The sequence below is a fragment of the Mesorhizobium sp. LNHC209A00 genome, assembly GCF_000502915.1.
Lineage (GTDB): Bacteria > Pseudomonadota > Alphaproteobacteria > Rhizobiales > Rhizobiaceae > Mesorhizobium.
On record NZ_AYWT01000003.1, the window covers coordinates 628,302 to 854,120 of the forward strand.

General features: G+C 63.0%; 223 protein-coding genes, 1 tRNA gene and 7 pseudogenes (1 of these 231 cut by a window edge). 137 read left to right on the forward strand and 94 right to left on the reverse strand.

Annotated elements, in window-relative coordinates:
• Together X739_RS155375 and X739_RS155370 are read right to left on the reverse strand one after the other, a co-directional pair.
• Positions 1-39, reverse strand: partial view of a metallophosphoesterase family protein gene (locus tag X739_RS155375; RefSeq protein WP_023794212.1) — the 5' end (the start) only. 732 nt of this gene lie to the left of the window's left edge; the window shows 39 of its 771 coding nt (coding positions 1-39); it begins with the start codon at positions 37-39; its stop codon lies beyond the left edge, outside the window.
• Between the two features lie 97 nt (positions 40-136).
• Complete coding sequence (locus tag X739_RS155370; protein ID WP_023781502.1) at positions 137-493, reverse strand: helix-turn-helix transcriptional regulator; 357 nt, start codon at positions 491-493, stop codon at positions 137-139.
• A 196-nt stretch (positions 494-689) separates the two neighbouring features.
• Between X739_RS155370 and X739_RS155365 the strand changes: the two genes are divergently transcribed.
• Positions 690-1,868, forward strand: a complete 1,179-nt coding sequence (locus tag X739_RS155365) for an MFS transporter (protein WP_023770176.1) — start codon at positions 690-692, stop codon at positions 1,866-1,868.
• A 64-nt stretch (positions 1,869-1,932) separates the two neighbouring features.
• On the opposite strand, the gene X739_RS155360 is transcribed toward X739_RS155365, so the two are convergent.
• Entirely contained in the window at positions 1,933-2,391 is a 459-nt protein-coding gene (locus X739_RS155360; RefSeq protein ID WP_023781504.1) for a MarR family winged helix-turn-helix transcriptional regulator, read from the reverse strand.
• A gap of 278 nt (positions 2,392-2,669) precedes the next feature.
• Between X739_RS155360 and X739_RS155355 the strand changes: the two genes are divergently transcribed.
• Positions 2,670-3,464 (forward strand): SDR family oxidoreductase, encoded by a 795-nt coding sequence (locus tag X739_RS155355; protein WP_023781505.1) that lies wholly within the window; start codon positions 2,670-2,672, stop codon positions 3,462-3,464.
• A gap of 20 nt (positions 3,465-3,484) precedes the next feature.
• Here the strand turns inward: X739_RS155355 and X739_RS155350 are convergent, their stop codons facing one another.
• Positions 3,485-4,084, reverse strand: coding sequence for a LysE family translocator (locus X739_RS155350; protein WP_023781506.1), 600 nt, complete (start codon positions 4,082-4,084; stop codon positions 3,485-3,487).
• A 96-nt stretch (positions 4,085-4,180) separates the two neighbouring features.
• Between X739_RS155350 and X739_RS155345 the strand changes: the two genes are divergently transcribed.
• Positions 4,181-5,050: a LysR substrate-binding domain-containing protein gene (locus X739_RS155345; RefSeq protein ID WP_023770171.1), complete on the forward strand. Its 870-nt coding sequence runs from the start codon at positions 4,181-4,183 to the stop codon at positions 5,048-5,050.
• Positions 5,051-5,059: 9 nt separating this feature from the next.
• Here X739_RS155345 and X739_RS155340 read toward each other — a convergent pair whose 3' ends face one another.
• From X739_RS155340 to X739_RS155330, 3 genes are all read right to left on the reverse strand, one after another.
• Positions 5,060-5,710, reverse strand: coding sequence for a dihydrofolate reductase family protein (locus X739_RS155340; RefSeq protein ID WP_023781508.1), 651 nt, complete (start codon positions 5,708-5,710; stop codon positions 5,060-5,062).
• A gap of 112 nt (positions 5,711-5,822) precedes the next feature.
• Entirely contained in the window at positions 5,823-6,659 is an 837-nt protein-coding gene (locus X739_RS155335) for a protein-L-isoaspartate O-methyltransferase (RefSeq protein WP_023770169.1), read from the reverse strand.
• Between the two features lie 53 nt (positions 6,660-6,712).
• Positions 6,713-8,077: an Nramp family divalent metal transporter gene (locus tag X739_RS155330; RefSeq protein ID WP_023770168.1), complete on the reverse strand. Its 1,365-nt coding sequence runs from the start codon at positions 8,075-8,077 to the stop codon at positions 6,713-6,715.
• A 231-nt stretch (positions 8,078-8,308) separates the two neighbouring features.
• Here X739_RS155330 and mntR point away from each other — a divergent pair, with 231 nt between their 5' ends.
• The 5 genes from mntR to X739_RS155300 all read left to right on the forward strand — a co-directional run bounded on the left by mntR (position 8,309) and on the right by X739_RS155300 (position 12,887).
• Positions 8,309-8,758 (forward strand): manganese-binding transcriptional regulator MntR, encoded by a 450-nt coding sequence (gene mntR, locus X739_RS155325; RefSeq protein WP_023770167.1) that lies wholly within the window; start codon positions 8,309-8,311, stop codon positions 8,756-8,758.
• Between the two features lie 104 nt (positions 8,759-8,862).
• Positions 8,863-9,051, forward strand: a complete 189-nt coding sequence (locus X739_RS155320; protein WP_023794219.1) for a hypothetical protein — start codon at positions 8,863-8,865, stop codon at positions 9,049-9,051.
• A 26-nt stretch (positions 9,052-9,077) separates the two neighbouring features.
• Entirely contained in the window at positions 9,078-9,911 is an 834-nt protein-coding gene (locus X739_RS155315; protein WP_023794222.1) for an alpha/beta hydrolase, read from the forward strand.
• A 633-nt stretch (positions 9,912-10,544) separates the two neighbouring features.
• Positions 10,545-11,465 (forward strand): neutral zinc metallopeptidase, encoded by a 921-nt coding sequence (locus X739_RS155305; protein WP_023770163.1) that lies wholly within the window; start codon positions 10,545-10,547, stop codon positions 11,463-11,465.
• A gap of 156 nt (positions 11,466-11,621) precedes the next feature.
• Positions 11,622-12,887, forward strand: a complete 1,266-nt coding sequence (locus tag X739_RS155300) for a tetracycline resistance MFS efflux pump (RefSeq protein ID WP_023794227.1) — start codon at positions 11,622-11,624, stop codon at positions 12,885-12,887.
• Positions 12,888-12,920: 33 nt separating this feature from the next.
• Here the strand turns inward: X739_RS155300 and carA are convergent, their stop codons facing one another.
• The gene (gene carA, locus X739_RS155295; protein WP_031251996.1) at positions 12,921-14,138 is read right to left on the reverse strand and encodes a glutamine-hydrolyzing carbamoyl-phosphate synthase small subunit; all 1,218 of its coding nucleotides are present in this window, start codon (positions 14,136-14,138) and stop codon (positions 12,921-12,923) included.
• 274 nt (positions 14,139-14,412) lie between these two features.
• Here carA and X739_RS155290 point away from each other — a divergent pair, with 274 nt between their 5' ends.
• Positions 14,413-14,862: a GatB/YqeY domain-containing protein gene (locus tag X739_RS155290; RefSeq protein WP_023794232.1), complete on the forward strand. Its 450-nt coding sequence runs from the start codon at positions 14,413-14,415 to the stop codon at positions 14,860-14,862.
• Between the two features lie 64 nt (positions 14,863-14,926).
• Here X739_RS155290 and X739_RS155285 read toward each other — a convergent pair whose 3' ends face one another.
• Positions 14,927-15,844: a LysR family transcriptional regulator gene (locus X739_RS155285; protein WP_023794234.1), complete on the reverse strand. Its 918-nt coding sequence runs from the start codon at positions 15,842-15,844 to the stop codon at positions 14,927-14,929.
• Between the two features lie 99 nt (positions 15,845-15,943).
• Here X739_RS155285 and X739_RS155280 point away from each other — a divergent pair, with 99 nt between their 5' ends.
• Positions 15,944-16,735, forward strand: coding sequence for an alpha/beta fold hydrolase (locus tag X739_RS155280; RefSeq protein ID WP_023794237.1), 792 nt, complete (start codon positions 15,944-15,946; stop codon positions 16,733-16,735).
• Positions 16,736-16,762: 27 nt separating this feature from the next.
• Here the strand turns inward: X739_RS155280 and X739_RS155275 are convergent, their stop codons facing one another.
• Positions 16,763-17,746, reverse strand: a complete 984-nt coding sequence (locus X739_RS155275) for a hypothetical protein (RefSeq protein ID WP_023794239.1) — start codon at positions 17,744-17,746, stop codon at positions 16,763-16,765.
• 379 nt (positions 17,747-18,125) lie between these two features.
• Here X739_RS155275 and X739_RS155270 point away from each other — a divergent pair, with 379 nt between their 5' ends.
• Both X739_RS155270 and X739_RS155265 read left to right on the forward strand, forming a co-directional pair.
• Positions 18,126-18,836 (forward strand): DNA helicase, encoded by a 711-nt coding sequence (locus X739_RS155270; RefSeq protein ID WP_023781516.1) that lies wholly within the window; start codon positions 18,126-18,128, stop codon positions 18,834-18,836.
• 52 nt (positions 18,837-18,888) lie between these two features.
• Positions 18,889-19,446, forward strand: coding sequence for a GNAT family N-acetyltransferase (locus X739_RS155265; protein ID WP_023781517.1), 558 nt, complete (start codon positions 18,889-18,891; stop codon positions 19,444-19,446).
• 93 nt (positions 19,447-19,539) lie between these two features.
• On the opposite strand, the pseudogene X739_RS1000000167830 reads toward X739_RS155265, so the two are convergent.
• The 4 genes and pseudogenes from X739_RS1000000167830 to X739_RS155250 form a co-directional block, all read right to left on the reverse strand.
• Positions 19,540-19,758: pseudogene (locus X739_RS1000000167830) on the reverse strand (P1 family peptidase); the annotation flags it as partial.
• 1 nt (position 19,759) lies between these two features.
• The gene (locus tag X739_RS155260; RefSeq protein ID WP_023794245.1) at positions 19,760-20,944 is read right to left on the reverse strand and encodes an MFS transporter; all 1,185 of its coding nucleotides are present in this window, start codon (positions 20,942-20,944) and stop codon (positions 19,760-19,762) included.
• Between the two features lie 113 nt (positions 20,945-21,057).
• Complete coding sequence (locus X739_RS155255) at positions 21,058-21,267, reverse strand: DUF2061 domain-containing protein (protein ID WP_023770153.1); 210 nt, start codon at positions 21,265-21,267, stop codon at positions 21,058-21,060.
• 130 nt (positions 21,268-21,397) lie between these two features.
• Entirely contained in the window at positions 21,398-23,062 is a 1,665-nt protein-coding gene (locus tag X739_RS155250; protein ID WP_023781520.1) for a Na/Pi cotransporter family protein, read from the reverse strand.
• Positions 23,063-23,441: 379 nt separating this feature from the next.
• Between X739_RS155250 and X739_RS155245 the strand changes: the two genes are divergently transcribed.
• The 7 genes from X739_RS155245 to X739_RS155215 all read left to right on the forward strand — a co-directional run bounded on the left by X739_RS155245 (position 23,442) and on the right by X739_RS155215 (position 30,454).
• A complete protein-coding gene (locus tag X739_RS155245) occupies positions 23,442-23,810 on the forward strand; it encodes an RcnB family protein (RefSeq protein WP_023781521.1) in 369 nt (122 codons plus the stop codon).
• A gap of 143 nt (positions 23,811-23,953) precedes the next feature.
• A complete protein-coding gene (dnaG, locus tag X739_RS155240) occupies positions 23,954-25,888 on the forward strand; it encodes a DNA primase (RefSeq protein WP_023794249.1) in 1,935 nt (644 codons plus the stop codon).
• A 426-nt stretch (positions 25,889-26,314) separates the two neighbouring features.
• A complete protein-coding gene (gene rpoD, locus X739_RS155235) occupies positions 26,315-28,339 on the forward strand; it encodes an RNA polymerase sigma factor RpoD (protein ID WP_023781522.1) in 2,025 nt (674 codons plus the stop codon).
• Between the two features lie 209 nt (positions 28,340-28,548).
• Complete coding sequence (locus tag X739_RS155230; protein ID WP_023794252.1) at positions 28,549-28,842, forward strand: GYD domain-containing protein; 294 nt, start codon at positions 28,549-28,551, stop codon at positions 28,840-28,842.
• Between the two features lie 110 nt (positions 28,843-28,952).
• The gene (locus tag X739_RS155225; RefSeq protein ID WP_023794255.1) at positions 28,953-29,222 is read left to right on the forward strand and encodes a DUF333 domain-containing protein; all 270 of its coding nucleotides are present in this window, start codon (positions 28,953-28,955) and stop codon (positions 29,220-29,222) included.
• A 19-nt stretch (positions 29,223-29,241) separates the two neighbouring features.
• Complete coding sequence (locus X739_RS155220) at positions 29,242-29,610, forward strand: DCC1-like thiol-disulfide oxidoreductase family protein (RefSeq protein WP_023794257.1); 369 nt, start codon at positions 29,242-29,244, stop codon at positions 29,608-29,610.
• 145 nt (positions 29,611-29,755) lie between these two features.
• Positions 29,756-30,454, forward strand: coding sequence for a PadR family transcriptional regulator (locus tag X739_RS155215; protein ID WP_023794259.1), 699 nt, complete (start codon positions 29,756-29,758; stop codon positions 30,452-30,454).
• A gap of 69 nt (positions 30,455-30,523) precedes the next feature.
• Here the strand turns inward: X739_RS155215 and X739_RS01000000165985 are convergent, their stop codons facing one another.
• The gene (locus X739_RS01000000165985; protein WP_023794261.1) at positions 30,524-30,724 is read right to left on the reverse strand and encodes a YiaA/YiaB family inner membrane protein; all 201 of its coding nucleotides are present in this window, start codon (positions 30,722-30,724) and stop codon (positions 30,524-30,526) included.
• A gap of 171 nt (positions 30,725-30,895) precedes the next feature.
• Entirely contained in the window at positions 30,896-31,525 is a 630-nt protein-coding gene (locus X739_RS01000000165990) for a PspA/IM30 family protein (RefSeq protein ID WP_245273816.1), read from the reverse strand.
• 178 nt (positions 31,526-31,703) lie between these two features.
• Between X739_RS01000000165990 and X739_RS155210 the strand changes: the two genes are divergently transcribed.
• Entirely contained in the window at positions 31,704-32,345 is a 642-nt protein-coding gene (locus X739_RS155210) for a TetR/AcrR family transcriptional regulator (protein WP_023770143.1), read from the forward strand.
• A 44-nt stretch (positions 32,346-32,389) separates the two neighbouring features.
• The gene (locus X739_RS155205) at positions 32,390-32,686 is read left to right on the forward strand and encodes an HlyU family transcriptional regulator (RefSeq protein ID WP_023770142.1); all 297 of its coding nucleotides are present in this window, start codon (positions 32,390-32,392) and stop codon (positions 32,684-32,686) included.
• Between the two features lie 114 nt (positions 32,687-32,800).
• Here the strand turns inward: X739_RS155205 and X739_RS155200 are convergent, their stop codons facing one another.
• Complete coding sequence (locus X739_RS155200) at positions 32,801-33,835, reverse strand: class I SAM-dependent methyltransferase (protein WP_023770141.1); 1,035 nt, start codon at positions 33,833-33,835, stop codon at positions 32,801-32,803.
• Positions 33,836-34,144: 309 nt separating this feature from the next.
• On the opposite strand from X739_RS155200, the gene X739_RS155195 reads away from it, so the two are divergent.
• Complete coding sequence (locus X739_RS155195) at positions 34,145-36,127, forward strand: EAL domain-containing protein (protein WP_051410571.1); 1,983 nt, start codon at positions 34,145-34,147, stop codon at positions 36,125-36,127.
• A 70-nt stretch (positions 36,128-36,197) separates the two neighbouring features.
• On the opposite strand, the gene X739_RS155190 is transcribed toward X739_RS155195, so the two are convergent.
• The 3 genes from X739_RS155190 to X739_RS155180 all read right to left on the reverse strand — a co-directional run bounded on the left by X739_RS155190 (position 36,198) and on the right by X739_RS155180 (position 38,994).
• Positions 36,198-37,400: an MFS transporter gene (locus tag X739_RS155190; protein WP_023770139.1), complete on the reverse strand. Its 1,203-nt coding sequence runs from the start codon at positions 37,398-37,400 to the stop codon at positions 36,198-36,200.
• Between the two features lie 142 nt (positions 37,401-37,542).
• A complete protein-coding gene (locus X739_RS155185; protein ID WP_023770138.1) occupies positions 37,543-38,460 on the reverse strand; it encodes an alpha/beta hydrolase fold domain-containing protein in 918 nt (305 codons plus the stop codon).
• 15 nt (positions 38,461-38,475) lie between these two features.
• Complete coding sequence (locus tag X739_RS155180) at positions 38,476-38,994, reverse strand: cupin domain-containing protein (protein ID WP_023770137.1); 519 nt, start codon at positions 38,992-38,994, stop codon at positions 38,476-38,478.
• A 126-nt stretch (positions 38,995-39,120) separates the two neighbouring features.
• On the opposite strand from X739_RS155180, the gene X739_RS155175 reads away from it, so the two are divergent.
• The gene (locus X739_RS155175; RefSeq protein WP_023770136.1) at positions 39,121-40,044 is read left to right on the forward strand and encodes a LysR family transcriptional regulator; all 924 of its coding nucleotides are present in this window, start codon (positions 39,121-39,123) and stop codon (positions 40,042-40,044) included.
• A 28-nt stretch (positions 40,045-40,072) separates the two neighbouring features.
• On the opposite strand, the gene X739_RS155170 is transcribed toward X739_RS155175, so the two are convergent.
• Positions 40,073-40,531 carry an Lrp/AsnC family transcriptional regulator gene (locus X739_RS155170; protein ID WP_023770135.1) on the reverse strand — a complete coding sequence of 153 codons (459 nt, stop codon included), beginning with the start codon at positions 40,529-40,531 and terminating at the stop codon, positions 40,073-40,075.
• Between the two features lie 169 nt (positions 40,532-40,700).
• On the opposite strand from X739_RS155170, the gene X739_RS155165 reads away from it, so the two are divergent.
• Together X739_RS155165 and X739_RS155160 are read left to right on the forward strand one after the other, a co-directional pair.
• Complete coding sequence (locus X739_RS155165; protein ID WP_023770134.1) at positions 40,701-41,435, forward strand: AzlC family ABC transporter permease; 735 nt, start codon at positions 40,701-40,703, stop codon at positions 41,433-41,435.
• The gene (locus tag X739_RS155160) at positions 41,432-41,731 is read left to right on the forward strand and encodes an AzlD family protein (RefSeq protein ID WP_023794267.1); all 300 of its coding nucleotides are present in this window, start codon (positions 41,432-41,434) and stop codon (positions 41,729-41,731) included. Before X739_RS155165 ends, X739_RS155160 begins: the two co-directional genes overlap by 4 nt.
• A 227-nt stretch (positions 41,732-41,958) precedes the next feature.
• On the opposite strand, the gene X739_RS155155 is transcribed toward X739_RS155160, so the two are convergent.
• Complete coding sequence (locus X739_RS155155) at positions 41,959-42,594, reverse strand: FMN-dependent NADH-azoreductase (protein ID WP_023770132.1); 636 nt, start codon at positions 42,592-42,594, stop codon at positions 41,959-41,961.
• Positions 42,595-42,701: 107 nt separating this feature from the next.
• Here X739_RS155155 and X739_RS155150 point away from each other — a divergent pair, with 107 nt between their 5' ends.
• Positions 42,702-43,664, forward strand: coding sequence for a LysR family transcriptional regulator (locus X739_RS155150; RefSeq protein ID WP_023770131.1), 963 nt, complete (start codon positions 42,702-42,704; stop codon positions 43,662-43,664).
• Between the two features lie 21 nt (positions 43,665-43,685).
• Here the strand turns inward: X739_RS155150 and X739_RS1000000169930 are convergent, their stop codons facing one another.
• Positions 43,686-43,784, reverse strand: coding sequence for a hypothetical protein (locus tag X739_RS1000000169930; protein WP_023770130.1), 99 nt, complete (start codon positions 43,782-43,784; stop codon positions 43,686-43,688).
• Positions 43,785-43,959: 175 nt separating this feature from the next.
• On the opposite strand from X739_RS1000000169930, the gene X739_RS155145 reads away from it, so the two are divergent.
• Both X739_RS155145 and fabF read left to right on the forward strand, forming a co-directional pair.
• Positions 43,960-44,541, forward strand: coding sequence for a TetR/AcrR family transcriptional regulator (locus X739_RS155145; RefSeq protein WP_023794270.1), 582 nt, complete (start codon positions 43,960-43,962; stop codon positions 44,539-44,541).
• A 71-nt stretch (positions 44,542-44,612) separates the two neighbouring features.
• Positions 44,613-45,881 (forward strand): beta-ketoacyl-ACP synthase II, encoded by a 1,269-nt coding sequence (fabF, locus tag X739_RS155140; protein ID WP_023794272.1) that lies wholly within the window; start codon positions 44,613-44,615, stop codon positions 45,879-45,881.
• A 99-nt stretch (positions 45,882-45,980) separates the two neighbouring features.
• On the opposite strand, the gene X739_RS155135 is transcribed toward fabF, so the two are convergent.
• Positions 45,981-46,574: a TetR/AcrR family transcriptional regulator gene (locus X739_RS155135; protein ID WP_023770127.1), complete on the reverse strand. Its 594-nt coding sequence runs from the start codon at positions 46,572-46,574 to the stop codon at positions 45,981-45,983.
• Between the two features lie 66 nt (positions 46,575-46,640).
• Between X739_RS155135 and X739_RS155130 the strand changes: the two genes are divergently transcribed.
• The gene (locus X739_RS155130) at positions 46,641-47,066 is read left to right on the forward strand and encodes a VOC family protein (RefSeq protein ID WP_023770126.1); all 426 of its coding nucleotides are present in this window, start codon (positions 46,641-46,643) and stop codon (positions 47,064-47,066) included.
• 9 nt (positions 47,067-47,075) lie between these two features.
• On the opposite strand, the gene X739_RS155125 is transcribed toward X739_RS155130, so the two are convergent.
• Complete coding sequence (locus X739_RS155125) at positions 47,076-48,026, reverse strand: trypsin-like peptidase domain-containing protein (RefSeq protein WP_023770125.1); 951 nt, start codon at positions 48,024-48,026, stop codon at positions 47,076-47,078.
• 168 nt (positions 48,027-48,194) lie between these two features.
• Between X739_RS155125 and X739_RS155120 the strand changes: the two genes are divergently transcribed.
• From X739_RS155120 to X739_RS155110, 3 genes are all read left to right on the forward strand, one after another.
• Positions 48,195-49,067 (forward strand): S1C family serine protease, encoded by an 873-nt coding sequence (locus X739_RS155120; protein WP_023770124.1) that lies wholly within the window; start codon positions 48,195-48,197, stop codon positions 49,065-49,067.
• Positions 49,068-49,075: 8 nt separating this feature from the next.
• Positions 49,076-49,762 carry a helix-turn-helix transcriptional regulator gene (locus X739_RS155115; protein WP_023794276.1) on the forward strand — a complete coding sequence of 229 codons (687 nt, stop codon included), beginning with the start codon at positions 49,076-49,078 and terminating at the stop codon, positions 49,760-49,762.
• 444 nt (positions 49,763-50,206) lie between these two features.
• Complete coding sequence (locus X739_RS155110) at positions 50,207-51,073, forward strand: NAD(P)-dependent oxidoreductase (RefSeq protein ID WP_023794278.1); 867 nt, start codon at positions 50,207-50,209, stop codon at positions 51,071-51,073.
• Here X739_RS155110 and X739_RS1000000171140 read toward each other — a convergent pair.
• Together X739_RS1000000171140 and X739_RS155105 are read right to left on the reverse strand one after the other, a co-directional pair.
• The gene (locus X739_RS1000000171140) at positions 51,067-51,201 is read right to left on the reverse strand and encodes a hypothetical protein (protein WP_023794280.1); all 135 of its coding nucleotides are present in this window, start codon (positions 51,199-51,201) and stop codon (positions 51,067-51,069) included. The genes X739_RS155110 and X739_RS1000000171140 overlap by 7 nt on opposite strands.
• Before the next feature lie 259 nt (positions 51,202-51,460).
• The gene (locus X739_RS155105; RefSeq protein ID WP_023794283.1) at positions 51,461-53,608 is read right to left on the reverse strand and encodes an OmpA family protein; all 2,148 of its coding nucleotides are present in this window, start codon (positions 53,606-53,608) and stop codon (positions 51,461-51,463) included.
• Between the two features lie 197 nt (positions 53,609-53,805).
• Here X739_RS155105 and X739_RS155100 point away from each other — a divergent pair, with 197 nt between their 5' ends.
• On the forward strand, positions 53,806-54,327 hold the full coding sequence (locus X739_RS155100; protein WP_023794285.1) for a YcgN family cysteine cluster protein: 522 nt from the start codon (positions 53,806-53,808) through the stop codon (positions 54,325-54,327).
• A 297-nt stretch (positions 54,328-54,624) separates the two neighbouring features.
• Positions 54,625-54,981: a hypothetical protein gene (locus tag X739_RS155095; protein ID WP_023770116.1), complete on the forward strand. Its 357-nt coding sequence runs from the start codon at positions 54,625-54,627 to the stop codon at positions 54,979-54,981.
• 160 nt (positions 54,982-55,141) lie between these two features.
• Here X739_RS155095 and X739_RS155090 read toward each other — a convergent pair whose 3' ends face one another.
• Entirely contained in the window at positions 55,142-55,852 is a 711-nt protein-coding gene (locus X739_RS155090) for an SIMPL domain-containing protein (RefSeq protein ID WP_023794287.1), read from the reverse strand.
• A gap of 133 nt (positions 55,853-55,985) precedes the next feature.
• On the opposite strand from X739_RS155090, the gene X739_RS155085 reads away from it, so the two are divergent.
• The 4 genes from X739_RS155085 (at position 55,986) to X739_RS1000000169235 (ending at position 57,854) form a co-directional block, all read left to right on the forward strand.
• A tRNA-Ile gene (locus X739_RS155085) sits at positions 55,986-56,061 on the forward strand.
• A 591-nt stretch (positions 56,062-56,652) separates the two neighbouring features.
• Entirely contained in the window at positions 56,653-56,904 is a 252-nt protein-coding gene (locus tag X739_RS1000000169225; protein WP_156939837.1) for a hypothetical protein, read from the forward strand.
• Between the two features lie 223 nt (positions 56,905-57,127).
• Positions 57,128-57,367 carry a hypothetical protein gene (locus X739_RS1000000169230; RefSeq protein ID WP_156939839.1) on the forward strand — a complete coding sequence of 80 codons (240 nt, stop codon included), beginning with the start codon at positions 57,128-57,130 and terminating at the stop codon, positions 57,365-57,367.
• Positions 57,368-57,512: 145 nt separating this feature from the next.
• Positions 57,513-57,854 (forward strand): VOC family protein, encoded by a 342-nt coding sequence (locus X739_RS1000000169235; RefSeq protein WP_023794293.1) that lies wholly within the window; start codon positions 57,513-57,515, stop codon positions 57,852-57,854.
• Positions 57,855-58,204: 350 nt separating this feature from the next.
• On the opposite strand, the gene X739_RS01000000165995 is transcribed toward X739_RS1000000169235, so the two are convergent.
• Entirely contained in the window at positions 58,205-59,113 is a 909-nt protein-coding gene (locus tag X739_RS01000000165995) for a short-chain dehydrogenase (protein WP_198026132.1), read from the reverse strand.
• A gap of 14 nt (positions 59,114-59,127) precedes the next feature.
• Complete coding sequence (locus X739_RS155080; protein WP_084056221.1) at positions 59,128-59,772, reverse strand: GntR family transcriptional regulator; 645 nt, start codon at positions 59,770-59,772, stop codon at positions 59,128-59,130.
• 341 nt (positions 59,773-60,113) lie between these two features.
• Between X739_RS155080 and X739_RS155075 the strand changes: the two genes are divergently transcribed.
• From X739_RS155075 to X739_RS1000000170380, 9 genes and pseudogenes are all read left to right on the forward strand, one after another.
• Positions 60,114-61,241 carry a BMP family ABC transporter substrate-binding protein gene (locus X739_RS155075; protein ID WP_023781537.1) on the forward strand — a complete coding sequence of 376 codons (1,128 nt, stop codon included), beginning with the start codon at positions 60,114-60,116 and terminating at the stop codon, positions 61,239-61,241.
• Positions 61,242-61,297: 56 nt separating this feature from the next.
• Positions 61,298-62,386 carry an ABC transporter permease gene (locus X739_RS155070; RefSeq protein WP_245273828.1) on the forward strand — a complete coding sequence of 363 codons (1,089 nt, stop codon included), beginning with the start codon at positions 61,298-61,300 and terminating at the stop codon, positions 62,384-62,386.
• Complete coding sequence (locus X739_RS155065) at positions 62,386-63,312, forward strand: ABC transporter permease (RefSeq protein ID WP_023794299.1); 927 nt, start codon at positions 62,386-62,388, stop codon at positions 63,310-63,312. Before X739_RS155070 ends, X739_RS155065 begins: the two co-directional genes overlap by 1 nt.
• A gap of 78 nt (positions 63,313-63,390) precedes the next feature.
• Positions 63,391-64,092 carry an isochorismatase family cysteine hydrolase gene (locus tag X739_RS155060; protein ID WP_023794301.1) on the forward strand — a complete coding sequence of 234 codons (702 nt, stop codon included), beginning with the start codon at positions 63,391-63,393 and terminating at the stop codon, positions 64,090-64,092.
• Between the two features lie 12 nt (positions 64,093-64,104).
• Positions 64,105-65,634, forward strand: a complete 1,530-nt coding sequence (locus X739_RS155055) for an ABC transporter ATP-binding protein (protein ID WP_023794304.1) — start codon at positions 64,105-64,107, stop codon at positions 65,632-65,634.
• Positions 65,634-66,308, forward strand: a complete 675-nt coding sequence (locus tag X739_RS155050) for a cysteine hydrolase (protein ID WP_023794306.1) — start codon at positions 65,634-65,636, stop codon at positions 66,306-66,308. The genes X739_RS155055 and X739_RS155050 overlap by 1 nt, the downstream gene beginning before the upstream one ends.
• On the forward strand, positions 66,295-66,645 hold the full coding sequence (locus X739_RS155045; protein ID WP_023773511.1) for a cupin domain-containing protein: 351 nt from the start codon (positions 66,295-66,297) through the stop codon (positions 66,643-66,645). The genes X739_RS155050 and X739_RS155045 overlap by 14 nt, the downstream gene beginning before the upstream one ends.
• Positions 66,642-68,480, forward strand: a complete 1,839-nt coding sequence (gene atzF / locus X739_RS155040) for an allophanate hydrolase (RefSeq protein ID WP_023773512.1) — start codon at positions 66,642-66,644, stop codon at positions 68,478-68,480. The genes X739_RS155045 and atzF overlap by 4 nt, the downstream gene beginning before the upstream one ends.
• Positions 68,481-68,567: 87 nt before the next feature.
• Positions 68,568-68,684, forward strand: a pseudogene (locus X739_RS1000000170380) (IS110 family transposase); the annotation flags it as partial.
• 222 nt (positions 68,685-68,906) lie between these two features.
• Here X739_RS1000000170380 and X739_RS155035 read toward each other — a convergent pair.
• A complete protein-coding gene (locus X739_RS155035; protein WP_023773513.1) occupies positions 68,907-69,578 on the reverse strand; it encodes a GntR family transcriptional regulator in 672 nt (223 codons plus the stop codon).
• Between the two features lie 137 nt (positions 69,579-69,715).
• On the opposite strand from X739_RS155035, the gene X739_RS155030 reads away from it, so the two are divergent.
• From X739_RS155030 to X739_RS154995, 8 genes are all read left to right on the forward strand, one after another.
• Entirely contained in the window at positions 69,716-70,303 is a 588-nt protein-coding gene (locus tag X739_RS155030; protein ID WP_023773514.1) for an amino acid synthesis family protein, read from the forward strand.
• Positions 70,296-72,095, forward strand: coding sequence for an alpha/beta fold hydrolase (locus tag X739_RS1000000171145; protein ID WP_023773515.1), 1,800 nt, complete (start codon positions 70,296-70,298; stop codon positions 72,093-72,095). Before X739_RS155030 ends, X739_RS1000000171145 begins: the two co-directional genes overlap by 8 nt.
• A complete protein-coding gene (locus X739_RS155020; RefSeq protein WP_023773516.1) occupies positions 72,092-73,135 on the forward strand; it encodes an LLM class flavin-dependent oxidoreductase in 1,044 nt (347 codons plus the stop codon). Before X739_RS1000000171145 ends, X739_RS155020 begins: the two co-directional genes overlap by 4 nt.
• A gap of 4 nt (positions 73,136-73,139) precedes the next feature.
• The gene (locus X739_RS155015; protein ID WP_023773517.1) at positions 73,140-74,609 is read left to right on the forward strand and encodes an aldehyde dehydrogenase; all 1,470 of its coding nucleotides are present in this window, start codon (positions 73,140-73,142) and stop codon (positions 74,607-74,609) included.
• Between the two features lie 66 nt (positions 74,610-74,675).
• Positions 74,676-75,680 carry an ABC transporter substrate-binding protein gene (locus X739_RS155010; RefSeq protein WP_023773518.1) on the forward strand — a complete coding sequence of 335 codons (1,005 nt, stop codon included), beginning with the start codon at positions 74,676-74,678 and terminating at the stop codon, positions 75,678-75,680.
• A gap of 59 nt (positions 75,681-75,739) precedes the next feature.
• Positions 75,740-76,600, forward strand: coding sequence for an ABC transporter permease (locus X739_RS155005; RefSeq protein WP_023773519.1), 861 nt, complete (start codon positions 75,740-75,742; stop codon positions 76,598-76,600).
• Between the two features lie 2 nt (positions 76,601-76,602).
• Complete coding sequence (locus X739_RS155000) at positions 76,603-77,403, forward strand: ABC transporter permease (RefSeq protein ID WP_023773520.1); 801 nt, start codon at positions 76,603-76,605, stop codon at positions 77,401-77,403.
• Positions 77,400-78,476 (forward strand): ABC transporter ATP-binding protein, encoded by a 1,077-nt coding sequence (locus tag X739_RS154995; RefSeq protein WP_023773521.1) that lies wholly within the window; start codon positions 77,400-77,402, stop codon positions 78,474-78,476. The genes X739_RS155000 and X739_RS154995 overlap by 4 nt, the downstream gene beginning before the upstream one ends.
• 78 nt (positions 78,477-78,554) lie before the next feature.
• On the opposite strand, the pseudogene X739_RS1000000167850 reads toward X739_RS154995, so the two are convergent.
• Positions 78,555-78,899: pseudogene (locus X739_RS1000000167850) on the reverse strand (tyrosine-type recombinase/integrase); the annotation flags it as partial.
• A 516-nt stretch (positions 78,900-79,415) separates the two neighbouring features.
• Here X739_RS1000000167850 and X739_RS154990 point away from each other — a divergent pair.
• Positions 79,416-79,622, forward strand: a complete 207-nt coding sequence (locus X739_RS154990) for a hypothetical protein (protein WP_023794313.1) — start codon at positions 79,416-79,418, stop codon at positions 79,620-79,622.
• Between the two features lie 158 nt (positions 79,623-79,780).
• On the opposite strand, the gene X739_RS154985 is transcribed toward X739_RS154990, so the two are convergent.
• Together X739_RS154985 and X739_RS154980 are read right to left on the reverse strand one after the other, a co-directional pair.
• Complete coding sequence (locus X739_RS154985; protein WP_245273817.1) at positions 79,781-81,835, reverse strand: HWE histidine kinase domain-containing protein; 2,055 nt, start codon at positions 81,833-81,835, stop codon at positions 79,781-79,783.
• A 519-nt stretch (positions 81,836-82,354) separates the two neighbouring features.
• Entirely contained in the window at positions 82,355-82,627 is a 273-nt protein-coding gene (locus X739_RS154980; RefSeq protein ID WP_023781553.1) for a hypothetical protein, read from the reverse strand.
• A gap of 391 nt (positions 82,628-83,018) precedes the next feature.
• On the opposite strand from X739_RS154980, the gene X739_RS154975 reads away from it, so the two are divergent.
• Positions 83,019-83,459, forward strand: coding sequence for an ion channel (locus tag X739_RS154975; RefSeq protein WP_023773526.1), 441 nt, complete (start codon positions 83,019-83,021; stop codon positions 83,457-83,459).
• A 159-nt stretch (positions 83,460-83,618) separates the two neighbouring features.
• Here X739_RS154975 and X739_RS154970 read toward each other — a convergent pair whose 3' ends face one another.
• On the reverse strand, positions 83,619-86,261 hold the full coding sequence (locus X739_RS154970; protein WP_031252003.1) for a glycosyltransferase: 2,643 nt from the start codon (positions 86,259-86,261) through the stop codon (positions 83,619-83,621).
• A 1,030-nt stretch (positions 86,262-87,291) separates the two neighbouring features.
• On the opposite strand from X739_RS154970, the gene X739_RS154965 reads away from it, so the two are divergent.
• Positions 87,292-88,143: a hypothetical protein gene (locus X739_RS154965; protein ID WP_156939841.1), complete on the forward strand. Its 852-nt coding sequence runs from the start codon at positions 87,292-87,294 to the stop codon at positions 88,141-88,143.
• Between the two features lie 1,119 nt (positions 88,144-89,262).
• A complete protein-coding gene (locus X739_RS154955; RefSeq protein WP_023794326.1) occupies positions 89,263-90,321 on the forward strand; it encodes a PAS domain-containing protein in 1,059 nt (352 codons plus the stop codon).
• Positions 90,322-90,410: 89 nt separating this feature from the next.
• Here the strand turns inward: X739_RS154955 and X739_RS154950 are convergent, their stop codons facing one another.
• From X739_RS154950 to X739_RS1000000171150, 4 genes and pseudogenes are all read right to left on the reverse strand, one after another.
• Positions 90,411-91,532, reverse strand: coding sequence for a PHB depolymerase family esterase (locus X739_RS154950; RefSeq protein WP_023794329.1), 1,122 nt, complete (start codon positions 91,530-91,532; stop codon positions 90,411-90,413).
• Between the two features lie 1,441 nt (positions 91,533-92,973).
• On the reverse strand, positions 92,974-93,192 hold the full coding sequence (locus X739_RS1000000167860; protein ID WP_084056180.1) for a hypothetical protein: 219 nt from the start codon (positions 93,190-93,192) through the stop codon (positions 92,974-92,976).
• 414 nt (positions 93,193-93,606) lie between these two features.
• Positions 93,607-94,704, reverse strand: a complete 1,098-nt coding sequence (locus X739_RS154945) for an ABC transporter substrate-binding protein (RefSeq protein ID WP_023794333.1) — start codon at positions 94,702-94,704, stop codon at positions 93,607-93,609.
• A gap of 186 nt (positions 94,705-94,890) precedes the next feature.
• Positions 94,891-94,983: pseudogene (locus X739_RS1000000171150) on the reverse strand (CGNR zinc finger domain-containing protein); the annotation flags it as partial.
• A gap of 197 nt (positions 94,984-95,180) precedes the next feature.
• Between X739_RS1000000171150 and X739_RS154940 the strand changes: the two are divergent.
• The 3 genes from X739_RS154940 (at position 95,181) to X739_RS154930 (ending at position 99,941) form a co-directional block, all read left to right on the forward strand.
• Positions 95,181-95,657, forward strand: coding sequence for a YidB family protein (locus X739_RS154940; protein ID WP_023794335.1), 477 nt, complete (start codon positions 95,181-95,183; stop codon positions 95,655-95,657).
• Positions 95,658-96,212: 555 nt separating this feature from the next.
• Positions 96,213-96,722: an EF-hand domain-containing protein gene (locus X739_RS1000000167075; RefSeq protein ID WP_051407660.1), complete on the forward strand. Its 510-nt coding sequence runs from the start codon at positions 96,213-96,215 to the stop codon at positions 96,720-96,722.
• Positions 96,723-97,331: 609 nt separating this feature from the next.
• Positions 97,332-99,941 (forward strand): EAL domain-containing protein, encoded by a 2,610-nt coding sequence (locus tag X739_RS154930; RefSeq protein ID WP_198026137.1) that lies wholly within the window; start codon positions 97,332-97,334, stop codon positions 99,939-99,941.
• Positions 99,942-100,172: 231 nt separating this feature from the next.
• Here X739_RS154930 and X739_RS154925 read toward each other — a convergent pair whose 3' ends face one another.
• The 3 genes from X739_RS154925 to X739_RS154915 form a co-directional block, all read right to left on the reverse strand.
• A complete protein-coding gene (locus X739_RS154925; protein ID WP_023773538.1) occupies positions 100,173-100,880 on the reverse strand; it encodes a phosphatase PAP2 family protein in 708 nt (235 codons plus the stop codon).
• Positions 100,881-101,441: 561 nt separating this feature from the next.
• Positions 101,442-102,257 carry a metallophosphoesterase gene (locus tag X739_RS154920; protein WP_023794344.1) on the reverse strand — a complete coding sequence of 272 codons (816 nt, stop codon included), beginning with the start codon at positions 102,255-102,257 and terminating at the stop codon, positions 101,442-101,444.
• 19 nt (positions 102,258-102,276) lie between these two features.
• The gene (locus tag X739_RS154915) at positions 102,277-103,230 is read right to left on the reverse strand and encodes a diacylglycerol kinase family protein (RefSeq protein ID WP_023794346.1); all 954 of its coding nucleotides are present in this window, start codon (positions 103,228-103,230) and stop codon (positions 102,277-102,279) included.
• Positions 103,231-103,338: 108 nt separating this feature from the next.
• On the opposite strand from X739_RS154915, the gene X739_RS1000000169245 reads away from it, so the two are divergent.
• Positions 103,339-103,791, forward strand: a complete 453-nt coding sequence (locus X739_RS1000000169245; RefSeq protein ID WP_156939843.1) for a hypothetical protein — start codon at positions 103,339-103,341, stop codon at positions 103,789-103,791.
• Between the two features lie 143 nt (positions 103,792-103,934).
• Here X739_RS1000000169245 and X739_RS154910 read toward each other — a convergent pair whose 3' ends face one another.
• The gene (locus X739_RS154910) at positions 103,935-105,005 is read right to left on the reverse strand and encodes a LacI family DNA-binding transcriptional regulator (RefSeq protein ID WP_023794351.1); all 1,071 of its coding nucleotides are present in this window, start codon (positions 105,003-105,005) and stop codon (positions 103,935-103,937) included.
• A gap of 246 nt (positions 105,006-105,251) precedes the next feature.
• On the opposite strand from X739_RS154910, the gene X739_RS154905 reads away from it, so the two are divergent.
• The 3 genes from X739_RS154905 (at position 105,252) to X739_RS154895 (ending at position 108,861) form a co-directional block, all read left to right on the forward strand.
• On the forward strand, positions 105,252-106,040 hold the full coding sequence (locus X739_RS154905; protein ID WP_245273830.1) for an ABC transporter substrate-binding protein: 789 nt from the start codon (positions 105,252-105,254) through the stop codon (positions 106,038-106,040).
• An 87-nt stretch (positions 106,041-106,127) separates the two neighbouring features.
• Positions 106,128-107,669 (forward strand): amino acid ABC transporter permease/ATP-binding protein, encoded by a 1,542-nt coding sequence (locus tag X739_RS1000000171155; RefSeq protein ID WP_023794355.1) that lies wholly within the window; start codon positions 106,128-106,130, stop codon positions 107,667-107,669.
• A gap of 70 nt (positions 107,670-107,739) precedes the next feature.
• Positions 107,740-108,861 carry an FAD-binding oxidoreductase gene (locus X739_RS154895; RefSeq protein WP_023794357.1) on the forward strand — a complete coding sequence of 374 codons (1,122 nt, stop codon included), beginning with the start codon at positions 107,740-107,742 and terminating at the stop codon, positions 108,859-108,861.
• A 920-nt stretch (positions 108,862-109,781) separates the two neighbouring features.
• On the opposite strand, the gene X739_RS154890 is transcribed toward X739_RS154895, so the two are convergent.
• The 4 genes from X739_RS154890 to X739_RS154880 form a co-directional block, all read right to left on the reverse strand.
• Entirely contained in the window at positions 109,782-110,009 is a 228-nt protein-coding gene (locus tag X739_RS154890) for a hypothetical protein (RefSeq protein ID WP_023773548.1), read from the reverse strand.
• A gap of 425 nt (positions 110,010-110,434) precedes the next feature.
• Positions 110,435-110,881 (reverse strand): DUF6074 family protein, encoded by a 447-nt coding sequence (locus X739_RS1000000171345; RefSeq protein WP_348625751.1) that lies wholly within the window; start codon positions 110,879-110,881, stop codon positions 110,435-110,437.
• Positions 110,882-112,240: 1,359 nt separating this feature from the next.
• On the reverse strand, positions 112,241-112,729 hold the full coding sequence (locus X739_RS154885; RefSeq protein WP_023773550.1) for a hypothetical protein: 489 nt from the start codon (positions 112,727-112,729) through the stop codon (positions 112,241-112,243).
• A 495-nt stretch (positions 112,730-113,224) separates the two neighbouring features.
• Positions 113,225-114,703 carry a PLP-dependent aminotransferase family protein gene (locus X739_RS154880; protein ID WP_023794363.1) on the reverse strand — a complete coding sequence of 493 codons (1,479 nt, stop codon included), beginning with the start codon at positions 114,701-114,703 and terminating at the stop codon, positions 113,225-113,227.
• A 235-nt stretch (positions 114,704-114,938) separates the two neighbouring features.
• Between X739_RS154880 and iolE the strand changes: the two genes are divergently transcribed.
• From iolE to X739_RS154840, 8 genes are all read left to right on the forward strand, one after another.
• Positions 114,939-115,847 carry a myo-inosose-2 dehydratase gene (gene iolE / locus X739_RS154875; RefSeq protein WP_023781579.1) on the forward strand — a complete coding sequence of 303 codons (909 nt, stop codon included), beginning with the start codon at positions 114,939-114,941 and terminating at the stop codon, positions 115,845-115,847.
• Between the two features lie 28 nt (positions 115,848-115,875).
• On the forward strand, positions 115,876-116,967 hold the full coding sequence (locus X739_RS154870; RefSeq protein ID WP_023781580.1) for an ABC transporter ATP-binding protein: 1,092 nt from the start codon (positions 115,876-115,878) through the stop codon (positions 116,965-116,967).
• A gap of 1 nt (position 116,968) precedes the next feature.
• Positions 116,969-118,288, forward strand: coding sequence for an extracellular solute-binding protein (locus tag X739_RS154865; protein ID WP_198019223.1), 1,320 nt, complete (start codon positions 116,969-116,971; stop codon positions 118,286-118,288).
• Complete coding sequence (locus X739_RS154860; protein ID WP_023794367.1) at positions 118,288-119,196, forward strand: sugar ABC transporter permease; 909 nt, start codon at positions 118,288-118,290, stop codon at positions 119,194-119,196. Before X739_RS154865 ends, X739_RS154860 begins: the two co-directional genes overlap by 1 nt.
• A complete protein-coding gene (locus tag X739_RS154855; RefSeq protein ID WP_023794369.1) occupies positions 119,193-120,011 on the forward strand; it encodes a carbohydrate ABC transporter permease in 819 nt (272 codons plus the stop codon). Before X739_RS154860 ends, X739_RS154855 begins: the two co-directional genes overlap by 4 nt.
• A 92-nt stretch (positions 120,012-120,103) precedes the next feature.
• Entirely contained in the window at positions 120,104-121,096 is a 993-nt protein-coding gene (iolG, locus tag X739_RS154850) for an inositol 2-dehydrogenase (protein ID WP_023773557.1), read from the forward strand.
• Positions 121,097-121,121: 25 nt separating this feature from the next.
• On the forward strand, positions 121,122-122,060 hold the full coding sequence (locus X739_RS154845) for a sugar phosphate isomerase/epimerase (protein ID WP_023794372.1): 939 nt from the start codon (positions 121,122-121,124) through the stop codon (positions 122,058-122,060).
• 605 nt (positions 122,061-122,665) lie between these two features.
• Positions 122,666-122,947 (forward strand): hypothetical protein, encoded by a 282-nt coding sequence (locus X739_RS154840; protein WP_023773559.1) that lies wholly within the window; start codon positions 122,666-122,668, stop codon positions 122,945-122,947.
• Between the two features lie 221 nt (positions 122,948-123,168).
• Here X739_RS154840 and ligD read toward each other — a convergent pair whose 3' ends face one another.
• Positions 123,169-124,941, reverse strand: coding sequence for a DNA ligase D (gene ligD, locus X739_RS154835; protein WP_023794374.1), 1,773 nt, complete (start codon positions 124,939-124,941; stop codon positions 123,169-123,171).
• Positions 124,942-125,371: 430 nt separating this feature from the next.
• On the opposite strand from ligD, the gene X739_RS154830 reads away from it, so the two are divergent.
• Complete coding sequence (locus X739_RS154830; protein WP_023794376.1) at positions 125,372-127,582, forward strand: EAL domain-containing protein; 2,211 nt, start codon at positions 125,372-125,374, stop codon at positions 127,580-127,582.
• A 71-nt stretch (positions 127,583-127,653) separates the two neighbouring features.
• Here the strand turns inward: X739_RS154830 and X739_RS154825 are convergent, their stop codons facing one another.
• Positions 127,654-128,130, reverse strand: a complete 477-nt coding sequence (locus tag X739_RS154825) for a hypothetical protein (RefSeq protein WP_023794378.1) — start codon at positions 128,128-128,130, stop codon at positions 127,654-127,656.
• 734 nt (positions 128,131-128,864) lie between these two features.
• Between X739_RS154825 and X739_RS154820 the strand changes: the two genes are divergently transcribed.
• The 13 genes from X739_RS154820 to X739_RS1000000169250 all read left to right on the forward strand — a co-directional run bounded on the left by X739_RS154820 (position 128,865) and on the right by X739_RS1000000169250 (position 143,188).
• On the forward strand, positions 128,865-130,442 hold the full coding sequence (locus X739_RS154820) for an HD domain-containing phosphohydrolase (RefSeq protein ID WP_023794381.1): 1,578 nt from the start codon (positions 128,865-128,867) through the stop codon (positions 130,440-130,442).
• A gap of 91 nt (positions 130,443-130,533) precedes the next feature.
• Complete coding sequence (locus X739_RS154815) at positions 130,534-130,806, forward strand: hypothetical protein (protein WP_023781588.1); 273 nt, start codon at positions 130,534-130,536, stop codon at positions 130,804-130,806.
• Between the two features lie 69 nt (positions 130,807-130,875).
• Positions 130,876-132,009, forward strand: a complete 1,134-nt coding sequence (locus X739_RS154810) for a substrate-binding protein (protein ID WP_023794383.1) — start codon at positions 130,876-130,878, stop codon at positions 132,007-132,009.
• A 450-nt stretch (positions 132,010-132,459) separates the two neighbouring features.
• The gene (locus X739_RS154805; RefSeq protein ID WP_031252008.1) at positions 132,460-133,488 is read left to right on the forward strand and encodes a LacI family DNA-binding transcriptional regulator; all 1,029 of its coding nucleotides are present in this window, start codon (positions 132,460-132,462) and stop codon (positions 133,486-133,488) included.
• Between the two features lie 191 nt (positions 133,489-133,679).
• Positions 133,680-134,693 (forward strand): SIS domain-containing protein, encoded by a 1,014-nt coding sequence (locus X739_RS154800; protein ID WP_023794387.1) that lies wholly within the window; start codon positions 133,680-133,682, stop codon positions 134,691-134,693.
• A gap of 37 nt (positions 134,694-134,730) precedes the next feature.
• Entirely contained in the window at positions 134,731-136,053 is a 1,323-nt protein-coding gene (locus tag X739_RS154795; RefSeq protein WP_023794390.1) for an ABC transporter substrate-binding protein, read from the forward strand.
• A 43-nt stretch (positions 136,054-136,096) separates the two neighbouring features.
• Positions 136,097-137,017 carry a sugar ABC transporter permease gene (locus tag X739_RS154790; protein ID WP_245273818.1) on the forward strand — a complete coding sequence of 307 codons (921 nt, stop codon included), beginning with the start codon at positions 136,097-136,099 and terminating at the stop codon, positions 137,015-137,017.
• 5 nt (positions 137,018-137,022) lie between these two features.
• Entirely contained in the window at positions 137,023-137,874 is an 852-nt protein-coding gene (locus tag X739_RS154785) for a carbohydrate ABC transporter permease (protein WP_023794392.1), read from the forward strand.
• Between the two features lie 19 nt (positions 137,875-137,893).
• A complete protein-coding gene (locus X739_RS154780) occupies positions 137,894-138,748 on the forward strand; it encodes a sugar phosphate isomerase/epimerase family protein (protein ID WP_023794394.1) in 855 nt (284 codons plus the stop codon).
• Positions 138,745-139,611, forward strand: a complete 867-nt coding sequence (locus tag X739_RS154775; protein WP_023773573.1) for a PfkB family carbohydrate kinase — start codon at positions 138,745-138,747, stop codon at positions 139,609-139,611. Before X739_RS154780 ends, X739_RS154775 begins: the two co-directional genes overlap by 4 nt.
• Before the next feature lie 16 nt (positions 139,612-139,627).
• Positions 139,628-141,028 carry an FAD-dependent oxidoreductase gene (locus X739_RS154770; protein WP_245273819.1) on the forward strand — a complete coding sequence of 467 codons (1,401 nt, stop codon included), beginning with the start codon at positions 139,628-139,630 and terminating at the stop codon, positions 141,026-141,028.
• Between the two features lie 175 nt (positions 141,029-141,203).
• A complete protein-coding gene (locus X739_RS154765; RefSeq protein ID WP_023794399.1) occupies positions 141,204-142,700 on the forward strand; it encodes an aldehyde dehydrogenase family protein in 1,497 nt (498 codons plus the stop codon).
• Positions 142,701-142,966: 266 nt separating this feature from the next.
• Positions 142,967-143,188: a hypothetical protein gene (locus X739_RS1000000169250; RefSeq protein ID WP_031252010.1), complete on the forward strand. Its 222-nt coding sequence runs from the start codon at positions 142,967-142,969 to the stop codon at positions 143,186-143,188.
• Between the two features lie 143 nt (positions 143,189-143,331).
• Here the strand turns inward: X739_RS1000000169250 and X739_RS154760 are convergent, their stop codons facing one another.
• A complete protein-coding gene (locus tag X739_RS154760) occupies positions 143,332-143,832 on the reverse strand; it encodes a peptide deformylase (protein WP_023794404.1) in 501 nt (166 codons plus the stop codon).
• 10 nt (positions 143,833-143,842) lie between these two features.
• Complete coding sequence (locus tag X739_RS154755; protein WP_023794406.1) at positions 143,843-144,925, reverse strand: CaiB/BaiF CoA-transferase family protein; 1,083 nt, start codon at positions 144,923-144,925, stop codon at positions 143,843-143,845.
• A 126-nt stretch (positions 144,926-145,051) separates the two neighbouring features.
• On the opposite strand from X739_RS154755, the gene X739_RS154750 reads away from it, so the two are divergent.
• Together X739_RS154750 and X739_RS154745 are read left to right on the forward strand one after the other, a co-directional pair.
• Entirely contained in the window at positions 145,052-146,074 is a 1,023-nt protein-coding gene (locus X739_RS154750) for an LLM class flavin-dependent oxidoreductase (RefSeq protein ID WP_023773580.1), read from the forward strand.
• A gap of 49 nt (positions 146,075-146,123) precedes the next feature.
• Positions 146,124-146,771 carry a ThuA domain-containing protein gene (locus tag X739_RS154745; protein ID WP_023781602.1) on the forward strand — a complete coding sequence of 216 codons (648 nt, stop codon included), beginning with the start codon at positions 146,124-146,126 and terminating at the stop codon, positions 146,769-146,771.
• A gap of 1 nt (position 146,772) precedes the next feature.
• Here the strand turns inward: X739_RS154745 and X739_RS154740 are convergent, their stop codons facing one another.
• From X739_RS154740 to X739_RS154730, 3 genes are all read right to left on the reverse strand, one after another.
• The gene (locus X739_RS154740; RefSeq protein ID WP_023794409.1) at positions 146,773-147,192 is read right to left on the reverse strand and encodes a VOC family protein; all 420 of its coding nucleotides are present in this window, start codon (positions 147,190-147,192) and stop codon (positions 146,773-146,775) included.
• A 74-nt stretch (positions 147,193-147,266) separates the two neighbouring features.
• Entirely contained in the window at positions 147,267-149,288 is a 2,022-nt protein-coding gene (locus tag X739_RS154735) for an amidase (protein ID WP_023794411.1), read from the reverse strand.
• A 430-nt stretch (positions 149,289-149,718) separates the two neighbouring features.
• The gene (locus X739_RS154730; RefSeq protein ID WP_245273820.1) at positions 149,719-151,185 is read right to left on the reverse strand and encodes a winged helix-turn-helix domain-containing tetratricopeptide repeat protein; all 1,467 of its coding nucleotides are present in this window, start codon (positions 151,183-151,185) and stop codon (positions 149,719-149,721) included.
• A 156-nt stretch (positions 151,186-151,341) separates the two neighbouring features.
• On the opposite strand from X739_RS154730, the gene X739_RS01000000166000 reads away from it, so the two are divergent.
• Positions 151,342-151,599 carry a hypothetical protein gene (locus X739_RS01000000166000; RefSeq protein WP_023773586.1) on the forward strand — a complete coding sequence of 86 codons (258 nt, stop codon included), beginning with the start codon at positions 151,342-151,344 and terminating at the stop codon, positions 151,597-151,599.
• A 64-nt stretch (positions 151,600-151,663) separates the two neighbouring features.
• On the opposite strand, the gene X739_RS154725 is transcribed toward X739_RS01000000166000, so the two are convergent.
• On the reverse strand, positions 151,664-152,248 hold the full coding sequence (locus X739_RS154725; protein WP_023794417.1) for a hypothetical protein: 585 nt from the start codon (positions 152,246-152,248) through the stop codon (positions 151,664-151,666).
• A 156-nt stretch (positions 152,249-152,404) separates the two neighbouring features.
• On the opposite strand from X739_RS154725, the gene X739_RS1000000167900 reads away from it, so the two are divergent.
• The 3 genes from X739_RS1000000167900 to X739_RS1000000169255 all read left to right on the forward strand — a co-directional run bounded on the left by X739_RS1000000167900 (position 152,405) and on the right by X739_RS1000000169255 (position 155,244).
• Entirely contained in the window at positions 152,405-153,739 is a 1,335-nt protein-coding gene (locus tag X739_RS1000000167900) for a S8 family serine peptidase (RefSeq protein WP_198026133.1), read from the forward strand.
• A gap of 167 nt (positions 153,740-153,906) precedes the next feature.
• Positions 153,907-154,833, forward strand: a complete 927-nt coding sequence (locus X739_RS1000000167085; protein WP_245273832.1) for a DUF1501 domain-containing protein — start codon at positions 153,907-153,909, stop codon at positions 154,831-154,833.
• A gap of 216 nt (positions 154,834-155,049) precedes the next feature.
• A complete protein-coding gene (locus tag X739_RS1000000169255; RefSeq protein WP_156939416.1) occupies positions 155,050-155,244 on the forward strand; it encodes a hypothetical protein in 195 nt (64 codons plus the stop codon).
• Between the two features lie 182 nt (positions 155,245-155,426).
• Here X739_RS1000000169255 and X739_RS154720 read toward each other — a convergent pair whose 3' ends face one another.
• Entirely contained in the window at positions 155,427-157,160 is a 1,734-nt protein-coding gene (locus X739_RS154720; RefSeq protein WP_023794422.1) for a tetratricopeptide repeat protein, read from the reverse strand.
• A gap of 151 nt (positions 157,161-157,311) precedes the next feature.
• Between X739_RS154720 and X739_RS154715 the strand changes: the two genes are divergently transcribed.
• Together X739_RS154715 and X739_RS154710 are read left to right on the forward strand one after the other, a co-directional pair.
• Positions 157,312-158,547, forward strand: a complete 1,236-nt coding sequence (locus X739_RS154715) for a YcaO-like family protein (protein ID WP_023794424.1) — start codon at positions 157,312-157,314, stop codon at positions 158,545-158,547.
• Between the two features lie 354 nt (positions 158,548-158,901).
• Complete coding sequence (locus X739_RS154710; RefSeq protein ID WP_023794426.1) at positions 158,902-159,456, forward strand: GNAT family N-acetyltransferase; 555 nt, start codon at positions 158,902-158,904, stop codon at positions 159,454-159,456.
• A gap of 58 nt (positions 159,457-159,514) precedes the next feature.
• On the opposite strand, the gene X739_RS154705 is transcribed toward X739_RS154710, so the two are convergent.
• A complete protein-coding gene (locus tag X739_RS154705; RefSeq protein ID WP_023794428.1) occupies positions 159,515-160,573 on the reverse strand; it encodes an aminopeptidase in 1,059 nt (352 codons plus the stop codon).
• A gap of 214 nt (positions 160,574-160,787) precedes the next feature.
• Between X739_RS154705 and X739_RS154700 the strand changes: the two genes are divergently transcribed.
• Together X739_RS154700 and X739_RS154695 are read left to right on the forward strand one after the other, a co-directional pair.
• A complete protein-coding gene (locus tag X739_RS154700; RefSeq protein ID WP_023794430.1) occupies positions 160,788-161,546 on the forward strand; it encodes an SDR family oxidoreductase in 759 nt (252 codons plus the stop codon).
• Positions 161,543-162,439, forward strand: a complete 897-nt coding sequence (locus X739_RS154695; RefSeq protein ID WP_023794433.1) for a sigma-70 family RNA polymerase sigma factor — start codon at positions 161,543-161,545, stop codon at positions 162,437-162,439. The genes X739_RS154700 and X739_RS154695 overlap by 4 nt, the downstream gene beginning before the upstream one ends.
• Positions 162,440-162,451: 12 nt before the next feature.
• Here X739_RS154695 and X739_RS154690 read toward each other — a convergent pair whose 3' ends face one another.
• The 3 genes and pseudogenes from X739_RS154690 to X739_RS154685 form a co-directional block, all read right to left on the reverse strand.
• Positions 162,452-163,072, reverse strand: a complete 621-nt coding sequence (locus X739_RS154690) for an FMN-binding negative transcriptional regulator (RefSeq protein ID WP_023773595.1) — start codon at positions 163,070-163,072, stop codon at positions 162,452-162,454.
• Positions 163,073-163,205: 133 nt separating this feature from the next.
• Positions 163,206-164,359 (reverse strand): annotated as a pseudogene (locus X739_RS01000000166005) (amidohydrolase).
• Positions 164,360-164,458: 99 nt separating this feature from the next.
• Positions 164,459-164,914 (reverse strand): hypothetical protein, encoded by a 456-nt coding sequence (locus X739_RS154685; RefSeq protein WP_023794435.1) that lies wholly within the window; start codon positions 164,912-164,914, stop codon positions 164,459-164,461.
• Between the two features lie 204 nt (positions 164,915-165,118).
• On the opposite strand from X739_RS154685, the gene X739_RS154680 reads away from it, so the two are divergent.
• The 6 genes from X739_RS154680 (at position 165,119) to X739_RS154655 (ending at position 170,479) form a co-directional block, all read left to right on the forward strand.
• Positions 165,119-165,979 carry a xanthine dehydrogenase family protein subunit M gene (locus X739_RS154680; RefSeq protein WP_015316740.1) on the forward strand — a complete coding sequence of 287 codons (861 nt, stop codon included), beginning with the start codon at positions 165,119-165,121 and terminating at the stop codon, positions 165,977-165,979.
• Positions 165,979-166,455 carry a (2Fe-2S)-binding protein gene (locus X739_RS154675; RefSeq protein WP_015316741.1) on the forward strand — a complete coding sequence of 159 codons (477 nt, stop codon included), beginning with the start codon at positions 165,979-165,981 and terminating at the stop codon, positions 166,453-166,455. Before X739_RS154680 ends, X739_RS154675 begins: the two co-directional genes overlap by 1 nt.
• A 1-nt stretch (position 166,456) precedes the next feature.
• Entirely contained in the window at positions 166,457-168,721 is a 2,265-nt protein-coding gene (locus X739_RS154670) for a xanthine dehydrogenase family protein molybdopterin-binding subunit (RefSeq protein ID WP_023794438.1), read from the forward strand.
• 70 nt (positions 168,722-168,791) lie between these two features.
• Complete coding sequence (locus tag X739_RS154665; protein WP_023773600.1) at positions 168,792-169,037, forward strand: MoaD/ThiS family protein; 246 nt, start codon at positions 168,792-168,794, stop codon at positions 169,035-169,037.
• 335 nt (positions 169,038-169,372) lie between these two features.
• Positions 169,373-169,963, forward strand: coding sequence for an ankyrin repeat domain-containing protein (locus tag X739_RS154660; RefSeq protein WP_023794440.1), 591 nt, complete (start codon positions 169,373-169,375; stop codon positions 169,961-169,963).
• Between the two features lie 12 nt (positions 169,964-169,975).
• Positions 169,976-170,479 (forward strand): YHS domain-containing (seleno)protein, encoded by a 504-nt coding sequence (locus X739_RS154655; protein ID WP_023784889.1) that lies wholly within the window; start codon positions 169,976-169,978, stop codon positions 170,477-170,479.
• Positions 170,480-170,491: 12 nt separating this feature from the next.
• Here X739_RS154655 and X739_RS0134160 read toward each other — a convergent pair whose 3' ends face one another.
• From X739_RS0134160 to X739_RS154650, 3 genes and pseudogenes are all read right to left on the reverse strand, one after another.
• Positions 170,492-172,141 carry a tetratricopeptide repeat protein gene (locus X739_RS0134160; RefSeq protein WP_245273821.1) on the reverse strand — a complete coding sequence of 550 codons (1,650 nt, stop codon included), beginning with the start codon at positions 172,139-172,141 and terminating at the stop codon, positions 170,492-170,494.
• Positions 172,142-172,325: 184 nt separating this feature from the next.
• A pseudogene (locus X739_RS1000000169260) lies at positions 172,326-173,051 on the reverse strand (adenylate/guanylate cyclase domain-containing protein); the annotation flags it as partial.
• Positions 173,052-173,348: 297 nt separating this feature from the next.
• Positions 173,349-174,308 (reverse strand): ornithine cyclodeaminase family protein, encoded by a 960-nt coding sequence (locus X739_RS154650; protein WP_023794443.1) that lies wholly within the window; start codon positions 174,306-174,308, stop codon positions 173,349-173,351.
• A gap of 210 nt (positions 174,309-174,518) precedes the next feature.
• On the opposite strand from X739_RS154650, the gene X739_RS154645 reads away from it, so the two are divergent.
• From X739_RS154645 to X739_RS1000000169935, 3 genes are all read left to right on the forward strand, one after another.
• Positions 174,519-174,932 (forward strand): DOPA 4,5-dioxygenase family protein, encoded by a 414-nt coding sequence (locus tag X739_RS154645; protein WP_023773605.1) that lies wholly within the window; start codon positions 174,519-174,521, stop codon positions 174,930-174,932.
• 164 nt (positions 174,933-175,096) lie between these two features.
• Positions 175,097-175,510 carry a hypothetical protein gene (locus X739_RS1000000170415; protein WP_023773606.1) on the forward strand — a complete coding sequence of 138 codons (414 nt, stop codon included), beginning with the start codon at positions 175,097-175,099 and terminating at the stop codon, positions 175,508-175,510.
• A 35-nt stretch (positions 175,511-175,545) separates the two neighbouring features.
• The gene (locus X739_RS1000000169935) at positions 175,546-175,689 is read left to right on the forward strand and encodes a hypothetical protein (RefSeq protein ID WP_023773607.1); all 144 of its coding nucleotides are present in this window, start codon (positions 175,546-175,548) and stop codon (positions 175,687-175,689) included.
• Positions 175,690-175,758: 69 nt separating this feature from the next.
• On the opposite strand, the gene X739_RS154640 is transcribed toward X739_RS1000000169935, so the two are convergent.
• Together X739_RS154640 and X739_RS154635 are read right to left on the reverse strand one after the other, a co-directional pair.
• Positions 175,759-178,107, reverse strand: a complete 2,349-nt coding sequence (locus tag X739_RS154640; RefSeq protein WP_023794446.1) for a cation:proton antiporter — start codon at positions 178,105-178,107, stop codon at positions 175,759-175,761.
• Positions 178,108-178,219: 112 nt separating this feature from the next.
• Positions 178,220-178,912, reverse strand: coding sequence for a DUF2270 domain-containing protein (locus X739_RS154635; RefSeq protein WP_023773609.1), 693 nt, complete (start codon positions 178,910-178,912; stop codon positions 178,220-178,222).
• Between the two features lie 301 nt (positions 178,913-179,213).
• Between X739_RS154635 and X739_RS154630 the strand changes: the two genes are divergently transcribed.
• The 8 genes from X739_RS154630 to X739_RS154595 all read left to right on the forward strand — a co-directional run bounded on the left by X739_RS154630 (position 179,214) and on the right by X739_RS154595 (position 183,837).
• Positions 179,214-179,945 carry a gamma-glutamylcyclotransferase gene (locus X739_RS154630; protein ID WP_023794449.1) on the forward strand — a complete coding sequence of 244 codons (732 nt, stop codon included), beginning with the start codon at positions 179,214-179,216 and terminating at the stop codon, positions 179,943-179,945.
• 96 nt (positions 179,946-180,041) lie between these two features.
• The gene (locus X739_RS154625; protein ID WP_023794451.1) at positions 180,042-180,365 is read left to right on the forward strand and encodes a metalloregulator ArsR/SmtB family transcription factor; all 324 of its coding nucleotides are present in this window, start codon (positions 180,042-180,044) and stop codon (positions 180,363-180,365) included.
• Complete coding sequence (locus X739_RS154620) at positions 180,362-180,793, forward strand: SRPBCC domain-containing protein (protein WP_023794453.1); 432 nt, start codon at positions 180,362-180,364, stop codon at positions 180,791-180,793. Before X739_RS154625 ends, X739_RS154620 begins: the two co-directional genes overlap by 4 nt.
• Before the next feature lie 73 nt (positions 180,794-180,866).
• Positions 180,867-181,259, forward strand: a complete 393-nt coding sequence (locus X739_RS154615) for a VOC family protein (protein ID WP_023794455.1) — start codon at positions 180,867-180,869, stop codon at positions 181,257-181,259.
• Between the two features lie 39 nt (positions 181,260-181,298).
• Entirely contained in the window at positions 181,299-181,520 is a 222-nt protein-coding gene (locus X739_RS154610) for a hypothetical protein (protein ID WP_023773614.1), read from the forward strand.
• An 11-nt stretch (positions 181,521-181,531) separates the two neighbouring features.
• Positions 181,532-181,960, forward strand: a complete 429-nt coding sequence (locus X739_RS154605; RefSeq protein ID WP_023773615.1) for a DUF1801 domain-containing protein — start codon at positions 181,532-181,534, stop codon at positions 181,958-181,960.
• Between the two features lie 33 nt (positions 181,961-181,993).
• Positions 181,994-182,386: a DUF1801 domain-containing protein gene (locus X739_RS154600; protein ID WP_023773616.1), complete on the forward strand. Its 393-nt coding sequence runs from the start codon at positions 181,994-181,996 to the stop codon at positions 182,384-182,386.
• Positions 182,387-182,742: 356 nt separating this feature from the next.
• The gene (locus X739_RS154595) at positions 182,743-183,837 is read left to right on the forward strand and encodes an acyltransferase family protein (protein ID WP_023794459.1); all 1,095 of its coding nucleotides are present in this window, start codon (positions 182,743-182,745) and stop codon (positions 183,835-183,837) included.
• A gap of 29 nt (positions 183,838-183,866) precedes the next feature.
• On the opposite strand, the gene X739_RS154590 is transcribed toward X739_RS154595, so the two are convergent.
• The 5 genes from X739_RS154590 to X739_RS154570 all read right to left on the reverse strand — a co-directional run bounded on the left by X739_RS154590 (position 183,867) and on the right by X739_RS154570 (position 190,427).
• On the reverse strand, positions 183,867-185,849 hold the full coding sequence (locus tag X739_RS154590) for a glycoside hydrolase family 127 protein (RefSeq protein ID WP_023794461.1): 1,983 nt from the start codon (positions 185,847-185,849) through the stop codon (positions 183,867-183,869).
• Positions 185,850-185,870: 21 nt separating this feature from the next.
• Positions 185,871-186,728: a carbohydrate ABC transporter permease gene (locus X739_RS154585; RefSeq protein ID WP_023794463.1), complete on the reverse strand. Its 858-nt coding sequence runs from the start codon at positions 186,726-186,728 to the stop codon at positions 185,871-185,873.
• Positions 186,728-187,648 carry a sugar ABC transporter permease gene (locus X739_RS154580; RefSeq protein ID WP_023773622.1) on the reverse strand — a complete coding sequence of 307 codons (921 nt, stop codon included), beginning with the start codon at positions 187,646-187,648 and terminating at the stop codon, positions 186,728-186,730. Before X739_RS154580 ends, X739_RS154585 begins: the two co-directional genes overlap by 1 nt.
• 352 nt (positions 187,649-188,000) lie before the next feature.
• On the reverse strand, positions 188,001-189,308 hold the full coding sequence (locus X739_RS154575; RefSeq protein WP_245273822.1) for a sugar ABC transporter substrate-binding protein: 1,308 nt from the start codon (positions 189,306-189,308) through the stop codon (positions 188,001-188,003).
• 75 nt (positions 189,309-189,383) lie between these two features.
• Positions 189,384-190,427 carry a LacI family DNA-binding transcriptional regulator gene (locus tag X739_RS154570; protein WP_023794468.1) on the reverse strand — a complete coding sequence of 348 codons (1,044 nt, stop codon included), beginning with the start codon at positions 190,425-190,427 and terminating at the stop codon, positions 189,384-189,386.
• 353 nt (positions 190,428-190,780) lie between these two features.
• Here X739_RS154570 and X739_RS154565 point away from each other — a divergent pair, with 353 nt between their 5' ends.
• Positions 190,781-190,987, forward strand: coding sequence for a hypothetical protein (locus tag X739_RS154565; RefSeq protein WP_023784873.1), 207 nt, complete (start codon positions 190,781-190,783; stop codon positions 190,985-190,987).
• Between the two features lie 270 nt (positions 190,988-191,257).
• Here the strand turns inward: X739_RS154565 and X739_RS154560 are convergent, their stop codons facing one another.
• Both X739_RS154560 and X739_RS154555 read right to left on the reverse strand, forming a co-directional pair.
• Positions 191,258-191,524: a DUF1488 domain-containing protein gene (locus tag X739_RS154560; protein ID WP_023773626.1), complete on the reverse strand. Its 267-nt coding sequence runs from the start codon at positions 191,522-191,524 to the stop codon at positions 191,258-191,260.
• The gene (locus X739_RS154555) at positions 191,521-191,775 is read right to left on the reverse strand and encodes a hypothetical protein (protein WP_023773627.1); all 255 of its coding nucleotides are present in this window, start codon (positions 191,773-191,775) and stop codon (positions 191,521-191,523) included. Before X739_RS154555 ends, X739_RS154560 begins: the two co-directional genes overlap by 4 nt.
• Before the next feature lie 245 nt (positions 191,776-192,020).
• Here X739_RS154555 and X739_RS154550 point away from each other — a divergent pair, with 245 nt between their 5' ends.
• From X739_RS154550 to X739_RS154540, 3 genes are all read left to right on the forward strand, one after another.
• Complete coding sequence (locus X739_RS154550; protein ID WP_023775361.1) at positions 192,021-192,335, forward strand: co-chaperone GroES; 315 nt, start codon at positions 192,021-192,023, stop codon at positions 192,333-192,335.
• Positions 192,336-192,397: 62 nt separating this feature from the next.
• Positions 192,398-194,026, forward strand: a complete 1,629-nt coding sequence (gene groL, locus X739_RS154545; RefSeq protein ID WP_023775362.1) for a chaperonin GroEL — start codon at positions 192,398-192,400, stop codon at positions 194,024-194,026.
• A 192-nt stretch (positions 194,027-194,218) separates the two neighbouring features.
• The gene (locus X739_RS154540) at positions 194,219-194,716 is read left to right on the forward strand and encodes a GAF domain-containing protein (RefSeq protein WP_023775363.1); all 498 of its coding nucleotides are present in this window, start codon (positions 194,219-194,221) and stop codon (positions 194,714-194,716) included.
• Here X739_RS154540 and X739_RS154535 read toward each other — a convergent pair whose 3' ends face one another.
• The 4 genes from X739_RS154535 to X739_RS154520 all read right to left on the reverse strand — a co-directional run bounded on the left by X739_RS154535 (position 194,717) and on the right by X739_RS154520 (position 198,818).
• A complete protein-coding gene (locus tag X739_RS154535) occupies positions 194,717-195,781 on the reverse strand; it encodes a YeiH family protein (protein WP_023794472.1) in 1,065 nt (354 codons plus the stop codon).
• Positions 195,782-195,916: 135 nt separating this feature from the next.
• Positions 195,917-196,303, reverse strand: a complete 387-nt coding sequence (locus X739_RS154530) for an ester cyclase (protein ID WP_023775365.1) — start codon at positions 196,301-196,303, stop codon at positions 195,917-195,919.
• A gap of 116 nt (positions 196,304-196,419) precedes the next feature.
• Positions 196,420-197,859 carry a PAS domain S-box protein gene (locus tag X739_RS154525; protein WP_023794475.1) on the reverse strand — a complete coding sequence of 480 codons (1,440 nt, stop codon included), beginning with the start codon at positions 197,857-197,859 and terminating at the stop codon, positions 196,420-196,422.
• 65 nt (positions 197,860-197,924) lie between these two features.
• Positions 197,925-198,818: a LysR family transcriptional regulator gene (locus X739_RS154520; protein WP_023775367.1), complete on the reverse strand. Its 894-nt coding sequence runs from the start codon at positions 198,816-198,818 to the stop codon at positions 197,925-197,927.
• 141 nt (positions 198,819-198,959) lie between these two features.
• On the opposite strand from X739_RS154520, the gene X739_RS154515 reads away from it, so the two are divergent.
• The 6 genes from X739_RS154515 to X739_RS154490 all read left to right on the forward strand — a co-directional run bounded on the left by X739_RS154515 (position 198,960) and on the right by X739_RS154490 (position 203,455).
• The gene (locus X739_RS154515; protein WP_023775368.1) at positions 198,960-199,355 is read left to right on the forward strand and encodes a cupin domain-containing protein; all 396 of its coding nucleotides are present in this window, start codon (positions 198,960-198,962) and stop codon (positions 199,353-199,355) included.
• 44 nt (positions 199,356-199,399) lie between these two features.
• Entirely contained in the window at positions 199,400-199,741 is a 342-nt protein-coding gene (locus X739_RS154510; protein ID WP_023794477.1) for a carboxymuconolactone decarboxylase family protein, read from the forward strand.
• Positions 199,742-199,743: 2 nt separating this feature from the next.
• Complete coding sequence (locus X739_RS154505) at positions 199,744-200,733, forward strand: aldo/keto reductase (RefSeq protein ID WP_023775370.1); 990 nt, start codon at positions 199,744-199,746, stop codon at positions 200,731-200,733.
• A 252-nt stretch (positions 200,734-200,985) separates the two neighbouring features.
• Complete coding sequence (locus tag X739_RS154500) at positions 200,986-201,450, forward strand: GNAT family N-acetyltransferase (RefSeq protein WP_023775371.1); 465 nt, start codon at positions 200,986-200,988, stop codon at positions 201,448-201,450.
• A 16-nt stretch (positions 201,451-201,466) separates the two neighbouring features.
• The gene (locus X739_RS154495; protein WP_023775372.1) at positions 201,467-201,850 is read left to right on the forward strand and encodes an ACT domain-containing protein; all 384 of its coding nucleotides are present in this window, start codon (positions 201,467-201,469) and stop codon (positions 201,848-201,850) included.
• Between the two features lie 171 nt (positions 201,851-202,021).
• Positions 202,022-203,455, forward strand: coding sequence for an aldehyde dehydrogenase family protein (locus X739_RS154490; RefSeq protein ID WP_023775373.1), 1,434 nt, complete (start codon positions 202,022-202,024; stop codon positions 203,453-203,455).
• Positions 203,456-203,518: 63 nt separating this feature from the next.
• Here X739_RS154490 and X739_RS154485 read toward each other — a convergent pair whose 3' ends face one another.
• The gene (locus X739_RS154485; protein ID WP_023775374.1) at positions 203,519-204,403 is read right to left on the reverse strand and encodes an AraC family transcriptional regulator; all 885 of its coding nucleotides are present in this window, start codon (positions 204,401-204,403) and stop codon (positions 203,519-203,521) included.
• 271 nt (positions 204,404-204,674) lie between these two features.
• On the opposite strand from X739_RS154485, the gene X739_RS154480 reads away from it, so the two are divergent.
• Both X739_RS154480 and X739_RS154475 read left to right on the forward strand, forming a co-directional pair.
• The gene (locus X739_RS154480) at positions 204,675-205,085 is read left to right on the forward strand and encodes an MbcA/ParS/Xre antitoxin family protein (protein WP_023775375.1); all 411 of its coding nucleotides are present in this window, start codon (positions 204,675-204,677) and stop codon (positions 205,083-205,085) included.
• Positions 205,079-205,777: an RES family NAD+ phosphorylase gene (locus X739_RS154475; protein ID WP_023794481.1), complete on the forward strand. Its 699-nt coding sequence runs from the start codon at positions 205,079-205,081 to the stop codon at positions 205,775-205,777. The genes X739_RS154480 and X739_RS154475 overlap by 7 nt, the downstream gene beginning before the upstream one ends.
• Before the next feature lie 50 nt (positions 205,778-205,827).
• On the opposite strand, the gene X739_RS154470 is transcribed toward X739_RS154475, so the two are convergent.
• Complete coding sequence (locus tag X739_RS154470; RefSeq protein WP_023784862.1) at positions 205,828-206,700, reverse strand: LysR substrate-binding domain-containing protein; 873 nt, start codon at positions 206,698-206,700, stop codon at positions 205,828-205,830.
• Positions 206,701-206,824: 124 nt separating this feature from the next.
• On the opposite strand from X739_RS154470, the gene X739_RS154465 reads away from it, so the two are divergent.
• Positions 206,825-207,034 (forward strand): hypothetical protein, encoded by a 210-nt coding sequence (locus tag X739_RS154465; RefSeq protein WP_023794484.1) that lies wholly within the window; start codon positions 206,825-206,827, stop codon positions 207,032-207,034.
• A gap of 45 nt (positions 207,035-207,079) precedes the next feature.
• Positions 207,080-207,829 (forward strand): sulfite exporter TauE/SafE family protein, encoded by a 750-nt coding sequence (locus X739_RS154460; protein ID WP_023794486.1) that lies wholly within the window; start codon positions 207,080-207,082, stop codon positions 207,827-207,829.
• A 31-nt stretch (positions 207,830-207,860) separates the two neighbouring features.
• On the opposite strand, the gene X739_RS154455 is transcribed toward X739_RS154460, so the two are convergent.
• On the reverse strand, positions 207,861-208,430 hold the full coding sequence (locus tag X739_RS154455) for a DUF308 domain-containing protein (RefSeq protein WP_023794488.1): 570 nt from the start codon (positions 208,428-208,430) through the stop codon (positions 207,861-207,863).
• Positions 208,431-208,634: 204 nt separating this feature from the next.
• Between X739_RS154455 and X739_RS154450 the strand changes: the two genes are divergently transcribed.
• On the forward strand, positions 208,635-209,546 hold the full coding sequence (locus X739_RS154450) for an AraC family transcriptional regulator (RefSeq protein WP_023794490.1): 912 nt from the start codon (positions 208,635-208,637) through the stop codon (positions 209,544-209,546).
• Between the two features lie 37 nt (positions 209,547-209,583).
• Here X739_RS154450 and X739_RS154445 read toward each other — a convergent pair whose 3' ends face one another.
• Positions 209,584-210,033, reverse strand: coding sequence for a universal stress protein (locus X739_RS154445; protein ID WP_023794492.1), 450 nt, complete (start codon positions 210,031-210,033; stop codon positions 209,584-209,586).
• Between the two features lie 171 nt (positions 210,034-210,204).
• On the opposite strand from X739_RS154445, the gene X739_RS154440 reads away from it, so the two are divergent.
• Entirely contained in the window at positions 210,205-210,786 is a 582-nt protein-coding gene (locus X739_RS154440; protein ID WP_023794495.1) for a histidine phosphatase family protein, read from the forward strand.
• Positions 210,787-210,916: 130 nt separating this feature from the next.
• Here X739_RS154440 and X739_RS154435 read toward each other — a convergent pair whose 3' ends face one another.
• From X739_RS154435 to X739_RS154405, 9 genes and pseudogenes are all read right to left on the reverse strand, one after another.
• Entirely contained in the window at positions 210,917-211,318 is a 402-nt protein-coding gene (locus tag X739_RS154435) for a VOC family protein (protein WP_023794497.1), read from the reverse strand.
• 79 nt (positions 211,319-211,397) lie between these two features.
• Complete coding sequence (locus X739_RS1000000170420; protein ID WP_245273823.1) at positions 211,398-212,024, reverse strand: sigma factor-like helix-turn-helix DNA-binding protein; 627 nt, start codon at positions 212,022-212,024, stop codon at positions 211,398-211,400.
• A 203-nt stretch (positions 212,025-212,227) separates the two neighbouring features.
• Positions 212,228-212,470, reverse strand: a pseudogene (locus X739_RS1000000171350) (sigma factor); the annotation flags it as partial.
• A 42-nt stretch (positions 212,471-212,512) separates the two neighbouring features.
• The gene (locus tag X739_RS154430; RefSeq protein ID WP_023794499.1) at positions 212,513-213,259 is read right to left on the reverse strand and encodes an SDR family NAD(P)-dependent oxidoreductase; all 747 of its coding nucleotides are present in this window, start codon (positions 213,257-213,259) and stop codon (positions 212,513-212,515) included.
• Between the two features lie 148 nt (positions 213,260-213,407).
• Entirely contained in the window at positions 213,408-214,178 is a 771-nt protein-coding gene (locus X739_RS154425; RefSeq protein ID WP_023794501.1) for a pseudouridine synthase, read from the reverse strand.
• Between the two features lie 162 nt (positions 214,179-214,340).
• Positions 214,341-215,165, reverse strand: coding sequence for an alpha/beta hydrolase (locus X739_RS154420; protein ID WP_023794503.1), 825 nt, complete (start codon positions 215,163-215,165; stop codon positions 214,341-214,343).
• Positions 215,155-215,655 carry an SRPBCC domain-containing protein gene (locus tag X739_RS154415; protein WP_023784854.1) on the reverse strand — a complete coding sequence of 167 codons (501 nt, stop codon included), beginning with the start codon at positions 215,653-215,655 and terminating at the stop codon, positions 215,155-215,157. Before X739_RS154415 ends, X739_RS154420 begins: the two co-directional genes overlap by 11 nt.
• Positions 215,652-215,987 carry a metalloregulator ArsR/SmtB family transcription factor gene (locus tag X739_RS154410; RefSeq protein WP_023774591.1) on the reverse strand — a complete coding sequence of 112 codons (336 nt, stop codon included), beginning with the start codon at positions 215,985-215,987 and terminating at the stop codon, positions 215,652-215,654. Before X739_RS154410 ends, X739_RS154415 begins: the two co-directional genes overlap by 4 nt.
• Positions 215,988-216,123: 136 nt before the next feature.
• Complete coding sequence (locus X739_RS154405; RefSeq protein ID WP_023784852.1) at positions 216,124-217,005, reverse strand: aldo/keto reductase family oxidoreductase; 882 nt, start codon at positions 217,003-217,005, stop codon at positions 216,124-216,126.
• Between the two features lie 95 nt (positions 217,006-217,100).
• On the opposite strand from X739_RS154405, the gene X739_RS154400 reads away from it, so the two are divergent.
• Both X739_RS154400 and X739_RS154395 read left to right on the forward strand, forming a co-directional pair.
• Positions 217,101-218,006 (forward strand): LysR family transcriptional regulator, encoded by a 906-nt coding sequence (locus X739_RS154400; RefSeq protein ID WP_023774593.1) that lies wholly within the window; start codon positions 217,101-217,103, stop codon positions 218,004-218,006.
• Between the two features lie 153 nt (positions 218,007-218,159).
• Positions 218,160-220,076, forward strand: a complete 1,917-nt coding sequence (locus X739_RS154395) for a diguanylate cyclase (RefSeq protein WP_023794507.1) — start codon at positions 218,160-218,162, stop codon at positions 220,074-220,076.
• Between the two features lie 92 nt (positions 220,077-220,168).
• On the opposite strand, the gene X739_RS1000000170430 is transcribed toward X739_RS154395, so the two are convergent.
• Positions 220,169-220,639 (reverse strand): hypothetical protein, encoded by a 471-nt coding sequence (locus X739_RS1000000170430; RefSeq protein ID WP_245273824.1) that lies wholly within the window; start codon positions 220,637-220,639, stop codon positions 220,169-220,171.
• A 30-nt stretch (positions 220,640-220,669) separates the two neighbouring features.
• Here X739_RS1000000170430 and X739_RS0134185 point away from each other — a divergent pair, with 30 nt between their 5' ends.
• Positions 220,670-220,909, forward strand: coding sequence for a hypothetical protein (locus X739_RS0134185; protein ID WP_015316799.1), 240 nt, complete (start codon positions 220,670-220,672; stop codon positions 220,907-220,909).
• Between the two features lie 61 nt (positions 220,910-220,970).
• On the opposite strand, the gene X739_RS154385 is transcribed toward X739_RS0134185, so the two are convergent.
• Entirely contained in the window at positions 220,971-221,198 is a 228-nt protein-coding gene (locus X739_RS154385; RefSeq protein WP_023774598.1) for a hypothetical protein, read from the reverse strand.
• A 242-nt stretch (positions 221,199-221,440) separates the two neighbouring features.
• The gene (locus tag X739_RS154380; RefSeq protein ID WP_023774599.1) at positions 221,441-221,638 is read right to left on the reverse strand and encodes a hypothetical protein; all 198 of its coding nucleotides are present in this window, start codon (positions 221,636-221,638) and stop codon (positions 221,441-221,443) included.
• Between the two features lie 507 nt (positions 221,639-222,145).
• Here X739_RS154380 and X739_RS154375 point away from each other — a divergent pair.
• Positions 222,146-222,442 carry a DUF1236 domain-containing protein gene (locus X739_RS154375; RefSeq protein WP_023784848.1) on the forward strand — a complete coding sequence of 99 codons (297 nt, stop codon included), beginning with the start codon at positions 222,146-222,148 and terminating at the stop codon, positions 222,440-222,442.
• A 133-nt stretch (positions 222,443-222,575) separates the two neighbouring features.
• Here X739_RS154375 and X739_RS154370 read toward each other — a convergent pair whose 3' ends face one another.
• The gene (locus X739_RS154370) at positions 222,576-223,424 is read right to left on the reverse strand and encodes a helix-turn-helix transcriptional regulator (protein WP_023774601.1); all 849 of its coding nucleotides are present in this window, start codon (positions 223,422-223,424) and stop codon (positions 222,576-222,578) included.
• Positions 223,425-223,514: 90 nt separating this feature from the next.
• On the opposite strand from X739_RS154370, the gene X739_RS154365 reads away from it, so the two are divergent.
• Positions 223,515-224,399, forward strand: coding sequence for an SDR family oxidoreductase (locus X739_RS154365; protein ID WP_023794515.1), 885 nt, complete (start codon positions 223,515-223,517; stop codon positions 224,397-224,399).
• 18 nt (positions 224,400-224,417) lie between these two features.
• Here the strand turns inward: X739_RS154365 and X739_RS154360 are convergent, their stop codons facing one another.
• Entirely contained in the window at positions 224,418-225,116 is a 699-nt protein-coding gene (locus X739_RS154360; RefSeq protein ID WP_023794517.1) for a RibD family protein, read from the reverse strand.
• A gap of 135 nt (positions 225,117-225,251) precedes the next feature.
• Here X739_RS154360 and X739_RS154355 point away from each other — a divergent pair, with 135 nt between their 5' ends.
• Positions 225,252-225,812: a dienelactone hydrolase family protein gene (locus X739_RS154355; protein ID WP_023794519.1), complete on the forward strand. Its 561-nt coding sequence runs from the start codon at positions 225,252-225,254 to the stop codon at positions 225,810-225,812.
• Positions 225,813-225,819: the final 7 nt, after the last annotated feature.

Consider the following 225,819-nt stretch of genomic DNA (forward strand, 5'->3'; position numbering starts at 1 on the left):
AACATTGCCGTGGATATCGGCCAGGACGGCTAAGCGCATTTTCGAGGGAGCTCCACAGGCTGGCGAGCGACTGGTCGAAAGGGCGATCCTGACAGGGACATGGTTTCCTACCGCTTCGCGAGAGAAAGGAAACGTGTCAGGCCAACGCTTCGATGTCGTGGCCGCCGACGGCCGGCAGAGCGGCGTCGTCCGCGGCCGCGGCGATGACACTGTCGAGCAGGCCGGGGAAGCGGGCGTCGAGATCGGCGCGGCGCAGCGTGATCATGCGGTTGGTGCCGACCACTTCGGCGCGGGTGACACCGGCCTCACGCAGTTTGGCGAGGTGGTAGCTGAGGTTGGTCTTGGAGCCGAGATCGAGGAACCGGCTGCAGTTCAGCGGCACGCCTTCCTTGCTGGCGAGATAGCGCACGATCGCAAGCCGCGTCGGGTCGCCGAGCACGCCGAGCACAATGGGCAGGCTGATCTGGTCCGTATTGGGGTGTGGCAAGGTCATGGCTGGAACCTAAGCACAGTTCGGGCCGATTTCAACGCGTCGATCCTGCCCGGTCCATACACGGTGTTTCTCCACTTCATGGGCCGTCCTGACACAGGGCTGTCAGCATGGTTGTGCTATTTTTACCTGGCTTCATTGACATGATGCCCTTTTATGTCCAATTGTTCAATAACTTTTGAACTAAGGACGCTTTCCCATGGACAAGAGAATCTTCTGGCTTGCGCTCGGATCGTTTGCAATCTCGACCGAAGGCTTCGTCATCTCCAGCCTTCTGCCCGATATCGCCAGGGATGCCGGCATCTCGGTGCCGCTCGCCGGCTCGCTGATCACCGCCTTCGCGCTCGCCTATGCCCTGGGCACGCCGATCCTGGCGACGCTGACCGGCGAATGGGACCGGCGCCGCGTCATCCTGTGGACGCTGGTATTCTTCGTCGTCGGCAATGTCGTCGCCGCCCTGAGCTCATCCTTCGAAGTGCTGCTCGTCGCACGCATCATCATGGCGCTGTCGTCGGGCCTGTTCGCGGCGACCGCGCAAGGCACGGCGGTGGCGCTGGTGGATGATCATCACCGAGCCCGCGCCATCGCCGTCGTCGTCGGCGGCACCACCGTGGCCGTCGCTGTCGGTGCACCGCTTGGCGCGCTGGTCGCTGCCATCGCCGGTTGGCGCGGCACCTTCTACGCCATTGCCGGCCTTGGCGCGCTGTCCGGCGCCATCCTGTGGTACCGCCTGCCTCGCGGCATCATCGGCACCAGGCTGCCGCTGAAGCGCCGGCTGGCGGCCGCCATGCGTCCCGGCGTGATGCCGATCCTGGTGACGACATTGCTGGCGCTGGTCGGTGCCTTCACCGTCTTTGCCTATGTCGCGCCGCTTGCCATCGAGAGCGGCGGGCTGAGCGAGATCGCGCTGCCCGGCATGCTGCTCGCCTTCGGCGTCGGCGCTGTGGTTGGCAACATTGCCGGCGGCCAGGCGGCCGACCGTTTCGGCGCCACCCGCACCGTCGGCTGGTCGCTGGCGTTGAGTGCGGCCATGCTGGTCATGCTGTCGGTCATCCCGACCTTCCTGCCGCAGCACATCGCCGGACCGGCGCTGATGGCGATGATGGTGCCTTGGGGCATCGTCGGCTGGGCGTTCCCGCCGGCGCAGGCCAGCCGCATCATCAAGCTGGCGCCGGACGCCGCACCGATCGTGCTGTCGCTCAACGGCTCGGCGCTCTATCTCGGCGTGGCGGTGGGCGCGGTGGTCGGTGGTGGCGTGCTGCGCTACGGCGCGCCCGCCGATCTCGGCCTGGTCGCGGCGGTGTTCCCGATCATCGGACTGGGCATCGTGCTGGCGGGACGGGTGTTTGCCCGGGCCGTCACCATGCCGGCGGAATAAGGCCGGCTCCGAGGCATGCATCGTCGTTTTTCGCGGCCGCTTCTTCAGCTGGGCGGCCGCTTCTTCAGCTGGAAGGAGTGACCGCGGGCAGTTCCAGCTTCAACGCAGCCACTTCATCGAGTGTGGCCCGCAGTTTCGCGGCCTGCTGCGCGCCGATCATGGCCTCGAATTGCCGCTGGGCGACGCTCCATAGCTTGATCGCCTCGTCGAGCTTGGCCTGTCCTGATGGCGTCAGCCGTACGCGCTTGACGCGGCGATCGTCCTTGTCGGGGAAGGTTTCGACATAGCCGTCGCGGACCAGGGGCTTCAGCGTATGGCCGAGCGCCGAGAGGTCCATGATCAGCGCCTCGGCAATGGCTCCCATCGCCGGGTCGGCGCCGACACTGATCTGGAAAAGCAGGCCGAACTGCGTACCCTTCAGGCCGGAAGGCGCCAGCGCGTCGTCGTAGAACCGGCCAAGCCTGCGCGCGGTGCGCCGCAAGGTGGCATTGTTGCAACGGCTAAATCCATCAGCTTCACTCATGACCGCTCCTTGCTGGAACATCTCCGGCGAAACGCATCGCCTCCAATGCTCTGTCTTGTTGCGCAATTCGGGGCGCTAAACCGCTGAGCACTTGCTGGAATCGCCCCGGCAGGTGCGCCAGCCCGCCGCAAAAATAGTTTTCACCGCCGCCGTTGACAAGATGCTGGCATATACCTACTTCGCGGAAAGTGGCATATGCCACTAATTCGAACAGCAGCCTTGCCGGCCGATATATATATCCACCCCGGCGGAAGACAGCGAACACAAGGAACGCGATAATGAGCAAGAATGACAACAAGGGCACGGCGGTCGTCACCGGCGCCTCATCGGGGATCGGCGCCGTCTATGCGGACCGTCTGGCGGGGCAGGGCTATGACCTGGTGCTGGTGGCGCGCCGTGCAGATCGACTACAGGCGCTGGCCGAGAAGCTGCGCCATGCCCACGGTCGCAACGTCAGCGTGCTCAGCGCCGATCTATCCGACGACGACGATTTGCGCCGTGTCGAGCAGTCGATATCAGCCGACGAAACCGTGACGCTGCTGGTCAACAATGCCGGCCTTGGCGGTCAGGCAGTGGTGGCAACCGCCGACGCCGACGCGGCCGAGCGCATGATCAAGGTCAATGTCGTGGCTCTGACCCGGCTGACGCGTGCCGTGCTGCCTGGGCTCTTGGCGCGCAACCGGGGCGGGATCGTCAACATCGCCTCGGTCCTGGCCTTCGATACCTCGTTCGGCGGCATCTACAGCGGGACCAAGGCCTATGTCGTCAACTTCACCGAAGCCCTGCATCGCGAGGTCGCGGGCACTGGAGTGACGGTGCAGGTGGTGCTGCCGGGCGCGACCCGGACCGATTTCTGGGAGCTTTCCGGCGGTGATATCGACCAGTTGCCGAAGGAGATCGTCATGACCGCCGACGATATGGTGGACGCTGCCCTTGTCGGCCTGGCCAGGGGCGAGGCCGTCACCGTGCCGGCGCTTGCCGACACCGGGAAGCTGGACACATTCCTAGGCGCCCGCCAGGCCTTCTATGGCAGCCTGCATGCCGACAAGCCGGCCCCGCGCTACGCGGCTTAGGCCGACGTGGCGGCCGGCCGTCAGACCGTCCGCCACATCGGGATGATCGACGCGGCGAGCACCAGCGCCAGCACGATGTTGAGCGCGCGCCATTGCCACTCGGCCTTGAGCAGTCGCGCCAGCACCATGCCCGCCACGCACCAGACGGACAGCGAGATAGCGGCGGTGAGGCCGAAGGTCGAGCCGAGCAGCAAAGCGAGTTGTCCCGGTCCGTCGGTCAGCGCGGCGAAGGACGCCGCCGCGCCCAGGCCCATCGCCCAGCCCTTGGGGTTCATCCACTGGATGCCGGCGCCGCCCAGGAAACTGTTGGGTTTGGCCATGGTGACATCGAGATTGGGCGGGCCGGCGCGGCCGATCTTGATTGCCAGCCAGACGAGGTAGAGCGAGCCGGCGATCTTCATGGCAAGCTGCAGCGAGGGCATGGCAAGCAGCAGCCCGGCAAGCCCGGCAGCGGCCGCCCCCGTCACGGTCGCGAGGCCGGCGGCACTGCCGATCATCAAGGGAACCGAGCGGCGAAAGCCGAATTGCGCACCCGAAGCGGTCGATAATGTCGTGGCGATGCCCGGCGTCGCGGTGGCCACGAAGGCAAACAGGATGAGCGGCAGGATAGGCTGGAGCATGGAGCATCCCTTGTCGGAGGCTTCATGTTAGACTGAGAGTTGGATCAGTAAATGCAATGTTTGCGATGATCGTCATTAGCAATTATAATGCCGATCATGATCCGCAATCTCGATACCAGTCTCATGCGCACCTTCGTCACCGTCGCCGACAAGGCCAGCATGACAGCGGCGGCCAACGCGCTGCACCTGACGCAGGGCGCGGTCAGCCAGCAGGTCAAGCGGCTGGAAGAAACGCTCGGCTGCGGGCTGTTCGAGCGCGACCGGCGCGGTCTGCGGCTGACCCATTCCGGCGAGCGGCTGTTCGACAAGGCAAGGCGCCTGCTCAGCCTCAATGACGAGATCTGGACCGAGATGGTGGGGAGCGTTGTCGCCGGACAGGTGCGGCTCGGCGTTCCCTACGACCTTGTCGGCACCTTGCTGGCCCCCGTACTGAAGGCCTATGCCGAGGCCTATCCGCAGGTCGAGATATCGCTGGTCTGCGCCTCCTCGCCGGAACTGGCGGCGGCACTGGCGGCGGGCACCATCGACCTCGCGGTAATCGAGGAGCGGGTCGGTCCAACCTCGGGCGAATGCCTGGCCATCGACCGGCTGGTCTGGGTCGGCGCAAGGGGTGGGGTGGCTCGCGCCAAGCGGCCATTGCCCGTCTCGATCGTTGCCGACACCTGCGCCTTCCGGCCGGTGGTGCTGGCGGCACTCAAGGAGCATGGGTTGGAATGGCGCAGCGTGTTCGAGAACGGCAACATCGACGCGACGACGGCGACGGTTCGTTCCGACCTCGCCGTCACCACATGGCTCGCCTCCACCGTGCCAGCCGATCTCGACATATTGCCGTTCGACACCGGCCTGCCGCCGCTGCCGAATTTTGCCATCAACCTGCACCTGCCGCGGCATGGCGTGAGCACGGCGGCGCAGGAATTCGCCCGGCATATAAGGGACGGGCTGGCGCGGCGTTTACAGGCTGCTTGATGACCGAATTTACTTCCAGTTCTTGCGCCGCTCGAGTTCGGCGTCGGATGGCTCGCCAGTGACAAAGGAGCCGACCTTGATCTCGCCCGCGCGCTCATAGGTCGCGATAATGACGCCGGTGGTCGAAGTCCGCGATTTGACCAGCTTGAAAGCGGCCGGCATCGCTGCATCGCCGAACAGCCGCTTGCCCTTGCCCAGCAACAGCGGGAAGATCATCAGCCGGATCTCGTCGATCAGCCCGTTGGCGAGCAAGGTCTGGATGAGATCGCCAGACCCCTGGATGAGCAGGTCAGGTCCATCTTCCTGCTTGAGGCGGCGCAAGGCCGTGATGATATCGGGCCCAAGCGCGTGCGTGTTCTGCCAGGTGAGGGTGTCAGGCCGATGCGTCGCCACGTACTTGGTTGCGGGGTTGAACGCATCCGCGATCGGATCTTTCTGGTAGGGCCAGTACGCGGCGAAGATGTCGTAGGTTCTGCGGCCGAGCAGCAGGGCGAAGGGTCTGGAGAACAATTCCTCCATTGCCGCGCCTCCCACCTCGTCAAAATAGTGGAACGTCCAGCCGCCGAATTCGAAGCCGCCGACCGGATCCTCTTCCGGCCCTCCCGGCGCCTGCATGACGCCATCGAGGCTGACGAAGGTCGCGGCGATGATCTTTCTCATTGTGCTCTCCCTTTGCTTGCGTCCACGCCATCGCGGCCGGACTTCAACCCAAGGACGGAGCAACCGCGCCCGTCCCGACAAAGGCCGCGAGATTTGGTCCGCCCGCGATAGGTCAGCCGCGGACGCTCACGGCTTTCGACGAGAACCAGACATGCTCGAAGATCGCCGTGGCGGTGCGGTCCGGTTGCCTGTCCTCGACCAGCCAGATCGAGCGGCTGCGCGTGGCCTGCTCGCGTGTCGGGATCTTCGCCGCAAGATCCGCGAGCGAGGCGCCGAAGCATGGGATGAACCAGGCACGCATGAACGGATCGCAGGCAAAGCCCTTTTCGGTGCGGGTCACCAGCATCGCCAGCGGGACGCGCTCGGCGGGACGCCAGGGAAAGATCATGCGGCCGCCGGGGCGCAACGCTTTCAGCCATCCGGCGGGAGGGGCGACGACACCGGCATTGACATAAATGATGTCGGATGGCGACAGCGGCGACGTCACGGCGTCGCCATGGAAAACGGTCGCATTGCCGTAGGTTTCCAGATTCTTGCGCGCTAACCCAGCCAAGTTTTCGTCGATCTCGAAGGCGGTGACGGTGCCGCCTGGCGAAACCAGTTTGGCCAGCAAAGCCGTGTAATAACCGCTGCCCGCGCCGATATGCGTGATGGCCTCACCAGGCTTTGGTGCGACTTTTCCGATCCACATGGCGTGCAGGAACGGCTCGCCATTGTTGATGCCCTTGTCGGCATCGAGCGCTACCAGAACGTTCTGGCAGATGTGGGCCGGATCGGCGCTTGGCGTGGTGACCGTGCCGTTGCCGGTGATGACCGTCCATGGGCCGGGGCCGAGGAACGCCTCGCGCGGTACGCTGGCGAACACTTCTTCCAGGCGCGGGTCCGATGAGGCGGCATTGGCCGCCATCAGCCGCGCGTAGAATGTCCTGATGTCTTCGAGGTCGCTCATGGCATCGGGAAGATAGCGCGATCCGGCGGCTTGTCCCGTGATTAAACGGAACGTCAACCAACCCCGAACATTGTGTCGTAGAGCAGCTTGAAATTGAGCACCAGGATGATGGCCGCGACCACCCAGGCCAGTGCGGCGACGCCGCGCGGAATGGCGAGATTGCCCATCTTCTTCTTGTCGGACACGAACTGCACCAGCGGGACGACCGCGAAAGGCAGTTGCATGGACAACACCACCTGGCTGAAGACCAGCAGCTGGCCGGTGCCCTTCTCGCCATAGAGCGCGGTGACGACCACCACCGGAATGATGGCGAGGCCGCGCGTCAGCAGGCGCCGAGCCCAGTTGGGGATGCGCAGGCGCAGAAAACCTTCCATGATGATCTGGCCGGCGAGCGTTGCCGTCACCGTCGAATTCAGGCCTGACGCCAGCAGTGCCACGGCAAACAGGATCGAGGCGATGCCGAGGCCAAGCAGCGGCGACAGCAGCTTGAAAGCCTGGTCGATCTCGGCGACATCCTGGTGGCCGGTTTCGTGGAAGGCGACCGCCGCGACGATCAGGATGGCGGCATTGACGAACAGCGCCAGCATCAGGGCGATGGTGGAGTCCGTCGTCGCCCATTTGATGGCATCGCGTTTTCCGGCCTCCGTGCGCTCATAGGCGCGGGTCTGCACGATCGAGGAATGCAGGTAGAGATTGTGCGGCATGACCGTTGCGCCGATGATGCCGATGGCGATGTAGAGCATCGCCGGATTGGTGACGATTTCCGAGGACGGCACGAACATCGAATGCAGGATCGTGCCGGCCGGCGGGGCGGCAACGAAGATCTGGATGGCAAAGCAGCTGAAGATGACGATCAAAAGCGCGACGACGAAGGCTTCGAGATAGCGAAAACCCTTGTTCATCAGGAGCAGGACCAGGAAAGCGTCTAGCGCGGTGACCATGGCGCCGCCGATCAGCGGGATGCCGAACAAAAGCTGCAGCGCGATCGCGGTGCCGATCACCTCGGCGAGGTCGCAGGCGATGATGGCGAGTTCGCAGGCGATCCACAGCACGAGGTTGACCGGGCGCGGATAGTAGGCGCGGCAGGCCTGGGCGAGGTCGCGGCCGGTGGCGATGCCAAGACGCGCGGCCAACGCCTGCAGCAGGATCGCCATCAGGTTGGACAGCATGATGATGAACAAAAGCGTGTAGCCGAACTGGGCGCCACCGGCGAGGTCGGTCGCCCAGTTGCCCGGGTCCATATATCCGACCGAGACCATGTAGCCGGGGCCCATGAAGGCGAACAGGCGGCGGAACCAGACGCCTGATGTCGGCACCGCGATGGAGGCGTTGACCTCGCGCAGACTGGGCTGATCGTCTTCATCCCGACTGGCGAAGCGCCATGCGGACCGGGAAGTTGTGACGTCTGCTTCTGACATGAAAAGGCTTTCCGCGACTTCCGGAGGATGCCCTCAAGGTATGCCACGGCTCAACATTATGCAATATGCTATATTTCATTGTTGGTGCTTTTTATCTCGCCGCGTTGTGCGTGCGAAGGGGCGCCTGGGAGAGGCCGGTTGCGCCTCTCTCGGAATGCAAATAAACGGCCTGAAGAATCACAGCCCGTGCTATAAAAGCAGGGACGGTAAACTCCCGAGGAGGAGCGCGCATTGGCGCTTAAGAACAGACCGGTCCCGCGTGAGCCGTTGCTCGATGCAGGTGTCCATTCGGAAGGGTTCCGGCAGACGCGCGAAGCGCGCCGCAGCGCGCTGGTCGAGGATTATGTCGAACTGATCGCCGACCTGATCGAGGACGGCAACGAGGCGCGCCAGGTCGACATCGCCGCGCGTCTTGGCGTCGCCCAGCCGACAGTGGCCAAGATGCTGACGCGGCTCTGCGCCGACGGGCTCGTGTCGCGAAAGCCCTATCGCGGCGTGTTCCTGACCGAAGCCGGCCGCAAGGTCGCCGAGGAAAGCCGCATCCGCCACCAGACAGTCGAGGCCTTCCTGCGTTCGCTCGGCGTCAGCGCCGAGACGGCGCGCATCGATGCCGAGGGGATCGAGCACCATGTCAGCGCCGAGACGCTGGAAGCTTTCCGCAAGGCGATGACGGCGCGTTGAAGCGCTTCATTGCCGCGTTTTCGACCATGTTAGCCGCTGGAACCGCCGGCGCTTATACGCGTTCCCCTCTCATTGCGCGCCTGTTGCGCGCCAGGGAGGAAGCAATGGGCATCGAGCAGGCACCGACCGCAAAAGGCAAGCAGGCAGCCACAGGATTGGAACAGGCGGCCGCCAGGGACGAGCGCAAGACCGAGGCCGAAACGGGAAATCCGCTGAAGAAGGGCGCCGATCGTTTCGAGGAACGCTCGAAAAGCTCCGACGGCAAGAGCGCCGGCGCCAAGCAGAAAGACTAGGCGGCGGCAGTTCTGGATCGATGCGGATGACCATCGAGTGGCGCCCGCCCGAACGCTTCGTCTTTCAGGGACATTCGATCGCTTGGGGCATGATGGGGGAAGGACCGCCCGCCGTCGTTCTCCATGGCACGCCATTCTCCTCGGTCGAGTGGCGCCGCATCGCGCCATGGCTAGCGAAGCAGCGACGCATCCACTATTTCGACATGCTTGGCTATGGCTGGTCGGACAAGCCGGACGGCGATGTGTCGCGCGGCATCCAGAACGAGCTGTTCGCGGCCCTCTATGCCCACTGGAAGCTGGAACGGCCCGACGTGGTCGCGCATGATTTCGGCGGATCAACCGCTCTGCGCGGTCATCTGCTCAACGGTTTGGAGTTCCGCTCGCTGGTGCTGATCGATCCGGTGGCGATCAGCCCGCAAGGTTCGCCGCTGGTCCAGGCAGCCAAGCAGAGCGAGAAGGTTTTTGCTGGGCTGCCCGCGTATGTTCACGAAGCGATCTTGCGGGCCTACATCGATGGCGCGACGGACAATCGGTTACGCGCAGACGAGATGCAGGCCTATCTTCGTCCATGGCTTGGCGACGAGGGCCAGAGGGCGTTCTGGAGGCAAGTCGCGCAGATGGACGATAAGTACACGGAGGAGGTGGAGTGGCGATATGGCGAGATTCGTTGTTCGGTCGCCATCCTGTGGGGCGAAAATGACGACTGGATTCCGGTAAAGGACGGCCGGGAACTGGCGCGGCGCATCCCTGGCGCGACGTTTCAGACAGTCCCCGACGCCAAGCATCTCGTCCAGGAAGATGCGCCGGAGGCGATCGCCGCCACGGTCCTCCAGTTCTGGCGGAGCCTGGAAGCCGGCTAGGCGGTTCGGCGTTTGATAGAACCGCCGGACCGGTCTAATTCCTTCCGGGCCTGCCGCCCTCGGTCTGCTTCACTCGCTGACATCTTGCTTCCAGCTGCGCGGATGGCAAATAGGGCGGGATGCAGGTCCCTTCGCCAGGCTTGGCCTCGGGTAGATCATCGTAGCCTTCGGTGCAGATATAATCCTCGCGGCAGGAATGGGCCTTGTCGCAAGCGCGCGGGCCGGCGGTCTTGGAGAATTCCTTGGTGCAGAATTTGTGTCCTTGCCGGACGCGATGCAATCGTTGAAGCCGGTCTTGGCCAGCCGGTCTTGGCCAGCCGGCCGCGGCTCGCCTCGTTGGGGAGCCTGTCGCAGCTCGCCTTGCGCAGCATGCCGCCGGGAAAGCCGCCTGTCTTCTGTTCGAGGCACGGCAACGCCACCAGCAGCGACAGGAAACCCCTGATCGTCCTCAAGCCTGGAACCCCTCCCAATGCCGGCGATGCTACAGGCCTTGGGCGCACACGCCAGTGCGGTGAAGCGGCCATGCCTGACCACAAAAATGCTGTGACTTGGAGCAACCATTGCGATACTTGTTTGTTGGGTTGAGCCGGCCCTGCCGGAGCAATGGGGAAGTTCGCAGCACGAGGAGTTGCCATGCTCTGGAGAGGCCGTCGTCAGAGTGACAATATCGAGGACGACCGTAGCGATGGCGGCGGCGGGATCGGTGGTGGTGGCGGTCAGTTCCGCATCCCGATCGGTGGCCGCGCCGGTGGCGGCGGCAGCATATTTCTCGTCATCCTGGTGGTGCTGGCCGGATGGTATTTCGGCTTTGACCCCTCAACGATCCTGGGCGGTGGCGACGGCGGCCTGCTGCCGGGCGGCGGTGGCCAGATATCAGACAACAGCGGTGGCCAGGACAGCGGCGCAACACCGGCCAATGACGAGATGAAGCAGTTCGTGGCGACCGTGCTCGCCGAGACGGAAGACACCTGGACCGGCATCTTCAAGTCGCAAGGCCTGACCTACGAGGACCCGAAGCTGGTGCTGTTTTCCGGCCAGGTCCGCTCCGCCTGCGGCTTCGCCTCGGCGGCGGCCGGACCGTTCTATTGTCCGGGCGACCACAAGGTCTATCTCGACATGACCTTCTTCCAGCAACTCGACCAGCAGTTCGGCGCTTCCGGCGAGTTCGCCCGCGCCTATGTCATCGCGCATGAGGTCGGCCACCACGTGCAGAACCTCACCGGCATCATGGGGAAGTTCAACCAGATGCGGCAAGGCATGGGCGAAGCCGATGCCAACCAGCTGTCAGTGCGCATCGAGCTGCAAGCCGACTGCTTCGCTGGCGTGTGGGCGCATTATACCGGGCAGAAGGGCATATTGGAGCAGGGCGACTTCGAAAGCGCGCTGAACGCGGCCAAGCAGATCGGCGACGATACGCTGCAGAAGAAGATGCAGGGCTATGTCGTGCCGGAAAGCTTCAACCACGGCACCTCGCAGCAGCGGCAGACCTGGCTGACGCGCGGTTACAAGAGCGGCAAGCTTTCCGATTGCAACACGATGAGCGGCCCGCTCTAAGCAGTCATTTTCGGACATGGAGCTGGCGGCCAAGACGCCGTCAGGGAGTGTCAGGATCAAAGCATCCTGCCTGTTCTCGCATTGTTCCTTTCCGCAGGCTCGCCTATAAGGTGCGTCCGCCCGCGCCCAAGGGCGGCCAGAGGAGCTTGACCCAGCATGATCGACCCCAAAACCGCCAAGCGGGGCCTTGCGCTGGTTTTCACCACGCTGCTGCTCGATATCATCGGTTTCGGCATGATCATGCCGGTGCTGCCTGCCTTTCTCAGGGAACTGACCGGCGTCGGCATTAGCGAAGCGGCGATCGAAGGCGGCTGGCTGTTCTTCGTCTATGCGGCCATGCAGTTCTTCTTCGCGCCCATCATGGGCGGCCTGAGCGACCGGTTCGGGCGGCGGCCGATCCTGCTCGCCTCGGTGCTGACTTTCTCCATCGACAATTTGATCTGCGCCATCGCCTGGTCCTATCCGATGCTCTTCATCGGTCGCGTCCTAGCCGGCATTTCGGGCGCCAGCTATTCGACGACGTCGGCCTTCATCGCCGATATTTCGAACGACGAGAACCGGGCGAAGAATTTCGGCCTGCTCGGCATCGCCTTCGGCGTCGGCTTCGTCATCGGGCCGGTGCTGGGCGGATTGCTCGGCACGTTCGGACCGCGCGTGCCGTTCTTTTTCGCCGCCGGGCTCGCCTTCGTGAACTTCCTCATCGCAATGTTCGTCCTGCCGGAAACGCTCGATGAAAAGCACCGCCGCCGCTTCGAGTGGAAACGCGCCAACCCGGTCGGCACGCTTCTGCAGATGCGCCAATATCAGGGCATCGGCTGGATTGGGCTGGTCTTCTTCCTGATGACGCTCGGCCACATGATGTATCCGGCGGTGTGGTCGTTCGTCTCCAACTACCGCTACGGCTGGAGCGAGCAGCAGATAGGCTTCTCGCTCGGCGCTTTCGGCCTGTGCGGCGCCATCATCATGGGCACGGTGCTGCCGCGCGTCATCCCAAGGCTCGGCGAGTGGAGGACTGCGGTCATCGGCCTGACGTTCACCGCGGCCAGCGCCTTCGGCTATGCCTTCGCCTCGCAAGGCTGGATGGTCTACGCGGTGATCGTCGCCGGCTGCCTGGAAGCGCTGGCCGATCCGCCGCTGAGAAGCCTCGCCGCAGCCAAGGTTCCCCCTTCGGCACAAGGCGAATTGCAAGGCGCGATGACCTCGATCTTTTCGATCACATCGATCATCACGCCGCTGCTCTATACCGCCATCTTTTCCTGGTTCACCGGCCCCAGCGCGCCCGTCACCTTCGGTGGCGCGCCCTATCTGGTCGGTGCATGCTTCCTGGTGCTGGCGGTCATCGTCTTCGTCACCAAGGTGGCTAGGCCGGCGACGGTCATGACTGTCACGAACGATGTCGTGGAAGATGGAGCCCAGCTATGAGCCGGAGGCAAGTGAGGGGCGGCGCGACGCCTCTCAAGCCCTTTCCACCAGCAATTCCTCGCCGCGCTTTTGCCGGATGAGGTTGACGAAGCGACGGAACAGATAGTGCGAATCCTGCGGGCCGGGGGAGGCCTCGGGGTGATGCTGGACCGAGAACACCGGGCGGCCGGTGAGCGCGATGCCGCAATTCGAGCCGTCGAACAGCGAGACATGGGTTTCCTCGACACCCGCGGGCAGGGAGTCGGCATCGACGGCAAAGCCGTGGTTCATCGAGACGATCTCGACCTTGCCGGTGGTGTGATCCTTAACCGGATGGTTGGCGCCGTGATGGCCCTGATGCATCTTGGCGGTCTTGCCGCCCAGCGCCAGCGCCAGCATCTGGTGGCCGAGGCAGATGCCGAACACCGGAATGTCGGTCTTGAGCAGGTCCTGGATGACAGGCACGGCATAGTCGCCGGTGGCTTCCGGGTCGCCGGGGCCGTTGGAGAGGAAAATGCCGTCGGGCCGCATGGCGAGGATTTCTTCGGCACCAGTCTTGGCCGGAACCACGGTCACCTTGGCGCCGAGACCGGCCAGCAGCCGCAATATGTTGCGCTTGACGCCGTAGTCGATGGCGACGACGTGCAGCGACGGATCGGCCTGTTCGCCAAAGCCTTCGTTCCACACCCAAGGCGTCTCGCGCCAGACAGAAGACTGCCCCGATGTGACCTCCTTGGCGAGATCGAGCCCGATCAGGCCCGACCAAGCGGCGGCACGCCGCTTCAAATCGTCGAGGTCGAAGACGCCGTCGGGCGCGTGCGCGATGACGGCATTGGGCATGCCCTTTTCGCGGATCAGCGCGGTGAGCGCGCGGGTGTCGATGCCCGAGAGCGCGACGATGCCGCGTCTCTTCAGCCACTGGTCGAGATGGCCGGCGGCGCGATAGTTGGACGGGTTGGTGACATCGGCCTTGAACACGGCGCCGACGGCGCCGGCGCGGGCGGCTGGGTTGAGGTCTTCGATGTCCTCGCCATTGGTGCCGATATTGCCGATATGCGGGAAGGTGAAGGTGACGATCTGGCCGGCATAGGAGGGGTCGGTGAGGATTTCCTGGTACCCGGTAAGTGCCGTGTTGAAGCAGACCTCGGCGACCGCCGAGCCGGTGGCGCCGAGGCCGCGACCCTCGATGACGGTGCCGTCAGCCAGCACCAGAAGGGCGGTCGGCTTTTCGGTGGCCCAAGGTGGGGTCAGCGCGGGCGTCATCTCGGCCATGGCGGCACTCCTATCAAGCCGCGCGCTTCCATAGCCCGGCGGGCGTTGGCGCGGCAAACGGCGCGAAGCGGCGAATTCGCGGCCTCCACGCACCCAAGCTTCAGTTCATGCAAGGCCCAGTACATAGGGGAAGGGGACAGGGCGGTCAATGATCATGCGAAATGCGGCCGCGATTTATTTCATCAAGCAATATCAGAGGCTTGATCCACAATATCTGGTTTGCGTTGGCCTGTCCCCGGCGCTATTGTCCGCGCCGACCGAAGGAGAGAGAGCAATGCGCGCGAAAATCGTCGAATCCCTGAAGACCGCGATGAAGGCGCAGGACAAGCACCGGCTGCCGACACTGCGGCTGATCCAGGCCGCCATCCACGACCGCGACATCGCCAATCGCGGTGCCGGCAAGGAACCCGCCAGCGACGAGGAAATCCTGCAGATCCTGGCCAAGATGGTGAAGCAGCGCGAGGAATCGGCCAAGGCGTTCGAGGACGGCAAACGCCCGGAACTGGCGGCGCAGGAACGCGGCGAGATGGAGATCATCCGCGGCTTCCTGCCGACGCAGCTTGACCATGCGGCGGTCACGGCGGCGGCGCGCGAGGCGATAGCGGCGACCGGTGCGGCCAGCCAGAAGGACATGGGCAAGGTGATCGCGGCGCTGAAGCAGAAATATGCCGGCCAGATGGATTTCGGCAAGGCCAGCGGCATCGTCAAGGGGTTGTTGCAGTAGGGCTTTTACCCTCGCGTCGTCGGCTTCCAACACGGCCCACTCGACGCCAAGCGGAGGCTTGCTGTTAGACCGGAGGCTCCAACGCGCGGCGCAATGCCGGTGCTTCCTGCTGGATATGGTCCCACAAGCGATTGGCGATCGGCCCGTGCGGCCGGTCGCGGCGGCGCGCCACCACCAATTCGTCGGTGCGGCCCGGCAGATGACTGCCGGCTATGGATAATAGGCGGCCGTCGCGCAGCTCTTCCGCGATCAGGAAGTGAGGCAGGTGGCCCCAGCCGAGCCCTTGCAGGATGATTTCCTTCTTCATGGCCTGATCGGGGACCAGGCATTGCGGCGCCTCCTCGACCACGAAGTAGTCCTGTCGCGGCGAATGCGTCGCGGTGTCGCGCATCACGCACTGGGTGAATGCCTGCATCTTCTCCAGCGTGACCGGTTGTTCGACGCGCTCCGGCAGAAAGCCCGGCGCAACGACGGGAATGAACGACACCTTGCTGAGATCGATCCATTCAACCCGTACGTCGCCCTTGTCGATCCAGTGCAGGATGAGATCGGCTTTGTCGTCAAAAAGGCGCTCCCACGGGCCGCCGACGGCTTCGAAATGGAGATGCAGCCGCGTGCCGGGGTACTGGGAGAAGAACCGTCCGAGCATGCCTAGCATTTGCGGACGGGGGCAGAGGTCGCCGATCACGACGTGGATATCGCTTTCCTCGCCCATCGACAGCTGGGCGGCGTGGACGTGCAGGGCTTCCATTTCGCGCAGCAGCGATTGCGCCCGTCGATGGAACGACAGGCCCGCTTCGGTCGCCCGCACGCGATAGCCACCGCGATCCAGGAGGACGAGATCAAGCTGTCGTTCGAGCCTGGCGACGGCGGCGAACACCGCCGGATGCGAGCGATGGAGTAGGGCCGCAGCCGGCTGAAAGCCGCCGCTGCGGATCACCGCATCGAAGCACTGGAGGTCGTGCAGGGTGAATTCGGCCATGTCAGCTTTGGTTACAGAGATTGTTCTATCTTTGTAATATCACCAAATCCCGGCCACAGCTACGCTTTGCCTCATTCAACGTTCCAAAAGGATCTTACCATGAATGAGCTGAATTACGTGACCGTCGGCGACGGCACGCGCATCGCCTACCGCCTCGATGGTGACGCCGGGCAACCGGTGCTGGTGCTTTCGAACTCCATCGCCACCACGCTGCACATGTGGGATGGCCAGGTCGGCGAACTGTCCAGGCATTTCCGCGTTCTGCGCTACGACTTTCGCGGCCATGGCGGATCGAGCGTGCCAGTCGGCGCCTATTCGCTGGACCGGCTTGGCCGCGACGTGATCGAACTCATCGATGCGCTCGGCCTTGGCCGGGTGCATTTCCTCGGTCTGTCGCTGGGCGGTTTCGTTGGGCAGTGGCTCGGCATCCACGCGCCCGAACGGGTCGACCGGCTGATCCTGAGCAACACTTCATCTCACCTCTCCCCGGCAAGCTATTTCGACGAGCGGATCGCCGTCGTCCGGCAGGCGCCGGACATGTCGGAAACCGCCGAAGTGTTCCTCAACAACTGGTTCCCGGCCGACATGGTGGCGGCCAACGAACCCGTCATCGAGAAATTCCGCGCCATGTTGCTTGCGATCGACCGGCAAGGCCTCGCCGGCCTGTTCGCGGCGGTTCGCGATGCCGACCTTCGGCGCACCGTCGCGTTGATCCCGAGGCCGACGCTGGTGATCGCCGGCCAGCACGACACCGTGACGGCGGCGAGCCATAGTGAGTTGATCGCGACCGCGGTGCCCGGCGCGAAGCTTGTCGTGCTTCCCGCGGTTCACCTGTCGAACGTGGAATACCCCACCGAGTTCATGCAGGCCGTGCTCGATTTCCTGCACTGAGCCGGAGCAGGGTGCCGTGGGTCCATCTCACGGCTCCTTGCACATCGGCAGCGGCTGCGGCGGCGCCGCCGGATGGTCCTTCTTGTACTGGTCAATGACCGGCTCGAGGGTTGTTCGCGGCCAGAATTTCGGCGTGCCGATTTCCTTCAGGCAGGATGCGTTCCAGTAGGTGCCTGAACGGGAACGGCCGTTTGCCACGGCGGCGATGTCGCGCGATTCCGGATAGATATAGAGCGTGGTCGGGTTGTCCTTCACCATCGAGATGAGCTGCCTTGCATCGGCCGGCGACCAGCTGGTGCACCCATTGCTGCGGCCGCCGGCATAATCCACCAGCTTGCCGAACGGCACGAAGCCGTCATGGTCGGCATAGGAACTGCTCGGGCTCTTGCGCAGGCACATGCCCCGCAGCACCTGCGCCGCGTGGCCGCCGATCACGCGCTGCCTTGCATTGGCGGCTTCGCCTTCGCCGTCGAACTGGATGAAGGTGCGCTGGAAAGCCACGTCCTGTTTGGCGCCGATGCGATAATAGCCCTTGAACGAGGTTTTCGCCTCGCGGGTCATGTAGGGACCGCCGGCGGTCAGTTCCGAATCCATGGCATTGCCGAAATTCCTGGCGCAGCGCCTGCCATTAGAGAAGTCCACCGTGCCTTTCAGGTTGCGGCCGCCGCCGTGGCCAGACGAAATCGCGCGAAACGACTGGCTGGCTTCGCATATGACATAGTAGCGGCGCCCGAGCACGCCATTGCCCAAATCGCCGGGACGGGTGGCGTCCATGGCGAAGTAGCACGGGTTCCGGACGACGCCCTGCGCGACCTTTTTCAGGTAAAGCGCGCGCGCCCGCTCCAGCACCACTTGTGAGATCTGGCCATCGCCATCGCCGACATGGGGGTCCAGCCAGGCCGGAATGGCCGATGGCGCGGCAAAGGACCGGGCCGATGCCATCAAGGCCATGACGGCGACGAGGAGACCGAGGAACGTAACGACACCCAACGGGACAGATCTCAACCGCACCGGACCCATTCTCCTGTCGAAGCCGTTTTGTGATCCCCGCGGAATCACCCGAGGGCGATCATAAAACGCGGCGCGCCATCAGGCGAAACACATCTTGTTTAGCGCACCGGCAAGTAGGCGCGAAAAGACCAGGCCAACGCGCAACCATCCATAAGCGGCCATGCCGGGTCAAGGCTTGCGGCGGGAGCCTCCATATCTACGAACGCCCGATTTTCGAGCCGGCGCGATTGGGCTATGATCTGATTCTGGCGCGGCCCACGCCTCCTCCCTCCGCCGGGAAAGCATCGTTCATGCGGGGCCATCCAATCACCGCACCGACTGTTCGAGCACCAGGCATAAGGAGGGGTTGCAAAGACTGCTCGCACCAGGAGGTTTTGCGATGAGGCTGTCTTGGCCCGTCTATCATCTGAAGCGTCAAGCCAGGCTGTTGTCCCGCGCGGTGAAAATCCCGCTCCACCAGGCGCTCGATCGTATTGCGGCACAAGAAGGTTTTGCGAGCTGGAGCCTGCTTGCGGCGAAGGTCGCGAAAACCGGACCCGCCGCCAGCTTGTTTGCACAACTTGCGCCCGGCGACCTCTTGCTGGTCGGCGCTCGGCCGGGCCAGGGCAAGACACTGATGAGCCTGGAACTGGCGGTCGAAGCCATGAGGCGCGGCCGGCGCAGCGTGTTCTTCACGCTGGAATATACGCAGGCGGACATTCTCGACCGCTTCCGCGCAATCGGGGTCGAGCCACGGCAATTCGAGGGTCGGTTCGAATTCGACAATTCCGATGCCATCTCGGCCGACTACATGGTGGCGCGGCTAGCCCAGGCCGGGGCCGGCACGCTGGTGGTGATCGACTACCTGCAATTGCTCGACCAGAAGCGGGAAAATCCGGATCTGATGATCCAGATACGCAGGCTACGATCATTCGCGCGCGACAGGGGGCTTATCCTGGTCTTCATCGCGCAGGTCGACCGTTCGTACGAATTGTCGAAAAAACCGGTCCCCGATATCGGCGATATCAGGCTGCCCAATCCGCTCGACCTGTCGCTGTTCAGCAAGACCTGCTTCCTGAACAAGGGGGAGATCCATTTCCAGGCGGCTTGAGGACCCTGCTGTCCAAGGCTATGCCTGCCGCGTTTTTCAGGAGGCATCGATCATGGTCGAGATCGTCAAACCGGCGCTTGAACATCTGCCGAGCTACAAGGCGGCGCTCGAACGCGGCTGGTCGCCGGACAATGTGCGGCTCCTGGAAGCGACGCGCGAGCAGCTTGCGGCAATAGAGGAAGACCCGGTGGCGTTCCTGGCCAGCCTCGATGATCCCGAGGCCAAGGGGCCGCCCATCGCCTTGCCCAACGGGACAAAGGTGCCACGTTTGCCGGGTTTCCGCCGCTGGATATGGGACGGCGAGGCGGCGGGCTCGATAGGCTTTCGCTGGCAGAAGGGCACGCCGGAACTGCCTTCGCACGTGCTTGGGCATATCGGCTACGCCGTCGTGCCCTGGAAGCGGCAGCGCGGCTACGCCACCGAAGCGTTGCGGCTGATGCTGGACGAGGCGAGGGCGGTCGGCCTGCCCCATGTCGAGATCACCGCCAAGCCCGGCAATCCGGCTTCGCACAAGGTGATCCTGGCCAATGGCGGCAAACTCGTCGAGCGCTTCTTCGAGGACGCCGCCTATGGCGGGGTGGAGAGCCTGCGGTTCCGGATCGATTTGTAAGAGGCCGTTTGGAAACTCCACGCCGGCGGCCATCTGATGGCGTTTTCCGCGCCTATCGCCTTTCGGGCTGGTCGCGCAGCCAGTCGGCCCGACGGTCTTGCCGAAGCCGGTGATGATATGGCTCGCAGCCGTCACCTTGCTGCGGAAGAGGTTTCCGCCATGCGGCAGGATCGCGGTCACGCCGGTGTTGATGTCGCCGTCGCGCAACGTGCAGTGACCGACGCGCACGCCAGGCACATCGGTGATCGCGTGTTGCGTGCCCGCCGGCAAGGTGCCGCAGGTCAGGCCGAAATCGGCGATTGTCGTTGCCATGTTATCCGGCGGCCGCCGGTACCGGCGGGCTGATGTCGCTGCGCCGTTCCCAGAAATGGGAGATGACAGCCACAATGACAGCGACGACCATCGCAAAGGCGCCAACAAGCGATAGGCTGCGATAGCCGTAGCCGGCATTGAGCATGGCGGCGCCCAGCGACGCGGCCAGCGCGATGCCGATATTGAAGCCGGACGGGATGAGCGAGGCGGCGAGGTTTGAGGCGTCGGCCGTCCAGGCCAGGATGCGGGTCTGGATCGGTGTGCCGATGGCGAAGTTGAGGCCGCCCCAGACGATGATCGCGACGACCATCGGCACGGGATAGGGGCTGACGGCATAGATGATGGCCAGCGTCACCGCCTGCAGGGCAAGCATGGTGATCAGCGACGGCATCAGTTTCCAGTCGGACAGTTTGCCGCCCAGGAAGACGCCAAGCGTGGCGCCGACGCCGTTGAGCAGCAGCACCCAGGGCACCAGGTTTTCATCGAGCCCGGTGACCTCCAGCAGCGTCGGGGTGATGTAGGTGAACAGGCAGAACTGGCCGAGCATCAGCATCAGCATCAGGATCAAGGAAGTCCAGACCTGCTGGCGCGCCAGGACGCGGACTTCGCTGGCAAGGCTCGCCGCCCTGGCATGATATCCGGTGGTGCGCGGCAGCAAGGCCGCGATGGCGAGCGTTGCCGCCACGCCCAGCGCGCACATCACCCAGAAGGTCGCGCGCCAGCCCCAGATGTTGCCGATGGCGGTGCCGGCCGGCACGCCGATGACGTTGGAGACGGTGAGACCCGACAGGATGACGGCGACCGCCATGCCGCGCTGATCCTCGCGCACAAGGCCGACGGCGACCACCATGGCGACGCCGAAATAGGCGCCATGCGCGACAGCCACGGCAATGCGCAGCAACAGCATCGAGGTGAAGTCGGGTGCCAGCGCGCAGGCCGCCTGGCCGAGGGTGAAGATGACGGCCAGGCCAAGCAGCAAGGTCTTGCGCGACAGGCTCTTGGTGGCGAGCGCCAGCAGCGGCCCGCCGATGGCGATGCCGCAGGCATAGCCGGAGACGAGGTAGCCGGCGGAAGGAACAGAAACGCCTAGCCCCTGCGCCACCTGCGGCAGCACGCCGGCGATGACGAATTCGGTGGTGCCGAAAGCGAAGGCGGCGATGAACAGGGCGATGAGCGGCAGCGACATGAAAAGGAACCCCCGAATGCAGGGCTCAAACCATGGATGGCCGTAGCAGGCAATCCAGAAATTTTTGTCGCCGGTTTAGGTTTTCTTGACGGGACCGATCGATCGCAAGCCCATCAGGTCACGGACTTGCGTCCGTAACGGATCTTCAGCCATGCACGCTCATGAAAATAATAGAGCAGCGACTTGGTGAAGACCTCCGTCACCCCGATCGCGGCCGCAAGCTTGATGCTTCCGGTCACCACCAGCGAGATGATCATCGTATCGATAGTGCCGGTCACGCGCCAGGAAAGCGCCTTGGCGAAACTGCGCGAATGGGTATCCATCGATTTCCTCCCGGTGGAAACGGATGCTTAGCCGACGGATGGCTGGATAAGCAAAGGCTAAGTTTGGCGCTCTTTCCCGAATGATGGAAGCGTGTTCCAAATCGGTGCGATTGCGGGAAACTTCCGCCGGTCAGCTCGCCTTCAGCCGTGATCCCGTGAGCAGGCCGCGCTCTTCCAGAACCGGGTACGCCATCGAGGCCAGCAGCGAGTTGATCTGCTTCAGGTCGCGGATGGTGTCGAGGTGGATCGAGCTGGTTTCGACGCTTTTGGCGGTGCCTTCGCGCAGCCGCATAAAATGGCTGGCGCTGGTTTCCTTCTCGCGGTCGCGCAGCCGGTCTTTTTCCAGCACGAGTTGGCGCGCGGTCTCGGGATCGCGCGAGACCAGGACGTTGAAGGCGAGCCGAGCATTGGCCAACACCGAGCCATGGAAGGCGCACAATTCGCTCCAGCCTTCGTCGGTGAATTCCAGCCCGCGGTCGAATTTCTTCTTCACATGCACCAGCATGTTGCGCACGATTATGTCGCCGACCTGCTCGAGCTTGACGCAGGCGCCGATCAGCTCCTGGCAACGCAGCGCCTCGTCTTCGGTCATCGGATTCCTGGTGACCTTGGCGAGGTAGAGCTTTATGGCCGCGTGCCTGCGGTCGACACGGTCGTCCAGGGCCGCCAGCGCCTTGATCTTGTCGGAGTCAGCGCTCTCATAGAGCTCGATGATGCGTTTCAGCATGATCTCGACGGTCTCGCAGACGCGCACCACCTCGCGTGTGGCGTTGGCAAGGGCCTGGCTCGGCACATCGAGCGCGCTTTCGTTGAGCGCGGAAAGCTCGACGACGTCGAGCGCAGCGGCCGGCGCCGCCTTGGTACCGAGCGCCACGATTTTCTCGGAGGCACGATAGACGAAACCGGCCAGCGGCAGGCCGGCGAGCAGGATGATCACGTTGAACAGGATGTGGGCGTTGACGATCTGGCTCGCCGCCGTGGCGCCGAGGAAGCCCACATGCGGCCGGAAGATCATGAACAGGATCAGCATGACCAGCGAGCCCAGCCCGCGCATCAGGAGATTGCCGATCGGCACGACGCGAACTTCGGGGCCAGCCGAGCGGGTCAGCATCGGCGCGATGATGGACGAGCCGAGATTAACGCCCAGGATAAGAACGACGCCCAGTTCCGGGCTGATCAGGCCGCGGCCGGCAAGCGTCGCCATCAAGAGAACCGCCGCGATGCTGGACTGGAACAGCCAGGTGATCAGCGCCGCCAGCAGATAGGCGGTGATGGAATCGCTGGAGAAGTAGTTGATGATGACCGGCATGAGCTGGCTGTTGCGCAGCGGCTCCGAGGCCTGGCCGATCATCTCCAGCGACAGGATCAGGAGACCGATCCCGACCAGGATGCGGCCGGTCTGGCGCCAGTCGCGCCGCTCGGTGGCCATGAACATCACCGTGCCGGTGATCAGGCAGAGCGGCACCAGCAAGGTCAGGTCGAAGGTGAGCAGCTTGACCACCAGGGCCGAGCCGATCTCGGCGCCGCGCACGGCCAATTGGCCGGCGGCGCCCGAAACAATGCCGGAACCAGCGAAGGAGCCGACCAGCAAGGTGACCGCGGTGGAGCTCTGCAGTGCGATGGCGAGGCCGGTGCCGGCCAGCACCGCCATGATCGGATTGCGCATGGTGGCGCGCAGGCGATGACGCAGCACGTCGCCATAGGCTCGCTCGACGCCGGTCTTGACCATGCGGGTGGCAAACAGCATCAGCGCCACGGCGCCGGCCAGATGCAGAAGGACGACCGAGCCGCTCACCGCGGCGCCTGCATGCCGGCATGGCGCGCGCGGCGGGCAGCATGGCGACCGGTGGCTAAGGCGAGGGTACGAATCATGGTCATGGCAGCCTTGGAATATAGCCGGAATATTTTAGCCGGATAATAAAAATTTGTCGATTTCAAGGGGTCGCCGCGAGGCGACAGCCACTGTCGGAAAATGGACGGGCCCGCAAATGGTTGCACGAGCTTGAGCCGTGGATCGGCCGGACCTGCGAGGGCGTTGGCGCCGCTCCTTGCGATGATGTTCAGATCTTCGGACTAAGCAGCTGGATTCATTACGTGATTGTAATGCCGGCGTTCAGTTTCGGTTCATCCCCTGGCCGCTATTCCTCTGGCATCGACAACCAAGGAGACTTCCAATGAAACGCATTGTTCTTTCCGCTCTGGCTTTCTCGATGCTGGCCGCCACCTCGCTCACCGGCCAGGCAGCGCCGATGAACGCTCCGGTCGCGCCGCGGTCGAACTACACCAAGGTCGACTGGCAGAAGCCCGGCGGCCACCGGGATATGAAAATGCGTGTCTTCAAGAAGAAGGTCGTGGTGAAGCGGAACAACTGGCGCAATGGCCAGAAATATTCCGGCTGGAGGCAGCACCGGCCGATCCGCGACTATGGCCGCTATGGCCTGCGCCGTCCCGGCCGCGGCCAGGAGTGGATCCGCGTCGGCAACGACTATGTGCTGGTCGGCATCCTCTCCGGCGTCATCTTCGGCGCGTTGGCCGCGCAGTAAGTTCCGACTGGTGTCGGACTGAAAAGAAAGGCGGTCCGCAATGGCCGCCTTTCTATCTGGCCTGTGGAAACCGGGCATGGTCCGCATTAGGGGTCGTCTGAAATCGCGCGCATGATTATATGGTGGGGAAACGAGTTCCCTCAATGCGCTTTCCGCCCGCCTTTCTCGACGAGATCCGCGACCGCGTGCCGATTTCATCGGTTATCGGCCAGCGCGTCGCGTGGGATCGCAAGAAGACCAATGCCTCGCGTGGCGATTATTGGGCGTGCTGCCCGTTTCATGGCGAAAAGAGCCCGTCTTTCCACTGCGAGGACAAGAAGGGGCGTTACCACTGTTTCGGCTGCTCGGTCTCGGGCGACCATTTCAAGTTCCTCACCGAACTCGAGGGATTGAGCTTTCCCGAGGCGGTCGAGAAGATCGCCGACATGGCCGGCGTGCCGATGCCGGTTAGCGATGCGCAGGAAGAGCGGCGCGAGAAGGAACGCGCCAGCCTGACCGATGTCATGGAAATGGCGACCGTCTTCTTCCAGGAGCGCCTGCAAGGGCCTGAAGGCGCCAAAGCCCGTGCCTATCTGCGCGACCGTGGGCTGACACCGGCGACACAGCAGTCGTTCCGCCTCGGCTTCGCGCCCGACAGCCGCAACGCGCTGAAGGAGCATCTGGCGGCCAAGGGCGTGCCGAAGGCCGATATCGAGGCCTGTGGGCTGGTGCGCCATGGCGACGATATCCCGGTCTCCTATGACTGGTTCCGCGATCGCATCATATTTCCAATCCCGGATTCGCGCGGCAAGATCATCGCCTTCGGGGGCCGCGCGCTGGCGCCCGATGCGCTCGCCAAATACATGAATTCGCCCGACACCGAGCTCTTCCACAAGGGCAATGTGCTCTACAATTTCGCCCGCGCCCGCAAAGCATTGGCGAAAGGCGGTACTGTCATCGCCGTCGAGGGCTACATGGACGTGATTGCGCTGGCGCAGGCCGGCTTCGAGAATGTCGTGGCGCCGCTCGGTACCGCGCTTACCGAAAACCAGCTCGAATTGTTGTGGCGCATGGCGCCGGAGCCGATGCTGTGCTTCGACGGCGACAAGGCCGGGCTGAAGGCGGCATGGCGGGCCGCCGACATGGCGCTTCCGTCAGTACAGGCCGGACGCTCGGCGCGCTTCGCGCTGCTGCCGGAAGGCAAGGATCCCGATGACCTGGTCAAGGCCGAGGGGCCGGACGCCTTCCGCGCCGTGCTGGCCGATGCGCGGCCGCTGGTCGACCTGTTGTGGATGCGCGAGACGGCGGGCGGCGTCTTCGACACGCCGGAGCGGCGGGCGGAATTGGGACAGACGCTGCGGGAACTCAGCAGCCGCATCCGCGACGAAAGCACGCGCTACCACTACCAGCAGGAAATGCGCGAGCGGGTGCTGAGCTTCTTCGGCTCCCAGCGCAATGCGCGCCAAGGCCGCCAGGACTGGAAACCGGGGCAGGGCAAGGCAGCCGCACCCGGTGGCCAATTCGCCAAGCCTGGCGGCGGCCGCATGGCGATCACCGAAAGCCTCGGCCAGTCGGCGCTGGTCAAGCGCGGCAGCGAAGGGATGTCGGTGCGCGAGGCGACGATCATCGTCGCATTGATCAACCATCCGGCGCTGGTCGACGAGAACTTCGCTCATGTCGAGTTCCTCGATCTCGCCAATTCCGATCTGACTCGGCTGCATGCCGCCATCCTCGACGCGATGGCGCATGACATGGCCAACGACCGCCACGCCGTGGTGGCGACGATCGAGCGCGCCGGCTGCGCCGAGATCTGGGAGCGCGCCGTCGGACTGATCAAGCGGGCGCGGCAATGGCCGGCGCTGGAGACGGCGGCGCTCGAGGACGCCCGCGACGCCCTGAACCAGGCGTTGCACTTGCAGCGCAGCGCGCGCACCTTACATAAGGAGCTGAAACAGGCGGAAGCGGCGCTCGAGGCGGATCCTTCGGACGAAAATTTCCGCCATCTGATCGAAATTCAGGCGCAGTTTCAGGATGTACAAGCGACAGAAGCGCTGATCGAAGGATTTGGCGTTTCCTCGGGCAGGGCTGGGCGAGCCTAAGTGCAGCTGAGTGCAGGAATGAAGGCGCGGCCGCGCTTCCCTTGGGGGCGCGGTGCGCTAAGTCGGGTAATTGATTCGCTTTTTTCATGCGAATCATGCCAGAGGCGCTTGACCTTCGGACAGAATGACGGAATCAGGACGATTCGAAACGTTAACCCGCACCCGCGTCGACGGGAAACAAGCGATGCAAGGTAACTTGGTCACTGGACAGGCGGCCCGCCTGCCACAGATATCAGGGTTAATCTGGACTTAATGTATGCCGCCCAAGAGTGAAACCCGGTTTTGGGGAACGGCATGCACCAAACAAAAGAGTGGATGCAGTTTGTGGGCCGGGTAAGGCGCGTTTAGAAAACGGGCGTATCCGATTTGACTGGTCCGACAGCTTACGCGGCCCCGATGGCCGGCCGCTAGGAGAAGAAAAAGACTATGGCGACAAAGGAAAAGGAAGAGGTCGAGACCGAACGCGAAGGCGCCACCGATGGGCCTCTGCTCGACCTTTCCGACGATGCTGTCAAGAAGATGATCAAGGCCGCCAAGAAGCGCGGCTATGTCACCATGGACGAGCTGAATTCGGTGCTGCCTTCCGAGGAAGTGACCTCCGAGCAGATCGAGGACACAATGGCGATGCTGTCCGACATGGGCATCAACGTCGTCGAGGATGACGAACAGGGCGAAGAGGCCGAGGCTGGCGACACCGCCGCCGATGCCGAGGAAGACGCCAACGAGCTGGCCGAGCAGACCGGCACCGCGGTCGCCGCCACCACCACCAAGAAAGAGCCGACCGACCGCACCGACGATCCGGTGCGCATGTATTTGCGCGAGATGGGCTCGGTCGAGCTTCTGTCGCGCGAAGGCGAAATCGCCATTGCCAAGCGCATCGAGGCCGGGCGTGAGACGATGATCGCGGGCCTGTGTGAAAGCCCGCTGACCTTCCAGGCCATCATCATCTGGCGCGACGAGCTCAACGAATCCAAGATCCTGCTGCGCGAGATAATCGACCTCGAAGCCACCTATGCCGGCCCCGAAGCCAAGCAGGCGCCGGTGGTCGAACGCGTCGAGGAAGCACCCAAGGTCGACGAAAAGTCGCGTCGCGGACGCGACGACGAAGACGACATCACCAATGTCGGCGCCGACACGCGCGGCATCGGCGATGACGACGAGGAAGACGAGGACGAGGCGAGCCTGTCGCTGGCGGCGATGGAAGCGGAACTCCGCCCGCAGGTGATGGAGACGCTCGACGTCATCGCCGACACCTACAAGAAGCTCAGGAAGCTGCAGGACCAGCAGGTCGAGAACCGTCTGGCCGCCGCCGGCACGCTGTCGCCCAGCCAGGACCGCCGGCTGAAGGAGCTGAAGGACCAACTGATCAAGGCGGTGAAGTCGCTGTCGCTCAACACCGCGCGCATCGAGGCGCTGGTCGAGCAGCTCTACGACATCAACAAGCGCCTGGTCCAGAACGAGGGCAAGCTGTTGCGCCTGGCCGAAAGCTATGGCGTGCGCCGCGAGGAATTCCTCAAGGAATATCAGGGCTCCGAACTCGACCCCAACTGGACGCGCTCGATCGCCAACCTGACCTCGCGCGGCTGGAAGGAATTCACCAAGAACGAGAAGGACGCGATCAAGGAGCTGCGCGCCGAGATCCAGCACCTGGCCACCGAAACGGCGATCTCGATCCTGGAATTCAGGAAAATCGTCAACCAGGTGCAGAAGGGCGAGCGCGAAGCCGCGATCGCCAAGAAGGAAATGGTCGAGGCCAATCTGCGCCTCGTCATCTCGATCGCCAAGAAATACACCAATCGCGGCCTGCAGTTCCTCGACCTGATCCAGGAAGGCAATATCGGCCTGATGAAGGCGGTCGACAAATTCGAATACCGCCGCGGCTACAAGTTCTCGACCTACGCGACATGGTGGATCCGGCAAGCGATCACGCGTTCGATCGCCGACCAGGCGCGCACCATCCGCATCCCGGTGCACATGATCGAGACGATCAACAAGATCGTGCGCACCTCGCGCCAGATGCTGCACGAGATCGGCCGCGAGCCGACGCCGGAGGAACTGGCCGAAAAGCTCGCCATGCCGCTCGAAAAAGTGCGCAAGGTCTTGAAGATCGCCAAGGAGCCGATCTCGCTCGAAACCCCTGTGGGCGACGAGGAGGATTCGCATCTGGGCGATTTCATCGAGGACAAGATGGCGATTCTGCCGATCGATGCGGCGATCCAGGCCAATCTGCGCGAGACCACCACGCGCGTCCTGGCCTCGCTGACCCCGCGCGAGGAGCGCGTATTGCGCATGCGCTTCGGCATCGGCATGAACACCGACCACACGCTGGAAGAGGTCGGCCAGCAGTTCTCGGTCACCCGCGAGCGTATCCGCCAGATCGAAGCCAAGGCGCTGCGCAAACTCAAGCACCCGAGCCGGAGCCGCAAGCTGCGCAGCTTCCTCGATAGCTGAGACCCGCCATTCCTGTTGAAGATCAAGGGCGCTACTGGCGCCCTTTTTCGTGGCGGTATTCGCCCTTGCGGCCCCCGCCGTTAGGGAGGATAATTTCGCGTCGGATGCATTTCTGGGCGACAACCCCGGAAGCCCGCCCCGGTCGAGGCCATGTCGACAAGTCCATGGCTTGAGCGCCGTGCTCCGTGGGCCCCGGAGAGAGGCCTACCATGACGACCTATATCATGCTGATGAACTGGACCGAGCACGGCGCCAAGAATGTGCGCGACTCGCCCAAGCGCCTCGATGCCGCCAAGAAGCAATTGGGCGAGATGGGAGGATCGTTCAAGTCCTTCTATCTGACCATGGGCGAATTCGACATGGTGGCGGTGGTCGAGGCGCCGGACGATGCGGTGCTGGCGCGTTTCGCCCTGATGCTGGCCGCGGGCGGAAGCCTCAAGTCACGGACACTGAAGGCTTTCCCGGAGTTCGCTTACCGCGAGATCGTCTCGTCGCTTGTATGAAGAAAGGCGGCCGGGTTTCTGGAAATCGACTATCAGGTTGCGGCGGGACGCCTTGGAGCAAGACAGGGCGGTTCGCCGTGATAGATTGCGGCCACTCCTGGGAGATCGCGATGAAGAAAGTCTCGATATTGGCCGCCAGCCTTGCCTTGGTCTCGTTGATGCCGATCGACGCCGGTGCCGCCGCGCGAAAATCGGTCGGCATTGCCAACCCCGCCTCGGCCCATTGCGGCGCGATCGGTGGCCGCTTCGCGGTCAGGAAAGACAGGGCCGGTAACGAATACGGGTTTTGCCGGCTGCCCAACGGTCGCCTTTGCGAGGAGTGGGCACTGTTTCGCGACAACAAATGCGTCGGGCCGAAGGCGGCCATGCACGCCAAGTGACTGATGGCAGAACCACGCCGTGCTGACCGTCTGGTACAACACGCGCTGCCCCGTCTGCGATGCCGGCACCGGTCGGCAGAAGCGGCGGCTGATCGAGGCGGTCAAGGCCGGTCGGATCGAATTCCGCGACATCAACCTGGAGCCGGATGCGCTGTCGTCGCATGGCGTCTCGCTGGAGGCAATCCGCCGCCGGTTGCATGCCACCGATGCGGATGGCCGACTGCTGGTCGGTGCGGACGTGGCGATCGCGGTCTGGCTGATAACGCCTGGCGAGGGATGGCTGGCGCGCCTGTTCGGCAATCGGCTCATGCTGCCGCCGACCCGCGCTGCCTACGATCGCTTCGCCGATCTGCTCTACGGCTGGAATCGGCGCAAGGGCCGCTGGTAGTCCATTCACACACCACCCATTCCTGCCGCGCCTGATGGCTCGACGCAACCGATTGGATAAAGATAGATCGTAAGATATATCTTGACTCATCGCTTCGGTGCGCCTAGTTAAGATATATCGTGAGATAGAACTCAAGGAGCAATCAATGCACAAGCACAATTTTGGGCACAATCATTCCGACCGTCATCATTTCGGCGAGCGCATGTTCATGCACATGGCCGGCAAGTTCGGTGGCAGAGGGGGCGGCGGCTTCGGCCCGTTCGGGGGCAGGGGTGGCAGCGGTCGCGGTGGACCTGGCGACTTCTTTCGCGCCGGGCGCATGCTGGCCGATGGCGACCTCAAGCTGATCACGCTGTCGCTGCTGGCCGAGGCGCCGCGCCACGGCTATGACATCATCAAGGCGCTGGAAGAGCGCACCAGCGGCATCTACAGCCCGAGCCCGGGCGTGGTCTACCCGACGCTGACCTTCCTGGAAGAGGCCGGCTATGCCGTGTCGTCAAGCGAAGGCAACAAGAAGGTGTTCTCGATCACCGAGGCCGGGCAGGCGCATCTGGCCGACAATCGCGAGATGATCGACGGCGTGCTCGATCATCTCGAGCGCTTCGGCCGCAAGATGGCCAAGGCGCGCGACTGGTTCGGCTGGAACGACGACGGCGAGGATCGTCGCGGCGGCCGGGGTGGCCGTGGCGAGCGCTCCGAAACGCGCGACGAATTCCGCGCCATCCGCCACCGGCTACGCGCGGCACTCGGCGAGATCGTCGATGCCCCGGCCGAAAAGCAGGCCGAGGCGATTGCCATTCTGAAAGCCGCCGCCGAAGCGTTGGAAGCGCTGTCGCACCGCTGATCCCGTCGGATGAAACGTACAAAAAAGCCCGGTCTCCCGGGCTTTTTTCGTCAGCAACGCCGCGATGCATCATTCCTTGCCGACATATTCGCTGATCAGCTTCTCGTTGCGGGCCTTCTCGATCTTGGCGGTGGTCTCGGCGGAAATGCGTTCGTCGGTGCGGTACTTGACCAGGTTCACCAAGCTGCCGGTCAAGAGCAGGATGCCCATGGCCCAGTAGCCTTTGGTCGACAGGTCGACCGGTGCCAGCCACAGCGACAGCCCGAGCATGAACTAGGCTGCGCCGACCGAAATAGTGTTGAACATGATGTAGGTCTGATTGGCGTTCATTCAATTTCTCCGTTGCTTCGATGATATTGGATTTGATGGAAGTCAGGTCCGCGAAGGCTGGTTTTCAGTTGATGGTCTTCAGGCGCTCGAGCACGTCCCTGGTGCGCACCTTCACCGCCGGTCCGTGGCCGGCGTCGGCGAGGCGGTCGCGGATCGCATCATGACGAAGCTCGCCGTCGATCTCGTCGAGAATGCCGGCCTCCTCGAAGGGATCGCTGGCTCCCTTATGCGGGCCAGAAGCTCCTCGGCGTCGTTGAGGCTCGACGAATGGCCGATCGACCTGACCAGGCGTGACTGCGCCTTGCGCTCGGCATCGATGGCCCTGGCCGAGATCATGCCCTGGTTGAGGTCGATGATGCGGCGGTGCGCCCGCTCCACTGAAACGCGCATCCGCAAGGTCTTTTCGCCAAGGCTTTGCACCGTGGCGCGGCGGACCTCGCGTTCATTCTCCAGTTCGGCGATGGCCGCGGCACCGGTTTCTGCCAGGCCATTGATGCCTGCGGCCAGTGCGCTGACCGTGCGGATCTCCAGGTCGGCGTGGCGGCGGTCGAGATGGTCGAGGCCAGCCTGTTCGGCACGCTGGCGCACGATCAGGGATGCAAGCGTCTGCTTGGCAGCGGCAAGACCCGCCTCCGCGTCGCGGATGCGCTGCGCCAAAAGGTCGATGGCGAAGCGATCCCTCAGGCCGTCCTCGGCCCGTGCGCTGGCGCCGTCGAGCAGTGTTCTGATCAGGGCAAGCATGGTTCTTCTCCCTTAGACGTTGGGTGAACGATGTTCACTAAGTCAATATAGCACGAAATGAACATTGTTCAAGATCGTTTTTGAACGCTGTTCACGATATCCCGGATATGGTAAACGAGCGGGATCGGGTCGGGAAATGGCGGGTCATTTGCAAGGCGCGCTCATCAGAAGGAAAAGCATGGCACTCGACAAGGAAGAGACGGGCGAGCGGGTGCTGGCTATTGCCGAAGCGCTGCTCAACGAAGGCGGCATGGACAATCTGAAGGCCAGGACCATTGCCGAACAGGCGGGCATCTCGGTCGGCTCGGTCTACAACCTGTTTTCCGATCTGGACGGGGTGCACCGCGCCGTCAACATGCGCCTGCTCGACCGATTGGGGGGCGCGGGCGCCGTGGCGATGGCCGAACTTGCCAGGCGCGGCATCACCGACGTGCGCCAACGGTTGATGGCACTGGCCGGCGCTTATGTTCGTTTCGTCGAGGCGCACCCCGGCAGTTGGCCGGCGCTGCTTGCCTTCAACAGACGGCGTCCGGTGCTGACCGAGCCCGATGTCTACGAGGCGCGGCTCGACCAGTTGTTCGAGATCATCGCCAGCGTGCTTGCCGATGGCGGCTTCGATCTCGACGAGGACACGCGCCGGATCGCCGCGCGAACCCTCTGGTCAAGCGTGCATGGCATCGTCACCAGCGGCTATGCGGCGAGGTCCGACCGCCGCCAGGCCGATGAGATCAGCCAGCAGATCGAACTCCTGGTCTCCGTCTTCATCAGGGGACTGGAACGCGGCGGCACATTCGCGCATGCTGGAGGGATAACGTCGTGAATCGCGCGCGAACCGCGATCGCTGGCGACAAGGAGATTTGGGCTATGTCTTTTCTGAAACGTCTTTTCGGCGGCGGCGGTGGGGGCGAAGCGGCCGAGCCTGGAAATGCCGCGCCCGCCAAGCAGGTCGAGCACAAGGGTTTCACGATCAGCGCCACGCCCTACAAGGCTGATGGCCAGTACCAGACCTGCGGCGTCGTCTCCAAGGAGATCGACGGCGTTGTGAAGGAGCACAGGTTCATCCGCGCCGACCGTTTCGCCGGGCTGGACGACGCCGTCGACATCTCGATCAAGAAAGGCATCCAACTCGTCGACGAACAGGGCGAGCGGATCTTCGGCTAGGACAGGCGGTCCCAGCAGCGAGCCTGGGGCGCGCGTAAGAGGACCGAAACCCTCGAGCACCGCGGTCGAAGCGCTCGAGGTCCTTACGTCAGCCGGTTTGCATCCAGACGGGTATTATCCACGCTTCTGGATGACGCCGTAAAGCACGTTGCGGTTCTCGCCGAAGTAGACCTGCGCATCGACGGCGTTGCGGTCGACGCTGGCGTTGATGATGTTCCACATATCGACCTCCGATCGCAGCAGCAGCACCCAGTCCATGAACGTCTCCCGGTAGCCGGCGTCAGGAGTGCCCTCGGCGTAGTTGGCAAACAGGAAGGTCCCGTTCGGCTTCAGCATCTGCAGGCAGGTCTTGGTGAGTTTCACTGCGACGTTGTGCTGGAGGTAGTCGTAAAGGCCGGAGGCATAGATGAGGTCGAACTTGCCGAGCTTGTGGCCTCTGGTGAGCACGGTGCGCACCGAGCCGTCGATGGCCTCGACCGCGGTGCCCTGGAAGTCGCGCGCGATCAGTCCGACGCTCTGGGGATCCTGGTCGAGCGCGACCCAGCGCTTGAGACCGCCCTCGGCCAAAGCGGCCGAACGGTTCGCCTCGCGCAGATGGCCGGCAGCGATCGCCAGGACTTCGGTTTCGGGTCCGTTCCTGGCCGCGGTCTCATCGACATAGCGGGTCAGCAGATCGCGGCGCTCGCGTGCCGCGACGCATGACGGAACGTTCTGGGTATGGCTGTAAAGCGCCTTGCCGACCTCCGAAGCGCTTGCGACGCTCTCGGCAACATGCGGGTCGCAATAGATGTAGTCGAGCAACTGCGCGTCGCCGGAATACCCCCTGGGCTTGGTGAAGGACCAATGCGTCAGCGGATCCTCCAGAAAGTACTTCTGGATCGGGTGGTTCTGCGCCACCGGTATCAAGGCCTGCCACACGTCGGGATGGACCTTGGCGCGCAGCGCATTGAGAAGCGAGAGCAGTCGGCGGACGATCTCGGCGGGAAATTTCTGCTGCTCGACCTGTTGCTGTGTAGCGTGGAGGATCAGCGCCAGCTCCGCGCGAGCGGTTTCGAACGCTTCGCCATGATGCTCGGGCTTTCCTCGACGGAGACCACCGGCGATCGCCTCGGCAGTGATAAGGCTCTTGCCATCAAACACGGTTTGCACACCAGGACTCCTTGGTTAACAGTCAGTTAACTTATTGCGTAGAATACTCCATTTGCCAACGGCGGGTCCGGTGCCTTTTACCGATATGATTAATTTCCTGCTAACCATGCCAATTCATTGGAGTTTTTAAGGACGGGATTCCGGGTTCGAGTTAACGGAAACTTGTCCTGCGTCATTGCATTTGATCGCGCGGCAAACGTGTCGCGCCCAAGGAGTCGGTCTGCGTTGGGGGCAGAAGCTGGAAAAGAGTTCGGAACGCGAAATGCCCTTCAACCGGGATTTGTCGTGAACGAACGCGCGTCATCCACAGTGGCCGATGCGGTGACTGCGGAACCGCACGATCCGCGCCAGGAGCTGGGGGCGGCCGAACTTCGAACGCTCTACCGCACGGAAGCCCAGGCGAAGCGAAGGAAGGAAGCCAGGCCAGGCCTCTGGATCGCCGTCGCCATCTACGTCTTGTTTTCGGTATCGGATCTGCTGCTGATACCCGATGTGGCCGCCCTTACGATCACGGCCCGCTTCGCTGTCGGACTGACCGCACTGTTGGTGCTGGAAGCACAGCTTCGCAGGGGAGCCGCCACCGACTGGCTTGACGTAACTTGCGCCGCGGCCATCATCTTTGGCTATATCGGCTGGCTTTACCCCGCTTCCATGGGCGCGAACAAGGAAAGCGTCGCCTATTATATGGTCTTCGGCACCATTTTCATGATGAGTGCCAATCTCTTTTTTACATTCCGCTTCAAGGTCTCAATCATAACGTCGACGATAATTTTGTGCATCTTGTATGTGGTGAATTACTTTTTACCCGCTACGCTGATATACAAAATGGTATTCGGCACCTTCTACGTTTCGTGCTTCACATTCACGTCCTATGTGAACTGGAAGCTGAACGAAGAGCGCTACAACGTCTTCCTGAACGCGCTGGAAGCCAAGATCCAGCACAAGGAGGCGACCGAGCGCGGCAAGGCCCTGCTCAGGCTGTCGCGCACGGATCCGCTGACAGGGCTGGAGAACCGGCGCGCGATCGACGAAAAACTGCGCGACTATTGGAATGACTGGCAAAAGCTTGGTCACGGTTTCGCGGCGATCCTCATCGACGTCGACTTCTTCAAGAAGTTCAACGATTGCTATGGCCATCAGGAAGGCGACCGTTGCCTGATCCAGGTCGCCGATGCGCTCAGCGACCTGATCAAGCAACATGATGGCTCCATCGGCCGCTACGGCGGCGAGGAATTCATCGTCCTGGCCCGCATGGACAAGAAGGGCGAGGTCTCGGATCTGGCGGAAGCCATTTGCCGCACGATCGAGAACCTGGCGATCGCGCACGAGTTGCGCCGGGATGGCATCTCGATCGTGACGGCGAGCGTCGGCGCGGCGTTCACCAGGAAGCAGACCGCCGCCAAGTTGGAGAAGATCATCCACGAGGCCGATCGAGCGCTCTATCTTGCAAAGGCCAGCGGCCGAAACTGTGCCCGGCTGTTCGATCCGACCGATCCCCAGAGCAGCGACGAGAGCGAGAACCTGGCGGCCTTGCTGAAGATCGCCATTGGCCAGGACCTGGTTTCGCTCGTCTACCAACCGATACAGAATGTCGCGTCGGGTGGGGTCGAGGCCGTGGAGGCGCTGATGCGCCTCAAGATGCTCGACGGCACCCTGGTTCCGCCGAGCCTGTTCATTCCCGTCGCGGAGCGAACCGGCGCCATCCTCGAGCTCGGGCGCTGGGCAATAAGGACGGTGTGCGCCGAACTCCTGGCGCAGGATCACGTGCGCGTCGTCAGCGTCAACGTCTCGCCGATCCAGCTCAAGACGCCGGGCTTCGCGACGTCGGTCGCGACCATTCTGGGCGAGACCGGCGTAACCGGAAACAGGCTGGCCTTCGAGATCACCGAGGGGCTGGAGATGGAGATGCACTCCGACATCCTGCGCTGCATCAGCGACCTGAAACTGCTCGGGATCAAGATCTGGCTCGATGATTTCGGGACGGGCTTCGCCGGCCTTTCATGGCTTCGTCTCATCGAGTTCGATACGGTCAAGATAGACCGCTCCTTCCTTCACGACTGCGGCACTCCCAAGGGCATGGCAATGCTGCAGGACATCATTGCGCTGGTCAGAAATCGCGGCCACAAGATCCTGGTCGAAGGGGTGGAGACCGAAGAGCAGATGGTCCTCATGCGCCAATTCGGCATAGACCAGGTCCAGGGCTTTCACGTCGGCCGTCCCGCTCCGGCCGCGAATTTCCAGACCAAGCGGGCCGTTCAAAAGCGGCCATTCACGGTTCTCAAGTCTGCCTAAAGGCGCTGGCTTGACCGGCCATTGGCCCGTCAAGCTCGTCTGCCCTCTGGCGATTGCAGCGCGGCGATGCCTATGCCGTCCGCAACGCCCTGCGTGGCAGCGGCGGGAAGGCGATCGCTATCCCCGCGGCACCCAGGCCGATAAGCGCCGACCCGATGAACAGCCAATGGTAGCTGGCATAGGCGTCGAAGATCATGCCGCCGGCAAGCGGCCCCAGCGCCATGCCGAGGCTGGAGAGCATGGTGGCGGCGCCGAATACGGTGCCGAGGATGCGCTGGCCGAAATATTCGCGCGCCAGCACCGCGTAGAGCGGCATGACGCCGCCATAGGTGGCGCCGAAGATGACGGCCAGCATATAGAACTGGTCGAGCTGGCTGATGGAGAGATAGGCGGCAATGACCATCGCCTGGATAGCCAGCCCGGCGATCAGCACCGGCTTGACACCGAGCCGGTCGGCCAGCACGCCGTAGAGCAGCCTGCCGCCCAGGCCGGCCAGACCCTCGACACTGTAGATCGAGACTGCCGCCATCGGGGCGACGCCACACAGCATAGCGTAGCTGACCATGTGGAAGATCGGGCCGGAATGAGCCGCGCAGCAGGCGAAGAAGGTCAGCCCCAGCACGATGAATTGCGGTGAGCGCAGCGCCTGGCCGACTGTGAGGCCTGCGCCTTCGGCGGCTCGAGATTCGGCCGCATCGGAGGCGACAGGCTTTGGCGGCTGGCGCACCAGAAGCACGGCGGGCAGCAGAAGCACCCAGGCCAGGATGCCGATGTCGAACATGGCGCTACGCCATTCGTAGGCGGAGATCAGCCAGCGGGCGAGCGGCGAGATTGTCATCGGTGCCACGCCCATGCCGGCCGAGACCAGCGATACGGCCAGCCCGCGATTGGTGTCGAACCAGCCTGACGTCAGAGCGATCATCGGCGCGAAGAAGGCGCTGGCCGCGAGTCCGACGAGCACGCCATAGGTGATCTGGAAGGTGAGAAGCGAACCGGCGCGGCTTGCCAGCACCAGCGCCAGCCCGAGCAGCACGGCGCCGATCGTGACGACGATGCGGGCGCCGAACCGGTCGGACAGGGCACCCCAGGCGAAGCCGCCAAGGCCCATCACCAGGAAGTTGAGCGTCATGGCGCTCGAAATGCCCGCGCGCGACCAGTTGGTATCGAGCGCCATGGGTTCGAGAAAGATCGCCAGCGAAAACATCGTGCCGATGGCGACGCAGGACATCAGCGCGCCAGCCGCGACGATGGCCCAACGGTAGGAATGGTTCATGTTTCTTCTCCCAGCCGGGAGCAGGATCGATCTTTCGACGCCCCCCGGCAATTCCGGTTGCGTCCGAAGGACGTCCGAGCAGCGCTCAAATCGACATTTTCAGATCGATTTTTTTTAGGGCCTGCGATCCATACAGCCAAATCTAGAGATGCTGGCGGATGAAGGCACCGACCATGTCGATGGCCTGGCGTGCCGCCTGCAACTGCGCAAGGTTAGAGGGGAAGACGTGCGTCATGCCTTCCCAGATATGCAGCGCCGCCTCGCCGCCGGCGCTCGACGCCGCCTCGACCGCGCGGCGTGAATCGTCGAGCAGGATCTCGTCGTCTCCGACATGGACCAGTAGCGGCGGCAGTCCGCCCAGGGGCTGATAGAGCGGTGAGGCGCGGGGATCGGTTGGATCGGTGCCTTTGAGATAGAGATCGGCTGCCTTTTTCAGTTCGTCGCGTTTCACCAGCGGATCGGTTTCCGCTCTCGTCAGCATCGAGCCGCCTGCCAGCGCAAGATCGATCCATGGCGACATCAGCACCGCGCAACGCGGCATGACGCCGGCGCCCTTTCTGGCCCTGGCCGCCACCAGCGCCAGCAACGACAGCGCAAGGCCGCCGCCGGCCGAGTCGCCGGCAATCGCGGTCGCGTCATAGCCCATGTCGCAAAGACCGGTGAATACGCTGAGCGCGTCGTCTATGGCGGCCGGAAAACCGTGCTCCGGCGCCAGCCGGTAGTCGGGAATGAAGGCCGGCGCGCCGGCGCGTTGCACGATCTGGCTGACGAAGTTGCGGTGACCGATGGCGGAGCCGAGCACGTAGGCGCCGCCATGGAGGTAGAGGATCGCGGCGCGCGCGGCACCGGCCATTGGCCGGCACCAGACGCCCGATACCGCGCCGACGGTCCCTGTCTCGAAACTGATGCCGTCGGCGACAGGCGTGTGCTGCATCAGATCTTCGAAGACCGGCCGTGACGCCGGCGCGAACTCCAGCGCCGGCAGCGTCGCCAGCATGTCGCGCATCGCCAGCATGACGGCGCGGTCGCGCTCGTCCTCGGGGTGGATTTCGAAGCTCATGACGGCCTGTCAGGATTATGGCTTCAGAAGCTCGGTGCGGAATTGCGGCGCGAGCGCTGCTGCCTTGCCGAGGAAGGCGCCGAATTCCGCCGGGCTGAGTTTCGGTGCCGGAGCGGTGCGGCTCCCGACCGGTGTACCAACGCTGGCAAAGAACTCTTCCTGTCCCGCCGGCGCGCACATACACAGCATGCGGACGTCCGCGCCCGAGACATTCTTGAACGAATGCGGGGCGTTGGCCGGGATGTTCACCGTCATGCCTGCCTTGGCCACGCTTTTCTGGCCACGAAAGGTGAACTCGATCTCGCCTTCCAGAAGATGAAACGTCTCCTCGAAATCATGCCGGTGGGGACCGGGGCCGCCGCCATCGGGAACCTTCATGTCGATGAGGCAGAAGCGCCCGGCGGTCTGCGTGCCGGACAGCAGGATGGTGTAGGTGTCGCCCACTATGGCCAGATGCTGGAGCGACGGATCGTCGGGATCAACAATCGACATCTGGCGGTTGGGATCGTCGGCGGGGATGGTGAACTCAAGCATGTCTGATCTCCAGGGTCGGCGAGGTTTCCAGCCCTTGTCAGTGGTAGCTGCTGGCAGGCGCCAAAGCACCAAAAAGCTCGTTCGACCGGCTGGACTCACTGTCCCACGGATGGAACAGTCGCCCCCATGATCGATCTCAACGATTTGCGCGTCTTCGAAAGAGTGGCGGCGACCAGCAGCTTTTCGGCGGCTGGCCGCGTACTCGGCCTGCCAAAGTCGACAGTCAGCCGAAACATTGCCCGGCTGGAGCAGCAGCTGGGCGCACGGCTGTTCCAGCGCACCACCCGCGCGGTGATCCTGACCGCGGCCGGAGACGCGTTGCGGACGCGTTGCGTCGAGCTGATGTCGCGGATCGACGAGACGGTGACCTATGTCGAGAGCCTCGCGGGCGAGCCACGCGGTCTGCTGCGGGTCAGCGCCGGCATCGGTTTCGGCATCAATGTCTTGTCCCGGCATCTGCCGGCGTTCCTCGCCCGGTTTCCCCATGTCGACGTCGCGCTCGATCTGACCAGCCGCGACCTCGATCTTGTCGCCGAGCGGGTCGATGTGGCGATCCGTATGGGCCCGCTGCCGGATTCCGCACTGGTGGCGACGCGCCTGGGCAGTGTGCGGCGCTGCCTCGCTGCCGCGCCCGGCTATCTCAGCCGGCATGGCACGCCGCTCACGCCGGCCGATCTGTCCACCCATGAATGCATCGAAATGCCCCGAGGCGACGGCCGCACGCGGACCTGGCATTTCTACCGGGGCGGTGAGATGGCCACGGTTGATGTGCACAACCGGGTCAGCGTCAACGATGCGCTGACCATCCACCAACTGGTTCGCAACGGCGCGGGCCTGGGCGTGCTTTCCACCTATCTCTGTGCGGACGACTTCGCCGAAGGGCGTCTCGTTCCGCTGCTCACCGATTGGGACATCGCTCCGGTCGAGGTCAATCTGCTGTTTCCGAGCAAGCGCGAGCTGTCGCAGACCGTGCGCAGCTTCGTGGATTTCATGCGCGAGGTTTCCGTCCCTAACGAGCATTGGCAAGGCGGCATCGTGGCGACGGGTTGATGCCGCCTCGGCGCGGGATTTTCGAGGATCAGATCGGCAGTTCCGACGTATATTTGATCGTCTGGCTCGGTACGTCGGTCTTGACGTTCTGCACGCCCTTGATGCGGCTCAGATGCTCTGACTGGAAGCGCCGGTAGTCATCGATGCCGGCGGCCACCACACGCACCATGGCGTCGCAGTCGCCGAGCATGAGATAGCACTCCATCACTTGCGGCAGCTTGGCGACCTCGGTGGCGAAATGTTCGATCGTGTCCTCGTCCTGTGCCTTCAGCCAGATGCGGGTGAAAAAGGTGAGGCCCTTGCCGATGCTGGCCGGATTGATCACGGCGACGTAGCGGTCGATGATACCGGCTTCCTCCAGGAGCTTGACGCGCCGCAGGCAAGGCGAGGGCGATAGGCCGACCTCCTTGGCCAGATCATTATTGGCCATGCGGCCGTCTCGCTGCAACGCCCGCAGGATGCGTTTGTCGATGTCGTCGAGCTTCATGGCGTCGAATTCCATTTTCCTGTGGCTTCGTAACAGTGAATGCCAAAATCTGACGAAAGACAACAATCTTCGCAACCCAATTGCGTCGAGGTGTAGGTATGTTTTGCCCCTGACATCACGAGATTTTCAAACGCAAGCAGGCGGCTGTGAGGCCGCCCAATGGCAGGACATGAGCATTTCACAGGCAGTCGAGTCGGTGGGCAACGGTTCGAGATCGGAGTTTCGCCGTGGCGTGGCGTCCTGCGCGCCGGTGCTGCTCGGCACCATCCCCTATGCGCTGGTGCTTGGCGCCCAGGCCGTGCAGAAAGGGCTGAGCACGGTCGAGTTGTCCACGATGACTGGGCTGAACTTCGCCGGCGGCTCGGAATTCGCGGCGATCCAGTTGTGGACGTCGCCGCCGCACATCCTGCTCATCGTCGCCATCACCTTCCTGGTCAACAGCCGCCATCTGCTGATGGGAGCGGCGCTCGCGCCGTTCCTGCGCGATCTGCCGCGGCGCAAAGTGTTTCCGGCGCTGTTCTTCCTATGCGACGAAAGCTGGGCGCTGGGCCTTGCCGACGCCAAACAGCGCGCCGAGGCCGGCATCGCGCCGGCCTTCAGCCCGCGCTATTACATGGGCGCGGCGCTGGCCATGTATCTGACCTGGGTGGCCTTCACCACGCTCGGCGCTTTGCTCGGCCCGATGCTGGGCGATGTAGAGACCTATGGTTTCGACATGGCGTTTCCTGCCGTCTTCCTGGTGCTGATGCGCGGCATGTGGAAGGGCGTCGCGGCGGCGCGGCCCTGGCTTGTAAGCCTTGTCGTCGCCGCGCTCGTATATCTCCTCGTTCCCGGCGCTTGGTATGTCGCGGCAGGTGCCGTGTCGGGGCTGGTCGCGGCCTGGCTGATGGCAGGTGACGCATGATCGACATGGCGACCCTTTTCACGATCGTGCTGATGGCCGGGGTCACCTATCTGACGCGGATCGGCGGCTATGTCGTGCTGCGCAACCGCGTGCTCAGTCCCCGCGCCACGGCGGTGATGGAGGCAGCGCCCGGCTGCGTGCTGATCTCTGTCATCGCGCCGGCCTTCGTGTCGCGCAATCCCGCTGATCTCGCGGCATTGGCCATCACCTTGGTCGCCGCGACACGGCTTTCCATGCTGCCAACCGTGCTGATCGGGGTGGGCGCCGCGGGCCTGCTCAGGCATTTCATTGGGTAGCGTCCAACAAAGCCGATGGGCGTCCGAGTTTACTGGACCATGGACGTCGACCCATGGCGTTGAACAGATGGAGCTGGAGCAGGTCCGGTGCCAGAAAAACATGCTGACCCGGCGCTAACGAATCCGCTCGCCGCCGCTGTCCGAGTTCCAGGCGGACGCTAGGACACTCGATAAAAAAGAAAGGCAGGCGCGGGGCGCCTGCCTTCGATGCGGGATGACGCCGTGCCCTACGCGGCCGCGGCGACGTCGCGCGTCCTGGCCACAACGGCATCTACCTTGGCGGTCGCCTTGGCGAGTGCTTCGGTGACCGCGTCAGGTCCCTTGGCGACGCCCTCGATGCGGATGACGTCGACGTCGGTCATGCCGATAAAACCAAGCACGCTGCGCAGGTAGGGGACGGCGTGATCGAACTGCACGGCCGCACCTTCGGAATAGATGCCGCCGGAAGCCAGCACGATGTAGACCTTCTTGCCGGTCACGAGACCCTTGGGGCCGTTCTCGCCATAGGCAAAGCTCTTGCCGGAGCGGGCGACGTGATCGACCCAGGACTTCAGCGTCGAGGAGATGTTGAAGTTGATGAAGCCGGTGGCCAAGATCACCGTGTCGGCGGCAAACAACTCGTCGAGCACGACATCGGAAACGCCCACCACTTCAGCCTGGCGCGGGGTGCGGGCATCGGCCGGCGTGTAGATGCCGGTCGCATAGTCGGCATCGATGTGCGGCAGCGGGTTGGCGACGAGGTCACGCACGACAAGCGTGTTCGACGGGTCGGCGGCGAGAAGCTTCTGGGCGAACTCGGTGGCGATGCGGGTCGAGTGCGAGGCAGCGCCGCGGGGGCTTGAGGTAACGAGAAGAATGGACATAGCGGGTCTCTCCAGTGGAATGAATTGTCCCGCCATATATGGGGCATCGACCTACCAGATAAACTGGTATATTTTCGATATGATCCATCCATAAAGTAGATACAATGATGCAGCCCAACCCGACCCTCGACCAGCTCCAGATCCTTGTCGCCGTTGCCGACACCGGCAGTTTCTCGGCAGCCGGCCGCAAGCTCAACCGCGCGCAATCGGTCATCAGCTACGGAATCGCCAATCTCGAGGCGCAGCTCGGGCTGAAGCTTTTCGAACGCGAGGGCACGCGCGAGCCGCAGCTGACCGAGATCGGCCGGGCTATGCTGGAAGACGCGCGGCGAATGGTGGGCGTGCTGCAGCGGATGCGCTCGCGCGTCGACGGGCACCACCACGGGCTGGAGGCCGAGGTGGCGCTGGCGGTGGACGTATCATTGCCTTCCCCCGTGCTGGTGCGGGTGCTCAAGGCATTCGAGGCGCGGTTTCCGACCGTGATGCTGCGCCTGCATATCGGCACGCTCGGCCTCATCCCCGATCTTGTCGTCAGCGGGCAGGTCGATCTCGGCATTGGCGGCCTGCTGGGCGATGTCGACGTGCATCTCGTGCGCATCGGCTTCATGTCGCTGGTGCCGGCCGCCTCTCCCAACCATCCGCTTGCCCTGCTGCCGAAGCCGGTGGCGCTCGAGGATGTGCGCGAGCATACGCAGCTTGTCGTGACCGACCAGTCCGAGCGCACCAAGGGACGCGATTACGGCGTCTTCGCCTACCGCACCTGGCGACTGACCGACATGCGAACCAAGCACATATTGATGCGCGAGGGACTCGGCTGGGGCGGGCTGCCGCGCTGGCTGATCGCCGACGACCTGGCCACGGGTCGCCTGGTGGAACTTGATCTCGAGCCCTACAAGGAAGTGAGTTCGCCCCTGTTTGCCATGCACCGCAACGATCGCAGCCCAAAGCCGGCGGCGGCCTGGCTGATCAACCGGTTCAAGCGCGGGCTCGGCTGCTTCAACGAGTTCGAGCCGGGCGAGGTGCCCGAAGAGGAGCCGGAGACCGACGGCGATGCGAACGCCGGCGGCTGAATCCTGGAACTCAGCCGAAAATCATTCGATCAGCGTCACCCCGGAAACCACGATCTGCGCCGTACGAGCGGTCAATTTTCCGCGCTTGTGCAGCGTCGGTTTCTCATAGGTCTTTTTCATGTGTCCAACCCGAATGCGAGCCCGCAAGTGAGTGAGCAGCCATAACGGGACTGGACGGTTCCGGTTGCCTCGCCATTGCATTTCTCTGCCACGGAAGGTGAGTGATTCAAGTTAGATTGCATTCAAACTCTACCCTCGCTATAGATGTCATTCAAATTCTAACTGGAAGAATGACATGCGGGTCAGCCGTGCGCAGGCACAAGCAAATCGCGAAGCGGTGATCAACGCGGCAAGCCGCCTATTTCGAGAGCACGGCTTTCACGGTATCGGGCTGAAGGATCTGATGAAGGGTGCCGGGCTGACCCAAGGTGCCTTCTACAAGCAGTTCGAATCCAAGGAAGACTTGGCAGCCCAGGCATCGAGGCGAGCGATGGAGCACGCGACCCGCAGATGGTCGGCTGTTGCTACCGGGAGCCCTGATCCCCTAGAAGCCGTTATCGAACTCTACCTTTCCCTCGGGCATCGCGAAGAGAAGAGCGACGGTTGTCCGATCGTGGCGCTTGGTTCCGATGCGGCGCGTCAAAGCGAGGAAGTGAGGATCCCCTTCCAGGATGGGATCGCAGCTCACCTTGAAGTCCTCGAGGAATTGGTGCCAGCCGCGGAAGGCCCGAGAAACCAGCGCAAGACCATGGCGATGCTGTCGCTGATGGTGGGGGCGGTGACGATCTCCCGCATCTTCAGAGATGAAGAGATATCGCAGCGTTTTCTCGATGCCGCCGCCAGCGAAGTCAGGCGAATTGCGGCCGCGCAAGGATAGAGGCGGTGGTCGCCATCGAGCGTCCCCGCGGCGCCGTCGGGCGAACCTATCAAACAGAAGCTGGAGTAGACATGCGTCGTATCGTTGTTACAGGCATGGGAGCAGTCAGCCCCCTTGGGGCCAATGCGGCGACTTCCTGGTCCCGGCTCCTGGCTGGCCGCTCGGGCATTCGGAGCCTTCCGGACGAAATGGTGGGAGACCTGCCGGCGAAGATCGGCGGCATCGTTCCTTCCCTCGAACAGGATCCCGAAGGTGGCTTCGATCCAAACACCGTCCTGGCCGCCAAGGAACAGCGCAAGGCCGATCGCTTCATTGTGTTCGCGCTTGCGGCCGCGGAAGAGGCGCTTGCGGAGGCCAGGTGGAATCCGGTTTCGGACGATAACAGGGCCCGCACCGCGACGATCATCGCCTCGGGCGTCGGAGGATTTCCCGCGATAACCGAGGCTGTGCGAACCGTCGATCAGCGCGGTGTCCGGCGTCTCTCACCGTTCACGGTGCCGTCGTTCCTGGTGAACATGGCGGCGGGACAGATTTCGATCCGATATGGGTTCAAGGGTCCGCTCGGCGCTCCGGTGACGGCTTGCGCGGCCGGCATCCAGGCGATCGGCGATGCGGCGCGTCTTATCCGCGCCAATGAGGCCGACATCGCGGTCTGCGGCGGAACGGAAGCCTGCATCAATACGGTCAGCCTCGGCGGCTTTGCCGCGGCACGCTCTCTTTCGACCTCCTTCAATCACCGTCCCGATCAGGCGTCCCGTCCGTTCGACATGCTGCGTGACGGTTTCGTCATGGGCGAAGGCGCCGGAATCCTGGTCATCGAGGCATTGAGCCATGCGCTTGCGCGCGGCGCCAAACCGCTGGCCGAGCTCGTCGGCTACGGCACGACGGCGGACGCTTATCACATCACCTCCGGTCCGGAGGATGGCGACGGTGCGCGCCGGGCGATGGAAATGGCGATCAAACAAGCCGGTATTTCGGCACGGGAGGTCCGCCACCTCAACGCGCACGCGACCTCCACGCCGGTCGGCGATGCGGGGGAAATAGAGGCGATCAAAAGCGTCTTTGGCGTGGATTTCGGCATAGCCGTCAGTGCAACGAAATCGGCGACCGGACACCTGCTCGGCGCCGCCGGGGGGCTTGGGGCGATCTTCACGGTCCTGGCGCTCAGGGACCAGGTCGCACCGCCAACCCTCAATTTGAGCGCCCCCGATCCGGCAAGCGACGGGATCGACCTCGTCGCAAACCACGCCCGGCCGATGGAGATGGACTACGCGATTTCCAATGGCTTCGGCTTTGGCGGCGTGAACGCCAGCGCATTGTTCCGGCGCTGGACGGACTAGCCGCTGCTCGCGGCAATCGCGATGTCCTGGTCAGGCGGTGGCATGCCCGCGAATGTGCAGTCATTGCCCGGGTGCGGGGCGACGATGTCGCCATGTACTTCAGGCGGGCGACAGTCCCTCTATCAGCGCCGTCAGGACGGCACGGTAGTCTTCGCCCGACGCGCCGGCCTCGATGGCCAGCGCCGCGCGGTCGAAGGCGGCGGCAAGCAGGGCGGTCAGCGCTTCGGGCGGCAATCTTTTCATCGACTGCGTCCGCATCGCCGCGACAAGGCCCTCGCGCAGCGAGCGGTTGCCGTGGCGGTTGTCGATGGCATCCATTTCAGCGCGGCCGAGCACGGCGGGGCCGTCGAGCAGCAAGAGCCGCGTGCGGCCGGGCACGCGCATGGCTGTGAGATAGGCATCGGAACCGGCAATCAGCGCATCGCGGGCGCTGAGCGAAGGCGGGGAGGCGCGGTCAATCTCCCGCGCTACCGCCGCGGCTTCCTGTTCGACCACGGCGGCGAAAAGCGCCTGCTTGTCGGCGAAATGGTGGTACAGCGCGCCGCGTGTCACGCCCGCGGCGGCAACGATCTCCGGCGTGCCGGTCTCGGCATAGGATTTCTCCGTGAACAGTTCGCGCGCCGCCGAGATCAGCTCGGCGCGCGTCGTCTCGGTACGATCGCGGTTCGAACGACGCGCGGATCCCTGTTGCATACATGCAGCCTGTATGTTATTCCAATTTACATGCAGACTGTATGTTAATTGACGGGAGAAGGAAAGATGAAGACGACGAGCTACTATCCGGTGCTGATGACCGGCGATGTCGCCGGCACGGCGGCCTTCTATATCAGGCATTTCGGTTTCCAGCCGCTGTTTGAGAGCGACTGGTACGTGCATCTGCGGTCGGTGGACAACAAACGCGTCAATCTCGGCATCGTCCAGGGCGACCACGAGACGATCCCCGAGGAGGGGCGGGGGCGGACCTCCGGGCTGCTGATCAATTTCGAGGTCCGCGATCCCGATGCGGTCCATGACCGGATCCTTGCTGCCGGCCTGCCTATCCTGCGAACGCTGCGCGACGAGCCTTTCGGCCAGCGCCACTTCATCACCAGGGATCCCAACGGCGTGCTTATCGACGTCATCAAGCCGATCCCGCCCAGCGAAGAGTTCCTGGCGCGGTATGCGGAAGGCGCGGCGGGGGCTTGAATGGCAGGCTCAGCCCGCCCGTGCCACCGGGGTCACCGCCATCTGGCTGACGCCGGTGCGGCGCACCACGGTGCACAGCGTCTCGCGGCCGATACGCTCGGCGTCCAGCATGCGCACGAGGTCGTCGACGCCGGTCACCGGGCGCCCGTCTATTGCCGAGATGATGTCGCCTTCCCTGAGACCCGCCCTGGCTGCTGGGCCGTCCTTCTCGACGCTGCGCAGCCGTACCGCCGTACTGGTCGAGACCTGCGACAAGAGTGCCGCGCGCCGCGGCAGGTTTACCGTGTCGGCGGAGACGCCAATGAAGGCGCGGCGCACGCGGCCGAAGCGAATGATCTCCGAAATGACAAAGTTCGCGGTGTTGGACGCGACGGCGAAGGCAATGCCCTGCGCGCCATGGATCATGGCGGTGTTGACGCCGATCACCTCGCCGGCCGACGAGACCAGCGGACCACCGGAATTGCCGGGGTTGAGCGCGGCGTCGGTCTGGATGACGTCGTCGATTAGCCTGCCGGTCGAAGCCCGCATCGAACGGCCGAGCGCCGAGACCACGCCCGAGGTGACCGTCCATTCGAAGCCCAGCGGATTGCCGATGGCAATCGCGATCTGGCCGCGCCGCAGCCGCTTGGAATCGCCAAGCGGCGCCACGTCGGCGAAGCTGCCGTCAGCGCGCACCAGGGCGATGTCGGTGTCGGGGTCGCGGCCGAGCACGCGGCCCTCGCTGGAGGCGCCGTCCGGCATCGAGACGCGTACCGTCCGGGCATCACCGACGACATGGAAATTGGTGACGACCAGCCCGTCAGGCGCGATGACGAAGCCCGAGCCATGGCCGCCCGGCCCCCCGATGCGCTCAATGCGGCAGACGGCCGGTCCGATGCGGTCGACCGCGTCGGCAACCGTCGTCGAATAGGCGTCGAGCAATGTCTCGTCCGGTTGGAATTTTGGCGCGGCGAGGGCCATTGGGGGGCTCCGTGTTTTCAGGCTTGATCGTGACTATATGTGCGGAGCGGCCGGAACCGCCGCGACCTGACCAGATGGCCAGTCGAACCCGCAACTAGCCGTCAGGCGAGTACCTCCTGGCGTACCGCCGAGCGATATCTGGGGCAGGAGAAAACCCAGGAGATCATCATGAGCGACTTCAATCTGAATGCATTTTCCGATGCCATCGCCGATATCGCCGCCAAGGCGACGCCGACAACGGCAAGCTTCGCCACGCATCATCACCGCACGGCGAGCGCCTTCCACTGGGGCGACGGCTATTTCGTCACCGCCGAGGAAGCCGTCGAGGCCGGCGAGGAGATCGAATTGACGCTGGCCTCCGGCGAGACGGCGAAGGCCGAACTGGTCGGCCGCGATCCTTCGACGGGCGTCGCCCTGCTGAAGCCCGCGGATGCGGCCACCGCGCCTGTCCTCGATAGAGCCAGCCCCGTTCGGCCAGGCAATATCGCCATAGCCATCGGCAGCAGCCAGGGCTCGGTGCTGGCCGTGTCGGGCTCGGTCGGTGAAGTCGGCCCGGCCTGGCGCTCGATGCGCGGCGGCACCATCGACCGGCGCATCAACCTGGCTGTCGGCGCCGGCGGCCGCTTCGAGGGTGGCCCGGTGCTGGACGCCAAGGGCGCACTGATCGGCATGCTTCTGTTCGGCCCGCGTGGCCGCGCGCTGGTCATGCCGCATGAGACGATCGAACGCGCGGTGGCGACGCTGCGCGAAAAAGGCCATGTCGCCCGCGGTTACCTCGGCGCCGGCCTGCATCCGGTGCGCGACCGCGACGCGCGTGGCGCAATGGTGATGAGCCTCGACGACAATGGTCCGGCCAAAGCCGCTGGCCTCACGCTCGGCGACATCATCGTGGCATGGAACGGCGAGGCCGTGCATGGTCCGCGAGACCTGATCCGTCGGCTCGGGCCCGACAGCGCCGGTGTTTCGGTGAAGCTGGGTGTCGTGCGCGGCGGCGAACAGCGCGACGTCGTGCTGACCATCGGTGAAAAGCCGCTGAGCTGAGAGGACGGATGGAAAGCGACACGCTGACAAGGCCTGACGTGGCGCGCGGCGAACGCCAGCTCGTGGTGCTGATCGCACTGCGCGATGCCGCGCGCGCCGAGCGCTTGTCGGCTTCGCTTGCCATGACGGACGATCTGCTGCCGGTCGTGGCCGCCGGCGGGGTCGCCGATGTCGCCATCATCGATGATGCCGTCGCCAACAGCGCGGCCTTGGTCGATCGAGCCAGCGTCGGCAGCATCACGACCCCAAAGGTACTGCTTTCGGACCGCGCGGGCCGGCCGCAAGGCCAGGTGTTTGCGGTGCTGCCGTCGGCCGCGGACGCAGCTTTGATCGCCGCTGCCGTCAGGCTGGCCGCCGCCGGCTACCGGGTGTCCGGCGAAGGGCGTTCGGTGCCGGATAGGCATGCCGATTTCGACCGCGGCGATGCGGCCAATGGGGATGAAAGCCATAGCGGGTTGTTCGGTGAGGAAACGGTCGACGATGGCGCCGCCGCCCGGCCGGCGCTGTCGCCGCGCGAGGCGGAAGTGCTGGCGCTGCTGGCCGAAGGGGCGCCCAACAAGGTGATCGCGCGGCGGCTCAACATCTCCGTCCACACGGCGAAGTTCCATGTCGCCGCGATCCTGATCAAGCTCGGTGCCGCCAATCGTACGGACGCCATCGCCATCGCGATGCGGCAGGGGCTGGTTCTGGTCTGACATTGATCAGATCGCGGCTTCAGTGTCGGTCAGCCGAAAGTCTTCGCCCGTGAAGAGCAGCGGCACGGCTTCGAGCCGTGCCGTGGCGTAGGCGATGCAGTCGCCGAAGGTCAGCGCCGCGGGTGCCGCCCCTTGCCGTAACGCGGAAAGGCTTGCCGGGCGACAGCTGCATGGTCGCGCCGGTGAAGTCGATTGTCTCGAACAAGGCGGTTCACAGGAAGCGTTCAAGGCGATCCAGGACTTCATCCTACCGGCTGCCCGCGAGCACCATGGTGGTTTCAAGAAGGGTTGGCGCAAAAACCGGGGCTGCCAATCCAATAGGTTTTGCGCTCCCAACCTGGCCAGCCTCCGCTGCGTCACCATGGCTTCCTGTCGCGGGCTCTTGTATCCCGCTGCAGCGCGGGCAAGGATCGCGACGACGAAAAGATTGCAGGGAGCCGGAAGATGTCGCTGAACGGAAAGACGCTGTTTATCTCCGGCGGGTCTCGTGGCATCGGGCTGGCGATAGCGTTACGCGCCGCGCGCGACGGGGCCAATGTGACGATCGCGGCCAAGACGGCGGAGCCGCATCCGAAGCTGCCGGGAACGATCTACAGCGCCGCTGAAGAGATCGAGCAGGCCGGCGGCAAGGCACTGCCGGTGCTATGCGACATCCGCGAGGAAGCGCAGGTTGCCGAGGCGGTCGGCAGAACCGTCGAGAAATTCGGCGGCATCGATATCTGCGTCAACAATGCCAGCGCCATCCAGCTCACCGGCACGCTGGAAACCGACATGAAGCGCTACGATCTGATGCATCAGATCAACACGCGCGGCACCTTCCTCGTGTCCAAAATGTGCATTCCACACCTGAAGTTGGCGAAAAACCCTCACATCCTGAATCTGGCGCCGCCGCTCGACATGAAGGCCAAATGGTTCAAGAACCATGTCGCCTACACGATGGCCAAATTCGGCATGTCGATGTGCACGCTGGGCATGAGCGCGGAATTCGCCAGGGATGGCATCGCGGTCAATTCGCTGTGGCCGATCTCGACCATCGACACGGCCGCGGTGCGCAACCTTCTGGGCGGAGCCACGGTGGCGGCGATGAGCCGGTCGCCCGACATCATGGCCGATGCCGCGCATGCGATCTTCATGCGGCCGTCGCGCGTGGCATCAGGCAATTTCTATATCGACGAAGAGGTGCTGCGCGCCGAGGGCCTCAGCGATTTCTCGGTCTATGCGCCTGACGCAACCGGACCGCTGGCCGGAGACTTTTTTGTGCCGGATGAGGTGTTTGCCAGGACGGACAGCAAGATCAAGAACATCTACTGAAGGGAATCCTGCTGCCGCCGCTCGCTTTCAAAAAACGACTCGAGCTCCGGTTCACCTGACTGGTCGCGCTCATCGATTGCCCGACGAAGCTGCTCAAGCTTCTGATCGCCGTTTTCTTCCGTAGGCATCAAGTCGCCTCGTCCTTCGTTGAGCACGTATTTCGGCCAGCAGGGCACGGTTTGCACGGTGGATCTGAAAGCAAAAAACCCCGCCGGAGAGGGCCGGCGGGGCTCAATGCGTCCCGCTGGAGTCGGGACGGGGCAGGGAACGCCCAGTCAGGAATCTGGGGTGCGAACCCCGGTGATTCAATCCCATCCCGGTTGACCGGGATGGGACGTTGTTGCCGATCTGATTCCAGGAATCACTACAAGTGGCTGGAAACGCAGGTCAGTTGTTGCTCGCCACCGGCGCCACAAGCGAGGTGATGCGGCGGATGGCGACGCGCCGGTTCTCACGGTTGGGCGCCGAGGTATCGACCTTCAGATACTCCTCGCCATAGCCCTGTGTCGTCAGGTTCTCGGGCGGGATGCCGAAGGCGTTGGTCAGCGCTTCGGCGACGGCTTCGGCGCGACGGTCCGACAGAGCAAGGTTTGCCTCGGGCGTGCCGACGGCGTCGGTGTGCCCCTCGATCAGGAAGGTCTCGGCCGGGTTCTTTTTCAACAGCTTCTCCATGGCGTCGGCGACACCCTGGAGCTTCTGCACCTCGGTGTCGGAGATCGAGGACGAGCCGAATTCGAAGTTCAGCGTGTCGAGATCGATGCGCCGTGCAATGTCACGCACGCGAGCCGAACGCTTGACCTCGTTGATCGAGTAGAGACGCTGCACTTTCTCCACCGGCGGCTGTTCGAGGAAGGTGTAGTAGTCGTCGGGGCTTTCGACATCCTCGGAATCTAGGATGTAGTCCCGGCGCGGGATGGTCAGCCGCATCGGCGGCAGATCATCGCCGGGATCGCGCCAGTCCTCTTCGTCCTGATAGCTGCGCTCGTCGACATAGCTCAGCACATATTCCCGACCGTCGGGTGCGATGCGCGACCGCTGCAGGATGTCGCCGTAGCGGTTGCGTATGGTGACGATCCGGAAGCCATTGTCGCGCTCGACCGTCTCGCGCGTGCGGCCTTGCGGCAGGTCCTCGTAGTAGACATCCTTGGCGCCGCGGGTCAGGCGCGGGCGATCGTTGCTCTGGACGAACGTCTGGTCGTTGAACTGGACGATCACCCGGTCGCCGATCTCCTTGAGGACGTCGACGCCCTTGGGCCTGCGGCGGTCACGGATGTTCTCGTCAGGCGCGCGCTCGAGCCGCTTGCCCTTCTCCTGCGTCACCGGGACGATTTTTTCCGTCTTGATCGCCTCCTGGGCTGCCCTGTCGTCGGTTGGAGGCGGACCCTGATCCACCGGCGCCACTACCGGCTTCCGGCCCTGGTCACCGCCCTGCTGGGCGTTTTGCCCACCATTTTGCTGTCCACCGTTCTGCTCTTCGCCATTCTGGTTGGCGGGCTGGTTGGCGGGCTGGTTGGCTGGGTTCCGGCCGTTCTCGCCACGACCCTTGCGCCTGGCATCCTTCTGGCTATCGAGGATGGGGGCGGCATTCTTGTCGGCGGGTGCTTCGCCCTGAACCGGGTTTTCGCCCTGGACAGGCGCGGCCTTCCCATCGGTAGCGGACCCACCGGTAGCGGGCTGCTCTCCCGTCGCCGGCTGTTGGCCGGTCGCGGGCTGCTCGCCATTCGCCGGCTGTTCGCCAGCCGGTTTCCTGCCGTGCTTCTTCGTCTTGTCCTGAGGTTGCTCGCCCTGGGCGGGAGCCTGCTCGCCGGCGGGAGCGGATTCAACCTTCGGCGTCGCTTCGCCGGCAGGAGCCTGCTTCGGTGTCGGAGCGGTCTCCGGCATGGCGGCCGGCGCCTCTTTCTGCTGGTCCAGCTTGTGTTTCCTGCCAGGCTTGGTCGGCTGGTTGTCGTTGGCAGGGGCTGCCTCGCCGGCGGGGGCCTGCTCTGTCTGCTGCTGCTGGTCGCGCTTCTTCCTGCGTGGCTGCTGCTCGTCGGTTGCGGGTGCCGCCTCGCCGGCGGGGGCCTGCTCGGCCTGCTGCTGCTGGTCGCGCTTCTTCCTGCGTGGCTGCTGCTCGTCGGTGGCGGGTGCCGCCTCTCCGGCGGGGGCCTGCTCGGTCTGCTGCTGCTGGTCGCGCTTCTTCCTGCGGGGCTGCTGCTCGTCGGTTGCGGGTGCCGCCTCTCCGGCGGGGGCCTGCTCGGTCTGCTGCTGCTGGTCGCGCTTCTTCCTGCGGGGCTGCTGCTCCTCGGCCGCAGGCGCGGGCTGCTCGGCGGCGGGCGCCTGTTGGGTCTGCTGTTGCTGCTCGCGCTTCTTCTTGCGAGGCAGTTCTTGGTCGCTCTGGTCAGTGGGCGTGTCCTGCGCCAGGACGATCTGCGGTGTCCCCCCGGGTTGCATGGGGCCGAACGCGGCTGTCCCCTGAAGCGGGGACGCGCCTAACGGCGCGGACGCCATCAACAGGCCAAGTGCTGTGCCTGCCAGAATCCGTGGTTGGCGTTTCATCGAAATTCTCCTTGTGGGGTCCCATCCTTGCCGAAACCGCTTTTAACGAAATTGGTTCCAGCTGCCCATCGTTAGGGGCCGTACAGGGCTATTGGCCGACTTTTTGAAGGCAACTTCATGTCATTCGGCCCGCTAGCAGCCTCATTGCGGCTGTTGCCGCGCTTGACCTTGGCCGCGGCTGGGGCCACATGCCGGGAATGGAAACCCCGTTCTGGAAGACCAAGACGCTGGAAGAGATGAGCCCCACCGAGTGGGAATCGCTCTGCGACGGCTGCGGCAAGTGCTGCCTGTCCAAGCTCGAGGACGAGGACACCGGTGAAATCTACTGGACCAGCGTCGGCTGCCGGCTGTTCGACGCCGAGAGCTGCCGCTGTGCGGACTATGCCAACCGGCTGGCGCGCGTTCCCGATTGCGTCGGCCTGACGCCGCAGAATGTGCGCGCCATCAGCTGGCTGCCCAGCACCTGCGCCTACCGGCTGGTGGCCGAGGGCCGCGACCTCTACTGGTGGCATCGGTTGGTCTCGGGCAATGCCGAGNCCTGCGCCTACCGGCTGGTGGCCGAGGGCCGCGACCTCTACTGGTGGCATCGGTTGGTCTCGGGCAATGCCGAGACCGTGCATGAGGCCGGCATTTCCATGCGCGGCCGGGTCAAGGCGAGCGAGACCGACCTGGCCGAGCCGGAAGACTATTTTGACTATATGCTCGACGACGAGCCCTGACGCGCGACAGTAAACCGTCAGGAGTTTGCCTGTCGGGAACCGTGCGAGGGCAAGACGCTTGGCGCGATAATTGTGAATGCCGGCAAGGGATTGGCCGGCAAGGGATTGGCCGGCAAGGGATTTGGCCGGCGAGGGATTTGGCCGGCGAGAGATTTGCAAATTCGGCCGCTTTGCCCGTGCGGCGCCACATGAACCGCAGATGAACGGGCAGTTCGTAAATAGTTCAGACAGGCCGGTGCATTCTCCCGCCATCGGTTTCACGAGGAGGGCGCAAGCCCGCAACAAGGAGAGACAACCATGTACACCACCATCAAGACGGCGGCGCTTTCGGCTCTGGTCGGCCTCGGCACGCTGGCGGCCATGCCCGCCCATGCCGACAGCCTCTATCTTGGCTTCGGCAACAACCAGGATCCGCGCTTCGGCGTCTATGCCGGCGACGACGGCTATCGCCACCGCCGGGACGAGCGCCGCGACGACTGGCGCCGTGGCTGCTCGCCGGACCGCGCTCTCGACAAGGCCGAGCGCATGGGGCTGCACCGTGCCCGCATCGTCGATGTCAACCGCCGCGTGGTCAAGGTGATGGGCCGTCAGTACGGCGACCGCGTCGTCATCGTGTTCGCCAACGAGCGCGGTTGCCCGGTCATCAATCGCTGAAGTTTTTCGGCCTGAAACCATGAAGATGGAGCCCCTTTCTCGGAAACAAGTGGCCCCAAACCCCGCGGGAGCGATTCCGCGGGGTTTTTGAATGTCCGCTGTGGTCTCTCATTAGCAGGTCCGTGGCCAAGCAATGCTCGGCCACGGCGTCCAGCGCCGCCTACTTCAGTTCGAAGGTAACGGTAACCTGGACATTGTAGGCATTCTCGCCGGCCTGTACCGGCGCCGCGCCGGCCGCGGCGTCGAATGCCTTGGCGTTGATAGGCATCGGCGCCGGCCTGATGTTCTGATCGGTGATCTCGAGCACCCGGCCCAGGCTGACCCCGGCCGCCTCGGCCAGCGTCTTGGCCTTGGCCATGGCGTCGGCGACAGCCTTCTTTCGGGCCTCGGTGACGGTGGCCGCCGGATTGTCGTTGGTGAAGGCGATGCCGCCGCCCTGGTTGACGCCGAGCGACACCGCCTTGTCGAGGATCTCGCCTGTCTTGTCGACGTCGCGCACGCGCACCGACAGCGTGTTGGTCACCTGATAGGCGACGAGTTCGGCCTCCTGGCCGCCGTCCGGCTTGTTGGTGTAATTGTAGCGGGGGTTGATCTGGATGCCCGCGGTCTGCAGGTCGCGATCCTTGATGCCGGCGGCCTTCATCGCGGCGATCACGGCGGCCATGGCATCATTGTTGGCGTCGAGCGCGGCGCGCGCCGTCTTGGCTTCGCGCATGACGCTGAGCGTCAGCACCGCCAGATCTGGGGCCACGGTTGCTTCCCCCTCGCCGGACACAATGATGCGGGGCGGCGTCGGCAGATCGGTGGCTCCAGCCATCGCCGGAAAAGCGATTGCAGCGGCGAGCGCGAGGGGCAACAGATGTCTGGTCATGAAAATCTCCTTGGTCTGCGATCAAGTCGCAGGGTCGCGTAGAGCGCGATTATGGGTTGATTTGGGCGATCTGCGAAAGCCCGCCGGGAAAGCCTTGTGCCGGGATGCGAAAAACATTAATCCAGCCCGCGTGGGGCCTGTAGCTCAATGGTTAGAGCCGGCGGCTCATAACCGCTTGGTTGGGGGTTCGAGTCCCTCCGGGCCCACCATTGGCTTTCGCTTCCGTTGCTTTAATTGGGTTTTTTGTACTTTTTTGTCCCACTCTCTTCCACCCTCCAAAAGTGGGACATTTCGTTCTCGTTTCGATCGAATACCAGAAGCGTCCGGGCAGACTGCGCCACTATCCGGCGGCGTGCCTTGCGGATGTAGTGATCGGGCTGCTGATACGTGGTCCAGCCGTAAATCGCCTTCAGCTGTTCATGCGTGGCACCGTTTTCGGCGGCAACGGTGGCGCCTGCCTTGCGGACCCCGTGGGCGCTGCAGCCCGGGAGCCCCGCTTCGTCGCACCGTTGGCGCAACTTGCTACCAAGGCCGTTTTCCGAGAAAGGCCGACCATACTCGGTGACGAGAATGTCAGGTTGCCGGCCGGGGCGAAGGAAAGCCCATCCTCGAGTTCCGGGAGCAGAGGCAGTTCGACGACAATCGCTTCCTTGCGCACCTTGCTCTTGTCTGTCTTGCCAGGCTTGTTGCGCCTTGGGGTCCTAGGGTTTTCCCTCAGTGGATTATGCGATGGGCTTGCCTCGCATGGGGCACAGGCACTCCTCGCGAGGGCTGGGCAGGGCCTGTCAGTTGCCCTCATCATGACGGGTTTCAACGCTTTGGCGATCAAAGACTACGACAAGCCGACGTCGAACTGGTTGCTCTCTTACCTGAATATGGCAACCAGCTCCTACGGCCTGATCCTGGCGGCCTTGGCCGCCAGGATAGCAACCACCAACGCGAATGCTGTCTACGCGCTTTTTGGCGTGCCGGCTGTCATCTCCCTTTCTTTATGCTGGTGCGCAAGGGCGCCAAGCAAAAGGCCACGCCGTCAGCCCAAGTCCAAATTTTGACAGAAGCCAAGCGTGGCCTTAGGGCGATTCCTCTGTTGGCCATCGTTGCAGGCCATATGGCTGTCCATATTCTCCTCTATTTTGAACTGTCTCACGTCAGTATGCGCCTGCTGGGTTCCCGATCGGCAGCGGGCAAGGGACAGCCATTTATGTGTTTGGGCATGTCATGGGTGCCGTTGGTTTTCGTCCAGCCCGTGCCCGCATCGGGAACCCGGAAAAACACATGGCAATTGCGCTGACAATGTCCTTGTTGAGTGTTGCTGGTTTAACTGCCTCAGGTGGAACGTCGATGTCGCTGCTGTTTTTTGTTCTGGCCGGCATGTCACTGAGCCACGTTCTCCCTCTGGTGTTCGCTTTGGTGCGAGACACGGTTGGAATCCGCGAACAAGGACGCCTAATCGCAGATGCAGTGGCTGCAGGCTTCTGGGGCAGTTTTCGGCGCCTTTTGTGCTGTCTATCCTGAGGTTGTGGGTTGATCCCGTGCTGTCGCAAGCCGGGGCGGCCATTGCGGTCTCTGCGCTCCTTCTATACCCGTTGGCCGTATCCTTGTGACCGATCAGGGCATCGAGACTCGGCTAAGCTAGCATTGCAGAATTGGACCAGTGCTCATGATCACCTTTGTAACATTTTTCGCCCAGGACATCGAACGCACCGCCAAAGTCTATCGTCTGCTCGGTCTCGATTTCCTTTCCGAACAGCACGGGACTGGCCCACTGCACTTGGCCTGCGCCAGCGAGAGTCTGGTTCTGGAAATCTATCCGGGCGAAGATGTCGCCTCTCCGGGAGTCATGGTTGGACTGCACGTTGCCGATCTTGACCATGTTCGTGCGAAGGTATTGGAAGCCGGAGTTCCGCTGTCGCGGGACATTGATCCCGTCGCCGGTATGCGTCGTATGATCGTGAACGACCCTGAAGGCCGCAAGATATTCGTCCGTGAACATAAGGAATGACAGGCTTAGCGCTGCAACTGGCATTCAGACTGCGAGGGTTGTGGTCTGCTTTGGTCGAAAGCTGATATCGAGCGCTTTGTTGTGACCGCGACGGAGGTATACCCTTGGTCTGATCGGATCGCCGCAGAGATTCTTCTGCATCGATGGCGTCGTTCCCAAGCTCCTCCGCGCCGATTCAAGGCCCGCCTGCGAGCGAACCGTCACCAGGAGCCGCGCGCCCGCCGACAATCACTATTTCTTGGTATCGTTCCATGCGTACTCTCCTGGCGACGTCAGGGGCGTCTGGGTTAATTTTGAACTTTTTTGTGTGATAGTTAGGCGCCGAGACCACAGTCCAAGAGGATTCTGAACTATTTAGTACAAAATTTTGTTAGGGTCCTGCGGGCGCAAAGGGGCTGGGTTAGACAAGTCGACGCCGGAGACCTTGACCACGGCCTGCCACGTAGCTTCCTGGCTGGCGCGATCGTAGAGGGCTGGCGCTGCACCTTCATCGGGCCTGAGAACTTCCCTTGAGCCGAGGCGAAGAATTGCCCCGAGACGTCGGTTCCGAACTCCGACGCCTGGAGATATCGACGGGCCGCGGTCTCCGGCGTCTGATTCATGCCGGGAATGAGGTTCACTATTGGAATCATCAGGTACTTCAATAAGGGGCCAGCGTTTCGCGCCACCTTGGTGTCGTTCGACGCGCCGGGCGAGACAGCATACACGGCCATGTCGGAGGGTAGCCTGCGTGCCAGCGCGGCCACCCACCAAGCGATGATGAGCTTCGCGTCGGCATACGCATTGTTGGGCGCGTACTTCAGGTTCGGGCCGTTGCGGATCAGGGCTTCAACAGCGGCGGTTCGGTTACCCTGGTAACTCTTGGCCGCGAAGTCTCGCAGGTCGGTGTACTTGAACATGGGTACGCCGCCGCGGGCAGGCTCCGCACTGGTGATAACAATCCGCGCGTCGGGGCTAAGAAGGTCGGCGCGAAGCAACCCGACAGTCAGTTGATGATGGCCGATCAGCGGGGCCTCAGAAGCCTCAACGCCCGCCGCGGTGACCACGCGCTTCGTGGTTGGGACCAATCCGGCATTGAGTAGCAGGAAATCGACCGCCTGACCTTGTTTGACCAGCTCGGCGAGCGCGGACCGGACGCCGGCCCGGGCACTAAGTCGGCCGCTTCCTCGGCGTCTTTCAGAAGCGCGTCTTGCGCGGCATGCGCGCGACATCAAACTTCCAACGCCGCGTTTCCGCGCCGCGGCAACAGCACGTTTCATGCCATTGAAGACTCTTAGGCTACGTTGCGCCCAAGCGGCTTGCAATCAGCCGCAGCGAACACCGAACTGGCTTCGCTGACGATTGAAACATGATCCCTGGCAGCCTTACCGGCCGCGGCGCCATCACCGCGCAGAATCGCCGTGACAATCTCATCATGCTCTTGCCAGGACTTCGTCAGCCGTCCGGCCAGCCTGAACTGCGCGCGCCGGAACGGCGCCAGCCGGCCGCGCGTGGTTACCGTGAGTTCGTGGATGTGCGTACTGTGGGCGCCGCGGTAGAGCCGCGAATGGAACTCGGTGTTGAAGTGCTCGTAGTCTTCTTCGGCACTCAAGCGCACCAGTCGCGCCGACGCCTGATGCTCTGCCTCAAGCGCGCGCCGTTCGCCGGCGGTCATGCGCTCGGCGGAAAAGCGGGCGCAGATCCCTTCCAGTTCGGCCATGCTTTCGAACATCGACGCCAGGTGGTCCTGCGTGACCACGGCGACGATGGCGCCGCGGTTCGGCCGCCTTTCAACCAACCCCATCGCACTGAGATGGCCTAGCGCCTCGCGCACCGGCGTGCGTGACACCTCGAAGCGGGCGGCGAGCGATGCCTCGTCCAGCTTCTCGCCGGGGCGCAGCACGCCCGTGACTATGCGGTCGCCGATCGCCCTCACCATCTGATCGACGGTCGTTCCCGACCTGATCAAGCTGCGCTTTCCCGACACGCTCTCTCCCACACAGTTCTTTTGCCTTGCCGAACCGCAGGGTCCGTAGGCCCAAGGTCAATTCGACTCACTGATTATTCCTTTATGCCTATATTTTAATCCGCATGTCAAATAGACTACTATTTAGGCAAGAACTGTATGCAATTGCCAAGTCTTTGTGCAGCGCACGAAACTGCATTTCGCTGAATCTATTACATAATCTGGAATTTTCAGGCTGGCATGGAGATTGCATACACTTTCTTAGCGAGGTGTAAATCGGCTCCCTTAGGGGCCTCATGAGAGGGAACATTCAGATGACCGACAGATTCATGCTGACGCGCCGCGACTTGCTCAAGACCACCACCACGGGTGTGGCAGCCCTTGGTCTCTCCAACGCATTGCCGATGAGCCGGGCCTTTGCCGCCGCGGCCACGGTCGGCTTCATCTATGTCGGACCGAAGGACGATTACGGATACAACCAGGCGCATGCCGAAGGGGCGGCGGCGCTGAAGGGCATCGAGGGCATCACAGTCGTTGAGGAAGAGAACGTCCCCGAGACGGTCGACGTCCAGAAGACGATGGAATCGATGATCAATCTCGACGGTGCCTCGCTGATCTTCCCGACCTCGTTCGGCTATTTCGACCCCCACATGCTGGCCATGTGCGCGAAATTCCCCGATGTCCAGTTCCGCCACTGCGGCGGCATGTGGGACAAGGCCAAACACCCGATGAATGCCGGTTCGTATTTCGGCTATATCGGCATGGGCCAATATCTCAACGGCGTTGTCGCCGGCCACACCACCAAGTCGAAGAAGCTCGGCTTCGTCGCCGCCAAGCCGATCCCCCAGGTGCTGCTCAACATCAACTCCTTCCTGCTCGGCGCCCGCTCGGTCGACCCCACCATCACCTGCCAGGTCATCTTCACCGGCGAATGGTCGCTGGCGGTGAAGGAGGCGGAGGCCACCAATGCGCTGGTCGACCAGGGTATCGACGTCGTGACCTGCCATGTCGATAGCCCGAAAGTAGTGGTCGAGACGGCCGCTGGCCGTGGCGCCTTTGTCTGCGGCTACCACGCCAACCAGAGCCCGCTGGCCCCGGAAAAATACCTCACCGGCGCCGAGTGGAACTGGGCCAAGGTCTACAAGACGTTCGTCGACGATCTCGTCGCCGGCAAGCCGCTGCCCAACTTCACACGCGGTGGCCTCGCCGACGGCTTCGTCAAGATGAGCCCGCTCGGCCCCGCGGTCGGCGAGCCGGCGCGCAAGCAGTTCGATGCCACGCTGGCCGAAATGATGAAGGGTGGCTTCGCCGTCATCAAGGGACCGCTGAAGAGCAACAAGGGCACGGTCGTTGCCACCGAAGGCCAGGCCTTCCCAGAGACGGCCATCGAACTCGAAAGCATGGATTATCTGGTCGACGGGGTCGTCGGCTCGACCGCTTGAGCCGGGAGGACGGAGACGGGGCCATGGCAGAGACGGTCAGCAATGCGGACGTGCCGATGTTCGGCGTCAAGGATTATCCGGCGGCGCTCGAATGGGTCGCCCGCCGCGCCGAGGCCTTCGTCATTCCGGTCGCGGCACTCATCGTTGGCATGGCGATCTTCAGCCTGTTCATCCTGGCCGTCGGCAAGTCGCCGGTGCAGCTCTATGAAATGATGTGGCGCGGCGGCTTCGGCTCCTGGTTTTCGATCCAGAACTCGCTGTCGCGCGCCGCCCCCTTGCTGCTCACCGCGCTCTGCGTGGCGCTGCCGGCGCGGCTCGGCCTCGTCGTCATCGGCGGCGAGGGGGCGATCGTGCTCGGTGGCCTAGCTGCCGCGGCAGCCGGCGCGGCGCTCAATGGCGCGCCGTCCTTTATCGTCATTCTCGTCATGGGCGTGGCGGGCATGGCCGCCGGCGGCATCTGGATCGGTACCGTCGGCGCGCTCCGCCATTACCGCGCCGTCAACGAGACCATCTCCAGCCTGCTGATGGCCTATATCGCCATCGCGCTGATGAACCAGCTGGTCGAGGGACCGTTGCGCGACCCGGCCTCACTCAACAAGCCGTCGACGAAGCCACTGGCCGAGGCCTACCGCATCGGCAACATTTCGGGCATGGAGGTGCATTGGGGCCTCGTCATCGGCATCGTCGCCTGCGTGCTGTCCTGGGTGCTGATCGAGAAAACTCGTTGGGGGTTCGCCGCCCGTATAGCCGGCGGCAACGTCAAGGCAGCGCAGGTGCAGGGACTTGCCGTCGGGCCGCTGATCGTCGGCTTCACGGCACTTGCCGGCGGCTTCGCCGGGCTCGCCGGCATGCTTGAAGTCGCGGCCGTACAGGGCAGCGCCAACGCCTCGCTGGCCGCCGGTTACGGCTATACCGGCATTCTCGTGGCCTTCCTCGCCCGCCACAATCCGCTCGCCATCATCCCGGTCGCTTTCCTGCTCGGCGGCATCGATGCCTCCGGCGGCCTGATCCAGCGGCGCATGGACCTGCCCGACGCCACAGTGCTGGTGCTGCAAGGCATGCTGTTCATCGTCATCCTGTTCAGCGAGACCTTGTACGGCCGCTTCAAGGCCTTCAATCCCGATCTCTGGAAGCGAGTGGCCTGATGGACCCGACCGACATCGGCCTCTGGGGCGTGCCGCTCGCCATCCTCGGCGGCGCCATCCGCGTTTCGACGCCCTTCATCTTCGTTTCGCTGGGTGAAGTCATCACCGAGCGCTCGGGTCGGATCAACCTCGGCCTCGAGGGAACGCTGGTATTCGGCGCCATGACCGCCTATGCGTTCGCCGTGATATCAGGATCGCCATGGCTCGGCTTGATTGCCGCGGCCGTTGCCGGTACCTGCTTCGGCCTGTTCCACGGCTGGATCTGCAAATTTCCCAAGGTCAACGACATCGCCATCGGCATCGCCCTGATGCTGTTCGGCTCGGGCCTCGCCTTTTTCTTCGGCAAGCCTTTCATCCAGCCCAAAGCGCCCAATTTGCCGGCGATCCCCTTCGGTGGCTGGTCCGATATTCCGCAGGTGCAGGCCGCACTTGACGTCAATGTTTTGTTTCTGATCGGGGCGGTGTTGGCGGTATTCCTTTGGTGGGCCTTCAAGAACACGCGCGCCGGTTTGATCGTGCGGGTGGTCGGCGACAGCTCCGACGCGGCGCGTGCCATGGGTCTCAACCCGAACACCGTGCGGCTGCTCGCCACCGGCGTCGGCGGCGCGTTCGCAGGCGTCGGCGGCGCTTACCTCTCCCTTTACTATCCCGGCAGCTGGACCGAGGGCATCTCGTCCGGACAAGGCCTGATGGCGGTGGCGCTGGTCATCTTCGCGCGCTGGAACCCGCTCGGCTGCTTTGCCGCCGCATTGCTGTTCGGCGGCGCCGGCGCGCTCGGGCCGGCCCTGCAGTCGGTCGGCGTCACGCAAGGCTACTATCTGTTCTACGCCGCCCCCTACATCCTCACCCTTGTCATCATGATCGCCACCTCCTCGCCCGACCGCTCGCTGGCCGGCGCGCCCGGCGAACTGTCGATCACCAAATGAGGCTGGCACCAAATGAGGCTGGCACCAAATGAGGCTGGCACCAAATGAGACTTGGCAGCAAATGACTGGAGTTTCCGCATGAATGCCAGAGCCGAATTCACCCAGCACTACATCGACGCCGATCCCTATCCGTGGCCGTACAATGGCGACCTTCGCCCAGACAACACGGCGCTGATCATCATCGATATGCAGACGGATTTCTGCGGGCCTGGCGGCTATGTCGACCATATGGGCTACGACCTGTCGCTGGTGCGAGCACCGATCGAGCCGATCAAGTCGGTGCTGTTGGCGATGCGAGCCAAGGGCTACGCCATCATCCACACGCGCGAAGGCCACCGCCCCGATCTCGCCGACCTGCCGGCCAACAAACGCTGGCGCTCGCGCCGCATCAATGCCGGCATCGGCGACCCCGGTCCGTGCGGGCGTATCCTGGTGCGCGGCGAGCCCGGCTGGGACATCATTCCCGACCTTTATCCCATCGAAGGCGAGCCGATCATCGACAAGCCGGGGAAGGGCTCGTTCTGCGCCACCGACCTGGAACTGATCCTCAACCAGCGCGGCATCGAAAACATCGTGCTCACCGGCATCACCACCGATGTCTGCGTGCACACGACGATGCGCGAAGCCAATGACCGTGGCTTCGAATGCGTCATGCTGGAGGATTGCTGCGGCGCCACCGACCACGGCAACCATCTGGCCGCGATCAAGATGATCAAGATGCAGGGCGGCGTGTTCGGCGCGGTGTCGAATTCGAAAGCCTTCGTCGCGCAACTGCCATGATGGAGCTCGGCCATGAGTGAGAGCGACAAGAAAGCGGTCGGCGTCGAGACCGTCGGCATGACCATGCGCTTCGGCGGCTTCACTGCACTCGACACCGTGTCGATCAAGGTGCCGGCGGGGTCGTTCCATGCGCTGCTCGGCGAGAATGGCGCCGGCAAGTCGACTCTGGTCAAATGCATGATGGGTTTTTATCACCCGACGTCAGGCGACATCCTTGTCGACGGGCGTGAGGTCAGCATCGCCAGCCCGCGCGACGCATCGGCGCTCGGCCTCGGCATGGTCTACCAGCATTTCACGCTGGTGCCTTCGCTGACCGGCGCGGAAAACCTGGTCATCTCGCGCGAGAAAGTGCCAGGGATTATCGACTGGCGGCAGGAGCGTGCCGACCTTGCCGATTTCATGCAGCGCATGCCGTTCAAGCTGCCGCTCGACGTGAAAGTGGCCGAGCTTGCCGCCGGCGAGAAGCAGAAGCTGGAAATCATCAAACAGCTCTATCTCGGACGCAGTTTCCTAGTGCTGGACGAGCCGACTTCGGTGCTGACGCCGGGCGAAGCACAGGAAGTGCTTGGCCTGCTGCGCGGCATGGCCAAGGCCGGCGACCTGACCGTGCTGATGATCTCGCACAAATTCCACGAGGTGACAGCGTTCGCCGACGATGTCAGCGTGCTGCGCAAGGGCAAGCTGACTGGCACCGGCCGGGTCGCCGATCTCGACCACAAGGCGATGGCGGCGATGATGATCGGCGATCAGCCGATCACCGCGCTCGACAGCCGCGCGATGACAAAACCGGACGCGGACATCGTGCTCAAGGTGACGTCGCTGAAGGCGCCGGACCGCACCGGACTGAAGTCGATCCGCATCGACGATCTCGGCGTCCGTTCCGGCGAGATCGTCGGCATCGCCGGCATCTCCGGCAATGGTCAGAAGGAGTTCCTCGAAGTGCTCGCCGGTCAGCGGGCACGCGACGGCGGCGCGGTACTGGTCAAGGGCTCGCCCTATGCATCGAGCCGCACCGAGGCGCGAACGCTGAACGTGCGGCTCATTCCGGAGGAGCCGTTGAAGAACGCCTGCGCGCCGAAGATGACGGTGGCCGAGAACATCGCCTTTCGCAGCTTCGACATCGACGGCAACGGCAAGCTGGTGAACTGGATCAACACCAGCGGCATCAAGAGCTTCGCAGCAAATCTGGTCGAGCAATTCAAGGTCAAGACGGCGTCGCTGGCTTCACCGATCTCGTCGCTGTCCGGCGGCAATGTGCAACGCGCGGTGCTGGCCCGCGAACTGACCGGCGAGGTCGACCTGCTCATCGTCTCCAACCCTTGCTTCGGCCTCGACTTTTCCGCCGTGGCCGAAATCCGCGCCCGCATCATGCGCGCGCGCAATTCCGGCGCCGCGGTGTTGCTGCTGTCGGAGGACCTCGACGAACTGCTCGAACTCTCCGACCGCATCTTCGTCATGTCGGACGGCGCGCTGGTCTACGAAACCCCGATCGCGCAAGCCAGTGTCCAGACGATCGGCGAGCATATGGCGGGACATCACTGATGGCGGAAATCGACGCGCTTCCCTTCGCCTTCGCTTTCAAGCCTGGGACCATGGCGCTCGTGGTCATCGACATGCAGCGCGATTTCGCCGAACCTGGCGGCTTCGGTGCCAGCCTCGGCAACGATGTCAGCCGGATCACGGCAATCGTGCCGACGGTGAAGAAACTGATCGAGGGGTTCCGCGCCGCCCGCCTGCCGGTGATCCACACGATGGAGTGCCACAGGTCCGATCTCTCGGACCTGCCACCGGCCAAGCGCAATCGCGGCAATCCGTCGATCCGTATCGGCGACATAGGCCCGATGGGGCGGGTGCTTATCTCCGGCGAGCCGGGTACCGCGATCCTTGATGAACTGGCCCCGCTTCCCGGCGAGATCGTCATCGAGAAGCCCGGCAAGGGCGCTTTCCATGCGACCAGCTTTGGCGAGGATCTCAAGCGGCTCGGCGTGGAACAGTTGGTCTTCGCCGGCGTCACCACCGAGGTCTGCGTGCAGACGACCATGCGTGAAGCCAACGACAGGGGCTATGAATGCCTGCTGGCCGAGGATGCGACCGAGAGCTACTTCGCCGAATTCAAGATGGCGGCGCTTGCGATGATCCGGGCGCAAGGCGCCATTGTCGGCTGGACGGCGACAACCGACCAGGTGCTCGAGGGAATTGCCAATGCCCAATCTTAGTTTTGCCGGCCTCCTCGACGGGGGCTGGCGCCAGCTGGCGTTCGAGCATTTTCGCGACGGCATCACGGTGCACTGGCTGCTGAGAGGGGGGCCGGTCGAGCCCTCCGTCGCAATCCTGAACTACCAGCCCGGCGCCGGGGTGCCGCGCCACCGCCATGTCGGGCTGGAGACTATCGTCGTCATCGAGGGCATACAGAGCGACGAGAATGGCGAGTATGCCGCCGGCAGCGTCATACTGAACCCGGTCGGTACCGAGCATTCTGTCTGGACGGAAAAAGGCTGCGTCGTGCTGATCCAATGGGATCTGCCGGTGATCATTCTGGGGGAAGAAAAATGAGCGACATTCGCTTTGATTTCGGCAATCTCCACGCCGCCTATGCAGCGAGTCTGCCGGCGTCGGCCATGGTCGAGACGGTATTCGAGCGCATTGCCGCAGCCGCTGACCCCGGCATCTTCATCCACCTTGCCGACAAGGCCGAGTTGCTTGCGCAAGCAGAGGCTCTTGGACCCTTTGATCCCGCGGCGAAGCCGCTGTGGGGCATACCTTTCGCGGTCAAGGACAATATCGACGTTGCCGGCATGCCGACCACGGCGGCCTGCGCCGAATATGCCTATACGCCGCAAAAGGACGCCACGGTGGTTGCCCGGCTGAAGGCGGCCGGAGCATTGGTGATTGGCAAGACCAATCTCGACCAGTTCGCAACGGGTCTCGTCGGCGTGCGCTCGCCCTATCCTATTCCGAAGAACGCCATCGACCCGAAACTGGTGCCTGGCGGCTCATCGTCCGGTTCGGCGGTGGCCACGGCGCGCGGCATTGTCTCCTTCGCGCTCGGCACCGACACGGCCGGCTCCGGGCGCATACCGGCCGGCCTCAACAGCATCATCGGCCTGAAGCCGACGGTCGGCGCACTGTCGGCCGCCGGCGTGGTGCCGGCCTGCCGCACACTGGATTGCATCTCGGTCTTCGCGCTGACCGTCGACGACGCCTACGCGGTGTTCAAGGTGGCTGCCGCGAAGGACGAGGCCGATGCCTACTCGCGCACCATTGCCGCGCCGCCGCCCGCCGCCCGTCCGCCTGTGCTGACCGTCGGCGTTCCCGCTGAGAGCGACCTCGAATTCTTTGGCGACGATGCCATGCAAGCCGGTTTCGCCGCTGCACTCTCTATGTTGAAAGAGCTCGGCTGCAAGCTGGTCGAAATCCCCTTCGGCGATTTCTACGCCACCGCCAACCTGCTCTATGAAGGCGCCTGGGTGGCGGAGCGCTACGCGGCGATCCGCGGCTTCATGGACACCGACGAAGCGGCGATGCATCCGGTGACGCGGCAGATCATCGCCGGCGCGCGCCGGCTTTCGGCGTCAGACGCCTTCAACGGCCTCTATGCCTTGCAGGCCTTGAAGGCCAGGCTCGCCCCGGTCATCGCCTCCGTCGATCTGTTCTGCGTGCCGACGGCGCCGACGCACTACAGCGTCGATGCCGTGCTGGCCGATCCAATCGTCACCAACAGCCGGCTCGGCACCTACACCAACTTCGTCAATCTGCTCGACATGTGCGGCATTGCCGTGCCGACCGGCACGCGCGGCGATAGCTTACCGATGAGCGTCACCTTGCTCTCGGCGGCCGGGAAGGACGCGCTGACGGCTGCGCTGGCGCGCGATCTTCATGTCGCAAGTGGTCTCACCCTCGGCGCGACCGGCTGGCAGCAACCGAATGCCCAGCCCAAAGCTGGACCGACTGAAGATGGCACGATCGAACTGGTGGTAGTCGGTGCGCACCTATCGGGGATGCCGCTCAATGGCCAGCTCAAATTGGCCGGTGCATCTTTCTCAAGAGCCACGATGACGTCGCCTGTCTACAGGCTGTATGAACTTGCTGACCAAATCCCGCCTAAGCCGGGGTTGCTGCGGGTCGGTAGCGGCGGCGCGGCCATCGAAGTCGAGGTCTGGCGTCTTTCTGCCGACGCCTTCGGCCGTTTCGTTGCCGCCACCCCGCCGCCGCTCGGCATTGGCACCATCGAGCTCGCCGACGGCACAACGGCAAAGGGTTTTCTGGCAGAGACCGCGGGGCTGTCGGCGGCTAAAGATATCTCTGCATATGGCGGTTGGCGCCGCTTTGTTGGTGCGGCAAGTTCCAAGCCGGCATTTTTAACCTCTGAAATCCTCGCTACAGAGTAGGGGAGCGGCCTGTCCGCTTCTGATGCGGTGGACGGCTCTCCTCCCGCCCTGCGGTATGATCGTTGGGCCAGAAGCTGGAGGAGATCTATGATGGGCAACGTTACGACGATTGGTCTGGATATTGCGAACTCAGTGTTTCAAATCCACGGGGTGGATGCGGCGAGTGAGGTTGTCGTTCGCAGGAAGCTGACGCGTGGGCGCGTGNGGGCCAGAAGCTGGAGGAGATCTATGATGGGCAACGTTACGACGATTGGTCTGGATATTGCGAAGTCAGTGTTTCAAATCCACGGGGTGGATGCGGCGAGTGAGGCCCCAAGGCTGCCTGTCTGAAAAGCGCCTATTTCAGTCGTGGAGTTCCGTTTTTCGGTTGCCTGCAAGCAGACATTTCAGCAAAGCGCTTGGGAGGGTAGCTGGACTCACGCGGTTCTAGACCAGGCTAAGTTTATCTCGAGCGATCTGCCAAGCCGATTCGACATGGCGCCGTGCCGCCGCTTCCGCCTCCTGGGGTTTGCGCGCCCTTATCGCATCCATGATCTCAGTCATTTCGGTGATGGCTGGCTCGCGGCGGTTCTCCGAAAGAATGGTCATCGAACGGAGCTGATTGATGCGGACATTCAGGCCGCTGACGATTTCCCAAGCGACGCGCTTGTCGGCAGCCTCGAATAGCGCTTCGTAGAATTTCGTCGTTGCCCGCATCACTGCTGGCGGTGTCCCCGATGCCCACGCATCGAACAGATCCGCCAGCGCGCGTTCGAGCGTAGCCAGCTGCTCGCTGGTCGCCGACAGGGCGCAGGCGCGCGCCGCGATGCCTTCAAGCAGCGCCCTGAGCTCGTAAATCTCGTCGGTGCGGCCAAGATCCGGCCTCGCCACCGCCGGCCCATGCCCTGGGATCATCTGCACGAGCCCCTCCGCCTCGAGCTGACGCAGAACCTCGCGCACGACGGAACGGCTGACGCCAAGCTGGTCGCATAGCGGCCGCTCGACCAGCCTTTCGCCGGGCTGGAAATGGAAATCCATAATCGCTTCGCGCATGCGCTCCAGCGCCAACGTCCTCAACGTCTTGGCGCTGCGGTCGATGCGGAGCGTGTCGTCTGGCATGTGTTGCCTCCTGCGCCGCCATGAAAACAGATTCCATGCCCGGTTGACAAGGTACTTGGCGCTCCATAGCATGGTATACCATAAGATGGTACAGGGATCGATGGATCCCCCATGGCATCACGGACCCGAGGATTGCAATGCAGCCTGCCATTCGCAAGATCGTGACCTATACCGAGAACACGTTGATCGAAGGCGGCAAGGCCGCGCCCCGGCCACTACGCCTGATCGGCGTCGCCGCGGTGCTGGCCAATCCCTGGGCCGGTCGCGGCTTCACCGACGATCTGTCGCCCGAAATCCGCGCGTGCGCGCCGATGCTGGGAGAGATCCTGACCAGTGAGATCATTGCCATCGCCGGTTCCGGCGAGGCGATCGAGGGCTATGGCAAGGCGGCCGTTTGCGGCACGTCAGGCGAGATCGAGCATGCCTCGGCGCTGATCCATACACTGCATTTCGGCAATCATTACCGGCGCGCCGTCGGCGCCAAGACCTATCTTGCCTTCACCAATCTGCGCGGCGGGCCGAACACGCCGATCATGATCCCGCTGATGGATAAGAATGACGAAGGACGGCGCTCGCACTACCTGACCGTGCATTTCCAGATTGGCGATGCGCCAGCGCCGGACGAGCTGGTGGTGGCGCTTGGTGCTTCGATCGGCGGCCGCCCGCATCATCGCATAGGTGACCGCTACCAGGACCTCAAGGAACTCGGGGACGTGCATGGCTGACGCTTCCGCGTGGGCTCGACAGGGCACGGCGCCCGACGGCACTGGCTTCATCCGTGCCGGCGCGGGCGCACCGGTGCTGTTAATCCACGGCGTCGGCATGAACGCAGCGATCTGGCAGCCGCAGATCGACCGCATGGCCGAGAGCTTCGACGTCATCGCCATCGACATGCTCGGCCATGGCCGGTCCCCGCTGCCGCCGCCGAACCCGGAACTCGCCGACTACGCGGATCAGGCCATTCGCCTGCTCGATCATCTCGGCCTCGATCGGGTGTCCGTCGTCGGCCACTCGATGGGTGCGCTGGTTGCCCAGGAACTCGCGCTCAACGCACCGGAGCGCGTCCGCCGCATCGTCTCGCTGAATGCCGTGTTCCGGCGGCCACCTGAACTGGCCGAAGCCGTTCGTCAGCGCGCGGTGGCGCTCACCGGCCATAGTGACGCGGCCGGCACGGCACTGACCATTGCCCGCTGGTTCGGAGATCCGGTGCCAGCTGAGCTGAAGGCTGCAGCGCAGAAGACGGCATCCGCACTGGGCGCGGTCGACCCGGAAGGCTATGCCCGCACCTACCGCCTGTTCGCTCGTGCCGACGGCGACCACGCTGATCGCCTGCCGACGCTTGCCGTACCGGCCCTGTTCATGACCGGTTCCGAGGACAGGAATTCTTCGCCGGCAATGTCGGCGGCGATGGCGCGCCTGGCGCCGCTTGGCCGCTGCACGGTGCTGCCGGACGAGAAGCACATGATGGCGGTCGCGGCACCCGATCTGACAGCGCGGCATATCGTCGATTTCCTCGGAGAGGACGAAGCGATCGAGCAAAGAAGTGCCGCGGAAATGGGCGCCGCTTTCGACAACGGCGAGTTCCGCCGGGCACTGGGTTCCTTCTTGACCGGCGTCACCATCGTGACCACGATCGGCCCGGAAGGCGAGCCGCGCGGCTTCACCGCGAACTCCTTCACTTCCGTCTCGCTCGATCCGCCGCTGGTGCTGGTCTGCATCGCCCACAAGGCGCTTGGCCATCCCGTCTTCGCCACCGCCAAGAGCTTTGCCATCAACGTGCTCAACGAGGATCAGAAGGCCGCCTCCGGCATCTTCGCCTCGAAGGCGGCGGACAAATTCGCCTCCGTCGGCTGGCAGCCGGGCCGGACCGGCAGCCCGGTGCTCGACGGCTCGGTCGCATCCTTCGACTGCGACATGGAACGGCTGGTCGAGGCAGGCGATCATTCGATCCTCATCGGCCGAGTCCGCGATTTCGAGCACAATTCCGCGCAGCCGCTCGGTTATTGCCGCGGCGCCTATGTCGCCCCCGGCCTCAGCCAGGACGCGCTGGCCGCCACCCAGCCCGGCACCGATGTCGGTGCCATCCTCGAAAATGGTGGCAGGATCCTGTTCCTGGAGACGGCGGATGGTTTCGAACTGCCGCGCGGCCGAGGATTGGGCTCGGCTGGCGATGACAAAAGCCTCCGAGGGCTGCTTGCGGCGAAGGCCATCGAGGCCCAGCTCGGCTTCCTGTTCGCGGTCTGGGACGACGCCGGACCTGTTTCGCGCACGCATGTCTACTATCGCGGCACGTTCGACGTGCCCGCTTCCAGCGATCGCGGCATCCGGCTGATCGAGATCGACGCGATCGAACGGTTGAAGATCGCCGATCCGGCGATCCGCTCGATGCTCTCGCGCTATGTCAGGGAATGCTCGGTGGATGCATTCGGTGTCTATGTCGGCAACAATGTCGAAGGCGAGGTCCGGCCGCTCGCCAGACCCAGCGCTTCCACCGTCAATACAGGTGACCACGGATGAAATTCTCGCTCTTCGCGCACATGGAACGCTCGGACCTGACCAAGCCGCATTCCGAGCTTGTGACCGAGCTCGAGGAGTTGGTCCTGCTGGCCGAACAGGCTGGCTTCGAGACCGCCTGGATCGGCGAGCATCACGGCATGGAATTCACCATCTCGCCGAACCCTTTCATCAACATTGCCTATCTCGCCGCCAAAACCAGCCGCATCCGCCTCGGCACCGGAACCGTGATCGCGCCCTTCTGGCACCCGATCAAGCTTGCCGGCGAAGCGGCGATGGCCGACGTCATCAGCGGCGGACGGCTCGACATCGGCATCGCGCGCGGCGCCTACAGCTATGAATATCAGCGCATCTTTCCCGGCCTTGACGCATGGGGCGCCGGCCAGCGCATGCGCGAGATCATACCGGCGATCCGCCGCCTCTGGGACGGCGACTTCGAACTCTCCGGTGAGTTCTGGCAATTCCCCGCCACCACCTCCTCGCCCAAGCCACTGCAGAAACCCTACCCGCCGATCTGGGTGGCGGCTCGCGACCCGAACTCGCACGATTTCGCAGTCGCCAACGGATGCAAGGTCCAAGTGACGCCGCTGGCTTCCGGCGATGACGAGGTGACGAGCCTGATGCAGCGCTTCAACGCCGCCTGCGCCGCGCATCCCGAGATCGAACGACCAGAAATCATGCTTTTGATGCACACTTTCGTCGCCGTGGACGCGGCCGACGCCGATCGTCTCACCCAGGACCTGTCAACCTTTTACTGCCAGTTCGGCGCCTGGTTCCAGAACAAGAAGCCGGTGCACCAAGGCATGTTGGAGCCGCTGACGGCGGACGAGATCGCGGCCATGCCGCAGTATGCGCCGGACAAGATCAGGCGGAACCTGGTCATCGGCGAAGCCGATGAGGTCATCGCCAGGCTGAAGACCTATGAGGCGCTCGGCTACGACCAGTACTCGATCTGGATCGACAGCGGCCTTTCGCACCAGCGCAAAATGCAATCACTGCAACTGTTCATCGACCGGGTGATGCCGGCCTTCCTCCGATCGTGAGCCCATGACCGACGCTGTTTTCAGGAACTTCATCGATGGCCGCTTCGACGAGCCGTTCGCCACTTTCGACAGCGTTGACCCGTCGACTGGCGCGGCCTGGGCCAGGATGCCGGCGGCGAGCGAAGCGGATGTCGACCGCGCCATCGAAGCGGCGCACCGCGCGCTGCGCTCGGGCCCGTGGCGGACGATGACGGCGACAGCGCGTGGAAAACTGCTGGTCAAGCTCGGTGACCTCGTCGCCGCCAACGCCGGACGCTTGGCCGAACTCGAGACGCGCGACACCGGCAAGATCATCCGCGAGACCCGCGCCCAGATTGCCTATGTCGGCGACTACTATCGCTACTATGCCGGGCTCGCCGACAAGCACGAAGGCACACATGTCCCTGTTGACAAGTCGGATCTCGACGTCACCATCCGCCGCGAGCCGATCGGCGTCGTCGCCGCGGTGGTGCCGTGGAACTCGCAGCTCTTCCTTTCGGCCGTCAAGCTCGGTCCGGCGCTTGCCGCCGGCTGCACCATCGTGCTCAAGGCCTCCGAGGACGGCCCGGCGCCGCTGCTCGCCTTTGCCGAACTTGTCCAGGAGGCCGGCTTCCCCCCAGGCGTCGTCAACATCCTCACCGGCTTTGGCCATGATTGCGGCCGGCGCCTGACCAGCCATCCGCTGGTTTCGCGCGTCGCCTTCACCGGCGGTCCGTCGACGGCGCGCGCCATCGTCAGGAACACAGCAGAGAACCTCGCCTACACCACGCTCGAACTCGGCGGCAAAAGCCCGGTTGTCGTCTTTGCCGACGCCGATCTCGACAGCGCGGCCAATGCGGTTGTCGCCGGCATTTTCGCCGCGACCGGACAGAGCTGCGTCGCTGGCTCGCGGCTGCTGGTTGAACGTTCGGTGAAGGATGAATTCCTCGCCCGCCTCAAGCGCAAGGCCGAAGCCATCCGCATCGGCGATCCGCAGGATCCGACGACCGAAATGGGTCCGCTCGCCACGCTGCGCCAACGCGACTGGATCGAGAAGGTTGTCGCGGAAAGCCTCGCCAGTGACGGCACGCTCATCACTGGTGGAACACGGCCAGCCGGCAACGGCTTCTATTACGCACCGACCATCATCGATGCCGGCGGCAGCGACCTGCCCTGTGTGCGCGAGGAATTGTTCGGGCCGGTGCTCAGCGTGCTTGCCTTCGACACCGAGGCGCAGGCGCTAGCACTCGCCAACGACACGCCCTTCGGCCTGGCTTCCGGCGTGTTCACCAGCAATCTCGGCAAGGCCCACCGCATGGCGCGCGACATTCATGCCGGCGTCGTCTGGGTTAACACCTATCGCGCCGTATCGCCGCTCGTTCCATTCGGCGGCTACGGCCAGTCAGGCCTCGGCCGCGAAGGCGGGCTCGAGGCCATCAGAGATTACACACGCTCGAAATCCGTCTGGATCAACACCTCGGACGAGCCGATCCCCGATCCCTTCGTCATGCGCTGAGAACCGTACGGCGACGGAGCACTGTGAAGAACAAAAAACAGAACAAACCAACCAGAGGAGAATGACATGAAACTGATCCTGACCGGCCTGCTGGCCGGGCTGCTCACGACAACCGTCGCCAAGGCCGATGAAATGGCGTTCACCAGCTGGGGCGGCACCACGCAGGAAGCGCAGACCAAATCCTGGGCGGCACCCTTCGAAGCCAGCTCCGCCATCAAGGTGTTGCAAGATGGGCCGACCGACTACGGCAAGCTCAAGGCCATGGTCGACGCCGGCAATGTCACCTGGGATGTCGTCGACGTGGAGATGGATTTCGCCATCAAGGCTGCCAAGGATGGGCTTTTGGAGCCGATCGACTATGCGGTCGTGCCCAAGGCCGATCTCGACCCGCGCTTCAGCAATGAGCATGCCGTTGGCAGCTTCTATTATTCCTTCGTGCTCGCCTGGAACAAGAGCACAGTCACGGGCGAACCGACCGGCTGGGCGGACATGTTCGACACCAAGAAGTTTCCCGGCAAGCGGACCTTCTACAAATGGTCGGCGCCGGGCGTCATCGAAATCGCTTTGCTGGCCGACGGCGTGCCGGCGGACAAGCTTTATCCGCTTGATCTCGACCGTGCCTTCAAGAAACTCGACACCATCAAATCCGATATTGTCTGGTGGAGCGGCGGCGCTGAATCACAGCAGCTGATTGCTTCCGGCGAGGTTTCGTTCGGTCAGTTGTGGAACGGGCGTGTCTTCGCCCTCCAGCAGGATGGCACCGATGTCGGCGTCGCCTGGAAGCAGAACCTCACCGCCGCCGACGTGCTCGTCGTGCCGAAGGGCGCCAAGAACAAGGACAGCGCGATGAAGTTCCTCGCCGCCGCCACCAGCCCGGCCGGCCAGGCGAAATTCGCCGAGGCCAGCGGGTATGCGCCCATCAACACCAAGGCCAAGGCGGAGATGCCCGCCGACGCGGTCAAGGCCCTGCCCGATGCCCATATCGATGGCCAGATCAACCTCGACATGAACTACTGGGCCGAGCATCGCGACGAGATCGCCACGCGCTGGTATGCCTGGCAGACCAAGTAACACCGTTGCAGACCGACGGGGCGCGGCTTGCGCGCCCCGTTTCGAGACAGGGCCGCTCGATGCAGGGAAGTTCTTTCGGACGTAGCTCGGTTGCCGGCCTGCCAGCTGGCAGCGGCAGCGCCTTGCCGGCCCTGCTTCTGGTTGGCCTGTTCTTCATCGTGCCGGTGGTTGCCCTGCTGCTGCGCAGCGTCACCGATCCCGAACCGGGCTTACAGAACTACGCGGAGCTGTTCGGCAGCGGCACCTATGTGCGAGTGTTCCTCAATACCTTCCTGGTCGCATCGGTCGTCACCGCCGTCACCATCCTGGTGGCTTTCCCCGTTGCCTGGATGCTGGCGATCATGCCGCCGGCCAAGGGCTCGATCGTCTTCGGCATCATCATCCTGTCGATGTGGACGAACCTTCTCACCCGCACCTATGCGTGGATGGTGCTGTTGCAGCGCACCGGCGTCATCAACAGGGCACTGATGGGTTTGGGCATCATCCATGAGCCGCTGCCGCTCATCAACAATCTGGCCGGCGTCACCATCGGCATGGTCTACATCATGCTGCCCTTCATGATCCTGCCACTGGTTGGCACACTGAGGGCGATAGACCCGATGACGCTGCGCGCCGCGGCCCTTTGCGGCGCAAGCCCGTTCGAGGCCTTCCGCCGCATCCTCTTGCCGCTGTCGCTTCCCGGCGTCGCCGCTGGCGGCCTGATGGTCTTCGTCATGTCGCTCGGCTATTTCGTCACGCCGGCCTTGCTCGGCGGCACATCGAACATGATGCTGGCCGAAATGATCGCCCAGACGGTGCAGTCGCTGCTCAACTGGGGTCTCGGAAGTGCGGCCGCCTTCGTCCTGCTTGTCGTCACCATGGCGCTCTACGCGATCCAGCTTCGCCTGGTCGGGGCCAAGCGCGCCGGCGGAGGGATCTGAGTATGCTGCTCGACTATGACCGGCTCGGATGGCTGCGCGTGGCGCTTGTCGGCTTCACCGCGGCAGTCGCGGCTTTCCTGTTGCTGCCGGTGGTCTTCATCGTGCTCCTGTCATTCGGCTCATCGCGCTGGCTGGCCTTCCCGCCACCCGGCTGGACGCTGAAATGGTACCAGCAATTGCTGGCCGACCCGACCTGGATCGATGCCGCGCTGACGAGCGCCCGGATTGCCGCCATGGCCGCCATCCTCGCCGTCATCATCGGCCTGTTCGCCTCCTTCAGCCTGGTCAGGGGTGAGTTTCGCGGACGACAGGTCCTGCGCGGATTGCTGTTAACGCCGATGGTGCTGCCAGTCGTCGTTTTCGCCATCGCCATCTACGCCTTCTTCCTGCGCATCGGCCTTGCCGGCACCACGGTCGGCTTCGTCATCGCCCACACCGTCCTGGCGCTGCCTTTCGCACTCATCCCGATCACCACGGCGCTTGAGGGTTTTGACAAATCCATCGAGGACGCGGCCATCGTCTGCGGCGCCAGCCCGTTGCAGGCGCGGCTGAGGATCACCTTGCCGTCGATTAGGATCGGCATCTTCTCGGCTGCGATCTTCTCTTTCCTGGCCTCATGGGACGAGGTCGTGGTGGCGATCTTCATGGCAAGCCCGACCTTGCAGACCTTGCCGGTGAAGATCTGGGGCAGCCTGCGCGCCGACCTCAGCCCGGTCGTCGCCGCCGCCTCCAGCCTGCTCGTCGGCCTGACTCTCTGCCTGATGATCGTGACCGCACTCCTTCGCAGAAAATTGTCCAGATGACCCGACCCTTCCTGTCGATACGCGCGGTGAGAAAGACGTTCGGCGCCTTCGTCGCCGTCCATGACGTCACCATCGATGTACCCAAGGGGGAGTTCCTGACGTTCCTCGGCCCGTCGGGCTCCGGCAAGTCGACCACGCTCTACGCCATCGCCGGTTTCCAGGATCCGAGCTCGGGCGATGTGCTGCTGGAGGACAGGTCGCTGCTTTCGGTGCCGTCGCACAAGCGCAACATCGGCATGGTCTTCCAGCGCTACACGCTGTTTCCGCATCTGAGCGTCGCCGAGAATGTCTCCTTTCCGCTGCGCGTGCGCCGCCGGCCCGACGGCGAGATCAGGCGCAAGGTCGCCGACATGCTGGCGCTGGTGCGCCTCGAAAACTTCGCCGACCGCCATCCGGGCGCGCTGTCTGGAGGCCAGCAGCAACGCGTGGCGCTTGCCCGCGCGCTCGCCTACGACCCGCCGATCCTGTTGATGGACGAACCGCTGTCGGCGCTCGACAAGAAACTGCGCCAGGAGATCCAGGCCGAGATCCGCCGCATCCATCGCGAGACCGGCGTCACCATCCTCTATGTCACGCACGACCAGGAAGAGGCGCTGCATCTTTCGGATCGCATCGCCCTGTTCAGGGAAGGCCGTATCGAACAGATCGGCACCGGCGAGGATCTTTACCTCCGGCCGGCGAGCGAGTTCGTCGCCGGCTTCATCGGCAACTCGAATTTCCTGCCGGCAGAGCATTTGGAAAGCACGGGAGGTGCGTCAACGATCCGCCTCGCCGACGGCTCGATCGTCACCGGCGTCAAGACGACAACGCTCTTCGGCCATGGCCAGAAGGTCCGGCTGATGGTGCGCCCGGAGGCCTTCCGCCTCACCCCTGGGCCGGCGAGCGTGGCACTTGCCGTAGAGATCGTCGATACCGCCTTCTTCGGCGACCGCCGGCGCGTCGTGGCCCGCATCGCCAGCGGGCATGAAATCGATGTTAGGCCGACCTCCGATGCAGAGGGCGCGATCAGCGCCATCGCGCCGGGTCAACGTATCTTTTTCGATCCCGCTACCGCATTCCTGTTCCCGGCCTGATGGCGCGGATGATTCAAAACATTTCGATGTCCTATTGAGATCCGAAGGAGCGCTTCCAAGCATCGGCTTGCGGGTCACGAGCCGCACGACGCGATCCATACCCTGAACCGCCAGACGAACCCGCGATGCCTCGCGTGAATAGAGTTCCGCGCGATCGATGTCGTCATGGCCCAGCACATCCATGAGCTGTCTGGTCGAGGCCTCTGCCGCGGCGAGATAGACGCCGAGTGACTTCCTCAACCCGTGCACCGTCAGCCCATTTGTAAGCCCTGCAAGCTTGCACCAGTGCGCCATGGTCCCAGTCAGGGATTTGGAGGAGAGGGGCTGGCCACAGGCGGTTACCAGGACGGTTTCGCCGCGCTTGTCCGTAGCCTCAAGGATTTCGGCAAGCATGGGTGTGATCGGTACGAAAAGCCACTTGCCGCCGGCCATCGGCGCAGCATGTAGTTGATGGCCTTGGCGAGATCGCGGTTGCGTGAGAGCTGGGCAAGGTGGGCGATCCGCCAGGGCGTGAAGGTCCTCCCAGCAGTGGAGCGCTACGCTCCTGGCCGGGCGCAAGCACGCGCTTCAGCGCTCAATCCGTCGATCTCGCGCTCCATAGTGCATCCAGGCGCTGCACGGCCTCCAATGCGATCGGGTAGATCGCCCGGGAGGGTATCGCTTTCTCGCCGAGGGCTCGTTGGCCGTTACTACACGATGGCGCACAGAGGCGAAATCGGGCAGGAATGCGCTGATGTCAGTTCCCAGCCGTAACCTTGTCCGACTAACGTCCGCCTCCCTGCTGATAGGGTTTACGGCGCTGATGGCTATCGTGGTCACAAACTTCTGGCTTGGCCAGAGGGCGCAATCCACAAGAGAACTTCGCAAGACACGCGACGAGGTCAATGCTCTCAATACCAGGCGAGCATCGCCTTATCGTCGCCGGTCTTCGGGTATGCCATGGGGCAGTTTGCGGCCGATTGGCTCGACGGCAAAAGCATCCCGCAGGCAATGGATATCCTGCCTATTGCACTGACAAGCGCCAACCTTGAGCAGTACGATGCCGACTTGCTGGATCCAGCTTCGGTTTATGCCGATCCGGCACGCCGTAACGACTACCTGAGATGTACGGAAATACCTGTTACGACAGCCGCAACGAGTATGTGAATTTTCCTTGGTCGTCAGAGCTGAAGTGATCCCTTGGCTTGAGGGTCGGCGTGTCGCAAGGAATTCGCAGCAGAAACGGTGCCTCAAAAGCGCATCCCAGGGTTGTGTGCGTCAAGTTCTGCACCTGCGCCGCAGGGAAAGCTTCGCCGGGAAGATCTCTACATTTCGCGTCCGGGAGTATCGTCGTTGTCCATCGCGGGATTGAGCGGAGACGCAGAATTCACTCGCATGGTGCAGACCAGTCCCGATTTGTAGAACTTCAGAGTGACGCGTCCTGAGGTGCCGGACGAAAACACGCGCTCGAGGAGCTGCGTGCCGAAGCCCTTTCGCTCGACCGGTTCAACAGGCGGACCTCCCCGTTCGCGCCATTCCAGATCGAGCCAGCGATGCTGTTTTTGACCGGCAAGCTTGCACCGAATGGACACCGTGCCGGTTTCGTTCGACAGTGCTCCATATTTTAGCGCGTTCGTCGTAAGCTCATGAAAAGCCATGGCGGCCGAAAGAGCGACGTTCGGTGGTAGCCAGACCGACTCGCCGCTAATCTTGAAGCGGTCGATCGGTGCGTGTGAGCTGACCGATGTGGCAATCAGATCCTTGACGTCGGCGCCACTCCAGTTCTGCTGGATAAGCAGGTCGTTGGCCTTGGCCAGCGAGACGAGACGGCTGGAGAGCGTGCGTCCTGCTTCAGGCAGGCTTGTGGCGTTGCGCAGTGTTTGGGAGGCAATGGACTGAACCACGGCAAGGATATTCTTCACGCGGTGGTTCAGCTCATTGGTCAGCAATTTGAGCTGCTCCTCGCCGCGTTTGCGTTCCGTGATGTCGAGACTGATTTGCACGGCGCCGATAATGCCGCCGCCTGGATTGCGAATTGGGCGTGCGCTGGAAAGTAGGAAGCGCTCGACACCCGACGGCAGCGTGTAGGCGAACTCTTCATGATCCGTCAGCTGCCCGCGCATGGCGCGGCTAAGAGGGCGGTCTTCGCGGCTTACTATGTGCCCGTCCTGGACGGCGACGGTGTCGATGACGAGTTCGGGCCTGCCGAACGATTTGTGCGCGTCCGTCGGCAGGCCCATAAGTTCGGCCGCGAAGCGGTTGCGGATAACCTGAAGAGCCTTCGGATCATAGGTAAACCAGACTGCCGCCGGCGCTGTCTCCAACACCGCCTCCAACTCGTAGCGCCGTTGGGCGATCGCCCGCTCTGCATCCACCATTGCCTGGGCGATGGCAGCGAACTCCCTAACCGAAGTCGACAGGGGTTCGACGCTGCGGCCATGACCCAGCGCTTCGGCCCGTCTCGCCAGTTCAGAGGTGGCCTGCGTAAATCTCTTGCCGACGAAATATCCCAGGGCAACGGAAACAAGAAGCGACAGGAGACCTATCCCGCAAATCGCGGCAAGCGAGCGCCAAAGCGGCGCCTGCACTGCTGAAAGCGGCACGTTCGCGGTGTAGAACCAATCAGATCGCGGAGACCTGTAATAGCCTGCCAGCAACGTCTCTCCTTCGAAGTTCCGGGACGTGAATGAGCCCGAGCGCCCGACTATCTTTTCCACGTATTCGGGCAATCCGCGCTTTCCCGTCCATTCTTCGTGCAACTTGGATCGGGCTACGTAATTTCCGTCGCGATCTCCCACGCCCACAGTCCATCCTTCCGGGACGGCCGGCATCAAAACATCGCGGATCCGGGCAGTCGGTACAGAAAGCGAAAGAAGCAGGTCTTCCCCCTTCGGGGCGGGCACCCGAATGGCAACAGCCACGCGGTATTCGCCTGAGTCCTTGCCGGTGAAGACACCGCTGACGAAAACACCGGAACGGTTGAGTGTCTCGACGTCGACAGCTTTTATCGCGGTGACCGGCGGCAAGGCGGCACCGTAGCCGATTTCGGTGTTCATCAACTGATTGCGGCCAAGATCGCGCAGGACGATCATCCGGTTCGTCCCATGGACAAGATCGAGCGCCTCGCGGTGGAAGGCTTGCAGATCGCCGTTGGCGAGCGCGGCGGATTTGGAAAGGCCGTCGAGGATGGTGTGGAGATTTGCCAGCTCGCCCTCTACGACGAGCGACACTTGCCGAGCCGTTTGCACGGCGTCCTGCTCAAAACGATATCGTTCATGCAGTGCATATTGGCCTAGCAGATAGCCGGCAAAGAGCCACACCGGGACAACCGAGGCGGCAGTCAAAGCAAGCAGGTGCGATCGAACTGATCGACGAGGCAAGTCCGTATCCAGTGCCGGCGCAGGAACACTCAACCATAATCAGCGGACCAGGAACAGCAAGCATTAGTTCAAGTGAATGTAGTGCCGTTGGGCTGGCCGTCCCGGAACCGCGCAACTGGTGCAAGCATCACGTGGTGTGGCACGGCGTAGCGCTGCGTGGTTCCAGCCACAGCCGTCCCGTTCGCGGCCGGTGTGGCGTAAACTCAGTACGCGGTGGCGCACGCCATATCGTGCTATCGCCGCCGGTTACCTGCCGCGGGCTACTCTTGCGTCACGCCTTCCCGGGGTCGGTCAAGGTGTTGCTAATATACACCACTCGACAGCATCTCTAACCGCATCCCGCGCGGAACCGCTTCCATCGGCCACCCCGTTAGCGTCAAAATGACAGCGAACAATGCGAGTGGAGGCGGTGAGATGGACAAGCGGCAAGATACAAAAACCATCGAGCTGTGCTGTCTGCTAGCCGTGCCGGTATCACTGCTCCTCACTGTGGTATTCGCCGGGATGGTCCTTGGCTGACTAACGCGCCCTGGGCGTCACTCGCCGCACAACATCAAGCGCGACCGTCACCACCGGGCCACCCAGGCTGACGGTCACGGCGTCCTTCTCGACCCGTGTGACGCTGCCGATCAGTTCCATGGTCTGGCCTTTGACGACCTTCGTGGTGCTATCCCGAACGGAATGCGGAAATCCGTAGGTCGGTATCGACACGCTGATCCTGTCGTCGGTGACGCGTCGAATTATGGTGGCGTCGATCGCCACCTCATCCCCGATGTTGAGGCCGCTAGCCATGCATTGGACTCTGGTGCGGCCGGCGCGAGCGTCAAGTGGCGAAACCTGGGCTTGAGCTTATCGCGACATGAAGTACGCGGGGGATAACTTCCTCCGCGGTCGGAACTTTCAACAACGTCCCGGAAACGTCGGAGCTGACGTCGTTTCGATCCACGAACTCACACGAGGTATTTTCGGACGCTAAAGCGCTCGGGATCAAACGTGAGGAAGTCGATGAAGAGGTCGACAGCCTGTATCGGACATCCTCTAGTGGATCGTGCACTTCGATCCCGGTCTGCCCGAGCTAAGTCGCTCGCGTAGACTCGTTCCTAAAGCGTTCCAGAAAAACAGACCTTCACACAGGCACTGAATCGCGCGATCAACACGAAGCTTCCTTGAACGGTGCATCGTCATGAACGTCATCGCAGTCAGTCTCGTATCGCTCATTCTGGCGATCGCGTGTGTTCTAGTCCACTATGAGGCCTTCAAAATGGTCGCAAGCTCTGCCCGTTCAGCCGAGGTCGGCGGGTTCCCGAGCCGAGGACGACTGTTGATCGTAATCTTCGGAGCACTTGCCGCGCATACCGTGGAGATTACGTTTTACGGTTTCGTCTTCTGGGGCCTCCATAGCTACGGGCTCTTAGGCGAAATCGTCGGAGAAATTTCCGGCGGCTGGATCGACTTCCTGTATTTCTCCGTCACCAATTACACCACGCTGGGAGTGGGCGACATCAGAGCCGAGGGTCCGCTCCGACTGATTGCTTCGTCGGAGGCGCTCACCGGCCTGGTGCTGTTGAGCTGGACCGCCTCGTTCACCTACCTCTCCATGGAGAATTTTTGGAAGAGGAGGTAGAGCCAGCCAGATCATTGGTCCGTCTTGGACGTGAGGTCCACGGAAGCGAATTCCCAGGCGTTCGCAGAAGGCATGTTGCCAATCCTTCGTACCGTTGGAATGGCCGTTTTAAATGCCTTTTGCCCGGGCGATGCTTGATTGCGAGGCGTGGATAGGGCCTTAGCTGATGGCGCAATTCGCGAGGCGCTCGACAGCTTGCGCCATCTGGGATTCGAAGCGCTCTCTCATTCCGAGAGCCAGGTTAGCGTTCCGCGTGGACTGAAGCGCCTCGCCACGCGCTTGCTCATCGTTGAGCAGCCGATCGATGGCCGCGGCGAATTCAAAAGCATCGGATGTCGGCGTCGGCGCAGGGGGCTGGAAATCCGGAGGAAGCCCACGAAAGGCAAGTGGCGACGCGACAATTGGACGACCGGCGGCGAGAGCTTCCAGCGCCTTGATTGCAATTCCCGCGCCGGCAATGATTGGCATGGCGACAAGACGCGCCGACTTATAATGAGGCGCTAGGTTCTTTACGACGCCAAGGTATTGGACCTGGTCGTGCAGCAGGCGCTCCTGCTGCGCCACCTTTTGTATGCTCCCGACCACTTTGACCGATCGCGTCGGATCCAGTTTGGGCAATACATGATGCACAAACCACGAGAGGCTGCTCACATTTGACTGGTTGTCGCTCGCCACGATGAGCACGTCACACTCAGGAGCGACCTCGTCACACGGATGCAGGTAGATCGAGGGTTGGCAAAGCAATACTCTTGATCCTTCCGAGCCGAGGTGAGCGCGGAAAAAGGCCTCTTCATCAACGTTGATGGCACCGATGACATCGGCGCGGCGTAGATACGACATCTCGTCAGCGACGAGGTCTTCGAATGCGTCTTCGATACCGGTCGAGCGATTGATTTCCCGTCTCAGGATTATCTGTCGAGCCTGCAAATCATGCGTCTCCAGCCACACAGGAGAGCGATGCTTGAGGGGCTTGATGAATGGCAGATGGAAATAGTGATTCACCAGAATGAAGGAGAAGCCTCGATCAAGGCCGATCTCTCTCACAATGGACGGGAGGGGGGAGAGCCTGGACTGCTCCGCCAGATAAACGGCTTGGCTTCGCCGTTCCGTGTCAATATGCAAAAGCCTGCGTTGCAATGACCCGACCACGCCTGATCGCCGAGCGGACACACAAGTGAGCACAGCCGAGCTGGAGTCGCGGTCGGTCAGGGCGGCCCGCCAGGACATGCGTTGCGCCTTGCGATCGCGATCGGAAACGACGATTACCTCTATGACCGGCAGTCCCCTGTCGGCCAGGTACCGCAGATGCTGATCGAACACCGTGGCGCTGCCAGTCGCGAACCAGGACGGTCGCACATACAAGACTGGCTTAGGCAAAACGATCGGCTGTGATGGGGTGCAAAGCCAGGTCGCAGCCTCGGACCAGCGGTTCCAGGTGCCCCCTGAGATCCGCTCGCGCGCCCGGTGGGCCAGAGTATCGGGAGAAGACGAATCGAGCAGCTTGACGGCCTCGTCTGGCCAGGCACACCAGTTCGAAATGAATCGAGACGACGACGGCGCCGGATCGGTTTCCGCCGCGATTCCTTGAGAGGCCAGCACCGGCCGCCCTGCAAGAGCAGCCTCGATGAATACACGGCTGACGCGGCAGCGATACGCCTCGGCATCATATGGAAGCAGAACGACGTCCGACAGGTATACGAGCTGGAGATAGGCAGAGGCCGAGAGTGGTCTCTCGATGACGATCACATCCTTCCGGCTCTTCAGCGCCAGACATTCTGAACGCAAGCTGTTCGGCCAGCGAGCTGCCTGGATGACGAGATCGAAATCGCTCGATGAGCCGTCAACTGCGCAAACTATAGAGCGAAGCTGAGTGCCGCCCTTGTCCGGACGCAACGCCCCTAGGCAAACGGCCAGGCGCCTGCCGGACTTTTTGCGCTGCGACAGTTCTGTGAAGAGTAGAGCCTCTTTGGCAGACAGCTCGTCCGCCTCCACATGCTGTCCCGCCGCGATCATGCCCAGAGATGCCACTTCGTCTTCGTCGAAGACATCTCCAAAATCGCACACCGGCGCGTCCAGCAGCTTGGACATCTCCATAGCGAGCAGCGGGTTGGTTGCGTAAAAGCGTATACCGGCTTTCCAGCCGGAGCCACGGAGGCGGTGTGCCAGGCAATCGAGGTCCAGAGGACGATACCAATTTGCATAAAGGCGCGGATCTTCATGAAAGACGCACGCCATTTTGGGCAGCGGTCGCGCCAACAGCACAGGCAAGGCAAGTAGCTCGGCCAGCATGGCCGGGGTCGCCGTCGGTACCAGCAAGCTCAATTCGCCCGATGTGTTGTCGATCTGGCGGGCTACGCTGCGCACGAAAGGCGAACAGGTGTCGCGCGTGGATGACCGGCCCAGGGCCGCGCTCGTCGTCCGCCATAATGCATAAGGAAGCAGAAGGACGAGAATTGCGGGCACGGCCATGATCGCCAATGCGGCCCTACCAGCCATCAGGACAAACCGGTCCGGGCCATTGACGGGATCGTTAACCAGCCGCTTCAAAGCCTTCAGAACGGGTCGCAACCCTCGCTCAAGCGCGCGCGATAAGCCGGTCCGGCGGTCTTTTCGTTCATAGTAACTCCGCGGGAAGGTCGGCCGGATTTCGGCGCCGTTGATCGTCTTCGGGCCGGAATAGGCGCGATGCGCAAGGACGAGGCTCCCCCACCCCAAACCAGCGCAAGTGGCGACCACCGCGCGTACATACCGAAAAGGATGACCGGCCTCGTCATCCAGGTGTGGCTCGACAATCAGGATCATGCGGTTCGTCACCGGCAAGAGCTGCTTCGAATGAACCTGTCCATGATGAGTCAGTCCCGCTGTTGATGGCCCGGGCGGGCACCTCGTAGTCGGTCGCGCGATCGCATCCGAACTACTTCCTGTGTCCCACGGAAGGTCTCTTCAGTTCAAGGCCACCGCAATCCGACACAAGAAACGACCGTTCCGCGCCAGGCAGCGCTCACAATGGCCATACTCCCGGAGGCGTGCTCAGTGGATGCGGTGTCGGTGTTCAGTTGCTCGTTCCGGTGGCAAAGACGAAATTGAACATCAAAGGTCCTGAGCAGCCAAGCTGCAGCATACGCGACTACGGTACCGGATGGCGCGGCGGGTCTCGCCAGCTGTATCATGCGGCGCCTGCGTGTTCAGTTCCTGCCGTTCGAGCCCGAGTGAAGCGATTGCCGCCGAAGGTGATTGCGTCACATATCAACGCGACGAAATCGCCAGACGATGTGGGATTGGCGATCGTTGATTTTTCCGCCTGGATGGACGGGCGCCAAGTGCGAATGCCAAGCGAGGCAGGCATTTATAGAACGAATCTCCCGTTCGTTCGAATGATGGCAACCGAGGAACCAGCAGTTAGGTTCCTACTGATGCTTTGGCGCGCGCGGTGGTGTTTCGCTGCTTCGCGCTTTTGCTCGGCTGCACCAGATGTTCGACAGGTGGAGATGCAATGCGGTGAGGGCCGCGGTCTTGAGGTTCAGCGATGGGTCATGTGCAGAGCACCAGGGCAAATTTTTGCCTCGCTGCGTTCAGCTCGATTGGACGATGGACTTCGATTTTGCCGCACGAGACGCGCGGAGGAAGGGCCGGGGCGATTTTCGCCCTCTTTCCGTTATGCCTTGTTTTGCTGTTCGCATCTCCGGCTCACTGTCAGCGGGCGCCTGACGCGTCAGCGGCTCTCCCAGCTAGCGACAGCACGTCGGACGCATTTGCAGAGCACGTCGATGTCGGCAAAGAGCCCGACAAGGCACCGACAAGGGCATTCGGATCCCCCGCACCTAGAGAGCTGGTGCCAAGCGAAGCGCAGGCACTCGACGCAGAGGCGCAAATGCCGCCTGGCGAAAATCAGGAGATGTTGCGACGCGAATTGGATGCCGCACGAGCGGAGATAGCCAAGCAAGCACAAGCTCTGAAAGAGCAGCAGCGAAAGGACGAAGCCCTTTCGCTCGATCTGCAGACGGCGCAGCGCGCCATCGAAAGCTTCAGGGCCGAAGCCACTCTCTGGGGCGGTGAGAAGCCCGCCGCCGCAGCAACCCAGCCCTCCAAGGACGTCCCCGAGACTGCTGTGACGCAAGCTCTTAACGACGAACGGCACAAGGTTCAGCTCTTGTCCCAAGAGCTCACAACGGCTCACCGAACCATCGAGGCTCTCAAGACAGCCTCAAATGCGGTCGCCGTCGAGCTGGCCAACGCCAATAAGAACCGTGAGGCGGCCGAAGCAGGTCTACGGCAAGCCGGAGAAGCGCTCAAACTGGAACGCAAACGAGCTGATTCAGCTGCCCGTGACCTCGACCTCGTTCGCAAGGAGCGCGACGCTTCAAACCGGACCTCGGTCGGGTTAAGCGCGGCGCTGGAAGAAGAACGTGAACGGGCGACCGGTCTGGCCCTGAGCCTGAGTGCCGCGCGCGAGGCAATCGACGACGTCGCAACCAGGAACCGGGCTGCGGCTGCAGCGCGTTCGCGAATGATCCATAAGCCGGCAGGTGTGGTTGCAAGTGCACCACCCAGATCAGGTGTTGAACCGAGGCGCAAACCGGGCTCGCGAGAAAAACAGAAACAGGCTGCTGTCTTGGCCCCGATCTCTCTTCCCCTCGCGTTGCTGCCGACCCGACCACCGAAAGGGCTCGACCCGCGCCAGTGAACAGACCGTGGAGCCCGAATCCATGCCGAAGGTCAACCTAGCAATGAAACAGTACGTCGCAGCCGCCCTGATGATCGGGATTGGAGTCGGACCTGCCTGCGCTCTCGACAAAGGGGTAGGTGCCAGCGTCGGCGGAATCGGAGTCGGCGCCGGAGTAAACGCGGGTTCGCAAGGCGCATCGGTCGGGGTGGGAGCGAGCGTCGGCGATGCAGGGCGATCACATGTCGGAGCTTCGGTTGGCACGGGCAAGGGATCAGTCGGCGTTGGCGTTGGTGCCAGCGGCAATGTCGGCAACGCAAGCGGAGGCGTTTCGACCAGTATTGGTACGGGCGATGATCCGGCGGCCGACGACGGGTCGCCTACCGCTAGCGGCAGTCCAGCCGCCACACCCAAAGGAACGGCTGGGCCTACGGCCGCTGCGTCCGCGAGGGGCGGCAATCAATCGATCGCCTTGCCATCGATTCTCAAGCCTTCCATATCTGGTGACGGCGGCTTCACCGACGGCTATCCTTTCAAGCTTCAGAGACCCCTGAGAGCGAAGCCCGGTATACCGGCTGCTGTTGTGCAAGCCTGCCGCTCCGCGATCACATCCGCCGCCACACCGCTTGGCGCTGTCCGCGTCCGGGCGTTGAGCGCAGGGTTGTTGCATCGGCGTGGGGGTACACTCACAGCACCAATCAAGGTGCAAATAGACTATAGGAGGCAAGGGGGCGTCGAGGTTCGGCAGGCCGAGGTCGATTGTCAACTGGACAGGGCGGGCAGGGTCACGGCGATAAAATGAGAACTGGTTGGCCACGTTCGAACGGCGCGCTCCGCGACCGGAGGTGACACCCGCCGGGGGGCTTATGGTTCGTCGCAGGAAACGCCCGAGATCGACGAGACTCACCTTCGATGGTGGTCAAGGTGTCGACCATAACTGACCACGCCGACGATGCTCAGTCTGCCCGGTAGGTTGCACATGTTAGCTGCGTCATAGCCAATTGTGCCTCGCCTCGAGTAAACATTCCCAAGAACCGATCGCGTGGCTTTACTCCAGCAACCAGTCCGGTTCGAAACATCACATTGGAAACCTTGTAGGAAGTCGGGCGTTATCGCTGATCTCTGTCAAGTGAGCAAAGAGTGCCTGACAACTTCAAATCAACGTCAGCCCTGCATGGCGACGCGCCGGCGGCAGCAGCCACCACCGCATGGGCGGATCGCAAGGAGTTGGCATCGGCGGCGTTCGAGCGCACGCGCATGCCCATCGTCATCACGGATGCTCGGCAGCCTGACAATCCCATCGTGCTCGCCAACAAGGCCTTCCTGGATCTGACCGGCTATACATCCGATGAAGTCCTGGGTCGAAATTGCCGCTTCCTACAAGGGGAGGGAACATCGCCCGCGGCCGTTGCGGAAATTCGAGCGGCGATAGAGCGTGAACGCGAGACGAATGTAGAGATACTGAACTTCCGCAAGGACGGATCGCCGTTCTGGAACCAGCTCCATCTGAGCCCCATCAAGGACGATGAAGGCGGGCTCCTCTACTACTTCGCGTCGCAGATCGACGTTACCAAACATCGCATGATCCAGACCCTGGAAGCGGCGGAGCACCGCCTCCTGATGGAGGTCGATCATCGCGCAAAGAACGTTCTGGCGGTTGTCGATGGTATTGTTCGGCTGAGCAAGACAGACAGTGCACCGCTCTATGCCGCGGCCGTTCAACGCCGGGTCCAGGCTTTGGCGGTCGCACACGCCCTGTTGGCCGAGCGCGGCTGGCGCGATGTGCCGCTGGACGAAATCGTCTCCAGGCAGGTCGCCCATTTCGCGTCTGGGAGGACAGCAATGACCGGTCCTGAAGTTCTGATCCCAGCGGTGGTCGTTCAACCACTGGCTCTCGTCGCCCATGAATTGATCGTTAACGCCGCCACCCATGGAGCTCTCGCCCAGGATACGGGGCGGTTGCAGGTCAGCTGGCAGCCGACCGGCGATCATGGCGGCTTTAACCTGCGGTGGGAAGAAAGCGGCAGACGTAAAGCTGGATCTCCGCCAGGGGCGCCCGGCTTCGGAACGACCATGGTCAATGCAATTGTCCAGAAGCAGCTTCAGGGTGAGATCCTGCGGGATTGGACATCGGACGGTTTGAAAATCAACATAAGCATCCCGGGCACGGCTGCCCTTTCGACAGCCAAGGGCGCCTGAGACGCTCATTGTTCTCAGTCCCATTTCGCATAGCGACACGGCAGGCCGGCCCCCATAGACGAACATTTTTCAGCAAGTCTAGCCCCGAACTAATTCATCAAGCCGGCAGCGCGAAGGGCGCTTTCGATAACCTGACCAGGCCCAGCGGTCGGACCGCTGCTCGGTCCGACGGGCGGGTGCGCGACCACCAAAGGGGAGTGTCCGACCGATGTTGCCGGTAAACACGCATCTGGCGATGGGCCCGCAGAGCCCGCATCTTCAAGCCCCCAGAATCTGGAGATAAGCGAGGTGGACGATATGCCGGTGTCGATCACAAAGGATCCGCCCTGACTCAAGCCGTCCGCGGAGTCCACGGGTGTCCCGTGCGCCATGCCCGGGATCAGGTACTGCTCGATGACTTCCTCATTCGCAGCGTTCTTCCAGACGTCGCGGCGGTAGCCCTGATGCACCTGTGTCTCGCATTGCACTCCACTTTGCCCGAACAATGTGAGCCACTGCCCGACGAGCTGATCGGAGTTGACCGGACTGACTGTTGTGTCGGCGCTTCCATGCCAGACGGAGAGTTTCGGCCATGGTCCGCAGTGACCGGAAGCTTGCTGGACGGTCGTCGCCAATCGCCTCCCGGTGGGGCCGCCGTGCCCTCGCATGCGGTCGAAAGCCTGTGGCAGGCTATTGGCGCTGCCATAGGGTAGACCAGCTATTATGGCCCCGCCGGCGAAGACTTCCGGATAAATCGCGAGCATGGCGGCGGCCATTGCCCCGCCGGCGGAAAGTCCGGTGATAAAAATCCTGGTGCGGTCGATGTCGTGAGCGGTGACCACGGCCTCTATCATTTGGCGGATGGAAAGCGCCTCACCGGAGCCCCGTCGGGTGTCGACCGGGACGAACCAGTTGAAACAAAGATTGGCATTGTTGCTCCGCTGCTGTTCTGGAAACAGGACGGCAAAGCCCATGCGATCCGCCGTCCTCGACCAGCCGGCGCCGCGGTCATAGGATGCCGCCGACTGCGTACAGCCATGGAGGACAACGACCAGAGGGGCATGGGGTGCAAGATCCTTGGGCCGGTATGTCCAGCCTCGCAACTTTCCGGGATTTGACCCGAACGCCTGAAGTTCGGAAAAGCGCTCGTTTTGGTCGTGACCATCCAAGACGCCGTCGATCTGCTTTCGCCGAGCAGCCAAGCGTGCAACGGTATCGGCGAGACTTCTCATGTCGGTATCCTTTCGCGTCGATCCAGAGCGGGGCCAACAAGCGGAACGCCGTATTTTCAGGTTGGTTGCTGCAGTGCAGCATAAATTGCCTGCAACAAATCGATCCGCATGGGGTTTGCTTTGGATCGCCTGTGCGGAGAGCCCTCCGATCGAGCAGCAATGCGTGGAAAACGGACTGGCCGCCCCGCGACGCCTCGCCACAATTAGTTCCGCGCCGTCAGTATTGTCCTGCCTCAGCACGTCAGAAGCTGCCTGGTGGAGGGCCTCTGCCTCTGCGAATAAACGCCCAACGCCTTTCTCAAGCCGTGCGGCGTTAGGCCTTCCACAATTCCGGACAACTTGCCTCAACGGGCCAGCCTCGGGTTAGGCGTTGCGCCGAGAAAGGCTCGCCGTCCGACGGTCACCAACACGGTTTCGCCGCGCCGGCAATGATTCCGGCTTCGGCCGAAGCAAGTCGAAAAGGGTTGACACGGAGCATGCCGTCTCGGCGTCGACGACGTCCAGAAAGTGCCACGCGGGAGCGGAACATGAGAGCTTGCTAACGGTTCTACGTTGGTGGCTTTTCTAATTGAGAGAACGATCGTGTCAGCCTTTGAATTCGTCTACTTTTCTGGTCTGACGGGGAGTGATCTCCTGGGCGGTGTCGTCTCGTTGTTGGCGTGCTGTGTTCTCTACAACGTTATCGCGGAGGATCGCCCGCACCGGTGAGCGCGGGACCCAACAGGTGGTCCTAGATCGGCCGCTCTCCACATTCGAGGCGTCGCATGCGGATGATTTCTGTTTCCTATGGTGGGCCCTACACCGCCAGCTATCGTTGGCCCGTCGGCTAGAATGTCCCAGAGAGGAGGGCGACCGATGGCCGATTGGCTGCGGGGCTGGCAGCAGAGTTTCGTCGGCTCGGCGCCCAGAGGAGAGTTGCCTGAAGACGCCGAGCCTAGCCAGCGAGATCGGCAGGGGGCCGCGTCCTCTCGCCGGCTAAGAGGTTATGCACTCTCTTAGGCACTCGTGAAGCATTCGAATGCACTAAGAGGCCGAGACGGTTTCTGCCTGAGATCCGATTTGCTGGGACCATGTCCTTTCGCGAGGAACCAATTGGGTTGTCGACAAGGATCTGACCTTTCAGTGCGCGCACTGCAACGCCACTGTCTCGGAAGGGCTCCTGGGCCAAGGTCGTCACGACGTCCAGCTGCAAACGCTGCAATCAAAGGTGCGGTTCTCTCACTAGAGAGAAGCTTGCGATGCTCCCATATTCGTAAGATCATCCCTCCGATGCTGACACCCGTTCATGCGCACCGTTTGATCGGTTCGGCCGCGTGTGCCCTGAGACGCGAGAAAGATCCCGCCGCCGAAGCCGATGCGGGCACTGGAAGAAGTGTGGAAGTGATCGCCGCCCAGCTTGCAGCTTCAGTTGCCGGTCTGGCGGTGCGGCGGCCGATTCATATCAGCCTGCCGGAGGCGAAGTGGGCGCGGGTGCGTTGCCGCCTTGGTTCTGCTCGGGGGCAACCTTAAGCGGCGTTGCTTGCCGCGACGCGTTTGATAAGGGCGCAAATATAAAAAAGGCGAGAAGGCCTAGAAAAACGAGCGCGATCACGACCACCGCCCAGCTCGCGATCCGAGCTGTACCTCGCCGTTCCTGATTGCGTGAGAGATCGTTGGTCATCTGACATCCTTTCGGGATCCATGATCCCAATCGGCTCCCGAACGTCAATTAGGCGCTGATGTTCCCTCCATTCGGAAACACCAAAGCTGTTTTCAGGGCTCATTGGAAAGAAACACTTTGCCAAAAGAGAGCAGCAGGCTGCGCACCAGGCAAGAGATCGACCAGCGCGTTCACACCTCAGATGAAGTGTGCGCTATCCGCTTACTTGGAAAGCGGGACGGAATTGACGCCGCGCTAGAACTTTATGGACGTGTTGCAATCGGCCTGGTGTCGAGGCAGTAGTCGCCGCTCACGGCTGGACCCCGTCAAGAACTGCGACGCCGTCGGCCACAGCGTGGAGAATGCTCCAAGTCATTGGATCGCCAAAAGCGACGGCACTGCCGCCGCCGCGAACTTCGGCCATCGAACTCCGCCTCATCCTGAATCGAGAACATGCCTGAATTGCGCCGGGTTGCCCGGGGTTCTTTCGGCGATTTGGATCGGCGCATCAGTCCACTGCCAAGCGGTCGTGGCTGGTGTGCGAAAGAACTGGATGTGGCCACGGGTGCCGGCAACTTCTATGTGCGGCCATGACTCTGCGATGCTGTTCCGATCAGTGCCGAAGGACCGTATTGCCTGAGCAAGTACGACGATCGTGTCGTACCCTTCCAAAGCGACGAAGGAGGGCGCCTCGCCCAACTTCTCCCACAGGGCCCTTTCGACACGTGAGCCTAACGGGTTGAGGTGTCCGGGTCGGTAGCGCAGGAAGGGGATCGCAGCGCTATCTTCGCCTAGCAATGTGGCCCATTCAGCGAATTCTGGTTGCCCAGCTGGAGCGCCGATCTTGAGCGTGGACAGGCGGCCGTCATTGCGAACCGACTTGACGATTGAGATTGCTGGCTCTGGCTGGCCTACGAGAAGAAGAAGGACTGTTGCGCGACGGTCGATGAGTTGGTCGCACAACATTGACGGGTCCAGCGAGCTCATGCTGATGTCCGATAAGGTCGCGCCGTTTGCTTTAAGGCGATCTCGCAGAATGTGAACGCCAGATGCCCAGTAGATACTCTGCTGCGATGCAACCGCGATCCGATCGTGGCCAGCTCGCGAGAGAAAGTCGGCATATATTTGCCAGCCGCGGGACTGCGGCGGTGCAAGGCGGGCGACCCATTTCGTTGGTTGTTCCGTTAGCCTGTCGAGTACGGCCGACGAGCAGAGAAACGGCAGGCCGAGCTCGTCGGCCCTGATGGCCGCCGCGCGAGCAACGACACTGTGATACTCCCCCGCTATCGCCACCACGCCCAAGCGAGCCAGGTCATCCACGGCCGCGACGGCCTTCTGCGGATCGGCTGCAGTGTCTCGGACGAGCAGCTCAAGCGCTTTGCCGCCGACCCCACCAGCGCCGTTGATTTCGCTTACAGCAAGCTGAAGGCCCGCGAGCAAATGTCTGCCTGCCTCAACCCAGCCGGGGCGGGTCAAAGGGACGAGTGCCCCGATTTTGGTCGCTTCTTCGGAGCCCGATCCAGTCGATTCCATTCAATATCTCCTGGTTACGCAAAGCTCGCCGCATGCCCAGCTACAGCGGACATGGCGAGACCGATAGAGACAGTCGGACCTACCTCCAACAATCTGTATCATCGCGACTACCGACACAGTCCCCCTAGATGTCCGATGCGGCGGTCTTGCGCGGACTGGCTGTCGGCCGAGCCTTTCCATTGTGCGCTACTTCCGATGCGCCAGGCGGAAGCGGGCCGCCTTGGCGCGGTTGCCGCAACCGTCCATCGAGCACCAGCGCCTTGGTTTGGAGCGGCTGTCGTCGACGAAAAAACTCTAAGCACCAGCCCGAGCGGTCTGTCTTCTGCCCGCCCACTTCTGTCCTCGCGTGCAGGCCTCGTGATCCGGCTGGGATGGGAGCCGTCGCGGTTGCCAAGCCCTTCCAGATATTACTGCCCAATCCCGGAACTTTTGGCAGGCCGAGACCTTCTGCATATCCGAAACCATAGGAGGAACGAGTGGCCAATCTAGGAAAACTTGCGATCGCTATGCTGGGGGTTCTGGCTTATCAAAACCGCGACAAGATCGCGGAGGTAATCCGCGGAGCGGGAGAGCGCGATCCCCGCAACCCCCAGGGTGGGATACTGGACCAGGTGTCGAAGGGCGTTTCCGGCACCGCGCTGGGCGAAATTCTCGACCGCTTTAGAACTGCAGGTGCCGGCTCGAAGGTGGACTCCTGGGTTGGCACTGGGGCGAACCAGCCGATAGAGCCGCACGAGGTGGAAACGGCGATCGACGCGCAGACGCTGGAGGCACTTTCTCGCCAGACCGGCCTCTCGCGCGAGGAGCTGATTGCAAGGATAACCAGGGATCTGCCGGATGCTGTCAACCAGATGACTCCGGATGGCACCCTCCCAGCAGACCAGCCAACAAATGCCGCCCCAGACCAGCGCAACCTGCTCGACGGCGTGCCTTCCCGGCCGACGCAACGCTAGTTCCGGTTGACGCAAGCGGACTGCAAACGGTCAGTGCGAAACCAAGGAGATTGGATCGAGCGAGCAAGGCCAGCCAGGAAGGTATGAACAACCGAAAGACCTTTTGCAGATCGCCAGACTGCGAAGGGACATCTTGTCAGAGCTGCTGGATTCGCGCTGGCGCATCCTGGGAACGCCAATCCGGTTTGGAATGGATGCCCTGGTGGGCCCAGTGCCTGTCCTGGGCATGTGGGCCGGATACGGTGCCATTGCCGCCGACTTGAAATGCATTCATCCAGCCGAACTCTCGGAACTTGCAGCGGGGGTCTGCGCCAGCTCGTTGGGAATGGGTGCTTTCGGCCAATGGATGAAGATCGACCTTTGTTGCGCACCGGGCAAATCCGCGCGGCGATCAGTGACTGGTAAGGCCAGATTGCGACAAAGACAGCCAGGGCTTTGCTGGGATGATTGGAGCTATGCCGCTTTTGCGTCCGATGCCCAGGAACCATGAACCGAGCTGCTGGTTGGGACAGCACGCCGGCTGGTCGGCTTGGCAATCATCAAAGGAGGAACCCAATGACACGTTCTGTCACAACTGCAGTATTGGCTGCCGCGTTCGCTATGCTCGCCTCGTCAGCGTTTGCTCAATCCGCGGATGCTCCCAAGCCTGTCTCACCAGCCCAGGATCGGCCCGCGGGTGAAGCCGGACAGAACCAGCAAGCAATGCGTCAAATGATGCGCGAGATGATGGATGAGATGCTGCAGGAGAGAACAGCAAAGGACCGAGACCCCGAGGCGGATTGGCGACAGAGGGGCCCGAAGCTTCCGGACGAAGAAATGGGCGAGCGTGACCCGGGACATATGAGGCATGGCCGCAGGGCGGGCGCCGATATGATGCAGAGTGCCAAAATGAGAATCATGTTCGCTATCATGGACACCGACGGTGATGGTACGCTGTCGCGGACGGAGGTTCAGGATTTCATCGGGCGGATCTTTAACGCTGTCGACGAGGACGGCGATGAAAGCGTCGACATGCAGGAACTCCAATCGTTTTTCCGACCCGGAGGAGACCAGGACCGACGTTAGAGCCGACGGGTTGTCTGTCCGAATCTAGAGGCCACAGGAGATGGGTGGAGCGCGGTGTTTGGCTCCTCGCCGTCCCATGCTCCGCTGATCCTCGCTTGGATCAACGGGGTAGGACTTGCGCAGGCTCGCACGAGGCTGTGCGCCAGATCCGTCGACACGACGACCATAGAGGCTGCAGATGATCTGGTGGAGCTCACGCCGCGCACCGCCATTGAGGAAGTAGCGGGGCGACCTGAGGAAATCAGACTGTTCAGCTGGCTCAGCGCAATTATGGCGCGACATCGGAAGTGAGAGCGCCGGGGCCGCCGACCCGCTCCCAACCTGCAGGCACGTCAAACAGCCCTTCCGCCCTCAATGCACTCAGAAGGCGCCACGTCTTGCTCGCCCAGGCAGTTGGGGGACGCTCGTCGCGGTGTTCCTTCCAAGAGTGCCGCTCTTCAGACCCCGATGCCGGCTTCATGACCTCCTTGCGAGCGCGCCATCCAATGCTGAAATTGCTCGGCATGATGGAAAAGCAAATTTAAGTACTTTCTACTAGGGTCGGCCGAGGGTTTGTCCCGGGAAAGGTATTTGGGTCAATTGGCCAGCATCGCATCCAGTCTCAGTCAGTTGAGACGCTCGGTTTTGTCTTCAGCGAACCTGCCGGCGGCGATCGCTTTTGCGGTGCTTGTGATCTGCGCCGTTTTGGCGGACCGTGAAAACAGGATCGTTTCGGACCAACTGGCGCGCGCCGACGTCTTGGCCAAGGTGAACATCATTAGGGCCAAGCTGGAAGGCAACATCAACGGCAATCTCCAGCTTACGCGCGGCCTCGTTTCGGCGATCGTGACCGAGCCCTATATGGGGCAACAGAGGTTTGCGGCCCTGGCCAGCAACCTGTTTGAGCAGGAATCTCAGCTGCGCAACATCGCCGGCGCGCCGGACCTCGTTATCTCGCTAATGTATCCAATGCCCGGCAACGAAAAGGCCATCGGCCTCGATTATCGCAAGAACGATGCCCAACGCACCGCCGCCCTCAGGGCGCGCGACCTGCGGGCGCCCGTGCTGGCCGGTCCGGTCGACCTGGCGCAGGGCGGCCAAGGTTTCATCGGCCGCTTTCCGGTCTTCGTGAAGACGGCGGGCGGCGGCGATCGCTTCTGGGGCATCGTCTCGGTCGTCGTTGACGTCGAGCGCCTCTATAAGGCAAGCGGTCTTTTCGACGGCAATCTCGACATCGAGATCGCGCTGACCGGCAAGGACGGCCTTGGCGGGACGGGTGATCGCTTCTTCGGTGGCGCGAGTGTCACGCGTGCCAACCCGGTGACCGAGACGGTGCATCTGCCGTCCGGTTCCTGGCAGATCGCCGCGATCCCCAGAGGTGGCTGGGCCGCATCGGCGAAGAATGCCTGGGCCTTGCGGGCCATCATGGCATTGGCCGGTGCGCTTGTGGTGCTGCCCATTCTGGTTGCGGGGCGACTGTTCGGCGAGAGGCAAAAAAACTTCGCCGAGCTCAGGCGATTGTCCGGTCGCCTGGAACTCGCGCTGGATGCATCGGGGATCGGTGTCTGGGAGCACAATATTGCCACCAACGAGCTGGTGTGGGACGACCGTGTCAACGAAATCTACGGCAGGCCGGCTGATGGGAAGCCGCGCGGCTATGATGACTGGGCGTCAGCGATTCATCCGCAGGACATCGAACGGGCGCAGCGGGATTTCGATGCGGCGGCGGCGGTAAAGGGCCCTTATTCCTCGCAATACCGGATCGTCCATCCGGATGGCGAGATCCGGCATGTGCGCACCCGCGCGACCTATTTCCAGGAGCGCAACAACACGCCCAGGATGATCGGCGCCGAATGGGACGTGACAAGCGATGTCGTGCTCAACGAAAATCTTGTGCGAGAAAGGCAGTTATCGGAACTGCGGAACGCCGAGCTTGAAGTGGCCAAGGGGCGCATCGAACATGTGGCGCTGCACGATTCGCTCACCGGCCTGCCGAACCGCCGCTATCTCGACGAAATGCTGGCGAAGACCGCCTGTCAGGGTGAACGAACCGCACTCCTGCATATGGATCTCGACCGCTTCAAGCAGATCAACGACACGCTCGGGCACGCGGCCGGCGACGCCATGTTGATGCATGCCTCGAAGGTGATCACGGCCAATGCGGGACGAGCCGACTTCGTCGCGCGCATTGGCGGCGACGAGTTCGTGGTCATTTGTGCCGGGCGCGACGACGCCGAACTCGCCGCACTGGCCGACCGCATCATCGATGAGATGCGGCAACCCGTCGATTTCCGTGGCCACCAGTGCCGGTTCGGCGTTAGCATTGGAATTGCGGCGAATACGGGTGAGGGGCTCGACGCACGGCAACTCCTGGTCAACGCTGATCTCGCCCTTTACCGGGCGAAGAGCCGGGGCCGAAACCGCTACGAGTTCTTCAACGACGAGCTGCAAAGTGAAATCGTGCAGACCAAGCGGACCGCCGACGAGATCCTTGGCGGCCTCGAGCGCAACGAATTCATCGTTTTCTACCAGCCGCAGTTTGACGCCGGAACCTTGGAGATTGTCGGCGTGGAGGCCCTGGCACGCTGGCGGCACCCGACGCGCGGAATCCTGGGCCCCGACGTCTTTCTCAGGGTTGCGGAGGAACTGAACGTCGTCGCGCTGATCGACCGAACGGTCCTCAAAAGGACGTTGATCGACTTTGAGCGCTGGCAGCTTCAGCACCTCGATATTCCACACGTTTCCGTCAACGTCTCGGCACGCCGGCTTGAGGACAAGGACCTCATCGATGGCCTGCGCAAGCTCAACATCCGCGAAGGCACGGTCTCGTTCGAACTTGTCGAGTCCATCTTCCTCGATGAGAATGACGACCTCGTCGCCTGGAACATCGAGCACATCAAGGACCTCGGTATCGACATTGAGATTGACGATTTTGGCACCGGCTACGCCTCGATCGTCAGTCTGCTCAAGCTCCAGCCGCGCCGACTGAAGATTGATCGCCAGCTGATCACACCCGTCACCAGCTCGCTGCCGCAACGGCGTTTGGTGTCATCCATCATCGAGATCGGGAAATCGCTCGGAATCGAAGTGGTGGCCGAGGGCGTCGAGACGATGGAGCATGCGCGCATCTTGAAGGAGCTCGGCTGCGACCTGCTGCAGGGCTACGCGCTCGGGAGACCGATGGACGCCAAGGCCTTGGAACGCTTCGCCCAATCTCGCAAATGGCCGGCCACGGGATAGTCGTCTGGCTCTCACGGAGTTGGCTTGGCGTTGATCTTGCAAGAATGGAAGGTTGTGCGGCTTCCTCGGCTATCCGCCCTAGTCATCTGGAACTCAAGTCCGTTGGATTGTCAGCTGTTCGGCTAGTCGAAGAAGACCGGAGCGATGGCGAACGCAGGCCGGCCGACGGCGTCTCTGGAGACCGGCATATCGCAGCCTGTCGGAGCAAGATTGTTCCGAAAGGGAGGCGGATCAGGACCCGCGCCGCTGCTCAATACAATGGGCCGCCGACCAGCAAAGGATTGCCCAAGCTGATCCGACGCACCATCCTGCAAGTACATCCGTGGGGTAGTGAACGCCGAGATAAATCCGGCTCGTTCCGACCATGATGGTCAGGAACACCGCCAGGGCAACGAAATACCCTTTCACCCGGCGATCAGGACTTGCCTTGGCCAGCAAAGCTCCAAGCGTAAGGAAAGTGACAGCGGACAACATCGCGTGGCCGCTCGGAAAGCTGGCGGTAAAGACCCTGGTGGTGTGGAAAACGTCGGGTCTCTGCCGATCAAAGGCGACCTTCAAAACCGTGCTCAGGGCCTCTCCACCAGCCACCGCGGCGGTGACCAACCACGCGTATCTCCGCTTCTGAGTTATCAGCAGGTAACCTATGGCCGCCAGCGATACAAAACCCAGGAATGCGACGCTGCCCAAGGCCGTGACGTCGCGGCCCATTTCCTCCAGCCACGGCGGCCCGATCAGATTCGTTGGATCATCGGCGCTCCGAAACGCCATGAGCACGGCCCGGTCGAATCCGCTCGTGTCACCCTCGGTAACTTCCTCGGCCAGGAGGCTGAATCCGAGGACAAGGCCGCCAGCCACAAGCAATGAAGCGATCAGCCACATAGAATCGCTGCGAAAGGCTTGCAGAAGGCCGTTTGACGAAGAGGGCGGGTTGAATTCCATCCATTCAAGCTAGGGGGCGACTAAGTCTCGTCAATCATTTCTTCCGCCGAACGCTGCTGAAGCGCCATCAAGTCGCGTTCGATATTATCGAAAGGGTGAAGCGACCGCTCGACGACCACCTTCGACCAATAGTTTTTCTAGGTTCCCGAATGTGGTTCTCACGCCGCAACACTCCAACCGATCCGCGTGGCCTGCAATCGGGAAATTGGGGGGATGTCGATGTTGCTGCCGATTACACCGACTTGTTCCCTAGGCAACGGAGAGTGTCTTCCGTACTGGACCCTCAAAAGCGCTCGATCGAAAATGGCGAGGCAAGGAGGGGCCGCTCCTGTGAGATTGGTGGCGCTCTCTTTGCGTCGGTGCGGGAGTGGCTGAAGAAAAGTACGCCGGCGCTTCGACCGCTTCTTTAGAAGCTATCTAAAAAACGAATCCGGGTTCCTCGTTATAGTGGCCAAGTTTGGCCGACAGGAGGGGCTCGCCACCATCCATGATGACGGGGATGTCTAGAAAATCTCTGCCGCGCTCGCTTATCGTCGTGCCAGGTTTTCAGGCGGCCCTGGGTCACGCCTCGTCCAGCACCCAGCCATCTGGACCCAAACCGAACGAATACTTCGCCGAAGTGGAGAATTGTCTCGCCTGCGGCTGCCAAGCACGACATTCAACGCGTATCCGTGGACGTTCGACGCGGATTATGTTGAACGAGTTCGCTGCGTCGCGACGGCGCGTTGAGACCGCCGTGCCTGCCTGAATGAGCAACGCTGCATATCGCGCTTTCGCGTAACGAACTGTACTGAGATTGGCTTGCTGGAGGTGATGATGCCCCGACAAGATGATGTCGACGCGGCTTTGCGAGAACGCCTCCATAGCCATTTTGGCTCGTCCGACGACTCCGGTCGCATGGCCGAATGTTCGCCCTTCGAACGGGTGATGGGTGACGACTATCTTGGTGGTTTCGTCAGCCAGGCCCGCAAATCGAGCAGTCATGGCAGCAAGCTGGCCGGCATTGATCCTTCCGTCCTTGATTGTAAAGGACCGCGCAGTGTTGATACCGACCACTGCGAGTTCGTCATTGGCATAAAACGGGTCCGTGTCTGCCTGGATAAAGTGCTTGTAGCGAGCAAGAGGCGTGAGCGTTCGCGCGAAGATGTTGAAGAGCGGCACGTCGTGATTGCCGGGCACCACAATTTGTGGGGTCGGAAGCGCATCTAGGAATTCTCGTGCTTGGCAGAATTCTGCCCGGCGAGCTCGTTGGGTCAGATCACCCGATATAACCACCAAATCTGGTTTGCATGCCCGGACCTCGGCGCCGATCGCATCAACTATGCGAGTGTCCGTCGTGCCAAAATGGAGGTCGGACAGGTGCACAAGTGTTTGCAAGAAAATCTCCGCCTTCGGGTTACTTCGTATCCGGCTCCGGGACCGAGAGGACCTTTAGTGCCGCTGGTCGAATTTGAAAGTGCAGCGGCATCTTCATCGTTGTGGCCTCGCCGTCCACCGAAACAAGGGTCTCTCTTCTGTTCGAGATGATCTCGAGTCTTGACGGCCGAAGCAGTTCCAAGTCGCGATGGCGATCGACCAGGCCAAGCGCGATCTTGAACGGCAGCAATGCCAGCCCAAACCACGTTCGCCGCCTGACGACATAGACGCACAGTTCTCGTGAAGACAGGCTTTCGCGGTGCCCAAAATCGCCGACGTCGTAGAAATTGTTGCCGACGAACACGCACGGTGTCAGCACCTGGTCCTCACCCTTGTCGGCGGTGATACGCACAAACTGCCAAGATACCGCCCTCAATGTCCGAACAAGAGCGGGACCGATTGCTGCTAGTTTCCCCGCTCCTCGTCGCTTCTGTTCCGCAGAGCGTTCCGCGACAAAGAAGGGATAGAGACCGATCGACGAGTTGTTCAAGAAAACGCGACCGTTCACCTCCGCGACGTCGACGAGCACCGGACGTCTCGCCGCGATTACATCCATCGCCGCGTCAAGTTCCAGTGGCACGCAGAGGTCCTTCGCAAAGTGATTGAGGGTGCCAAGCGGAAGAACACCCAGGGCCACCTCAGTCCCGGCGAGAACGGCCGCGGCAGAGCTAAGCGTGCCATCCCCGCCGCCGACGACCAGAATGTTTTCACCCGACGTTGTCTTTTGGCCGACGAATTGCGATGCGGCTTCGCTGATCTCGTTGCCCGCGACCAGTCTCACCTCTGCTTCGATTCCCCGCTTCAGCAAGCCGCCATGTACCGTCGTGGCAATGTCGTCGAGTGCGGCGACCGCACCAGCTCCATCGTTGATGAGGACTAGAACTGCCACCTCTGGCACCCCCAAAACACTGCTCCAGTGATCCGCCTCCACCATGCACTTGCATGTTGGCCCGGCTCCTTCCTTGACGGCAGGAGCCGGGTCGGCAGGTGGTTAGTCGTTGTCGCCGCCGTCCTGCTGAATGACCACGGGACGGTTTTGGTGATGACGTTGGACGGAACTCGTCACGGTGACGGCGTCGCGGCGGTTATGGCGGTGGCGCCAGGCATGATCGCCGTTGTCGTAGAACGCCATTTGGCCGTGATGCCGGTGATGAAGGCGACCACCCTCATCATTGTATATGCCGGTGTGGTGCCGCCGGTGGTCGGAACTCGTCAGGATAACGGTGTCGGGGCGGTGGTGGCGGTGGCGCCAGGCATGATCACCGTTGTCGTAGAACGCTATTTGGCGATGATATCGGTGATGAAGACGGCCTCCTTCATCATTGTACAAGACGGCGTTCTCGTGATGCCGGTGATGGGTGGAGATCACCACGTCAGCCTCGGCGGCCGAAGAGATGGTCGGGACTGCCAGACAAAGCGCCAAGGTTCCCAGGATCAAAGCTTTCATGTCGATATTCCTGTCTGCCGAAACGTCATCCCTTCCAGCAAGGAATGATGAACGCTTGCCTTTGTTCCGAAGCGGCGGAAGCAGGCCGTCTCCGGTCCAAAGGCGGCCACACGGGCAGGTCTCCACGCCCGGCCTCATCTCCTTGGTTCGAATTCGAGGTGAAGAGATGTTGCTGTCTCAACTGTGGTGGCTCACGGATGTGGTGCACCCACCGAGCCTCGCGTGATGATCGCGGTCCGCAGGACCAGCCTTTCCGCTGGTTGGATATCGCCTTTCAGCCGGCGGATGAGCAGGTCCGCGACGCTATGGCCAAGTGCATAGACGGGCTGGTCGACAACGGTGATCGGCGGAGTTGTGACACCGGTCCAGTCCGCATCGTGAAAGGTGATCAGCGAAATTTCCTCGGGAATCCTCATACCGCGTTGGCGAATGGTCCGCAGGATTTCCAGTGCAATGACGCTGTCAGAGGCAAGGATCGCGGTGGGTCGGTCTGGCTGGGACAGCAGTTGGTCAGTGATCCTGCGTGTGGCCTCGGCGCTTGTAGCGCCGAGCCGGACGTGGCGCTCGGGTCGATCGACTCCGGCGCCCCCGCACGTGGTGAGAAAGCCATCGATGCGCTCGCGGACCGACGACGTGTAGATTTGCCGGAGGTCAAAGTATTCGTCGCCCTTGGCTTCCACCGCGGTGACATAGGCGATATTGCGATGACCGGCGTCTATGAGCACTCGCGTCGCCTGCATGGCGGCCTCACGGTCGTCAACCGTGACAGTATCGACATCCAGGTCGGGCAGGGCTCGGTCAAGCAGGGCAAGCGGCCGACCGGAACGATGGATGTCGCGCAGATGGCTGATGTCGCGTGACTCCGAGGGTGTCACGATGAGCCCGTCGACACGCTTGCCGATCAATAGCCGTACAGCTGCCTTTTCGGCTTCGATCTTCTCGCCGGAATTCGCCAGAATGACGTTGAAGCCGGCCCCTTTCGCCGCATCGCTGATGCCTCGCACGGCCAGACTGAAGAACGGATTCTCGATGTCGCCGACGACCACCCCAATGATGCCCGATCTTCCGGTCGTCATGCTGCGGGCGAGTTCGTTCGGCCGATAGTCGAGGGCCTTGGCGGCTGCCGTGACGCTCGCACGGACCGGGTCGCTGACCACACCATACCCGCCCAGCACGCGCGCGGCGGTAGCTTTCGAGACGTTTGCCGCTCGCGCAACGTCAGCGACCGTTTTGGGGCGGGCTCTGAATGGGACTTTCGTCATCGTAGAACGACTACAAGAAATGTTGACGGGAGGTCAATCGGGCGGTAGCCTGACTGATGAGACCGGTCTCATTCTGTAGAAACCGGTCTCTTTTGTAGGGCGATGAGCCGCTAAGACCCGCCTGTTGAAGGCGGCTGGAGGGCGGCCGCGAGCGAATGCCAAGAAAACAGACCTTCAGAGTGGAGAGAAGACGTGAACAAGTTTGGAATTCTTAGATGGTTGACGGCGCCGGCCCGGGCTGGCCGAGTGGCGCTTGCAATTGCGTGTGTCGGAGCTGCTTTTGTTTCGCAGGCCACCGCGGCGCAAGACAATCCCTATGGGCTTATCGATGCCAAGGTCATCAGCGTCGGCACGATGGGCGACGCTAAGCCCTACGCCTTCACCCAGGCCGATGGCACTTTCACGGGTTTCGACATCGAACTGTTCCGGAATGTCGCCAGCCGGCTAGGCTTCAAGCCCGATCAGGTGATCTTCACCGGTCAGGAGTTTTCGGCCCTGATGCCTTCGGTCGCCAATGGGCGTTTCGACATCGCGGTCGCTGCGATCGGCACGACCGAAGCGCGCAAGAAGACGGTCGATTTTTCGGACGGCTATCTCGCCGGCTACCTATCCGTTCTCACCGCCGACAAGACGATCACCTCGGCTGACGGACTCAAGGGCAAGCGTCTTGGGGTCGTGCAGGGCACGCTGCAGGAAATCTATGCCGCAAAAAATTTCGCGGGAACCGATCTGGTCAAATTCCCCGACAACAACTCGGCCGTCTCGGCGCTCAACAACGGCACCGTCGATGCTCATTTTCTCGATTACGAGGCGGCCAAGGACTATGGCCAGCGCTACCCGGAGCTGAAGATTGCAGTCAATATCCCATCGTTCGACGCGCCAGCGGGCTTCGTCATTCGCAAGGGCAACGACAAGCTGCGTACTGCGCTGAACACCGCCCTGCATGCAGCCATGCAGGACGGCACGTGGAAGACGCTTTATGAAAAGTGGTTCCCCGGTTCGCCGATGCCCGATCAATACCTTCCCAAGAAGTGACCACCGCAGCCGTCGGCCAGGGTCGGCGGCTGGAAACCTCTCTGACCGCATGATGAGTTCGCACCCGCGCCATGAGAAGGGGCCCGAATGAACTGGCTTGAAAACCTGCGTCGCAGTTTTCTCGACTGGCAAGCCATGGCCGACGTGCTACCCAGCATGATCACCATCGGACTGAAAAACACCTTGGTCCTTGCGGCCGCTTCGACGGTGCTCGGGGTCGCAATAGGCATGGTCCTGGCAATCATGGGCATTTCGCAATCACGTTGGCTGCGCATTCCCGCCCGGATCTATACGGATGTCTTCCGCGGACTTCCGGCGATCGTCACGATCCTGCTGATCGGCCAGGGCTTCGCCCGCATGGGCCGTGAAATCTTCGGCCCTTCGCCTTATCCGCTCGGCATCCTTGCACTGAGCCTGATCGCCGGCGCCTATATCGGAGAGATCTTTCGCTCGGGCATACAGAGCGTCGAACGCGGCCAGATGGAGGCCTGCAGGGCGCTCAGCATGAGTTACGGCCAAGGCATGCGCCTGATCGTGGTTCCGCAAGGCATCCGCCGCGTCCTGCCGGCCCTGGTCAACCAGTTCATAGGCAATGTCAAGGATTCGAGCCTGGTCTATTTCCTCGGCCTGCTCGCATCGGAGCGCGAGATTTTCCGTGTCGGCCAGGATCAGGCGGTGGTCACGGGAAATCTGTCGCCATTGCTCCTGGCTGGCGTTTTCTATCTCGTCATCACCGTACCCTTGACCCATGTGGTCAATCACATCGACAACCGGCTGCGGACTGGAAAGCAAAAAGCTGGCATGGTCACAAGCGGCCTGGCCGAGGTGAGTGAACTGGAAGGCGCCACCAGCAGCGCATCGTCGGAGGCAGGTTTCGGATCCTCGTCGGAGCGTCCCCTGTTCAAGGGCGGCAGTCTCGCCGTCAGCAGGCTGGATATGGCTTATGGCGAGCTCGACGTCCTCAAGAGCGTCAGCCTGACGGTCAAGGCAGGTACGGTCACTTGCATCATCGGTCCCTCGGGTTCGGGTAAGTCGACGCTGTTGCGTTGCCTCAATCGTCTGGTCGAACCCAAGGGCGGCGACGTGTTGCTCGACGGAGCGAGCATCCTGGCGATGAAACCCGAGAAGCTGCGACGGCGGGTCGGGATGGTATTTCAGCACTTCAATCTCTTTCCGGATCATACCGCCCTCGAAAACGTCATGCTGTCTTTGACCAAGGTCAAGGGCATCCCGGCGCATGAAGCTTCGCGCATCGCCGAGGCACGTCTTGCAGATGTCGGCCTTGCCGCACGCAAACACCATCGCCCCGGCAGTCTTTCGGGTGGTCAGCAGCAGCGTGTGGCAATCGCCCGCGCGCTCGCCATGGATCCGGAGGTTATCCTGTTTGACGAAGTGACCAGCGCGCTTGATCCAGAACTGGTCAAGGGGGTCCTCAATCTGATGGCGGACCTTGGCCAGCGCGGCATGACGATGGTCGTCGTGACCCATGAAATGGGGTTTGCCCGCAAGGTTGCGGACCAGGTCGTTTTCATGGACGAAGGCCGCGTCATTGAGGCCGGCACACCCGCAGCGATTTTCGACACACCCAAGAGCACACGCCTAAAGCACTTCCTGGCCGAAGTGCTTTGATCCGAAGCCGAAGAACCAGGACGACACGGTCCACTCGCACGATTCATTCTCCACAGCGAAAGAACATTCCATGCCTACACACCCGGTCTCAAAAGTCGTCGTTGTCGGGGGCGGTATTTTTGGTGTCTCGTCCGCCGTTCATCTGTCGCGGCTCGGCATCGAAACCATCCTCATCAATGATGGACCGCTGGCCAGTGGAGCGTCCGGCCGGTCGCTCGCGTGGCTCAACTCCGCACGCATGCGATCGGCTGAATATCATCAGCTGCGCATGATCGGCATCGACCGGTACCGCACCTTGTCGGCAAAATACCCGGATGCTGCCTGGCTGCGTTTCGACGGTGGTTTGACCTGGGATGCGGACGACGCCTCGAATGAGATCATGGAAGCCTTGGCACATGAAAAGAGCCTCGGATATGACGCGCGCCATTTGCTCGCAGGCGACATTCCTTCGGCTACGCCGGGCATCGCGACAAGCGCGGTCACGCGCCAGGGCGCGATCTTCAATCCGGGTGAAGGCTGGGTCGATCTTCCGTCGTTGATCAAATTGCTGGTTGCGGAATTCGTGGAGCGGGGCGGTCAGCTCGTCACTGACGCGGGGCGCGCAACGGTGACACTTGCCACGGGGCGCACCACTGGCGTCGCGACGGAGAGGGGCGCCACGTTTGCTGCCGATGCGGTCCTCTTGGCAACGGGCAGCGAGGTCCCGCGCACGGTGGCGCAAACCGGGCAGTATATCCCGGACGGAACGCCGATCGCATTACTGGTCAGGACCAAGCCTGTCGCCTTTCCACTTCGGGCGGTGCTCAACACGCCGCGGGTCGCTGTTCGCCCGACGCCGGACGGAGCTCTCGTACTCGATTCCGCATGGTCCGAAGAAGAGGTAATCGTCAATCCCGACGGCACGTATGGCGTGAAGGCTTCGACCCTCCAGGGGCTTCTCGACGAAGCCTCGAAGGTGCTTGAGGGCAATCCGGAGCTGGAGTTGGAGAGCTACGGCGTCGGTCCCAAGCCGATCCCGGGCGATGGCGAGCCGGTATTTGGTCGGCTGAAGGGCACTGAGGGATATTACGTTGCCTTCAGTCACAGCGGCGCGACGCTCGGACTGATCGCTGGCGAACTGCTTGCAGGCGAGATGGCCACGGGAAACGAACATCCCTTGTTGGCCAAATTCCGCCCAACCCGGTTCGGTTGAGGAAGCGTCGAATATGCTAGTCGACTGTCAACTCTTGAGGGCCGGCAACGATCTTGTCTGTTAATCCTGCGTGAAAAACTCTTGCCGGCGATCGCTGGGCCGCGACCCTGATGATGGCGCGGTCGTGCATCTGGTGTTGGCGAACCTGTTGGCTCTGCGCGGACAGAGCCGTCAGAACAAGCGCGCTGTCTAGGTGTGAGCGAAGCCTCCATTTTTTGCTGCCCCTCCGGCCTTATAGTCGAGGCAGCTTCCGGCCGCTTTGACTATCGACGCTGAGCGCGACCCTTTGCGCCGCTTGCGAGAAAGGAAAGCGCACAGCGTCCTGGTTGTTCAGACCACAGGCGCGTCGAGTGACGGAAATCCTTGCCGAGGAACTCATTCGCGGCAATTCGAAATGGCCTAGGATCGATGGATCGTTTGCACGTTTGTACGGGCGCACGAGGGTGAAGGTGAGAAAGCAAAATCAGAGCTGGTGTAGGCTAGTCCCGGGGCTGCAGCTCCACCACCGAGCGTAAGACCTGGAACCCCACCGGGGGTTCCGAGGTCGCAACCCGGGAACAAGCTGGACCGTCCTGCGTTGGACAGCCAATGGAACAGCTTGGATCAGATTTGGCGGCGATGGCGCAACCTGGCTACTGGTTGGCTATGGTGTTTTTGTTCATCCCTTACGCAATCGGCGTGTTGTTGCTGATCAGGTCGTGCCACTGCCTTTGACTTGATCCGCCGGCCTTGAGTTCCAGAGCGCCAGCTGCGCGACTGACCGAGTTTGCGATCTTATGTCGGAATCAGCCAGGTCGCGTGACGCGCGGTCCGAGGTCTTCTTGAAGAGCTATCCGCACTCATCCGAAGACCCCAATTCCACATTGTTGGGGACTTGTGTCAGGCCGTGAGAATTGATCGAGTACCTGCGTCTATTGGCACTATGCCGCCTGCGCAGGCTCATCGAGGTCGAACTCGACAATCTGTCCTCGATCGATCGCAGCTCTGGCGATGAGCGTTGCCAATTCACGATCAGAAGCGAGGCATTCCCGGAAAACCGTTCGTATCGCCACCACGGCAGCCGATACTGACAGCGGCCAAGGTTTGCCTCTCCTGCACTCAATATAGTGCTGAACAAGATAGTCGAGATCGCGGCGCTTCTGGCTCATCGCTGCCTCCGTTCCTGGGGAATTTACAGGAGTGAGGCTCGCCCGCACTTAGATTTGTTAAAAGGACCCAATTTGTTTTGCTCGGGAACAATTCAGCCTAGGTGCTTGGCCAAGGAGAAGGTCGATCGTCTGATGGAAGCTCACGCCCCGGCGGCATTGTCCGGCACGTTGCCGCTTCGTATCACCGTCTGCTAACACTGGTAAGGATTTCTGGTGGCCCTGTATTCCGATTCCCAAGGCAGCATCTCGAAGTCAGGCTGATATCCGGACGCTCTGTAGTCGTCCTGCGATAGGTAACTGCACCGAGTTCCCTCTCTCACGCAGACAAAGGCGGGAACGCCCGGGCACCGGTAAAGGCCAACTATGTGCAAAACGGAACTCCTCATTGTCGTAGGCTTTTCATAGCCTGCGACAATCGTCTCCATCTATTTTGATGAAACCGTCGTTCGCATGCGTTGAACCGCATCGAAGAACCGGACGACCTCAGTGCGCGCCCGGTCTGTGTCATGGCCGCGTTCAATCGCGACTGACAACAGATGCTTAGCCGTTTCGTCCCAAAGCACGGCCGCTTCGTCATTCGGAAGCCGAGCTATTGCGTCGGCGACGATCCTAACTGAGGAAAGCTCTCGGCTTACGGGAAAGGCAGACACTGACATGGGTTGAACCGTTCGAGCCTGACACACCCGCGCGGGTTTCAGTCGGCGGGACCAGGCTAAAACAACAGTCTCCGCCAGAACACCTCTGCTCGACGACTTTCCACCGATTTCGTCAACCAATTGCAGCTTCGAGGCCTGCTCGTGCTCAGGAACACGCACGCCGGGCCGCCACCAAAAGGCATACAGCGGTCGCCAGCGAAATTGAGCCGGGATCATCGGCAGGGCGAAGCCCTTTCGCGGTGAGGAGGATTTGCGGCGCACTTCGCTTTTCAGAGAAGATCACATGAATGACCTCACCATGCGGGCGAGGGAGAGACTTACGATTTCACGCAACCAAGTCAGTTTGTCGGCATTGATACCTGGACGCGCCGGAGGACGCCCATGCTACATTGTAGCGTGCCCCGCGAATTTGAGATCGGTGACGAGGTCGCGTTGACGGGCACCGTTACCTCGATACTGCCGAGCGGACGCGCCCAAGTAAGCATTTCGTCGTATGGTCAACCCTATTCGGTTGACCCGCCACCCAAAACGCGCGCTGGAGATGAGGTGGTTCTCGTCGGGGATATCATCCGCATCGATCGCCAAGCCGACAAATTGACAGTGCGGATTGACTGCGGGGGCATAATCACTGTCGGACACTCTGCGATTGCCAGATTGAGAAGGCACCGTCGGCCCGCGTCGCGCTGACACTCACGCGAAGCTTGCGGGACGTCGCATGGCCTCGTTAGAGGCCTGCGGCGGTTCGCAGGTGGCCACAGTCCGCAAGCGCTAACTTTGTTCGTTGGGCTCACCAGTTTGTGCGGTACCCGCCTCCGGAAAGGAGCGGCGTCGGGGTTGGCCTGTTGGCGAGAGACGGCCCTGCTCACGGCCTATTTGTTTGCCAAATTTGTACGCCAGGCAAAGGGCACTGAATTGAACGAGTAAGCGTATCATGGAGGTCCTCCTTTCTCGTCATCAAACCAGCCCTGTGCGTTTAGGTTCCAGTTCAGTTTGGCCGAACGTCTGCCGCCGGCAGACAACATTCTCGTCAACGACCCGGCTCCAATCATACGCCAGCGCCGGCGACGTTTGATGGTACGGGTTCCTGCCATCCCGATCAAAGGCGGCCGGTGTTCAAACTCCACCCGGAAGGCCGGCTATTCCAAATGCAATCGCTGCTTTATTCGGCCGGTCTCTCTCGGTGGAAACAGTGCGGCTCAAAGCTCGTGCTATGGGAGCGCCTATCCCGGTCTGGGACATCGCCGATGACGAAAGGGTTTGAGTGCTGACCGTAGTCGCCCAAAGCGGCGTCCGCGTCTTGGGCGGCTAAGGCGCCGAGATGGCGCCGGCCCTCGACACGAACGAATGCGATTGCAGATCAGGCCGATATTGCACAGGTCCGCACGGCGGTCACTTCTGCATGATCGACAGCGGCGCCAAAAGTTATTTGCGCAATAGCCTTGTCGAACGCTCGTCCGCGCCCTCCCGAGGTAAAGCGTGGAGAGAGATTCAGCACAAGTGCGATGCTGCGAAAGCCACCTCCGCCGTCCGGCGAAGGTGGCTTGATGCGTGCTTGCTTCAGGCTGGGCCGTATTCTTACAGAGATTGCAGCCGCGCGATATCCTGAGCTGTTGCAGCCCTCTCCACGATCGTGCGCCCTGCCGCGTCCTTCACTTCGAGACGGCCATTTTCGATCTCTTCCTTGGTGCCGTCGGGATGAGTGACTTCAGTTTTGTCATCCGAGACTTCAACCTTGTCGCCGGCGGCGTCGACATGCTCCTGCCCATGATGACCCTTGTCGTGACCGCCGTCGTCGTCCCCTGCGCCACCGTCGTGGCCACCGGACGCGGAGCCGCCGCCAGACCCTGAGTTGCCGCCGTGGTCTCCATCGCCGCCAGAACCGGAGTTGCCGCCATGGCCCTCACCACCTCCGCCGCTGCCGCCTTCGCTCTCGGCATAGGCGGCGGCTGGCCGCAGCTTCCCCGAGCCGACAAAGCTGACCTGATAGGGCGCAACAACCAGAACCAATGCGGCTGACGCCCGCAGAGCCAGCGGCGCTATGCCGGTGAAGGTCAATTTCTGCATGATAGATCTCCTCCTCTTGTACATAGAGGGAACGCGGAGGGGGCGCAGATATTCCCGCTCGAGCCGCGGAAAGGCGCGTGCAGGACCGTTGCGGCGATGTTACCGGCCTACTGGCTTGCACACCCCAGACTTAAGTCTGGCAGCAGATTACCGCACGCCCGTCCGCTTTCGTGGTTTGCCTGCCATTCCCAATGCCAATTTCGAATTGGCAAAACCTGAGGTCCCAGGCGAGATTGCCAGCGCCTCTCATCGTGGGGTGTCGCCGAAGTCAATTCGAAGCAACGGCTGGAATTGGCTTATCGTAGCGATCATGGCGCCGCCTTCGGGTTCACACGGCCAATCTTACGATTTGCGCAAGGGTCGGGGTGGAGCTGCCGGCCCGAGACCGTTCAGCGGCCAGGTCCGCAGGGTGAGTTGCGCAGCCCATCGTTCGGCAAAGCCATGGCTAGGATTTCGAGGTGATGCTTGCTCCCGCTGCATGACAGGCAGACGGGCTCATGACAAAGTGCGCACTTGCTCGATGGCTTGGCGCAGACGTCGGATTCCCGCTTCGCTATCGGCCTTGTTGCAGGCGGCATAGCCAAGCACTAGGCCATTTCCGGAGGATGACCAGTAATATTTCGAAAGCGGCGATGCGTTGACACCGAGTTTGTCGGCGCATTGCACGACCGCCCGATCGTCGCAACTTTCGTGAAGCCAAGCAACGACCTGGATTCCGGCTTCCGCCGCCGAAAGGGTCATGTGATCGGCCAATTCGGTCTGGCACAATTCGTAGAAAAGCTTGCGGCGCTCGGCGTAGATGCGGCGCATGCGCTTGAGGTGGCGGGTCATGTGCCCTTCATCGATGAAATCGGCCAGCGCCGCCTGCAGCAGGAGTGGTGCGAACTGCCCAGTGGTGCTCAGCGCATGCGGAATGCCCTCGCACAAGGCGGCGGGCAAGACCATGAAGCCCAGCCTGAGCGCCGGAAACAGCAGCTTGGCAAAGGTGCCGACATAGATGACCCGGTCGGCGTAATCCATGCTCTGTATGGCGGGGACCGGCCTTCCCTGAAATCTGTACTCACCGTCGAAATCATCTTCGATGATCCACGAATTGTTGCGCTCGGCGATCTCGAACAGCCGCAGCCGCTGGTCCATGCGCATCGTGATCCCCAAGGGATGCTGGCAGGCGGGCGTCACATAGATCAGGCGCGGTGAAACCTCGGGCTGGTTCATCTGCCAGCCGTCGCGGTCGACCACAAGCGGCACAATATTGGCGCCAGCGACGGTGAAGGTCGCCCTGGCCGCGTAGTAGCCCGGTTCCTCCAGCCAGACCGTGTCGCCGGGATCGAGCAGCAGACGCGCCAGCAAATCGAACGCCGCCTGCGCCCCCGTCGTTATGACGATCTGTTCGGGAGAACACCGCACCCCCCTGGCCGAGATCAGGTAGCCGGCAATCGCCTCCTTGAGCGCCGGCAGGCCGGTCACATGATAGGTGCCGAACAACATGTCGGCGCCAAACGTTGCCCGGCGTGCAAGCAGCCTGCCCCAGACGCCAAACGGAAAGTTCTGCGGGTCCGGCATGCCCGGATGAAAGGCAAAGCGCCCCGGCGCTCCATGATGGAAGGGTTGCCGCATGAGGCTCTCGCCGCGCCTCGAAAGCGGACGGTGGATTGCCATGGCCGTGGGTTTGCCGCCTTGATCGGTCGAGTTCACGGGCAGGTCGATGACCACCGGTCGCGCGCCCTGCCGGCTCGCAAGATAACCTTCCGTAGCGAGTTGGTCATACGCGGCGACGATGGTGTTACGGGCGAGACCCAAATCCTCAGCCAGCGCGCGCGACGAGGGCAATTCCGATCCGGGCGCCAGACGACGCTCACGGATCATCGCGCCAATCTGACGATAGAGCTGGCGATGGATCGGTTCATCAATTGCCCGATCGATGATCAGCGCGTCCATCGGAAAGCCTTGGCGCTTGCGCCTCGATATCTGCATCGGAAAATGCCTCGCGGTATGAGAGCGGATCGAGCTTAGACGAGCGCCGCGGCGAGTGAAACTGGCACCTTCACTTCTCACCGAACTGGCTCTCGCGATGGAGACAGATCGGCGCTTAAATGAAAACAAGAGGGAATGACGGGCCCAGACAGACCGCAAGACGCCTCACCGACCTGATTGGTTTCGACGAGGCACCGCCAGCAAATGCCCCCGGCCTGTCCGATGAGGAACGATGATGGCTGTCCGCATAGGCATAAATCCGATCACATGGAGCAATGACGATGTGCCCGCGCTGGGCGGGGATACGCCACTCGAGGTGTGCCTTTCCGAAACGGCCGAAGCCGGCTACGCGGGAACGGAACTCGGCGGCAAGTTCCCGCGTGCCAGCAAGGACCTGGACGCGGTTCTCGCGACCTACGGCCTTAAGCTGGTCTCGGGCTGGTACGATGGCCGGATCTGCGAAAAGGAGGTCGAGGAGGAATTCGACGCCATCCTCCCGCATCTGACGCTGCTGCGCGACCTCGGCGCCAAGCACGTCGTCTACGCCGATACGTCGCGCGGCCGCCATGGCGCCATTCACGATCCAATCTCGCAGCGTCCCAAGCTTGCTGAAGACGAGTGGGAGTCCTACGGCAAAAAGATAACGCGACTGGCTGAACGGTTCGCCGATTTTGGCGTTAGCATGGCCTTTCACCACCACATGGGGACCATCGTCGAGACGGATCACGAGATCGGCAGGCTGATGGCCGGTTCGGGGCAAGCCGTCGGCCTGCTCTATGACACCGGCCATTGCGTGTTCTCCGGCGGCGATCCCGAGACGTTGCTGCGGCATCACCTCGGCCGCGTCGTTCACGTGCATTGCAAGGATGTGCGGCCCGATGTGCTGAAGCGCGCTCGCGCCCTGGATATGAGCTTCATGGGCGCGGTGATGGAAGGCATCTTCACAGTGCCCGGCGATGGGTCCATCGACTATTCGACGCTTTTGGGCATGCTTGCCGACAATGGCTATAGCGGCTGGCTGGTGGTCGAGGCCGAACAGGATCCGAGTAAGGCCCATCCCCTTACCTATGCGAAGATGGGCTATCGCAACCTGCGCGACCTGGCCCTCGGAGCCGGTTTCGAGGTCGACGAACGGGAGAATTGATACGCTTGGGGCGCGCTGGGGAGCGGCAATGAGTTCTGTCCTGTACCAAAATGTGGTCAAGAACTACGGCGCGCTGAACGTCTTGCGCTCGCTTGACCTTGCCGTTCCCGACCACATGTTCCTGGCCCTGCTCGGTCCTTCGGGTTGCGGCAAGACGACGGCGTTGCGCATCCTTGCCGGTCTCGACATGCCGAGCGCGGGCAAGCTCTTCATCGGCGAGCGTGAGGTGACCCGGCTGCAGCCGCGCGACCGCGACATCGCCATGGTCTTCCAGAGCTATGCGCTCTATCCGCAGATGACTGTCGGTGAGAATATCGGCTATCCCTTATGGATTCGCGGCATGCCGGATGCCTCGCGCCGAGCCAAGATCGACGAGGTCGCCGCGGTCCTCGAGATCGGCCACCTGCTCGATCGCCGGCCGCGCCAGCTCTCGGGCGGGCAGAGGCAGCGCGTGGCGCTTGCGCGCGCCATTGTTCGCGATCCGGCCGCTTTCCTGATGGACGAGCCGCTGTCGAATCTTGACGCACGCCTGCGCCTGACCATGCGCGGCGAGATCAAACGGCTTTGCCAGCGGCTTGGCGCAACCACCCTCTATGTCACGCACGATCAGGTAGAGGCCTTGACCATGGCCGACTTCGTAGCGGTCATGCACGCCGGTGAACTGCAGCAGATGGCGCCGCCGGGCGATATCTACGACCGCCCAGCCAACCGTTTCGTCGCCACCTTCGTCGGCAACCCGCCGATGAACATTCTGCCGGTCGCGCTTGCCGAACAATGCATCGAGGTCGGCGGAGCATTGGTTCCGATAGAGGCGCCGCGGCTGGCGGCATGCCGCGCCGCCGGGGCGGTCGAGATCGGACTGCGGCCGGAAGACATGAGTGTTGCGGCACCCGGCACCCGGGCCGCGCTGCCCGGCGAGATCTATGTCGTCGAACCGATGGGCAACGAGACCTTGGTCAATGTCCGCATCGGCAGCGGCAATGTTTCGGTCCGTGCAGGCCGCGACTTCAGGGGCACGGTGGGCGCCAACATCGGGCTCACTTTCGATGTGTCGAATGCATGCTTCTTCAATTCCGCCGGCCTGACGGCCGTCCATAGGGTCAACAGTGATGGAGAGTGAAATGACGCAGTCCAGCATTAGCAGACTTACTCGCCGTTCCGTGCTCAAGGGGGGAATTGGCCTCGCACTTGCCTCGACGGCCCTTACGGCATTGGGCCTGCCTGTCGCGGCGAGCACCGCTGGCAAGAAGGTGATCATCGGCGCCTTCGCCGACGGCGGCCTGACCCCGTTCAAACAGAAGATCATCCCTCTGGCCAAGGATGCCGGGTTCGACATCGAGTTCCTCGAGGATGAATATGGCGTAACCCTGGAGAAGTGGTTCGCCGACGCCAAGAACAGCGCCGGCCAATACGACCTCTATCTTCTCGACGATCCTTGGGTGCCGCAGTTCGGCGCCGCCAATGTGCTGGAGGATCTTGGAGCGGCCGGCATCGATGGCGGCGACAAGGACTGGATCGGCTCGATGATCGACATGGGCTACTGGCCGCCCCAGAAAGGCCCGCGCGTGAAGGGTTTTGAAACTGCCGCGCCAGCGCTCATCTGCGTGCCGTTCGTCGGCGATCTGCAGACGCTGACTTACCGCAACGATGTCTACACAAGCGGCGCGCCGAAAACCTGGGACGAGGTCATCGCCAAGGGCAAGGAAGGCGTGGCGGCGGGCAAGATCAAATATCCGGTCGTCTTCCGGGGCGTTTCCGGCAATCCGATCGTGACCAGCTGGTACCCGGTCTTCCTGTCGTTTGGTGGCTCCTTCTTCGACGACAAGTGGAACCCGGTCTTCAATTCCGCCGCAGGCAAAGCCTCGGCCGAATTCTTCGTCGGCACCATGAAGCAAAACGCGCCGAGCGGCGTCGTCGAGTTCGACTCGGACCAGGAAGGCGCGGCGATCCTCGGCGGCGAAGCAGGTGCTATCATCCAATATTCCGGCAATGCGCTGAAGGCCGACGATCCGACGCAGACAAAGGTGGCTGGCAAGCTCGATTTCGGCGCCGTGCCGAAACAGACTGCGGCGATCGCCCAGATGGGCATCTTCATTGCCGGCATTCCGAAATCGGCGCCCAACAAGGCCAACTCGGTCGAGTTCCTGAAATGGTATGTCAGCGCCGACGTCCAGGCCAAGCTGTCGGAAGCGGGCTCCATCCCGGTCAAGCGGAGCGCCTTCGGCGTCGCCAAGCCCGGCAACCGGCTGATCCCCGTCGCCTTGCAGCAGCTCGACGCTGGAGCGCTGCCGAGGCCGCGCACGCCAGATTGGGCCAAGGTCGAGGAACTGCTCGGCATCGAGCTCAACAAGGCGCTGCAGGCTGGCTCGGGTGGCGGGGCCGCGTTGGACACGGCCGCCAAGCAGGTCAAGGAGTACCTGTCTTCTGTCGGTTATTATTGATGCCAAATGGCGGGACGCAGAGCCGCAAATACCGTCTGCAGGGGGCGGGGCTCGACCTCGCCCTCCCTTATCTCATGCTGGCGCCAGGCTTGCTGATCGTGCTGGGCGTGCTCGTCTATCCCTTGTGGGACGGCCTGCGCGCCAGCACCAAGGCCTATCGTTATGGCTCGGTAGTCGCCGATGTCGGCATGGGCAACTACATCAAGCTGTGGAGCGATCCACAGTTTTTGAATTCGCTGTTGGTGACGGTCAAATTCGTCGCCCTGTCGGTCACCTTCGAGGCAATTCTGGGCTTTGCCCTGGCGCTGTTTTGCTTGCGCGAATTTCGCGGCATCCGCCTGCTGAGGACCATCCTGATTATTCCGATGGTGATAACACCGGTCGTGGTCGCCATCGTCTTCCGGCTGATCTATGCCAGCGACGCGGGCATGCTGACGGCAGTCTCCGAGTGGATGGGCGGCGGCCAGGTGCAAATTCTCGGAAATCCCATCAAGGCCTTCATCGGCCTTGTCGTGCTCGACGTCTGGGAATGGACGCCGCTGATGTTCCTGATCCTTCTGGCCGGCCTGCAGTCGCTGCCGCATGAACCCTTCGAGGCCGCTCGCGTCGATGGCGCCGGCACCTGGCGGGTGTTTGCCGATCTTACCTTTCCTATGATGCGGCCCGTGCTGGCGATCGCCATCGTGCTGCGAACGATCGACGCCTTCGGCACGTTCGACCAGGTGTTCGTGCTCACCCGGGGCGGACCGGGCGAGGCGACGCGGCTGGTCTCGATCTATGGCTACGACACCGCCTTTAAATTCCAGCAGACGGGCTATGCGGCGGCGCTGTTCGTCACGATCGGGCTGGTCGTGCTTGCGCTGGCCCTTAGCGCCGTGCGGCTTCTGCGCAGGGTAGATGCATCATGAACAATCGTCTGGCGCGGATCGGGCTGATGAGCGCCGTACTGGCCATCGTGCTCTTGCCCGTCTACTGGCTTGTCTCGACATCGCTTAAGTCCAATCGCGAGATCACCCAGGAAGGCACGCTCTATCCACATGGTCCTACGCTGGACAATTATATCAGGTTGTTCACGGAAAAGCAGTTCGGCGCCTATCTGACCAACTCGCTGGTGGTGACGTTCTTCTCGGTGACGATCGCCTTGTTCTGCGGCGCCCTGGGCGCCTATGCGATCGCCCGCTTTCGCCTGCCTTTCATGATGGAGCGCAAGGTCGGTCTGTTCCTGCTGACGCTGCGCATCGTGCCGCCGGTCGTGATCCTGATCCCGGTCTATCTGCTGATGCTCAAGCTCGGCCTGCTCGACAGCTGGTTGGGTTTGATCGCCACCTACACCGCCTTCAACATCACCTTCTGCGTCTGGATGATGGAGAGCTTCTTTCGGGAAATCCCAGTGGATCTCGAGGAAGCCGCCATGGTCGATGGCGATTCCCGCTTCGGCGCGTTCCGGCGCATCACGCTGCCGCTGGCAGCTCCCGGCCTCGCGGCGACCGCCATCTTTGCCGTGCTTGTCACTTTCAACGAATTCCTCTTCGCTCTGGCGCTGACGGCCACGCCCCGCGCGATGACGATGCCACGCGGCACCGCCACGCTGATCGGCCGCATCGACACCGACTGGGCCTCGATGTCGGCCGCTGGCGTTATCGGCGCGTTGCCGATCGTCGTCTTCGCGCTGTTGGTGCAGCGCCATCTTGTTCGCGGACTGACCATGGGAGCCGTCAAATGACGACCCGGCTGGGCAGTCACTCACGTCAATCAAGTCGCCGTCGCGGCCACGCTCATGGCCGACACCATGCCGCCTTTTAGGGAACGAAAGATATGCTCGATGTCTGTCTGTTCGGAGCGGGCCTTATCGGCCAGGTGCATGCGGCCAACCTGGCGCGCCACCCCCGGGTGCGCCTGCGCTATATCGTCGATCCGAATCGCGAGGCTGCATCGAAGGTCTCGGCCCTGACAGGGGCCGAGATCGCCGACACCCAGACCGTGATGAATGACCGATCGATCCGCATGGTGTTCATCGCTTCGGCAACGAGAACGCATGCCGACCTGGCCATGGCCGCGGCCGCCAGTGGCAAGGCGATCTTCTGTGAAAAGCCGATCGACCTCGATCTCAAGCGCACCGATCAATGTCTGGCGGCTGTCGAGAAGGCAGCTGTACCCTTTCAGATCGGATTCAACCGTCGGTTCGACCCGAGCTTTCGGGCGCTGAAGGCGCGCCTTGCGCAAGGCGAGATCGGTGCCGTTGAACAGGTCATCATCACCAGCCGGGATCCGGAACCGGAAACCGAGGAAGCGCTGGCGGGAGGAGGGGGGGTCTTCCGGGAGATGACCATTCACGACTTCGACATGGCACGGAACCTGTTGGGAGAGGAGCCGGTCGAGCTCTTCGCGACCGGGTCGTCGCTTGTCGCGCCGCACTATGCCAAGCTGGGGGACTATGATACCGCGATGTTCGTGCTGCGCACGTCGTCGGGCCGGCAATGTCACATCAACAACAGCGTCAGGGCCGCCTACGGCTACGACCAGCGCATCGAGGTGCATGGTGCGGACGGGATGCTGCGGGCCGGCAACAGGATGCCGACATCGGTTGAAATGTCAGGCGCAAAGGCGATATCGCGCGACAAGCCCTATTACTTCTTCGTTGAGCGCTATGCCGAGTCCTACGCGGCCGAGATCGATCATTTCATTACCTGCGTCGAAACGGGGCGACGGCCCGAGGTCACGGCAAGCGACGGCCGCAAGGCGATGATCCTGTGCGAGGCAGCGCTTGCCTCCGCCAAGTCGGGCAGGTTCGAGACGGTCAGATTTTAGGGCAATCGAAACGAGGAGCTTCCAGATGAAGATCGGGATGATTACAGACAGCCTCGGCGACCTCCCATTCGACGAGATGTTAGCCGCCTCGGCCGAGCTTGGGCTTCAGACATTGGAATTCGCGTGCGGCAATTGGTCGTCAGCGCCCCACATCGACCTGCAGGCCATGCTCGCGAGCGCTGCCACGCGCAAGGAGTTCGTCGCCAAGATCCGGGATCACGGGCTGACGATTGCAGCGCTCAATTGCTCGGGCAATCCGCTGCACCCGGGCCCGCAGGGGCAGGTCCACCATGGTGTGACACAGGACACCATTCGCCTGGCCGGCCTGATGGAGATCGACCGTGTCGTCATGATGTCAGGCCTGCCGGGCGGACCGGGTGACGCCAACCCGAACTGGATCATCACCGATTGGCCGCCGGAATGCCTCAAGATCCAGCGCTATCAGTGGGAGGAGCGGATCATTCCCTACTGGCGCGACCTCGTGGCGTTTTCAAACAATCTCGGCATTTACAAACTATGCCTGGAACTGCATGGCCATCAAGCCGTGTACAATGTCCAGACATTGTTCAAGCTGCGTGATGCTGTCGGAGAGACGGTCGGCGCCAACTATGATCCCAGTCACCCGCTGTGGATGGGGGCGGATCCGATTGCCGGCATTCGCACGCTCGGCTCGGCCATCTATTATGTCCACGCCAAGGATACCCGGATCGAGCCCATCGCCGCGGCCATCGACGGCACGCTCGATCCGCGCCCACCAAACCTCTATGCCGAACGAGCCTGGAATTACATCACACTCGGTTACGGTCACGGTGAGACCTGGTGGCGGCAGTTCTGTACCGCGCTCAAGCAGGTTGGCTACGACGATGTCTTGTCCATCGAGCACGAGGACATGATGCTGACGCCGATGGAAGGTATGCGAAAATCCGTTGCGCTGTTGCGCAACGTCGCAATTAACCTTTCTTGATCGGCGACTTGCCGAGGGTGGGCTGCAAGAGCATCGCGCGCCATCTAAACCTCGATTGTGAGCTTGCGATCCGCCACCAGGCTTGCAGGCGTGCGGATCGGATCAACGACAAGTGCCGCGTTGAGCCGCTCGGCAGGTATTCGGCATACCTGCGACCTCATGCGTAACCGAAGCGGCACGACTTTACCGGGCTGGTAACCCGTCCACCTATTCGGAAGACCCCTTCCGCTTCCAGTGCTGGATGGCAATTTAGGCATGTCTGGCTTCAAGAACCGTGATCGTACTGCTGTTGACCAACGGCGGGTCGCCGCCGGAACAATGTGCCTCCGCTTATGTTCGGGTAGAAAATTAGCGGAGACTAATTTGAAATTCTTGCCAGTTCAGGAACCAAGCGAAATGTGGGCGGTATTCGACACGAGCACCGACGAACCGGCCGAGTTTGCAGGTCAGTGCCTCATTGGTCTTACGAAGCCTGCCGCTATTTGGCTCGCTGCGAGAGGCAATGAGGACGAAAGAAGAAACCGTTGCTGGTGCGAATCGGATGTCAACGCAGGGGACACCCTCGGGTCGGTTCTGCGGCAATGGCGTGTCCAGTCGTGGGGACGATGACTGACGAGGCCATGGCTGCCGTACTGGCCTCGCGCGATGACGAAGTGCGGGTTCTCGGCGTGTTTGACGCGGCGAACAAGAAAGAAGCTGCCATTGAACTTCGCCGTCTGGGCGATGCGGTTCACTTTATCGCGAACGCGTCGGTTTTGGGCTACGATGTTCGCTCTGCGATGATCTTCTATGGGAACGCGGGAGTACCAAGTTTGAGAGCGCAGCACTGCGAGCAACTTTGGGCGAAATATAGCACGCTTCTCGTGGAGCCGGACTGCAGTTCTTGACGGGGGGCTGGGTTTCAGCACAGGCTGACCGACCGGACCTTGGCGGCGCGCTGGTTGCGACGAGGTGCTCTCGCCCTCCGTGGACATGACGTTGGTTACAAGGCTGGCGCCGGTCCTGCCGCCGCCACGACGCATCTGCCGGCTTGTCGATCAAGGCGGCGGTGGCGGCAAAATTTGACAGCACTGCCACAGCACAGCCGCACTGGCTTCACATCGTCCAATCAGGCTGCTTTCCTGATGACTGCCTTGAAAGGTTGATCCATGGTGAAGGCGTCTGGCCGCACCGCCCGCTCAACCTGGCCCCATGTCACAGGGTGGGCGATTGGAAATCCCGGGCGTGCTCGTGGAGAGAACGCGCCCACGGCCGTGTTGCCTCTCCCGTTGCGGAGGTAATCGATAAAAATACGTCCCGTTCTTGCCGCCGGTGCAGCAGACAGGAGGTAGCGGTCGGGATGCGCGTCAGCGAGGCACCGGGCAAGCGACTTGCCGAGTTGCCGGGCGTTGTCGTGGGTCATCCTTGTCTCAAGAGGGGCCATCAAATGGATGCCCTTGCCACCGGTGACCTTGGGCCAACTCTTCAGACCTGAAGCCTCCAGGATGTCGCGAAGCGCCAGCGCCGCTTCGATCACCTGCTCCCACTCGACGCCCTCGCCGGGGTCGAGGTCCAGCACGACGCGGTCGGCCCGCTCGATGTCATCCATGGTGGCGTTCCACGGATGAAGCTCGACCGCATCCATCTCGACCAGCCCGAGCAAACCGGCGAGATCGTCCACCCACACGCGGACACCCTGCCCACCCTCGCGCTTCTGGATGCGCAACTGATGCACGGCGCCCGGAATATCGGGCAAGGGACCTTTGTGATAGAAAGTGGTCCCGCTCGCGTGGCGGACCAGCTTCAGTGGTCTGTGGCCGAGATGGACCAGCGCTTGCTCGGCAACCTGTTCCCAGTAGCGCACAAGGGCTTCCTTGGAAGGCGAGACCGCGTCCGGCAGCAGCTGAAGAACGTTCTCACGGGGCACTGCGGGTCCCTCGGGCCTATTCCGCCGCTTCGATGAGGCGGGCGGCTTTGCCGGGATCGTGATGAGATCTTCACGGAGGCCTTTGAATACTGCTTCGCGCAAGATGCTGCGGTCGGTGACGCCACTGAACTGCACCTCGGCCAAAACGTCCGGCCTGACCCATGTGGCCTTGGGCTTGTCGATCGGCTCCGACAATGGCGCCTTGTCAATAATCAGCGGGTCGAGACGCTCGCGGACCTGTCGCGCGATACTCAAGCTGTAGCCGCTCTGGGCTTTGCCGGCATAAAGCAGCCGGTCGTCTTCACGCCTGCCGATGTAGAGCGAGGCGATCCGGCGCGGTTGAGCGCCAAGCTTCTCTACGAAAGCCACGATAGGAAAGGTGTCGCTCTTGATGCATTTTATCTTGACCCAGCTTGTCTGGACGCCGGAGCGATAAGGGGAATCGGCAAGCTTTGACACTATGCCTTCCAAGCCCATACGGCAGGCATGCGCGAACATATCCGTGCCGCTCACCTCGAGATGTTCGGCATAGGTCAGCGTCGGCGCTGAATCCTTGAGCAGCTTCTCCAAGGCCGCCTTGCGTTGCAGAAGCGGCCGCTGCCGAAGATCGCTGCCGTTGAGATGAAGCAGGTCGAACGCATAGAAGATGAGCCTCGGCGAGCCCGGATTGCCTAGCTCCCGTTCCAAGGCTTGGTAGTCCGGGAGGCCGGTCTCGCCCAGAACGACAGCCTCACCATCGATGATCGCGGACTTTGCCGGCAGGCTCGCCGCCGTCTTAACGATTCTCTTGTACCGATGTGACCAATCGTGACCCCGGCGCGTGAAGGCTCGCGCCCTTGCACCCTCCACAATGAGCTGGGTCCGGTAGCCGTCATACTTGATCTCGTGAAGCCAGCTGCCGCCGTCAGGAGCTTTCTCGACCAACATTGGCGACTGGAACTCGATGAATGACAGCCGGTCTTCGGTCTTACTCATGCGCACACGAACTCCTGGAATCGGGAGTCAAAACGTGGGAGGGCAATGAGTTCCGATAATTTTAGCAAAATTGTATATATACGCGATGGCGACGTGCCCGCCGACAGACCCATCGCGCGTCTAACCACCCTAGCCTCGCAGTTTCACCCCACCCGCTTTGTACCGCGCGATACCTCCCGATAGACGAATCGAGAAGCGGACCTGTTGATCTGAAAGGCTGCTGACGTTGCGGCCCCAGATGCCCACCCAGTTAGCTGCCGCCGCACCGTCCGGCTCTCGCTGGTTTTCATCCTATTCGTCGCCGGCCTGGGGCGTCGGCTCCGCGCGAGGCAGCGACCCCGAACACGAGGCTGCCGGGCAGGGCACGCACCGGCCCTGTCGCGCAGGGCCTTTTAACGGTCCAGAAGTCTTCATCGCTTAAAGCGATCTCATGAAACTGCTGCGACATTTTGCCGAACCGACCCGTCGTCTCTTCCTGATGAGAACGGCTTTGCCCGTCATTGGGGTGACACTGCTCATTGCAGCAGCCGCGACAGGTTTATTGCTTTGGTCCACGATCCAGACTGACAGCGTTGCCGCGGCGCGGCAGAAAAGTCTGGTTGGACTGATCATGTCCAAGCTGGAGAGCGCAGTAGCGCACGACCAGGAGAGCGTGACGGTTTGGGACGACGCGGTCAACGCGCTGCGCGGCGGCGATGCGAAATGGCTCGATACCAATCTCGGCAGCTGGATGCACACGTATTTCGGTCATGACCAGGTTTATATTCTCGATGCCAATGATGCGCCGGTCTACGCATTCACCGATGGGGCGACCGCTGACCCCGGCAGCTACCGCGCCATACACGCGACCACTGCGCCTCTGGTCCAGACTTTGAGAGCAAGGTTGAAGCGAGGGGATACCGAAGGTGTTACGGAACAGGTGCTCACAATAGGCGCTTCCGAAATGGCCGTTATCGCCGGCCATCCCGCGGTCGTCAGCATCAAGCCCGTGGTTTCCGACAGTGGCCACATCGCGCAGGTGCCAGGCCAGGAATTCCTGCATGTGGCCGTTCGCTACCTCGACGGCAGTTTCCTTACCGCCCTGCGCCAAGACTATCTTCTCGATGGCGCGCGATTCTCCTGGCACGATAAGCTCGCTTCCGGAGAGGCTTCCTATCCCGTTGTCGACCGATCTGGACCTATCGGCTTCTTCGTTTGGCGGCCATATCGGCCAGGAGCATTTGTCCTCTTTCAACTCGTGCCCGTTCTCGTCGCCGTGTTTGGTCTGGTACTGGCCGGTGTCATCACGGCCCTGATAGGGTTTCGCAAGCGGACGTTGAAGCTGATCGAGACGGAGGACCGGATCTACCACCTCGCTCACAACGATCTGCTTACAGCGCTGCCCAATCGCGGTCAGTTCAACGAGCGTCTGGCAGATGCACTGGCGCGCCTGCCGTCGACGGACGAGCAGCTCGCGATACTTTACCTCGACCTCGACCGCTTCAAGCAGGTTAATGACAGTTTTGGCCATCCGGCGGGTGACGAGCTGCTCAGGGAGTTCGCGGACCGGCTAAGACGGCTGACGACTGATGCGGACACGGTGGCGCGTCTTGGTGGCGATGAATTCATCATCATCCGACGTTCGGTTGGCGGCGAGAATGACGTCAAGGCACTATGCGAGCATTTGATCGAGTCTGCCCGTCGGCCGTTCGAGGTCGCCGGGGTACAAGTATTTGTCGGCGTAAGTGTCGGCGTAGCGGTTGCACCCAAGGACGGGTTGGACACGGTCGAGTTGGTGCGGAAAGCCGACGTGGCGCTCTATCATGCCAAAGCGGGGGGCCGCAGCAGCTACGCCTTCTTTGGGCACGAGATGGATCTGACGCTGGCCAGCCGCAAGGGCATGGAACAGGACCTGCGCAACGCGCTCGATGCGAGCGGCCAGATCCAGGTCCACTATCAGCCGCTATACGCCGCCGACACAAACAGGATGACGGGTGTCGAAGCGCTGGCCCGCTGGTCTGATCCGGAGCGGGGCTGGGTTGCACCGGACTTGTTCATACCGCTGTCCGAGGAAGCAGGGTTGATCGAAAAGCTTGGCGAACTGGTGCTCAGGCAGGCGTGCCTTGACGCGGTGGATTGGCCCATCGAGACCTTGGCTGTGAATGTGTCGGCCTTGCAGCTGAACAACCCCAGTTTCGCCATGCGAGTGACCAGTATCTTGTTGGAGACGCACATGGATCCGCGGCGGCTCGAAATCGAAGTTACCGAAAGCGCTCTGTCGGAGCGACGGAGCGAATGTCGAAACAACATCGAGGCTCTGCGCAGCATCGGAGTGCGCTTTGCACTCGACGATTTCGGCACCGGATTCTCCTCCTTGGGAAGACTGCAGACGCTGCAAGTCGACAGGATCAAGATCGACCGAAGCTTCGTGCAGGGCTTTGGTCGCTCCAACGGTGACGAGGCCATCGTTCAGGCGATTATCAACCTAGCCCGCGCGACCGGACTTAGCACCACTGCCGAAGGAGTGGAGACCGAAAGCCAGTGCGATTACCTGCGCAAGCTCGGCTGTGACCAGCTCCAAGGCTTTCTGCTGTCCAGGCCACTGCCCAAGGGGGAGCTTCAAGAGCTTCTCGGGGGCGTATCAGCGCGCGCCTCTGCCTAGGAGCCCCGCGGGGGCGAGCCACAGAAGCTGGCACCCGCGGTGGCTGGAAGCCGGCGCCGGCCACCGGCTGCCTAGCAGCCCTGGACCTTCAGTGATTTGACCATGCGAACGATAAGCGGATCATAAGGGACCTTCTCGTTGCGAGCATAGTTGACCGTAAACAATGCCGCTCTGTCCCCGCAGATCTTGATAGCCCGGACATACAGGATCTGACCGTCCTTCAGTCCTGAATAGCTGGCCCATTGCGGGGTCACTCGCTTGTAGGTCACCTTCCAGCCGTCGTTCTCGTTCACGGCAATGCGATGCTCGATCTCGGTGCGAAAGCTTGCCTTGCCGAGTTGCGCCCCCCAGATCGCAAGAAATGCTTTGTTTTTGCCCTCAAAGGCTGCTCCTTGATCGGAGCGCTGGGCAAGCACGAACCCCGGCGGAACGTCGAATACGAATCCCAGATGCTTGATCCCAAACCCCTCCCATTGTTCAGCACCCAGCAGGGAAGTGGAGATCATCGTGGCGCCCAAGCTGAGCAGAATATGCGGCAGACGTTTCATGGGTGTAATCCTGTCTCGTTCGGCCCTGCGCCATGCCGGGCGCAGCCCAGCCGGCCGGCCCTGGCGGAGAGCCAGCCATCTGCGGCTCCAAAGCCAGCGGACCTTTTCAAATCTGACGTGGCACTCTTTGTTCCATTAGGAACTAAGAATATCCCGGGACGCGCATCGGCCGAGTGGCCGCGCCTGTTTCAGCGCAGCGCTGCCCGCCAGCACCCGACGGTGCCGGTGTCTCGGAGGCAATGGTCGTGAAAATAGTGAAGAAGCTTGGGGGCGGCGGTTGCGCTGGCTAACAAGACAGCCCGCATGGTCTGGGCATTGATGACCGGCGGCGAGCGCTACAGGGAGCCGGTCATCGCATAGAACGAAACAAGGCGCGGGATCGCCAACGAGGTTGGAAAGGGCGGACAGGAGCTAATGCACAAAGCCGGTTGAACCCGCCGGATCAGGAAAACCCACTGGGGCCGTGCACTATGAGTGCGAGCTTTCGATCGGGACCTGAAAGGCGCGAATGGCATTATGGCCAGCGGCACATGAAAGGCCGCACCTACAGGTCGGATACATGGCCGCACCAACCAGCAACTGCAAAAGCTCACAAATCCCTTGCCAACGGAGAGCCGTCCATACATGGCCCCAAACAGGACCCTCTGTTTCTTGCAGGATCTAAGCCCGCTTGAGATTTTCCGCTAGGTCTTGACGGCACACGGGGCTAGCATGGACTGACTGGGAGGTGGGGGATGACAAACGTCTCGATCCGCCGGGCGGACTTCATGATGGTCCTCGCCTATGCGTCGGACCTTGCCACCGGCCATTCTCGCGACTTCGCGCTCAAGTCCTGCGTACTTGCAATGCGGATCGCCGATCTTGCGGGAGTTTCCGAGCAGGATCGGCGCAATGCCTACCACCAGTCGATGCTGCGCTATGTCGGCTGCAATGCGGACACCGACCTTCTGTCGGCCACCTTCGGCGACGAAATCGCGCTCCGCCAGGATCTTGTGGGTCTAGACATGGGCAATCGTGCGGAACTGGGGAGGGTCTTCGTGCAGGCCTTCAAGCGGTTCTACTATGACCTCGAACCGGACGCGCAGGCGAGGGCGATCGAGACCGCGATGTCGCAGGCGCTCGCGGTGGCGCGCCCGGTCCTCACAGCTCATTGCGAGGTCGCGCAGCGGATAGGCGAGCGGCTCGGCCTGTCGGACGAGATCCCGCGCAATCTCGGTCAAATTTACGAACGTTGGGACGGCAAGGGCCTACCGCGTGGGCTGAGCGGCGAGGATGTACTGCCAGCCGTGCGGCTCATCACATTGGCGCAGGATGCTATCGCATTATGCGATGCGGTCGGTATCGAAGGGATGGCCGAGGCCATCGCCAGCCGCGCTGACGGCCCATACGAAGCGGATCTGGCCCGACTCGTCTCGGACAACGCGCCGGCGCTGATGGAGGGCATCAGGGCGACGGTCGACCGCGAGACCATTTTGGCGCTAGAGCCCGATCCGCCGGTGATGCTGGACGAGGCAGCCTGCGACGAGGCGTTCCTGGCCATTGCCGACATGATCGATATGCGCATGCCCTTTACGCAAGGCCATTCGAGGATGGTGTCGGAACTGGCGGAGGGTGCAGGGAGACGTATCGGCTTGCCCGCCCCTGACGTCCGTGCGCTGCGCTGGTGCGGTTGCATTCATGACATTGGCGAACTCGTGGTGCCGGTGGCGACTTGGATGCGCAACGGTCCGCTGTCGGTCCGCGAGCGCGACGCGGCGCAGTTGCACGCCTATTACGGCGAACGTGCGCTGGCCTCGTTCGGCCGCGAGGGCGATGTTATGGCCGCGCTCGTGCTCCGCCATCACGAACGCCTGGATGGCTCGGGCTATCACCGCAAGGTTGGCGGCTCCGACCTGTCCCCGGCGGCACGGATCCTGGCTGCTGCCGAAGCCTTCCAGACCTCGCGAGAGGAACGTCCGCACCGCAAGGCGTTGTCCAGCGAGGCGGCGGCAACGCAGCTGAACGCCGCTGTTCGAGAGGGCTGTATCTGCGCCGCCGCCGCCGAGGCCGTGCTGTCCTTCGCGGGCCAGCCGTCGCGCCGGGCGTCGCCCCGGTCGCTGGCCGGAATGACGCCGCGTGAGATCGAGGTGCTGCGTTTGATCGCTGCCGGACTCACGGCGAAGGAGGCGGCACGCAAGCTCGATATCTCGCCCAAGACCGCGGATCACCATATCCAGAGCGTCTATTCCAAGATCGGCGTGACCACCCGCGCCGGAGCCACGCTCTATGCGGTCGAGCACGGCCTTATCCGACCGGGGGAAATGCAGGCATAGGGAATACACCCCATGTGCGCCTGCTCCGAGGCGCGCATCGTGATCCTGTCGACGGGCCAATGGTGGCCGCGACCGACAGGAGGAAAACCAAATGCTTCTCGCAACGACCAAGGTGGCGGACGTCGACCGCTTCATCCGTATCTTTTCGACCAAGGGCGCCGACAAGCGCCGGTTGCACGGTTCGAACGGCGCAACCGTGTTTCGTGACCCCAGCGAGCCGGACCGCGTCTGGGCGATCTTCGACTGGGACGCCGAGGGCTGGAGGAATTTCGTGTCGGATCCCGAAGTGCCGGCGATTCTGCAGGAAGCCGGCCACGTCGGCAAGCCGCAGGCGGCACTGCTGCTCGGTCACTATGAGGCCTGACATGCGCTGCGCGCCGACTGCTGCCTGCAGCGGCGCGCCCCACGAAACCCCCAAGATCGGAGAAATGAAATGGATTTGAAACCCATCAAGATCGGCCTCATCGCCGAACTTACCGGCCCGTTGTCCTTCATGGGCATCGCCAACGCAAACCTGACGACCATGCTCGTCGACGACATCAATGCCAAAGGCGGCCTGCTGGGCCGGCCGGTGAAGCTCGTCGTCGAGGACGGCGAGACCAGCGAAAGTGTCGCCAAGGAAAGGACCGCGAAACTGATAGACATCGACAAAGTCGATTTGGTCGTCGGCGGCATCTACAGCTCGACCCGCCTGGCCATCAAGAGCGAAGCGGTCTCGCGCGGCAGGACGCTCTATATCTATACCGAGCAATATGAGGGGCAGGAAAACGATCCCCTGATCTTCTGCACCGGCCCCGTCCCGGCGCAGCAGGTCGAGCTATTGATCCCATGGCTGATGAAGAGCACCGGGGCGAAGAAATTCTACCTGCCGTCCGCGGACTACATCTGGCCGCATTTGCTGAACAAGGCCGCGAGTTGGGTAGTGCGAGCCAATGGCGGCGAGATCGTCGGTGAGGAGTATTTTCCGCTCGACACCGTCGATTTCCAGCGAACAGTGCAGCACATCATGGCGAGTGGCGCCGAGGTGGTTTTCAACACCATCGTTCCGCCGGGCCTGACGCCGTTCCTAGACAAATTGCACAAGGCCGGTTTCGGCAAGCGCGGCGGCAAGATCATCTGCACCTACTTCGACGAGAACTTCTTCAACCTGGTGCCGTCGGAGCAGATCGAGGGCTTCTACAGCTGCCTCGACTATTATCAGGAGCTCGACGACCCATTTGGCCGAGCGCTCCTGCGTCGCTACCGGGACCGATTCCCCAGCAGCGCGATGTTGACGGCAGGCAGCGGATGCACCGGCCACTACCGGGCGATCAAGATGTGGGAAGCTGCGGTGAACGAAGCCGGCACGGTCGAGCGCGACGCGGTTATCCGGGCGCTCGATCACGCCAAGCTCAGCGAGGGGCCGGGTGGCCCGGCCGAAATGGTCCCTGGCCAGCACCACGTTCGCATGAACATGTATATCGCACAGGCACAAAGCGGTCGCTTCCGAATCGTGAAGAATTTGGGTCCGATCGATCCCAACGAGCGCGCGCTAAGCGACGAATTCCAACTAAGCAACGTGAGGTAACTGGCGGCGTCGGTCACTGTTCTTCCGAGTGGCGGGGGCGCCTAGATAATGCCCTCGCCATCAACCGGGCCGATGGTGGTTGTACCAGCCACACCCACGCGAGCGACCGGCAAATCAAGACGCGCTATCCCCGCAAGACCTGAAGTCGCTGACAGGCGACTATCAACTCTGTTGGCGCAAAGCAGTTCGCGATACGCTGGACGCATCGGTCCGCTTTCAAGTCTCGTCATCGCCAAAACGGACAGTCCGCAAACCGCTCCATTTTTTCGCAAAGAGAGTCCTTGGCCAGCTCAGGCTAAATTGGTATTTCGAGTCAGCAATCACTCTCGTTCGTTGTTTTCGGGTTCAATCGCACACCCTCCGGCCCACCATTATTGTTATTTACCAATAGCGTACGGGCAAGTTCGCCCGCGGGTTCGCCAAGCGGGATATTACCGTCCCGGGAGCACAATGATCGTGACGCAGAAAGGGATCACCCTGAAAGACGTGGCCGCCGCGGCCAACGTTTCGCGCGCCACGGCGGCGCGGGCGCTCAACAGTTATGGTTACGTTGGCGACGGGACGGCGCTGCGCGTGCTGGAAGCCGCCGAGCGACTGGGCTATCGCGCCAACCTCGTGGCGCAGGCCCTGCGCAGCGGGCAGCTGCCGATCGTCGGCTTCATTCCCGGCGACATCCAGAACCCGTTCTTCGCGCGCATTGCCCATGATATCGAGGCGGAACTGCGCAGGCACCGCCACAATCTTCTGATCGCCAGCAGCGAAGAGAATGTCGACCAGGAAAAGGAACTGCTCGAAAGCCTGCGTGCGCTCAGCATCCGTGGCTTCATTCTTGCGCCGACCTCGGCGACGGACAGCGAGCATATCGTGCAACTCGCCCGTGAGGGCACGCCGGTCGTGCTGATCGACCGTGTCGTCAAGGAAGTGGACTGCGACAGCGTCGTCGTCGACAATGAAGGCGGTGCGCGCGAGGCCGTGGACTACCTGGTTGCCAATGGCCACGAGCGCATCGGCCTGTTGCGGGACGAATCGCGCATCTTCACCGCGCAGGAACGCCTTGCCGGTTACCAGAATTCGCTTGCGGCGCATGGCATTGCCCTCGACCCGTCGCTGGTCAGCGTGTCACGCTCGACCGTGGAACATGCTGTCGACGCCACCATTCGACTGTTCAGCCGCCGCGATCGCCCAACCGCCTTGTTCACCGTGGACAGCCTTATGACCCAAGGCGCGTTGCTCGGCCTGCGCTCGATGGGATTGTCAATCCCGCATGATGTTTCGCTGGTCGGCTTCGACGATTTCAACCTCGCCACCTTCACCGATCCCCAGATCACCGTCATTGCACAGCCGACAGCCGAAATAGGGCCGCTTGCCGCCAAAATGCTGCTCGACCGCCTGGCCGGCAAGAAGCTGGCCCCGCGCCACACGCGCTTCCCGACCCGTCTCATCGTTCGCGGCTCGGTCTCGCGGCTGCACGGGCGCTGATCGCTCGATCCAAATAGGCTCTTCCGCGAATTCGTCCGACGAGGGGACTTGCCAACCTCTGCAATGCGTGCGTTAAATATGTGAGATCGATCTCACAATCAGCCGGATCGATGATGGCCGTGGCGACCTACCGGCGGCGCACCTGCAACGAACGGACGCCCTGCCGCAGCGAAAATACGAGGAAGACCTGCATGCTCAACTTTGACAAAGACCGCTTCATCAAGATCCAGAGCGGAGCCGTCTCCTTCGCCGAGGAGGCGAGGGCGCTCCTGCACCGGCTGCTCGGCGAGGGCGTCGAGCGGCTCTATTTCATGGGGACCGGCGGCGTGCAGCTTCTGACCCTTCCGGCGATCGAGCTGGCCGAGCGCCGTACGAACTTTCCGGTGCGGGGAGAATATCCGGCGCAGGTCGTGCTTGATCCGCCGGCCGGGCTGGACCGGAAGTCGCTCGTGGTCATTCCCTCGCTGTCGGGCACGACCAGGGAAAGCGTGCAGCTGCTTTCCTTCCTGAAGCAGAAAGGCGTGCGCACGCTCTCGCTCACCGGCCATTCCGACACGCCACTTGCCAGGGAAGCCGATTTCACCTTCACGAACTTCGCGGAGGACGACACCTCTTCGGAATCCTTTTATCTGCAGTCGCTGCTGATTGTGCTGGCACTGCTGGACGAGCGCGGCGAGTACGAGGACTTCGACGCCACGGTGGCCGAGCTCAAGAGACTGCCTGAACTGCTGGTTGGGGCAAAGGCGGCCTACGAAGACAGCGCGGCAAAACTCGCCGACACGATCAAGAACGAAACCTATCACATCTTCACCGGCGCCGGCTCCGTCTGGCCGCAAGCCTATTATTACGGCATGTGCATTCTGGAAGAGATGCAGTGGATCAGGACCAGACCGGTCCATGCCGCCGACTTCTTCCACGGCACGCTGGAGCTGGTCGAACCGGGTGTGAGCGTATTCCTCTTCAAGGGGGAAGATGCCAGCCGTCCGCTGGGTGATCGCGTCGAAAATTTCATCAAGCGATACACCGACAAGGTGCACGTTCTCGATGCCGCGTCGGTCGAACTGCCCGGTATCTCGCCTGCTGTTCGCAAGCTCATCTCGCCGATCGTGCTTGCGACGTTGCTGGAACGCGTAAGCGCGCATCTGGAAGTGTTGCGCAATCACCCGCTGACGACGCGCCGCTACTACAAGCGCGTCGAATACTGATCACCTCACCTCACAAAAACGAAGAAGGGAACTGATCATGAAATATTCAACACAGGCGGCAATCGCCGCGCTGGCAGCGGCATCGGCACTGGGCCTGACAATGGGACCAGGTGTCGGCGCCGAGGCGGTCCAGGCCGATCCGAACGCGAAGGTCGATTACCAGGGAACGCTGTCGGTCCTGACGAAGTTCGGCGCGCAGCAGCTGGCGCCCTACTTCGTCGGCGTCGCCCAGGATTATGAGAAGCTTCATCCCGGCGTGAAAGTCGAACTCATCCAGGAAAGCGACGACAGCGTCAAGGACAAGACCAAAACGCTTGTCGCGTCGAACTCGCTCCCGGACATCTACTTTTCCTGGACCGGCAGCTGGGGCGGAAACTTCGTGCGCGGCCATCGCGCCGTCGACCTGACCCCGGTCATCGGACCCGATACCGAGTGGGGCAAGACACTGACACCGGCGGCCGTTCAGGCCTTCATGTACAACGGCGAATACTACGGCATTCCGCTCTATCTCGACGCAAAATTCATGGGCTACAACAAGCAGGCTTTCTCCAAGCTCGGCCTGAGCGCGCCCAAGACCTTCGAGGAGCTCCTGTCGTCCTGCGAGACGATCCGGAAATCGGGCATGACGCCGATCTCTTTCGGCAACAAGGAAGCCTGGCCGGCAATCCACTATGTGGGGCAGCTGCTCGCCTACGACGTCCCGCAGGCGGTACTCGAGAAGGATTTCGACCCGGGCACGGCGGAGTATAGCGACCCGGGCTATGTCGCCGCGCTCACCCAATACAAGCAGCTCATCGACAGTTGCACGGATGGCGGCGCCTCGGTGAACGGCACCTCATATTCGTCGGCCATCCAGACCTTCAGCAACACGAAATCGGCCATGTACTACCAGGAGATCATCGAGTTCGATCAGAGCGCGTCGGCGGATTCCGCTTTGAAAGTCTCCGATCTGGGCTTCTTCACCCTGCCTGTGCCGAACGGCGCAAAGGGCGACGCGAAAGCGATCGAAGGCGCGCCGGAAGGCTACATGATCAGTTCCGCCTCCAGCAACATCCCGCTGGCGATCGACTTCATGAAATTCGTTACGTCCAAGCAGAATGGCCAAGTGCTCTCGGCTCCGCCCTACGGGCAGCCTAGCGCGACCATCGGCGGGGCGTCGGAAGCCAACATGAACCCTTCCGTCGTGGCCGGCCTCAAGGATATCGCCTCCGCCTCCTACCTGATGCCGTGGCTGGACACGGTGAACCCGCCGCGCGTGGCTTCAGCCTGGCTGTCCAGCCTCCAGGCCCTCACCGGTGGCTCGATGACGCCGGAACAGGTCATGGAGCAGGTCAAGCAGGCGGCCGCGGCATCGAAATAGGCCAATGGCGAATCCCGGTCTGGCCAGAATGGAAGGCGCTGCCTTGAGCAACGCCAGCGGCGAGCCGGCGGCGAAAGCCGGCCGCCGGCTCCGCCACTGGGGCTCGCTCCGGTGGGTCGCCGTCGCCGTGATCCTGGTCGGCTGGTTCGTGTATTACCCGATCGTCGACAACTTTATCGTCAGCACCACCGACGAGGATATTTTTACAGGCGAGACCACGAATATCGGCCTCGCCAATTATGAGCGGCTGCTGCACGACCCGGTCGTCTGGGTGGCGTTGTGGAACAACACGCTCTACGCGTTGATCTCCATCATCTTCCAGGTCGGCGGCGCCTTCGTGCTGGCGGCGCTGATCGAGGGGCTGGGCAGCGAGCGGCAAAGGCGTTTCTGGCGGGCGATTTATTTCATTCCTTCCGCGATCTCGATCACCGTGACCGGCCTGCTGTTCTATTTCATCTACCAGCCCGATATCGGGCTCTTGAACGCCGGGCTCAGGCGCATTGGTCTGGAACAACTCATCCAACCCTGGCTCGGCGGCGAGCACACGGCGATCTACGCGATCATCGCGATGAGCCAGTGGCAGGGCTTCGGCTATTCGACGCTCCTGTTCGCGATCGCGATCCAGAAGATTCCGCGCGATCTCTATGATGCCGCCGTAATGGACGGAGCCGGGCCGCTACGCAGGCTGTGGAGCGTGACGCTGCCGCTGACCCGCGAGATGACCGGCCTGATGATCATCGTCACCATCACCGGCGCGTTCCAGGTGTTCAACGAGGTCATGGTCATGACCGCCGGCGGGCCCAACAACCGCAGCCAGGTGCTTGGCACGTGGCTTTACCAGCAGGGCTTCATCCAGAACAATTTCGGCTACGGCGCCGCGATCGCCGCCGTGATCTTCGCCGTGACCATGATCACCGGAGCGGCCCAGCTTTGGTACACCAGGCGCCGGAGGGTCGAGCTGTGACGGTGATGGCGGCCAGCGGGCGGACCGCGCGCCCGACCTTCGGGAGCGCTCTTGCGAAAGCCTTTCTGTACTCGTTCCTGATCTGTCTCGGCATCGTCGTGCTTTATCCGCTGGTCTGGATGGCGCTCAACGGCTTCAAGGACAATGGGCAGATCTTCGGCGACCCGTTCGCGCTGCCGTCGCGGTGGACCTGGGGCAATTATGTGCAGGCCTGGAACCGGGGCGTCCGCGACTATCTGGTCTCGAGCCTGCTGGTGACCGTCGCTTCAGCGATCTGCACGGTGCTGATCAGTGCCTGGACCGCCTACGGGCTGACGCGAACGCCAATGCCCGGCAAGCCGCTTGTCGTCGGCCTGGTCCTTGGCGGCCTCATGCTCAGTCCGACAGTGGCGCTGATCCCGCTGGTGCGGATGCTGCAGGCGATCGGCCTCTACAACACCTACTGGGCGCTGATCATTCTCTACACGGCGTTCCGGATTCCGTTCAGCACCTTCCTGATCCGCGCCTACATGCTTGGGCTGCCGAGGGATCTCGACGAGGCGGCCCGCATCGACGGCGCCAGCGAGGGGCAGATCTTCTGGCGCATCATCCTGCCGCTGTGCCAGCCGATCATCATCTCCTGCATCATTCTCCACGTTCTGTTTGCCTGGAACGAGTATCTGTTCGCGATGGTCTTCACCAACGGATCGGCAGTTCAGACGCTGCCCGTCGGCCTCACCTCGCTGATGTCCAAGAACGGCACCAATTACGGCGTCGTCTTCGCCGCGATGACGATCTCGGCTCTGCCGATCGTCCTGCTTTTCTTCGCCGCACAGCGGTACTTCATCCGCGGCCTCTCCGAAGGCATCGGCAAATAAATCACCGGGAAGGACATCAATGCCGCAATTCAAGGTCGACCAGCTGATTGGGGCCAACTTCGCCTTCCAGCATTACGCGTTCGAGCGCGTTGCGGAGATCCTTCGCGGCTTCGGCTTCAAGGAGATCGAGCTTTGGGGCATCGCGCCGCATCTCGACCTGTTTCATGCGACCGACGAGCATGTTCGATCGGTTCGCGAGATACTTGCGCAGAACGGCCTGACGGTCTGGTGCTTCACGCCCGAGCAGGTGATCTATCCGATCAACATCGCGTCGGGTGACGGCGAATACCGCCGCGACAGCGTCAAGCGGTTCTGCCGCGCGGCGGACATATGCGCCGAACTGGGCGCCCGATATTTGTTCCTGACGTCCGGGCGTGGATATGAACACGACCCGCCGCGAGAGGCGTGGGCACGGTCGGCCCAGTCGCTTGCGGAGATCGCCGCCCATGCGTCCTCGCTCGGCGTGCGCTGCCTGCTCGAGCCGCTGCAACGCGTCGAAACCAACGTTGTCACCAACGCGGCGGGCCTGCGCGAAATGCTCGACCAGATCGGCGCCGACACCATGGACGTGGTCCTGGACACGGTCGGCATGGCCACGGCCGGCGATGCGGTGGCCGACTATGTCAGGCTGTTCGGGCCGCGCCTCGCGCATGTCCAGATCGTCGACGGGCTGCCTGCGGGGCATCTTGTCTGGGGCGACGGCAAGCTTCCGATCGGCCAATATCTCGACCACCTCGCCGCGTCGGGCTATCGGGGGAAACTGACCTTCGAGCCGTTCGGAAACGGCTCCTATGCGCTCGACCCGGTCGCGGCGTGGACACGCAATCTGAAGGCCATCGAGCCCCACCTGACGCGGGCGCCGACAGCAGCATGACCGGAAGAGCATCGCCCAATCTGGTCGCCGTCGGTGACAACTGCCTCGACGTCTATCTCAACAAGGACCTCCTGACCGTGGGCGGGAACGCCCTCAACGTTGCCGTTCAATGGCGCCGCGATGGCTGGAGCGCACGCTATTTCGGCGCCGTTGGCGATGATCCTGAAGGCGAGATAACGCTCCGCGAGATCGAGACCGCCGGGCTGTCCCGCAACGATGTCGAGATGATCTCCGGCGATACGGCGGTGACCTTGCTGCGCGACCAGTCGGGCGACCGTACTTTCCTGTTCGAATCCTTCGGCGTCGGCGAGAACTACATGCCCGCGCCGCGCGACTGGCAGGTCATATCGAAAGCCGACTGGGTGCATCTGGGCACCAACGCCAACAAGGATCTCGTGCGCCGCCTGGTTGGCGAGCGCGTGCCGTTCAGTCTCGACGTCTCGACCGCGCATCTGGCCTTGCCGCTGGAGGGCGTGCCTCTGGTCTTCGCGTCCGGTCCAGACGAGCCGAGCGTGCCGGTCGAGCCCCTTATGGCCGCGCTGCGGTCGGCCGGGGCGCGCCAGGTCGTGCTCACCTGCGGCAGCCGCGGCGCCTATTTCCGCGACAGCCAAGGCGTTCGCCATGCCGAGGCGTCGCCGACCTCCGTCGTGGACACGTGTGGTGCGGGAGACAGCTTTATCGCCACCTTCATCACCGCGTTCTGCCTCGCGGGTCTCGACGCCGACGATGCCATGCGAAAAGCCTCCCTCGATGCCAGCAGAACCTGCACGCATCTCGGCGGCTTCCCGCAGGAACCGCGCCCTATCCCGGACTGGCTGCCGCTGAAATACGCCGACGTGATCAATCGCGAGACGAGGGTCTGACATGGCCACATTACGGATGAGACAGCCGGCGGTCGCGACGACAGCCGATCGGTCGTTCTGGCTGCAGGACATCGCCGCTTCTCCGGCGACGCAACCCTTGGTCGGCGGCGAGCAGGTCGACGTGGTGATCGTCGGCGGCGGCTATACCGGGCTGTGGACGGCGTTGCGGATCCGCGATCTGGCTCCCGAAACCCGGGTCACGGTGCTCGAGGCCGATCAGTGCGGCTCCGGCGCTTCGGGGCGCAATGGTGGACAGGTGCATTCCTGGTTCGCCGAGCTCGATCAGATCAGCGCCGTCGTCGGCGAGGAGGAGGGGCGGGCACTTTGCGCCGATAGCGTCGATGCCATCGCAGAGTTGGAGAAACTTCAGCGCGACGGCACGATCGATATGGATCTTCGTCTCGACGGCTGGCTATGGACGGCCAGTTCCACTGCCCAGGAGGGAGCCTGGAACCGCGCTGTCGCGATGACCGAGGCAGCCGGGGCCAACCGCTTTCGGCAGCTGACCGGCGAGGAGATCAAGCAGCGCACCGGGTCTTCCGCATCCTATGCCGGCGTTGTCGAGCAGAATGCCGGAACCGTACATCCAGCCAAGCTGGCCACAGGCCTGCGCGATCTGGCGATCGCTCGCGGCGTGGCCGTCCATGAGCGCAGTCCCGTCACCGAAATCGTGCCCGGCAGGACCTGCCTGGTCCGGACCGCGCAGGGCGAGGTGCGGGCCGAAAAGGTCGTGCTGGCGGCCAATGCCTGGCTGTCGGCGCTGCCAGAACTGCGACGGCATCTCTATGTGGTCGCGAGCCAGGTGGTCGCGACCGCGGAAATCCCTGACTTGCTCGACAGGATCGGCTGGCGCGACGGAGCCTCCATCTGCGACTCGCAGCGCCAGGTCCTCTATTACCAGCGCACCCCGAAAGGCCGGGTGGTCTTCGGCCGCGGCAGCGGCAACATCGCCTATGCGGGCAATTTCGGCCAAAGCTTCAACCGCAGCCCCGAACACGGACGGGACAATATCCGCGAACTGGGCCGCGTCTACCCCGAACTGCGAGGGGTGCCGATCGACTATGACTGGGCGGGCCCGATCGACTGCGTGCCGGAGCATGTCCCCGTCTTCGATCACTTGAAGGGGCATCCCAACATTGTCTTTGGCATGGGCTACAACGGGACCGGCATTGCCCAGACCCCAATCGGCGGCCGCGTCCTCGCCAGCCTTGTTCTGGAACGGAAGGATCGCTGGAGCGGCAGTGGACTGGTGGGGCTCGATCGGCGCAAGACGATGCCGCCGGAACCGTTCCGCTATCTCGGCGCCAAGCTCGTGCGCGCCGCGATCGCGCGCCGGAACGACGCCGAGATCCGCAACGGGAGGCCCGGCGCGCTGACGCGATTCCTGTCGGAACGCACGCCGGGCGGCGGGGGCTAGGCATCTTTGAACCCGTACGGTTTGCTGTGTCAGCGGACGCGGACCTGTTGTTGCGCCTTTCTGGTGAACACGGGCGCCGACGCTAGCAGTCGATTATCCGAACGCCCTTCAGCTTTCCTTGTTGAGGTCGCCCGCGCCGGGAGTAATAGTCACGGGGATTCGCGAGGAGGAAGGGATGGCGGTGAATTTCGACCCGAGGGCGAAGGCCGCATCGCTCTACCGTGGCGAATTCCGGCCGATGTTCATTGGCGGCAAGTGGGCCGCCGCGCGGTCCGGCGAGGTGATGCAGGCGCTGAACCCGGCGACCGGCGAGGTGCTGGCGACGGTGCCGCGTGGCGGAGCCGCCGATGTCGATGCAACGGTCGCGGCAGCGCGCACGGCTTTCGAAGGGCCCTGGTCGAAATTCTCGCCCTATGAGCGGCAATGCGTGCTGCTCAGGATCGCCGACCTGTTCGAGACACATTGGGAAGAGCTCAGCGTTTCCGACACGCTCGACATGGGACTGCCGATCACGCGTACGCTGGCCAATCGGCGCCGCGTCATCGGCATGCTGCGCTTCTATGCCGGCATGGCGACGGCGCTGCATGGCGAGGCGATCGACAATTCGATCCCCGGCGAGATCGTCACCTTCACAAGGCGCGAACCGGTTGGCGTCGTTGGCGCGATCATTCCCTGGAATGCGCCGACCGCGGCTTCAATCTGGAAGATCGCGCCGGCGCTCGCCACGGGCTGCACCATCGTGCTGAAACCGTCCGAGGAGGCATCGCTGACGCCGCTGCTGATCGCCGGGCTGATGCAGGAAGCCGGCGTGCCCGACGGCGTCGTCAACATCGTCACGGGAACCGGGGCCGAAGCGGGCGCGCGGCTCGCCGAACATCCCACCGTCAACAAGATCGTCTTCACCGGCTCGACGCTGACAGGTCAGGCGATCGCGCGGGCTGCCGTCACCAACCTCAAGCGCGTCTCGCTTGAGCTCGGCGGCAAGTCACCGGTCATTGTCTGCCGCGACGCCGACATCGACAAGGCCGTCCCAATCGCGGCGATGGCGGTGTTCGTGCATTCGGGCCAAATCTGCATCGCCGGCTCGCGCCTGTTCGTGGCGCGTGAGATCCATGACGAATTCGTGCGCCGGTTGGCGAAGTTCGCCGCAAAACTGCGCATCGGCCACGGCATCGAGGCGGAGACCGAAATCGGGCCGCTCATCAATGCCAGGCAGGCCGGCAAGGTGGAAGGCTACATCAAGGCCGGCAGCGACGAAGGCGCCCAACTGGTCGCCGGAGGCGCGCGGCTGACAGGCGAACTCTATGATGGCGGCAACTTCATCGCGCCGACCGTTTTCGGCGCTGTGTCGGACACCATGACCATCGCGCGGGAGGAGATTTTCGGACCCGTTATTTCGGCGATGCCGTTCGACACGCTGGACGAGGCCGTGGCGCGCGCCAACGCGACGCCTTACGGACTTGCGGCCGGCGTCTTCACCACCCACCTCGGCACCGCGCACAAGCTAGCCCGCCGCATCAAGGCCGGCTCGGTCTGGGTCAACATGTACCATGCCATCGATCCGGCCGTGCCTTTCGGCGGGATGAAGATGTCCGGCCATGGTCGCGAGGGCGGCATCGAGCATCTGCACGAGTATCTGGAGACCAAATCCGTCTGGATCCAGACGGACTGAGGGCGTGGCGATATTCAGGTGAGGGCGCCTGCGGTCCGAGATCGTCGCCGGTGCATCGGCCGGAGCAAGGCCCTTGTTCAGGAACTTTTCGTCATCTGGCGATTTTCGATGTAAGATCGAATCCCGAACAGAAGGGTGTTTGCGATGACGACGAAACGGTTGGCGATCTGCGCTCTTGCTTTCGCGATAGGCTTCGGCATGTCCTCCTCGGCATTCGCGGGGGCCAAGCACCGTCGTCACCAGGAAGAACAGGAGCGCTACGNGGCATGTCCTCCTCGGCATTCGCGGGGGCCAAGCACCGTCGTCACCAGGAAGAACAGGAGCGCTACGTTCCCGCCAATGACGATCTCATCGACTTCCTCTTCGGCGGCCCGCGCTACTACGACCAGCAGTTGTTCACAACGGCCGCCGGAGCCTGCTCCTACCACCGGACTGGTCCGGACGGTTTTGCGATAAACAAGATCAACGATCACCACTGCGGAAAATGACCGGCAGACGTTTCGTCCGCGATCAGGTCAGCACGTTGCGAACGTGACACGGTCCGCCGGCGCGGCCACGCGCCCGGCGCAACGTCGCAATCCGCCCAAGACCGTTGCCAGTCCAATGCCGTTCGTCCACGCTTGCGTGGTGTCTACGAGGTTCGCATCAGCTTACTATAGCGCTTGATCAGCCGGTCGCGCTTGAGGCGGGTCAGCCTGTGTGTCCAGAACAGCCCCTCGAGTTGATCGATCTCATGCTGATGGCAAACCGCCAGCAGGCCCTCGGCGTCCTCGAACCGCTCATTGCCGTCCAGATCCTGATAGCGAACGCGGATACGGGCGTGCCGCTCGATGTCCTCGGTGACACCGGGCATCGAAACGCTGCCTTCCTCATGACGGATCATTTCGGTCGAGGCCTGGATGACGGACGGATTTACATAGATTCCCGGTTTAGCCGCGGAAGGGAGCTGGATGACGACCAGGCGTTTCAAGATGCCGATATGCGGGGCGGTGATACCGATTCCGGGAGCCGCGCGCATGGTGTCGACAAGGTCGCTGGCCAACGCCTGCAGATCGCCGTCGAACAGCTCCACGGGTTCGGCTACGGCGCGAAGGAGGGGATTGGGGAATTTTACGATCGACCGAACCGCCATGGACCTCGTCTCAACTCGGCAAGCCTGCACGGATTTCGGCATCATGTTCGCCGCGCATCGGGCTTTTGGCCGGTGTCTTTTGTTCCCATCCGGAAAAGCGCGGCGCGGCCGCCGCCTGCAGGACGCCGTCCACCGTCAGCCACGACCTGCGCGCGGCCATGTGCGGATGCAGTGCCGCTTCTTGCGGACTGAGCACCGGGGAGACGCAGGCGTCGGAGCCTTCGAACAGCGTCGCCCATTCGTCGCGCGGTTTTGCGGCAAAGATCGTCGCTAGCCGATTACTGAGCTTCTGCCAGAGATCGCGATCGAATTGCCTGGCGAATAGCGGATCGGCGGTCAAGCCGAGCCTGTCTAGGAAGAGTGCGTAGAATTTAGGCTCGACGCACTGGACGCTGATAAAGCCGCCATCCGATGTCCGGTAGACGCGGCACCAATGCGGTCCGTCGAGAAGGCTTTGGCCGCGTTCGGCGGCCAGTGCGCCGGATTGTGCGAGCGACATCAGCAGGTTCATCATATGGGCGGAGCCGTCGACGATCGCCGCGTCGACCACGCTGCCTTCACCGCTCGCGCGCGCGTTCATGATGCCGGCCAGCATGCCGATCGCCAGATAGAGCGCGCCGCCGCCTATGTCGCCGACCAGCGTCGGTGGCGCCATGGGCGGCTCCCCCGGCACTGAGGCGTACCAGAGCGCGCCGGACAGGCCGATATAATTCATGTCGTGGCCGGCGGCGCCGGCCAGCGGTCCGTGCTGGCCCCAGCCGGTCATGCGGCCGTAGACCAGGCGCGGGTTGGCCGCGAGGCAGGCCTCCGGGCCGAGCCCGAGACGCTCCATGACGCCGGGCCGAAACCCCTCGATCAACCCGTCGGCGGTGGCGACGACGCGCATCAGCACGGCCACGTCGTCTGCATTCTTCAGGTCGAGCGCGATCGAGCGCTTGCCGCGATCGAGCAGCGAGCGCTGGGGCGCGCCCGGGACGGCCGCCTGCATGCGGTGGACGACAATGACATCGGCGCCGAGATCGGCGAAAAGCATGCCAGCGAAGGGCGCCGGTCCCAGCGCCTCGATCTCGACGATGCGGGTTCCCCTGAGCATCCCATCCTCCACGGCGGTCGACCCTCTGGTGCTTTGATGTTGCGAACTTGGCATCGAGAGGGCGACGGTGTGTAACCCTGTCCTTTCGCCATTGAAGCATGTGCCGCCCGCATATACTTCAGGACCATGAAAAAAATTGGTTTCCTGTCATTCGGGCACTGGTCGCCCTCTTCGCAATCGCAGGTGCGTTCGGCATCCGACGCGCTGCTGCAATCGATCGATCTCGCCGTCGCCGCCGAGCAGCTCGGCGCGGACGGGGCCTATTTCCGCGTGCATCACTTCGCCCGCCAGCTCGCCTCGCCATTCCCGTTGCTGGCGGCCGTCGGCGCCAAGACCAGCCGCATCGAGATCGGCACGGCCGTCATCGACATGCGCTACGAGAATCCGCTCTACATGGCCGAGGATGCGGGTGCGGCCGACATCATCGCTGGCGGCCGGCTGCAGCTCGGCATCAGCCGCGGCTCGCCCGAGCAGGTGATCGATGGCTGGCGCTATTTCGGCTATGTGCCGCAGGAAGGCAAAAGCGATGCCGACATGGCGCGGCATCACGCCGAGGTGTTCCTCGATACGTTGCGCGGCGAAGGCTTCGCCCAGCCCAATCCACGGCCGATGTTCCCCAACCCACCCGGCTTGCTCAGGCTCGAGCCGCATTCGGAGGGCTTGCGCGAGCGCATCTGGTGGGGGGCGGCGACCAACGCCACCTCTGAATGGGCGGCGAAGCTCGGCATGAATCTGCAGAGCTCGACGTTGAAATTCGACGAGAGCGGCAAGCCGTTCCATGTCCAGCAGGCCGAGCAGATCCGCATCTATCGCGAAGCCTGGAAGGCGGCCGGGCACAAGCGCGAGCCGCGCGTGTCCGTCAGCCGCAGCATCTTCGCGCTGGTCGACGACCGCGACCGCGCCTATTTCGGGCGCGGCAATGAGAGCCGCGACCAGATCGGCTTCATCGAGGAAAATACCAGGGCGATCTTCGGCCGCAGCTACGCCGCCGAGCCGGACGTGCTGATCAAGGAATTGGCGCAGGACGAGGCGATCGCCGAGGCCGACACGCTTTTGCTCACGGTTCCCAACCAGCTCGGCGTCGACTACAACGCCCATGTCATCGAGGCGATCCTCACCCATGTCGCGCCGGCGCTCGGCTGGCGCTGACCCGTGCGGCGAGCGGTCGTCGGTCTAGTGGATCGAGGGAGGTTGCCGCATGTCCAGGAAAGCCCTGATTGCCTGGGGAGGCTGGGAAGGCCACACGCCAGAGCGCAGTGCTAATGTCATCCGCGACATGCTGAAGCGCAACGGCTTCGCGGTCACGCTCGGCGAGGGGACAGTGATGTTCGCCGATCCGAACCTTGCTTCATTCGATCTCATCGTGCCGGTCATCACCATGTCGACGATCGAAAAGGCCGAGCTGAACAACCTGACGCAGGCGGTTCGCCTGGGAAGCGGGCTCGGCGGCTTTCACGGCACGATGGGCGACAGTTTTCGGGCGGAGCCCGACTACCAGTTCATGACCGGCGGCCAGTGGGTCGCGCATCCCGGCAACATCATCGACTACCATGTCGTCATCACCCGGCCGGACGATCCGGTCACGAAAGGCATCAGCGATTTCGCCTACCGGTCGGAGCAATATTACATGCATGTCGACCCAGGCAACGAGGTGCTGGCGACCACCACCTTCACTGACGCGCATTTTCCCGGGATCGACGGCGTCGTCATGCCGGTCGTCTGGAAGCGCCGCTATGGCGCGGGCAAGGTTTTTTACAGTTCCCTTGGCCATACGGCGGATGAGTTCGCGGTGCCGGAAATGGCGCTAATCATGGAGCGCGGTTTGCTGTGGGCCGCGCGCGACTAGCCTACCAGTCCGCGACGCGATCGCCGCCCGTGAATTGCGCGCTTTTGCCGGTGTATTCGAACAGTTCGATCTTCACCCCGTTGGGGTCGCGCAGCCAGGCCTGATAGGTGTCGTCGCAGGCGTGTTTTTTGGCGGTGATACCCACGCCCATGGACGTGATGTGCGCGATCGCGGCGTCGATGTTCTCGACCTCGAGGCAGAAATGGTTGATCTGGTCCGTCTCGCTGAACCGGGCTCCATCCTTCTGGAAGACCTCGACATGGCTGCGGCCGCCGCAATTGAGGTAGAAACCGAAAACCGCGCCATCGCGCAGGAAATTGAACTGGATGTCCATGCCAAGGACATCGCGGTAGAAGCGCCGTGTTTCTTCCAGGTCGTTGGCGAAGATGCAGACATGGGCGAGTTGCTTGACTTTGATCATGGCTGGATTCCGTGGTCTGGTCGGTTGCGTTTGTCGCTGGGCGCGCATGGTGAGGCGGCCCGTACAGCGCATGATCATCCAATCCCACCGGCAACCGCATAGGCGCCCGCGGTGCGCCCATCCTGAAGCCGCAAGACAGCAGTCACGATCGAACCATACGGGCCGCGCCAGACGCTGTGCAGGCGCCGATGCTCGGCGGCAGGGACGAGCGCGCGCCCAGTGAACCGCGTGCCGCTTCGCCGCATGTCAACGGGCTCCCCGTTGACATGGACCTTGATGCTGGCCGTTTCAGTTATCTCGCCAACCATTTCGATCGTGATGGCGATCTCATGCTGGTCGCCTTCATCGCGCGTCTCCGCCGCAAGCTTGATGGTTGGCGCCGGCGTCTTGCCGTTGCCGGCTTGGCTGGGGCGATCCGGAAAGACATCATCGGGCAATTCAGGCGTGCGCGGCGGCCGGGCGCGGCGCTGCGTGGCGCACTCGAAATCGCCGGCCATGCGCAGCAGCCTTTCATCGTCATGGGCCTTGCCGGCGAAGGTGAGGCCGACCGGCATGCCGATGTCGGCCATTGTGCCCATGGGCACGGTGACGGTCGGGATGCCGAAATGGCGCCACACCAGATTGCCGTTGGCGACCCAGGTGCCGTTACGCCAGGCCAGATCGGCTGACGCCTCGTTGACGTCGGCGTCGGCCGGGCCGACATCGGCGGCGGCCGGCAGCACCACGGCATCGAGGCCTTGTGCGTCCAGCCAGTCCTCGAAGTCGATGCGCCTTGTTGCTTCAAGTCCCTTGATTCCGTCTGCGATCGTCGGGATGTCGGCCAAGGGCGCGACGCCGAGCTTTGCCCGCTCGACATACTCCGCCAGATCGAAGCCGCCTTCATAGCGGTCGGGCAGCGTGCCCGGCGGCCGCGGAAAGATTTTTGAGCCGTCGACCGAGGCGAGATCGGGCAGAGCAGGGTCGGCGTTGGCGCGCAGGAAATCGTCCCAGCCCCAGATGCAGAGATCCCAGATTTCGCGGTCGGCGAAGTCCTGCGGCACCAGGCCGCGCTCGACCATGGTCCGCGCCCCTGGGCGGTCGCGCTCATAGTTGGAGACGACGGGAAAGTCGACCTCGACCACTTCGGCGCCGAGCCGCCGCAGATCCGCGGCCGCCTGTTTCCAGAGGGCAAGTACCGAGGCGCGGGTTTCGATCGGGCGATCTATTTCTGCGTCGCGGCCGATATACATTCTGGGTACGCCGAGCCGCTTGCCTTTCAGCGACCCCGCAAGCGTCAGGTCGGTATAACGTCGTGGCCGCCTCCCGGAGCTTTTCGGCAGCGCCACCCAAGGCTGGGCGCGCCAGAAATCGCCTCGCGTTTCCGGATCGTCGGCGACGATGACGTCGAGCAGTTCCAGCATGTCGGGCACGCTGCGCGTGTGCGGCACCACTACATCCATGGTCGGCACCAAGGGCCAGTTGCCGCGCACGGAAATGACGCCGCGCGAGGGCGTGTAGGCGACCAGCGCGTTGTTGGTGGCCGGCGCACGGCCAGACGACCAGGTTTCCTCGCCGAGCCCGAAGGCGCAGAAGCTGGCCGCCGTCGCGGTGCCTGAGCCATTGGAGGAGCCCGACGCGAAGGCGGCGGTCAGATAGTCGCCATTGTAGGGGCTTTCGGCGCGGCCATAGACACCGCGCTGCATGCCGCCATTGGCCATGGGCGGCATGTTGGTGAGGCCGATCAGCACCGCGCCGCCGGCGCGCAGCCGGGCGATTGTGAAGGCGTCCTCATTGGCGACGAGATGCTCGAAGGCGGGCGAGCCGGCGGCCACCGTCAGGCCCTTGACCTTGTAGCTGTCCTTGGCGGTGTAGGGGATGCCGTCGAGCGGGCCGAGCGTCTTTCCTTGCCGCCGCCGCTCGTCGGAAGCGGCGGCATCCTCGAACATTTCAGGGTTGAGCACGGGTACGGCGTTCAGCGCAATGCCGTGCCGGTCGAAATACGCGATCCGCCTGACATAGGCCGCGACCAGTTCGACGCTGGTGACGGCGCCGTTGTCGAGCGCTTGGCGCAATTGGTCGATCGACGCTTCGACGAGGTGAAGGCTGGTCTCGGTCATCATGGCCCCAGTGTCTGTACGGCATGGATGAGCGAGGCCGCCGGCTTCGGCAAGAGCCAATTGGAACTCTTTCGCGCGTCCCCGAAAAAATCGATTTTTTATGCAACCTGCGGTCGACGCGTGCGTTCCTGCGTTCCCTGGAGAAGGTTGAGTGGGCGGCTGCCGATCATACGAACATCTACGAGACGCCTTGCAAGGGTGAATGAACGCTCTCATAAGTTGCGGCAAGACATACAGGTGACAGCTTTGTGTAGGACAGGCAGGTTGGGCCGCCGTGCTGCCACCGGGGGCAATCGCAAGATGTGATGCGAAGCGCACGTTGGTTGCCTACGTCAGGAATGCGCCGGTGGGTTCAACCGGTCACTGCAACACCTTGTGTAGCCTATCGGCGGGTGTTTCGAAGTCCAGGGTTTTTCGGACCGACTGAATCCTATAAAAAGCCGGCCTTTCTGAAGCCGGAGAGGAAGAGCTCGAAGGATGGCGGGTCTGCGAAGGGAAGGTGGGCAAGGTAGCCAAGTGAGAGGTCCGGTTGCCGCCTCAGTGTGGCCTCGACTGCGACATGCGCGTTTTCCATCTCGCCCAGATGCCCGTAGGCCGCCGCAAGAAAGGCATGGATGAAGAACTGGTCGCCGGCCTTCCGATAAGCGTCGATGGCCTCAGCATATCGGCCGAGCAGGAAGAGCGCGCTGCCCTTCACCTCCCAGAACCAGACCGGGGGCAACGGGTCGAGCAGTATGGCCCTTTCGAGGACCGCCAAGGACTGCTGAGCCTGGCCGCCGTAGTTGAGCCAGCTTGCATAATCTCCGGCAATGTTCACGTCGTGCGGATTGAGCGTACGGGCCTGCTGGAAATGCAATCCGGCATCCCCATGCTGGCGCATATGTACGAGCACGAGGCCCATGCTCTGGTTGCAGATGCCGTCATTCCGGTCGAGCAGGAGCGCCGTGCGCGCAGACTGCAAGGCACTTTGCAGCGTACGAGAATCGCGGTCGTACCAGAATCGCGCAACCAGGCACTGCGCCAGATAGGCATGACCTTGAGCAAAAGCCGGATCGAGTTCGGCGCTCCGGGCGAACATGGATTCGCCCTTGTCCATTTCATACTGATGGTAGTGCGCGCGACCCTGCAAGTAGTAGTCGTAGGCGGCCCAATCGGCCGGCGGGGTTCGCCGCGAGCGGCTAGTCGCATCTGCCTCGGCGGCGCCTTGGACAGTTGAAGCTACGAGAGCCGCCACCTCCTCCTGGACCGAAAAGATGTCCTCGAGCGCTCGGTCGTAGCGTTGAGCCCACAAATGGAAGCCGCTGGCGCCGTCGATCAGTTGCGCCGTGATTCGGATGCGGTCCCCGAGCCGTCGCGCGCTGCCCTCGACGAGGTAGCGCGCGCCGAGTTGCCGGTGGACTTCTGCGGGGTCCGGCGCTGGCCCACGAAACTGAAAAGATGAATTGCGCGCGATCACCACGAGCGAACGGTATCGAGCCAGTTCAGTGATGATATCTTCGGTGATGCCGTCGCTCAGATATTGTTGGTCCTGATCGCCGCTCAAATTCGCGAAGGGCAGCACGGCAATGGTGGGTTTGCCGGATGGCGCGATCGGTCGCTGCACTGAACCTTCCACGCGCTCGACAGGCGCGGTGAAGCGATAGCCGACGCGAGGCACGGTGGCGATCCAATCGCCACCGTGGTCGGTAGGGCCGAGCGCCTTCCTCAGCGTCGCAATCTGGACGGTGAGATTGCTTTCCTCGACCGCCAGGCCCGGCCAGGCAGCTTCCATCAGCTCGGCCTTGGTCAGGATGTCGCCGGGCCGGGCCGCAAGCGCGGCGAGCAGCGTGATGCCGCGATGCCCAATGGAGATCGGTATGTCCTGCCGCAGGAGCGTCCCCTTCTCAGGGTCGAGCACGAACGGACCAAAGGCGAGGTGAACCCGATGCATCCCGCCATATTAGACGTTTCGGAATTTTTCGGAACAGTTTCGGCCGCGCTTTAGTACGCAGGTCCGCTCATCCGCCAAAGTAGCGTCATCGATTTTTAGCAACACCAAGAAAGGACGAGCCAAATGAGCACGCAGCTTTCTCTCACCTCAAGATTCTACCAGTCTCTCTGGGGCGAACCGCCGACGTGGACGACTGGACCGGCATCGGTCTGGGCGAGACTCGTCGCCCTGCGCGGCCTGGTCGCGGTTTGGCGCGAGCGCATGTATTATCGCGAGGAGCTGAAGCGACTTGCGGAAGATGGGCCTCAGCGGATCGACGACGTCGGTCTCACCTTGTCTGCCGTCGAGGCGGAACTTCAAAAGCCGTTCTGGCAGGCGTGATTTGCATCCATAGCTGTGAACTAGCATCTGCCTGACTATCAAAGCGCTTGCGGATTAAGTCCAGCTACCTGCAGCCAAACAGCACCGCCGCGCCAAGCTCGTCATGATAGTGTCGCCCCTGTCCAAATCTATGGTATTTCTCCAAGTAGTCGAGCAGGTCGGCCCTGATAAGTATGTCTCCCGGAATCCGCGGTACCACGACGTAAATTTTTCCGGCCTCGTCGAACTCAGGTTCCACCGTCACCCCATCGACGATTTGGTTCAAAACGGCCGTAAGTTCGTCTTTCAAATGAGAACTGGGGGTGCCGACATCAGAAAAGGCCAACCCGTTCGTGAAATCGCCCGCCGTTAGAAAAGCAGTGGCTCCGTCGGCGAGGAATATCGACAGTTGCTGCTTATAGTCCCCCAGCGCGCTTGGGGTTCCGACCTTGAGTTTGGTCTTAGTGCTACCACCGCTGTCGCGAAGGTTGATACTTTGGCCGGCAGCTGTGAATATTTGGCGATTTATTGTAATCTTCAGAGGGCTTCCAGCCGTACTATCGACCGACAAGATGGTGGCCGGCGTAGGCAGGAGTTTGAGCCAGGTCTCGACAATCGCCGCGCCGATTTCCCGCGCTTGTCGACCCTTCCTAAGATTCGCTCTGGGCATCGCATGCTTCTCAACACAGGACCATCTGTGAGCGTATGCGCGTTTCGCAGCTACCGCAAGATAGCTCTCGATGTGGAACGACGCCCAATTCATGTTCTTATAGACAGCGCACTGCTTTTGGGGGCATGCTGTTTGCCCAGACGTAGGAGGCTTGCTGTGGTCGTTCTACAGTTCCGCGCCGTTTTTGTCATGAGCGTCTTGTCATTGGCTGCCACTCAGAGATCGTCATTGGCAGACGAGATGCCTGCGAATGAGATCGCCGCGACATTTGTTGCGCCTTACGGCGAGATGCCTATGAAGGCGAACAACTCGGCGGATTTTAAAGCAGAAATTCAAAATACTGACAAAAAGGAAGTTATTTCCATAGATTTTCCCGAAATAGGTAAAAGCTTTTTAACGTTAAAAATTACAAAAGCAAGAGTAAGAGAGCTTGAATCTCAGGGGTTTGAACTTGCAAATCCATTTTCTGTTACTCTCTTTGACGCAGCTAGATGCAAGAACAATCCGAGGATAATCAAAAAGGATACTACCACCACTATCCAGGACGTTCCCGCAAACGTCTGCCGTGTGGTCGGGTCACCGGTGGAAAGCACATACGGCCCCGAGGTGTGGGTGCTAGACAGCGGAGTTGACCCGGTTGCGGTCAATTCAAATCTTCTGAATGTGGCGACAAAGGTCGACTGTACGCAAGGCAGTTGCGTGACGGGGGCCGTTGATGATGAGCTGGGACACGGCACAATGGTCGCAGGTATTATTGGAGGAAGGACTTTTAAAGATGGATCGTCGCACTATACAGGATTGGCAGGGGTTAGTCCTAAGGTAGCTCTGAATATCATTAAAATATTTGGTGATGATGAAACCGTAAGCGTGTGGGACCAACCTCTTAAAGCAATAAGATATGTCTTGGATCACGCCAAAGCTGGTGACGTTGTAAACATAAGCTGGGGAGCTAACTTTCTTGAGGCTGCAAGGAATGGCGGGTACAGCAACGATATAACATTGTTAGATAACCTATTCCATTTGATGGCGGATCGGAAACTCCGAATTGTTGTGGCGGCAGGAAATGCTGAGCGAGCAAATGGCAACGGATGGTCGTGGGCCCAAGGGTTCACGCCGGCAAATTCTGCACCGTATACTTCGCCGGTCAGTCCTGGAGCGATATATAGTGTATCAGCGGCTGACAGTAAATTTGATCCAATGACCATGAAGTGGTCCGACAAACTGTGGCAAGGCAGTGCGTTCGGGGCTTCGTTTGCAGAACCTGGCGTCGAGGTGCGGTCCTTGTGGCTGTCGGATGATTCAAATAATCCACAACAGAATGTCTGTTGGGGAACTTCATTCGCTGCGCCAATTCTGGCTGGTTTGCTCGTTCGCGGGTCAGTGTCGCCAGGCGACCTTACAGATAGTACCTACCCTGACGCGGACACAGTTGCGTACGTGGCAGCGGGCAAGTCTGACGCTACTTCACCAAAGCACCCAAAATGCAACTGACCCGAAGGACAGCCCTGCGAGGGATTTTACTATCCTCCATGCTTCGTCCAATCGCGGCAAGGGCTAGACCGGCGGCATACGAGCCAAAACTCCTGCTGGTGTTTCTCCGGGGCGGACTCGATTGCGTTGCGGCGATCCCTCCGTTTGGGGATCCTAAATTGCTAGCGGTGCGCGAAGCTCAGGCGCTTGTGAATGAGGAGTCGGCGACCAAAACAATCAAGCTGGACGGATTTTTTGCGCTCCATCCAGCACTGGCGCCGCTTCTGCCCTACTTTAATGCCGGCGAGCTGCTGATCGTCCCAGGGACGGCCATTGCGGGAGTGGAGAGATCTCATGCAGCCTCGGAATTTGCTTTGTTCGGGAGCGACTTTGATGGCCTCACCGGCTGGCCCAGACTGGCCTCGCTCGCCTTAGAGACTGAACCATGGCGGAACGGCCCGGCCGACCGATCCATCGATCTCATATCGGATTTGGCGTGGGGCAATCCGCTGCTGGACTTGGCCCTGCTTTCCCCTGAGCAAGCGCAGGTGGGCGGATCGAAATGTGTGGAAGATCCGCTCGCGCAGCGAAGCTTTTGCCAAGCGGCCAGTTTCACTCGCGCCGCAACCCGTGCGGCACAGGCGCTGGCAACGGATGGCGGTCCTCGGATCGCAACGCTCGAATTGCCTGGGTTCGATACGCACATCAGCCAGGGCGAGCGTCTGGCGCGAGCATTGAAGGCCCTGGCAGACGGGCTCGTTTCGTTCGCCGAAGCGTCTGGAACGGCCTGGAACAGAACAGTTGTCTTGGTCGTGACTGAGTTCGGCCGTGCAGTGGCATTCAACGCAGACGGCGGAACCGATCACGGGACGGCCAGCGTCACGTTCCTAATGGGCGGTGCCGTTGCCGGAGGCCGAGTCGGCAACCAGTGGCCTGGGCTGGCACCCAGCCAACTACGCGGCGGAACCGATCTTGCCGTTACGACCGATCTGCGAGCAATAATCAAGGCCGTATTAATTGAGCATCTTCGCCTTCCCGACCGGACTGTTGCGAAGGTATTTGCGAGCGCTGCTGAACTGCCAGCGTCAATTGGTTTGTTTCGGGATGCAGGTTGATTGCCGTTAATCGGGCACGGCTCACAAGCGGACGTCGGCGCCGCTACGCGTTCTGCCAAGGGTGCATCAAGTCCGAAACAAGCCTTTAATTGGTTGAAGGCCCGACGCATTTTGAGCGACCATCGCCAATGCTCGGCTTGAAAGTCCAAGGTGGTCCTTCAACACCGCGTCAACGATCGAGCGGACATCGGTCGTGACCGGTAGGTCGGTCTCCTCGTGGAGTTGATCTCGCGCCAATCCGGGCCAGTGACCCGCGATCCGCCGCCGGGTGCTGGAAACCTTGTTGTTGATCTTGTCGGTGCCGATATCGCCTACGAAGGCAAAGATTTAAAGAATGGCGTAGTGTCGAAACTAAAAGATCTGAATTTGATGTTGGCAACGAATTGGAACAAATCGTCGACGCGAACGTGAAAGTTGTGTGCGACGCGCCAACGAGAGCTGACTGTAGTCCTGCCAGCCCTGCCGGAAGGCGTCGTCACGCGAGAGGACCTGCTGGATTACCTGGGGCGTACCACAAAAACGCGCAGGGTCGGCACTATCATGAAGAGCTTGCGTCCGCGGTCCTTTTCGGCTGCCGATAGCAAACTCCAATTTCAGTTCGGCAGCCCTGCGGCGAGCAGTCCTTTAAGCACCGTGGCCCGATCCTCCTCCAGTCGATAGGGCTCCTTGGCCACGAATCGACTGCAAGAAAAGCTGGGCGTACCCGCCACCACGCGAGCCGAATACAACTTTGCGTCGCTGTTCCGGCCAAGCGCCGAGCTCGAAGCGGCCATATAGGCGCTAACCCATGCCGGCATCGTCGACGAACGGCTCAAAGCGACCAATGCCGGCTCGGGCCGGCCGGCAATGAAATGGGCGATACCGCGAAACGGCCAATACCAGGATGGTTCGTAGAGGGGATCGAGCACCTGCGCCCGCTCGAACCATTGCATGGCGCGATCCGGCTCGCCGCCAAATGTGTAGAGGGTGCCGAGATAGGAAACCTGTTCTGGATCGTTCGGATTGAGGTAGAGGGCCCGGGCGTAGAGTTGCGCGGCGACGTCGAAATCTCGCAGGTGCAGCAGCACCCAGCCGAGAATGTTGAGGCAAACCGGATCGTTGGCGGAGAGCGCCACCGCCTTCTTAGCGATTGCATGCGCCTCGTCGAGCAGGGCATCGGAAGGTCCCATGTCGCGAAACCATTCCAGCTGCTTGTAGTGAGCCAGTTTGGCGTAGGCGCGCCCATAGGTCGGATCGAGATCGATGGCGCGCTGATACCATTGCCTGGCTTCCGCTTCGGACGCGAGGTCGCCTAGCGGCAGGGCATTGCCGCGCAGCACGCACTCATAGGCCGCCAGGTTGGCCGGCGGCTTGCGCCGCGCCTTCTCAGCCCCCGCTGCCTTGAGGCGCCCGATGACCGTGCCCACGATCTTGCGGACCAGTTCGTCCTGCAAATCGAATATGTCCTGATCGTCGCTGTCATAATGCTCGGCCCAAACGTCACCACCGGACGTGGCGTCAACCAGTTCGCAAGAAAGGCGGATACGCTTCCCCATCCTCCGGATTCGCCCCGAAAGCTCGAAATCGAGCCCGATATCCGAGACCAGTTTCGGCAGCTCCACATCCTTGAGCCGCAACGAGGTATGATACGATGCGACGGAGAGCTGCGTGAACCGCGTTAGCTCGGTGATGACATCTTCTGTGAACCCTTCGCTGAAATAGGGTTCCACGCCGCCGGTGCTGACGAATGGGCGGACCAGGATCGATGGCGTGTTCGAGCCCGAAGTCTCGGCGCCCATCCGCGGAGCGGGGCGGTCGGGTCTGCGAATAAGCGAGTAGACGGCTACGGGTCGGGGAATGTTCTTAAGCTGAAACTCACCGCAAAATTCGAAGGGCAATTGCAATCCTGCGCGGACCTCCTCATGCACTTTTGCCGAAAGGCAAATGCCTCCGGGGGCTGCGACCTGTTCGAGGCGTGCAGCCACGTTCACACCGTCGCCGAACACGTCTCCGTCGCCGTCGACGATAATATCGCCGAAATTAATGCCAATTCGAAGCAACAGACCGGGCGACGATCGCTCGGGGCTTGCGAGATAGGCCTGGATAGCCACGCTACACCGGACCGCTTCGACCGCGCTGGGGAACTCCGCTACGACACCGTCGCCGGTGTTCTTTACAACGCGGCCGTCATGCAGATGAACGTAGCCTGGGACCTCGTCGTGCATTAGCGCCCGGACGCGGGTAAAGGTGCCTTCCTCGTCTTCCGCCATTTGTTGCGAATAGCCGACCACGTCGGCGACCACGATCGCAGTCAGGCGCCGCTTCAGGGGGCCCTTGTTTACGGTCAATCCATGCTTTGGGGTCAATCCATACCTCGGGTCGGACGTTCCAACGTACTTTAGCACATTTGCATGATGCGATCGCGCACGGCAGCGTGTAAACTGCCACACGAGAGCTTCCGACGTACGACCTAGCAAAGTCCGTTCTGAAGTGCTCGCAATGCGAAAGATCCGCACATTCGAGGTCTGCGTGGGGTTAAGTCTTCTTTATGGCCCGGTGGTGATCTCGGACCCGTTGCTCGGCTGTCCTCTCACTGTGGCGGCCGGCCGCGTTCGCGCTGCCAAGGATGGCGATGAGAGCACTTACTTCGTGTCTGGTTGGGGCACGACGGTCGAGCAGGCGCTGCAGGGCTGCCTTTATGAGGCGGACGAGACCTACTTCGCCCAGATCATTCCCGAGGGGCGAATTCTCCGGTCGTATGCCAATGCGTTCGCGGGGCGGATCGTCGAGCCGCCCGACGTGCTGCTTTTCAGCGAAGAGCAATATGACCAGCGAGAAGCCGGGAGTCGACAGTCCCGCAACATGGTACCGGCCCGCTGGGACAGATCTGCGCCTGAAGACTGGATCCTGAGTGACGACAAGCTCGGTACCGAGCAAGCCTGGGTGCCCGCGGGCCTGTGTTTCCTCGGATATGCCGGTGGCGGGCAATCATCTTTGCCGGCTGCCGACTCGAACGGACTTGCGCTGGGCATCAACCCTGAGGTCGCTGCGATGAGCGCCCTTCTCGAGCTGATAGAGCGAGATGCGACCTCTATCTGGTGGTACAATCGACTTGTCCTGCCTCGAATAGATCCGAAGTCGATGGCAAGCGACACCGTATCGTCTTACGAGGATTGGCTTCGGCACCGAGGTCGCCAATTGCGGCTTCTGCGACTTACGTTGGATTTGGCGGTGCCAGTCGTTGCGGCAATCTCCAGCGACAGTTCCGGCCGGTGTCCGGCGATGGGGTTTGCGGCAGGCGCATCGTGGTCGGCGGCTGCCACAAGGGCGATTGGCGAGCTTGCCCAATGTGAGGCAAATCTTGCTCTGCTCTCCCGACAGGCGCAGCAAGAGAGAACGACCGGCTTTACGCCCGGGGCGCGGCAGCTTTATCGCTGGCATCAAGAGACGGATCTTGGGTCGTGTCTATATTTGCAGGGCGGGACCGGCGGCCCTGCCTGCGTGGACGAATCGACACTTGACTACGCCTCATGCGTCAAACTCTGCCACGAACGAAACCTGGGGGTGTTCGCCCTCATCCTTATGCAGGATGAGCAGCGGTCCCTCGTCCGCATTTGCGCTCCGGGCTTGCGTTCGACCAAACCAAGGTTTGGTCTGGGCAGGCTCTATTCTGTTCCAGGCACTCTTGGCCTCAGGCCTGCGGGCTCAATAGGCCGAGACCCTTTCCCGTTTTAGCGCCGAAACCAAAGCTGCTGCAAAGCTCTAAATTGTAACTATCTGGGCATGCTCGACCGCTTCAGCTTCCGTAAAGCCGCCGTCCATACACGGCCCCACAACGGCCGTTCATCGCGAATCGCCGACGCGTTGCCATGGTCCGCCCTGTGGTGGGCTGGCGGCATCACCAAATCTCACGCCACTCGCAGATCGGCGGCAGCCGGTGGCCCGGAGTGATTGAAGTGCCGATCGAAGCGCCCGGCGCTGAGGCTGAAGACGGTTGGGCGTACCCTGGGGTCGAATTCTGTCCTGGCGGTCAGCCGCCGCGGCTCAGCGCCGTTGCATTGGCGCTGCCCCAGGGCGAAAATGCCTTCGATGAAAACAGTTCCCAGGCTCACCACACCAAGGCTCGTGCTTCGGGCGCCGGGCGAGCGGGATATTCCGGCCTGGTTCGCGCGGGCGAGCGATGTCGAATCCGCCTTCCTTGCCGGCGATCCCGTTGCCGACGACTTGAGCGCGGGCGCGCGATGGCTCGCCCTTGCGCGTCAGCGGTTGGTCGACGGCCGGGCGATCAAATGGTCGATAGACCAGGCAGGCGTGTCGGACGCGATCGGGACGATAACCCTGTCCTTCGGCGCGAACGAGGCCAAGACAGCCGCGTTAGGATTTGTGCTGGGGCGTACGCATTGGGGGCAGGGGCTGGGGTCCGAAGCGGCACGCGAAGTGGTTCGCTACGCCTTCGAGGCCCTGGCGCTCGATCAGGTGACGGCCGAAGCGGCGGTGCGCAATGTCGCGTCGTTGCGGATCCTGGCGAAGCTCGGCTTCACACATGTCGAGAGCTTCATCGATGGGTCCGACGGCGAGCGTTGCGGGCGTTTCGTGCTCGACGCGGACGCCGGATCGTTGGCTTGCCCGGTGACTTCACCTTAGAAGCTGGCCGTCAGCTCGCGGGCCTAATCCGACATCGCAGCAACCCGTGCCGTTCAAGTCAATCGCAGGTGGTCGCGGCCCTGAGCGCTTCGCCACGGGCCGGTTCGTGCAGATCGGCGATCCGTCGAACTGATGCGTAGAACCTTGGATAATCGCCGGAGCATAAATCGAACAAGCGAATAAACGCCGGAACCTGTTCGCCGTAAACAGACGTCGCGGCGAGCTTTGCGTTGTTGATCGGCGCATTGAACCAGGCGTCGTATCCCCGGTATCCGGCCCAGCTTATGTCGCGCATTTGCCGGTAGCGCGTCCGCAACCTGTCGAGCGTGGCTGCCTTGGCCGCTGCCATCTCATCGGGGGTGCGGGAGCTTTCATAGACCTGCCGCAGCTCGTCGCGGGTTCTCGACACCAATGCGAGAAAATCGGCGCTGCGCTTGCGATCGGTCTCGTAGCGGCGCAATCCGGCGCGGTCGCCGGCGGCGCGGAGCCATTTTCTCGTGCCGGTGGTTTCGACAGCGACCGCGAAAGCCTCATTGAATGCGGAATCGCCGTTCAAATAGAGGCGCTGATGCGCCAGTTCATGAAAGACAAGGCTTGCGAGATAGGTGTCGTCCTGACGCAGCATGGTGCTGAGCAGCGGGTCACTGGACCAGCCCAGCGTGGAATAGGCGGTGATGCCGGTGACATAGACGTCGAGCCCCTGTCGATGAAGTTCGACGGCGCTTTCGGCCGCGGATTTCCGATCGAAGTAACCCCGGTACGGAACGCAGCCGAAAACCGGAAAGCACCATGTCTTGGGCGTGAGCGAGAATTGCGGGGCGGCAAAAACGGCCCAGGTCACGGCGTCCCGGTGGATGTCGACATAGCTGCGGTAGCTGTTGTTTTCGGGCAGTGCCAGCTCATCCGTGGCGAACCGCCTTATGGCGCTTGCCGATGTCAACTTGGCGCGCAATGCCTTGGGTGTCGAAGGGGCCTGGATCAGTTTTCCGACGTCTTGGCGCGCGGCCATGATCCGGACATGACCCTCCAGCGATTGCGCGTAGTAGGAAACGCTGGTGCAGCCGCTCAGTGCGGATGCCATGACCGCCGTGGCAAACAGTCGAAAAACGCGCTTCACTTCTTCCCCGCCGCTCCGTCACCTGCCCATGGAGCACATGTCGCGCCCCAATGTCCAAACCGGCGCACGAATTTTCGTCAAGATCCATAGCGAGAAGCGGCGCGGACTGTCGACCTGGTTTCTGGCTGACGACATCATCAAATCTCGCAAACCGCTGACTCTTTTCCCAACCCTCAAACGTCTTAGCTACAGTGAAACACTGGAGCAGGGTCAAATGAGCCTCAGGGATAAGAAAATCGTGGTCACGGGCGGCAGCCGTGGGCTTGGCCTCGGATTGGTCGAAACGCTGGCCGAGCAGGGTGCCAGCGTGACCGTGGTCGCACGTGGCGCCGAGGCGCTGCAGGCGGTCGGTGCCCGGCTTGGGGTCGCCACCATCGCAGCCGATGTCACGGACGAGGACGCCGCCTATCGCATTCTTGGCGAGGTCCGCCCTGACATACTGGTGCTCAACGCCGGCGCCACGCCCCGGATGGGGCGGCTGGACCAGTTGAAGTGGGAGGATTTCTCCATCGCCTGGGAAACCGACGTGAAGGCCGGGCTCTACTGGCTGCAGGCGGCGCTGAACCTGCCGCTCGGGCCGGGCAGCCGGGTGCTGGTCGGGTCCAGCGGTGCGGCCGTCACCGGGTCGCAGATGTCGGGCGGTTATGGCGGCGCCAAGCGGATGCTCTGGTTCATGGCCAAATACGCCAATGGCGTGGCGCAGGAGAAAGGCCTCGGCATCCGCTTCCAGGCGATCGTGCCGCGGCAGATGATCCTCGACACCGGGATCGGCGATGCGGCCGCCGGCGCTTATGCCGGCTCGATGGGCATCACGCCGCAACAATTCGTCACCCGCTTCGGCGCGCCGATGCCGCCCCGGGCGTTCGGCGACAGGGTGGTCTCGCTGCTGGAAGAGCCGCAATATGCCGAGGGCGTCATCTTTGGCCTCAGCGGCGACGCGGGGGTGACGATCATGGAGGGCGCGGGTCCTTGAGCGACGGAAAGCCAGCGGTGGAGCGCGACCGGCAGGAAGGGCTGCTTGCCCTTGCCACCGCCTTGCGGCCGGAGCTGCACCGCTACTGTTCGCGCCTGATGGGCTCGGTCATCGACGGCGAGGATGTCGTGCAGGACACGTTCGCGCGCGCCGTCGTTGCCCTGGAGGAGTTGTGTGAGGTGCCGAAGCTCAGGCCCTGGCTGTTCCGGATCGCCCACAACCGCGCGCTTGACCTGTTGCGCAGCCGCGCGATCCGCGCTGCCGAGCCCATCGAGACGGCGCTCGAGATAGCCGACGAAGCCGACCCGGTGGAGGTGCTGATGCGCAGGCAAGCCGTGCAAACCGCCGTGTCGCGCTTCGCCGGGCTTCCGGTGACGCAACGCAGCGTGGTCATCCTTAGGGATGTGCTTGACGAGCCGCTGGCCGACATCGCCGCCCTGCTCGGCATCACGGTCGATGCGGTGAAGGCGCATCTGGCGCGCGGCCGCGCCCGGCTTCGGCGGATCAACGCCGAGGCCAATCCGCTCCCCGATGCGCGCGTCGCTTCGGCGGCCATCGTGCGCTACGTCAATCTGTTCAACCGACGCGACTGGGACGGCTTGCGCGCGCTGCTGGCCGACGATGTGAGGCTCCATCAGTCCACGCACAAGCCGCGCGCGGGGGCCGCCGACGTCGGCATGTTCTTCACGATTTACGCCAAGAGCGACGGCTTGTGGCTCCGGCCGGCATGGGTCGAGGGCCGCGAGGTGATCGCGGTGTTCGAAGACCCGGCCGACGCGAAACCCAGCCATTTCATGTGGCTGGAATGGCGCGACGGCCGGATCAGCTTCATTCGCGACTACCGTTATGTCCGCTACGTTCTCGACGACGCGGACCTGGTGCTGGCAAGGTGAGGCGTCGTGCCCTCAAGGGATGAGGGCGGAGACCTCGCGGTCGGACGGACGCTCGCTCGCGGCCAGCCCGGAGGCCACGCCGGCGCGGTCGGAAGCGTTGCGGTTCTGGCTCATCTTGCGCTTGCCTTCGAGCCTGACGACCGGCATGCGCAGGCCGACAATGCCGCGAAGCTGCGACTGGATGAAGTCCGCTGGCGCGTCCGACACGGCCCAGGGCGCGGCGCGGGCGCCTTCGTGCAGGTTGGTCAGCCGGGTGACGACCTCCAGCAGCCTGTCCGCATCCTCGAAGAACTCGACCGGACCGTAGGCGTGGACAGCGGCGTAGTTCCAGGTCGGCACGACCTTTCCGGTTTCCTGCTTGGTGGCGTACCAGGCCGGCGTCACATAGGCGTCCGGGCCCATGAAGATGGCCAGCCCGTCGCCGATCGCGGGAACGCGCCACTGCGGGTTGGCCCTGGCCAGGTGGCCGTGGATGACACCGTGCTCGCCCTCGGTCTCGTCGAGAAAAAGCGGCAGGGGGGTGGCGAGCGGTCCGTCCGCCGTGGCGGTGACGAGATTGGCCAGCCGGGCGGCGCGGATCGTCGCCAAGAGGCTGTCCTTGTCGTCGTCGCGGAAGGCGGGCGGCGTGTACATTTTCGAACTCCTCGCGTTGCCCTGACAGATGCCACACAATCCGGCCCGTTGGAAATATCCAGTTCGAGGAGTCCAGTTGGCCAGTTGATTGGGGACGGCGCTTCGCGGCAGAGCTGGCCGGGTGCCGCTGAGATCAGCCGAGGAGGTTGCGCGCCGTCCTCATGAATATCTTCGAGCCGATCGGGATCAGGTCGTCGGGAAAGTCATAATCGGGATTGTGCAGGGCAGGGTGCCGCTCGCCCGCACCCAGGAAGAACATCGCCGACTTGGCGCTGTGGCCGAACACGCCGAAATCCTCCGAGGCGCGCATCGGCAAGGCTTCCTCGCCATGCGCGACGCTCTCTTCATCGAGGGCGCGCCGCAGGTGCTCCACCGCATCCGGCGCGTTGACGCTGGCGACGAAGATTTCGTGATAATCCCAGCTGGCGGAGAGGCCGTGGCGGCCGGCGATCTCCTTGACCAGGGTTTCGGCGGCGGCGCAGAGGTCCGCCATGCGCTCGTCGCGGCGGGTGCGCAGCGTCGCCCAGACCTCGGCGTGGGCGGGCGCGATGCCGAACACGGCTTCGCCCATCCGCGCATGGGTGACGGTGACCATGGAGAAATCATCATCGGCGAAAGTCGCGCGGCCGAGCGCGGGCAGCGCCGGCATCAACTCCGAGATCGCCGGCATGGGCGAGGTTCCCGTCTCGGGCATGGAGGAATGCNATGCGCGGTCTTGCCTTCCAGCACGATGCGCATGCCGCGCGAGGCGCAATTGACCACGCCGGACTTGAGCCTGACTTCGCCGAACGGCACGCCGGGCAGATTGTGCAGCGAGAAGGCGAAATCCGGCGCGATCTCGCCAAAGCGCGGATCGGCGACGACGCCGGCGGCGCCATTGCCGGTTTCCTCGGCCGGCTGGAACATAAGCACGACGCGGCCGCTGGCGGGCCGTTCGCGCCCGAACTGGCGGCCAAGGGCGGCCAGGATAGCGGTGTGTCCGTCATGGCCGCACATATGCGACTTATCAGGAACTTGCGAAGCATGCGGCACGCCGGACAGTTCCTCGATCGGCAGCGCATCGAGTTCGGACCGAAACAGGACGGTTGGTCCGTTTTTGCCACTGTCGTAGATGGCCGCGACGCCGTGGCCGCCGAGGCCGGTCAGCACCTTGTCCGGCCCGGTGTCGGCGAGGAAGGAGACGACCTCTTTCGCCGTCTTCTCCTCTTCGTTCGAGATTTCCGGCTGCCGGTGCAGCTTGCGCCGCCACTCGGTCAGTTCGACAATGTCGCGATTGGTCAGGGTCATGGTCTTTCGCCTCCACTGCGGTCCTGTGCTAGCGATAAACGGCCGTGCCGGCCACGGTCCAAGGTCCGGGGCTTCGGCGGGCCAGGCTTCGCGCCCGGTCTATTTCACGCGGTTGGGGCAGAGCGCCTTGAACTGATCCAGCGTATAGTCGTAGCCCGAGGCGCCCGAGCCATCCAGCACCACCTTCTCGTCGACGGCGGTGATCCGGTAGTCGGTCGTCACATCGGTGCCCTTGTTGCGGCCCTGGAACAGCATGGCGGCGCCGTAGAAGGTGGTGAACTCGCCGGTCTTGCAGTTGGCGGTGATTTCGAAATGCAGCGGCGCCTTCATTTCCTCATCAATGCACTCCTCGGTGAAATCATGGCCATATTCGCGGCAGTAGAGGCGGGCCTTCCGCCTGTCGTGTCTGGCCAGGATGCTTGCGTGGGTGGAGCCGACGCCCGACTTTTTGACGATGGCAAGCTCCATTCCAACCCGGGCGCCGTAATAGAGCGTCGCGGCGCCGGCGGGAGCGGCCAGCATCACGGCGCAAAGCACAGCCAACAGACGTCGCATCGAAACTCCTCCCTTGGCCGGCAAGGATTGACGCACGGCATCGCTCGGTCAAGCCCCACTGACTGACGCCTCCCGGCCATGTTCCAGGTAAAGTGGACCGCATTTTGCCGCACCTGGCCCAATCGCCTCGGCTCGGGAAACGGATGGTCATTATGAGACGATTGTTTATAACGGTCGCTGAAATCGCGATACCAAGGGGAGACGATGCGCTACATACGTCCGCTTTCAATCGAAGACGCCGTCGGCCAATTGGCCGGATCGGCCGGCCCCGCCGCCATCCTTGCCGGTGGCAGTGACCTCCTGGTGAGGATGAAGGGCGGCTTTGTCGAACCCGAACTGATCATCGACATCAAGTCGATCGCAGGCTTGCGCGATATCAGGGAAACCGCCGATGGCTTCAGCATCGGCGCCGCCGTGCCTTGCGCCGTGCTCGGCGAGAACGCCGGCTTGAAGAAGGCTTGGCCCGGCGTGGTCGAAGCTGCCAAGCTGATCGGTTCGAAGCAGGTGCAGGGACGCTGCACCATTGTCGGAAATCTGTGCAACGCCTCGCCGGCGGCCGACAGCGTTCCGGCGCTGGTGGCGGCGGGCGCCAAGGCCGTGGTCGTCGGCCCGTCGGGCAAGCGCACCATTGCCGTCGAGACGGTGCCGACCGCGCCGGGCCGGACCTCGCTCGCCAAGGGCGAGATCATCGAGGCGATCCTGCTCGGCAAGCCTGCGCCGCGTTCGGCCGATGCGTATCTCAGGTTCATTCCGCGCACCGAGATGGACATCGCCGTGGTCAGCGCCGGCGTCAACCTGACGCTGGACGAGGCAGGCGTCGTGACGGCGGCCCGGGTGGCGATCGGCGCCGCGGCGCCGACCGTGTTGCTGGTGGAAGAAGGGGCCGAGGCCCTGATCGGCCGCAAGCTCGACGAGGCAGCGCTGGAGCGGCTGGCCAAGGTCTGCGCCGGGGCCTGCCGCCCGATCGACGACAAGAGAGGCACAATCGAATTCAGGCGCAAGGTTGCGGGCGTGCTGGCCAGGCGGGCCGCAATGACCGCCTATGCACGTGCAGGAGGCAAATGATGGCTGGCGTAGCGGTTTCAACCACGATCAACGGCGACAATGTCGAATATCTCTGCCAGCCCGACGAGACGCTGCTCGACGTGCTGCGTGACCGGCTGGGACTGACCGGCGCCAAGGAAGGCTGCGGCACGGGCGACTGCGGCGCCTGCAGCGTCATCGTCGACGACCGACTGGTCTGTTCGTGCCTGGTGCTGGGCGCCGAAGCCGAGGGCCGCCGCATCGAGACCGTCGAGGGCATGGCGCATGGCGACCGGCTGCACCCGCTGCAACAGAAGTTCCTGGAACATGCGGCGCTGCAATGCGGCATCTGCACGCCCGGCTTCCTGATCGCGGCCAAGGACCTCTTGGCCAAGAACCCCGACCCGACCGAGGAGGAAATCCGCTTCGGGCTGGCCGGCAATCTCTGCCGCTGCACCGGCTACGACAAGATCGTGCGCGCCGTCCAGGACGCGGCCATCGTTATGAAGGGAGCCTGAGATGAATTTCGATCCGCGTTTTTCGGGGCGTAAATTCGCATCCGTCGGCACGCGCCCGATCCGTCCCGACGGTGTCGACAAGGTGACCGGCCGCGCCCGCTACGGCGCCGACTTCAACATGGCCGGCCAGCTGGTCGGCCGCGTGCTGCGCAGCCCGCACGCCCATGCCAAGATCCGCAAGATCGACACTTCGAAGGCGGAAGCGCTTGCGGGCGTCAAGGCGGTGATCACCGCCGCCGACCTGCCCGACCTCACCGATGGCGATGCCGCCATGTACGACATCCTCGACAATTGCATGGCTCGCACCAAGGCGCTCTATGACGGCCATGCGGTGGCCGCGGTGGCGGCAATCGATGCCCGCACGGCAAGGCAGGCGCTGAAGCTGATCGAGGTCGACTACGAGGTGCTGCCGCATGTCACCGACGTCGACGAGGCGATGGCGCACCACGCGCCGCTGATCAACGACACGATCTTCACCGAAGGGCTTGAGGAAAAGCCGGTCAAGCCGTCCAACGTCACCAAGCGCTCGCAATTCGGCCATGGCGACGTCCATCAGGGTTTTGGGGCAGCCGATTTCATCGTCGAGCGCTCGTTCAAGACCGAGCAGACGCACCAGGGCTATATCGAGCCGCACGCCTGCGTGGCCAATGTCAGCTCCGACGGCACCGCTGATCTCTGGGTCTGCACGCAAGGCCATTTCGTCTACCGCCAGCACTGCGCGCAGTTGCTCGGCATGGAAGCCTCGAAGCTGCGCGTCACCTCGTCCGAGATCGGCGGCGGTTTCGGTGGCAAGACCCATGTCTGGGCCGAGCCGGTGGCGCTCGCTCTGTCGCGCAAGGCCGGACGCCCGGTAAAGCTGGTGATGACCCGCGACGAGGTGTTCCGCGCCTCGGGCCCGACCAGCGCCACCTCGATCGACGTCAAGATCGGCGCGCGCAAGGACGGCACCATCACGGCGGCCGAAGCGACGCTGCGCTACAGCGCCGGCCCCTATGCCGGCTCCTGGGCCGAGATCGGCGCCATGACGGCGTTCGCCTGCTATCGTCTCGATAACGTCAAGACGGTGGGCTACGAAGTGCTGGTCAACCGGCCGAAGACCGCCGCCTATCGCGCCCCCTCGGCGCCGATGGCGGCCTTCGCGGTGGAAAGTGCCGTCGATGAACTCGCCAAGGAGCTCGGCATGGATCCGGTCGAGTTCCGCATCAGGAACGCCGCGCAGGAAGGCACGCGCTCCTCCTACGGCCCGGTCTACGGCCCGATCGGCATCGGCCCGACGCTGGAAGCGGTGAAGAGCCATGCGCACATGAAGGCGCCGCTGAAGGAGAACCAGGGCAGGGGCATGGCCTGCGGCTTCTGGTTCAATTTCGGCGGCCAGACCTGCGTGGACTTGAACATCGGCATGGACGGCTCGGTGTCGCTGGCCGTGGGTACCGTCGATGTGGGTGGTTCGCGCGCGTCGCTGTCGCTGGTGGCGGCGGAGGAGCTCGGCATCGACTATTCCCAGCTCAAGGCGGTGGTCGCCGACACCTCTTCCCTCGGTTACAACGACATGACCGACGGCAGCCGGGGCACTTTCTCGTCCTCGATGGCGACCATCTCGGCCGCCCGCAACGCGATCAAGATCCTGCGCGAGCGCGCCGCGCAGATGTGGGATATCTCGGTCGACGACGTGATCTGGGAGCAGGGCCACGCGGTCGCCAAGGGCGAGAAGCACGGCAATCTCGGCAAGCTGTCGCTGAAGGAGATCGCGGCCAAATCGGGCACCACGGGTGGGCCGATCGCCGGCCATAGCGAGCTCGTCGCCGACGGCGCCGGGGTCTCTTTCGCCACTCATATATGCGACGTCGAGGTCGACCCCGAGACGGGTTCGACCAAGGTGATCCGCTACACGGTGGTGCAGGATGCCGGCAAGGCGGTGCACCCGACCTATGTCGAGGGCCAGTACCAGGGCGGGGCCGCGCAAGGCATCGGCTGGGCGCTCAACGAGGAGTATATTTACGGCAAGGACGGCCGGCTGCAGAACGCCGGCTTCCTCGACTACCGCATCCCGGTGTGCTCCGACCTGCCGATGATCGACACGCAGATCCTTGAAATCCCCAACCCCAACCACCCCTATGGCGTGCGCGGCGTCGGCGAAACCTCGATCGTGCCGCCGCTGGCGGCGATCGCCAACGCGGTGTCGAACGCGGCCGGCGTGCGCATGACCCACATCCCGATGTCGCCGCCGCGCATCCTGGCGGCGATCGAGGCGGAACGGGAAGGCTAAGAGCATGATGCCGAAAAGTGCGAAGCGGTTTTCGGATAACATCATACTCCATCAGGAATAGGGGCAGGCGATGGTCGAAGTCACCCTATGGGGTGCGCTGAGCCAGCTCGCCGGCGGCAAGAGCAAGGTCGAGGTCGAGGCCAAGGATATCAGGGAGCTGTTCAGGAAACTGGCTGAACAGTATCCCGGCTTCGAGCCGTGGATCGATCGCGGGATCGCGGTGGCGATCGACGGGGTGATTTACAGGGACACGTGGGCGAAGAAGCTGCCGCCGGGGGCGGAGATTTTTTTGCTGCCGAGACTGGCTGGTGGGTGAGGGAGAGGATGCGAGGTATAGATGTCACCTTCGCGCCCAATGTCGGTCGTTGAGCAGACCGTAGCCGCATCCGGAAAGCGGAATCCTAGTGAACGGCTACGTTTGCGGTTGCCGGCCGTCCAATCGCGGAACTAGACAAGTTTGCTTGGGGCCGCCCACGACCGGTAGTCGGATTTTCAAGCCAAACCAAAACTGTGGCCCTAGTCGAAGCCAAAGCCCTGCGCCTCTTCCACTCGGGCCGCGTTCGCTCTGCCCGGCTGGATCGCACGTCGGCATCCTCCTAGTGAGCCCAAAGGCGCTTGTATGACTCCAAGCTAATATGCTACCACGGCGTTATGCGCGGACTGCTGGCACTGGGTATGCTGGTATTGGCGGCTACAACACCAGCCGCAGGTGAGCAATTGTTCGAGTCTGTCGCCGCAGGCGACCAGGGCGCCGTGGAGCAAGCCCTGGCAAACGGTGCCGAGGTCGACAGCCGGGCGCGCGACCAGGCAACCCTCCTCATCGCTGCCGCGCTCGACAACCAGCCCGAAATCGCCGAATTCCTGCTGGGCAAGGGCGCCGACGTGATGGCGCGTAACTCGGGCGGCTTTACCCCCCTTCATGCGGCGGCCTTCTCGGGCAGCCTGCCGATCGCCAAGCTGCTGCTGGAAAAAGGCGCGGTGCTCGACGATGCCGTCAATAAGGCGGGCGCTACGCCGTTGTTGGTGGCTGGCGAGGAAAACCACCTGGAATTGGCCGAATTCCTTATTGGGAAAGGTGCCGATGTGAACCATCCCGAGGGGCATGGCTACATGCCGACAACGCGCGCATTCTGGAAGGGCAACACCGATATATTACGACTGTTCAAGCGCCATGGTGCTACCTGCCAGGCCAAGATCCTTGGCGAGGCTAATGCGGCGAAGTGCGCGGAGATCCACGATTAACGGAGGATGCAGATGAGCACGATGATCAAGTCGCGGCTGGTTCGGAATTTGGGGGCGGCTGCCCTGGTCGCGGCAGCTGCGGTCGCCGGCGCGGGATCGGCCTGGGCTGACGGATCGGTAAACACTGGCTATTTCGGCGGGGTGGCGATCATGGGCTACGATACGGTTGCTTACTTCACTGATGGCAAGGCCGTAAAGGGCTCCGAAGAATTCACTTATGAATGGCTGGGAACACCTTGGCATTTCGCCAGCAAGAAACACCAGGAAATGTTCATGAGCGAGCCGGTCAAGTACGCTCCTCAATATGGCGGCTACTGTGCTGGCGAAGTCGTTGGGGGAGGGGTCACGATTAATGTCGATCCGGAAGCGTTCAAGATTATCGACGGTAAGCTCTACCTGGTCTACGACGTCGGCAATGCGGACAGTTTCGCTGCGCGCGCGGATGAAGAAATACCGAAAGCCGACGCTAACTGGCCGAAGGTCGTCGCCAACCTGAAGCTCGATAAGTATCACTGAGACCAAGTCCGCCTACTGGACTACAGTGAAGTGAAACACCTTGCTTGAATTGACAAAGGAATAGCCGTTGACGGCATCGTCGCGGCGTTTGTAGACAGGTCCGCAGTCGGGGCGCCCGAACATATTCTCGCTTAGCTCGCACAACAGGTCGCCATCCAGACGAACAGTCTCGGTGACTAGCCGCGTCGTAGAGCGGAAGGCTGCCTTGCCGTCGCTGCCTATCTGCAGGAAGGCTGGTTGGAGACCGGGCTCAAGCTTGCCTTGCAGCGTATGGCCCAGCACCAACGAGGCGATCTCTTTGCCCTTCAATCGATTCTGCTCGTCGCCGGTAAAGGCAAACGGCCATTCGGGCAAGCCCGCCTGCTGTAACGCGTCGATGATGAGAGCCAAATCCTGCGGACTACGGTACTGGGCACCGTTGAGCCGGTATGCGGACAATGAATCGAACCCCGGTGTCGACATGGCACCCATTCCCTCGGAGACCGCCGCCCTGGCATCCTGAAGGCGGCCGGCGCGAGCGTAGGCGGCACCAAGCGTGATCGTGAAATCTCCGACTGATGGCGCATCGTTGCGGGTGCGTTCGAGCGCCTCGATCGCCTTGTCGTTGCTTCCTTGAATGAGAAAGACCAGACCGGCAATTTGTCGGTTGATGGGTGAAAGGTTGGGATCGAGCCTGAGAGCTGTCTCGACCGCTTCCGCAGCCTCGGCATGATTGCCAGCGAACAGCTGCACGTATCCCAGGGCTATTTGCGTCTCGGCATCGCCGGGGCCAAGTGCTACGGCTCGCTCAACCGAAGCGATGGCTTCCTCGTAGCGGCGATCCACGACCTGCATGATACCAAGAATCGCGTAAGGCGACGAAAGATCTGGGTCGAGTTGCAGCGCACGGCTTGCCTTCTCATAGGCGCGCTTGCGGGCCGGTGCGCTCTGCATGATGTCGTTGAACGATTCGCGCCAGATATAGACCGTCATGCTTGCATCAGCCGCGAAGGCTTCGGCAAAGGCTGGGTCGAGTTGCTCCGCCTTGTCGTAGAGCGTGAGCGCCTCCCGCAGTCCGTTGCGCCGACCGGTCCGTGCTGTCTGCTCTGCACGAAGATAGAAGTCGTATGCTTCAAGGTTTTCGGTCGGCGGACGCGCCATTCGTTCGCTCTCCGCTGCCGAAGCCCGGATGCCAAGGGCCTTGGCGATCTCCCCGCTCATCTCGTCCTGGATGGCAAACACGCCGGCCATGCCACGGTCGAACCGGTTGGCCCATAGATTATCGCCCGTTGCCGCATCGATAAGCTGGGCATTGAGCCGGATCTGATCGCCGGTGCGGCGGACGCTCCCTGTGACGACAAAGCGGACCCCAAGGTCGCGCGCGACGTCTGCCACCGCCGCAGGCTTGTCCTTGTAGGCGAAAACCGAGTTGCGTGCGATNACCCCAAGGTCGCGCGCGACGTCTGCCACCGCCGCAGGCTTGTCCTTGTAGGCGAAAACCGAGTTGCGTGCGATGACGTCCAGACCGGAAAGCTTGGTGAGATCCGTGATCAAGTCTTCGGTTATGCCGTTAACGAAATAGTCCTGGCCTTGATCGCCGTCTAGGTTCGCAAACGGCAGCACGGCGACCGATGGCCGCGACGGCAACGACAACTTCTGCCAGGCGAACATGCCGGCAAGCACGGCAACTACCAGGGCCGCGACGCTCGCCAGGATCAGGATGCGCGAGCGCGGCCAGTGTGGCGCGGCCACGACCTTGCCCGCGGCAGCGGGATCGAGCAACAGCCGATACGCGCGAATCGGATCGGCGATGTTCTTGAGGCGCTGCTCGCCAAGACTGGCAAAGCCGACGTCCACCTTGTGGNTCGGTGATGCCGTCAGCGAAATAGTCCTGGCCCGGATCGCCACCGAGGTTTGCAAACGGCAGCACGGCAACCGATGGCCGCGATGGCACCGACAACTTCTGCCAGCCAAAAATGCCGGCAACCACGGCAATTGCAAAGGCCGCGACGCTCGCCAGGACCATGATGCGCGAGCCCGGCCGGTGTGGCGCGGCCACGACCTTGCCCGCGGCAGCGGGATCTAGCAGCAGCCGATAGGCGCGAATCGGATCGGCGATGTTCTTGAGGCGCTGCTCGCCAAGACTGGCAAAGCCGACGTCCACCTTGTGGACGGCATGATCGAACGCTGTTCCGGAGATGCAGACTCCGCCTGGCTCGGCCATCGCCTCAAGGCGAGCGGCGATGTTTACGCCATCGCCGTATAGGTCATTTTCCTCGACGATGACGTCGCCGAGATTGACCCCGATACGAAACCTGATGTGCCGTGGGCCGGAGGGGCCCTGGTCTCGGGCAGCCATCCGGCGCTGAATCGCTGCGGCGCACTGGACTGCATCGACGACACTCGCGAATTCGACCAGTGCCCCGTCGCCCATGAGTTTGACCATGCGACCGCGGAATTCCTTGATCGAAGGGTCGATCAACTCGCGGCGGCAGCTTTTCAGCCGTTCAAGCGTACCGACCTCATCCTCGCCCATGAGCGTGCTATATCCGACCACGTCGGCAGCAAGGATTGCAGTGAGCCGTCGCTCCATACGCTGGTGTCCCACCTCCAAGGGCAAAAGCTTGGCTTGAGAACGTACTCTAGTACTACTTTGATTGCGAGCATGCTTGGCCCCTTGGGGCAGCGGCAATGCAATCCGTCGGTTTCGTGGCAATTGCCCGGGTGGGGGCAGCTCATTAGCCAAAATGGATGCCGCAGAACGATGCCCGGGGGCCCCCAACGAGATTCGATGTTTGAGGTTAAAGGGTCCGCTTTCGTTTTTTCCCCTCACCAAAAGCGGACTTACTGCTCGCCCTATCCAGCCACACGGGACGCTCTCCCGCACCGCCTACGCCCCAACCGCCCCAGCCATTTGGGCGCGGCCATACGCCAGCGCAGCCACCGCCAAATCCCCCACTGCCAGCCCCCGGAACACAAACGCCGTCGTCTCGCCCGGCCCCTGCCTCCCCGCGAAATCCCCACAAACCAGCCCCGTCAAATCTCCGGCAACCAGCGTCGGGTCGACCATCGGCTTGGCCATATTTCTCTCCTGCTCCAAATCGTCGACGATGATGCGGTCGAAGCGGGGCATTGTCTGGGGCAGCCAGGGCAGGGCCTGGTCGGTCATCACGGCGAAGCTGCCTGGCTTCAGCCAGTTTGCGTCGAGGAAGGGCGAGGGTTTGGGCACCAGGGTCACCGTCGTCACCACCAGGTCGGCGCCTTCGATGGCGGCCCTTGCCGTGTCGCATGGGATTGCTTCCAGTCCCCGCGATTGCGCCATTTGGCACAGCGCGTCGCGGTTGGCGGCGCCGCGGCCAAAGGCGCGGATTTCGCGCAAGGGGAAGAGGTCGGCGAATGTCTCTAAATGTCCACGCGCTTGCACCCCGCAGCCGATGAAGGCGACCGAAGACGCATCGCCGCGCGCCATGCGCTTGGCGGCGACGGCGCTCAAGGCGGCCGTGCGTTTCTCCGTCACCCAATTGCCGTCGACCAGGGCAAGCGGCAGGCCTGTCTCGGCGTCGAGCAGCGTGATCAGCGAATTGAGCGTCGGCAATCCGCGCCCGGCATTGCGCGGGTTGACGACCAGCGATTTCGTGGCCAGCACGGGCGGCGTCGACGCAACGCCCAGCGTCGCCATGATGTAGCGGTCGTCGCCCGGCAGCACCACCGCCTTCGGCGCGCACCAGACCTCGCCGCGCCGCTGGCCTGATATCTGGCGTTCGATCTCGCCGACCATGTCGACTGTCGAGATCGACAGGCGGTCGAGCAGCCGGGAAGACAGATAGGGCAGGGTTTCGGCGGTGTTCATCTTGTCATTTTCCAAGGGGACGAACAGACTACACGAAGCGCGCGGGGCCGAAAGCCTCGCGGCGCCAGCGGCGTCACCGCATGCCTGGTCGGCGAGAACCGCGTCCGGCCGGTGCCGATCTTCCCGGCGGCTCGAGCGGGCAGTCGGTGACCTTGCCTAAACCGCGTTCTTGGGCTGAATGGTGGGACATGCCGCGAGGAGGGCATCGAGATGAGCCAAGACAGTCCACGGCCACTTGCCGAGATCGCCAGCTATCACGCGCATGTCTATTTCGACGGGCAGGCCGAGCGGCAGCGGGCCGAATGGCTGCGGCTGCGCATCGCGGAACGATTCCGCGTGCGCCTGGGCAATTGGCACGACAGACAGATCGGGCCGCACGACAAGGCCATGTACCAGGTCTCCTTCGCGACCGGGATATTCGGCGCGCTGGTTCCATGGCTGATGCTGAACCATGGCGGCCTGAGCATCCTCATCCACCCGAACACGAGCAATCCCAAGCGCGACCATCTGGTCGATCCCATCTGGATCGGCCGGCCACTGGCGGTGCATGGCGACGTGCTTCCAGACGACCATGAGGCGGAAGAGGCGCTGGAACCCAACACCGAGCCGTCCTTGCCGGCGTAGAGCGGCGTCGGTTCCCGCGGGGCATTGCGTGGTGCCGCTGGGTGCTCTTCTATCCCTGTTGCGGCCAGGCGCGTGCTGAAGCCGGGCGGCATCTTCGCGGTCAAGGATTTCGATTCGACCATCCTGCAAATCCTGCCCATGGACCGGGCCCTGCTGGCGGCTTCATGGCCGCCAGGCTGCAGGGTTCGCGACGGGGCGTGCTCGGCACCGATTGCGGTTCCACGCTTCCGGCGCGCCTGCGGCAGGCGGGCCCGGAGGTCGTCAGCCGCAAGGGATGGCTGGTCGAGCGCTGGGCGCCTCGCTTCACGCGCGACTATGTTCGCGACCTGCTGGCCTATTTCGCCAGCGTCGCGCCGGGCTATGCCCTGCCTGACGCCGACCAGGCCTATTGGCGGGAGCTGAAGCAGCGGCCGGATCGGCTGCTCGACGACCGATGCCCCGGCGGCTGCGCGATGCCGCGGGCAAACTCGCTTCCGAGATCCAGGCCAAGCCAAGCCGCATTCGCCAGTCATCCACTCAAATGGCCGGCTTTCGATCGAATTTCTTTGCAACCCGTTAATGCGGCCATGCGTCAATAAGCATCTGCTAATTAGCTGATGGCGTGGGGTACGCAATGACCAAGAATCTTGGCAATGGACGCTATGTGCCGCCCAAGGACACAAGCGTCTCCTTCTTCGGCAAGGTCGCGCCGGCGCTGTTTCCGCTCGTCGCGGCGGCGCTGGGCTACATGATCGGACGGCAATTCCTCGGCCTGTAGGCGCAATTCCAGGAAAAGTGCGCAGCGCTTCCCCTGGGGAGTTGCGTATTCCCGTAAGGCCGACAGGCATCAAGCCCCAGTCTCGGCTGCCGCCTCCTCGGCGGCGGCTTCGGTTCGCCGGACGCGGTCGCTGGCCAGAAGCACGACCGGGCAGGCGACGGCGGCCAGCACCGCGCTCGCCGTGTCGCCGAAGAACAGCTCGTCGCCCGGCCGTTGCGTGACGCCCATCACCACCATGGCGGCGCCCTTGGCGGCCTCCCTGGCGATCGCCTTGTCGGGCGTGGCGCGCGTCCTGATCGCGGTTTCGACGGCGACGCCATAGCGGTCGGCGAGATCGGCGACATCCTTGAGCACGGCCTCCTCGCGGCGGTGCGAAACCGAGCTTGGCCGGCTGCCCTTGCGGGCCTGCGAGACATAAAGGACTTTTACGCGCGCCCGGTGCGGCCGCGCCAAGGCGAGCGCGAAATCGGCCGCGCGCCGGGCTACCTCGGTGCCGTTGACGGGAACCAGAATGGTCGCGCCGGCGCGCAGCATCGGCATCTTGCCATCAGCGTTGGCGCCATTCAGCACCAGGCAGAGCGGGCCGTCGAAGCCGCTGGTGATGGCGTTCAGCGTGCCGCTGAAGGTGCCTTCGGCCAGCGCGTTGTCCAGCCCGACCAGCAGCAGGCCGTAGCCCTTGCGGGCTTCCGCCGCGATCGTCTCGGTGGTGGCTTCAAGCTCGGTGCGAGCCGTGAGGTGGACCTTGTCGACGGGTGTATCCTCGGCCTTCCTGACAGCCCTGGCGCTTCTGGCCGCGCCCCTCTTGACCTGCTTGGAGGCCCGCTCGGGACCTTTGTCGCGGGCAGGGCCGGGCAGTTTGCCATCCTTGAGGTGGAGCAGCGTGGTCGGCATGCCGCTGCCGCCGCCGACGAGGCCGGCGAGATAGGCGGTGAATTTTCCGACCGGGCTGTCGTCGACGAGCAGCAGCAACCGCTCCAGCTTGGAGACGAAGCCACGCTCGTCGAGCAGTTCGCGGTCGACGCGCTGCTTTTCGGTGTCGCCGACCGGCAGTCGGCCGAGCGCCCAGCGCAGCATCGGCGGCATGGCCAGCGTGGTGATGACGGCCATGGTGACGATCATGGTGAATAGATTGTGGGAGAGGATGTTCATCGACAGGCCGATCGAAGCGACGATAACCTCGGTCGAGCCGCGCGCGTTCATGGCGCTGCCGACGGCGGTAGACTCCTTCAGAGACATGCCGGCCAGTCGGCCGCCGAGAAAGGCGCCCGAGAACTTGCCGATGCTGGCGATCAGCACCAACGCCAACGTCAGCAGCGCCAGCGTCGGGTCGGTAAGCACGGTAAGGTCCGCGGACAGGCCGGCCATGCCGAAGAACACCGGCATGAACAGCGCCGTGATGACGCCGCGCAACTGGCCCTCGATGTGATCTGACAGGATCGGCGATTCCCCGACCAATATGCCCGCGACGAAGGCGCCGAGCACGGTGTGCACGCCGATCAGATTGGTGATCAGGGCCATCACGCCCATGATGATGAGAATGACCGATATGACGGCGTATTCGCTCCGGAAAGAGTCGTTGCTCCAGCGGATCAGGGTGAAGACCAGACGGCGGCCGATGGTGAAGGAGAACACCATGAACAGCGCCACTTCGGCCACCGTGGTGATGAGCGGCAGCACCTGCAGGCTGCCATTGGTGGCGATGCCGAAAGTGACGGCGATGATCAGCCAGCCGATCGTGTCCTCGATGATTGCCGAGGAGACGATGACCTGGCCGAGATTGCGGCGCATGAAATTCATTTCGCGCACCACCATGGCGACGATTTTCACCGAGGAGATCGACAGCGCCGTGCCGAGGAACAGCCCGGCGACGATGCGCTCGCTCGGCTCGGGCAGAAGCGAATCCGGCAAGACCCGCGCCAGCGCGAAACCGCAGGCAAAAGGCAGGACTACGCCGGTGATCGAGATCGAAAAACAGGCCGCGCCCACCCGCCGCACGAGGCGCAAATCCGTCTCCATGCCGGTGAGCAGCAGGAGCAGCAGAATGCCAAGCTGCGAGACGGCATCGATCATGCCTTTCTGCGCCGGATCGGTGGAAAAGATCAGATGCTGGGCGCTTGGCCAGAGCCAGCCGAACAGCGACGGCCCGAGCAGGATGCCGCCGATCAGCTGGCCCATGATCGCCGGCTGCCCGAAGCGCTGGAAGATCTCGCCAAGGCCACGGCCGACCAGAAGCAGGAGCACGATCTCGGCGACGAACAGCCCTTCCGCCGAGCCGCCCATGCCCGAGGCGTGGCCGGCAGGCTGCGCGGCCAGCGCCTGGCTCGCCGGGGCGAGGGCGACAATTGCCAGCGAGAGGGCGGTGGCCAGCGAAAGGGCGGCCGCGGGGCCGTGCGACCTTGTTGCCAGTGGGTGGATCATGGGTCCCTTCAAGACGCCGCCGCGGACTGACCATCACAACGCGCGGCTGGGGTTTGCGTTGCAGCCATCCGTCACGAGGTGTTGGCTCGGCATCGAGTTCAGAATATCGAGCTCAGACGTGAACGTCGCCGAAGGAGAGTTCGCCGTCGTCGCCCGCTGTCAGGAAGGCGGCTGCCAGCAGTCCGGCATAGAGGAGGGCAACCGCGGTGACGATGACAACGCCCGCAATGGGGCCGAGCGCCGCGGCGCCGACAGCCTCGCGCATCGTGCCGACAAAGCCGACCGGCACGCCTTGGTCGATCAGGCTCGGGGTCGACAGTTTGAGGATCCAGGCGAGCAGCAGGATCAGCATCATGTGCAGGTAGTTGCGGCGCAAACGGCGCGCCAGGGCCACGCGCTGCGAGACCAGGAATTTTGGCGTGCGCAGGCTCTCACCGAGGATCAGCAGCCAGTCGGAGGCAAAGTCGGGCTGCGGCGAGAAGATCTGCGCGAAATAATGGCGCTCGAACTGGCGCACGCGGGCGCGGTAGACATCGAAGAAGCGGTAGCGACGCGCCTCGATCCACAACAAGAGCAGCACCAGCAGCATGGCGAACAGCAGCACGCCGTGATGGGCGCTGGCCGTCGACAGCGACACCGACAGCATCGCCGCGACAACGGTGATCGCCCAATTGCTGGTGCGGTCGAGGCGGTCGCGCCAGCCCGCCATGCGGGCGATCTCGGCGCGATGGAAATGGGACATCACTGTGACCAGCTCGCCTGGCGAAAGCGGCCTGCCGACGGGCGTTGCCGGCGCATCGTTCATGACTTCCTCCCGGCCGACAACGCTTATGAGGCAATGTCGTTCCGAAGCGCTTGCTTACGGCCGCTTCGCGCCAGCGTAGACCCCATCGCGGTGTTCCGTGACGCGTTGATCGACGGGCTGAAGGTGCCGATGGCGCTGGTGTCATAGGCGTGAGGGACGCTGAACGTCGCCAGAGTCTTGTTGAATCCGATCAAGCTGCCGCGCGGGATGGCTCAGATGCGGATTCCAAGTCTCGAACGGCTCTGGCTCTTGAGAATCCCCGCGCCTTCGGCAACATGGCTGCCATGGCCAAGGCACGACAATGAGCAAGCCGATTTCCGCCGCACCGCGCAAATCAGCGCCACAAAAGGCGCCGATGGCGCTAACCGAGGCGCTGGTGGCACGCACCTTGCGCGCAGTGGAGGATGCCGGGCCGGTGCCGGGCATGATCCCGATGACCGATGACGACTATGCGCGTTTTCGCGACGAGATCCTGGCCTCGGCGCCGCCCGGGGCGCTGAAGCTGTTCGCCTATGGCTCGCTATTGTGGAAGCCGGCGGGCGAGGTGAGGGGCGGTGAGCGGGCGGTGGCGCGGGGCTGGCACCGGTCGTTCTGCTTCACGGTGCAGCGCTTTCGCGGCACGCTCGATCAGCCCGGCCTGATGATGGCGCTCGACCGTGGCGGTCAGTGCCAGGGGATGGTTTTCGAGATCGCCGATCCGGTAGCCGCCAATCTGGAAGCGCTGCTGCGCCGCGAAATGACCATCCTGCCCGCCGTCAACGTGCCGCGTTGGCTGCGGGTCAGCACCGAAAGCGGGCCGTGCCTGGCGCTCGGCTTCGTCGTCGATCCCGCCAACCCGCGCTATGCCGGCAAACTGGACAAGCCAGCGGTCGCCGCGACGCTGGCGAACGCCGTCGGCCATTGGGGCTCGGGCGCGCAGTATCTGTTCGAGACCATCCGCCATCTCGACGCCTGCGGCATCCGCGATCGCAATCTGTGGCAATTGCAGGAACTGGTGGCGCGGGAGATCGGGCGTAGCCACGTCCCCATCTAGCCACCACCGTATCAGGACGCTCCAAATCTTCCACTTGACGAACACATATCCCTGTGGTTATACGTTAACCAATAGCCAACGGGTTATCGATTAGCGATGCCAGACGCTCATGACATGCTCTTCAGGACGCTCGCGGACCCGACACGGCGGGCGATCTTCGAGCGGCTGTGCCGCCAGGGAGAGCAGACGGTGGGGGCGCTGACCAGTCAGTCCGGTGTCTCGCAACCGGCGGTGTCGAAGCATCTCGGCGTGCTGAAGCAGGCCGGGCTGGTGCGCGACCGCCATGAAGGCCGCCAGACGCATTACAGCGCCCAGCTTGCCGCGCTGGCGCCGCTGATGGACTGGACACGCCACATGGCCGGGTTCTGGGAAAGCCGGTTCGACGACCTCGAGGATTTGCTCAGAAGGATGGACCAGTGAACGAGAGTGCCCAGGAGACCCGCACTGTCGTCGTCGAGCGGGAAATCTCCCATCCTCCCGAAAAACTCTGGCGCGCGTTGACGCAACCGCATCTGATCGAGGAGTGGCTGATGAAGAACGATTTCAAACCCGCCGTCGGCCATCGCTTCAACATCAGCGCCGACTGGGGCGGCGTGCTGGACTGCGAGGTGCTTGCCGTCGAGCCGCACAAGAGGTTGTCCTACAGCTGGAACCTCGCGCATCAGGATCCAGCGTTCGATCTCAGGAGCGTGGTGACTTTCACGCTCACCCCAACGCCAACGGGAACCCATCTGCGCATGGAGCAGGCCGGTTTCCGGCCCGACCAGAAGCGCGCCTATGGCGGCGCCAAGGTGGGTTGGCCGCAATTCCTGGAAAAGCTGGAAGAGCTTCTGGCGCGGACGGACTGAGGCCTCGAACTGAAAGCCATGCAGAAATAGCAAAGGGCGGGTTCTCCGCCGGCAAAACCATGGAGAAAAAGCGATGAAGATCAAACTGACCAGCATCTATGTCGACGATCAGGAAAAGGCGCTTGCCTTCTACACCGGCGTGCTGGGCTTCACCAAAAAAGCCGATTTCAGCAATGGGCCGTTCCGTTGGCTGACGGTCGTCTCGGCCGAAGAGCCCGAAGGGACCGAATTGCAGCTGGCACTGAATGACAACCCGGCGGCCAAGGCCTACCAGCAGGCGATCTTCAAGCAGGGCCAGCCGGCGCTGATGCTCTTCACCGACGACATCAAGGGCGACCATGAGCGCATCAAGGCGAATGGCGGTGCCTTTGCCATGGCGCCTACCGACGTGACCGGCTCGACCATCGCCAAGCTCAACGATGGCTGCGGCAATCTCATCCAGATCACGCAGCTGGCGCGCTGGTAGCGCCCAGCTGGTTTCATGCATTTTTCAAGGGAGGTAACATTGAACTGGAGCAAATGGATCAGGCAAGCGCATCGCTGGCTGTCGATCATCTTTACAGCGACCGTCGTCGCCAATTTCGTCACCATGGCGTTTGGACAGCCGCCGGCCTGGGTGGTTTATTCGCCACTGCCGCCGCTCTTCCTTATGCTGTTCAGCGGCCTCTATATGTTCGTGCTGCCCTATGTTTCCAGGGGACGCAGCGTGCAGCGGGCCAATGGATAGGAGGAAAGCGCATGGCCAAGTCGACCCCGGCCAAGGCTGAGCCGAAGCTGCTTTCCGGCGGCAATCCGCGGATCGCCAAGGGGTATGGCGACGCCCCGGTGCAGGCCTATATCGCGGCGATGCCAGGCAGGAAGCGCGAGATGGGCGGGCGGCTCGACGCGCTCATCGAGCGCGCCGTACCCGGCGTGAACAAAACGGTGAAATGGAACTCGCCTTTCTACGGCGTCGAGGGGAAAGGCTGGTTCCTCAGCTTCCATTGCTTCACCAGATACATCAAGGTGGCCTTCTTTCGCGGCATGTCGCTCGATCCGGTGCCGCCAGGCCAATCCAGGAGCCAGGATACGCGCTACCTCAACATTCATGAGGACGACGCGTTCGACGAGGCGCAGTTCAGCGCCTGGGTGAAGCAGGCCAGCCACTTGCCTGGCGAACGCATGTAAGCGCTCTATTTTTCAGTTCGAAGGAGAACCACAATGACGACCACCGAGGACAGCAAATCTCCCTCCGAGCTGATCGACGGCAGGATCAAGGAATTGGGCGACTGGCGAGGCGAGATGCTTGCCCGGCTGCGCGCGCTGATTCATCAAGCCGATCCCGACGTGGTCGAGACGTGGAAATGGCGCGGCGTGCCGGTATGGGAGGATGCCGGCATGATCTGCACCGGCGAGACCTACAAGGCCGTCGTCAAGCTGACCTTCGCCAAGGGCGCAGCGCTGCCCGATCCCTCGCGCCTGTTCAATTCCAGCCTCGAAGGCAACACACGGCGCGCCATCGATTTCCAGAAAGGCGAGGAGGTCGACGAGGAGGCCTTCAAGGCGCTGGTACGCGCGGCGGTGGCTTTAAACAAATCCAAGTCCCGAAAGTAATCGTTCATTGCGCATAGAGGTCACGGTCGGCGCTGCCCCTCACTGTCCTGCGGGACATCTCTCCCCGTGAACGGGGCGAGAGGGCTACCGCGAGGCCGATGCTGTTTCCGCAACGCCGGCGATTGGCGAAATTGGCGACAACGGCGTCCCTCGCCCCGTTTACGGGGAGAGGATGCCGGCAGGCAGGTGAGGGGCGGCGCTGAAGGCAGATGATTGCAACGACTTCAACACGGCGGCCCGCGGACGCTGCCAGCCTCACCGCAAAAACAGCCGCGTTTACGATCTGGGAAGCTTGATGGTGCTAGATCGCGGGATGATGGCTGGCCAGCCGGGCCGGCCGGTTTGGATTCGCCGCCATGAACAGCAGCCCGATGCGCATGCCGTGGGTGGACACGGCCAAAGGCCTCTCGATCATCCTCGTGGTCATGATGTACTCGGCCTACAACACCGGCGAGTATACGGGTGGCGTCGGCTTTCTCCACTATGTCATCGGCTTCGCGACGCCGTTTCGGATGCCGGAATTCTTCCTGATCTCGGGGCTGTTCCTGTCGCAGGTGATCGACCGGCCGTGGCGGCGCTATATCGACCGGCGCGTCGTTCACTACCTCTATTTCTACGTGCTGTGGGCGATCATCTCGATCGGGCTGAAGATCGGCATCTTCAGCCGGGATCCCGCCGGCATGCTGCACGACCTCGCAATGGCCGTCGTCCAGCCCTATGGCGTCCTGTGGTTCATCTACATGCTGGCGGTGTTCGGCCTCGTGGCGAAACTGCTGCGGCAGTTTGCCGTGCCCGCCTGGATCGTCATCCCGATCGCGGCCGGCCTGCAGATGTGGGCGCCGCATCCCGACAGCTACGCGGTCGAACAATTCGCGGCCTATTTCGTCTATTTCTACGTCGGCTTCGTCATGGCGCCGCTGGCATTTCGGCTCGTCGAATGGACGCAACCCCGCCCGGCGGTGGCTGTCGCCGGGCTCGTCCTGTGGGCTGTCGTCAATGGCCTGCTGGTCTATTCGCCGGGCTATGCCATGCAGCCGGTCGGCATGCAGATGGGGCTGGCGGCATGGCCGCCGCTGCATCTCGTCCTGGCCGTCGCCGGTGCCGTGGCGCTTTGCGTGCTTGGCGGTGTCCTGTCGAAATTTCCCGCCATGGAATGGCTGCGCTGGCTGGGTGAACATTCGCTGGTCGTCTATGTCGCCTTCACCATCCCGATGTCGCTTTTTCGCGGCGCGGCGCTGGCAAGCGGCCTGCTGACCGACACGGGCATGCTCAGCCTGGCGGTGCTGCTGGTTTCGATCGTCAGCCCCGTCGTGCTTTACTTCATTGTCCAGCGCATCGGCTTCGGCATGTTCTTGTTCGAGCGGCCGGCCTGGGCGCATATCGACGGCAGCGCCGCGATAGCGGCGCCGAAAAAGCCGCTGTCCGCCGCCGCCCAGTCAAGCGGGACATAACCGGCCGCCCCACGGCGTTGCCGCCGGCATCAACCGTCGCGCAGCCAGACCAGCATCTCGCCGGGCTCGCGGTTGTCCCAGGCGAAATAGGGGATGGCGGTCAGGCGGGTCTCGACCTTGGCCGGTGGCTCGGAGCGATAAAGGCCGTCCTGCCAGCCATCCCCGGCATCGGCTTGCGCCGTGGCTGAAAGCGTCACCACGCCGCCCAGCAAGTCCGGTTCGTCATGCGTCTCGATGCCGGCCGTGCGCGGCAGGGTCAGGCGATGCAGGCGATTGTCATTGTCGGTCGCCTCGACGCAGTAGATCAGCGGTCCGCGCGACAGCGCGACGCGGCCGGCATCCTGCCGGACCGCGGGATTGGCATAGAGCCGTTCGATCGGCATTTCGAGATCGAGCCTGACACGGTCGCCCTTGTTCCATTGGCGCCGGATCGCGGCGTAGCCGTCACTGGTCAAATCCTCGAGGTCGACCGTCTCGCCATTGATCTCGAGCTTGGCCTTGGAGCTCCAAGCCGGCACACGCAGGTGCAGCGTGAACTCTACCGGCGCCTGCGGCTCGACCGTGATCTCGACGGCACCATCCCAGGGATAGCGGCTCGCCTGCACCAGCGTCACCGGTGTGCCTGCAATGTCGAAGCGGGCGGTGGAATCGCCATAGAGATGAACCGCCAGCGCGTCGTCCGCCAGGCTGTAGAAATAACTGCCGATGGAGGCGACCATGCGGCCGATATTGGGCGGGCAGCAAGGGCAGCGGTGCCATTTCCAGCGGTTGTGCTTGCCCCGGCTTTCCAGCGGGTTCTCGTAGAAGAACAGCGAACCGTCGAGCGACAGGCCCGAGATCGAGCCGTTGTAGAGCGCGCGCTCCATCATGTCGGCGTAGCGGGCGTTCGGACCCATGCCGAGCATGCGGCTCGCCCAGAACACCAGCCCGACAGATGCACAGGTCTCGGCATAGGCGGTTTCGTTGGGCAGGTCGTAGTCGCTGGTGAAGCCCTCATTGTGCGCCGAGGGCCCGAGCCCGCCGGTGATGTAGAGGTTTTTGGTGGTGAGGTCGTCCCACAGCCGGTCGAGCGCCACCCGCAGCGTGTCGTCGCCATATTCGGTCGCGATGTCGGCCATCCCTGAATAAAGATACATGGCCCGCACCGCGTGGCCGACGACCTTGTCCTGCTCGCGCACCGGGACGTGCGACTGGCTGTATTCGTAGGTCTTGAAATGATAGGCCCTCGGGTCGGCGCCACGGGCGCGTGCCTCCTCGTCGAAATAGTGCGGCTGCTGGCCGCGCTGGTCGATGAAGTATTTGGCCAGTTCCATGTACTTTTGTTCGCCCGTCACTCGCGCCAGCTTGACCAACGCCAGCTCGATCTCCTCATGGCCGCAATAGCCTTTTTTCTTGCCGGGCTCGGGCCCCAGCACCGAAGCGATGTGATCGGCGTAGCGGCACATGATGTCGAGCAGCTTGCGCTTACCCGTCGCCTGGTAGTAGGCGACCGCGCCCTCAATGAGGTGGCCGGCGCAATAAAGCTCGTGGCAGTCGCGCAGATTGGTCCAGCGCTTGCCCGGCTGGATGCGCTGGTACCAGCTGGAGAGATAGCCGTCCTCCTGCTGCAGCCTGCCATACATGTCGATGACGGCGTCGATCTTCTTCTCCAGTTCGGGATTCTTGCGCCGGTAGAGCGAATAGGCCGCGGTCTCGATTGTCTTGCCGAGGTCGGAATCCCAAAACATCTGCGTGGTCACCGTCGAGCCGGTGAAGCCGGCGGAGGCCGCCTCGTCGGGCGAGGGCGAGTGGAACGGAATGACGACGCCCGGCGAGGGGCGGTCCGGATCGATCTGCTCCAGCATGCGCGCCGCCACGCAGCGTTCGTAAAGGATGTCGGCGGTGCGTGTGGCAACCGCCTCGGCGCGGTCGCCCCAGAAGCCGCGCACGTCGACCTGCGGCACCGGCAGCGGGCGGAAGGCGAGTTTGGGCTGGAACGCTTTGGCAGGCCTGGCGGATGGCGATGCAGTCATGAACTTTCTCCATTCGGTCGATTACTTGACGGCCCCGGCCATCAGGCCGCGGATGTAGAAGCGCTGCAAAGCCAGGAACAGGATCAGACACGGCACCATCATCACGGTGACGCCCGCCTGCACCGCGCCCCAGTCGATGGCGCCAAAGCGGCCGGACTGAAGTGCGGTCATCATCACCGGCAGCGTGAACTTGGACTGGTCGGTCATCAGCACCAGGGCGGCGAGGAATTCGTTCCAGGCGCCGAGGAAGGCAAACAGCGCGATGGTGACGACACCAGGCCAGACCAGCGGCAGCATCACCTTGACGAGCATTGTGGCGTTGCCGGCGCCGTCCATGCGCGCGGCCTCCTCGATCTCACGCGGCACCGCGTCGAAGGCATTGCGCATCATGAAGATCGAGAACGGCAGCTGCAGCGTCACATAGACGCCGACCAGGCCGGTCAGCGTGTTGTGCAGGCCAAGCTTGGTCAGCACCAGGAAAATCGGCGTCAGGATCGACTGGAACGGGATCATGATCGTCGACAGGATGAGGACGAAGAACAAGTCCTTGAACGGGAACCGAAACCGCGAAAAACCGTAGCCGGCGAGTACGCTGACGATGACCGACAGTATGACCGTCATCACCGAGACGTAGATGCTGTTCTGCGCCGAGGCCCACAGGCCGTCGCCGAAACTGTTCAGCGTTTGATAGTTCTCCAGCGAGAAGCCCGTCGTCGGCCAGGGCGGCAGCGGCGGCAGGCGCGCCTCCTGCGCCGGCTTGAAGGCCGACAGCACCGTCCACACGATCGGCGCCACGAACAGCACCGAGGCGACGATGCCGGTGGAATGCCTGCCCAAGCGCGTGACAAGCTTGCCTGTGCCCGATATCGCCTGCGCCATCAGTCGAGCCCCTCGGGTTTGCGCAGCAGCCAGAGCTGGACGAGGCTGAGCGCCACCAGGATGACCAGCAGCACCATCGAGAGTGCCGCGCCATAGCCGAGCTTGAACGACACGAAGGACTGGTTGAAGATCCAGTACACCGCCGTCAGCGTCTGGTTGCGCGGGCCGCCGCGCAGGATGATGTAGAATTGGTCGAAGGCAAGGATGGAGCCCGCGACCGACAGGATCAGCGCCAGCGCCAGGGTGCGGCGCATCAGCGGCAAGGTGATCGCCCGGAACCGCGCGAACGGCCCGGCGCCATCGATGACGGCGGCCTCTTGCAGGTCCTGCGGAATCGACTGCAGGCCGGTCATCAGGATGATCATGGTGAAGCCGGCGACCTTCCACACCACCATGGCGATGATCGACCAGAAGGCCGGTTGGAAGGTGGCGAGCAGGTTGTACTTCTTGTCGATCAGGCCGAGATCGTAGGCGGCGGGGCTGAACAGGCCGGAATCGACGTTGAGCAGCCACGACCACAAAAGGCTCGCCGAGGCAAAGCCGACCACCGCCGGCATGAAGAACATGGTGCGGTAGAGGTTGGTGAACGGGCGCGGCCGCTCGATGAAGATCGCCAGCGGAAAGGCGACGGCGAAGATCGCGATGGTTACGATCAGCGTGTAGTACCCGGTGAATCTCAGCGCGTTCCAGAACCTGGTGTCGCGCAGGATTGCCCAGTAATTGCCGAGCCCGATGAAGGAGTGCTCGCCCATCAGCGGCCAGTTGTGCAGCGACATCCAGGCCGTCATGCCGAGCGGGATGACGAAGAACAGCATGACCAGCGCCACGGCCGGCGCGACATAGAGCAGGCCAATCCATTGCCGGCGCCCGGCGCCGACGCGTTTGCGGACGCGGGCAGTGGTTGCGGTAATGGTGGTCATGGCTGGCCGCCCGATGCTGTTAGGGCATTGGCCAAGTACCCCCTCACTGGAATTGCCAACCGAATTGCAAAGGGCAATTCGGGGCAATCCGACCTCTCCCCTAGGGGAGAGGAGAGAGCTAGCCATAGCGGCAGCCTCTTCTCAACAGCGGGGAGAAGGTGGCCGCGTAGCGGCCGGATGAGGAGGTCTTGTCTCAAAGCGATGGCCCTGACGTTAGTGATGCGAATTTCCGGCCGCCCGCCCAGGGAGACAGGCGGGCGGNCTTGTCTCAAAGCGATGGCCCTGACGTTAGTGATGCGAATTTCCGGCCGCCCGCCCAGGGAGACAGGCGGGCGGCCGGCAGGCGGCCAGCCTACTTCCGCGGCGCCTGATCGATGATCGACTGCATGGTCTCTTGGGCGTTTGCTATCGCGCCATCGACGTCGTCGCCGAAGAACACCTCGTTGATCATCTGCGTCCACGGGCCGTTGGCGGAGTTGATCAGGTCGTTGAACACCACCGAATACGGCGTCTTGCCCTTGGCCATCGCCTCGGCGGCAATCTGGTAGCGCGGGTCGAGCTCCTTCAGCGCGTCCTTGGCGATGTCGCCGCGCACCGGCAGGCTGCCGTATTTGGCGAGAATCGTCTGGCCTTCGAGCGAATAGGCGAAGTCCAGGAACTCCTTCACCACGGCGAGCTTCTTGGTGCCCTTGGTGACAACGAAATTGTCGCCGCCGGCAAAGGACGACCAGTTGCCATCCTTGCCTGGCAGGAAGGTGACGCCGTAATCGACATCAGGATATTGCGTATTGAGCGCGCCGATGGCGAAGGCGCCGGAGGGCGAGATCCCGATATTGCCGGCGGCGAAGGCGGCGAAGAAATTGGCGCCGGTGTCGGTCTGCGCGCCCGCCGGAACCAAATCCTTCTTGACCATCGAGCGGTAGAGATCGATGGCGCCGCGCAGTTGCGGGCTGTCCAGCGTCGCCTTTGAGCCGTCCTCCGACAGGATATCGCCGCCCGAGGCCCAGATCAGCGGCGTGAATGTGAAGATGTTGCAGCCGCCGCAATTGCCGGAGAAGTAGAAGCCCTTGATGTTGCCGCCAAGCGCGTTGACCTTCTCGGCGTCGGCTTCGATCTCGGCCCAGTTGGCCGGGCCTTTTTCAGGGTCGAGGCCTGCCTGCTTGAACAGCTTCTTGTTCCAGATCAGCACCGAGGCGTCGGCCGAGAAGGGCAGGCCGTAAATGCGGTCCTTGTAGGTGCCGGTCTTCACATGAGCGGGCGACAGGCTGGCGAAATAGGGGAGCGACTTTGCCCAGTCGGTGATGTCCTCCAACTGGCCGGCGGCGGCGAAGGAGGGCGTGTAGATCAGGTCGAGCGACAGCGCGTCGGGCGCCGTGCCGCCGGCTGCGGCCGCGCCATATTTCGGGATGATCTCGGCATTGGGGATGATGTCGAGCTTGACCTGGTCCTTGTTCGCCTTGTTGAAGGCGTCGACGATCCTCGGCATGAAGTTCGAGCCGTCAGCACGTACCCAGATGTTGGCGGTTTCGGCGGCGGCAAATTGCAGGCCGCAACCCAGAACGGCAGCCGTCAACGTCAATTTGGTCAGGGCCAGTCTGGTCAGCGTCAGTCTGGTCAGCGTCAGTCTGGTCAGGGTCAGTTTGGCAATCAAAGTCCTCATGTTCTCCTCCTCCTCATTTGGCCGCGATGCGCGGCTTGCCGCCGATTGCGGCGCTTCGTTTTTCAGCCGCCTTTGTCAGCCATCGGGCAGGCGGCCGCAGGACTGCCGCACCACCAGCCGGCACGGCAGTTTTCTGATGCCCGGCGCGGCGGACTTGCCGCCGACCAGGGAAAGCAGGGTCAGCCCGGCCTCGCGGCCGAGTGCTGTCAGGTTCATGTCGACCGAGGTCAGCGGCGGGCGGGTCGCCTCGGCCACGATCTCCCAATTGTCGAAGCCGATGACGCCGACATCGCCGGGAACGCTCAAGCCACGCTCGCGCAGAGCATCGATGACGCCCCGCGCGATCTGGTCGTTGCCGCAGAAGACGGCGTCCGGCTTTTCCTCCCCGTCATCGAAAAGGATCGTCACCGCCTCATGCCCCCAGGCTTCCGACCAGGCGCCAAGCAACGGCTCGCTCATCGGCAGGCCGTTTTCGATCAGCGCGGCGCGATAGGCCTGCGCCCGTTCATGCACCACGGCAAAGCTGGCCGGGCCGGTGACATGCGCGATGCGTTTGCGGCCGAGCCGGCAGAAATGCTCGACGGCCAGCCGCGCCCCGCCGGCATCGTCGGAAACGAAGGCGACGGCGTCGGGATCGGGCTGGGTGAAGGCGTAGATGACCGGGATGCGCAAATTGGCGAGATCGATCGGCAGATGACGGTCGATGCGCTTGCCGGTGGCGATGATGCCGTCGACGCGCTTGTCGAGCATGGCCTCGACATGGAGCTGGCCGAGGCGGGGATCCTCCTCGACATTGCACAGGAATACCGAGACACCGGCATCGACCAGCGCATCCGAAATGCCCGACATCAGCGGCAGCGAGAAACGGCCATAGGTGTCGTTGGTGAGCAGGCCGACAGTAAAGGAGCGGCGCCTCAGCAGGCTCTGCGCCAGGCTGTTGGGCCGGAAGCCCAGGCTGCGCGCCGTCTCTCGAATGCGTTCGCGGGTCTCGGCGGTCATGCGCCCCTGATCGTTGAGCGCCTTGGATGCGGTGGCAACGCTGACGCCGGCCTGCGCGGCCACGTCACGCAAAGTGACGGGTTTGGGAAAGACCGAAACTGGCTGATCGTCCGATGCCATCGCGGCAAAAATCCTTGGTTGGGAAAAGGTTTTCTCTTACCGCCCGGAATAGAGCCGGCCAACGGCCGAACCCGATCGGGAATGTCTGGAAAAACCTTTTCTCAACTCGAGGCTAGTCCACATCAATGGCCGGTTCAAGAGAAAAGTTACTACTGCTGGCGAGATCGGATTTGTGAGCGAGCCGCGGCCATCGGAGCCGGTTCACAAGTGGCCGTGCGCCAGTTGAAACTCCGGTATCTCCCGGGCCGAACCGCAACGGGCGCCGATTTGGCATGCAGCGAGTTCGCTAAAGGGTGCTATGGAGGGGCTGGGCAAGTTCGCCGAGCCAACTCCCGACATTCGAGGTCAACTTCGTGCGTGAACCGTCGCCGCTGCCCGTCTTTGGAAAACTTGGCGCCAAGGCACCCGCCGCCCTGGTGGCCGCACCGGCCGTGTCGGCGCGTAGCGCGGCACGCCTGCGGGAGATGCTGACCGCGCATGGCGGCATGGCGCTGAAGCTTTCGGTTGTCGCCTGGACGGTAGCGGTCCTGGGCATGGTCTTCTTCGTGTTGCGAGGCTGAGCCACACCGCATGGCCAATCATGCACCGCGCATGGACTTGCCCCAAGGCTGGGCCATCATCGATGTCTTGACCGGTCAGCCTGCAGTACTCAGGCAAAGGGTGATGGTCGGCATGAACCCGAAAAATGCCGATATGGTGTCGATCAGATGAGTGTCCGAGACGTCAAGTGCCGGGAGAGGGCTGAGTGTAAGTCCTGCCCCGTCTCATCGCCTTGACGCATTCATGGACTGAAGATCGCTTCGCGCTTTATCTGGATTTGCGGCTGCGTCTCAGCCGAAATCATCCGATGTCAGGACATACAGGCTCTTGCGGGTGCGGCCGTAGGCCTTGGCGGCGACGTCGTGGATAGTGGAACTCGACCGGTCGAAGGCGGCAAGATAGCCGGCCTCGTCGGCGGCGGTGTCCGGCTGCATCCTGGCCATTGCGTCGGCGGCCACGGAGAAGGAAATCTGGAGCATGCCGTCATGGCCAACGAAGCGAATGCGTTTGCCGGCCACGTCATAGCTGCGGCTGCGGTTGGGGAATGTCAGGCTCATGTCTTGACCCCCGTTGCCGCAGCCTTCTTCACCACCCGCTTCTTTTTCGGCGTCGGGTTCAGTGCTTCCGTCACGCGATCGGCTTCTTCCTTGGCCAACCGCAATTCCCTTAGCCTCGCCGTCTTGATCTCCCTGGCCCTCGCCTCGGACATGTATTCGGCGGTTGCCTTGTTGCGTTCCGCGGTTTTCTTCTGCTTGTCGACAAAGCGGGCTTCAGCTTTTTGCATGATCGTCTGATTGCCGTCGGCCATTGAAGAAATCTCCTTGCGCATGAAATCGTGAAAGCGAACTTGTCCGATAAATAGGCGCTCGACCGGAAAAATTCAATTTTCGAAAATATTTGGCTGACTTCGGATATCAGGAAACCGGGTGCGAAACTAATACTTCCAACATTTAATTCCGTCCCCCGATAAATTTTGGCACTCCTATCTATCGAGTGCCAAACCGCCTATAGAGAGGGCGCGGCCGCCTATGCCGGCCGCAGAAAGAAGTTCCCATGAAGTTCCGTCCACTCCACGACCGCGTCGTCGTCCGGCGCGCCGAAGGCGACACCAAATCCAAGGGCGGCATCATCATTCCCGACAATGCCAAGGAAAAGCCTGCGGAAGGCGAAGTCATTGCCGTCGGCCCAGGGGCACGCGACGAAAACGGCGCGCTCGTTCCGCTCGACGTCAAGGCCGGCGATTTGATCTTATTCGGCAAATGGTCGGGCACCGAGGTCAAGATCGACGGCGAAGACCTGCTGATCATGAAGGAAGCCGACATTATGGGCGTCATCGAAAGGGCTGTCGAAGCCAAGAAGGCCGCCTGACTGGAGCGCCGCGCGTTCGGCGCGGCGGCTGGCCCCCCTCAAACTCGATTGGATAAAAAATCATGTCTGCCAAGGAAATCAAATTCTCCACCGATGCGCGTGACCGCATGCTGCGCGGCGTCGAAATCCTCACCAATGCGGTGAAGGTGACGCTGGGTCCCAAGGGCCGCAACGTCATCATCGACAAGGCTTACGGCGCTCCGCGCATCACCAAGGATGGCGTCACCGTCGCCAAGGAAATCGAGCTTGCCGACAAGTTCGAAAACATGGGCGCGCAGATGGTGCGCGAAGTGGCCTCGAAGACCAACGACCTTGCCGGTGACGGCACCACGACAGCCACGGTGCTGGCCGCTTCGATCCTGCGCGAAGGCGCCAAGCTGGTCGCCGCCGGCATGAACCCGATGGACCTGAAGCGCGGCATCGACCAGGCCGTTGCCGCCGTCGTCGGGGAAATCAAGGCGAAGGCCAAGAAGGTCAAGTCGTCGGCCGAGATCGCGCAGGTCGGCACCATCGCCGCGAATGGCGACGCCAGCGTCGGCGAAATGATCGCCAAGGCAATGAACAAGGTCGGCAATGACGGCGTCATCACGGTTGAGGAAGCCAAGACCGCCGAGACCGAACTCGACGTCGTCGAAGGCATGCAGTTCGACCGCGGCTATCTCTCGCCCTACTTCGTCACCAATGCAGACAAGATGCGCGCCGAGCTCGAGGATCCCTATATCCTCATCCACGAGAAAAAACTCGGCAATCTCCAGGCGATGCTGCCGATCCTCGAAGCGGTGGTGCAGGGCGGCAGGCCGCTGCTGATCATTTCAGAGGACGTCGAAGGCGAGGCGCTGGCCACGCTGGTCGTGAACAAGCTGCGCGGCGGCCTCAAGGTCGCGGCCGTCAAGGCGCCGGGCTTCGGCGATCGCCGCAAGGCGATGCTGGAAGACATCGCGGTGCTCACATCGGGCCAGATGATTTCCGAGGATCTCGGCATCAAGCTCGAAAACGTCACCATCGAGATGCTCGGCCGCGCCAAGCGCGTGCTGATCGAGAAGGACACCACCACGATCATCGACGGCGCCGGCACCAAGGCGACGATCCAGGCGCGCGTCGCCCAGATCAAGGGCCAGATCGAGGAGACCACCTCGGACTACGACAAGGAAAAGCTGCAGGAGCGGCTGGCCAAGCTGTCGGGCGGCGTTGCCGTCATCCGCGTCGGCGGCGTCACCGAGTCGGAAGTGAAGGAAAAGAAGGACCGCATCGACGACGCGCTGAACGCGACGCGCGCTGCGGTCGAGGAAGGCATCGTGCCAGGCGGCGGAGTGGCCCTGCTTCGTGCCCGGTCGGCGCTATCGGGCCTGAACGGCGCCAATGCGGATGTCACCGCCGGCATCTCCATCGTGCTTCGCGCGCTTGAGGCGCCGATCCGCCAGATCGCCGAGAATTCCGGCGTGGAGGGCTCAGTGGTCGTCGGCAAGCTCGCCGACAGCAAGGACCACAATCAGGGCTTCGACGCTCAGAACGAGACCTATGTCGACATGATCAAGGCCGGCATCGTCGACCCGGCGAAGGTGGTGCGCACCGCATTGCAGGATGCCGGCTCGATCGCGGCCTTGCTGATCACCGCCGAAGCGATGATCACCGACATCCCGCCGAAGGATGCGGCGCCGGCGGGTGGTGGTGGCGGCATGGGCGGTTACTAGGGCGGCAGCTGGAAGGGCAGCCAGGTCTCGCGAGGTTGGCGCAATGGAGCGCTGCCTTGCGTGAGCATCCGGCGGCTGTCCTGATCTTGCGGCTTTCGCTGTGGTTGGGATTCACGGTAGACTGTTTCGGTGGGCCGTTGGTGCGGAGCTAACTCATCGACGGAACCGCGATTCCCAGTTTGGAGACAAGTCATGTTCGCGGCCCAGGCCATTGATATCTCAGACAAGGCCGCGTTCTACCGCGGCCTTGTCAAGCAATTGAAGGCTCTGCTCGAGGGCGAGCACGATTCGATCGCCAACGCCGCCAACACCGCGGCGCTTATCTTCCAGATGGTGCCCGACCTCAACTGGGCCGGCTTCTATTTCCTGGCATCGGACGAGGAGTTGGTGCTGGGCCCCTTCCAGGGCAAGCCGGCCTGCGTGCGCATCGCCGTCGGCCAGGGCGTATGCGGCACGGCGGTCGAGCTCGGCACCTCGATGCTGATCAAGGACGTGCATGATTTCCCCGGCCACATCGCCTGCGACGCCGCCTCGCGCTCCGAGCTGGTCGTGCTGCTCGAGGACGAGGAGGGCGTTTTCGGCGTGCTCGATCTCGACAGCCCGCTGCCCGGCCGCTTCGACAGTGCCGACCAGGCCGGCATCGAGGCGCTGGCGGCGATCTATGTCGCGGCGAGCTCGTTCCAGGACTAGTTAGCCCGAGACCTTCACCAGCATCAGGCTGAAGCCGCCGATGAACAGGAAGGCGCAGAAGGCGAGCGCCAGCGGGCGCAGGCCGCGCGAGCGCAGTTGCGAAATGTCTGCCTGCAGTCCCATGGCGGCCAGCCCCATGGTGAGCATGATGGTGGTGGCCAGCACCACCGCCTGCTTCACTTCGGCTGGTATCATGACCAGGCTGTTCAACGCCACGACGGCGACAAAGGCGGCGACGAACCATGGCATGGGCGGGCGTGCAGCTGCCTGGTCGCTGCTCCCGCGGCGTGCCATCAGGCCGAGCGCGACGACCATCGGCGCCAGCATGGCGACACGGGTCAGCTTGGCGACGGTGGCGATCTCGCCTGACTGGGGGCCGTTCTGGAAACCGGCGCCGATGACCTGCGCCACCTCATGGATGGAGGCGCCGGCCCACAGTCCGAAGGCGTGCTGGTCGAGGCCGAGCAGTGGCGCCAGCACCGGGAAGCCGAGCATGGCGACGGTGCCGAACAAGGTGATCGAGGCGACGGCATAGGTGACGTCCTCGTCGCGCGCATTGGTGACGATGTTGGTGGCGACGATCGCCGAGGCACCGCAGATCGAGGTGCCGGCGGCGATCAACTGCATCAGCTTGGCGTCGACGCCGATCAGCCTGCCGAGCGTGATGGTGAAGACGAAGGTGGCGCCAAGGGTCAGCGCGACGATGCCGACGCCGCCGGCGCCGATCGAGACCACCTGGCCAAGCGTCAGCTGGAAACCGAGCAGCACGATGGCGAAGCGCAGCAGGCGCTTTTGCGAAAAGCCTATGCCGGCCTTGGCGTGCACCGGTGTGCCGAGCACGTTGGAATAGATCATGCCGGCGACGACGGCCAGGATCATCGGGCTGAACAAGGCGAAACCGGACACATTGCGGGCCGAGAAGGCAACGGCCGTGATCATCGCCACCAGCACGATGCCGGGAATGACGCCGTTCCCCAGGGAATCGAGGCGCTTGCGGCGCTGGGCCAGATTCGCGGAAATCGGGCCTTTCGGAATACCGTTCGCGATGTAGGTCTGGGAAGACAATGCAATTCTCCGTGCGAGTACCACGGAGAAATGTCATTCCAAGACTAATCTTTCCAACGAATTATTTTCGTTAGAACGATCGATTTTTACGAACGGTCTTAGGCACGCTTCGAAAAGCTGACAAAAGGGGCCGGCCTACAGCTGCGCTTCGATCGCCGCCTTGTCGATCACCGACCAGACGTGCCTGATCCTGTCGTCGAGAAACTCGTAGAAGACGTTCTCACTGAAGGACACTTTCCTGCCGTTGACGGGCAGGCCGAGGAAAGTTTCCTTCGGCGTGCAGTTGAATTGAAGGCGGCTGGCTATGAACGGCGCATCGGCGATCAGCAGCTGGATGTCGAAATAGAGATCGGGAATTGCGCGAAAATCCCGCTCCAGCATGTCTCGGTAACCCGGCAGGCCGACCCGGTCGCCATTGTAGTGCACCTCCTGGTGTACGAAGCGGTCCAGGCTCCGCCAGTCCTGGGCGTTGAGGCAGGCGATGTAGCCACGATAGTTCTTGGCAAGATCTTCATCGGTCATCGCAGGCTCTCCGTGCTTTGGCCAACCGCATGTCTTCCACGACTGTTCCGGACGGCGAGAAATGTTTGTTCGGGGAAGACATAGAGCGGCGATGCCGGAATGCGAGTGCGGCGGCATCAGGGAAGGACTTCGAATTCCGGTCCGCCGATCACCTCGTCGATCCCTCGTGGGTCGACGTGCTCGCTGTCCACCGAGGCTTCGAGCTGCGACAAGGGTGCTTCAAGGATCCAGGTGACGCCGTGGCTGTCATATTCGAGAACGCCGGTGCCGCTTACCGCTGCTGGAGCGACGCGCTGGAGCACAACGGTGCCGAAACCGCCATGGCCGATGTTCTGCACCTGAGGACCATCGCGCTCTTTCCAGATCAGCTGGAACCGTTTCAGGTCGCCTGCCTTGCTCACCTTCCATTGCACCGATATCGTTCCCTCGGCGGCCGAAAGTACGCCATATTTGGCGGAATTGGTCGCCAGTTCATGAAACGCGATGCCGAGATACTGAACGGCATTGGGGCTCAGCGTCAGGGAAGGGCCAGCCATGGAAATCCGTTCCTCGTTGCCGAACGGTTTGGCTTGTGCAAGGAGCAGCTCGAAAATCGTCGCGCCTCGCCAGTCGCCGGACACCAGCAGGTCGTGCGAGAGCGACAGTGCCATGATGCGCTCGCGCACCTGGCGTTCGAACTCCGCCGGTGTCGAGGACCTCTTGCTGGTCTCGCGGATCATAGAGATGATGACGGAATACTGGTTCTTGACCCGATGGTTGACCTCGCGCATCAGCATGCGGATGCGATATTCGCTCTCCTTGGCTGTCGAGATGTCGCGGGCGATCTTGGAGGCGCCGATGATCTGGCCGACAGCATTGCGTACGGGCGAGATCGTCAGGGATACGGGCACCAGGCTGCCGTCCTTGCGACGGCGGATGGTCTCGTAGGTCTCGACCCGCTCGCCTTTGCGGATGCGCTCCAGTATGCGCGGCTCCTCGTCCAGATGGTCATCGGGTATCAGCATCGTCACGGATCTGCCGACCGCTTCGTCGGTGGTGTAGCCGAACAGGCGTTGGGCGCCTGAGTTCCAGCTCTTGATGACGCCGTTCAAATCCTTGCTGACGATTGCATCGAAGGAGGATTCCACGATGGCCGACAGATGATGCCTGGCCTCGTCGGCAAGATGCCGGTCGGTGAGGTCGAACAGCATGTTGACGGCGCCGACCAGCCTGCCCTGATCGTCATCGAGCGGGGTGGGATAGGGAAGGAAGGGCACGCGCGTGCCGTCGGGACGCTGCGAGATGGCCGACTGATTTCTGATCGGCCGGTTCTCCCGCAACGCAACGGCCATCGGGCATTGGTCGTGCGGCAACACCTGCCCGTCGGTCGTGAACAGCTTGTGCGTCACGCACCACTGGTCTTTTCCGAGCTCGGGCTCGCGCCCGGCAAAATCAGCCGCGGCCCGGTTGAAATAGGTGATCCTGCCATCGCTATCGGTCGTGTAGATGGCGACGGGAAGATTATCGAGGATTTGATGGGATAGATCGAGCGTCGAGCTGTTCGACAGGTCCGTCATGCGCAAGGTTCCATTTAACCACCGTGAACGTCGTCGGGTTGAAACGGTTCCGCTGGACCTGTGGGCTAGCCGCGATAGCGCAGCGCATCGACCAGAAGCGTAAAGGCGGGCGTCGCCTGGCGGCGGCTGGGATAGTAGAGGTGGTAGCCGGGAAACGGAGGGCACCAATCGGCCATTAGCCGCAACAATCGGCCATCGGCGAGATGCGCCGTCACTTGGTCCTCCGGAAGATAGGCGAGGCCGACGCCGGCCAACACGGCATTCATGCGCAGCCCCGCCGTGTTGAAGATCAACTGGCCGTCGACGCGCACCTTCAGTTCGCGTCCGGCCTTCTCGAATTCCCAGGCGTAGAGCCCGCCATGGGTCGGCAGGCGCAGTTTGATGCAATTGTGATCGGTCAGGTCCTGCGGCGTGCGCGGCTTCGGCCGTCTGGCGAAGTAGGCCGGCGAGCCGACCACCGCCATGCGCATGTCGGGACCGATCCGCACCGCGATCATGTCGCGCGCCACCTGTTCGCCCAGCCGTACGCCGGCGTCGTAACGCCCGGCCACGATGTCGGTCAGGCCGTAGTCGACGACGATCTCGACCCGGATGTCGGGATATTGCGGCAACAGCCGGGCGATGGCCGGCCACAGGACCGTGTCGGCCGAATGTTCGCCGGCGGTGATGCGGATGGTCCCGGCGGGCTTTTCTCGCAATGCGCTCAAGGCGGCGAGCTCACTCTCGATCTCATCAAGCCTCGGTCCGACGGTGCGGGCCAGGCGTTCGCCGGCTTCGGTCGGCGAGACACTGCGCGTCGTGCGGGTCAATAGCCGCACGCCCAGCCGCTCTTCCAAGCTCCGCAAGGCATGGCTGAGCGCCGATTGGGATACGCCAAGCTTGGCCGCCGCCCTGGTGAAGCTCTTCTCGCGCGCGACGGCGAGGAAGGCGGTCAACTCATTCAGATTGTCGCGTGGCATTGATGAATTTATCTCATAAGTACATGCCGGATATAGCAGCTACTCCTGACTATCGCAGCCCCTAAATAGATCGCCATCGGCCGAACACGCCGGCGCTCCTGGCCTAGCGGCCATGTCCCGGCATCACGAAAGGACGGAAACGTGGAGATCACACGAAGCGGCTCGCAGCACTCGGCGAAGGGGCCCGCCGAATATTTCACCGGCGCGGTGCGCATCGATGCACCCTTCAAGGGCAGCGACCCGGCCCGCGTCGGCGGGGCCACCGTGACCTTCGAGCCCGGCTCGCGCACGGCCTGGCACACGCACCCGCTCGGCCAGACGCTTATCGTTCTGTCTGGCGCCGGTCTGGTGCAATGCGAAGGCGGGCCGATCCAACAGATCCGTCCCGGCGACATCATCTGGTTCGCGCCCGGAGAAAAGCATTGGCATGGGGCGTCGCCGACAACGGCGATGAGCCATATCGCCATTGCCGAAGCGCTCGACGGCAAGGTCGTCGACTGGATGGAGCATGTCACCGACGAACAATACGGGATTTGACCGACCAGGCCCCGTCCTCACCGATGACAAAGAAGGAGACCCTGATGACCCATGCCCCAGCGCTTCCCAAAAGCCCTTTCTCCGACATCGCTCCAGCACTCGGCACCTATACCGACGAGGTGCTTTTCGGCGACGTCTGGAAACGCTTCGGCCTCTCGCCGCGCGACCGCGGCCTCGTCACCGTCGCCAGCCTGGTCTCGGGATACCGGATCAACGAGATGCCGTTCCACATGAAGCGGGCGCTCGAGAATGGCGTCACCCCGGATGAGCTCATCGAGGCCATCACGCATCTTGCGTTCCATGCTGGATGGCCGCCGGCAAGCACTGCGATCGGCATCGCCCGCAAGGTCTTCGAACAGGCCGACGCCGAGAAGAAGGGACACTGACGATGCAAAAGCGCACACTTGGAAACAGCGGCCTCGAAGTCTCGGCCATCGGGCTGGGCTGCATGGGCATGAGCCAGTCATATGGGCAGCCGATGGCGACACCGGATGCAGTCCGTCTGATCCGGGCGGCATTCGAGCGCGGTGTCACCTTCTTCGACACGGCGGAGGTCTACGGACCGTTCAGGAACGAAGAGGTCGTCGGCGAGGCGTTGCGGCCAATCCGCGACCAGGTGGTGATCGCCACCAAATTCGGCATCGACATCGCCGGTGCGGCCGGGCACCAGGGCATGGACAGCCGGCCGCAGCATATTCGCGACGTCATCGAGGCCTCTCTCAAACGGCTGAGGACGGACTACATCGATCTTCTCTACCAGCATCGGGTCGATCCGGTCGTGCCGATCGAAGAGGTGGCTGGCGTGGTGAAGGACTTGATCAGCCAAGGCAAGGTGAAGCATTTCGGCCTCTCCGAAGCGGGCGTGCGCACCATCCGCCGCGCTCATGCGGTGCAGCCGGTCGCCGCGCTTCAAAGCGAATATTCGCTCTGGTGGCGTGAACCGGAGGAGGCGATCCTGCCGGTCCTCGAGGAACTGGGAATCGGCTTCGTGCCTTTCAGCCCGCTGGGCAAAGGTTTCCTTACCGGCGCGATCAACGCCAGGACGACGTTCGACGCCAACGATTTCCGTAACAGCGTTCCGCGGTTCACGGAGGAAGCCCGCCAGGCAAACCAGGCACTGGTCGACGCCATCGTCGCGATCGCGGCCGACAAGAACGCGACATCGGCACAGGTCGCTCTTGCCTGGCTGCTGGCGCGGAAGCCCTGGATCGTTCCGATCCCAGGCACGACCAAGCTAAACCGCCTTGAGGAAAACATCGGATCTCTTGCCGTTGCACTGACCGCTGAGGATCTTCGCAATATCGAGAACGCGGTCTCGGCGATTGCCGTTCAGGGAGAACGATACTCTCCGCAACAGGCGGCGAGGATCGATCGCTGAGGGTCGCTGAATCAGGTCCGGCAGCCCGGCGACCGATGCCTTCGGTGTCTTGACGCGGGACCGTTGCTGCTCCAGCTTGCCGCCATGTTCGTTCCCGCGCCCCTCGTCACCAAGCGACGCCGCTCCCGCCCAGCACGAAGCGGCACGCTGATTGCGCGACGACAAAGGCCGGCAAGATAAATCCGGTTCGTTCGTTTTCAGCCCCGCCCGCGACCACAGCCGGCGGGGTTTTTCCATGCCTGGAGCACTGTCATGGCCATCAAGTCCACCATCCGGTTTCGGCCGGCCGAAACCGCCGATGCCGCCACCATCCGCAACATCGTGCGTGCCGCCTATGCCAAATGGGTGCCGGTGATCGGGCGCGAGCCGCTGCCGATGCGTGCCGATTACGACAAGGCCGTCGCCGAGCATCCATTCGAACTCGCTGTCGAGGACGGCCGCATTGTCGGCATGATCGAGACCACGCTGGCCGACGATCACCTGTGGATCGAGAATGTCTGCGTCGCGCCGGAGGCGCAGGGCAGGGGCATCGGCCGGCTGCTGCTGGAGCGTGCGGAAACCAAAGCGCGCGAGGCAGGCCGCCCGGAGCTTCGCCTGTTGACCAATGGCGCCTTCGAAGCCAACGTGTCGCTCTACAAGCGGCACGGCTATACAATCGACCGGGAAGAGCCGTTCATGAATGGCGTGACGGTTTATATGAGCAAGAGGTTGGCATGACGATCGGAGCGCGACGATGGCTGCCAGGATAACGCTGAAGCAACTGTCCGGGCTCTATGCGATTTCGCGGCTCCAAGCCGCTGACGGCATCCCCGGCTGGGCGGACGGACCAGGTTTCGTCAGCATCACCAGGACCGACGACGAACTCTCGATCACCTGCCTTCAAGACCGCGTGCCGGATGCCGTCAAGCATGACCGCGATTGGGTCGCCTTCAAATTGCAGGGGCCGTTTGCGTTCGACGAAACCGGCATCGTGCTGTCCGTCATCAGGCCGCTGTCGGAAAACGGGCTGGGCATCTTCCTGGTATCGACCTTCGATGGCGACCACCTGCTGGTGAAAGCGTCAGACGAGCCCGCGGCAAGAGGCTTGCTGGGCGAAGCCGGGCATACGCTGCTATAGTCCGCTCATCGCTGGTCCAGCCCTTTTGCTCAACGAGTGGCGCGCTGGCTCAACCACTGGCGCGCTGGCTCAACCACCTCGGGGGTTGCGTTTGACACCGCCGTTTGTGCATCGTTATTTCTAGCCAGATATCACGGCCTGACCGGCCATGCGGCACCCCAAGGAGAGACCATGTCACACGATCTGCAGTTCTACATCGATGGCGCGTGGGTCGATCCTGTCGTGCCCAGCACGCTCGACGTCATCGATCCATCGAACGAGGACGCTTTCGCGCGGATTTCGCTCGGCTCCAGGGCCGATGTCGACAAGGCAGTGGCCGCCGCCAAGCGCGCCTTCAACACATATGGCTTCACCGCGGTCGAGGAGCGCCTCGACATTCTCAACCGCGTCATCGAGGTCTACAAGAAGCGCAGCAAGGACCTGGCGATCGCCGTGTCGCGCGAGATGGGCGCGCCGCGCCAGATGGCGCTCGACAGCCAGGTCGGCATAGGCTTGGCGCATCTGGCCAAGATGGCCGAGACGCTGAAGAATTTCCAGTTTCGCCATGTCAAGGGCAACCATCTCGTGGTCAAGGAGCCGATCGGCGTCGTCGGCCTGATCACGCCGTGGAACTGGCCGCTGAACCAGATCACCTGCAAGGTCGGTCCGGCACTCGCCGCCGGCTGCACCATGGTCCTGAAGCCGTCGGAGATCGCGCCGCTCGACGCCATCATCTTCGCCGAGATCATCGACGAGGCCGGCGTGCCGAAGGGCGTGTTCAACCTGGTCAACGGCGACGGCCCTGGCGTCGGCCAGGCGCTGTCCAGCCATCCCGACATCGACATGATGTCGTTCACCGGTTCGACCCGGGCAGGCATATTGGTGGCCAAGGCGGCCGCCGACACCGTCAAGCGCGTGCATCAGGAGCTTGGCGGCAAGTCGGCAAACATTCTGTTCCCGGATGTCGACCTCGCCACCGCCGTCAGCAAGGGCGTCGCCGGCTGCTTCAGCAACAGCGGCCAGTCCTGCAACGCGCCGACGCGCATGTTCGTGCCGCGCGACCGCCACGACGAGGCCGCGGGATATGCCAGGACGGCGGCGGAAAAATTCACGGTCGGTCCGGCCGACAGCGCCAACACCAAGCTCGGCCCCGTCGTCAGCCAGGTCCAGTACGACAAGATCCAGGACCTGATCCAGAGCGGCATCGACGAGGGTGCCACGCTGGTCGCCGGCGGCCCTGGCCGCCCGGCCGAACTCAATCGCGGCTACTATGTCAGGCCGACCGTGTTCGCCGACGTCACCCACGACATGCGCATCGCGCGCGAGGAGGTTTTCGGGCCCGTGCTGGCGATCCTGCCCTACGACACGGTCGAGCAGGCTGTCGAGCAGGCCAACGACACCGTCTACGGCCTTGCCTCCTATATCCAGGCCAAGGACCTGCAGAAAGCGCGCGAGGTCGCGGCGCGCATGCGCTCGGGCAATGTCTACATCAACTATCCCCAATGGGACGCCGGCCTGCCCTTCGGCGGCTACAAGCAGTCGGGCAACGGCCGCGAATACGCCGAATACGGGCTCGAGGACTTCCTCGAGATCAAGGGCATCGCGGGCTATGAGGCGGCGGAGTAGTGCAGGACTTCGGGCCGGCGCAACGCCGGCCCGGTCAGAAGGGACAGTCCCCGCCATAGAGCGCTATTTCAGCGGCAGAAACAATTCGCAGACCACATCAGGCACCGGCACGCTCGGGAACATCGAAAAGTGCCGTTGGCAATAGATCGGGAAGTCACGCGCTTCCTGGCCGCTGGCGGGAAGCCAGTCGCGATAAAGGTAGAGCGCGGCCGGCTCCAGATTGTTGGTATTGTGGACGACGCGCAAAACGGCGCAACGTCCGCCGGGGATCACACCAGCCTTCATCTGCTCGTCATCGGCGTCGATCGGCAGGCCAGTCCCGACACACAGGTCCATGCTGTAATCGGCTGGGTTGGCGGGAATCCTCTCGGAACGGAAAACGTTGAAGGTCGGGCTCGTCTCCGGTGACAGGCCGGCGGCCTTGCGCCAGGCGATGAACCGCTGGATGGTGTCGCCGAGTGTGGCCCGGTCGCCTCGATGTTCCATGATCGCTACCGGCGTCGGGGGCACATCGCGGATAGTCACGTCGTCGTGGTCATAGGTAATGTGCATGAGCTTGCTCCTCGCATTGTCCATAGGCCCGAAGGCCGCAAGCCACGGTGCCCAGTCGGGCGACTTCCGGAACGATGAAGGAGACTGCCCGAACCGTTGCCGAAAGGCGCGGGCGAAGGCGTCCGGTGCATCGTAACCGGCATCCATTGCTATATCCGTGACGCTTTCGGCATCCCTGAAGGCCAGCCGGTATGAAGCGCGCTTCATGCGGGCAAGCTGGACATAACGATGCACGGACAGCCCGAAGGTTGCCGTGAACTGCCGGTGGAAATGGTATTTGGAGAATGCCGCGATGCCGCTCAAAGCGTCCAGGTCCAGATTGCCGTTCAAATGCTGGTCGATATGATCCAACACTCTCTGCATCCGGGCATGGTAGTTTTGAAGCGCCGCCTTCATCTTCCGTCCTCCGTGGCAGCACCAGCTAAAGCGTACGCGGACATGACGCGCTCGACCGATCTTGCGGTTTGTCACGGGTCGCGGAACCGGGCCAAGGACCGTCTAGGGGCACGCCCGACCTTAGTTGGAAATCCAACCACCGGGGAGATTCGACTGTACTTATATTGTTCGGACCACTAATCCGCCATCAGTGCGGTCTTCACCAGCAACGGCGCCTCGCCTTGCCAATTGGCATATACGTGCTATATATCTGCCATTAGCGAGTCTAGACATGCAGCTTCAAGCCATCACCGCCACACCGGCCACGGTCGGCTCAGCCATTTCGGATGAAGAGGCAGGCGCCTTGGCGCGTACCACGGTCAATCTGTTCAAGGCCTGGAATCTCACCGACTTCGAGGCCTGCGTCCTGCTCGGCGGCATTTCGGCGCGCACCTGGGCGCGGTGGAAGGAGGGCGGCATCGGCCGGATCGACCGCGACCTGCGCACCCGCATGGCGCATCTGATGGGCATCCACAAGGGGCTTCGCTACCTCTTCACCGAGCCGGCGCGCGGCTATGCCTGGATCCGCAAGCCCAATGCCACCTTCGGCGGGCAGTCGGCGCTCGACCTGATGCTGCGCGGCGACCTTTCCGATCTGGCGGCGATGCGCGAATGGCTCGACGCGGAGCGTGGTGCATGGTGAGTGGGCTCGCGGTCCGGCGCCGCGTCCACTGGCCCCAGACCTATCGCATCATCCGCTCCATCCATCCGCCGATCGATCTCTTCGAAGACATCGCCGATCCGCGCGACTGGGACGCGCTCGCCGCCGTCGAGGAGAAGACCAACCCCCGCATCCGGCTGGAGCTTGGCGATCTCGGCAAGGTGCCGGCCGCAAGGCGGGTTTCCGGTCCCGGCGCCAGTTTCGTCATGGCGCCTTTCGTGCATTGTTCCCTACTTCGGCCCGGCCGTTTTTCGGACGGCAGCTACGGCATCTACTATGCCGGCGACAGCGAGGACGTGGCGCTGGCCGAAACCATCCACCATCACCAGAAATTCATGCGCGCCACCAAGGAGGCGCCCGGCTGGACGGCCGATTTCCGCGTGCTGATCGGCAGCGTCGATCGCGACCTCGACGACGTCAACGCCGTGCCCGGCGTGCGCGATCCCGACGACTACACGGCGTCGCAGGCGGAAGGGCGGGCGCTCAGGGCCGCCGGCAGCGACGGGCTGGTGTGGAACAGCGTGCGCATGCCCGATGGGGAGTGCATCGGCATCTTCTGGCCCGACGTCATCGGTGTCCCTGTTCAAGGCCGCCACTACAGTTACCACTGGGACGGCGGCCGCGTCGATTTCGTGCGCCAGCACGACACGGGCAAGGTGCTGGAAGTCGTGTGAGCGAAGGCCGCTGCGGCGACCAGTCCCAAGCCTTTACCTGATCGACAGGTTCACACCAGCGCCGCCGCCAGCAATTTCGCCTGCGGCGTCAGCGCCTCGAAGTTTCGGGCGCACAAATTGAGCTGGCGCGTGGCCCAGTCGTCGCCGAGCCGCAGGCCGCGCAGCGCGCGGGCGGAACGGCGCGCGGCACTTTCTGGTACGATGGCGATGCCGGCCCCTTGCGAGACCAGCCGGCAGACATTGTCGAGGCCGGGCACGCGGATGCGGAAGTGCAGGTGGCCGCCGAGCCTGGCGGCCTGGCGGGATATATGCTCCTGCAGGGGGTGGCCGGCGCTCAAGCCGACAAAGGCTTCGCCCAGAATGTCGGCGAGGCTGACGGTATTTCCTTCGAGGCCGGGCTGGGTCCGCGCGGCGATCACCACGAGCCGGTCGACGAAGAACGGCTTCTGCTCGAGATGCGAAAGGCCGGCCCATGTGGCGGCGATGCCGAGATCGGCCGCACCGTTCGCCACCGCCTCGGCGATCTCATGGCTGGGGCGTTCGTCGAGGTCGATGTCGATGCCGGGATGCGCGGCCAGGAAGGCCGGCAGTGTGCCGCGCAGCAGCTCGCTGGTCGCCGCCGTATTAGCCATCAGCCGCACGCGGGCGCGCAGGCCCGTGGCATAGGCGCCGAGGTCGCCGGCCATGGCCTCGATCTGGTTCTGCACCGCGCGCGCATGGTGAAGCAGCGCCTGTCCGGCCGCCGTCGGCACCACGCCGCGCCGACGCCGCTCCAGGAGGGGCGCGCCGAGGCTTTCCTCCATGCCCTTGATGCGCGCGCTGGCCGAGGCCAGCGCCAGGCCGGCGAGTTCGGCCCCATGCGTGATGCTGCCGCGTTCGGCGACCAGCAGGAACAGCCGGAGGTCGGTGAGGTCGAAGCGCATTTTCCGCTCCTGAAAATCGTGTCGATGCCTGATCAGCCTTCGTTCAGGCCGAAGGCTGGCAGCACAACTTCCACATTGTGGGCAACCGACAAGTCGGTCAAATCAATTGCGATGGAGATCTCCGATGCGTGAAGAAACATCAGGTCCGCAGGGGCTCGGCCTTCTTGAAGGCGCGGCGCTCGTGCTGGCGCTCGCGGTGGCCTCGCTTGCCGTGGCGCAGGCGCGGCCTGGCCCGCGGGGATGCGCCGTGGCGGCGGCTTCCGTCAGCCGCGACGCCGGGACGGCACAAGCCAATCCGGATGCCGAGGCGACGGACATGCTGCTGCATGACTGAAGGAACCGGCGTGCCCCAAGGTCCATCCATGTCGAGCTTCCATCCATGCTAAGCATCGGGGCCATCGCCTTCATCGGCGCCGTCTTCCTCGCTGCCGGTCTCGTCAAGGGCGTGGTCGGCATGGGGCTGCCCACCGTGGCGATGGGCCTGCTGGCGGTGACCATGCCGCCGGCGCAGGCAGCCGCCCTGCTGTTGATCCCGTCGCTGGTCACCAATCTCTGGCAATTGTTCACCGGTCCATCCTTCGGCGGGCTCTTCAGGCGCCTTTGGACGATGATGGCCGGCGTTGTCATCGGCACCGTCGCCGGCGCGGGCCTGCTGACCGGCGCGCACACGATGATTGCCTCGGCAGCGCTTGGCGCCGCACTGGTGCTCTATGCCCTTCTCGGCATCGCCAAGGCCGGCTTCATCACGCCGGCGCGCCATGAGGCCTGGATATCGCCGCTGGTAGGCGTGGCGACCGGACTGGTCACGGGCGCCACCGGCGTGTTCGTCATTCCGGCGGTGCCTTACCTGCAATCGCTGCGGCTGCACAAAGAGGATCTCGTCCAGGCGCTCGGCCTGTCCTTCACTGTTTCGACCTTGGCTCTTGGCCTGGGGCTGTTCAGGGCCGGGGCGCTTATCTCGCCGACGGCGCATCTGACGGGATCGATCCTTGCCCTGGCGCCGGCGCTGGCCGGCATGTTCATCGGCCAGGCGCTGCGCCAGCGGATGAGCGTCGAGACCTTTCGCACGGTGTTCTTCGCCGGGCTGCTGGCGCTCGGGCTCTATCTCGCGCTGGACGCTGCGCTGTAAACACCGAGGCCAGGCCCGCCGCACGGCAGGATCAAGTCGTAGGCTTGCGTGTCTGCGTGACGGCCAGCCATACGGCCGAGACGAGAAAATAGAAGGCACCGAACGCGGCATAGGGCGCGATGTCGGTGATGCCAGGCGTCGCGGTGCCGATGGCCTGTTTGATGAAGAAGCCACCGGCAAGCGCTGACTGCGCACCGCTCAGCACCATCGCCCATTGCGCGCCTGCCCGCCAACGGCGCACGCCGGTGGCAAGCTGGAACAGGCCGGAGAGAACCGCCCACGCACCGAACACCGCCAGAACCGCGTGCGGGCCCTGTTCAAGTGCGATGACGACGGCAATGGCCGTGATCGTGCTGACCGCCGCGTTGAGCGCCTGGCTGGGATTGGCTTTCAAGCCGCCGCTGCGCAGCGCGTCCAGAATATTGGCGATAGCGTCCCACAAGGGATAGGCGACCAGGAGTAGCGCCGAGACCGGCGGCGCGCTTTTGCCAAGGGTGAAGGCGGCCGCTACCCAGGCGACTGAAAAGCCGGCCCGGAGGAAATAATAGGACTTCAGCCACTGCGATGCGGCGCCAGGCGCCTGGATGGTTTGAGTGCTCATTGGAATTCCCTGTTTCGTTGGTTGGACGGCGCTTTACCCGCTTGATCGATTTGGTATCACGTCCGCCGGTTTGGATGATTGGAACAGCCCGTTCTCGCTGCCTTGGCTACGGGAATGGTTTTGATCCGAGGAAAAAATGGCGCATAATCAGCACGAAATGCGCTATCGTCGTAAGGAATGTAGGGGAGCCGGCCGGTCGCATCCATGATGGAATCGCCTGAAAATTTGACCATTCTTCCGGATGGAGGGCCGCGTGCCGGTGTCTCCGGGGACCTTCTCTCGCATGTGCTGGCGCAGGTCAGGCTTACCGGCGACGAGGTTTTTTCACGCACGCTGGCACAGGCGGAGCAACTCGATCTCGACGAGGGCCAAGCCCATATCGTCGTGGTGACCGTCGGCGCGCTGCGCATGGAGAGTGGGGATCAGGCCCCTGTCGTCATAGAGGCCGGCGACCTCGTGCTCCTGCCTCGCGGTCCCGGCGCGTTGCGGCTGGTGGCGTCGCATCCTCGGGTGGCGATCGTCGCGTGCCGCTTCTGGTTCGATCCGGACAGCCTGCGGGGAATGATCTTCGCCTTGCCGCGATGCATCCATATCGAGCGTGCCCAGGGGGCAGGGTGGGTCGATGGAATGCTGCCTTTCCTGATGGTCGAAACCAGCGACGCCCAGCCCGGCGCGGCTTTGATGATTTCCCGCATCATCGACCTCATGGTCATCCGCACCTTGCGTAGTTGGGTCCATGAAGGACGCGCCACGGGCTGGCTCGGCGGGCTTTCGGATGCACGCATCGCCCGTTCCCTGAAAGCCATTCACGAAAGGCCGTTGCAGCGGTGGAGCATCAATGAACTGGCCGACAAGGCCGGCATGTCCCGTTCCAGCTTCTGCGAGCGCTTCGCCGCTCTCGTCGGGCGCTCGCCGCTGCGCTACCAGAATGAGTGGCGGCTGGGCCTGGCCCGCGATCTGCTGGCTAGGCGAGACGCACGCGTGGGTGAGATCGGCTTGCGCATCGGCTACGAGTCCGAAGCCGCCTTCAGCCGCGCCTACAAACAGCTCTTCGGGCATCCGCCACGGGTTGAATATGCCCTGGCGAATGAAGCCGCACCGGCGAAGCCGCGCTGACCGATGGCGCCAGCTTGAAGATATCGGGTTGCGGCCGCTACCGCACCACCAGCACCGGGATCTCGGTGTAGGACAGCACTTCCGCCGTCTGGCTGCCCAGAAGCAGCCTGCCGAGGCCACGGCGGCCGTGCGAGGCCATGACGATCAGGTCGCGGCCTTGCGCCCGCGACAGTTCCAGGATCGCTTCGGCCGGCCTTTTGTCCTCGACATGGACCAGCGTGGCGGACACGCCGGCGGCGTCGGCGGATGCCTTGCATTTATCGAGCACTTCCTTGTCATAGCGGCGCGCTTCCTCCCGATAGGTGACCAGTTCGTCGCCGGCGGCATAGCCGGCCATGGCGCCGCCCCAGGCGAAGATCGGGAATTGTTCCGAGACGGTAACGAAGGTGACGGCGGCGCCGATGCCCTTGGCCAGTGTGAGGCCCTGGGCGACACCCTTGTCGGCCAGGTCAGAACCGTCGGTGGCGATGAGCAGATGTTTGTACATGATGGTGTTGCCTGTCGTGCCTGATGACTATCCAACAGAGAGATAGTCATGCCGCACGCTCATCATTGTGCCATTGCGGGGGGAATCAGGGCCAGGCGAGGTTTCGTCATTACCCGGATTCCCCTTTCCCGCATCGTCCTCTAAGGTGCCGCCGACATCGAAAGGCATCCCATGAGCAACGCGTTTCCGCAGATCCATCTGGTCCGGCATGGCGAGACGGCATGGAGCCTTTCGGGGCAGCATACCGGGCGCACCGACATGCCGCTAACGCCGGCCGGCGAGGCGGCCGCGCGGGGTGTTGCGGAGCGGTTGAAAGGCCTATCGTTCACAGCCGTCTGGTCGAGCCCCTCGCAGCGCGCCTACGATACCAGCGTGCTTGCCGGCTTTGGCGCGACAAGCGTCAAGATGGACGATCTGCAGGAGTGGGACTACGGCGCCTATGAGGGGCTGACGACCAAACAGATCCTGGCCGAGCGGCCAGGCTGGAACGTCTTTCGCGACGGCTCTCCGCAAGGCGAGGTGGCGGCCGATGTCGGCACCCGCGCCGACAGGATCATCGAGCGCCTGCGCAAGGCCAATGCCGACATACTGATCTTTTCCAGTGCGCACTTCCTGCGCGTGCTCGCCGCCCGCTGGCTCGGCCTGCCGCCGGAAGACGGGGCCCTGTTCGTGCTCGACACGGCCAGCATCAGCGTGCTCGGCTACGAGCATGATTTCGGCGAGCCGGTCGTGCGCAGGTGGAACCTGAAATAGGGGGTGGCAGGCTTAGCGCCGACGTCAATCGCTTCGTCATCCTCGGGTCTCCGCGACGCCGCTTCGCGGCTGCTTCGCCCTGTTATGCCGAACCGGGGGAGGCCTGGGCTAATTCCGAATACTGGGCTGTTTATTTGTCAAACTTCCGGATCGCCTCGGCGGTGACGGGCTGGAAGAAATTCACCAGATTGCCATCGGGGTCGCGAAACAGCAGCGAGCGGTTTCCCCAGGGCATGGTGGTCGGCTGCTGCACGGTCGTGCTCTTGATGAGGTTCGATAGCCGGGCAAATTCGGCATCGACATCGCCGACGCGGAATTCGAGGATGGCCGTGTGGTTGTCGGCGGGGCGGGCGATGTCGCCGCCGAACAGCATCAAAGTGCGCGTGCTGCCGATCGCCAGCGTGCAGGCCGGCGTCTCCAGTTCGGCGAAGTCTTCCGTGTATACCGTCACCGGCATGCCGGTGATTTCACCATAGAAGCGCACTAGGCGCTGGACATCTGATGTGATGATGCGGACTGAGACGAAATTCATGGCATTGGCTCCTTTGATCGCTGAAGCCGCAAGCGGGCTCCCAGCCGATCAATAGACCAGGGCTCCTGCCAGCTTTCTGTCAGGAGACGGGTTGCGACGGTGATGCGTTCGATTCGGACCAGACCGGCGGCAGGCCGAAGGCGGCGAACAGATCGGGCCCGAGCCGGCCGACATAGACGGTCAGAGTGGCGATCGCGCCGCCGGCCGGCTCGATGACATGCAGCGACTGCGCGCGCCATTCAGCATCCTGATGGCGCCGCGCATAGATCGCGACCGCGGGCTGGCCGTTGGCTCGTGTCGGCACAGCGCGATAGCTGGCGAAATTGCCCCACACGGTCCTGAAGAAGCCGTGGATCGCCTGGCGCCCCTGGTACCAGTCGTGCCATGGCGGCATATGGTAGGTGGCATCCTTGCGCAGCAGCTCGACGAAGCCGTCGAGATCGGTCGCCTGCCAGGCGCTGACATAACGTTCCAGCAACAGGCTCTCTCGCTGGCTGGGTTCCGACCGCCGCAAGGGCCGGCCTTGCGGATAGCGCGCGCCGAGCGTCGCGCGCGCCCGCTGCAGGGCACTGTTGATCGACGCGATGGAGCCGCCCAGCAATTGCGCGGCCTCCGCCGCGGACCAGCCCAGCACGTCGCACAGCAGAAGCGTGGCGCGCTGGCGGGGCGGCAGAAGCTGGATGGCGGCGACGAAGGCGAGCCGCACCNCTCGCGGGTCTCGTAGCGGGCGTCGGGGCCAGGCTGGCCATCGGCGAGGTCCGGCAGCTCGGCGTCAGGGTAGGGCTCCAGCCAGGCGAGTTCAGCTGCGGCGCCGGCGGCGGCGCGCCCCTCGCTCGGCGGCCGTGCGGGCTCTCGGAGAATGCGATGCGCCGACGACCTCGCCTTGATCGCATTGAGACAGCTGTTGGTGGCGATGGCATAGAGCCAGCCGCGCGGCGAGCCGCGCCCGTCGAAGCGCGAGCGGCCGCGCCATGCCTTCAGGAATGTCTCCTGGACGAGGTCGTCGGCCTCGTGCAGCGATCCCATCATGCGATAGCAGTGGAGCTTGAGTTCGCGGCGGTGGGCCATCGTGAGGCGCTCGAAAGCCCGCCGATCGAGGATCGGCCCGCCTTCCGGACCCAGCGGCTCAAGTGGGCCGGAAGCATCTGTCATGTCGAGCCTGCCAAGCGCGATTGCCCTGATATGCTGCGCCCCTCACGCCGCCGCCGCAAGCCCGCTGCCGCTCACCGTGAAGGCGGTGCCCTGCAACTTGCCGCCGGCGAGCGCGACCACGGCATTGGCGACATCGGCGGGTGTCTGCATGTCGGTCATGCTGGCCAGGAAATCGGCCGGGCTGATGCCGAGATAGGTCGAAACGCCTTCGATGCCGCGCTGGCCGACGCCGGTGCCGGCCATGATGCGCATGGGCGCCAGCGCCATGAAGCGCAGGCCGAGGCCAAGCCGGTCCGCTTCCTTCTGGCCGTGGGCGGCAAGCACCATCTGCATGCGCTTGGCGCCGGAATAGCCACCGGAGTTCGGCGGGCCGCCGCTGAAGGCCGCGCCGCTGGAGATCAGCACCACGCGGCCGCCGGACTTCATGCGGCCACGCAGCGCCGCCTGGCAGAACAGGAAGGATGCCTTGACGTCCATTTCCCAATTGGCCGAGAACTCGTCCCAGCTCTGATCCTGGAGGGGCGCCGACGGGGCGAAGGCGCCGGCGCAGATCACCAGCACATCCGGTTCGAGAGCCGCGAAGACCGTATCGGGCGCTGCCTCCTGCGTGGCGTCGACGGCAAGGGTCCTGACGCCGGAGGCCTCCCAGGAGAGCTCCTTCAAGGCGGCCGCGCCGCGGGCGGCGGCAAGCACGGTCGCGCCCTCGCGGAGCGCGGCTTCCACGATCGAGCGGCCGACACCCCGGCTGCCCCCGACCACGACGACATTTTGACCCTGCAACGATCCCATGGATCACCTCGCTCTTCCGGCGGCGGACCATTCCGGCGCCTAAGGATCAGGACAGCCGAGGTAGGGGAAAATCATCGGTGGTGACGAAAATTTTTTTCGAGCCATTTGTCCGCGAAAGCCAGACGCAAGAAAATGCTGCCGGCTTCGCTCAGCCCGCCAGCAGCGCCAGTTCCTCCGGCGTGAGATGCCGCGCCATGCCCTTGGCGAGGTCGCCGAGGGGCAGGCGGCCGATGGCGACGCGGATCAGGCGCTTGACCTCGACGCCGTGAGCGGCGAGCAGGCGGCGGATGTGGCGGTTCTTTCCCTCGTCGAGCACGATCTCCAGCCAGGCGGTGCGACCGCCGCTGCGCAGCAGTTCGATCGACTTGACGGCCAGGGTCTCGCCGTCGACGGCCGCGCCCGCGCGGAACATGTCCAGCATCGTTTCATCCGGCACCGCGGCGACCTGCACGTGATAGGTCTTGGGCAGGTGCGAGGCCGGGTCCATCAGCCGGTTGGCGAAGCGGGTGTCGTTTGTCATCAGAAGCAGGCCTTCGCTGGCCTTGTCCAGCCGGCCGACCGGCGAAACGAAGGGCAGGTCGAGCCCTTCGAGACAGGCATAGACGGTGTCGCGCTCGAGCGGGTCGTCGCGGGTGGTGACCAGCCCGCGCGGCTTGTTGAGCATGACATAGACCTTGCGCTCGGCAACCACCTCGACGCCATCGACGACGATCCTGTCTCGGTTCATGTCGACGCGCAGCGCGGCATCGCGCACCACCTTGCCGCCGACGCGCACGCGGCCCTGCGCGATCAGCGCCTCGCCCTGCGTGCGCGAGCACAAGCCGAGTTTGGACAGGGCGCGGTTCAGGCTGACGCCTGAAGGCCCGGCGGGCGGTATTTTGGCGGGCGGCCTGCCGCGTGATGGTGTTCGTGGAGCCATGCTGCTTGGGGTCGATCCGTGGTATCGGACAGATGCCATGGGCCGCACCGGCATCGCAAGCGGCGATCCATTCACGGCGGCGCTGGGATGTCCTCAACCGGCCGCCCATATGAGCCCTGCATGCCCGGATTCCCTTTGCTAGTTGGGATCTACCTGCCGCGCCTAATCTTGCGCGTTGAAGAACGCTGTCAGCACTGGGGCGTGTGCGGCGGGCTTCAATATGTGGTTCTGGCCGGGCAGCGTTTGGTGGCGGGCATTGGGCAGTGCTTTGGCCAGAGCCCTGTTGCCATGCCGCAGCCATGCCGGGCTCTTACCCCCGTCGGTTACCAGCACCGGCACGCGGAGCGACGCCCAGCGGACGGGGTCCAGGGGCTTGCCAAACTGATCGCCAGCGACGATGGCGCCGTCATGCGGCAGCGTGTGCGCCACGGCCTTGAGCCGTCGCCAGATCGGCGTGAGCTTCATGAAGACGATTAGCAGGCGAGGCATGCCCACCGATTTGAGGAAGGCGGTTATAGCGTCGCCGCGCCGGCCTTCGGCGAGGGCTGTTCCGATCGTCGCCCAGTCGGCCTGCGTGGTCGCGCGGCTGTCGTCGACGATCAGCGGCGCTTCGTAGAGGGCGAGTTTCTTGACGCCGGGGAGGCGGGTAGCCGCCATCAGCGCCAGCATCGCGCCCGACGACATGCCCCAGACATAGGCCTCGCCGCCGGCCGCCCGCAGTACGGCCTCGATGTCGTCGACCTCGCGCTCGATCGCGTAGGGCGCGGTGTTGCCGCTGTCGCCACGGCCACGGCGGTCGTAGCGGAACACGGTGAAGTTGTCCGCGAGGGCCTTGGCCAGCGGACCGCTCGGTCCCATCGTGCGCGAACATAGCGCGCCGTCGACGAGGACGAGCGGGTGACCGTGGCCCTGACGCTCGCAGGTGATCAGCGTTCCATCCCGTGACAGTACGGCTTGCGTGGACGGTTTCGCGTTCTCATCCTGCATGGTTGGCTTCCCGGTCTATCAACTGCCCCAGCCGGTCGAAGCTCTGTGCCCAGCCGCCGCGCATGCCCAGCGCCAGCAGGCGCTCGCGGTCGGCGGCGCTCGCCAGCGTCACCTCGAAATGGACATGGGTCCGCATGCCATCGGGCGTAAAGGTCACGGTATGGCGGCTCTGGCCCGGCGGATTGCCGGCCCATTCTCGGATTTCCGGATCCGGTTCGTCGCGGTAGCTCAACCTGACGTTCTCGACGACTTCGAGATAGCTGCCCTGGTTGCGGTAGAGCGCGCCGCTGGCAGTCAGCATATCGATGCGCCAGCGGCCACCGACGCGCACGTCGAGCACGCAGTGAGGAATGGTGCAGTCCCTGATGCCCCACCACTGCGCCACGAGCCTGGGCTCGGTCCACAGTTGAAAGACGCGTGCCACCGGAGCCTCGAACACCCGTTCGATGGCAAAGCCGCGCCCGGTGGCATCTTGGGCGCGGTCGCTCATGGCGCCTTGTCCGCGTCGCGCCGCAGCAGATCCTCCATGCGGTCGAAGCGGCCTTCCCAAAGTTTTCGATAATCGTCGAGCCAGCGGTCGATGTCGCGCAGCGGCTTGGGCTCAATGCGGCTCAGATGTTTCTGCGCCGCCCGGCTGCGGGTTACAAGACCAGCCTGCTCCAGCACGCCGACATGTTTGGAGACGGCCCGCACGGTGAGCTCGAAGGGTTGCGCGAGTTCGGCGACCGAGGCTTCGCCATCGAGCAGCCGGGCAAGGATCGCGCGCCGCGTCGGATCGGCGAGCGCGGCGAATGTGTGGTCAAGGGAAAATTCAACAGCCATTATGGAACCAATCAGTTCTGGAACTAATTGGTTCTATAGAGCCCTTGGCTTCCCTCGTCAACAATCTTCCGGAAACTGCGAGAGCTGGCGCGCTCGCAGGGAAGAGGTTCATCCCGGCAAACGTTGGGTGAAAGTCTCAGGCCGCTGCCTTCTCGCCTGCTATGCCGTTCAAGACCTGGACGGCATCCGCCGGCAGCTTAAGCTCGGCCGCCGCGAGGTTCTCCCTGAGATGCCCGACCGAGGAGGTGCCGGGGATGAGCAGGATGTTGGGCGCGCGCTGCAACAGCCAGGCGAGCGCCACCTGCATGGGTGTCGCGCCGAGCTTTTGCGCGACTTCGGCAAGCGTGCTCGACTGCAGCGGCGTGAAGCCGCCGAGCGGAAAGAACGGCACATAGGCGATGCCGTCGGCGGCAAGCTCGTCGATCAGCGCGTCGTCTTGGCGATGCGCGATGTTGTATTGGTTCTGCACGCAGACGATGTCGACCATGCCGCGTCCCTGCGCGATCTGTTTGCGGGTGACGTTGCTCAGGCCGATATGGCGCACAAGTCCCTGGCGTTGCAGTTCGGCGAGCGTGTCGAGCTGCGGCTCGATCGAGCCTTCGGCGGGCCCGTGGATGCCATGCATGGAGCGCAGGTTCACGACCTCGATTACGTCCAGCCCGAGATTGCGCAGGTTGTCGTGCACGGCCTGCGTCAGCTCCCGCGGTGACATTGCCGGGATCCACGAGGCATCCGCGCCGCGCCGCGCACTGATCTTGGTGACGATGGTGAGGTTGGCTAGATAGGGGTGCAGCGCCTCGCGGATGATCTGGTTGGTGACGTGCGGACCGTAGAAATCCGATGTGTCGATATGGTCGACGCCGCTGGCAGTGGCCTCGCGCAGCACGGCAATCGCCGCGTCGCGGTCCTTCGGCGGGCCGAAGACGCCGGGTCCGGCCAGTTGCATGGCGCCATAACCGAGGCGCTTCACGGTGCGGTCGCCGAGCTTGAAAGTTCCGGCCTTGCTTATGTCGGTCATGGGTCTCGATCTCCTTTGGATCGGCACGATATAGACAGTCCTCGCCCGCGCGATAATATGGCGCAATCGGCACAGGCTGTGCGGAAAGGCGAACAATGGCGACGGATCTGGGTGACCTGCAGGCTTTCATGGCGGTGGCGCGGGCCGGCGGCTTTCGCGAGGCCGCCCGGGTCGGCGGCGTCAGCGCCTCCAGCCTTTCAGAGACGGTGCGGCGGCTGGAGAGCGGGCTCGGCGTGCGGCTCCTCAACCGCACCACGCGCAGCGTCGCACCCACCGAAGCCGGCGCGCGGCTGCTCGACCGACTTGGCCCGGCACTCGGCGAAGTCGAGGCGGCGCTCGATGTGGTCAACGGGTTTCGCGGCCGCCCGGCGGGCACGCTACGGCTCAACGTGCCGGTGGTGGCGGCGAAGCTGGTGCTGCCGCGCCTCTTGCCGCCCTTCCTCGCGGCCTATCCCGACATTCGCCTGGAAGTGACCGCCGAGGACAGTTTCGTCGACATATTGGCGAGCGGTTGCGACGCCGGCATCCGCTATGACGAGCGGTTGGAGCAGGACATGATCGCCGTGCCGATCGGGCCGCGCCGGCAGCGCTTCGCCACCGCCGCCGCACCGGCCTATCTCGACCGCCGCGGCCGGCCCGACCATCCGCGCGACCTGCTCCACCACGCTTGCCTGCGCGGCCGCTTCGCCAGCGGCTTCATGCCGCCCTGGGAGTTCGAACGCGACGGTGAGGTGGTGAGCGTCGAGCCGACGGGCCCGCTGCTTGTCAGCACCGGCACCGCCATGGCGCTTGCGCTCGATGTGGCGGTCGCCGGCGGCGGCATCGTCTCGCTGTTCGAGGACTGGCTGCGCCCGTACTTCGACGACGGCAGGCTGGAGCCGGTGCTGGAGCCCTGGTGGCAGGAGTTTTCAGGCCCGTTCCTCTATTATCCCGGCCGCCGCCTGACGCCGGCACCGCTGCGCGCCTTCATTGATTTTGTCGGCGGGATGCGGTGGGACTGATCCCGGACGGAAATCGTGCTGCGTGTTGCGCCGATCGGCCCGTCGCCGCGGCTCCTTTGGACCAAGCGAAATCCTTGATGTAACACTTTGTTGTCATTGAGGGCCTATCGGAGTGGCGGTACGGCGAAAGCCCGGTAAAGGGAAAGGCGCGCAATGGGTTCGCCCTGGTCCGAATTGCTGGCCAATCTCGCGGTCGTGGCGTTGTTCGTTTCGGTCTGGATCCACACGCATGTGTGGCTGGACCGTTGGCCGCGCGCCGCGAAGGCCGCCGCTTTCGGCTTGCTGATGGGCGCCGGCGCCATCGTCCTGATGCTCACACCCATGCAGTTGCAGCCCGGCGTGCTCGCCGATCTCAGGGCAACGATGATTGCCGTTGCCGGCTTCTTCGGCGGTCCCGTCGCCGGCATCGTCGCCGGGGTCATGGCTGGTGCGTTCCGGACTTTCGAGGGCGGCATGGGCGCCTTCGCCGGTGCGGTGGGGATCGCGGCCGCCATGCTGGTCGGTGTCGCCGGGAACCTTGCCCTGAAGGGCCGGCGGCCCACCATGGTCGACATCATGATCCTTGGCGCGGCCGCCGCTGCCGCATCGCTGCTCGGCCTCAGCGTCCTGCCACGAAATGTCCTGCAGATGGTCCTGCCTGATGTGGCGCTGCCTTCCTCCCTGCTCATCTTCGTCTCGGTGGTGCTGTCGGGGCTCACGCTTTACCAGGAGCGGCGACGCCTCGAGGCGCTGCAGTCCCGGCGCATCTACAAGGCCGTGGTGGAGACACTGCCGGATTGCCTGAACGTCAAGGACCTCGACGGGCGGTTCATCGCGGCCAATCCGGCAACGGCCGAACTGATGCAGGCGGCCGACGCCAAGGCTCTGATCGGCAAGACGGATTTCGACTTCTATCCGGGCGAAACGGCGAAAGGTTTCCGCGAGGACGAGCTTGCCGTGCTGGCCTCGGGCGTCTCGTCCACCATCGAACAGCGCCTTCATCACGAGGATGGAACCGAAGGCTGGCTGGCGACCTTGAAGGCGCCCTTTCGCGACAGGAGCGGGGCCGTCGTCGGCCTGATCACGCACAATCGCGACATCACGGCGCGCAAGCAGCTCGAGGCCGAGCTGGCGGAAAGCCGGGTCCGGCTCGGAGACGCCTTGACGCACATGGCCGACGGTCTGGTGATGTTCGACCCGGACGGCAGGCTGGTGCTGTGCAACGCCCAGTACCGCGCCATGTTTCCGAAGACGGCGGACATGAGGGTGCCAGGCGCCGACTACCGTCACATCCTGCGCGCCTCGGCGCAGCGAGGTGAGGCGATCACACCACCGGACGAGGTCGAGGGCTGGATCGCCGGCATCATGGCCTCGCAGAAGCTTGTCAGCCAGCGCCAGGTCCGGCTTGCCGACGGCCGCTGGCTCGACGTGCGCACCCGTCCGACAGGCGACGGCGGCAGCCTAAGCGTATTCTCCGACATCACCGAGGCCAAGCAGGTCGAGACCGAACTGCTGGCGCTCAACGAGAAGCTGAACCTTCTGGCACATCGCGACGGGCTGACCGAACTGTGGACGCGCCGCGCCTTCGACGAAGCGCTGGCGCGCGAATTCTCGCGCGCCAGGCGCAATGCGGCTCCGCTCAGCCTGGTGATCATCGATGTCGACTGGTTTAAGCGGTTCAATGACCATTACGGCCATCCGGCGGGCGATGAATGCCTGCGCGCCGTGAGCCGCTGCATCCAGGCGACTGCTCGCCGTCCGGCCGACGCCGCGGCCCGCTACGGCGGCGAGGAATTCGCGCTCGTCCTGCCCGAGACCGATGCCCGGGGCGCCTTTGTCATTGCCGAGACCCTCAGGAGCAAGGTGCGCGACCTTGCCATGGCGCATGCCGGCAGCGAAAAGAGCATCGTCACCGTCAGCATTGGGGTCAGCACCCTAGACGCGGACGGCGCCACGATGGAGATTGCCGATCTTCTGAGACGGGCCGACGAGGCGCTTTACGGCGCCAAGGCCGCCGGGCGGGACCGGGTGCATGGCTGGCGCCCGCATCTCAGCGACCAACGCTCGACCGGTTCCCGGCGCAAGATATGAGGCTTGCAAGGCCAGGGCCGGGCTGCCGCTGGATTTGGATCAGCTGAGCTGGTTATCGCCTGAACGAGGGTCCGGGCGGTGAAGCGTAAGCTTCAGCCGGAGTGAACTGAATCCGTGCTGGCGCGATCGAGCTTCACAAGACGAGCCTTCGCTTCGCCGACGCGTTGTTGCGCGGATCTTATCCTGTCACAAAGCCGCAGATTGATACCGACGCCACAGTCTTCGTCCAGCATCGCGTTTGCGCGTTCAAGGGCGAGTTCCGCTCGGTGAAGTCGCTGCCTCGCCCTGGCAAGTTCCAAGGTCAAAAGTTCCATTGCTGCCGCTTCCGTGGTTTGCGGTCCCTTCCATTGGGAAACCGCTGCCGGGTGGTTTGGTTCCGGGTCGTTCGCGAAGCTGCATCTGCTGCCGAAGTCAGGGCCTGGAGATGCCGCAGCCGCCACGCTTCCAGGATTGGGCCGGTAATTGGCAGTCATGTCTTTGTTTATTGACCCCGCCAATGGCTGGCGTAGCTTGTCCACGGCCGTCAGCGATGCGAACATACGCGGGCGCTTGGGAGCGATCATCCTGCTTCCACCCAAATCCAGGAGGAAGCTGTGCGCAGGCTATTACAGACGCGCCCTGGCGAATATCTCGATCACCGATTGGAGTGCCCCTTTTGCGGCACCATCCGCCTGCAAATCCCGGCCGATGCGACACCATCGACGCGGATCAGTTGCGCCGAGTGCGGCAGATATCTTGGTATCTGGGATGAACTGCAGACCGACTTCGAGCAACAAGGCGGCAACGATGGCGTTTTCCGTCTCGACAAAGGGCGCATCCAGAAGCTCGACTAGACTTGCCGCGAGCAGCGCTCGATAGCACTGGCTAGGGTCGGCTCCCCATCGCCGATGCCCATCAGGACGGCCTTGGATGGGCAAGGCCGGTCTGGAAGGTGCCTGGCAACACGGGTGAGCCACCGCGGCTCGTCGAGGCTGTCGCCATGGCGTCTACCGGCACGATGATGATCATGCGGGCATGCTGCTCTGGCCACAATGGCTTTCCGAAAAGGAAGAATGTGCTGGCGAGAAAACAGACCAGCAAGAGGATGGCCAAGGTGTTGGCGATGATCTCACCAAGCTGCATTGCTCTTCTCCAATTCACGCGTCCCTCCCGGCAACGAGCGCCAGCAAACTATGTTCAACGTTTGGGACCAATGCGCATGGTTCGCAGGACTTCAGTCCGAGTTGCGGGTCGAGCGATAAACGCACAACCTGCCTTTGCACCGGCCGAGCCTCCGCCAAGTGTGGCAGCCGGGGCATAGCCCGGCCTGCTCGCAACGTGCCGAGCCCTCCGCCAAAGCAGGCCGGGCTCCTTTCTCGAAAGCGTCACAAACGGACCGCGATTTCCACGGGCAGCGGTGAGCGCTGGTTGCGCAGCGACGGCAAGGCCCGATCCGCGGGGTGGCGGAAAGCGCGCCGGTGCCGTCCGCCTTGCTCCACGGCCACAAAGGCGCGATTCTCCTCCCTTTGGCGGCCAGCCAGCATGGTCAGATTGGGATTGTGTGGACGGATCTGTTGTCCCATGGCCTCAACTCGACCTCACGATTAGCGGTGAAGGCAGCAAGGCTGCTACCAGTTCAAAGTAAGGCTGACGAGCAGGACGGCGATCAAGGCCGACAACGGGACCGCCATCACCAGCGCCGCCTCCATAAGGCGGGTTTCCTTGTCGCTGAACATTAAACCTCCTCACTTGTCGGCTGAGCGCCGGGATTTAGGGTTCGCCCACCGCCCGAAGCAGTGAGCGAACCCTATTGGCGCAGGAAGGGACGTAGCTGCGCCAATTCAAAAACACCCCCGCAGTGCCACCCGACATCGGTCGGATATCCGCGATGAACTTGCAGCGAAACAACGAGCGCGAAAGACGGCCGTTCCCGGCAGTGGCGCCGGCAGGACTATTGCGTTTTTTTATGGGACCTAAGTCCGGTGCTGGCCGGACCGAAGCCCAAGCCTGGAACATTCAACCATGCCTGAAGTTCGATCCCGCAGCGCGGTGACAATGTTGTGCTGTGCAGGTTTCAAATGGAGGTACTCATGAAAAAAGATCTTGCCGCCGTAGCCGCGGTTCTGTTGCTCGCAGGTGTCGGCGCAGCCGCCGCCGAGGACGTCATCATCCAGCCCGAGCAGGAAACGGTGATCAAGGAGTATGTGCATAAGCAGCCGCTGGCTTCGGTCAAGGTTCCCGGCGTGGAACTCAACGTCGGCACGGCCTTGCCCGATACCGTCGAGCTTCACGAAGTCCCCAACGTCAAGTATCGTTACACCGTCGTCGACAACCGGACCGTGATCGTGGATCCAAGCACCCGCAAGATCATCAAGATCATCCAGTAGCGGCGCTTGGCCCGCTGCCGGCTGGCGGCGGGCCAACCATGCAGACGCATTGCCTTGACAGTCAGAATTTGCGTGATGCCGACCTTGCGCAAGCTGAACGGGTTCGCGAACGCCCCTTGAATGGGGTCCTGCGTCAACGCGACGGGTCCGCCCCTCGCTCCTTGTGCCGCCGGGCAAGCCCGCGAATGCGGTCGGCGACCTTGCTATCCACCGGATTGTAGACGGTCAGGCTCAGATCCGGCCGGCCATCCACCGCGAAGGCCGAATATTCCAGCTCGATGTCGCCGAGTTCGGGATGCTTCAGGCGCTTTGTCCCGTCGCCATGGCTGAGCACGTCGTTTTCCCGCCACAGCGCGTCGAATTCCGAGCTGGCGCTGCAGAGCTCCTCCACCAGTTGGGCGACCTCGGACACCGCGCCGGCGCGCGCCGCATCGGCCCGGAACGCGCCGACCACGAAACGCGCGAGGTTCTCCCAATCGTGCTGCTTGGCGCGGATGGTAGGGCTCAGGAACATAAACCGCAGGATGTTGCGCTGGCCAGCGGGCAAGGTGCTGTAATCGGTCATCACGACTTGCGCGGCGCGGTTCCATGCGACGACATCCCAGGTCGCCGTCTTGATCAGGGCCGGGCTTGCCTCCAGCGTGTCGATAAGGCGTTGCAGCCTGGGGCTGACGCCGTCCGCGCCGATGTAGCGGACTTCGGGCGGGCGCCCGAGCCCCAGCATGAAAAGATGTTCGCGCTCTGCCTCGGTCAGCAGCAGACCCTTGGCAATCCGGTTCAGCACATCGGCCGAAGGCGCGCCGCCGCGTCCCTGTTCCAGCCATGTGTACCAGGTCGGGCTGATGTTGGCGCGCTGCGCGACCTCTTCCCGGCGCAGTCCCGGCGTGCGCCTGCGCCCGGAAAAGCCGAACGATGAGGGGTCGAGCCGGGTACGTCTGTCTTTCAGGAATGCCGCGAGCGAACCGGCGGAAGTGTTGGGCATCCTGTTAGCCATTATACCATGATAAGATCACTACTTTAATGGAATAATAGAGCAGCGATAGTACGCAGGCAACTGTGCAGGAGGTTTTGCATGCGTATCTTTTTAACCGGCGCGACCGGTTTCATCGGTTCGGCCCTCGTTTCCGAACTTCTTCAGGCCGGAAATCAGGTCGTCGGCGTCACCCGCTCCGACGCGGGTGCCGAGGCGTTGGCTGCCGCCGGTGCCGAGGTGTATCGGGGAACCCTCGAGGATCCCCAAGGCCTGCGCGACGGCGCGGCCGAGGCGGAAGCCGTGATCCACACCGCGTTCGACCATGATTTTTCGCGGTTCGCCGAGAATTGCGAAAAGGACAGCCGTGTCATCGCCGCGCTCGGTCAGGCACTCGCCGGCTCCGACCGGCCGCTGGTGATCACCTCGGGCGTCGGCATGGGCAGTCGCGGACATGGCCAATTGGCCGTCGAGGATGTCTTCAACCCCGATCACCCTAATCCGCGCATCGCCTCGGAACTCGCCGGGAATGCGTTGCTGGAGGCCGGCATCAACCTGTCGGTGCTGCGCCTGCCGCAGGTCCACAACACGCTCAAGCAAGGCCTCATTTCGCCGCTCATCGAGATCGCGCGCCAGAAGGGCGTCTCGGCCTATGTCGGCGACGGCCGCAACCGCTATTCGGCCAGCCATGTCTCGGACGCCGCGCGCCTTTACCGGCTCGCGGTGGAAAAGCGGCAGCCCGGCGCGCGCTATCACGCCGTCGGCGAAGAAGGGGTGGAGGTGCGCGCGATCGCCGAGGCGCTTGGCCGTGGCCTGAACCTGCCGGTGGTTTCGATCGCGCCGGAGAAGGCGGCTGAGCATTTCGGCTGGATGGCGATGTTCGCCCCCATGGACCTGCCCGCCTCCAGCGCGCTGACCCAGGCACGGCTCGGCTGGCGTCCGACCGGCCCGACGCTGATCGCCGATCTGGACGCGATGCGGTATTGAGGCGCGTAAGAGGCGGCCTTAGCCTGGGGTGACGGCGTAGCGCAAATGGACGAGCCCATGCGCGAGGGCTTTGCAATCCGTGAGCGACAACCGCACCTTGTCGGCAAGGCCGCTATTCCCAAACTCGACAAAGCCCTGGTTTGCCTCCCGCGCATCGAGCGCGGGGGCAATGAGAAGGCTGAGTTCATCGACCAGCCCCGCCGCCAGGAAGGAGCCGTTGATGCCGGCGCCGCCCTCGAGCAGCAGGCGGCGGATGCCGAGCTCACGGGCAAGCACGTCCAGCATGGCGGCGAGATCGATGCCGGGCGTTTGCGACACGATATATGACACGCCGTCGGCGGCGAGTTCGGCCAGATGGCTGTCGGCTACATCATGTCCGAGCAGCACCACGACATGGTCCCCGCCGATGTCGGGTTTTGCAAAGTGCAGCTTGCCCGAGGCATCGAGCGCCACGGCAAAGCTGCCCGCATTGCGCTGCGCGAAATAATGCGGCCGCTCGACCTTGCCGCCATGCGCGGGCGGATGCGCGGCGGCCTTGCTCATCTCGGCCATGGTGACGCGGCCGACGATCCAGGCGTCGCCTTGGAGGTCGTTGTGGATCTGCTCATAGAGGCCCGACCACTCGGCCCGGCTGCCGTCGGGGCTTTCGGTATAGCGGCTCGGATGAAGGCTGCCGTCGAGCGAGGCAAGCATATGGCAGATGATGCGCGGCTTCATATGGTGTCTCCATTTCGTCGGCTTGGCCGCCCCGAAGGTAGTGCCGCACCCGGAAAATGGAAGCCGATGCGGTGTGCCTTGAGGCTGCAAGTCCCGGTGGGTAAAATGACTATCTCTGCGACTAGGGGCCGGAGCATGGCGGACATCATCCTGTTTCACTCGGTTCTTGGCCTTCGCCCGATCGAGCGTCATCTTGCGGAACGCCTTCGGGCCCGCGGCCATGCGGTCGCACTGCCAGACCTTTATCAGGGTGCAGCGACGGATGATCTCGATGAAGGGTTCGCGATCAAGGCGCGGATCGGCTGGGGTGCCATCTGCCTGAAGGCGCGAGAGGCTCTGGCCCCGATGCCGGGCGATGCGGTGCCGGCGGGGATCTCGATAGGCGCCGGCGTGGTGGCGGAATTCTGGGCGTCGCGGCCGCTGGCAGCGGGTGTTCCGCTGTTGCATGGTTTGGCGACCGTGCCTGCCAACACACGACCCGGCTTGCCCATCCGACTGCATGTCGCGGACACCGATCCACTGTTCCCCGAGCCCGACGTCAGCGCCTGGCAGGAAAGCGCGGAGGCAGCAAAAGCGGATGTGCAGGTTTTCCGCTATCCAAACACGGGACATTATTTTTCCGATCCGGCATTGCCCGACTACAATGCAACGGCGGCCGCGCAGCTCTGGAGCCGCTCCTTGGCGTTCCTGACGTAGAAGGCCT

Coding starts and splice junctions, on each gene's coding strand:
- X739_RS154785 (WP_023794392.1), top strand. CDS start 137,023: ATGGCGGCCAGCGGGCGGACCGCGCGCCCGACCTTCGGGAGCGCTCTT.
- X739_RS154445 (WP_023794492.1), bottom strand. CDS start 210,033: ATGTACAAACATCTGCTCATCGCCACCGACGGTTCTGACCTGGCCGAC.
- X739_RS154925 (WP_023773538.1), bottom strand. CDS start 100,880: ATGGAATTCAACCCGCCCTCTTCGTCAAACGGCCTTCTGCAAGCCTTT.
- X739_RS155130 (WP_023770126.1), top strand. CDS start 46,641: ATGAAGACGACGAGCTACTATCCGGTGCTGATGACCGGCGATGTCGCC.
- X739_RS155340 (WP_023781508.1), bottom strand. CDS start 5,710: ATGAGAAAGATCATCGCCGCGACCTTCGTCAGCCTCGATGGCGTCATG.
- X739_RS155045 (WP_023773511.1), top strand. CDS start 66,295: ATGCCCAATCTTAGTTTTGCCGGCCTCCTCGACGGGGGCTGGCGCCAG.
- X739_RS155105 (WP_023794283.1), bottom strand. CDS start 53,608: ATGAAACGCCAACCACGGATTCTGGCAGGCACAGCACTTGGCCTGTTG.
- X739_RS154800 (WP_023794387.1), top strand. CDS start 133,680: ATGCTCAACTTTGACAAAGACCGCTTCATCAAGATCCAGAGCGGAGCC.
- X739_RS154805 (WP_031252008.1), top strand. CDS start 132,460: ATGATCGTGACGCAGAAAGGGATCACCCTGAAAGACGTGGCCGCCGCG.
- X739_RS154605 (WP_023773615.1), top strand. CDS start 181,532: ATGGCCAAGTCGACCCCGGCCAAGGCTGAGCCGAAGCTGCTTTCCGGC.
- X739_RS1000000171155 (WP_023794355.1), top strand. CDS start 106,128: ATGAACTGGCTTGAAAACCTGCGTCGCAGTTTTCTCGACTGGCAAGCC.
- X739_RS154490 (WP_023775373.1), top strand. CDS start 202,022: ATGTCACACGATCTGCAGTTCTACATCGATGGCGCGTGGGTCGATCCT.
- X739_RS154480 (WP_023775375.1), top strand. CDS start 204,675: ATGCAGCTTCAAGCCATCACCGCCACACCGGCCACGGTCGGCTCAGCC.
- X739_RS155005 (WP_023773519.1), top strand. CDS start 75,740: ATGCAGGGAAGTTCTTTCGGACGTAGCTCGGTTGCCGGCCTGCCAGCT.
- X739_RS155185 (WP_023770138.1), bottom strand. CDS start 38,460: ATGAGCTTCGAAATCCACCCCGAGGACGAGCGCGACCGCGCCGTCATG.
- X739_RS154455 (WP_023794488.1), bottom strand. CDS start 208,430: ATGAGCACTCAAACCATCCAGGCGCCTGGCGCCGCATCGCAGTGGCTG.
- X739_RS154750 (WP_023773580.1), top strand. CDS start 145,052: ATGAAAAAAATTGGTTTCCTGTCATTCGGGCACTGGTCGCCCTCTTCG.
- X739_RS154820 (WP_023794381.1), top strand. CDS start 128,865: ATGACAAACGTCTCGATCCGCCGGGCGGACTTCATGATGGTCCTCGCC.
- X739_RS154970 (WP_031252003.1), bottom strand. CDS start 86,261: ATGATCCTGATTGTCGAGCCACACCTGGATGACGAGGCCGGTCATCCT.
- X739_RS154495 (WP_023775372.1), top strand. CDS start 201,467: ATGGCTGCCAGGATAACGCTGAAGCAACTGTCCGGGCTCTATGCGATT.
- X739_RS154625 (WP_023794451.1), top strand. CDS start 180,042: ATGCCAGACGCTCATGACATGCTCTTCAGGACGCTCGCGGACCCGACA.
- X739_RS154770 (WP_245273819.1), top strand. CDS start 139,628: ATGAGACAGCCGGCGGTCGCGACGACAGCCGATCGGTCGTTCTGGCTG.
- X739_RS154880 (WP_023794363.1), bottom strand. CDS start 114,703: ATGCAGATATCGAGGCGCAAGCGCCAAGGCTTTCCGATGGACGCGCTG.
- X739_RS154765 (WP_023794399.1), top strand. CDS start 141,204: ATGGCGGTGAATTTCGACCCGAGGGCGAAGGCCGCATCGCTCTACCGT.
- X739_RS155160 (WP_023794267.1), top strand. CDS start 41,432: ATGATCGACATGGCGACCCTTTTCACGATCGTGCTGATGGCCGGGGTC.
- X739_RS1000000170415 (WP_023773606.1), top strand. CDS start 175,097: ATGGCCGCCAGGCTGCAGGGTTCGCGACGGGGCGTGCTCGGCACCGAT.
- X739_RS154995 (WP_023773521.1), top strand. CDS start 77,400: ATGACCCGACCCTTCCTGTCGATACGCGCGGTGAGAAAGACGTTCGGC.
- rpoD (WP_023781522.1), top strand. CDS start 26,315: ATGGCGACAAAGGAAAAGGAAGAGGTCGAGACCGAACGCGAAGGCGCC.
- X739_RS155080 (WP_084056221.1), bottom strand. CDS start 59,772: ATGGTGAGGGCGATCGGCGACCGCATAGTCACGGGCGTGCTGCGCCCC.
- X739_RS155055 (WP_023794304.1), top strand. CDS start 64,105: ATGAGTGAGAGCGACAAGAAAGCGGTCGGCGTCGAGACCGTCGGCATG.
- X739_RS154485 (WP_023775374.1), bottom strand. CDS start 204,403: ATGAAGGCGGCGCTTCAAAACTACCATGCCCGGATGCAGAGAGTGTTG.
- X739_RS155070 (WP_245273828.1), top strand. CDS start 61,298: ATGTTCGGCGTCAAGGATTATCCGGCGGCGCTCGAATGGGTCGCCCGC.
- X739_RS155285 (WP_023794234.1), bottom strand. CDS start 15,844: ATGGCCGAATTCACCCTGCACGACCTCCAGTGCTTCGATGCGGTGATC.
- X739_RS155320 (WP_023794219.1), top strand. CDS start 8,863: ATGGGCATCGAGCAGGCACCGACCGCAAAAGGCAAGCAGGCAGCCACA.
- X739_RS154580 (WP_023773622.1), bottom strand. CDS start 187,648: ATGACCACCATTACCGCAACCACTGCCCGCGTCCGCAAACGCGTCGGC.
- X739_RS155290 (WP_023794232.1), top strand. CDS start 14,413: ATGCGCGCGAAAATCGTCGAATCCCTGAAGACCGCGATGAAGGCGCAG.
- X739_RS154415 (WP_023784854.1), bottom strand. CDS start 215,655: ATGAGCGACCGCGCCCAAGATGCCACCGGGCGCGGCTTTGCCATCGAA.
- X739_RS154585 (WP_023794463.1), bottom strand. CDS start 186,728: ATGGCGCAGGCGATATCGGGCACAGGCAAGCTTGTCACGCGCTTGGGC.
- iolE (WP_023781579.1), top strand. CDS start 114,939: ATGGCTGTCCGCATAGGCATAAATCCGATCACATGGAGCAATGACGAT.
- X739_RS155115 (WP_023794276.1), top strand. CDS start 49,076: ATGGAAAGCGACACGCTGACAAGGCCTGACGTGGCGCGCGGCGAACGC.
- X739_RS155035 (WP_023773513.1), bottom strand. CDS start 69,578: ATGCCAGACGACACGCTCCGCATCGACCGCAGCGCCAAGACGTTGAGG.
- X739_RS01000000165995 (WP_198026132.1), bottom strand. CDS start 59,113: ATGAAACGTGCTGTTGCCGCGGCGCGGAAACGCGGCGTTGGAAGTTTG.
- X739_RS154540 (WP_023775363.1), top strand. CDS start 194,219: ATGTTCGCGGCCCAGGCCATTGATATCTCAGACAAGGCCGCGTTCTAC.
- X739_RS154365 (WP_023794515.1), top strand. CDS start 223,515: ATGCGTATCTTTTTAACCGGCGCGACCGGTTTCATCGGTTCGGCCCTC.
- X739_RS154420 (WP_023794503.1), bottom strand. CDS start 215,165: ATGCAGGATGAGAACGCGAAACCGTCCACGCAAGCCGTACTGTCACGG.
- X739_RS154655 (WP_023784889.1), top strand. CDS start 169,976: ATGAGCACGATGATCAAGTCGCGGCTGGTTCGGAATTTGGGGGCGGCT.
- X739_RS154530 (WP_023775365.1), bottom strand. CDS start 196,303: ATGACCGATGAAGATCTTGCCAAGAACTATCGTGGCTACATCGCCTGC.
- X739_RS154740 (WP_023794409.1), bottom strand. CDS start 147,192: ATGATCAAAGTCAAGCAACTCGCCCATGTCTGCATCTTCGCCAACGAC.
- X739_RS154680 (WP_015316740.1), top strand. CDS start 165,119: ATGCGCTACATACGTCCGCTTTCAATCGAAGACGCCGTCGGCCAATTG.
- dnaG (WP_023794249.1), top strand. CDS start 23,954: ATGCGCTTTCCGCCCGCCTTTCTCGACGAGATCCGCGACCGCGTGCCG.
- X739_RS155335 (WP_023770169.1), bottom strand. CDS start 6,659: ATGAGCGACCTCGAAGACATCAGGACATTCTACGCGCGGCTGATGGCG.
- X739_RS155190 (WP_023770139.1), bottom strand. CDS start 37,400: ATGAACCATTCCTACCGTTGGGCCATCGTCGCGGCTGGCGCGCTGATG.
- X739_RS154460 (WP_023794486.1), top strand. CDS start 207,080: ATGCTAAGCATCGGGGCCATCGCCTTCATCGGCGCCGTCTTCCTCGCT.
- X739_RS1000000171345 (WP_348625751.1), bottom strand. CDS start 110,881: ATGATCCCGGCTCAATTTCGCTGGCGACCGCTGTATGCCTTTTGGTGG.
- X739_RS154815 (WP_023781588.1), top strand. CDS start 130,534: ATGCTTCTCGCAACGACCAAGGTGGCGGACGTCGACCGCTTCATCCGT.
- X739_RS155260 (WP_023794245.1), bottom strand. CDS start 20,944: ATGTCGCTGCCGCTCATCGCCCTGTTCATCGCCGCCTTCGCTTTCGGC.
- X739_RS154525 (WP_023794475.1), bottom strand. CDS start 197,859: ATGACGGACCTGTCGAACAGCTCGACGCTCGATCTATCCCATCAAATC.
- X739_RS155145 (WP_023794270.1), top strand. CDS start 43,960: ATGCGGGTCAGCCGTGCGCAGGCACAAGCAAATCGCGAAGCGGTGATC.
- X739_RS154825 (WP_023794378.1), bottom strand. CDS start 128,130: ATGAAACGTCTGCCGCATATTCTGCTCAGCTTGGGCGCCACGATGATC.
- X739_RS154685 (WP_023794435.1), bottom strand. CDS start 164,914: ATGCGACGTCTGTTGGCTGTGCTTTGCGCCGTGATGCTGGCCGCTCCC.
- X739_RS154945 (WP_023794333.1), bottom strand. CDS start 94,704: ATGGAATCGACTGGATCGGGCTCCGAAGAAGCGACCAAAATCGGGGCA.
- X739_RS154505 (WP_023775370.1), top strand. CDS start 199,744: ATGCAAAAGCGCACACTTGGAAACAGCGGCCTCGAAGTCTCGGCCATC.
- X739_RS1000000169245 (WP_156939843.1), top strand. CDS start 103,339: ATGACGTTGGACGGAACTCGTCACGGTGACGGCGTCGCGGCGGTTATG.
- X739_RS155020 (WP_023773516.1), top strand. CDS start 72,092: ATGAAATTCTCGCTCTTCGCGCACATGGAACGCTCGGACCTGACCAAG.
- X739_RS155305 (WP_023770163.1), top strand. CDS start 10,545: ATGCTCTGGAGAGGCCGTCGTCAGAGTGACAATATCGAGGACGACCGT.
- X739_RS154795 (WP_023794390.1), top strand. CDS start 134,731: ATGAAATATTCAACACAGGCGGCAATCGCCGCGCTGGCAGCGGCATCG.
- X739_RS154465 (WP_023794484.1), top strand. CDS start 206,825: ATGCGTGAAGAAACATCAGGTCCGCAGGGGCTCGGCCTTCTTGAAGGC.
- X739_RS155000 (WP_023773520.1), top strand. CDS start 76,603: ATGCTGCTCGACTATGACCGGCTCGGATGGCTGCGCGTGGCGCTTGTC.
- X739_RS1000000169935 (WP_023773607.1), top strand. CDS start 175,546: ATGACCAAGAATCTTGGCAATGGACGCTATGTGCCGCCCAAGGACACA.
- X739_RS154885 (WP_023773550.1), bottom strand. CDS start 112,729: ATGCAGAAATTGACCTTCACCGGCATAGCGCCGCTGGCTCTGCGGGCG.
- X739_RS154990 (WP_023794313.1), top strand. CDS start 79,416: ATGGGGCAGTTTGCGGCCGATTGGCTCGACGGCAAAAGCATCCCGCAG.
- X739_RS155095 (WP_023770116.1), top strand. CDS start 54,625: ATGTACACCACCATCAAGACGGCGGCGCTTTCGGCTCTGGTCGGCCTC.
- X739_RS1000000169230 (WP_156939839.1), top strand. CDS start 57,128: ATGGCAATTGCGCTGACAATGTCCTTGTTGAGTGTTGCTGGTTTAACT.
- X739_RS1000000167075 (WP_051407660.1), top strand. CDS start 96,213: ATGACACGTTCTGTCACAACTGCAGTATTGGCTGCCGCGTTCGCTATG.
- X739_RS154635 (WP_023773609.1), bottom strand. CDS start 178,912: ATGAACGATGCGCCGGCAACGCCCGTCGGCAGGCCGCTTTCGCCAGGC.
- X739_RS155015 (WP_023773517.1), top strand. CDS start 73,140: ATGACCGACGCTGTTTTCAGGAACTTCATCGATGGCCGCTTCGACGAG.
- X739_RS154700 (WP_023794430.1), top strand. CDS start 160,788: ATGAGCCTCAGGGATAAGAAAATCGTGGTCACGGGCGGCAGCCGTGGG.
- atzF (WP_023773512.1), top strand. CDS start 66,642: ATGAGCGACATTCGCTTTGATTTCGGCAATCTCCACGCCGCCTATGCA.
- X739_RS154865 (WP_198019223.1), top strand. CDS start 116,969: ATGACGCAGTCCAGCATTAGCAGACTTACTCGCCGTTCCGTGCTCAAG.
- X739_RS155315 (WP_023794222.1), top strand. CDS start 9,078: ATGACCATCGAGTGGCGCCCGCCCGAACGCTTCGTCTTTCAGGGACAT.
- X739_RS154810 (WP_023794383.1), top strand. CDS start 130,876: ATGGATTTGAAACCCATCAAGATCGGCCTCATCGCCGAACTTACCGGC.
- X739_RS154425 (WP_023794501.1), bottom strand. CDS start 214,178: ATGGCTCCACGAACACCATCACGCGGCAGGCCGCCCGCCAAAATACCG.
- X739_RS1000000171145 (WP_023773515.1), top strand. CDS start 70,296: ATGGCTGACGCTTCCGCGTGGGCTCGACAGGGCACGGCGCCCGACGGC.
- X739_RS155370 (WP_023781502.1), bottom strand. CDS start 493: ATGACCTTGCCACACCCCAATACGGACCAGATCAGCCTGCCCATTGTG.
- X739_RS154615 (WP_023794455.1), top strand. CDS start 180,867: ATGAAGATCAAACTGACCAGCATCTATGTCGACGATCAGGAAAAGGCG.
- X739_RS154640 (WP_023794446.1), bottom strand. CDS start 178,107: ATGATCCACCCACTGGCAACAAGGTCGCACGGCCCCGCGGCCGCCCTT.
- X739_RS154590 (WP_023794461.1), bottom strand. CDS start 185,849: ATGACTGCATCGCCATCCGCCAGGCCTGCCAAAGCGTTCCAGCCCAAA.
- X739_RS154400 (WP_023774593.1), top strand. CDS start 217,101: ATGGCGACGGATCTGGGTGACCTGCAGGCTTTCATGGCGGTGGCGCGG.
- X739_RS155215 (WP_023794259.1), top strand. CDS start 29,756: ATGCACAAGCACAATTTTGGGCACAATCATTCCGACCGTCATCATTTC.
- X739_RS154405 (WP_023784852.1), bottom strand. CDS start 217,005: ATGACCGACATAAGCAAGGCCGGAACTTTCAAGCTCGGCGACCGCACC.
- X739_RS155270 (WP_023781516.1), top strand. CDS start 18,126: ATGAGGCTGTCTTGGCCCGTCTATCATCTGAAGCGTCAAGCCAGGCTG.
- X739_RS154575 (WP_245273822.1), bottom strand. CDS start 189,308: ATGAGGACTTTGATTGCCAAACTGACCCTGACCAGACTGACGCTGACC.
- X739_RS155065 (WP_023794299.1), top strand. CDS start 62,386: ATGGACCCGACCGACATCGGCCTCTGGGGCGTGCCGCTCGCCATCCTC.
- X739_RS155265 (WP_023781517.1), top strand. CDS start 18,889: ATGGTCGAGATCGTCAAACCGGCGCTTGAACATCTGCCGAGCTACAAG.
- X739_RS154630 (WP_023794449.1), top strand. CDS start 179,214: ATGAGCAAGCCGATTTCCGCCGCACCGCGCAAATCAGCGCCACAAAAG.
- X739_RS154380 (WP_023774599.1), bottom strand. CDS start 221,638: ATGGGACAACAGATCCGTCCACACAATCCCAATCTGACCATGCTGGCT.
- X739_RS1000000169235 (WP_023794293.1), top strand. CDS start 57,513: ATGATCACCTTTGTAACATTTTTCGCCCAGGACATCGAACGCACCGCC.
- X739_RS155360 (WP_023781504.1), bottom strand. CDS start 2,391: ATGAGTGAAGCTGATGGATTTAGCCGTTGCAACAATGCCACCTTGCGG.
- X739_RS154440 (WP_023794495.1), top strand. CDS start 210,205: ATGAGCAACGCGTTTCCGCAGATCCATCTGGTCCGGCATGGCGAGACG.
- X739_RS155255 (WP_023770153.1), bottom strand. CDS start 21,267: ATGGATACCCATTCGCGCAGTTTCGCCAAGGCGCTTTCCTGGCGCGTG.
- X739_RS155210 (WP_023770143.1), top strand. CDS start 31,704: ATGGCACTCGACAAGGAAGAGACGGGCGAGCGGGTGCTGGCTATTGCC.
- X739_RS154360 (WP_023794517.1), bottom strand. CDS start 225,116: ATGAAGCCGCGCATCATCTGCCATATGCTTGCCTCGCTCGACGGCAGC.
- X739_RS155180 (WP_023770137.1), bottom strand. CDS start 38,994: ATGCTTGAGTTCACCATCCCCGCCGACGATCCCAACCGCCAGATGTCG.
- X739_RS154660 (WP_023794440.1), top strand. CDS start 169,373: ATGCGCGGACTGCTGGCACTGGGTATGCTGGTATTGGCGGCTACAACA.
- X739_RS154370 (WP_023774601.1), bottom strand. CDS start 223,424: ATGCCCAACACTTCCGCCGGTTCGCTCGCGGCATTCCTGAAAGACAGA.
- X739_RS154475 (WP_023794481.1), top strand. CDS start 205,079: ATGGTGAGTGGGCTCGCGGTCCGGCGCCGCGTCCACTGGCCCCAGACC.
- X739_RS154710 (WP_023794426.1), top strand. CDS start 158,902: ATGAAAACAGTTCCCAGGCTCACCACACCAAGGCTCGTGCTTCGGGCG.
- X739_RS154550 (WP_023775361.1), top strand. CDS start 192,021: ATGAAGTTCCGTCCACTCCACGACCGCGTCGTCGTCCGGCGCGCCGAA.
- X739_RS154870 (WP_023781580.1), top strand. CDS start 115,876: ATGAGTTCTGTCCTGTACCAAAATGTGGTCAAGAACTACGGCGCGCTG.
- X739_RS154855 (WP_023794369.1), top strand. CDS start 119,193: ATGAACAATCGTCTGGCGCGGATCGGGCTGATGAGCGCCGTACTGGCC.
- X739_RS1000000167860 (WP_084056180.1), bottom strand. CDS start 93,192: ATGACCAACGATCTCTCACGCAATCAGGAACGGCGAGGTACAGCTCGG.
- groL (WP_023775362.1), top strand. CDS start 192,398: ATGTCTGCCAAGGAAATCAAATTCTCCACCGATGCGCGTGACCGCATG.
- X739_RS154910 (WP_023794351.1), bottom strand. CDS start 105,005: ATGACGAAAGTCCCATTCAGAGCCCGCCCCAAAACGGTCGCTGACGTT.
- X739_RS154675 (WP_015316741.1), top strand. CDS start 165,979: ATGGCTGGCGTAGCGGTTTCAACCACGATCAACGGCGACAATGTCGAA.
- X739_RS155350 (WP_023781506.1), bottom strand. CDS start 4,084: ATGCTCCAGCCTATCCTGCCGCTCATCCTGTTTGCCTTCGTGGCCACC.
- X739_RS155355 (WP_023781505.1), top strand. CDS start 2,670: ATGAGCAAGAATGACAACAAGGGCACGGCGGTCGTCACCGGCGCCTCA.
- X739_RS154510 (WP_023794477.1), top strand. CDS start 199,400: ATGACCCATGCCCCAGCGCTTCCCAAAAGCCCTTTCTCCGACATCGCT.
- X739_RS1000000169225 (WP_156939837.1), top strand. CDS start 56,653: ATGACGGGTTTCAACGCTTTGGCGATCAAAGACTACGACAAGCCGACG.
- carA (WP_031251996.1), bottom strand. CDS start 14,138: ATGGCCGAGATGACGCCCGCGCTGACCCCACCTTGGGCCACCGAAAAG.
- X739_RS154395 (WP_023794507.1), top strand. CDS start 218,160: ATGGGTTCGCCCTGGTCCGAATTGCTGGCCAATCTCGCGGTCGTGGCG.
- X739_RS154355 (WP_023794519.1), top strand. CDS start 225,252: ATGGCGGACATCATCCTGTTTCACTCGGTTCTTGGCCTTCGCCCGATC.
- X739_RS154755 (WP_023794406.1), bottom strand. CDS start 144,925: ATGCTCAGGGGAACCCGCATCGTCGAGATCGAGGCGCTGGGACCGGCG.
- X739_RS155155 (WP_023770132.1), bottom strand. CDS start 42,594: ATGTCCATTCTTCTCGTTACCTCAAGCCCCCGCGGCGCTGCCTCGCAC.
- X739_RS154760 (WP_023794404.1), bottom strand. CDS start 143,832: ATGGCGGTTCGGTCGATCGTAAAATTCCCCAATCCCCTCCTTCGCGCC.
- X739_RS155245 (WP_023781521.1), top strand. CDS start 23,442: ATGAAACGCATTGTTCTTTCCGCTCTGGCTTTCTCGATGCTGGCCGCC.
- X739_RS155150 (WP_023770131.1), top strand. CDS start 42,702: ATGCAGCCCAACCCGACCCTCGACCAGCTCCAGATCCTTGTCGCCGTT.
- X739_RS155090 (WP_023794287.1), bottom strand. CDS start 55,852: ATGACCAGACATCTGTTGCCCCTCGCGCTCGCCGCTGCAATCGCTTTT.
- X739_RS154430 (WP_023794499.1), bottom strand. CDS start 213,259: ATGGGATCGTTGCAGGGTCAAAATGTCGTCGTGGTCGGGGGCAGCCGG.
- X739_RS154845 (WP_023794372.1), top strand. CDS start 121,122: ATGAAGATCGGGATGATTACAGACAGCCTCGGCGACCTCCCATTCGAC.
- X739_RS155030 (WP_023773514.1), top strand. CDS start 69,716: ATGCAGCCTGCCATTCGCAAGATCGTGACCTATACCGAGAACACGTTG.
- X739_RS155110 (WP_023794278.1), top strand. CDS start 50,207: ATGTCGCTGAACGGAAAGACGCTGTTTATCTCCGGCGGGTCTCGTGGC.
- X739_RS154950 (WP_023794329.1), bottom strand. CDS start 91,532: ATGAGAAGTCTCGCCGATACCGTTGCACGCTTGGCTGCTCGGCGAAAG.
- X739_RS155050 (WP_023794306.1), top strand. CDS start 65,634: ATGGCGGAAATCGACGCGCTTCCCTTCGCCTTCGCTTTCAAGCCTGGG.
- X739_RS154780 (WP_023794394.1), top strand. CDS start 137,894: ATGCCGCAATTCAAGGTCGACCAGCTGATTGGGGCCAACTTCGCCTTC.
- ligD (WP_023794374.1), bottom strand. CDS start 124,941: ATGAGTAAGACCGAAGACCGGCTGTCATTCATCGAGTTCCAGTCGCCA.
- X739_RS155205 (WP_023770142.1), top strand. CDS start 32,390: ATGTCTTTTCTGAAACGTCTTTTCGGCGGCGGCGGTGGGGGCGAAGCG.
- X739_RS154690 (WP_023773595.1), bottom strand. CDS start 163,072: ATGTACACGCCGCCCGCCTTCCGCGACGACGACAAGGACAGCCTCTTG.
- X739_RS155280 (WP_023794237.1), top strand. CDS start 15,944: ATGAATGAGCTGAATTACGTGACCGTCGGCGACGGCACGCGCATCGCC.
- X739_RS154840 (WP_023773559.1), top strand. CDS start 122,666: ATGACTGACGAGGCCATGGCTGCCGTACTGGCCTCGCGCGATGACGAA.
- X739_RS154600 (WP_023773616.1), top strand. CDS start 181,994: ATGACGACCACCGAGGACAGCAAATCTCCCTCCGAGCTGATCGACGGC.
- X739_RS01000000166000 (WP_023773586.1), top strand. CDS start 151,342: ATGAGCACGCAGCTTTCTCTCACCTCAAGATTCTACCAGTCTCTCTGG.
- X739_RS154915 (WP_023794346.1), bottom strand. CDS start 103,230: ATGGTGGAGGCGGATCACTGGAGCAGTGTTTTGGGGGTGCCAGAGGTG.
- X739_RS155010 (WP_023773518.1), top strand. CDS start 74,676: ATGAAACTGATCCTGACCGGCCTGCTGGCCGGGCTGCTCACGACAACC.
- X739_RS154670 (WP_023794438.1), top strand. CDS start 166,457: ATGAATTTCGATCCGCGTTTTTCGGGGCGTAAATTCGCATCCGTCGGC.
- X739_RS155300 (WP_023794227.1), top strand. CDS start 11,622: ATGATCGACCCCAAAACCGCCAAGCGGGGCCTTGCGCTGGTTTTCACC.
- X739_RS154520 (WP_023775367.1), bottom strand. CDS start 198,818: ATGCCACGCGACAATCTGAATGAGTTGACCGCCTTCCTCGCCGTCGCG.
- X739_RS154410 (WP_023774591.1), bottom strand. CDS start 215,987: ATGGCTGTTGAATTTTCCCTTGACCACACATTCGCCGCGCTCGCCGAT.
- X739_RS01000000165985 (WP_023794261.1), bottom strand. CDS start 30,724: ATGCTCGGGCTGTCGCTGTGGCTGGCACCGGTCGACCTGTCGACCAAA.
- iolG (WP_023773557.1), top strand. CDS start 120,104: ATGCTCGATGTCTGTCTGTTCGGAGCGGGCCTTATCGGCCAGGTGCAT.
- X739_RS1000000170430 (WP_245273824.1), bottom strand. CDS start 220,639: ATGATCGCTCCCAAGCGCCCGCGTATGTTCGCATCGCTGACGGCCGTG.
- X739_RS155330 (WP_023770168.1), bottom strand. CDS start 8,077: ATGTCAGAAGCAGACGTCACAACTTCCCGGTCCGCATGGCGCTTCGCC.
- X739_RS154895 (WP_023794357.1), top strand. CDS start 107,740: ATGCCTACACACCCGGTCTCAAAAGTCGTCGTTGTCGGGGGCGGTATT.
- X739_RS155230 (WP_023794252.1), top strand. CDS start 28,549: ATGACGACCTATATCATGCTGATGAACTGGACCGAGCACGGCGCCAAG.
- X739_RS155365 (WP_023770176.1), top strand. CDS start 690: ATGGACAAGAGAATCTTCTGGCTTGCGCTCGGATCGTTTGCAATCTCG.
- X739_RS154555 (WP_023773627.1), bottom strand. CDS start 191,775: ATGGCCGACGGCAATCAGACGATCATGCAAAAAGCTGAAGCCCGCTTT.
- X739_RS154890 (WP_023773548.1), bottom strand. CDS start 110,009: ATGAGCCAGAAGCGCCGCGATCTCGACTATCTTGTTCAGCACTATATT.
- fabF (WP_023794272.1), top strand. CDS start 44,613: ATGCGTCGTATCGTTGTTACAGGCATGGGAGCAGTCAGCCCCCTTGGG.
- X739_RS154830 (WP_023794376.1), top strand. CDS start 125,372: ATGAAACTGCTGCGACATTTTGCCGAACCGACCCGTCGTCTCTTCCTG.
- X739_RS155120 (WP_023770124.1), top strand. CDS start 48,195: ATGAGCGACTTCAATCTGAATGCATTTTCCGATGCCATCGCCGATATC.
- X739_RS155135 (WP_023770127.1), bottom strand. CDS start 46,574: ATGCAACAGGGATCCGCGCGTCGTTCGAACCGCGATCGTACCGAGACG.
- X739_RS154570 (WP_023794468.1), bottom strand. CDS start 190,427: ATGGCATCGGACGATCAGCCAGTTTCGGTCTTTCCCAAACCCGTCACT.
- X739_RS155170 (WP_023770135.1), bottom strand. CDS start 40,531: ATGAAGCTCGACGACATCGACAAACGCATCCTGCGGGCGTTGCAGCGA.
- X739_RS155175 (WP_023770136.1), top strand. CDS start 39,121: ATGATCGATCTCAACGATTTGCGCGTCTTCGAAAGAGTGGCGGCGACC.
- X739_RS155125 (WP_023770125.1), bottom strand. CDS start 48,026: ATGGCCCTCGCCGCGCCAAAATTCCAACCGGACGAGACATTGCTCGAC.
- X739_RS154470 (WP_023784862.1), bottom strand. CDS start 206,700: ATGCGCTTCGACCTCACCGACCTCCGGCTGTTCCTGCTGGTCGCCGAA.
- X739_RS01000000165990 (WP_245273816.1), bottom strand. CDS start 31,525: ATGCTTGCCCTGATCAGAACACTGCTCGACGGCGCCAGCGCACGGGCC.
- X739_RS154435 (WP_023794497.1), bottom strand. CDS start 211,318: ATGAATTTCGTCTCAGTCCGCATCATCACATCAGATGTCCAGCGCCTA.
- X739_RS155225 (WP_023794255.1), top strand. CDS start 28,953: ATGAAGAAAGTCTCGATATTGGCCGCCAGCCTTGCCTTGGTCTCGTTG.
- X739_RS155075 (WP_023781537.1), top strand. CDS start 60,114: ATGACCGACAGATTCATGCTGACGCGCCGCGACTTGCTCAAGACCACC.
- X739_RS1000000169250 (WP_031252010.1), top strand. CDS start 142,967: ATGTCCTCCTCGGCATTCGCGGGGGCCAAGCACCGTCGTCACCAGGAA.
- X739_RS154665 (WP_023773600.1), top strand. CDS start 168,792: ATGGTCGAAGTCACCCTATGGGGTGCGCTGAGCCAGCTCGCCGGCGGC.
- X739_RS154980 (WP_023781553.1), bottom strand. CDS start 82,627: ATGGCTAGCGGCCTCAACATCGGGGATGAGGTGGCGATCGACGCCACC.
- X739_RS154715 (WP_023794424.1), top strand. CDS start 157,312: ATGCGAAAGATCCGCACATTCGAGGTCTGCGTGGGGTTAAGTCTTCTT.
- X739_RS154375 (WP_023784848.1), top strand. CDS start 222,146: ATGAAAAAAGATCTTGCCGCCGTAGCCGCGGTTCTGTTGCTCGCAGGT.
- X739_RS154595 (WP_023794459.1), top strand. CDS start 182,743: ATGAACAGCAGCCCGATGCGCATGCCGTGGGTGGACACGGCCAAAGGC.
- X739_RS1000000171140 (WP_023794280.1), bottom strand. CDS start 51,201: ATGCCTACGGAAGAAAACGGCGATCAGAAGCTTGAGCAGCTTCGTCGG.
- X739_RS155165 (WP_023770134.1), top strand. CDS start 40,701: ATGAGCATTTCACAGGCAGTCGAGTCGGTGGGCAACGGTTCGAGATCG.
- X739_RS154450 (WP_023794490.1), top strand. CDS start 208,635: ATGATGGAATCGCCTGAAAATTTGACCATTCTTCCGGATGGAGGGCCG.
- X739_RS154860 (WP_023794367.1), top strand. CDS start 118,288: ATGCCAAATGGCGGGACGCAGAGCCGCAAATACCGTCTGCAGGGGGCG.
- X739_RS154560 (WP_023773626.1), bottom strand. CDS start 191,524: ATGAGCCTGACATTCCCCAACCGCAGCCGCAGCTATGACGTGGCCGGC.
- X739_RS154645 (WP_023773605.1), top strand. CDS start 174,519: ATGAGCCAAGACAGTCCACGGCCACTTGCCGAGATCGCCAGCTATCAC.
- X739_RS154385 (WP_023774598.1), bottom strand. CDS start 221,198: ATGCAGCTTGGTGAGATCATCGCCAACACCTTGGCCATCCTCTTGCTG.
- X739_RS154725 (WP_023794417.1), bottom strand. CDS start 152,248: ATGCCCAGAGCGAATCTTAGGAAGGGTCGACAAGCGCGGGAAATCGGC.
- X739_RS155345 (WP_023770171.1), top strand. CDS start 4,181: ATGATCCGCAATCTCGATACCAGTCTCATGCGCACCTTCGTCACCGTC.
- X739_RS154745 (WP_023781602.1), top strand. CDS start 146,124: ATGTCCAGGAAAGCCCTGATTGCCTGGGGAGGCTGGGAAGGCCACACG.
- X739_RS154775 (WP_023773573.1), top strand. CDS start 138,745: ATGACCGGAAGAGCATCGCCCAATCTGGTCGCCGTCGGTGACAACTGC.
- X739_RS1000000169930 (WP_023770130.1), bottom strand. CDS start 43,784: ATGAAAAAGACCTATGAGAAACCGACGCTGCACAAGCGCGGAAAATTG.
- X739_RS155060 (WP_023794301.1), top strand. CDS start 63,391: ATGAATGCCAGAGCCGAATTCACCCAGCACTACATCGACGCCGATCCC.
- X739_RS154735 (WP_023794411.1), bottom strand. CDS start 149,288: ATGACCGAGACCAGCCTTCACCTCGTCGAAGCGTCGATCGACCAATTG.
- X739_RS154500 (WP_023775371.1), top strand. CDS start 200,986: ATGGCCATCAAGTCCACCATCCGGTTTCGGCCGGCCGAAACCGCCGAT.
- X739_RS154975 (WP_023773526.1), top strand. CDS start 83,019: ATGAACGTCATCGCAGTCAGTCTCGTATCGCTCATTCTGGCGATCGCG.
- X739_RS154650 (WP_023794443.1), bottom strand. CDS start 174,308: ATGAACACCGCCGAAACCCTGCCCTATCTGTCTTCCCGGCTGCTCGAC.